The following is a 225,387-nucleotide window of genomic DNA, read 5'->3' as shown; positions in this document are numbered from 1 at the left end:
CTTGTCCGGGGACTCGGCTTTCGGAGCAGTCGCCCTTGTTGTATCAAACCTTTTCCAGGAGAATACCTGCCGGGGCAAGGAAAACTGTGGGGCATGAAGAACATGGCAATTACTTTAGCTAAGACTAATCTACTCCGTATGGTCGCGGCATGGGCTGCTCTGTGGCTGCTGTCGGCTTCTGTTGGCCCGGCGCTTGCCGAGGACACCGCCAAAGAGGCCCAATCCAAACAGTCTCAATCCAAGGACGCCGGACCCAAGCCGGCCGACGCCAATGCATGGGCCGTGAACTGCTCCAGCGACTCGGCGGCCGGTGAGCTTCAGTGCCAGGTTTCGCAGAACCTCACCGAAGCCAAGACAGGCCAGCGTGTGCTGACGGTGACCGTGCGCCGCGACAGCGGCAATGGCAGCCTGGCCATGCTGCTCGCTTTGCCGCACGGCCTGTTCCTGCCGTCGGGCGTCAGCTATCAGGTCGACAGCGGCAAGAAAGTCACCGTCGCCATCCAGACCAGCGACCAGAACGGCGCCTATGCCGCGGTGCCGGTGGCGCCGGAACTGGCCAAGGCGATGAAGTCGGGGACGACGATGAACATCGGCATGGAATCGGTGACGCGCAAGCCGGTGACCATCCCGGTTTCCCTCAAAGGCTTCGGCGCCGCGGTGGCCAAGCTGGAATCGATCAAGTAGGGGTTTCGCCGGCAACCGTTGGCCGACGCCCAATCACTTCGTCATCCACGGGCGGAGCGAGCAGCCGCGCAGCGGCGTCGCGGAGACCCGAGGATCCATGCCGCGGCCGTGCTGACAGGTGCAGCGGAGCAGAATCCAGGACCGTGGCAACGCTCCGGAGTCCCGGCATGGATCCCTTAGGCTGCGGAGCAGCTCCAGGGGTCTGCGCCGCGTCGCTGCGCTCCTTGCTCCGCCCGTGGATGACGAAGTCATGGACGTCTCCGCTAATCGCCGAGGCATGCTGTGCATCAACATAGCAAGCAACCGGCTTGATTGTCCGCACTCACAATGCTCCGTTGCCGCTTCGGATATCCGGAGAGGTTTCATGACAGGTTTTGTCGACCGCCAGCGCGCCGCGCATGTGATGGGCCAGGCCGGCATCGCGGCACTGGTGCTTTCGGCACCCGAGGCCTTCCACTATGCGACCGGCGCGTGGATCGGCCCGGCGGGACTGTTCCGGCGCGCCGGCGGTGGCTTCGTCGTCATCCCGGCCAAACAGGACTTGCCGATCGGCGTTGTCGTCGCCGACTTCAACGCGGCGCAGCTGCGGCTCGCCGCGCCCGAAGCAATTGTGCGGTCGCACCCGATCTGGATCGAATCGGCGCCGGTCGCGACAGCGCACGGGCTGCCCCTGGCTGAGCGCATCGAGGCGGGGCTGGCCGCGCTCGGCCGCGCGCCGGATTTCTCGCGTCCCGCGACCTTCGACCTCGCCGGCTCGGTGCGCCAGCTGCAGCTTCTGCTGCACGACTTCGGACTGGCGCGGGCAACACTCGGTATCGACCTCGACTTTGTTCCAGCCGCCGATTTCGCGGCCATCCAGGCGCTGCTGCCGGACTGCCCGATGGTCGACGGCTCACCGGTTCTGGACAGGCTGCGGGCTATCAAATCGGAGCGCGAGATCGACCTCTTGCAGCAAGGCATTTTTCTCTCGGAAGCCGGGCTGGAGCGCCTGCAGGTGGATGCGCTGGCCGGCATGCGCCAGGCCGATCTCATCGCGCTCTACCGCAAGGGCGTCGCCGACGCGGCCGCCGGTCTGTCGCATCCTGTCGCGACGGCCGAATATGTGACGCTGGGCGCCCGCGCCAAGGGCGCCGACGCCAGGGCCGAGGCCGGCGATCCGTTGAAATGCGACATGGTCTGCACCGTCGGTGGCTACGCTTCCGACATGTCGCGCAATTTCACCTTCGGACCGCCTTCCGCCGACCAAGCGGAGCTGCACGCGATCGCCGAGCGCGCCTTCGAGGACGGGCTGGCGGCACTGATCCCCGGAAACACGCTCGGCCATGTCCACCGCGTCACCACCGAGAGCCTGGCGCGGCAAGGCCTGCGCTCCTACCGCCGCGGCCATTTCGGCCACAGCGTCGGGCAATCGGTGTTTTCCGAACAATGGCCGTTCATCGCCGCCGACAGCGATGTCGTGATCGAAGCCGGCATGGTGCTGGCCTTCGAAATCCCGCTCTACATAGACGGCCTTGCCAGCTTCAATCTCGAGGACCAGTTCCTGATTACGGCGGATGGACCGAAGGCGATGAACCGGCTGCCGAGGCGGCTGGAGGGGATTGGGTAGGGGGAGCTTCACTCCGAAGCCTCTCCACCTTCGTCATCCACGGGCGGAGCAGGAGCGAAGCTCCGTCGCGGAGACCCGAGGATCCATGCCGCGACCTCAGCCGTGGAGTGCAGCGGAGCGAAATTCTGCACCGTGGCGGCGCGTTGGAGTCCCGGAATGGATCCTGGGGTCTGCGCTGCGTCGCTGCGCTCCTTGCTCCGCCCCAGGATGACGACGGGAGAGGTTAACCACTCACCGCCGGCCGCCTGTCCCTCCACGGCATCTCTTGCTCCAGCTGCGCCGACACCGCCAGCACCGTCGCCTCGTCGCCATAGCGGCCGACCAGCTGCACGCCGATCGGCACGCCGCCTTTCGACCAGCCGAGCGGCAGCGAGATTGCCGGCTGGCCGGAGATGTTGAAAGGAAAGGCAAACACCGCATCCGCCCATTTGGCGTTGTAGCGGTCGATGTCGGTTTCCGACATGTCGTAATAGCCGAACGGGCGCGGCAGCTGCGTCAGCGTCGGTGTGATGAAGAGGTCGTAGGCGTTGAGATCGCCGACAATGTCGCGGCCGATCTGGCGGAGCTGCTCGACATCGGCGATGTGCCTGACACCGCTGGTCGCGCGGCCACGTTCGATGATTGCCCAGGTCACCGCCTCGACGTCCCTTGGAGTAACCGGCCGGCCGATCACTGTCTCAAGATAGTCGAAGGTCGCCGCCGTCTGCACGCAGGTCATGTTGGTGTAGGTCGCCCACACGCCATTGGCGTCGAGCGGCATGTCGTGCTCCTCGACATGGTGTCCCAGCCGCTCGAGCGCCGCCACCGTCGCCAGCACCGCCGCCTTCACCTCCAGATCCATGGCGGTGCCGTTGGGCGGCGTGACGGTGAAGCCGATGCGCAACCTTTTCGGCGCGCGCGCCGACAGGCTGAGCCAAGAGGCATCGGGAACCGGCGGCGTGTAGGCGTCGCCCGGCAGCGCGCCGGCCACCGCATCGAGATAAGCCGCTGTGTCGCGCACCGAGCGCGAGCAGCAGAGAAAATAGGCGCCGCCATACCAATAGTCGCCGAACGGCGCGAGGCTGACGCGGCCGCGCGACGGTTTCAGGCCGACAATGCCGCAGCAGGACGCCGGAATGCGGATCGAGCCGGCGCCGTCGCTGGCTTCGGCGATCGGCACCATGCGCGCGGCGATCGCCGCCGCCGCACCGCCGCTCGAACCGCCAGGCGTGATGCCTTCCTTCCAGGGGTTCTTCGTCACCCCGTAGAGCTTTGGCTCGGTCGTGATCGACCAGCCATTCTCGGGCGCGTTCGACTTGCCGACCAGCACCAGCCCCGCCGCCTTCATGCGGCGGACGACTTCAGTGTCGAAGTCGGCGACGACATCTTTCAAATAGAACGAAGAATTGGTGTTCGGCGCACCTGTCCAGGACGAGGCCAGTTCCTTGAGCAGGAACGGCACGCCGGCGAAGAGCGCCGATCTGTCGACCGTTTGCGCTTGCGCACGTGCCATGTCGTAGAGGCGGTGGATCACCGCGTTCAGCGCCGGATTGAGCCGCTCGACCAGCGTGATCGCCGCCTCGACCAGCTCGGCTGGCGAAACCTGGCCGCCACGCACCAGCCCGGCCAGGTCGAGCGCATCGGAGTCCGCGTAGGTTCTCAACAGACTGTCGGTGACAGCGGCCATGTATTGCTCCTTTTATGTCTGAGTGACTCCCCCTCACCCAGCCTCCGCTTCGACTGGTGTGGCTGATCGGCCCGCGGCTTGATTGCCACGTGGTTCCCCCAATCCGTCGCTGCTTCGCAGCGCCACCTTTCCCCCCTCCGGAGGGAAAGGAAGGGAGCCCCGTTGGAAAAAGCGTTGACGGCAAAAAGCTTGGCGCCCTTCCTCTACCCTGTCGATCGGGGGCCGAAGGACGGGCGAGACCCGTGGCTCGCCCCGGCAGGCGTCTCGGCGAAGCCGAGACGGAGTGGGGGTCGACCAGCGCAGCATAGGAAATGCATGCGCGAAGCGGCCGGATGAGGGGGCGTCACTTCAAGCCAGTTCGACGGTGCGCCCCAGTTCGATGCTCTCCTCTGCGGCGAGCACGATGCGCAGGCTGTTGACCGCGGCGTCCATCTGCTCGGTCAGATCGATATCCTCGCGGATGGCGCGCAGGAAGAACGCCTGCTCGCGGTCGCATAGCTCCTGATGGCCGGGTTCATCCTCCATGCTGACGATCTCGTCAGGTTTGGAAAAGTTCTTGTCGCCGTCGACCGCGGCATAATGGATCTTCAACGCATCGGTCTTGGTGTGGCGGTCGATATCGGCCGAATTGGAAACCTCGGCGTCCGAAGCGGTGCTTGCAGCCTGGCCGGCGACGATCGACACCGCGCCCTTGGGGCCGACCACGTCCTTCACGAAATAGGCCGTCTCGCTCATCATCGGCCCCCAGCCGGCCTCATACCAGCCGACCGAGCCGTCATCGAAGGTGACGTGCAGATGGCCATAATTCTGCTTGTCGGCCTCCGCCCACAATTTGGCGCCGATGCCATGCACGCGCACCGGCCTGGCGCCGGTCAGCTGGCACATGACGTCGACATAGTGGACGCCGCAATCGACGATCGGGATCAGCGAATCGATCAGGTTCTTGTGCCAGTGCCAGGCGCTGCCGCTGCTCTGCTGGTTGAGGTTAAGGCGCATCACCAGCGGCTTGCCGAGCGTCTTGCCGACCTCGATGAACTTGATCCAGGAGGGGTGGACGCGCAGGATGTAGCCGAGCACCAGCTTGCGGTTCTTGGCGCGTGCCGCCGCCACGACCTTCTCGGCATCCTCGATGTTGGTGGCGAGCGGCTTTTCCATGAACACATGGCAATTGGCCGCGATCGCCTTCAGCGCGTATTCGGCATGGGTGTTCGGCCAGCTGTTGATCGACACGGCGTCCGGCTTCGTCTCCTTCAGCGCCAGGTCGAAATCCTCGTACAGCGGATAGAAGGCTAACTCCGCCGGGATCTTCTTATTGCTCTTGATCGAGCGGCTCATGATGCCGACGATCTCAAAACCCTCGGAGCGGTGATAGGCGCTGGCGTGCGACGCCCCCATATTGCCGAGACCCACCACCAGCACTTTTACCTTGTCGGCCACATCAGCCTCCCAGTTCTTGATTGAATTTTGTGCGGCGATCGGTTGCCGCTTGGCCCTTTCCTCTCCCCCGTCGATCGGGGGAGAGGTGTCGAGCGAAGCTCGACGGAGTGGGGGTCGACCCTAGCGCCCGCCTGAGGTCTCTTGGTCGCCAAATTGTGCCTGTCTTGCGGCGACTACGCGTTTGGCAAACGCCTTCCCCCACTCCGTCGCCGCTTCGCGGCGCCACCTCTCCCCCCTCCGGAGGGAGAGGAAAGGAGCCAAGACAGGACAATCACTTCACCGCCGAATCGAACAGATGCGCCTTGATCTTTTCGACATCGAGCGCGGCGAAGCCTTCCGACAGCTTGACGCCGTCGGCATCGGCCTTGACCTTGGCCTTGTCGAACGTATTGGCCGCCGGGATCAAATCGTTGGTGCAGACATCCTCGGCCTTCACCGGATTGGTGATCTGGCCGATCTTGTGGATCTCGTCGAAGAAGCCCTGCCAGCTCGCCATGTCGTGCGAGCCCCAGCCGCCGCGCTTGTCCATGTCACCGCGGAAGACGTTGATCTGCTGCAGGATCGAGGTGGTGCCGAGCTCCGGTCCGAGATTCTTGGCCAGCGTCGGGAACTGCTCGAACACCGCTTCGACGGCCGCACGCGGATTCTGGTAGCCGAATTCGAGACCCATCGCCCAGCCGCGCAGGTATTTTTCCAGGAACGCCTTCTTGTCGGGATCCTCGAGGTCGGCGGCGCGCACGACAAAGGTGTTGGCCGGCAGTTTCGAGTTCTTCACGCCGAGCCAGTATTCGAAGTCGAGACCCTTGGCGATCCATTCGGCGCGCAGCCCCTCCCAGGACAGGGCCGCGTCACCCTGGCCGCCGGCAAGTGCGGTACCCCAGATCGGCCAGCCGGCCTCGACATATTTGACCTTCTTGATGTCGACGCCTTGTGCCGCAAGCAGCGGATCGGTGATCGACTGCCAGGCGGCGGAACCGAGCAGGATGGTCTTGCCTTCGAGCTTCTTCAGATCGTTCGAGCCCTCGCCCTTGCGGAAGGCGATGCTGAACGTGTCGCGGGCGCCCATATGGAAAACCGATTTCAGCTTCATGCCGTTCTGGATGGCGAAGGAGAACACGCCGGGCGAAGGGAAGCCCATATCGGCCTGACCGACATCGACGAACTTCACCGTTGCCGTGCCGTCCGACGGCCCCGGCTGCATGTCGGTGTTGAGGTCGCCGAAATAGCCGGCCTTCTTGGCCGACCAATAGGGATAGTCGTCGAGCACTTCGAGCGTGCCACGTGGCGAGATCCAGGTGAATTTCTCGTAGGCCGCCGCCCTGGCTTTGCGGCCGGATGCGCCGAGCGCGGTTGCCGTCACCAGGCCGGCGCCGGTGACCTGCAGGAAATAGCGGCGGGACATCCCCGCCTGGCGGATCGAATTGTCTTTGGTCATCGCTTTCCCCTTTTGTTTGATGTCAGTCTCATGGCACCCGCCTCCCGGGCACCGTCATTGCCTCCTGCTCTAAGCCTCCCAGCTCGCCCATTTCTTGCCGATGAGGAAGAACAGCACGTAGATCAGGATGCCGAGCGTCGACAGGATCAGCACCACGGCGAAGAATTGCGGCATCTGGATCATCGACGAATAGGTGGTCAGCCGGTTGCCGAGGCCAAAGCCGCCGCCGACCATCTCGGCGCCGACGGCGGTGAGCAGGCCGAAAATGGCGCCGATCATCAGCCCGACCAGGATCATCGGCAGCGCCATCGGCGCGCGGATCTTCCAGAAGATCTGCAAGGTGCTGGCGCCGTAGGAGCGGGCGAGCGCGATCTTGGCGCTGTCGACGCGGCGAAAGCCGGTGGCGGCGTTGATCATCACCATCGGCCCGGCGGCCAGCGCCACCGCGATGATGCGCGGCGTGTAGCCGAAGCCGAAGCGCAGGATCAAAAGCGGCACCAGCGCCAGCATCGGCGTGGTGACCAGCAGCAGGATGTAGGGCGCGACGATCTTCTCGGCGAAGGGGAACTGGGTGATGACGGCGGCCAGCACCAGCCCGACGACGGCGCCGATGGCAAAGCCGGACACCAGCTCGACCAGCGTGTAGCCGAGATGCGGCGCTATCAGCGGGAACTCGTCGAACAGCGCATAGGCGATCGAGCTCGGCGGCGGCATGATGTAGAGCGGCACATGGAACAGCCGCAAGGCCAGTTCGATGCCGCCGATGATGACCACGGCCACGGCGATGATCGCCGCCACTTCCTTGCCCGACTTGATGCCGGGGCCGCTGGCGAAGGCCGAAAGATTGGTCAGGCTGACCTCCTGGCCATCGCCTGATTTGGATTTGGAGAATTCGGGGATGGCGTCGCTCACGGCCTGATCCTCACGATCTCGGCGCTGGTGCGCTCCGGCGCCGTCGGCCTGGTGCGCTCGCCGACAATGTCCATCTTGATCCTGTTGGTGAGGTCGAAGACTTCCTTGGTCGCCATGATCTCCAGCGAGCGCGGCCGCGCGAACGGCACGCGGTATTCACGGGCAACCTTGCCCGGCCGCGCACTCAGCACCACCACCCGGTCCGAGAGGAAAATCGCTTCCTCGATCGAGTGGGTGATGAAGACGATGGTGGTCTTGGTGTCGAGCCAGATCTCCTCGACCAGCCGGTTCATCTCCTCGCGGGTAAAACTGTCGAGAGCCCCGAACGGCTCGTCCATCAGCAGCACCGAAGGTTTCAGCGCCAGCGCCCGCACGATCGCGGCGCGCTGCTGCATGCCGCCCGACAGCTCGCGCGGGAACTTGCCGCCGAAGCCGTCGAGGCCGACGCGGTTCAAGAGATGCGCGATCCAGGCGCGGTCCGGCTTCTCGCCCTTGATCTCGAAGGGAAAACGGATGTTGGCGTCGAGATTGCGCCAGGGCAGGAGGTTGGCTTCCTGGAAGACGATGCCGATATCGGGATGCGGGCCGGTGATCTTGAGACCGTCGAGCCGGATCTCGCCGCTGGTCAGCTTGTGCAGCCCTGACATCGACCACAAAAGCGTGGTCTTGCCGCAGCCGGACGGGCCGACGATCGAGACGATTTCATTGGCCCGGACATCGAGGCTGCAGCGGTCAAGCGCCAGCAGATCGCCCGACGCCGTGTGATAGATCTTGGTCGCTGCCTGCACGCCAAGCTTCGGCGTTGTTATCTCGCCCGCGTTCATCCGCCCCTCGGAGATTGCGTGATGATCCAGTAGGTCATCAGACTGCCAAAAATCAGTCTGTAACTATCCTACTTTGCTGTCAAGCGGTCGCGGTGGTACGCTTACCATCAAAATTCCAGATTTGTGTTAATGCCTTGTTTTTGCGTTATTTCCTTCGCCTTGAAATGTGTGTTGCTTTCCTACATACTCCGAAAAGCAACCGCGAGCCTATCCCGGGCACGCAACGGCTGCAGCGTGGCCGGTGCATGGAACGACGGCGTGCAAACATGATAAGAGGTCAGGTCGAAAAGCCAGGGAAGACCGACTTCATGACCGAAGCTGACAGCCAGCAAGTGCCTGTTGCAAGCCAAGACACGGAGGGACGCGACGTCAGGCGCATCCCGGACATCATCTCGCTGGTCAAGGATTCCTACGCAGAGTTGAGCCCGGCGGAGCGCCGCGTCGCCGATGTCGTGCTCGACGATGTCAAATACGCGGTCGACGCCTCCAATGCGGCGATTGCCGAACGCGCCGGGGTCAGCGAACCGACGGTGACCCGCTTCTGCCGCGCCATTGGCTGCGAGGGCGTGCGCGATTTCAAGCTGAAGCTGGCGCAGAGCCTCGTCGTCGGCGCGCTCTATCTGGCCAAGTCGCCCGCCGTCAGCAACGACAACGGCATGCCGTTCTGGAACGCCGTGTTCGGCGAGGCACGCCACGCGCTGCAGGAGGCCGAGCGGCAGCTCGACCCGGGTGAGCTGCAGAAGGCGGCCGAACTGATCGCCAAGGCGCGCCAGGTGACCGTCTTCGGCCTTGGCGGCAGTTCCTCGGCGCTGGCGCAGGAAACGCAATACCGGCTGTTTCGCTATGGCATCACCGTCAGCGCCCAGTGCGACCCTTATCTGATGCGCATGACCGCCTCGACCTTGAAGCCCGGCGATCTGGTGATCGCCATTTCGGCGACGGGGCGCACGCGCGAGGTGATCGAGGCCGTCGAACTCGCCAAGCACTACCGCGCCAACGCCATCGCCGTGACCGCGCCCGACACCGATCTGGCGCGGGCCTGCGATGTCCGGCTGACGGTGGCGGTGCCCGAATATCCCGACACGCTGAAGCCGACCGCCTCGCGCTATGCCTTCCTGATGATGATCGACCTTCTGGCGGTGGCTTCCGCCTATAAGCTCGACGGCTCGGCGCGCGAAACGGTGCGCCGCATCAAATACAACGCCCAGATCCACCGCACCGGCAAGGAGATGGAGCCGCTCGGGGATTAGGGGACGTCTTCCCTTCTCCCCTTGTGGGAGAAGGTGGATCGGCGCGCAGCGCCGAGACGGTTGAGGGGTGGGTGACGGAGTGCCGTCGGCGCCAAGCTGGAGCACCCCTCATCCGACCTCGCTTCGCGAGGCCACCTTCTCCCACAAGGGGAGAAGGGAAGGCCGAGCCCGCGCCAATGTGAAAACGAAAGAGGGAAGAAATGCTCGAAATGGCACCGACGAAACAGGCAGCCGCATGGCTCGACTCCCTGGCGCAGGCGCTCGCGTCCGGCGACGTGGCAGCGGCGGCCAACCTGTTCGTCGACGATTGCTACTGGCGCGATCTTCTGACCTTCACCTGGAACGTCACCACCATGGAAGGCCGCGACGCCATCGCCGACATGCTCAAGTCAACGCTCCCCACGACCAAGCCAACGGCTTGGCAGCTCACCGGCGAAGCAACCTCGGACGAAGGCACGATCGAGGCCTGGTTCACATTCGAGACCGCAGTGGCCACGGGCCAAGGCATCATGCGCCTGCGCGATGGCCGCTGCCGCACCCTGTTCACGGCGATGACCGATCTCAAGGGGTTCGAGGAGCGCAAGGGCGCCAAGCGGCCGCTCGGCGTGCGCCACAAGGCCGACCCCGAACGCGAGACCTGGTCGGAAGCACGGGCACGCGAAACGCGCGAACTCGGCGCCACCGAGCAGCCCTATTGCCTGGTCATCGGCGGCGGCCAGGGCGGCATCATGCTGGGCGCGCGGCTGCGGCAGCTTGGCGTGCCGACCATCGTCATCGAGAAGAATGCAAGGCCCGGCGATTCCTGGCGCAACCGCTACCGCACGCTCGTGCTGCACGACCCGGTCTGGTACGACCATCTGCCCTACATTCCGTTCCCGGAGAACTGGCCTGTCTTCACGCCCAAGGACAAGATGGGCGACTGGCTGGAAATGTACACGCGCGTCATGGAGCTCAATTACTGGGTCGCCACAAAATGCCTCAGCGCCTCCTATGACGAGGCGCAGAAGGAGTGGACCGTGGTGGTCGACCGTGTCGGCCGGCAGATCACACTGAAGCCGAAACATGTTGTCTTCGCCACCGGCGCCTATGGCCCGCCGCGAAAGATCGACCTGGCCGGCGCGAGCGAATTCAAAGGCGAATTGCTGCATTCCAGCCAGTATGCCAGCGGCGACAAATTCCGCGGCAGACGCGTTGCAGTCATCGGCGCGGCCAGCTCCGGCCATGACGTCTGCGTCGATCTCTGGGAAAGCGGCGCCGATGTCACCATGATCCAGCGCTCGCCGACGACGGTGGTCAAATCCGACACACTGATGGAAGTCGGCTTCGAGATCTTCTCGGAGAGCGCATTGGCGCGCGGCATCACCACCGAAAAGGCCGACATGATCGTCGCCTCGACGCCTTTCGCGCTGGTGCCCAAGGGCCAGCGCGCGCTCTACGAGGTGATCAAGGCGCGCGACGCCGCCTTCTACGACCGCTTGCGCGCCTCCGGCTTCGCCATCGATTTCGGCGACGACGAGACCGGGCTCTTGATGAAGGCCTACCGCACCGGCTCCGGCTACTACATCGACGTCGGTGCCTCGGACCTGATCATCGACGGCAAGATCGGCATCCGCAGCGGCGTCGCCATCAAGGCGCTGACGAAAAACGGCATCCTGTTCGAGGACGGCAGCGAGCTCGAGGCCGACGCCATCATCGCCTGCACCGGCTACCAGTCGATGAACGAGAATGTCGCGGCACTCGTCTCGCGCGAGGTGGCCGACAAAGTCGGCCCCTGCTGGGGCCTCGGCTCCGGCGTCAAGGGCGATCCCGGCCCCTGGCAAGGCGAGCTGCGCAACATGTGGAGACCGACGGCGCAGGAAGCGCTGTGGTTCCACGGCGGCAATCTGGCGCTGTCGCGTTTTTACTCCAAATACGTGGCGCTGCAGATCAAGGCGCGGATGGAAGGGATCGCGACGCCGGTTTATGGGAAGCCGAGCAATGCAGGGCGGTGAAGCTAGCGATCTCCCCCCTCGTGGGGGTTGAGGAGCGATCCGCAGAGCGGACGGGAAGCCAATTGCTTGGCTTTTCGAGCGACGAAAGCCGGCAGGCCAGAGGGGGGTGCTGTCCCGCCGGCGTATCAATTCATTGAACTCGCGCGCCCTCGGAGGTTCTGCTCGATCTCAGTCTGACGAAGGTTTGCGTTCCGTCACGCCCCCCTCTGCCCTGCCGGGCATCTCCCCCACAAGGGGGGAGATTGGCTAATTACTCATGCCGGTGCCCGAAGTGCCGGGCGGCCACCTCGACATGCGTATGCGCGGCATGAGCCTCGAAACGCTCGGTCTCGCTGACATCGTCCACTGCCTCGTTCGGCCACCAGGTGCCGCCGATGACGATGCCTTCCGAGACCAGCCGCTGATCGGCGACCAACGCGGCGCCGACCGCGTCGACGAAGGTGAAACGGCCCGGCCGCTGGCGAAGGACAGTGACATCGCCGACGGTGCCGACCGCCAGCGTGCCGAGGTCCGGCCTGGCGATCGCCCGCGCCGGCGCTTGCGTCGCCGCGCGCAGCACCTCGACCAGAGGCATGCCGAGCGCCATCAGCTTCGACATGCAGACCAGAATGTCGAAGGCCGGCCCGTCGACGCAGTAGAGATGCACGTCGCTCGAGATGACGTCGGGCGCCAGCCCTTCGGCGAGCATGGCGCGCGCCACTTCGAAGTCGAACGAACCCATGCCGTGGCCGAGATCGAAGATGACGCCGCGCTCGCGCGCCAGCCGCATGTCGGGCCGCACCGCGCCGGAGGCGAAGACCGGTGCGTTGGGGAACGGCCGGAAGCAATGGGTGAGGATATCGCCCCGGCGCAGGCGCGGCAGCACTTCCGAGCGGCCGGGCGGCGGCTCGTCGATATGCGCCATCAGCGGCAGGCCGGCCTTGTCGGCGGCCTCCAGCGCCAGATCGACCGGCGCGATGCCGCTGGTGCCGCCGGCATGCTTGCCGGAGCGGACTTTCACGCCGACCACGACGTCCGCGTGTTCCCGCACTGCTGCCACCACCTCGCGCGGCTCGCAGAGCCTCAGATCGCTGCACTCGCCGACCGACACCGTCTGCGAGAAGCCGAAAATGCCGGCAAAGGAGATGTTGACATAGGCCAGGATGCGCACCTTCGAGCGCTCCATGACGTGTCGGCGGAAGCCGAGGAAATTGCCGGCCCCCGCGCTGCCCGCATCGATGAAGGTGGTCGTACCGCTTTTTGCCGCCAGCCGGTCGGCATCGACGCCGAGCGAGGTGCCGCCCCAATAGACGTGGCTGTGCAGGTCGACCAGGCCCGGCGCGACGATGCAGCCCGTCGCGTCGACGATCCTGGCGGCGCGGTCCGCCGGAATATCGGCGTCAAGCGCGGCGACCCGGCCGTTGGCAATGGCAACATCACGCGGTGCGTCGATGCCGGCCGCCGGATCGATCAGCCGTCCGCCCTTCAGCAGGAGGTCGAATTGCATGAGGGAACCTCCGCTTCGTTGCGTCTGTCAGACGGGCCGGTAGGCGACGGCCTCGACTTCGATTTTGATGTCGATCATCAGCCGCGATTCGACCGTGGTGCGGGCCGGCGGATTCTTCGGGAAGTGCCTGGCATAAACCGCGTTGAAGGCGCCGAAATCGCGCGCATCTTCCAGCCAGACGGTGGTCTTCACCACATCATCCAGCGTGCAGCCGGCCAGCGCGAGCGCCGCCTTCACATTGGCAAGCACCTGCTCGGTCTGTTCGGTGATGCCGCCCTTCACCACAATGCCGTCGCCGCCGACCGGAACCTGGCCCGAGACATAGACGAAGTCGCCGGCCCGCACGGCGGGCGACAGCGGCACATGGGATGTTCCAAAAGTCTGCTTGGGCAAGGGATCGCCTCCTCTGATTATACGACCGGACGCCAGGGCGGCGCCCGCTTCGGCGCAGATTTACCGCGATCGGGCCGGTCCCGATAGGGTCCTTGTTGGAAAGCAACATTCTTCGAAATTCATGTTGCTTTATTACAGGAGCGCTTGCATCGTGCGCGCCTGCCGGACGGCTTTCAAGCCGCCGTGGACCAATGCCTGTGCGAGACCGGAGAAACCGAGAATGACCTTCGACAAAAACCCGTTTCCGTCAGGCGACGCCGACCGCCACGCGCTGTGGGAGATGCTGGTGCGGCGCGACATTGACGCCTTCATCGGCCAGGACTGGTCGATGGTCGAAAACGACTTCATCGCCGAAAGCTTCTTCGGCATGCATGCGCATTTTCTCGCCAATGCCGACGCATGGCGGTTGCAATTCCCACGGCTGGAGATCTATCGCGACGAGTGGCTGCGCCAGGCCAGGGAAACGACGGCGACCCAATTCGCCGAGCCGCTGCGCGAGGCGATTTTTCGCGTCACCAATCTGCGTGACATCGATGTCGACGGCGACCGCGCCGTGTTGCACAAGAAATTCGACGGCTCCATCGCCAAGGCCGACGGCAGCGTCGACCGCTTGAAATGGCAGACGCTGTATTTCTGCCGGAAGGTCGAAGGCAGCTGGAAGATCGCCGGCTTTGTTGGGTATATGCCGTATCCGCTGGGAGCTTAGGAGCGTTTGAGCGGGAACGGGTTGGCGGGATTTCGCCGTTCGTTCGTCGGCTTATCATAGACCTTCGGGATTGGCGGAGCCCCTCCCGACTTCGTCATCCCTGGGCGAAGCAAGGAGCGAAGCGACGCGGCGCAGACCATAGGATCCATGCCGGGCCCCCAACGCGCTGCCACCGTGCAGAATTCTGCTCCGCTGCATTCCGTGGCATAGGTCCCGGCATGGATCCTCGGGTCTCCGCGACGCCGCTACGCGGCTGCTCCGCCCGTGGATGACGAAGTGACGGGCGTCTCAGCCAATCCAGAAATTATCGCCCGACCAGCACCGCGGCCCTGTAGGCCGGATTGCCGTACCAGGCCATCCGGTCGAGCTCCGCCGCCCTGACCGGCAGGTCGACGACATCCATCTTCTGTTCGAGCCGGTCAGGCTCGATCCAGGGGTCATTGACGAAATAGACCCCGTCGCCATGGCCATGGACGAGCACCCAGTGCGGGCAGGTGTGGCCCATCATCACGGCCTGATCGATCAGCACCAGTGGCAGAAACCCGCGATCGAGCGCCTGGCCGATCTCCTCGACGGCAAAGGCGCGCTCGTCGATCGGCAATGACGCGGCTTCGGCCTCGCGCTTGAAGCCGGCCTGCACGAAGCTCATCAGCCCGCGCCTTTCCTCCGAGCTGGCGCGGTCCAGAAAGATCGGTTCGGCGCTGCTCATGAACACTTCGACCCGCAGCCCGCGCCGGTGCGCCGCCAGCGCCAGGCCATAGGGGTCGCAGCCGCCCGGGCCGCTCGGACCGATGATGGTGGTGGCCTCGCGCCAGAGCTCGACCTCCAGCGCCCGGTCCGGCCGCAGGGCCGGATCGAGCCCGGCCATCGCCATGGCCAGCGCCGACGGCCCGCAGGTAAAACCCGCCGTCTGCGGCCAGGAGGGCGGTATCTGTCCATGCCCGGGGGCCGGCTCGATGCCGATCCAGCGCTGCAAAAAGCCGTCGCGGCGCTCCCACTGGCCGCCGATGCGCAGCACCGTGTCTTCGTCCGCGCGCAGGCACAGAATGTCCTGCGCAAGCGCCTCCGTCTCCAACACCTCCAGCAGGCGCGACCCGTTAGCCGCGATGAAGCTCGGAGCAGACCACAACAGGGCGATGCGCATCATCGCCGCCGCCGGCCGGCGCTGGCCGATCACGATCGCCTCCGGGCGGCCCTCGCTGTATTGCGCCACGCCGGTGACGCCGGCGATCTCCCGCAGGCTGGCCAAACGATCGCCGACCTCCGCCGGCACCGCCGCCGCAAGGCCCGCCCAGACGGATGCGTCTTCGGCGGTGAAGACTGTCACGCTGGCCCTGCTGGTCAGCAGCGAAGCTGGCATGGGGTCATCTCCGTTCGAAACCGGCCGGCCATCTTCTCCGCGATCGGCCGGTAGAGGCGGTCAGAGACCATCACGGCGCCGAGCGGCACATAACCCGATGTCAGCCGCTTGAGGCAGGGGATCATGTCGGCACGATGCCACAGACCGGCTCCAAGGCAAAGATCGCCGCGTTGCGCCCGAAACCGATGACGCCCCCTGGCACCGATTGGCCGTGCAAAGGCCGATCAGTAGAGCGTGATGAAGGCCGGGAACAGCAGGCCCGTATGCCGGAAGTATTCGACCAGCTCGATGGCCGGGAAGATGGCGAGGAAATAGAGCCCGTCATAAAAGGTGCGCTTCAGCGCGCGCGTCGAGAACTGCAGCTCGTCATTGTCGCGGTAGAGCAGCGGGTTCGGCCAGAAGCGCGGCGTCGCCCTGGTATAGGCGGTGTAGGCAGGGCCGAACTTGCCCAGCAGATATTCGGCTTCCTTGCGCGCCGTGACGCGGAAGATGAGGAAACTGGCCACACCAAGCACCGCTGCAGCCACCAGCGAGCCGTAGAGCAAACCGATGCCGACCGCGCCGATCGTCGAGAAGAAATAGAGCGGGTTCTGGCTTATCGAGAAGGGTCCCGTCGAAACCAGTTCCTCATTCTTCTTGCCGCCCACATAGAGGATGCTCCACAGCCGGCCGGCAACGCAGGCGAGCACCAGGCAGAAGCCGAGGAATTCCAGCGTTTCGTGACCGTTCGATCCCTCGGCGAGCGCCGGCTTGGTGAGGAGCAGCAGCACCACCGCCAGCACCGCCGCGGCCCGAACGAAGATCAACCGCTTGCGCTGGACGAAAGCCTTTGAAACCGGCTTGAGCGAAGCATAGGTCATTCGTGTTTTCCTGGGGCACGGATTGCGGTGCCGGCGCACTGGGGCACGCTATTGATGGCGGATACAAGGCGGTCCCTTTCTATCAGCGCAACGCGCGGCGTTCGTAAAGGCCTTTTGCGCCAACCAGCTCCATCCTTACGAATTTGTATGCCCCGGGACAGGCTGGAGTGAAGTCGCTTCCTTATCGTTCAGATGCCGGCCCGCCAATTAGGGGCCGGTTTCAATTACGGCAGCCGGGCCACCGGCATCATGTAGGGAATGGTTTCATGACAAGATTTGCACTTGCCGTCGCAGTGGGCGCCCTCGCTGTATCGGCCTCGATTTCCACAGTTTATGCGGCCCCCGCGCCTTGTGAGGAAAGTTTGAAGGCCCTTCGTGCCGCTGAAGCGACAGCCAAGCTCAACGACGCCGACAAGAACAAGGTCTCGGAACTGGAGACCAAGGGCATCGAACGCTGCAATGCCGACGACGACAAGCGCGCCGACGACTTCTTCGCCCAGGCCATGAAAGTCATGGGCAAGTAGTCCATGCCATCCAAGCACCCTCGGGCCTCACCCGAGGGTGTGCAGCGATGAGACATGTCATGCATGAAATAGGGGCGGATCGCACGAATCCCTCGCGATGCGCTTTCATCCCCCCGCAACGATCAACCTCAGGACTTCAGCCATGCTCCCGACCAACAAGCAGCCTGCCGGACCGAGCCAGAACAGGGTTCCGGACGTCACCCTCGACTTCTGGCTGATCAAGCTGATGGCGGTCACCATGGGCGAGACGGCGGCCGACTATCTCGCCGTCAATCTCGGGCTCGGGCTGACCGTCACCTCGCTGATCATGACCGGCGTGCTCATCGTTGCCCTTGTCCTGCAGTTCGCGCAGAAACGCTACGTGCCCTGGGCTTACTGGCTGGCGGTGGTGCTGATCAGCGTCGTCGGCACGCTGATCACCGACAACCTCGTCGACACTTTCGGCGTGCGCCTGCAGACAACGACGATCGCCTTCTCGGTCGCGCTCGCCGCGACATTCGCGGTCTGGTACGCCAGCGAAAGAACGCTGTCGATCCACACCATCTTCACCACCCGCCGCGAGATCTTCTACTGGCTGGCGATCCTGTTCACCTTCTCGCTCGGTACCGCCGCCGGCGATCTCGTCGCCGAGAGCTTCGACATGGGCTATCTCCAGTCGGGCCTCATGTTCGGCGGCGTCATCGCGCTGATCGCGCTTGCCTATTATCTCGTCAATCTCGACGCCATCCTGGCCTTCTGGCTCGCATACATCCTGACGCGCCCGCTCGGCGCCTCCTTCGGCGATCTTCTGTCGCAGCCGGTCGAATATGGCGGCCTCGGTTTCGGCACCACCTTCACCAGCCTGATCTTCCTCGGCTGCATCGCTGCGCTGGTTCTCTACATGACGCTGAAGAAAACCGCCGGCGATGCCGACGAGATCCTGCTGGAGTCGGATTAGGCCTCGGCCATCCTGCCATCCTAGGAACGGGGGCATGCCGGTGATAGCCTGTGCCCGATATCGGCAATCAACCGGAACAGCGATGCGACTTCTTCTTGTCGAGGACGACCACAGGACGGCGGACTATATCGTTAAGGGGCTGACCGAGGCCGGCCATGTCTGCGACCTCCTGCGCAACGGGCATGATGCGCTTTTCGCCGCGACCAGCGGCGGCTATGACGTGATCATCGCCGACCGCATGCTGCCGGGTCTCGACGGCCTGTCGATGATCAAGGCGGTGCGCGCCGCGGGTGTGCGCACGCCGGCGATCTTCCTCACCTCCGTCGGCGGTGTCGACGACCGGGTCGAGGGGCTGGAGGCCGGCGGCGACGACTATCTGGTTAAGCCCTTCGCCTTTTCCGAACTGCTTGCCCGCATCAATGCCCTTGGCCGCCGGCCGGCGGCGCAGGAGCAGAAGACGGTGCTGCGGGTCGCCGACCTCGAAATGGACCTCATCATGCGGCGCGTCACGCGCCAGGGCCAGCCGATCGACCTGCAGCCCAGGGAATTCAGCCTGCTGGAGGTGCTGATGCGCGGCGAAGGCCGCGTCATCACCCGCACCATGCTTCTGGAGCGCGTCTGGGACTTTCATTTCGATCCCAAGACCAGCGTTGTCGAGACCCACATCAGCCGGTTGCGGGCCAAGATCGACAAGCCGTTCGAGACCCAGCTCCTCCACACCGTCCGCAACACCGGCTACAGCCTGCACGCACCGCTTGCGTCATGACCGGAACATGGGCCCGCCTGCTGCGCAGCACGCCGTTCCGGCTCGCCCTGACATTCGGCTTCCTGTTCATGCTGGCCTTCGTGCTGTCGGGCGCCATCGTCTACCAGATGATGAGCGCCGATCTTGCCGAACGGCTCGACGAGAACATCAAGGAAACCTATTCGGTCGTCGCCGCCACCTATGCCGCGAACGATCTGGAGGACCTTGTCGCCACGATCGAAAGCCATGCAAAGCTCAGCCCGAAGAAAGAACAGCTGTTTTCGCTGACCGACCCGGCCGGAAACCACCTGGCCGGCAACTTCACCGCCGCCGGGCTTCCCGACGGGTTCTCGGCCTTCGACGCCGTGTTGCCGGGCGTCCCTCCGGATACGGAATATCGAGCCTTTTCCGGTTCGGTCGGCGGCAACAATCTGACGGTCGCCTTCAGCCTTTCCGAAACGGAGGAGCTGGAAACGGTGGCGATGATGAGCTTCGGCTGGGCAACCCTGATCATCACCGGGCTGGCGGTCGCCGGCGGAGCCCTGCTCGCTGCACGCGTACAGAGCCGTCTCGACGGCATTGCCGCCACGATGGTCGATGTCTCGCATGGCCGGCTGGATACCCGCATTCCGCTGACCGGCAAGGGTGACGATATCGACATCGTCTCCAGCCAGATCAACGCGGCGCTCGACCGCTTGTCAGCCTTGGTCGACGGCATGAAACAGGTGAGCGCCAACATTGCGCATGATTTGAAGACACCGCTCAACCGCCTGCAGATGATCCTGGAGGGCGCCGCCTACAAGGCCGCGCGGGAACAGGACGTCTCCGATGATCTCGCCGACGCGCGCGCGGAGGGCCATCAGATCAACGAGACCTTCGATGCGCTGTTGCGGATCGCCCAGATCGAAGCCGGCGCGCGCAAGGCCCGCTTCACCGATCTCGATCTCGACGAGATCCTGCAAACCATCGCCGAAATCTACACCGATGTGGCCGAGGACGACGGTAAGGTGCTGTTGTCGACGCAGCTAAACGAAACGGTGGACCGGATCCACGGCGATCGGGAACTGTTGACGCAGATGTTTGCCAATCTGGTCGAGAATGCGTTGCGCCATTGCCCGCCCGACACGACCATCAGACTGTCGGTGACGCGCCGGGGCGACCGCGTCCTTGCCACCGTCGCCGACAACGGCCCCGGCATTGCCGCCGACGAGCGCGAAAAAGTGTTTCAGCGGCTCTACCGGCTGGACCATAGCCGCTCGACGCCGGGCAACGGCCTCGGCCTCAGCCTTGTGCGGGCCATCGCCGATCTCCACGGGGCATCCATCGCCCTTGACGATTGTCAGCCCGGCCTCGCCGTGGTGGTGAGCTTCCCGTTGGTAAGATCGGCGGCGTCATAGGGCCGGAAGCTGGTGCCGGAAACTTGCCAAAGCGCCAATAGCTTACCAAAGCGTATGAGGCCGGCGACCCGCCCGTAAGCTTGCAGCGGCATAGTGAATGGACCTAACCGTCCATCGAAAGGCCGCGGAAAATGAAACCCTTTTTTCGGAAAATCACCCGCGTGTTGCCCGCTCTCGCCGTCGCGGCGTGCCTGGGCACGACGGCCGCTATGCTTCCAGTGCTTGGCAGCCTGCCGGCTTCGGCCGCCGAAAAACCCGTCCAGCCAGAGAAGAACCCGCCGGGCGACATTCCAGATTCGCAGGTCTTCATCGACTACATCTCGCCGCAAGGGTTCGCCCTGAAGGTGCCGGAGGGCTGGGCACGGTCGGATCGTGCCGACGGCGCCAGCTTCGTCGACAAGCTGGACGGCGTCGTGGTCTCAGTTTCCAAGGCTGACGCCGCGCCCACCGTCGACAGCGCCAAGGCGGACTATGTCGCCAAGCTCGAGGCATCCGGTCGCGCTGTGCGGGTGAGCGCCGTCAAGCAGGTCAAGCTGCCGGCCGGCACCGCGATCCGCATCGTCTACACCTCGAACTCCGAGCCGAATGCGGTCACCAACCGGCAGGTTCGCCTCGAAAACGAACGCTACCTCTATTTCAAGGACGGCAAGCTCGTCGCGCTCGAACTCTATGCGCCCAAGGGCGCCGACAATGTCGACCAGTGGCAGCTGATGTCGAGCTCATTCCGGTGGAAATAAGATGCACGCGTTGGACGCGCATGAACTCTATCGATTCTTCCACTTGGGCGACGACGAGACGGCCGCATTGCGGGGCGTCAGCTTCCACGTGACCGCCGGCGAGATCGTCGCCCTGGTCGGGCCCTCGGGCAGCGGCAAATCGACCTTGCTGGCCTGCGTGACCGGCCTCGATGAACCGGATGGCGGCTATGTCGAGGTGGGCGGCGTCCGGCTGACCCGGCGTCCGGAGGCGCACCGCGCGCGCGTTCGCGCCGCCAGCTTCGGCATTCTTCTGCAGTCGGGAAACCTGTTCGGTCACTTGAGTGTCGAGCAGAACCTTCGGTTGCAGATGCTGCTGGCGAACAAGCGGGACGACCGGCGAATGGCCAGCCTGCTGGAAAGTGTCGGGCTTTCGCATCGCGCCCGCGCCTTCCCGACCGAGCTGTCCGGTGGCGAGACCGCGCGCGCAGGCCTTGCCGTGGCGCTGGCCGCCGACCCGCCGATCCTAATTGCCGACGAGCCGACCGCGGAAGTCGATAGCGAGACCGAATCCCGGCTGATCGCTCATTTCGAGGCGAGGCGCGACGCCGGACTGGCAACGCTGCTGGCCACCCACAGCAAGGCGTTGGCGCAGAAGGCCGATCGCATCATCAGGCTGAAGGATGGGAGGATCGTCCGTGGCTGAAACGCTCGTCGTCGCAAAAGGCCTCGGGCGGGACTTCCGGGACGGCAATGCCGGCCGGATCAGCGTGCTGCGCAATGTCGACTGCGAGATCGCGTCGGGCGCGCGCATCGCTCTCGTCGGGCCTTCTGGCAGCGGCAAGACGACGCTGCTGCATATTCTTGGCGGCCTCGACCGGCCGACGGCCGGTAGCGTCGAATGGCCGGGGCTTGGAGCGTTCGAGACCCTGAGGCCGCGTCAGATCGGCTTCGTATTCCAGTCGCCCAGCCTGTTTCCTGCCCTCACCGCTGTCCAGAATGTCGGCCTGCCCATGCTGCTGGCCGGCGAGAATGTCGGCGCCGACGATATCGCGGCATCCCTTCTGCAATCGTTCGGTCTCGGCGGACTCGGCGACAAGCTGCCGGAGGAACTGTCCGGCGGCCAGGCCCAGCGTATTGCCATGGCGCGCGCTCTGGCCATGGGTCCGAAACTTGTGCTTGCCGATGAGCCGACCGGGCAGCTGGACAGCCGAACGGCGCTACGCTTCTTCGACGCCGTGTTCGACCACCTGGAAGGCACCGACATCGCCCTGGTCGTTGCCACGCATGACGAAGCCGTGGCCAACCGCATGGCGGCGCGCTGGACGATGGATCACGGCCGGCTCGTCACCGGCCGCCGGCCGGGGGCGGCTGCCGCATGATGGCCCTGCTGTGGATTCGTGGTGTGCTTGCCCGCCGCTTTCTGGGCGTGGCCGGTGCCGCCGCCGGCATCGCGCTGACGGTTGCTCTGCTCGCGGAGATGGCGCTCTTCCTCGCCAACGCCGGAGCATCGATGACCGCCCGCGCCGTGTCGGCGGTTCCAATCGACTGGCAGGTGCAGGTGATTTCGGGTGCCGATCCGGACCCCGTCGGCAAGGCGCTGAGCGAAGCTGCTCCGGTCAAGGCCGTGCATCAGGTCCGCTATGCCGATGTCGCCGGATTCGAGGCCCGAACCGGCGGCACGACCCAGACCACGGGGCCTGGCCAGGCGGTTGCTTTCGACAGCCGGTATTCCAGCGATTTCCCGACGGAAATCCGCTCGCTTTCCGGCATCCTCGACGGCGCACTGATTGCCCAGCAGACAGCCGCCAACCTCCATGTCGGTCCCGGCGATGCTGTCTCGATCCAGCGGATCGGCCTGCCGCCGGCGGAGGTCAGGATTGCCGGCGTGGTCGACCTCCCGGACGCCGACGCCCTGTTCCAGGCTGTCGGCCTGCCGCCGCAGGCCGCGCCGCAGGCCCCGCCCGACAATGTCCTCATCCTGCCGCTGGAAGCCTGGCGGCAAGTGTTCGATCCGCAGCAGAAGGCGCGCCCCGACACCACCCGGCTGCAATTGCATGTGCGGCTTGCCCGCGAAGCGCTGCCATCGGATCCAGTCACCGCCTACACTTTTGTCACCGCCGCCCAGCACAATCTCGAGGCGCGGGTCGCCGGTCAGGCCCTGGTGGCCGACAATCTCGGCGCGCGCCTCGGGGCGGTCCGCGAGGACGCACTGTACGCCTCCGTCCTGTTCCTGTTTCTCGGGCTGCCCGGCGTCGCGCTGGCGGTTGCGCTTACCTTTGCCGTCACCGCGTCCGGTGCGGCACGCCGGCGCACGGAGCAGGCGCTGCTTCGCGTCCGCGGCGCGACGATCAAGGACATCCTGCTTCTATCCGCCACGGAAGCCGCCGTTGCCGCCATCGGCGGCACCGCGATCGGCATGGCCGCAGCATCGCTGCTTGCCATCATCGCGCCGGGCCTCGCGGCCGCGCTTGGCGTCGACGGGCCCACGCTGCTTCTTGTCGCCGTCTTCGGGCTGCTGGTCGGGTTCATCGCCTTTCTCTATCCGGCCTGGCGGGACGCGCGCTGGGCGACCGTGACCGCGGCGCGGCGCACCGTGAGCCGACCGAGCGCGCCGCTCTGGCAGCGCTTGTGGCTGGACATCCTGCTGCTCGGGGCGGCGGGCTTGTTCTTCTGGCAATCGGCGAGCACCGGATACCAGATCGTGCTTGCGCCCGAAGGTGTGGCGGCGACATCGGTGGACTACAAGGCATTCATCGCACCGGCCTTGTTCTGGCTCGGCATGGCATTGCTGACGATCAGGCTGTCGGCCGCGGTCATCGTCGGCAATGGCGCGCTCCTGCGCATGATCATTGCCCCGGCGTCGGGACCGCTGGCGCGCGTTGTATCGGCCGCTCTCTCGCGGCAAGCGAGGCGGCTGACGATCGGCATTGCGATGACCGCGCTGGCCATCTCCTTCGCCACGTCGACCGCCATCTTCAACACCACCTACAATGCCCAGGCGCGCATCGACGCCGAACTCACCAACGGTTCCGACGTCACCGTCTTCGGCACGACGGACAAACCGGCCGGAGCGCACTTGGCGGCTCTCGCCTCGCTGCCCGAAACGGCGGCGGCCGAGCCGATGCAGCATCGTTTCGCTTATGTCGGGGCGGACCTGCAGGACCTCTACGGCATCGATCCCGGCCGCATCGGGCGGGCCACCGGTCTTTCCGATGCCTATTTCAGTGGCGCCAGCGCGGCCGGCACGCTCGCCCTGCTCGCCGCCACACCGGACGGTGTCCTGGTATCGGAAGAGACCGTCCAGGATTTCCAGCTCCAGCAAGGCGATACGATCAATTTGCGGCTCATCGATGCCAGGGATCACCAGTATCATCCCGTGGCCTTCAAGTTCATCGGCGTCACCCGCGAATTTCCGACCGCGCCAAAGGATTCCTTCCTTGTCGCCAATTCGGCCTATGTCGCCCGCATGACCGGCTCCGACGCGTCCGAATATGTGCTCATGCGAGCCAGAGCGGATCCTGCAGCGCTGGCGCGGCAGGTTTCGTCGGTGCTCACTTCCGATCCGTCGCTGAAGGTGGCCGATATCGGCCAGGCGGCACATCTCATCGGCTCGAGCCTGACCGCGGTCGATCTCGGCGGATTGACGACAATCGAACTGGGTTTCGCGGTCGTCATGGCCGCGGCGGCCGCCGGACTGATGCTGGCGCTGGGGTTCTTCGAGCGTCGCCGGCCTTTCGCCATCCTGGCCGCGATCGGCGCCAAACCGCGCCAGCTCGCGGCCTTCCTCTGGAGCGAAGGCCTGCTGATCCTCGTTGGCGGCATGATATTCGGCCTGCTTTCGGGCCTGCTGACGGCATGGATGCTGGTCAAGCTGCTGACCGGCGCTTTCGATCCACCACCCGAAGCACTGTCGATCCCCTGGCTTTATCTGGCGGTCATGCTCGGTCTCGTCGCCGCCTCGGTGGCTGCCGCCGTTTGGTCCGCCAGGCCGTCGGAGGGACAGGCAGCGGAACAGTTGCGCGACCTGTAAGCCGGGCGTCGATTACGTATTTGTAAACTCGCGGCCAGCCCGCCGAAAACTCCGCGGTCTAGGCTCGTTTCGTCTCTCAGCGGAGCAATTCCAGGAAAGCCCGAAACAGGGAGCTGGAGAGACTGATCCGGCAGCCAGACGGCCGGATATCAAGCCGCTCCAGGCCAATGGCCGGCGGCTCCACAACCAGGCCAAACGGGAGAAAGACCATGAAGAAATCAGCTATCGCAGCCGCAATGATACTCGTCGTCGTATCCTCGACCGGTGCTTTCGCCAAGGCGGCCACCGGCACCATTGCAAGCATCGACAAGAAGGGCGACTCGATCACGCTTTCCGATGGCAAGACTTTCATCCTGCCGGAAGGCATCGAAGCCGAAACGCTGAAGGTCGGCGAGAAGGTGGTGGTGACCTATTCGACCAAGGCCGGGAAACTGGCGGCATCGAGCATCCAGCCGGCTAAATAGACGAACGCCAGTGCATGTCGCCCAAAGGGCATTCAACGATCGATCCGCGTCGAAAGAATGATCGACGAAGAGGTCCGCTCGACCCCGTCCATGGCGCCGATCTGGTCGAGCAGCGCGTCGAGGTCGCGGATCGACGGTGCGTCGACGATGACGATCATGTCGAAATTGCCGCTGACCGAGTGCAGCGTCCTGACCGGCGGCAGCGCCTGCAGCGCCCGCACCACCTTGTCGGCAAGCTTGGGCGTCACGGTCAAAAGCACATGCGCCTTGACCAGCCCTTGCTCATAGTCAGCGGCGAGCTTGACACCGTAGCCTGATATGATGCCGCGCTGTTCCAGTCGCTCGATCCGGCTCTGCACCGTCGTGCGCGACACGCCAAGCCGCCGCGCCAGTTCGGCGGTGGAGGCGCGCGCGTTGGAACGCAGCAGGGAAAGCAGCGCCTGTTCGGCTTCGCTGAGCATTTCGACGAACTCCTTCGGCGGATCGTCTAAAGATAGGGTTCACTCTGCCAGATTTCACGCTTCCTTTCGACAGGCAAGCTGCGATCATTCCCGTCAATTCGAATTTGGCAGGGGTATTTGACCATGAACAACATCGTTATCGTCGGCGCCGGCAAGATCGGCTCGACCATCGCCGGGATGCTTGCCGCAACCGGCGACTACCGCGTCACCCTCGTCGACCGCTCGGCGGCGCAGCTCGCCGCGGCCGAAGTGCCCGCCGGCGTCGAGACGCTCGAACTTGACATTGCCGCTCCCGGCACGCTTGAGGCAGCCTTGGCCGGCAAGTTCGCGGTGCTGAGCGCTGCCCCCTTCCACCTCACCACGCGCATCGCCGAAGCGGCGGCAAGTGCGGGCGTGCACTATCTCGACCTCACCGAGGATGTCGTCTCGACCCGCCGCGTCAAGGAACTGGCCAAGTCCGGCAAGAGCGCCTTCATCCCGCAATGCGGGCTGGCCCCGGGCTTCATCTCGATCGTCGCCAATGATCTCGCCAGCCGCTTCGACACGCTGGAAAGCGTGCGCATGCGCGTCGGCGCGCTGCCGCAATACCCGTCCAACGCGCTGAACTACAATCTGACCTGGAGCACCGACGGCGTCATCAACGAATATTGCGAGCCTTGCGAGGCGATCGTCGAGGGCGAGCTGATCGAAGTGCCGCCGCTGGAGGAGCGCGAGGAATTCTCGCTCGACGGTGTCACCTACGAGGCGTTCAACACGTCTGGCGGGCTGGGCACTTTGGCCGAGACGCTGAAGGGCAAGGTGCGCACGCTGAACTACCGCACCATCCGCTATCCCGGCCATGCCGCGATCATGAAGGCGCTGCTCAACGATCTCGGCCTTCGCCACCGCCGCGACGTGCTGAAGGACATCTTTGAAAGCGCCCTGCCGGCGACGCTGCAGGACGTGGTCATCGTCTTCGTCACCGTCTCCGGCCGCCGCAACGGCCGCCTGCTGCAGGAAACCTACGCCAACAAGATCTATTCGCAGCGCGTCGGCAACCAGGTACGCAGCGCCATCCAGATCACCACGGCGTCCGGCATCTGCGCCGTGCTCGACATGCTGGCCGACGGCAGCCTGCCGGCAACCGGCTTCGTCAAGCAGGAAGACATCGCGCTGGATGCGTTTTTGGCCAACCGTTTTGGACGGGCCTATGCGCAGCACGAGATGGTGAGCCGGCTGGCGAGCTGAGCTTTTCACCCTCCCCCTTGTGGGGAGGGTCGGCTCGCAATCGGAGCGAAGCGGAGATTGCGGGACGGGGTGGGGGGTGAGCGCCGACGGTCGGTGAAGACCCCCACCCCGCTCCGCTTCGCGGATCGACCCTCCCCACAAGGGGGAGGGTAAGCGCTCTAAATATGCAGCGCGTGGCCGAGCGCCTTCAGTGCCGCTTCCTGGAAGCCCTCGCCCTGCGTCGGGTGCGCATGGATGGTGCCGGCGATATCCTCCAGCCGCGCGCCCATCTCCAGCGCTAGCCCGAACGCTGCCGACAGTTCCGACACGCCTTGCCCAACCGCCTGGATGCCGAGCACCAGATGGTTGTCCGCACGCGCCACGACGCGGACAAACCCATCCTCGCCGAGCTTGGTCATCGCCCGCCCATTGGCGGCGAACGGGAAAAGGCCGATCTTGATCTCGCATTGAGCCTTGGCTTCCTCGGGCGACAGCCCTGCCGTCACCAGCTCCGGATCGGTGAAGCAGACGGCGGGAATGGAGCGCTTGTCCCAGCTGCGCTTATGGCCGGCGACGATCTCGGCGACCATTTCGCCTTGCGCCATCGCCCGATGCGCCAGCATCGGTTCGCCGGTGACGTCGCCGATAGCGAAGATGCCGCGCATCGAGCTGCGGCACTGGTCGTCGATCTTGATGAATTTCCCAGCCATATCCAGGTCGATCTGGTCGAGGCCCCAGCCTTCCGTCACCGGTTTGCGGCCGACCGTCACCAGGATCTTGTCGGCGGTGACCTTGGCATTCTTGCCGTCCGCTGTCTCGACCAGCAGCGCGTCGCCCTTGGTCGACAGGCCCTTCGCCTTGGCCCCTGTCATCACTTCGATACCGAGTGCGGCGAGCCGCTTGACCACCGGCCGGGTCAGCTCGGCGTCATACTGCGCCAGCGCGCGCGGCAAGGCCTCGACCACGGTGACTTCTGCGCCCATCTTGGCAAAGGCCATGCCAAGCTCCAGCCCGATATAGCCGCCACCCACAACCGCAAGCTTCTTCGGCACCTCACTCAAAGCCAGCGCCTCCGTGGACGATATCACTGGCCCGCCAAAGGGCAGGAACGGCAGTTCGACCGGCGCCGAGCCGGTGGCGATGACGATCGTCTCGGCCCGGATCACCTGGCTTCCCGTTTCGGTTTCGACCTCGACGGTCTTGCCGTCGCGGAACGTCGCCCAGCCATGCACGGTCTTCACGCCGGCCTTCTTCAAAAGGCCAGCGACGCCGCTGTTGAGCCGGCTGACAATGCCGTCCTTCCAGGCGACGGTTTTGGTAAGATCGAGCACCGGTGCCGAGACCGAAATGCCAAGCGGGCTCTTGCCGCCGGCCATGTGCGCGACCTTCTCGAACTCTTCGGCCGCATGAATCAGCGCCTTGGACGGGATGCAGCCGACATTGAGGCAGGTGCCGCCCGGCTTGCCGGCTTCGACGATCACCGTGTCGACGCCGAGCTGGCCGGCACGGATGGCGCAGATGTAGCCACCCGGACCGGCGCCGATGACGAGCAGCTTGCAGGAGATTTCTTTCATCGTGTCACCTCGATCGGTCGCCTTGCCTTCGTGCCGTATCGCTTACGTCTCGGATTGGCCGAGGCGCTCGCGCCTTCGTCATCCCGGGGCGGAGCAAGGAGCGTAGCGACGCGCGTAGACCCCGGGATCCATGCCGTGACGTTCGTGCGTTGCAACGGCGCAGAATTCTGCTCCGCCGCACCATTCGACGTCGGTCGCGGCATGGATCCTCGGGTCAAGCCCGAGGATGACGAACGCGTGGAGGACCGGAGCCAATCACAGGCGGCACCGCTCGGCAGCCAGGAACTTGTCAGCGGTGACCGAGCCAAAGCCATCACCCTCAATCCACGAAAATCAGCGCCGGCGTTTCCAGCAGCGCCTTGATCCGCTGGATGAACACCGCCGCTTCCCAGCCGTCGATCACCCGGTGGTCGAAGCTCGACGACAAATTCATCATCTTGCGCGGGATGAACTGCGTGCCGTCCCACACCGGCCGGACCATCATCTTGTTGACGCCGATGATGGCCACTTCCGGATGGTTGATGACCGGCGTCGTCGCGATGCCGCCCATGGCGCCAAGCGAGGTGATGGTGATGGTCGAGCCGGAGAGCTCGTCGCGTGTCGCCGTGCCGGATTTGGCCGCCTCGGCCAGCCTGACGACCTCGGCGCCGCAATCCCAGATGTCGCGCGCCTCGGCATGCTTGACGACCGGCACCACCAGCCCCGACGGCGTCTGTGCGGCGATGCCGATATGGATGCCGCCATGCTGGTGGATGATGCCGGCCTCGTCGTCGAACAGCGAATTGAGTTGCGGCTGGTCCGCGATCGCCTTGACCATCGCCCGCATCAGGAACGGCAGCAGCGTCAGCTTCGACCTGTCCTGACGCTTTTCCTTGTTGAGCGCGGCGCGCAACTCCTCAAGTGCTGTGACGTCGATCTCCTCGACATAGGTGATGTGCGGGATGCGCGACTTGGACAGCGTCATCTTCTCGGCGATCTTGCGCCGCAAGCCCACCACCTTGATATCCTCGACGGCGTCGTTGCGGGCCAGGCCCGATGCCTTGGCGACCTGCGGCCCACGCGCCAGGAACGCCTCGATGTCCTCATGGCCGATGCGCCCGGCCGGGCCGCTTCCCGCGACCTGCCTGAGATCGATGCCGGCCTCCTTCGCCCTCAGACGCACGGCCGGCGACGCCAGCGGTTTTTCACCCTCCGAACGCGGCGCGCCGGAGACGGACGTTTTCCCGGTGCTTTTCGAAACGGTCGGCGCGGGTTTCGCCTCCGGAGCGGCGGCTTTTGGCTTGGTCGTTGCGGCCGGCGCTGCGCTCTCGGGCTTTGGCGTCGGAAGCTTGGCCGGCGGCTCGGCGGCCACCGCTTCCACCTCACCGCTTTGCGGCTTTACATTGCCCTCGCCCGCCACCTTCAACCGCACGATCGGCGAGCCGATCGCCACCGTGTCACCGATCTCGGCACCCAGCCACAGGATCTCGCCATCGACGGGTGACGGAATCTCGACCGTCGCCTTGTCGGTCATGACGGCGGCGAGCACTGTGTCCTCGCGCACCATGTCGCCGACCTTGACGTGCCACTCGACGAGTTCGGCCTCGGCAACGCCTTCGCCGACATCGGGCAGCTTGATGATGTGCTCGCCCATGTCAGGCCTCCATGGTTTCGATGAGGGCGCGGCCGACCCGGGCGGGACCCGGGAAATAGTCCCATTCCTGCGCGTGCGGATAGGGCGTGTCCCAGCCGGCGACCCGCGCCACCGGTGCCTCCAGGTGATAGAAACAGTTTTCCTGCACCAGCGCCGACAGCTCGGCGCCGAAGCCGGAAGTCAGCGTCGCCTCGTGCACGACAACGCAGCGCCCGGTCTTCTTGACCGAGGCGACGATGGTGTCGAGGTCGAGCGGCAACAGCGTTCTGAGATCGATAATCTCGGCATCGATGCCGGTCTCTTCGGCCGCGGCCTGCGCGACATAGACCATGGTGCCATAGGCGAGCACGGTAATCGCGGAGCCGGCCCTGCGGATCGCCGCCTTGCCGAGCGGCACGGTATAGTGGCCGTCGGCGACCTCGCCGAGCTCGTGCTTCGACCAGGGCGTCACCGGCCGGTCGTGATGGCCGTCGAACGGGCCGTTGTAGAGCCGTTTCGGCTCGAGGAAGATGACCGGATCGGGGTCCTCGATCGCCGCGATCAAAAGCCCCTTGGCGTCATGCGGGTTGGACGGCACCACCGTCTTCAGCCCCGACACGTGGGTGAACAAAGCCTCGGGACTCTGGCTGTGCGTCTGGCCGCCAAAAATGCCGCCGCCGGTCGGCATGCGCACCACGATCGGGCACGTGAAATCGCCGTTCGAACGGTAGCGCAGCCTGGCTGCTTCCTGGGTCAGCTGGTCATAGGCGGGATACATGTAGTCGGCAAACTGAATTTCCACGCACGGTTTCAGCCCATAGGCCGCCATGCCGATGGCCGAGCCGACAATGCCGGATTCGTTGATCGGCGCGTCGAAGCATCGGCTCTTGCCGTATTTGGCCTGCAGGCCCTGCGTGCAGCGGAAGACGCCGCCGAAGAAGCCGACATCCTCGCCGAACACGACGACTTTCTCGTCGCGCCCCATCGACACGTCCATGGCATCACGAATGGCCTCGATCATGGTCCGTCTTGGCATGGCTCAGACTCCCGCCTGCTGGCGCTGGCGCCTGAGATGCGGCGGCATCTCGGCATAGAGGCCCTCGAACATGTCGCGCGTCGACGGCTTGCCGCCGGCATGCAGCGTGCCGTGGCTTTCGGCCTCCTTCTGCGCCGCGATCACCGTGTCGAGGATTTCCGCCTCGGCCTGCGCGTGCCGCTCGTCCGACCAGACGCCGAGCCCGATCAGATGGTTCTTCAGCCGCACGATCGGATCGCCAAGCGGCCAGGCGTCGGATTCGGTCTTCGGCCGGTAGGCCGACGGATCGTCCGAGCTCGAATGGGCGCCGGCGCGGTAGGTGACATATTCGACCAGCGTCGGCCCGAGATTTTTCCGCGCCCGCTCCGCCGCCCATTTGGCCACCGCATGGACGGCGAGATAATCATTGCCGTCGACCCGGAGCGACGGAATGCCGAAGCCAAGACCCCGCGCCGCGAAGGTGCCGGAACCGCCACGCGCTATGCCTTGAAAGGTCGAGATCGCCCACTGATTGTTGACGACATTGAGCACGACCGGCGCCTTGTAGGTGGAGGCGAACACCAGCGCCGAGTGGAAATCCGATTCCGCCGTCGAGCCGTCGCCGATCCAGGCCGCCGCAATCTTGGAATCGTTCGAGATCGCCGAAGCCATCGCCCAGCCGACCGCTTGGATGTACTGCGTCGCCAGATTGCCGGAGATGGAGAAGAAGCCATGCTCCTTCGACGAATACATGATCGGCAGCTGCCGGCCCTTCAGCGGGTCGGCCTCGTTGGAATAGATCTGGTTCATCATCGTGACCATCGGATAGCCGTCGGCGATGAGCAGGCCTGCCTGCCGATAGGTCGGGAAGTTCATGTCGCCCGGGGCGAGCGCCTTGCGGAAGGCGCAGCTCACCGCCTCTTCGCCGAGATGCTGCATGTAGAAGGAGGTCTTGCCCTGGCGCTGCGCCATCTGCATGCGGGCGTCGAAGGTCCGCAGCGTCATCATGTGGCGCAGACCTTCCAGCAGTTCCTCGCTGGACAGCAGCCCGGCCCAAGGCCCGACGGCCTCGCCATCGCGGTTCAACACACGGATAATGGAGAAGGCCATGTCGCGGATGGTGCGCGGATCGACATCGATGTCGGGGCGCGGCACCGAGCCGGCCGCCGCGAGGGTCACGTTGGAGAAATCAGGCGTGCCGCCCGGTCGCACTTCCGGCTCCGGAACGTGGAAACGCAACATCCCAGCATCAGCCATGACCTTCGTCCTCCAATGTTGCCTGGCCCCAATATCCCCAGCCAAGGATATTTGCACATCCGCGCGTCCAGTGCGAATTCGTCGAGGGTCATCGGACCGGCCGCGCCGGCCGATCCAGCCTCCCCTGCACAAGATGTAGATATGTCCGCGAAATTTCTTGTCGATGTTTCACGGCGGCGCGCAATTTGGCGCAAGGTTGGGCAGGGGTTTCCGCCAGATAAGGCGATTGGAGGGCAATGCGACCTTGGCGCCCTTCCTCTCCCCCGTCGATCGGGGGAGAGGTGTCGAGCGAAGCTCGACGGAGTGGGGGTCGACCTAGCTCGGGCGTGTCATTTCAAGCTGGTGCGATGCCTCGCCCTGAGGCTCCGCGGTGAATTGCCTTCGGCAGCGATGCGCCCCGGCGATTCAAGTTGCACCTCCCAACCCCCAAAACCTATCCTGATGGTATTGTTCGTGAGAGGAAGAACATGGAAGGACGATGGAGAGCTTCTGTCGCTTTGGCGATCGTGGCATTTCTGACCGGACTCGGTCGACCGGCGTTCGCCCAGTCGAACGCCCAGTCAGACGATTGCATGAGCATTTTCTATCGTACGAAAGATGCTGCTTGCCTCGGCCTTGTCGTCGCCACCCTGGACAATGCTCCGCCCGGGATCGACAATGGAACGATCATTGGGTTTTTCGCAGCGTTGTTTGACAGCGCGCCGGAGCTGCGGCGCAAGCTGCTGGATGAAGTGCGTTCCGACCGCGCGGCTGAGTTCTATTTGGTCGCACTTCGCAGAGCCGGCCTGGCAGACGAAGCGCGTCGTTTCGCATCGGCCCGAAAGCTGGAGAATGCAGCCCCCGCCAACATCACGCCGCTAAAAACGGTGATACCCGTCTCCGTGGCGATGGACAATGATCTGCTGATTGGCGCCTACATGGCGACCGGAGACTTGTCCTACATCGATCATATTCTGGAGAATCTTCGAACCAGCCGTGATGGCATGGCGGCGGACGCGATCCGTATCGGTCTTGTCATGGGAAAGTTCGGCGGTGCAGGAACCCCGGGTCGACCCAACGTCATGATTATCGCCGCTTGCCGGAAATACGGATGCCCAAAGAATCAGGCCTCCAAGGATATGATGCGTGCGCTGACGATGGCATCGGCTGTATGGGCCATAGGATCGCTGGCGAAGAACGACGTCGCGATCAAACAGGAGCTGGATCGGTTCTTTCAGAACGACTCTCGTTTGGCCGCCATTTTCGCAAGAGAGCAGAACGCCTTCACCAACTATCTGACCCTGGTGACTTTATGGACGGTCAAGAAAGACCCATCGCTCGACGCGGCATTGACAGACTACGAACGCCTCGAGGCTGCCGATACCTTGGTCAAACCTGACAGCTTCCTGCGACCCTCCGAGAACAAGAAATAGCCGCCGGCACCAAGGGCTTGTTCACCCGGCGCTCGTGCCATGCTAACCACCCACCATGGCACAGAAGAAAGCTTTCGAGGTCGATTCCTGGCTCGCGCGGCCTGACCCGCGCTTCTCCATCGTCCTGTTCTACGGCCCCGATCGCGGTCTCGTTTCCGAGCGGGCAAAGGCGTTTGCCGAAAAGACCGGCCTGCCGCTCGACGATCCCTTCTCCGTGGTCCGGCTCGAGGGTTCGGAGGTCGACCGCGACGAGGGCCGGCTGCTGGATGAGGCCCGCACCGTGCCGATGTTTTCCGACCGGCGGCTGCTCTGGGTGCGCAATGCCACCGGCCAGAAGGCGCTGGCCGAGGACGTCAAGGCGCTGACGGCGGAACCCGCGCGCGATGCCATCATCCTGATCGAGGCCGGCGATCTCAAAAAGGGCGTCGGCCTGCGCGCCGTGGTCGAGGGCGCGGACATCGCCATGGCGCTGCCTTGCTACGCCGACGAGGCCCGCGACATCGACACGGTCATCGACGATGAGCTGCGCAAGGCCGGTATGTCGATGACGCTGGAGGCCAGACAAGCGCTGCGCCGCAATCTCGGCGGCGACCGGCTCGCTTCGCGCGGCGAGATCGAAAAACTCATCCTTTACGCGCACGGCCAGAAGGAGATCGGGCTCGACGAGGTGAGGGCGATGTCGGGCGACGTGTCCGGCGCCTCCTTCGACGACGCGGTCGACGCGTTGCTCGAGGGCAAGGTCGGCGACTTCGACACCGCCTTCACCCGCCACTGCCAATCCGGCGGCCCGCCCTTCCTGGTGCTGTCCTCGGCCATGCGCCAGTTGCAGCAGATCCAGGTCATGCGCGGCCAGATGGATTCTGCCGGCCGCAACGCCGCCTCGGTCGTTGCGGGCGCACGCCCGCCGGTTTTCTTCTCCAGGCGCAAGCTGGTGGAAAAGGCGCTGGAGCGCTGGAGCAGCGAAGCCCTCAGCCGCGCGCTGACCCGACTGCAGACCGCGGTGCTGCAGACGCGGCGGCGGCCGGATCTTTCGGTCGCGCTGGCACGGCAGGCGCTGCTCGGTATTGCGGTGGAAAGCGCGAGGCTGGGGCAGCGATAGGAGAGCGATCCTCTCCTTTTCGGCGTCGAGTGCTGGTCAATTCATCATCATGGCGCCCGCTGGCTGGAAGGTCGGCAGCGCCTGCGGAAAGACCAGCACCACCGCGCCGTAAAGCAGCAGAGCGACACCCGACACCTTTGCGATCCGATCTCCCGACGGCAGGGTCTTTTCCGCAAAGATCAGCAAGGTGACCACGGCCATTGCGGCGACATTCATGATCCCGAGCGGAAAGAGGGCGAGAAACAAAAGCCAGCAGCAGCCCAGGCAGAAAAGTCCATGCTCCAGGCCCATGCGAACAGCGCCCCAGTAGCCGTCGCGCCATGAAGTAAGGATGAAGCCGATCGGCGTGCGGCATTTGGCCAGACACAGATCTTTCAGTGGCGAGAGTTGATAGGCGCCGGCAATCATCAGCAGCGCGCCGCCGGTCCGCGCGGCCGCCGCCGTCGACAACCCCACATGTCCGGCGAGCATCTCCGCACCCGCCGCACCGGCAAAGGCGATGATGCCCATCACGCCCCAGACCAGCATGTACCCGGCGACGAACACCCAGCTCGAGACAAAAGTCTTGCCGCGTCCATGTTTGCCGGCCTGGACCTGGTGAAACGTCAGGATCATCGGCGCGGCCGTCGGAATCATCATGGCAATCATCATGATCATCCAGACGGCAAGAAACAGCGGCGCCCTCATGCCCATGGTGAGCGCGTCCATGTTCATGGCCATGTCGGCATCCATGCCCGTCTGCTGCCGGACAAGCAGGGTCCACGCCGCCGCGGCGATCGCGATCAGCAGCGCGAGAATGATGTATCGCTGCAACGTTTGCGCCATGGACGGATACGTCCCGTGCTATGCGGCCAACGTCTACTGCTGGCCGGACCAATGGATCGGGGCGTAATGTCCGTTGCGGCGGGAATTGTCCCAGCTCATGCCATGGTCGCTGAATGTACTGCCTTGCGACCCCATCGCCAGAGCGAGCCAGTCGGGATTGACAGGATGGCCGGTGGCCGCCCACATCTGCCCGTCCTCGCGCATGGTCGGCAGCGGCTCGACCGCCATATGCATGACGCCCGCAATCTCCGCCGACCGCTTCTTGCCGTCTATCCGGTAGTCTATCGGCACCTTCTTCGCGCCGAGGTTGGTGCCGATCATGGGGGCCAGCACCGCCATGGGTCCGCCGGCGGCGCCAGTGAAGATGGCACCCAGCGCCTCTGTCTGCCTGTCATCGGCCCGTTCGTCGATATAGGCGGCGGCCGTCCAATTGCCGTTTGCCATCGGTCCCGGCGTGTGCGCGACCATCGCGACGCTGAGCCCATCCAATCGGACGTCGCCGTAATTGCCCGTATCGATATGAAAGACCAGACCGACGTCGCAAACGCCTTTCGTCGGCTTCGATGTCAACTGCGCGTTGGTGGACAGCAGACAAGGACAGACGACATCGCAGCTGCAATTTTCGAAGTAGCTTCCGGACAATTGCCAACGGACTGCCATTTGCACCTCCCCACTTGCGTCAGGCGCATCGGCATATCGCTGTGGCGAGGCGGTGCCATCTCACGACGATCGCAGGAATGGCAAACAGCCCTCGCCGCGATGGACCGGCACGCCAGGGCAACCAATTTAAGCCATATCTAATTGAGGTTACGCCGTTGCCCGGCACTGTCAAGCCGCGCTGGCGGCGCAGGCGGCAACGGTGGCGGTTTGCCAATCTCCCCCCCCTCGTGGGGGAGATGGCTGGCAAGCCAGGGGGGGGGGCGCTGTCCCGCCGGCCTCAATCCAATGTGGTGCGAGTTCTCGGCCAGCCCTGGATGGCCAAGGCTGAACTCTACGGCGCCCCCCTCTGCCCTGCCGGGCATCTCCCCCACGAGGGGGGAGATTGGCAGTTTCGACGCTTCGCCAATCACCACAAAAGGAAAGGGCTGACCAAACAGCCAGCCCCCTTTTTCTGCGTTAAATCAAGCTCCCGCCTGATATAATTCGCCGGCTAACTACCGCTCCTGCTTCAATCGCCGGCACAGCTCATCCAGCTGCTCCAGCGACCGGTAGGACACCCGCAGCTCGCCGCCCTTGCCCTTGTGATCGATGGCCACGATCATGCCGATCGTGTCGGTCAGCAGCTTTTCCAGCGCCAGCGTGTCGGTGTCCTTTTCCGGCGCGGCCTGCGCCTGTTTTGGCTTGGCCGGCGTCGGGCCGGCCGGCATCTGCGCCAGCGCCTCGGCCTGGCGCACCGAAAGCCCTTCCTCGACGATGCGCTTGGCAAGGCCGGCCGGATCCTCGGCTGTCACCAGCGTGCGGGCGTGGCCGGCCGACAGCGCGCCGTCGACCAGCATGTCGCGGATCACCTCCGGCAGCTTCAGCAGCCGCAGCGTGTTGGCGACATGGCTGCGGCTCTTGCCGATGACATTGCCGAGATCGGCCTGGGTGTAGCCGTGCTCGTCGATCAGCTGCTGGTAGCCCTGCGCCTCCTCGACCGCGTTGAGATCGGCGCGCTGGACGTTCTCGATGATCGCCAGCTCGAGCGCGGTGCGGTCATTGACCTCGCGGATGATGACCGGGATCTCGTTCAGCCCGGCACGCTGCGCCGCCCGCCAGCGCCGCTCGCCGGCGATGATCTCGTAGCGGCCGGCCTGCGTCGGCGACGGCCGCGCCACCACCGGCTGCACCACGCCATGTTCGCGGATCGACTGGGCAAGGTCGGTCAGTTCGGCGTCGCCAAAATGCCGGCGTGGGTTTTTCGGGTTCGGGCTGAGGAACTCGATCGGCACCTTGCCGTCGGCACTCATGCCCGGCTTTTCCGGTGCCGCCGGGCGATCAATCTCGCCGATCAGTGCTGCCAGGCCACGGCCCAGTCTTTTCCTCGAAAGGTCTTCGCTCATCTCTATTCCAAGTCTTCAGATCGTTTCGGTATCGAATCGGCTATTAATTATGCACCCGATCTAATCAAGCGGCGCGCAATTTGCGCTCGCGGCGGATCACTTCCGAGGCCAGTTGCAGATAGGCCTGGCTGCCCGAACACTTCAGATCGTAGAGGATCGCCGGCTTGCCGTAGGACGGCGCCTCCGACACCCGCACATTGCGCGGAATGATGGTCTCGTAGACCTTGTCGCCCATATGCTGGCGCACATCCTGCACCACCTGGTTGGCGAGATTGTTGCGGCCGTCATACATTGTCAGCACGATCCCCTGGATGGTGAGCTCCGGATTGATCGAGCGGCGCACCTGCTCGACGGTTTCCAGCAATTGGCTCAAACCTTCGAGCGCGAAGAACTCGCATTGCAGCGGCACCAGCACCGAATCGGCCGCCGCCATCGAATTGAGCGTCAGAAGATTGAGCGAGGGCGGGCAGTCGATCAGCACATAGCCGAAGCCGGCTGCACGCGCCGTTGCGGCATTCAAGGCATTGCGCAGCCGCAACACCCGGTCCGGCGCCGAGGCGATCTCCATTTCGATGCCGAGCAGGTCGAGCGTCGACGGCACGATCGACAGGCCGGGCACCGCGGTCGGGATGGCCGCGGCTTCCAGCTCCAGCTCGCCGGTCAGCACATCGTAGGACGAGACCGTCCGGTCCTTGCGGTCGATGCCAAGGCCGGTGCTGGCATTGCCTTGCGGATCGAGGTCGACGATCAGCACCTTTTCGCCGATCGCGGCCAAAGCGGTGGCCAGATTGATGGCGGTGGTGGTCTTGCCGACCCCGCCCTTCTGGTTGGCTACGGTGATGATTCGGGGGCCGTTCTTCATCATGGGTTTATGCCAGAAATTCATTTTTGGGTCGCCAAATGGCCCGACAGTCGGGATCAGACAGGTCGCAGGTCAGACAGTTCCAGGATGACGCCATGGGGGTCCGTCACACTGGGATGTTCTACCAGATCGAAGGCCCATCGGTTAACGCTTTCTTGCACTTCGGCGCGATAATCCCGGCCTTTGTGGAACAACCCGCGTGCGCCGGACGTGAGCCACGGTGCCGACAGATCCAACAAGACCGAAAGCGAGGCCAAAGCCCGCGCCGTGACGATTTGCGGTTGCGAAACAAGCGCATGGCTGTCCTCGATGCGGCGCGCCACGACCCGCGCCGGCAGGCTGAACTGGCCGACGACGGTCTGCAGGAACGAGGCCTTTTTGCGGTTGCTTTCCACCAGATCGATGCTGGCCCCGGAGCGCTCAGCAAGCAAGAAAGCCATGACCAGGCCCGGGAATCCGCCACCTGAACCGATGTCCACCCAGCGGGTGGCGTTGGGCTCTATGCGTGCCAGCTGTGCGCTGTCCAAGATGTGGCGCTGCCAGACATCGGCCGCGGTCGATTGCGCGACGAGATTGATGCTGCGGTTCCATTTCTGGAACATGGCTTCGAACGCCACCAGGCGACCGAATGTTTCACGTGAAACCGGGCCGGCCGCGTCCTGCAGGCTCTCTAGGGAGAAAGAGCTCACGCAACGACTCTCTGCGCGCTCTCATGATGCCGGACATGGGCGACAATGATTGCCAGTGCTGCCGGCGTCATGCCCTCCATGCGTTGGGCATCGGCGATAGAGCGCGGCCTCCGCACCGCCATCTTCTGCTTCAGTTCATTGGACAGGCCGGGCACGCCGGCGAAATCGACCGTCTCGGGGATCAGCCGACTCTCCTCATGCCGGATTTGCGCGACATCGCTCTTCTGGCGGTCGAGATAGACCGAATATTTCGCCTCCGTTTCGAGACGTTCCGCAGTCTTGGCATCAATCTCACCGAACCCAGGCTCGATCCTGGCCAGCCAGGCGACGTCGACATCGGGATAGGCCAGCAGCTCGTAGCCCGACCGACGCACGCCATCGCGGTTGATCTCCAGCCCGTGCCGCGCCGCTTCATTGGGCGTCATCGCCACCGATCTTGCCAATTCGCGCGCCGCGTCGAGCCGCTGCATGACATCGCCATAGCGCTGTATTCGCTGCGCCGAAGCGATCCCGAGCCTCTGCGCCAGCGGCGTCAGCCGTTCATCAGCATTGTCGGCGCGCAACGACAGCCGGAATTCGGCGCGCGAAGTGAACATCCGATAGGGCTCGCTGATGCCGCGGCTGGTCAAATCGTCGACCATCACGCCGATATAGGCTTCGGTACGGCTGAGCACGATCTGTTCGCCGCCTGACGCGCGCCGCGCTGCATTGAGGCCGGCGAGCAGGCCCTGCCCGGCGGCTTCCTCATAGCCGGTCGTGCCATTGATCTGCCCGGCGAGGAAAAGCCCTGCGACGCGCTTTGTCTCCAGTGTCTGATGCAGCTCACGCGGATCGACGTGATCATATTCAATGGCATAGCCGGGCTGCAGCATGACGGCCCGCTCCAACCCCGGAATGGTTTTCAATATGTCGAGCTGAACATCTTCGGGCAGCGAGGTCGAAATCCCGTTGGGATAGACCGTGTCGTCGTCGAGCCCTTCCGGCTCCAAAAAGATCTGGTGGCCGTCGCGGTCACCGAACTTGACGATCTTGTCCTCGATCGACGGGCAATAGCGCGGCCCGACCCCTTCGATCGAACCGGAATACATGGCGGATCGGCCAAGATTGGCGCGGATCAACTCATGCGTCGCGGTCGTCGTGCGCGTGATGCCGCACTCGATCTGCGGCGTCTCGATACGGTCGGTCATCAACGAAAACGGCACGGGATCCTCATCCGCCGCCTGGCTTTCGAGCGATGCCCAATCGATCGTCCGCCCATCGAGCCGCGGTGGCGTGCCCGTCTTCAACCGTCCGAGTTTGAAGCCCGCACGGCCCATCGTTGCCGACAGGCCAAGGCTTGCCTGCTCGTTCATGCGTCCGGCGACGATCTTCTTCTCGCCAATATGAATGAGGCCGCGCAGGAAGGTCCCGGTGGTCAGGACCACGGCGCCGCAAGCAAGCCTGCGGCCGCCGGCCAGGAGAACAGCGGCGATCCGCCCTTCATTGATCTCGAAATCCAGAACCTCGCCTTCGACCACGTCGAGATCGTTCTGCTGCCGAATCGCTTCCTGCATGGCAAGGCGGTAGAGCTTTCTGTCGGCCTGCGTGCGCGGCCCGCGCACCGCCGGGCCCTTGCGGCGATTGAGCAGACGGAATTGAATGCCGGCCGCATCCGCCACGCGGCCCATCAGCCCGTCCATGGCATCGATTTCGCGGACCAGATGCCCCTTGCCAAGGCCGCCGATCGCCGGATTGCACGACATCACGCCAATCGTGTCGAAGCGCAAAGTCACCAGCGCGGTTTTGGCGCCGGCGCGCGCGGCAGCGCTGGCCGCCTCGCACCCCGCATGGCCGCCGCCCACCACAACCACATCATAGTGATCGGTCATTTCCAAATTTCCTGGACTCAAAAGATTGAGGGACACATGTCCCCGCAGGGCGAAGCTGTCAAGAAAACTTCGCGACAAGTTTCACGTGAAACAGGGTGAGGCCACGTTCGGCGGATGTTTCACGTGAGCCGTGGCCGCTCCGATTGTTTCACGTGAGTCACGGCGCTGTCCTCAGCAGCGATGCGTGTTTCACGTGAGTCAGGACCAAGGATAGCCGACGCGTCTCCAACTTCGTCATCCACGGGCGGAGCAGCCGCGAAGCGGCGTCACGGAGACCCGAGGATCCATTCCGTGACCTCGATCGTTGAACGCAGCGGAGCAGAATTCTGCACCGTTGCAGCGCTCAGGAGTTCCGGCATGGATCCTAGGGTCTGCGCCGCGGCGCTTCGCTCCTTGCTTCGCCCTAGGATGACGACGCCGTTTATGTCGCCGCCAACTATCAGCCACCGCGCGCCCGGGCCGACTTTCTCCCAAGCGATTGTTTCACGTGAATCATTTCCCGATGCAGAACTGCGAAAAGATCACATCCAGCATATCCTCGACATCTATCGCGCCGACGATCCGGCCCAGCCGATCCGCCGCCAGCCGCAATTCCTCGGCGCGCAGTTCCTGACCCGCGGCGCCATCGTCGGTGGCGCGGAGCAGGTGGCGATTCGTCTCGCTGAGCAATTCGACATGGCGCAGGCGGGATGGCAGGACATCTCCGGTCATGCCTGCCGCCTCCGCTGCGCGCCGACCGATTTCCGCCAACAGCGCCTCCACACCAGCCCCGCTTACAACTGAGATAACGAAATCATATCGACCGCCCTCACCCCGATCCCCCTGCCCATCCAACAGGTCGAGCTTGGTGCCGACCCGCAACAGAGGGGCTGTGCCCGGCAACGGGCCAATATCCCCGGGAGACACAATGTCTTCCAGCAGCAGCAAGAGATCGGCGCGGCCGGCCTTGGCCCGCGCCTTCTCGATGCCGATCGCTTCGACCTTACCCGGCGCTTCCCGCAAACCAGCCGTGTCCGTCAGCCTGACGCGCAGCCCGCCGAGATCCAGCGTCACCTCGAGCAGGTCACGGGTCGTGCCGGGCTCATCCGTTACAATAGCTGCATCGCGCCGCGCCAAAGCGTTGAACAGACTCGACTTGCCGGCATTCGGCGCGCCGAGAATAACGACCTCGAAGCCGTCGCGAATGATCTCGGCGGCGTGAAATCCGGCGATGTGGCGATCGATTTCGCCGACCATCGCCCGGACATCCGACCAGACCGTATCCGAAACGGAACCGGGCACATCGTCTTCGTCGGCGAAGTCGATCTCCGCCTCAATCATGGCGCGCGCGTGGATCAGCCGGCGACGCCAGCTCATATAGAGTTCGCTCTGCACACCTTCGGCATTCTGGACAGCGAAGCGTCGCTGCGCCTCGGTCTCGGCATTGACCAGATCGGCCAGGGCTTCCGTCTCAACCAGGTCGACCTTGCCGTTGAGAAAGGCACGGCGCGTGAATTCGCCGGGCTCCGCATGCCTTACGCCGTCAAAACCGGCAATCGTCTCCAGCATCCTGGTCACCACGGCGCGTCCGCCATGGACATGGAATTCGGCGACATCCTCACCGGTAAAGCTGGCCGGACCGGGAAAGAAAGTGACAAGACCGCTGTCCAGCACAGTTCCATCCGGTGCCCTGAACTTGCGCAGAACCGCCGCACGCGCCTTAACCATGCCGCCGGCGATCGTTTCGACTACAAATCGAGTCTGCGGGCCGGAAATACGCAGCACGGCAACGCCGGCCGGAAGCCGGCCGCTCGACAATGCAACGATCGAATCGCCTGAAATCATTTGCCCGCTCTGTTGAACCGCCCTAGCTTCGCGCCTTCAAGACAACCCGAGTTGCCCATTGTGACATTGCCCGCGCAAAACCTGCTTGCCGAAGAAGCCAGCCCCTATCTGCAGCAGCACAGCGGCAATCCCGTCCATTGGCGGGCCTGGTCGCCGGCATCGCTCGAAGAAGCCAAGACGCTCGACCGCCCGATCCTGCTCTCGATCGGCTATGCAGCCTGCCACTGGTGCCATGTCATGGCGCATGAAAGCTTCGAGAATGACGGCGTCGCCGCCGTCATGAACCGTCTGTTCGTCAATATCAAGGTCGACCGCGAGGAGCGTCCCGACATCGACCAGATCTATATGGCCGCGCTTTCCTCGATGGGCGAGCAAGGCGGCTGGCCGCTGACCATGTTCCTGACGCCGGACGGCAAGCCGTTCTGGGGCGGCACCTATTTTCCGCGCGAGGCGCGCTACGGCCGCCCGGGTTTCATCCAGGTCATGGAAGCGGTCGACAAGGCGTGGCGCGAGAAGCGCGCCAGCCTGCACCAGAGTGCCGACGGCCTGACCTCCCATGTCGAGGCGCGTCTCTCCGGCACGCATGCCAGGCAGAGCCTTGACCGCGGCACGCTCACCGACCTCGCCGGCCGCATCGGCGGCATGATCGACCGCGACCTTGGCGGCCTGCGCGGCGCTCCGAAATTCCCCAACGCCCCGTTCATGCTCACGCTGTGGCTGTCCTGGCTGCGCGACGGCAATGCCAGCCACCGCGATGACGTGCTCATCAGCCTCGAACATATGCTGAGCGGCGGCATCTATGACCATATCGGCGGCGGACTCAGCCGCTACTCGACCGACGCGGAATGGCTGGTGCCGCATTTCGAGAAGATGCTTTACGACAATGCGGAACTGATCCGCTTCTGCAACTGGGCTTTCGCGGCCAGCGGCAATGATCTGTTCCGGATACGAATCGAAGAGACCGTCGACTGGCTGCTGCGCGAGATGCGCGTCGATGGCGGCGCCTTCGCCGCCAGCCTCGACGCCGACAGCGATGGCGAGGAAGGACTGTTCTACACCTGGAGCAAGCAAGAGATCGAAGCCGTCCTTGGTGACGATTCAACCTTGTTTTTCAAATACTTCACGCTTTCCAGCCCGCATGGTTGGGAAGGCAAGCCTGTGGTCCATCAAACCAGAGCCCAGCAAGCCCAAAGCGTGGCCGATCGCGAGAAACTCATCCCGCTCAAGGCCAGGCTTCTCACCGCTCGGGAAGAGCGGGTTCGGCCAGGCCTGGATGCAAAGACCCTGACCGACTGGAACGGGCTGATGATCGCTGCACTGGCCGAGGCCGGCCGCTCGTTGGGCCGGCCCGACTGGATCGAGGCCGCGGCAAAGGCCTTTGCCCATATTTCCGGAGCCAGCCGAGACGGCCGCTTGCCGCATTCCATGCTCGGCGCCAGGAAATTGTTCCCCGCCCTGTCGATCGACTATGCCGTGATGGCCAATGCTGCGATCTCTTTGTTCGAGGCACCATGCGATTGGAGCTACATAGACCAGGCGAAGCAGTTCATCGAACAGCTCGACCATTGGCACGCCGACGCCGCGGGCACAGGTTACTATCTGACCGCATCCGACAGCACCGACGTGCCGATCCGCATCAGGGGCGATGTCGACGAAGCGATTTCCTCAGCCACCAGCCAGATCATCGCAGCGCTGGTGCGGCTCGCTTCCGTCACCGGCGATCTCGATCTCGGGGAAAAGGCCTGGAAGGTCGCCGAGCACGCCGCCGGCCGCGCGACGCACCAGGCCTATGGCCAGGCGGGAATCGTCAATGCCTGCGCGCTTGCCATCGAGCCGCTGAAGCTGGTGCTAATAGACGATCTGGCCAATCCCAAGCTTGTTCCGGTTGCGAATCGATGCCCCGACCCGCGTCGCGTCGACATTATCACCGCGATCGGTTCGGAAACGAATCGACCCTTGCTGCCCGGTGGGGTTCTGCCGCCGACCGACAGGGTGGGTGCCTGGCTTTGTACCGGGCAGGTCTGTTTGCCAGTGGTGACGGATGCAGGAGAATTGGAGCGGCTGTTGCGGCGTAGCTAGCAGCGCCGGAGGACTACGCCGACGGCCCGTTGCTTCACATACCAAGCGTCAGCGCTGCCCCGCATGCAGCTTGGCGCATGCATTGTCTTATGCGGCGCTGGTCGACCCCCCACTCCGTCTCGGCTTCACCGAGACACCTGCCGGGGCGAGCCACGGGTCTCGCCCGTCCTTCGGACCCCCCGATCGACGGGGTAGAGGAAGGGCGTGAGCCTATTGCCGTCAGCGCTTTTCCAATGAGGCTCCCTTCCTTTCCCTCCGGAGGGGGGGAAAGGTGGCGCTGCGAAGCAGCGACGGATTGGGGGAACCACGTGGCAATCAAGCCCCGGGCTGATCAGTCATGTCAAAGAAAATGTGCGCATAGCGCAGCCGCTTCGCGGGGAGAAATGCCCGGCAGGGCAATGAGGGGCGGCGCCAACTTGGGCGACTTACCGCCAGGGCAATGCAGACCCAACCTCAGACAATGAAAAACCCCATCCCGGTTTCCCGGAACGGGGTTTCAATTCGCAGGCCGGAAAGGTTCGGCTAGACCTTACGTATTCATCGAGTCGAAGAAATCGCCATTGGTCTTGGTCTGCTTCAGCTTGTCGATGAGGAACTCGATCGCGTCGGTGGTTCCCATCGGCGCCAGGATGCGGCGCAGCACGAAGATCTTCTGCAGATCCGAGCGCGGGACCAGCAGGTCCTCCTTGCGGGTGCCGGACTTCAGGATATCCATGGCCGGATAGATGCGCTTGTCGGCGACCTTGCGGTCGAGCACGATTTCCGAATTGCCGGTGCCCTTGAACTCTTCGAAGATGACTTCGTCCATGCGGCTGCCGGTGTCGATCAGCGCGGTGGCGATGATGGTCAGCGAGCCGCCTTCCTCGATGTTACGCGCCGCGCCGAAGAAGCGCTTCGGCCGCTGCAGCGCGTTGGCGTCGACACCGCCGGTCAGCACCTTGCCGGATGACGGCACCACGGTGTTGTAGGCGCGACCGAGGCGAGTGATGGAATCGAGCAGGATGACGACGTCGCGGCCATGTTCGACCAGGCGCTTGGCCTTTTCGATGACCATTTCGGCGACCTGGACGTGACGCACCGCCGGCTCGTCGAAGGTCGAGGAGACGACCTCGCCCTTCACCGAGCGCTGCATGTCGGTCACTTCTTCCGGCCGCTCGTCGATCAAAAGCACGATCAGATAGCATTCCGGGTGATTGGTGGTGATGGAGTGGGCGATGTTCTGCAAAAGCACCGTCTTACCGGTGCGCGGCTGCGCGACGATCAGGGCGCGCTGGCCCTTGCCGAGCGGCGCCACCAGGTCGATGACGCGCGGCGAGATATCCTTGGAGGTCGGAACCTCCATTTCCATCTTCAGCCGCGAGGTCGGATAGAGCGGCGTCAGATTGTCGAAGTGGATCTTGTGGCGGATCTTCTCGGGATCGTCGAAATTGATGGTGTTGACCTTGAGCAGCGCGAAATAGCGCTCGCCCTCTTTCGGGCTGCGAATCGGTCCTTCGACCGTATCGCCGGTCTTCAGCGAAAAGCGCCGGATCTGCGACGGCGAAATGTAGATGTCGTCGGGACCTGGCAGATAGTTTGCGTTGGCCGAGCGCAGGAAGCCGAACCCGTCCTGGAGCACCTCGACCACGCCGTCGCCGATGATCTCGACGTCCTGGGCTGCCAGCTTCTTCAGGATCGCGAACATCAGCTCCTGCTTGCGCATGACGCTGGCGTTCTCGACCTCGAGCGATTCGGCATAAGCGATCAGCTCTGGCGGCTTCTTGTTCTTGAATTCGGTAAGTTTCATTTCTTGCATAGACGGACTCTGGGTGAGCTTTGGGAAAAATATCGGCGGGATGCGACAAATGCCGGGCGCGGCCAAAAACAATGAAGGGCGGCGCATGACGGGAAGGAAGACCCGTCTTTTATCGTCGGTCGGGTGAAAGAGCAAGCCGCGTTTTACGAGGCCTGATCAGCCTCAGAACGGCTTGACGACAACCAGGATCACAATGGCAATCATCAACAATGTGGGGATCTCATTGACGATCCGCCAGTGCTTCGCGGGCTTTTCATTGCGATCTTCGGCGAATTTGCGCACCGCGCCGGCGAGATAGCCGTGAACGGCGGACAGAAGAAGCACCAAACCGATCTTGGCGTGCAGCCAGCCGCCGTGGAATCCAAAGATTTTCCAGGCAAGCCACAGCCCGAACACCCAGGTGACGATCATCGCCGGATTGATGATGCCGCGCAGCAGGCGCCGCTCCATCACCTTGAAGGTCTCCGACTGCACCGACCCTTTCTCGGCATCGACGTGATAGACGAACAGCCGCGGCAGATAGAGCATGCCGGCCATCCAGGAAATGACGGCAAGGATATGGATCGCCTTTGCCCAGGGATAGAAACTGTCCGGTGCGATAAAAAACAAAAGCGCTGTCGCCACGATAAGCACAACGATGCTGATGACCATGCGCATCATCGCCTGTCCGGTGCTGTTGGTGTTGCCAGTGTCCTTCGTGTTGTTTGACTGAGCCATCAGCGTGTCGCGCTCCTCACCTGCTTCACCATCGCCTCGACATGCGCGATCGGCGTCTCCGGCGTGATGCCGTGACCGAGATTGAAGATCAGCGGTCCCTCACCCAACGCTTTCAGGATCGCCTCGACGCCATCGGACAGCGCCTTGCCGCCAGCCACGAGGCGCAAGGGATCGAGATTGCCCTGAACCGCCCCCGAGCGCTGCAGATCCTTCGCAGCCGCCAGCGGCACAGTCCAGTCGATCCCCAGCCCCGTCACGCCGGTCTTCTGGCGATAGGTCCGGTAGCGGGCCCCGGCCCCCTTGGGAAAACCGATGATCGGAACATCGGGATGGACAGATCTCACCTGCCGGACGATCTCTGCCACCGGCCAGACGCAAAACTGGTCGAACGACGCATCGTCGAGCACGCCGGACCAGGAATCGAAAATCTGCACGACATCGGCGCCGGCTTCGATCTGGCGGATCAGATAGGCGGCCGAATGATCGGCCAGCAGTTTCAAGAGATGTTGGAACGCCGCCGGCTCGCGATAGGCAAACAGCCGCGCCGGCGCCTGGTCGGGCGTTCCATGGCCGGCAATCATATAGGTCGCCACTGTCCAGGGCGCGCCGCAGAAGCCGATCAGCGTGGTTTCCTCAGGCAGTTTTGCGCGCAACCGGCGAACCGTTTCATAGACCGGTTCGAGATTCACGTGAAACACATCGCTTTCCAGAGCCGCAATCTCGGCAACCGAGATCGGCGTCAAAATCGGCCCTCTTCCCTCTTCGAAGCGAACGTCGCGGCCAAGCGCATGCGGAACGACAAGGATGTCGGAAAACAGGATCGATGCGTCGAAGCCGAAGCGCTCGATCGGCTGCAGCGTCACTTCGACGGCAAGGTCTGGATCGTAGCAGAGGTCGAGGAACGAACCGGCGCGCCTGCGTGTTTCGCGATACTCCGGCAGATAGCGTCCAGCCTGGCGCATCATCCAGAGCGGAGGCGGAAACTGAGTCTCGCCCTTCAGGACGTCCAGCATGATCCGGCTTTTGGGCATCGAGCGCTCGCCTCTCCCAGCCTGCCTATAATCTTAAAGATTCTTATATCTAAGATTCTTCTGATTCTAAGAGTCTGTTGGTTGTGGTGGTTGTCTCCTGTCCCGCTTCATCAGTCAAAAAGCCAGCAAGCATATTGTCGCGCGCTTCTCTCTCCCGGCTGCAGGGTTCTGGGGATAGTCCGGAATCCATCATCGGTTACAAAGCGTTAGGGAGTCGCGGAAAAAGCCCGCCCTGTGGACAGAAGAAAGGCAAAGGAGACCGTCCCCAGACTTGTCCCCAGCCGCCCGACGCGACTGACAGCACAGCGAATTGTGGACAAACTGCCATCTGATACAGTCGCCTCCGACAGGCCTCTCTTTCTGTCCCGGTTTATCCACACAAGCCCACAGCCCCAGGTGATCCCTGTGAACAAACCCCAGAGCTTCTTTCACCTGCACCTGATTTCCGACGCGACCGGCGAAACGCTGCTCGCCGCCGGCCGGGCGGCTTCGGCGCAATATAAGGACGCGCGCGCCATCGAGCACATCTACCCGCTGATCCGCACCGAAAAGCAGGTGGCCAAGGTGTTCGAGGATATCGAGGAGGAGCCAGGCATCATCCTCTATACGGTCGTCGACCAGAAGCTGGCGCGCGGCATCGACGAGCGCTGCGCCACCATGGGCCTGCCCTGCGTCTCGGTGCTGGAGCCAGTGCTCACCGTCTTCCAGTCCTATCTCGGCACCCCGGCCGGCCGGCGCGTCGGCGCCCAGCATGTTCTCGACGCCGAATATTTTCGCCGCATCGATGCGTTGAACTTCACCATGGAGCATGATGACGGCCAGCTGCCGGCCAATATGGACGATGCCGATATCGTGCTGATCGGCATTTCACGCACGTCGAAGACGCCGACCAGCATCTATCTCGCCAATCGCGGCATCAAGACCGCCAACATCCCGATCGTGCTCGGCGTGCCGGTGCCGGAAAGCCTGGTCAGCGCCTCGAAGCCGCTGATCGTCGGGCTGATCGCCACCGCCGAGCGCATCTCGCATGTCCGCCAGAACCGCATCCTCGGCAACAGCAGCACCTACGAGGCATCGGACTATGTCGACCGCGCCGCCATCACCGAGGAGCTCGCCTACGCCCGCCAGATCTGCACGCGCCATGGCTGGCCGATGATCGACGTCAGCCGCCGCTCGATCGAGGAAACGGCGGCGGCGATCGTTGCTCTGCGGGGGAAGACGCGCTAGGGCAGACGAGATACGTGAGCATTCCGTCACGCACCCCTCATCCGACCTCGCTTCGCGAGGCCACCTTCTCCCACAAGGGGAGAAGGAAGAGCCTGGCGCCGGCGCCCCGCAAAGACCATCGGTTGGCGATTTGCGGCAGCGTCAACGCAGCACTTCCCTTCTCCCCTTGTGGGAGAAGGTGGCCGAGCGCAGCTCGGTCGGATGAGGGGTGCGTGACGGAACGCCAACCCTGGTAAACAAGCATGACCGAAAAAATCATCCTCGCCTCAGGCAGTCCGTTCCGCAAGGCGATGCTGGTCAATGCCGGCATCGACGTCGAAGCCGTCCCGGCCGATGTCGACGAGCGTGCGCTCGAGGCGCCGTTGCAAAACAGCGGTGTTTCGCCCGAGGATGTCGCGCTGATACTGGCCGAGGCCAAGGCCACGGAGGTCAGCGAACGCCGGCCCGGCGCCCTGGTGCTCGGCTGCGACCAGACGCTGTCGCTTGGCGACGAAGTGTTCCACAAGCCGGCCGACATGGAGGGCGCACGGCGCCATCTCCTGGCGCTGTCGGGCAAGACCCATCAGCTCAACAGCGCCGCCGTGCTGGTGCGCGACGGCAAGGTGCTGTGGCGCCATGTCGGCATCGCGGGGATGACCATGCGCAAGCTCGACCCCGGCTTCATCGGCCGCCATCTCGCCCGTGTCGGCGCCAAGGCGCTGACCAGCGTCGGCGCCTACCAGATCGAAGGCGAAGGCATCCAGCTGTTCGAGAAAATCGAGGGCGACCATTTTACGATTGTCGGCCTGCCGCTTCTGCCGCTGCTGGCGGAACTGCGCACACTGGGAGCGATCGATGGTTGAGGCCTCGAAAAAAGCCTTCGTCACCGGCCATCCGATCAAGCATTCGCGCTCGCCGAAGATCCATGGCCACTGGCTGGCAAAACATGGCATCGACGGCAGCTACGAGGCGATCGATGTGGCGCCGCAGGATTTCGCCGAATTCATCGCGACATTGCAGGCGGCTGGTTATCGCGGCGGCAATGTCACCATTCCGCATAAGGAAGCTGCCTTCGCGCTTGCCCACCGCCGCGACCAGGCGGCCGAAGAGATCGGCGCTGTCAACACGCTTTGGTTTGAGGACGGTGTCCTGTGGGGCGGCAACACCGATGGTCACGGCTTTGCCGCCAATCTCGATGATTACGCGCCGGGCTGGGCGGACGCGGGCCCTGCCGTGGTACTCGGCGCCGGCGGCGCATCCCGCGCGGTCATCCAGGCGCTGAAGCAACGCGGTGTCGCCGACATCCGCATCGTCAACCGCACCCTCGCCCGGGCGCAGGAATTGCGCGATCGTTTCGGCGCCGGTGTCTCGGCGCATGGCACGGCGGCGACCAATGAGCTGCTGGCCGATGCCGGCCTGCTGGTCAACACCACCGCGCTCGGCATGGTCGGCAATGAAGGCCTCGCCGCCGATCCGGCCCTGCTGCCGGACCATGCTATCGTCACCGACCTCGTCTATGTGCCGCTGGAGACGCCGCTGCTTGCCGCCGCGCGCGCCAGGGGGCTGAAGACGGTCGACGGCCTCGGCATGCTGCTCAACCAGGCGGTACCCGGCTTCGAACATTGGTTCGGTGTCAGGCCGCAGGTGACGGCTGAGCTCCGCGCGATCATCGTTGCCGATCTGGTGCCGAAACCATGATCGTGCTCGGCCTCACCGGCTCGATCGGCATGGGCAAGTCGACGACGGCAAAGATGTTCGCCGAGGCGGGCGTGCCGGTCCATGATTCCGACGAGGCGGTGCATCGCCTCTATTCGGGCGCGGCGGCGCCTTTGGTCGAGGCCGCCTTTCCCGGCACCACGGTTGGCGGCGTGGTCGACCGCGCAAAGCTTGGCGCGCGCGTGCTTGGCGATACAGCCGCGCTGAAGCGGCTGGAAGCGATCATCCACCCGCTGGTCCGCGCCGATGCCGATGCCTTCCTGGCCAAGCATCGTAACGCGGGCGAATCGATCGCCGTGCTCGATATTCCGCTGCTGTTCGAAACCGGCGGCGGTAGCCGCGTCGACAAGGTCGTCGTCGTCACCGCGCCCGCCGAAGTGCAGCGCCAGCGCGTGCTGGCGCGGCCGGGCATGACGGAGGAAAAACTGGCGGCGATCCTGGCCAAGCAGGTGCCGGACGCGGAGAAACGCAGGCTGGCGGATTTCGTCATCGACACCGGCCAAGGGCTCGACGCCGCGCGGGCGGCTGTTGCGGCGATCATTGCCGAACTCCGGGGATAAGTCCGGCGAAGCCAGTTACTGACGCCACCGTGTCAGCATTGCCCATTGCCATTTTGTTCCGGTGTCATGATTCTGCTCCTTTGGAGCGACTGATTCGATGCGCGAGATCATCTTCGATACGGAAACCACCGGCCTTGATTCGCGCGACGACCGCGTGATCGAGCTGGGCGGCGTCGAGCTGGTCAACCGTTTCCCGACCGGCAGGACGTTCCACCACTATATCAACCCGCAGGGCCGAGCGATCCATGAGGAGGCGCAGGCGGTGCACGGTATCAGCGCGGCCGATCTCGCGGGCAAGCCGACCTTCGCCGAGGTTGCGCAGGAGTGGCTGGACTTCACCGATGGCGCCAAGCTGGTCGCGCACAACGCCACATTCGACATCGGCTTCCTCAATGTCGAATTCGGCCGGCTCGGTCATCCCGTCGTCGATCCCGGCCGTGTCGTCGACACGCTGGCGCTGGCGCGCCGCAAGCACCCGATGGGTCCCAATTCGCTCGACGCGCTCTGCCGGCGCTACGGCATCGACAACACCAAGCGCACCAAGCACGGCGCGCTGCTCGATTCCGAATTGCTGGCCGAGGTCTATATCGAGCTGATCGGCGGCAAGCAGGCGGCGCTTATCCTCGACAGCGCCACCGCGCCGGCGCAGGGCGAGAATGTCAGGCACATCGAGATCATCGTCGCCGAGCGCCCGCGGCCGCTGCTGCCGCGCCTGACCGAAGCGGAGCGTGCCGCACATGCCGCCATGGTCGCCACGCTCGGCGAAAAGGCGCTGTGGCTGAAGGCCAATTCATCCGAAGCAAGCGCCGCCGCGTCCTCATAAATACGGCCACTCACACCGCCCAAGCGCCGAAACCGCAGCAATGATCCGCGCGAATGCCTCGGCGGCAGCGGGCACCGTGCTGCGGGCGCGCAGAAAACTGTGCACCAGGCGCTTCTCCTCATGCCACCACGCCTTGCCGCCGGCCGCAACGATGCGATCGCGATAGGTCTCGCCATCCGACGACAGCGGATCGCACTCGGCTGAGATGATCACCGTCGGCGGCAGACCGGAAAAGTCGCTGTCGCGCAGGGGGGAAAATGTCGGATCGTCAGGCAATTGCCGCTTGGCCGAGCGGACGTCGCGGTAGAAGGCGATGTCGCCGACGGACAGCAGCGGCGCCTCGGCATGTTCGACATAGGAGCCGGCGCCCTCGTCGCCGCCGAGGCCGGGATAGATCAGAACCTGGCCGACCGCTGGGCGGGCGTGCTTGCGCGTCGCTTGCGCCACGGCTGCCGCCAGATTGCCGCCGGCGCTCTCGCCGCACAAGATGAGCGGCAGGCCCGACGTCTCCGCCGCCCAAGCAAACGCTGCCATCGCATCGTTGAAGGCGGCGGGATGAACATGCTCCGGCGCCAGCCGATAGTCGACCGACAGCACGTCGAAGCCGGTGCCGGCGCAGATCTCGGCGCAGATGTCGTCATGGCTGTCGAGGTTACCCAGAATGAAGCCGCCGCCATGGAAATAGAGCACCATGGCCCGCGCGGCCTTGCCGACAAGCTGGTAGTGGCGGATCGGTATGCCGTGACCCGAAGCGGCGACCAGGCCGTCACTGACTTTGACCCCCGGCGTGCGGCCTTGATGGAAAGCCCGGCACATCCGGTCATAGACTTCGCGCTGCTTGTCGATCGGCAGGCCGATGATCTCAGGCGGATACCAGGCGTTCACCGCATCGATATAGGCCCACAGCGCCGGGTCGAGCCGTGTTTCATACTTGCCGCGGCTGGTCATGTCGGTCTGCTGTCATAGGTCGGCGTAGAGCGCAGCCGCATTGTCGAAGTTGAAGCGCAGCGGCACCGAGCCCTCGACCTGCCAGGCGGTGACCGTCTCACCAGCCAGCAGCCGGCAGGCGCCGTCCGTGTCGGTGATCGCGCCGCCATAGAGCCGGTTGGCAAGGTTGAGGATGCCGGTCTGGTGCATCGCCGCGCTGCCGCTGCCGCAGGCGTCCTTGACCAGAAGCACGCGAAATCCCTTTGCCACGGCGTCCTTTACGGTGGCGTCGATGCAGGCCTCGGTCCAGACGCCGGCGACGACAAGCCATTCAATGCCGGAGGCCTTCAGCCGATCGGCGGCCGGACCGGTGCGAAAGGCACTGGCCTCGGCCTTGATCAGCAGCGCCTCGTCCCCGGCCGGCGCCACCTCATGGCAGACCTCGGTCAGCGGATCGCTCTTGTCTGAAAACGCCGATTTGCCGTCGGCGCCAACGGGATGAAAGGGCCGGTCGTGCTTGTCGAGATCGACGACATAGGCCCAGTGCTGGAGCGGCACATTGTTGGCGCGCGCCGCCGCCTGCAGGCGCTGGACGTTGGCGAGGATGTTGCCATAGCCCTCGACCAGATAGCGCGGGTCCTGCCGGTGCTCTTCCTGCAGGTCGATGAACACGGCGGCGACGGTGCCGCGCTTGATGGCGATAGGGGATTTCATGCTGCGCCTTCTTCCATCTGCCGGCGGGACAGGGAGGGAACGAGGCGCTCGTTATGAGCGTTGGTTGCCAGCATCAAACCTGCGTCTCCAGAAACTCATCCTCATAGGGAAAACGCGACAGAAGCTCAGTGCCTGTCTCGGTGATCAGGATCTCGTCCTCCAGCTTGACGCCCTCGCGGCCGCCCTTCTCGCCGATGTAGCTTTCCACGCTCACAACCATGCCTGGCACGATATGGCCGTCGCGGCCATAGGTCTCGTAATCCATGGCATGCGCGATGAACGGTGTCTCGCCATGCATGCCGACACCGTGCATGACCGACGTGTAGCGCTGGTCGACGAAGCGGTCCGGGATCTTCCAGGCCTTCTCGGCGATCTCGCGAAACGCCATGCCGGGTTTGACGATCGAAATATTGTGCTGAACCTGGTCATGCGCCATGCGGTAGAGCGACTTCTGGTAATCGGTCGGCTTGCCTGGCCCACAGCGGAAGGTCCGCGAGAAATCGGAGTAATAGCCGTAGCAGCCGATCGTGTCGGTATCGAGCGCGAGCAGCTCGCCCGGCCGGATCTTGCGGCCGCTCGCCTCGTTGAACCATGGATTGGTGCGCTGGCCTGATGTCAGCAGCCGCGTCTCGATGAACTCGCCGCCCTGGCGGATCACCTCGCCATACATGATGGCAAACAGCTCGTTTTCGGAAACGCCGGGCTTGATCGCCTCGCGCACCGCATAAACGGCGGCCTCGGCGCCGGCCATCGACACCTGCAGGCATTTCACCTCTTCCGGCGTCTTCACCGCGCGCACCGCCAGGATCTCGCCCTGGCAATCCTTGACCTCGCAGCCGCGCTTTTCCAACGCCAGTGCCTGCAGATGGCTGCAGCGGTCGAGCCCGAGCTTCATCGAGCCGCCGCCATGTTTCTTCAAGAGCTCGGCGATCTCGTCGGCGAAGGGGCCGGCGGTTTCGTCGTCGCGGCCGGAGACCGACGACCAGACCAGCTTGGATGGCCGCGCCTCATCGATCGTGTCGAGCACCATCGAGACATGGTAGCTCTGCGGATACTCGAACAGCACGATCGGCCCTTCGGTCGGGATAAAGAAATAGCGGGTCGAGTTGCGCAGGAAATAGCCGAACATGTTGCGCGAGCCGGTGGCGTAGCGCTGGTTGTACGGGTCGAACAGCACCACCCCGCCATAGCCGGCGTCACGCATCCAGCCGCGCAATTTGGCCAGCCGGCCTTTGCGCAGCGCGTCGGCATCGATGAAGGACGGCTCGGTGTCCGACAGCCACATGCCGCCAGCCGGATCGGCCGCCGCGGGGTGTCGCATGCGGTCCTTGAAGTCGACGTCTTCGGTGCTGTCGGGGTCGAATACGACGATGCTCATTTGTGCCTGGCCTTGGTGGGTTGGGAGGTCCGACCATGGCGCAGGAGGGGCGAAGGCATTGTGCGGAAAACCGCGTGTGTTGTGCGGGATACCGCTGACGCCTCTGTTAACCGATCAACACATGATCGAAGGCGGTCGGGCCATTCATCGGTATTGTGGCGGCATTCCAACTCAGCGAATATATCCATGCCTATTGGAGCTCAAATCGTGCCAAGAAAAGAACCGGCGATAGACATGAATGCGCTACGGCTCAGCGCTAGGAAAGAAGTGGCGCGGAATTATTCGACTTCGCTCATGTCCAATACAAAATGGCGCACTTTGTTCAAAGCACTGGAAGCCTCTGACGTTGATATCAAGGGAATCGCAGTCAAGTTCCTTGGCGACAGCCATGAATGGTCACCAGTATTCCCTGGTCTATACCCACCCCACGCTTACGTGGATCTATGGCCTTTGAATGTCCACCCATTGGTCGAGATAGAGTGGATTGAATTCCGGCGGATTGTGGTGAAGACAAGACCAAACAATGTGCCCCCGGCGCTTCTTCCGCAAGACGTAGACGCTATTCGCACAGTGATCGAGGCCACCGGCAAACGCTTCCCTATTGAAGTTACCGAACAAGGTTTGCGCATCGTCGGCCACCTGAAGTAGCCACGGCTACTTTCCGCCGATCTTCGCCGTCGGGGGCAAGGGCCTAATGCCGTCGCGCCAATTTCGGCGGATGCCCATGCTCCTCGCGAAACGCCCGGGCAAAGCTCGACATCGAGGCAAAGCCGCAGGCCAGCGCTACGTCGCGCACCGCGAGTGTCGAATGCGCCAGGAGATCCGCGGCGCGTTTCAGCCTGAGTCGCCGGTAGTAGCCATTGGGCGAGATAGCGAGTTCGGAGCGAAAGGAGCGCTCGAGCTTGTCGGACGACACGCCGAGCCGCGCCGTCAGCTCCACCATGCCGAGCCGCTCCTCGACCGCGTCCTCCATGATGGCGATGGCCGACAGCACCAGCTCGTTCTGCACGCCGGTGCGAAGGCGCAGCGGCATCAGCTTGCGGTCGACGCTGGAACGCAACTGGCTGTGCACGAACCACTCGGCGACGCCGGCGGCAAGTTCCGCGCCGTAATCCCTTGTGATGATCTCCAGCATCATGTCGAGGCTGCCGACGCCGCCGGCCGAGGTGAAGCGCTTGCGGTCGATGACATAGAGGTCGCGCCGCAGCTCGATGTTGGGGAAAGCCTCGGTGAAGGCGGCCTGGCTGGTCCAGTGCAAGGTGCAGGCATGGCCGTCGAGCAGGCCGGCCCGTGCCAGGAAGAACGCCGCATCCGCCACCGCGCCGATATGGGCGCCGTTGCGCAGGCTGCGGCGGATCCAGCTCGCCGCGTCCTCGGCGACGAGGTGATCGGCATCGCCGCCCGAGCAGACGACGATGCGGTCAACCTTCGGCGCATCCTCCGCGTAAAAACCCGGCTGGATGACGACGCCGTTGGAAGCCTCGACCGCGCCTTTCGTGCCGCCGACGATGATCCAGCGATAGCACTGCCGCTTCGCCAGGATGTTGGCCGCACGCAGCGGCTCGATCACCGAGCTGAACGCCATCATCGGAAAGCCGGGGAACACCAGCACCGCGAAGGTCAGGGGTTCTGTGGGTTTTTCGGGTTCGCGCGTGGCCATGGCCGCTACATCTCGGGCGAATGAGGTTTTGGGTCAATGGTAATTGGCGACCGATGCGCGAAGCGCGGTTTGCTTTGGCCGTCGGGACGGCGGTGAAAAAGTTCGTGTGACGTCGGCGGGACAGCACCCCCCTCTGGCCTGCCGGCCATCTCCCCCGCAAGGAGGGAGATTGGCAGCTTGGACGCCGCCGCTCGTCTTGCAACGTTCGAGATTGGCGAAAGCGGAAGTGACATCTAATCTCCCCCCTTGCGGGGGAGATGTCCGGCAGGACAGAGGGGGGTGTGAAGGATCGCTACAGAACCAGTTTACCTTGCGCCGTAGCATCCGTGAATCGGCCGAAGAACCAACGCATGGTTTGCCACTCAGCCCCCCAGCGCCTGCTCCAGATCAGCAATCAAATCATCGCCATCCTCGATCCCCGCCGACAACCTTACCAGCGAATCCGATATGCCGATCTCCGTCCGCTTCTCGGCCGGGATCGACCCATGCGTCATCAGCGCCGGGTGCTCGATCAGGCTCTCCACCCCGCCGAGGCTTTCGGCCAGCGTGAACAGTTGCGTGCGTTCGAGGAAGCGTTTGGTGCCGGCAAGGTCGCGGTCGAGCACTGCTGATATCATGCCGCCGAAGGCATGCATCTGCTGAACGGCGATGGCGTGCTGCGGGTGACTGGCGAGGCCGGGATAGATCACGCGGCGCACATCCTTGCGCGCTTCCAGCCACTGCGCGATCTTCAGCCCGTTGTCGGAATGGCGCTCCATCCTGAGCGCCAGCGTCTTCAGCCCGCGCAAGGCGAGGAAACTGTCGAACGGCCCCGATATGGCGCCGATGGCGTTCTGCAGGAATTTCAGCTGGGCGGCGAGTTCCTTGTTGTCGCCGACCACCGCCACGCCGCCGACCATGTCGGAATGGCCGTTGAGATACTTTGTCGTCGAATGCACGACGATGTCGATGCCGAGTTCCAGCGGCCGCTGGATATAGGGGCTGCAGAACGTGTTGTCGGCGACCGTGAGAACACCCTTGCGCTTGGCGAGCGCGGCGACGCCTTCGAGGTCGACGATCCGCAGCAGCGGGTTGGTCGGCGTCTCGACCCACAGCAGTTTCGTCTCCGGCCGGATTGCCGCCTCGACCGCGGCAAGATCGGTGAAGTCGACGAAGGAGACCTGGAGACCCGCCGAGCGCTTGCGCACCCGCTCCATCAGCCGGAACGAACCGCCATAGATGTCGTCGGTGGCGACGATATGGGCGCCGGAATCGAGCAGCTCCAGCACCGTCGAGATCGCCGCCAGGCCCGAAGCGAAAGCGAAGGCGGCGGTGCCGCTTTCGAGATCGGCCACGGCGCGCTCGAAGGCAAAGCGCGTCGGGTTCTGGCTGCGCGCGTACTCGAACCCCTTGTGCACGCCGGGCGATTGCTGGGCAAAGGTCGAGGTGGCGTAGATCGGCACCATCACCGCGCCGGTGAGCGGATCGTGGCTCTGGCCGCCATGGATGGTGCGCGTCGAAAAGGCCAGGCGGTTCTTGCCGGCCGGCGGGGTATGTTTGGTCATCGTGCGCGCCTCAGATGGTTGATCAAGTCGATGCGGGTGATCAGGCCGACGAACTCGTCGCCGTCGAAGATGATGGCGACCTCGTTGCGGTCGAACACCGGCAGCAGTGCGTCCAGCGTCTGGCTGGCCTGCAGCGTGTGCAGATTGGAGGTCATCGCGGTGCGCACCGGGCCGTTGAAACGCTCCCAGCGTCCGTCATAGGGACCGTCGACCTTGGCGAGGATATCGCTTTCGTCGACGATGCCGATCAGCTTGCCGTCTTCAAGCACCGGCAGTTGCGAGACATCGGAGCGGCGCATGCGGCCATAGGCGTTGAGCAGGCTTTCGTCCGGGCCGACATAGACCGTGTCGCCGGTACGGTGCGAGCGCATGACGAGGTCGCGCAGATCGCCATGCTGCTCGTGCTCGGCCAGGCCCTGTTCGGCCAGCCAGAAATCGTCGAACACTTTCGACAGATACTTGTTGCCGCTGTCGCAGACGAAGGTGACGACGCGCTTGGCCGACGTCTGCTCGCGGCAATAGCGCAGGGCCGCCGACAAAAGCGTGCCCGACGACGAGCCGGCCAGAATGCCTTCGCGCGACAGCAGATCGCGCACCGCCAGCATGCTCTGCTTGTCGGTGATTGAATAGGCCTTCTTGACCAGCGACAGATCGGCATTGGGCGGCACGAAATCCTCGCCTATGCCTTCCACCGTCCAGCTGCCGGCCTCTTCCATCTTGCCGGTCTTGATCAGCGGCGCCAGCACCGAGCCGACCGGATCGGCCAGCACCATTTCGGTCTTGGGCGAGACTTTCGCGAAGTAGCGGCCAAGCCCGGTCAGCGTGCCGCCCGAGCCGACGCCGACCACCACCGCGTCGACGTCGCCATCGAGCTGCGAAAAGATTTCCGGGCCGGTCGTCGTCTCATGCGCCAGCGGATTGGCCGGGTTGGCGAACTGGTTGGCGTAGAAGGCACCGGGCACATCCGCCGCGATCTTCTCGGCCATGTCCTGGTAATATTCGGGATGACCCTTGCCGACATCGGAACGCGTCATGCGCACTTCGGCGCCCAGTGCGCGCAGATGCTGGATCTTTTCCCGCGACATCTTGTCGGGCACCACCAGCACGATGCGGTAGCCCTTGGGGATACCGACCTGGGCAAGGCCAAGGCCGGTATTGCCGGCGGTCGCCTCGACGATGGTGCCGCCCCGCTTGAGCTTGCCCGCTTTCTCGGCGGCGGCGATCATCGACAGCGCGATGCGGTCCTTAATCGAGCCGCCGGGGTTCTGGCTTTCGAGCTTGATGAACAGCCGGCATTTGCCGGTGTCGAACTTGGTCAGCTCGACCACCGGCGTCTGGCCGATCAGGTCGAGAACCGAGGCGTAGGGAGGGCGCAGGCGGGAGGTTGCGCTGTCCGAGGGGCCGCTGTCAGGCGCGGCGACCTTCTGCTCGCTCATTCAGATGCTCCATGATCAAGCGACCGCCTCGGGGGCAGAGCGGCAGCGTAGCCTCTTTTCCAGCCGTTTGTCGCGGGAAAGAAGATAGAACGTGCCAATCACCCGGCCAGACGGGGAATGAAATTCCAAGCGGCACCGGCTTGCCCGGTCCGGCGCCCAAGGCCGGGCCTCCGTCAGGTGCTATATGATGGCGGCCTGGCCCTCGATTTCGATCAGGAAATCCGGATTGGCGAGACCGAGCACGCGTATGCCCGTCACCACCGGCGGCGGCCCGCGATCCGCCCAGAACGCCATCCAGGCGCCGAAGGCCGGCCTGATATCGGCGTCGCCGACAATGTAGATCGACAGGCGGACGAGGTCTTCCAGCCTGGCGCCGCCGGCTTCGAGCACCATCGCCAGATTGGCGAGCGCCTGCGCGGTTTGCGCGGCGATGTCGCCCTTGCCGACAATCCGGCCATCGGCGTCGACGCCGTTCTGGCCGCCGATCAGCACGAGGCGGGCCGAGGCGGGCAGCGCCACGCCTTGCGAATAGGCCGGGTTGCTGTGCATGCCCTTCGGGTTCAGCCGCTCGATGACCATTTTGTCTCCTCTCCCGAAAAAATGCCACGCCACGAAAGGGCAATCGGCCAGCCCGTTCAACGCACCATCTCGTTCGTTGAAGCCGCCATTTTCGACATGCTAGCCGAACGGGATGCCAGCCGGAACACACGGGCCGCGCGATCCTGACATCCCAGGAGGAGACAGCCGATGAAGATCATCGCCTATGACAACTTCAAGCCCGGCGTCACCCTCGAAGCGCTAAAACCCTATCTGCGCGACGAGGTCTCGAATGTCTGGCGGCTGTGGAAGGCTGGCATCGTGCGCGAAAACTATGCGCGTGCCGATGTCGGCGGCGTCATCATCGTTTTCGAGCTCGACAGCGTCGAGGAGGCCAGGCGCTACACCGACGACTTTCCGCTGTCGAAGGCCGGTCTGCTCGAATGGCATTTTCTTGCCTTCGATCCGGCCCCACTGCCGCTCGAATATCTGTTCGACCCCGACGTCGACATCGCCCAACCCTGGGACCGGACCGCGGCATGATCCGGTCGAGCGAGGGCATCGAGATTCCGGCCAGCCTGGCCGAATGGTGCGATCCACACCGCATGGCGCTGGTGGTCTACGACATGCAGGTCGGCATCTGCCGCCAGGTCGCCGGCGCGGCCGAAATCGTCGAGCGCACCGGCATCGTGCTCGAAGCCGCTCGCTCGGCCGGCATGCGGGTGGCGTTCACGCGCCACCTCTCACTGCCGCGCAAATGGATGGGCGCCACCCAATTGCGCACTGCCATGGCCTGGCAACGGCGCGACAGCCCCGACGTGGTCGAGCCGTGGTTTTTGGCCGACGCCGAAGCCACGCGAATCGTCCCTGAACTCGCGCCCCGCGCCGATGAAGCGGTGTTCGACAAGCTGACCATGTCGGCCTTCGATTCCACGGCGCTCGGCTTTGCGCTCGGCGATTGCGGCGTGCGCGCCGTCGCCCTTGCCGGCATCGCCATGGAGATCGGCATCGAGCCGACCGTCCGCCAGGCGACCGACAACGGTTTTACGGCCGTGGTGATCGAGGACGCCTGCGGCTTCGGCAACCGCGAAGCACGCGACCGCTCGATGGCGACGCTGCGTTTCCTCGGCGAGGCGGTCATCACCGACGTCGCCGGCTTTTGCGGCGCGCTGGCCGATGCGGCCTGAGGGGCGAAAGTGTCAGGCCGCCGCCTCGATGTCGGTGCGGAAGCGCACGCCCTCGGCGCGGCCATGCACGCTGCCCCAGTCGTAGAGCGCCTGGAGCGCTTCGGCGAGATCGTGGCCGCGCTTGGTCAAGGCATAGCGCGCCTTGCCGTCGGGCGATGTCTCGAGCACGACGAAGCCGATCTCGACGAGGTCGGCGAGCCGCTGCGTCAGCATCTTGTCGGACAGCGAGGGGATCATCCGCCGAAGTTCGGAATAGCGCAGCGGCCCTTGCTTGATCCGCGCGATGATCACCGTTTTCCACTTGCCGCCGAGCGCGTCGAGCGCGAACTCGACCGGGCAGCCATAGAGTCTACCGCGTTGTGTCATGCACCGATCCTAGGCAAGGCGCCGCGGCGACGGAAGCGGATTTTGCCCGGCCATGTGGCCAGATTGCCGGGCCCGGTTTTGTCGGCGACAGTTTCATGAGGGAGAGCGCAGATGAGTGTCAGGGATGCCAATCCAGTCAACGCACGCAAGCCGAAGCGTGTGGCCATCGTCATCGCCAATCCGGCCATCTCGACCACGACCGGATGGCCGGTCGGCTTCTGGTGGAGCGAGCTGACCCACCCGTGGTTCGCCTTCACCGAGCGCGGTTATGCCGTGGACATCTTCTCGCCCGAGGGCGGCAGATGCGAGGCCGACGCGCTGAGCGACCCGCGCGATCCCTCGGGCTATTCCGAGACCGATCTCATCTCGCTCGGCTTCCTGTCGAGCCCGAAACTGGCGACCCTGGTCGAGACCACGCGGCCGGCGGCGGAGATCGATGTCGACGGCTTCGACGCCATCGTCGTCGCCGGCGGCCAGGCGCCGATGTTCAGCTATGAGCGTGCAACAGACCTGCAGCGGACCTTTGTCGCCTTCCATGAAGCGGGCAAGGTGACGGCCGCACTCTGCCACGGCACCGCCATCCTGCGTTACGCCAGACGCGCCGACGGCTCGCTGCTTGCCGCCGGCAAGACGGTGACCGGCTTCGCCAATGCCGAGGAGGATTTCGCTGACAACGCGACCTGGGAGATGGGCGCGCTCGAGCGCGGAAAGCATCTGATGCCCTGGCGCATCGAGGATGAGTTGAAGGCCATCGGCGCCAACTATGTCCAGGCCGGGCTGTGGCGCGGCTTTGCCGTGCGCGACGGCAATTTGATCACCGGCCAGCAGAATTTTTCCGGCGCCGAAACAGCGCGCCTGGTGTGCGAGGCGCTGGGCGGCTGAACGCTCTCTCTTTGAATTGACGCAATTCCGGACGGAAAACCGCTTCACACTTTTCCTGGAATTGCTCTACCCCAGCAATTGCTTGCTCAGCCGCGCGCACTGGACGCGAATGTCGGGAATGGCGTCGATCTCGAAGAAGGTGCCGCGCGTCAGCGGGCCGACGGCGAGGATTTTGCGCGAGACCGTGCCGTCGCCGGCGATGATCTCGCAATTGGCCGAGACGTCGAGGCCGATGCGCATCGGATCGGGCCTGCCGAGCCCGCGGTCGACCAGCGAGCGCACCACGCTGTTCGACGAGGTCGAAATGTCGCGCACGATGCCCGAGCAATCATAGATACGGGCGACGTCGAAAGTCTCGACGAGCTGGCTGTGGCGCGACTGGACGTCGACGCTGAAAGTCTCGCCCGGTGCGATCCCGACGACGCGGCCGGCAACAAGCCGGATGCGGCCGGATTGCACGGCGTCGGTCACCTTGGCGTAGACTTCCGGCGCCATGCGATGGCGATGGATGTCCCACCAGGCCTTGGTGTGCTCGACGAAGCGACGCTTGGCCGAAGCCGGCCAGTTCTGCCAGATCTTCTGATTGAACGGCCTGAGACCGTCGACCACGTCGCGCCAGTCGATGCCGGCCTTCTGGTTCTCGCGGATCAGGTCGCGGAACCAGCCGACGAAATAGGACAGCTGGGTGCCGAGCGGAATGTCGGCGACGTCGAGCTTGATCGGATTGCCCTTGCGGTGCGGTGACGGCAGCAGGCCGCGCCGGGAAACGGCGATAATTTGGCCCGTATGGCCGCGCTGTTCCAGCGCCAGGAACGCGTCGACCATGCTGAGGCCGGTGCCCAGCACCATGACGCGACTTTCGGGGTCGAGCGCCGTGTCGGCCTCCGAGCCCATGCGGATCGCATGGCCCTGCGCCGGCTGTTCGTCATGGCCGGTGGCGAGTATGGCCAGATGGGCGACGACGCTGGTGCCGTTGGCAAGCGCCACCTCGACGCCGGAGGCGGTCGGCGTGATCGACAGGCTCTCTTCGTGGATCAGGCGCAGCCGCCCGCTCGGCTGTTCGCGCGCTTCGAGCTCGTCGAGCAATTCGCCGAGATAGCGGGCATAGAGGCTGCGCGGCGCGTAGAAAGGTGTCTGTGGCGTCTGCTCCGGGTCGACCAGGCCACGCCCCTGCAGCCAGCGCCAGAAATTGCCGGGATCGTCGGCATAGGCGCTCATGCCGGCGGCGCTGACATTCAGCACATGCGCCGACAGCAGCGTCGAATAGGCGATGCCCTGGCCGAAATGCGGGCGCTTTTCGATCAGCGTGACTCGCAGATCCGGATTGGACGATTTCAGGAGATGCGCGGCCATCACGACGCCGCTGGCGCCGCCGCCGACAATGATGATGGAACTGGCGCGCCCGCTCATGCGCGCCTCCGCATAGTGCCAGGCGTCAGGCCTGGACCTTCACCGTGACTGGGAGTTCGTCGATGACGATGTCGCGCATCTCGGCAAGGCTGCGCTGGTCGAGCACCTCGGCGATCGCCTGCCGGACCTCGAGCATCAGATGACGGACTTGGCATGTCGCCTCGTTGCAGTCTTCACAGCGCTGATATTGCGTGCGGCTGGCGCAGGGAATTGGCGCCAGCGGCCCGTCGAGGACGCGCACGACATGGCCGACCTTGATCTCGTCGGCTGGGCGCGCCAGGCGGTAGCCGCCATCCTTGCCCTTGCGGCTCTGGACGAAACCGGCATTGCGCAATTCGCCCAGTATGGCGTCGAGAAATTTCTTCGGGATGTTGTTGCCGGTCGCGATGTCGTTGACGAAAGCCAGCTGCCCGGCCGGCATGTGCGCCAGATGGACCAGCGCCTTGAGGCCGTACTTGCCTTTTTTGGTGAGCATTGACCGAACGTTTCTCTGTCCTGCGATGGCCGGGCCATCCCTGCGAAACGCCTGGCGAGCCTCCCCGCCGCGCCCAAGCATCCATGACACATAAATTCTAGTGACATGATGTACAAGCCGAGAAACGTTGAATTTGCTTCGTTTTCAAGCCGCAATAGCCATTTTGTCAGGCCTTTGTGCCAATAAGAGCACAGAAATGCATCTCGACGGCGACGAGGCGACAAATGGTTTCCCGCAGGACAGCAGTGCCTTGCGCCGAGTCCTGCGGTGGCGGGAGCCGATGCATGCCGTGAGCGATCATGGTTATGGAATGCTCGCTCATCGTCACCTCCAACTCCCTCATGTCGATAAGGATACTATACTTACCCTCGAACACGCGGAACGGCTTGTCAATTCCGCAGCTGTTTGGAGCATGGGTTTGCCTGATATTGGCCAAGGCGAGAATTTATCATTCGTGCGTGAACGGCACAGACAGCAGTCGAGTGCCGGAGCCTCCTCAACTTCGTCATCCACGGGCGGAGCGTCGCTCCTTGCTCGCCATAGCATGACGAAGTCGGGAGGCTCGCGGAGCGCCATTCCTGTTCATACACCGATTTGTCATCGGGCACGGTAACGGTGGCCGCAGCCGCCATATGCGCTTGGGTGCTCCGCTACCGACCGCTTTTTTCCAACAAACCCATCGTCGTTGGAAGGATTTAACTCTACAAGAACGATAGAATTAGCGGACTATTATAGGGCAATCCGGTTTTCTCTGTTTTCATGGAGCCCTTTGATGTCCACGATTTCGCGACGCATTCTCCTTCTGTCCTCGGCCGCGCTTGCCGGCGCCGCCTTCCTCAGCCCGGCTTTGGCCGAAGACCTGAAAATCACCATCGGCTACCAGACGGTGGTCGAGCCCTCGAAAGTGCCGCAGGCCGATGGTGTCTATGAAAAGGCCACCAAGGCGACCATCGACTGGCGCAAATTCGATTCCGGCGCCGATGTCATTGCCGCGGTCGCTTCCGGCTCGGTCGATATCGGTTATGTCGGTTCGAGCCCGCTGGCGGCCGCCGCCAGCCGCGAATTGCCGATCCAGACCATCTTCGTCGTCGGCCTGATCGGCCCGTCCGAGGCGCTGGTCGCCCGCAACGGCGCCGGCATCGAGAAGGTCGCCGACCTCGCCGGCAAGAAGGTTGCCGTGCCCTTCGTCTCGACGACGCATTACAGCCTGCTTGCCGCGCTGAAGCATGAGAATGTCGATCCGAAGTCGGTGCAGATCCTCAATCTCAGGCCACCAGAAATCGCCGCCGCCTTTGCCCGCGGCGACATCGACGCGGCCTACGTCTGGGATCCGGCACTCGGCCAGATCAAGACATCAGGCAAGGTCGTGCTGGATTCCTCGCAGGTCGCCGCCTGGGGTGCGCCGACCTTCGACGCGTGGATCGTGCGCACTGACTTTGCGCAGAAGAACCCGGAAGCGGTGCGCGACTTCGTCAAGGTGACGGGTGCGGCCTATGCCGAGTACCTCGCCAAGCCCGACGCCTGGTCGGTGTCGTCGCCGCAGGCCGGCAAGATCGCCAAGCTCACCGGCGCCAAGCTGGAAGAGGTGCCGGAGCTGTTGAAGGGCTACGTCTTCCCGACGCTCGAGGAGCAGGCCTCCGACAAATTCCTCGGCGGCGGCACGGTCAAGGCGGTTGCGGCGGCCTCCGCCTTCCTCAAGGAGCAGGGCAAGGTCGACGCCGTGCTGCCGGACTATTCGAAATATGTGACGTCGAAATACGTCACCGAGGCGCTGGCCTCGAACTGAGCGCCCGACGTCACCTGAACGCGCGCGGATCTTCTTCCCTGACGCCGTGCGTGCTGCCCCGGAACTGCTGACGAGGAGCCGTTCCGGGGCAGTCGGATCTCAACAGACCTCCTGAGAGGCCCCATGCCGCATCTCGTGCTCGACAAGATCTCGATCCAGTATGAGGGCCAGCCGGCACCTGCTGTCGAGCGTGTGTCGATCGACGTCGCCGGGGATGATTTCGTCGTGCTTGTCGGCCGTTCCGGCTGCGGCAAGACCTCGTTGCTCAACGTCGCCGCCGGCCTGGTCACGCCGGCACGCGGCAGTGCCACGATCAATGGCCAGCCGATCACGGCACCCGGCTCGGATCGCGCCGTGGTGTTCCAGAACGATGCGCTGTTTCCCTGGCTGACCGCGCGGGAAAACGTTGCCTTCGCACTGCGGCTGCGCGGTGTCAGGCCGGCCGAGCGGGCGCGCCGCGCCGACCAGCTTCTGGCGCTGGTCAAGCTTGACCGTGCCGGCGACAAGCGCATCTGGGAGCTGTCCGGCGGCATGCGCCAGCGTGTCGGCCTTGCCCGCGCGCTCGCTGCCGAACCGCAATTCCTGCTGCTCGACGAACCGCTCGGCGCGCTCGATGCGCTGACGCGCGAGCGCATGCAGACGACGCTGCTGGACCTCTGGACGGCAAGCCATGCCGGCGTGCTGATGGTCACGCACGGCATCGAGGAGGCGCTGGTGCTCGCCACCCGCATCGTCGTGCTGGCGCCAGGCCCGGGCCGCGTGGTGCGGACCTTCGAGCCCGGCTTCTCCAGGCGCTACGCCTCGGGCGAGGCCATCCGCGCGATCAAGGCCGACCCGGCCTTTGCCGCGGCGCGCGGCGAACTGACCGACGCCATCTTCGAGGGAGAAGCGGCATGACCATTTCCTCCTACACCGAGCGGCCCGGCTCCAGCACCGAAGAGACCGACGGCCTGTCGGTGCCGTGGTCGCGGCCGAGCCCGAAACGCCGGGGCGTTTCGGCGCGCATGATCAGCGCGGTCACCATACTGGTGGTGCTGGCGGCGTGGGCGCTGTCGGCCCGCCTGCAACTGGTGTCGCCGGTGTTCCTCCCCTCGCCGGTCGCGGTGTGGAACAAGTTCATCGTGGTTATCAGGGACGGCTTCGTCGATGCGACGCTGCTGCAGCACACTGTCGCCAGCCTTGGCCGCGTGTTTGCCGCGCTCATGGCGGCGCTTCTCATCGGCGTGCCGGTGGGTCTGGCCATCGGCATCAGCACCATCGGCCGCGGCATTTTCGATCCGCTGCTGGAGTTCCTGCGGCCGATCCCGCCGCTCGCCTATCTGCCGCTGGTCATCATCTGGTTCGGCATCGGCGAGCCGTCGAAAATCCTGGTGATCACTATCGCCATGCTGGCGCCGGTCGCGCTGTCGACCGCATCGGGTGTTCGCGGCGTCTCGCAGGAGCGTATCAACGCCGCGCGCTCGCTTGGCGCGACGCGCGCGCAAGTGGTCCACCACGTCATCCTGCCCAGCGCGCTGCCGTCGATCCTGACTGGGCTGCGCATCGCGCTCGGCGCCGGCTTGTCGACATTGGTCGCGGCCGAACTGGTGGCCGCGACGCGCGGGCTGGGTTTCATGATCCAGTCGGCGGCGCAGTTCCTGGTCACCGACGTGGTGATCATGGGCATTCTGGTCATTGCGGCGATCGCCTTCGTGCTCGAATTCACCATCCGCCGGATCGAGCGCGCGCTCGTCCCGTGGGCGGGACGCGAATGATCAACCCAGGAGGCTCGACATCCATGGCCCATCCAGCCCCGGCATTGTTCGCTTTCTTCGCGACCCGGCTGCACCTGACGCGGCACAGCGACAAACGGCTCGACGACACCGATCGCCAATCGCCGGCACCCGTGCGCTGGGACGCCGAGCGCGACCGCCTGCCGCCGCGCGACGAAAGTTTTTACTGGGCCTGGCAGTACTGGTCGCAGTGAGGGGCACACCAAGACAGCGACAATGACGAGCGTCGCGCTCTGTCGCGCCCCCCTCTGTCCTGCCGGACATCTCCCCCACGAGGGGGGAGATTAGCAGCCTCGCTGTCGCGCCTCCTTTCGGTTTGGGAGATTGGCGAAAGCCTAGATGACAGCTGATCTCCCCCCTCGTGGGGGAGATGCCCGGGAGGGCAGAGGGGGGCGCTGTCCCGCCAATCCTAGAAAATTGGTTCCCCTTCCGAGGGGTAACTCGCAAAATCGTTCCTCTACTAAATTTATAGAACTACCTAGCCTTATCCCTATATCCAAACGGCGAGGACATTTCCCGGCGCCGATCCGCAGCGAAGGAGAGGGACCCATGTTCAATCTGACGAGACGCGTTGTCGGCCTCGGCCTTGTCGCCGCGACAGTTGCCCTGTCGTTCGGCGCCGCGGCCCAGGAGTTGAAGCAACTCAACATCGGCTACCAGAAAACCGGCCTGCCGGTGATCGCCCGGCAGCAGCAGGTGATCGAGAAGGCGCTGAGCGACAAGGGCGTCGCCGTGAAGTGGGTCGAGTTCACCGCTGGGCCGCCGCTGGTCGAGGCGCTCAATGTCGGCGCCATCGACGCCGGCTGGACCGGCGACGCGCCGCCGATCTTCGGCCAGTCCGCCGGCGCCAACATCGTCTATGCGGCGGCATTGCCGTCCAATGGCGACGGTGAGGCGGTCTTCGTCAAGCCGGCCTCACCGGTCCAGTCGGTCGCCGACCTCAAGGGCAAGCGCGTCGGTGTCGGCAAGGGCACTTCCGCGCACAACCTGCTTGTGGCCGCGCTGGAAAAGGCCGGCGTTTCATACGATCAGATCACGCCCGTCTATCTCAGCCCCGCCGATGCGGCCGCCGCCTTCGCCAGCGACCAGATCGATGCCTGGGCGGTCTGGGATCCGTTCTTCGCCATTGCCGAAACGCGCTACCAGCCGCGCGTGCTGGCCCGCTCCAGCGAGGTGCTCAAGGTCAACACCTATTTCCTCGCCAACAAGGATTTCGCCAAGGCGCATCCCGAGATCGTCACCACCACCATATCAGCGCTCGGCGAGGCGGCGAAATGGGCGGACCAGAACCGCGACAAGGTGGCCGAGGCGCTGCACGAGGTCACAGGCGTGCCGCTCGACGCCCAGACCATCGCCGCCAACCGCACCAAATTCGGCATCTTTCCGATCACCGACGAGATCGTCGCCAGTCAACAGGCGACCGCCGACCGCTTCTACAAGCTCGGCCTGATCCCGAAAGCCGTCCGCATCTCCGACGCCGTGTGGACCGCGCCAGGCAACTGATCTTTTGTCTCGCGGCGCCGGGCGGAGACGTCCGGCGCCTTTGCCGTTTGTGCCTGCATCTCCAGGAAGTCCGCCATGACCACGCCAGCCAGCACCGCACCGCTCGATTTCTTCTGGTTCATCCCGACGCATGGCGACGGTTCCTATCTCGGTTCCGAGGAGCAGCAGCGGCCGCCGGAGTTCGGCTATTTCAAGGAAATCGCCCAGGCGGTCGACCGGCTCGGCTTTCCCGGCGTGTTGCTGCCGACCGGACAGAATTGCGAGGATTCCTGGATCACCGCCACAGGCCTCGCCACCCTCACCGAAAAACTCAAATTCCTGGTGGCGCTGCGGCCCGGCGTGACATTGCCGACCTTCGCCGCGCGGCAGACCGCGGCGCTCGACCGGTTGAGCAATGGCCGCCTGCTGCTCAATGTCGTGGTCGGCGGCAATCCGACCGAACTCGCCGGCGACGGCGTCTTCCTGCCGCATGACGAGCGCTATGCGCAGGCGCATGAATTCCTGACCATCTGGCGCGGCCTGGTATCGGGCGAGCGCGTCAATTTCGACGGCAAATACTACCGCGTCGAGAATGGCCGCCTCGACCTTCTGCCAAGCCAGGAGCGGCCGCCGCTCTATTTCGGCGGATCGTCCGATGCCGGCCAGGATCTCGCCGCCGATCTCGTCGACATGTACCTGACCTGGGGCGAGCCGCCGGCGCAGGTGGCCGAAAAGCTCGCTTCAGCGCGTAAAAAGGCGGCGCTGCGCGGCAGGAAACTGCGTTTCGGCATCCGGCTGCATTTCATCGTGCGCGAGACCGAGGACGAAGCCTGGCGCGCCGCCGACCGGCTGATCAGCCATGTCACCGATGCCCAGATCGAGAACGCGCAAGCGCGCTTCCTCACCGAGATGGACTCGGTCGGCCAGCGCCGCATGGCGGAACTGCATGGCGGCCGCCGCGACAGGCTGGTCGTGGCGCCCAATCTGTGGGCCGGCGTCGGCCTGGTGCGCGGCGGCGCCGGCACCGCGCTGGTCGGCACGCCGGAGCAGATCACGCAGCGCATCCGCGAATACCAGGCGATCGGCATCGATACCATCATCGGCTCGGGCTATCCGCATCTCGAGGAAGCCTACCGCGTCGCTGAGCTTCTGTTCCCGAAGCTCGGGCTCGGCACCAGCCGGCAGCGAGTGCATGAGAATATCGCCAATGAATTCTCGGTCGGCTTCCATGGCGCCGCCCGCCTGCAGGCCTCCTCATGAGCTTTTCCGCGCGCCTCCACGCAAACGCCATCGGCTGGGTGCTGCCGGTGCTGGTGATCGCCGGCTGGGAGATTGCCAGCCGCGCGGGCGTCATGCCGGCCAATGTGCTGCCGGCGCCAAGCGCCGTTGCCGAGGCCTTCTGGCGGCTGACGCTTTCGGGCGAACTGATCCGCAACATCGGTGTTTCGACGGCGCGCGCGCTTGCCGGCTTTGCCATAGGCGGCTCGATCGGCTTCGCGCTCGGCCTCGCCAACGGCCTGTCGCGGCTCAGCCGCGGCCTGACCGACACCACGCTGCAGATGATCCGCAACATCCCGCACCTGGCGCTGATCCCGCTCGTCATCCTGTGGTTCGGCATCGACGAGGAAGCCAAACTGTTCCTGGTGGCGCTCGGCGTGTTCTTTCCGATCTACGTCAACACGCTGCTCGGCATACAGAGCGTCGATCCGCAGCTGGTCGAGATGGGCCGTGTCTACGGCATGGACCGGCGCGCGCTGTTCTTCAGCGTCATCCTGCCCGGCGCGCTGCCGGCGATCTTCGTCGGCCTGCGCTATGCGCTCGGCATCATGTGGCTGACGCTGATCGTCGCCGAGACGATCTCGGCCAGTTCGGGCCTCGGCTACATGGCCATGCAGGCGCGCGAATTCCTGCTGATCGATGTCGTCGTGCTGTCGATCCTGATCTACGCGCTGCTCGGCAAGCTCGCCGACAGCCTCGCCCGCCTGCTCGAGCGGCTGTCGCTCGGCTGGCATCCCGCCTTCCAGCACGGATGAGGTTTCGATGCCAGCCGCCAGCCTGACCTCCGTCCGTTCCTTCGTCGCCGCACCAGTGCCGGCACGCCCGGCGATTTCTGTCGAAGGTCGCCGCGCTTTCGCCTTCAAGGGCGTCGAAAAACGCTTCGGCGACAAGATCGTGCTCGACGGCATCGACCTCGACGTGCCGGCCGGGCAGTTCGTTGCCGTCATCGGCAAGAGCGGTTGCGGCAAGAGCACTTTGCTCAGGCTGCTCGCCGGGCTCGACCGGCCGACATCGGGGTCGTTGACGCTGGGCGCCGAGGAAGAAGACCACAGCCGCACCCGCTTCATGTTCCAGGAGCCGCGCCTGCTGCCCTGGGCCAGTGTCGTCAGGAATGTCGAGGTCGGGCTGACCGGCATCGCCGCCGGGCAGGACGCAAGGCAACGCGCGCTCGACATTCTGGGCGAGGTCGGCCTCGCCGACCGCGCCGATGAATGGCCCTCGGTGCTGTCAGGCGGCCAGAAGCAGCGCGTGGCGCTCGCCCGCGCGCTGGTCGGCCACCCGCAGATCCTGGCGCTCGACGAGCCGCTCGGCGCGCTCGACGCGCTGACCCGCATCGAGATGCAGCAATTGCTGGAGCGCATCTGGCTCGCCCAGAAATTCACCGCCGTGCTGGTCACCCACGATGTCGCCGAAGCGGTCGCGCTCGCCGACCGTGTTGTGGTGATCAGCGAAGGCCGGATCGCGCTCGACCTGGAAGTGCCGGTCGCCCGGCCGCGCCGGCGCGGTTCCGCCGAACTCGCCCGGCTTGAAGGCACGATATTGGACCGGCTGTTCGGTTAGGCTGTCTTGCGGCAGCGGAATTGACGAGCGGCTTCCCCCACTCCGTCGCTGCTTCGCAGCGCCACCTCTCCCCCCTCCGGAGGGAGAGGAAAGGAGCCAAGCCCGGAGAACGCGCGCCCTTCCTCTCCCCCGTCGATCGGGGGAGAGGTGTCGAGCGAAGCTCGACGGAGTGGGGGCGACCTTTCACCCCTACCGGTTCGCCCACACCAGCCCGGCCAGGCCGACCAGCATGGCGACGAGGCCGATATAGAGCCATTGCGACTGGCCGGTCATGAAGCTGCCGCCGACGACGCCGATGCCTTGCAGCGACCACAGCGCACCGATGGCCAGTACAATCAAGGCCAGCAGATTTTTGGTCAGTCTCATTGTCGGACCTCGCTTTTCAAGTCGATCGTTTGCGGCGTCGTGAGCGTGATGAAAGAGCCAAAGGAAGGGGTTCAATCACGCCGGATTCTACTTGGATATTAATCCGATATCTTGTCAAAGCGATCTCCAATATCGGCCCGAAGATCATCGAGAATTGATCAAATATCGTCGGATAATCCATGACAGACTGTTACCCGATGACTCCAAACGTGTGATCTCGCCACGGAACGGACAGATGCTTGCCGCATTTCCTGCCTTATTCGGCACCTAACGGCTGGGGTCTGTCAAAAACGGAGCCATCCCCAAGAGATGAAGAACCTAAACCAGACCGCGCTTGTCGCGGTAACGATCGCTGCTGGCCTGATGGTCGGCGCTTCCGCCACTTCGGCAACCGCCGCCGGCCAGTGTGGCCGTGCTTCCTGGTACGCGCTGCACTCGCGCACCGCATCGGGCGAGCGCATGAACCCGTCGGCGATGACCGCCGCCCACCGGACGCTGCCGTTTGGCACCAAATTGCGGGTCACCAACCAGAACAACGGCCGCAGCGTCATCGTGCGCATCAACGATCGCGGCCCGTTCATCAGGGGACGGGTGCTCGACCTGTCGAAGGGCGCCGCCGGCCAACTCGGCTTCATCGGTTCGGGCCAGACCGCCGTCTGCATGGCGCGCATTTGATGTGATTGTCCCTGGAGCATGATCTCTTCCGAGCCGCAGGTCAGCGAAGCAAAAAGCGGGTTCCACTTTTCGGGATCATGGTCAGGTGTCCGGCTAACGGACACATTTCCTACACATTTCGGCGCCGCACATTGAGCCGGCTCGGCCATTCCCGGCCAATTTGCAAGCCGTTGCACGAAAGAACGATTGGTCACGCCACGTGACGTATTGCATCGCAGCAATTAGTTGTTAACCTCGCCACGAGACATTTGAGGCTCGGCGCTGCTCGTCGTCCCTTCGGTCGCAGCAGCAGCGGGGTTGTCGATGTTCTACCAGCTCTATGAAATGAACCACGCGGCGTTGCAGCCGGCCCGGCTCTATGCCGACGCGGTGCGCATGTTCTACGTCAACCCGCTCAATCCGTTTTCGCACACGCCCTGGGGCCGTTCGATCGCGGCGGGCGCCGAACTGTTCGAGCGCACCACGCGCCGCTACGGCAAGCCCACCTTCGGCCTCGACAAGACCGCTGTCGACTGGAAGAGCGTCGCGGTCACCGAAAAGACCGTCTGGTCGAAGCCGTTCTGCAATCTCGTCCACTTCGAACGCGCTCTTCCCGCCGGCCGCAAGCCGGATCCGAAGCTGCTGATCGTGGCGCCGATGTCGGGCCACTATGCGACGCTGCTGCGCGGCACGGTGGAAGCCATGCTGCCCTATGCCGATGTCCACATCACCGATTGGGTCGATGCCCGCATGGTGCCGCTGGCCGACGGCAGCTTCGATCTCGACGACTATATCGACTACGTCATCGACATGTTCCATGCGCTCGGCCCCGACACCCATGTGATGGCGGTGTGCCAGCCTTCCGTGCCGGTTCTGGCGGCGGTGGCGCTGATGGAGGCGAAGGGTGATCCCTTCGTGCCGTCGACCATGACCCTGATGGGCGGGCCGATCGACACCCGCCGCAACCCGACCGCGGTCAATCTCCTGGCCGAGGAGAAGGGCATCGACTGGTTCCGCGACAATGTCGTCATGCGCGCGCCCTGGCCGGTGCCGGGCTTCGGCCGCGAGGTCTATCCGGGCTTCCTGCAGCTGTCCGGCTTCATGAGCATGAACCTCGACCGCCACATCATCGCCCACAAGGACTTCTTCATGCACCTTGTGAAGCATGACGGCGACAATGCCGAAAAACACCGCGACTTCTATGACGAGTATCTGGCTGTCATGGACCTGACGGCGGAATTCTATCTGCAGACCGTCGACACCGTCTTCGTGCGCCATGCCCTGCCCAAGGGCGAGATGACCCATCGCGGCACCCGCATCGATACCTCGGCCATCCGCAACGTCGCTTTGTTCACGGTCGAAGGTGAGAACGACGACATATCGGGCCTCGGCCAGACCAAGGCGGCGCAGGATCTGTGCGTCAACATTCCGGCTGACAAGAAGGCGCATTACATGCAGCCGGCGGTCGGCCATTACGGCGTCTTCAACGGCTCGCGCTTCCGCTCGGAGATCGTGCCGCGCATCGTCGACTTCATCACCAGCTATGGCCGCCAGAACCGCGTCGCGGTGAAGCCGAGGCTGGTTCGCACCGCCAGGCGATAGGAATTCCGGACAAAATCGGCCGTCGGCCCGATTCTGTTGCACAATAGACGCTGTCCCTCCCCGCGGGTAACCATGCTGCCAATCAGCCCGTCGTCGTAATTGACACGGACTGCCGATCGCCCTTAACGTTTCGTTAACAACAGGGTGAGCGGGGACAATGAATTCCTCAACAATGGCGAGAAGGCTGCGTTTATGCGTGGCTGCGGCCGGTCTGGCAGCCACGGCAAGCTGGCCGGCAATGGCGGCCGGAGCGATGGCGACCGGGGGCATCACCTCGCAGCCGATCGGCCACTATGATTTCTGCAAGCTGCACCCCGGCGAATGCTCGATCCGTCCGAGCAATCTGGCGCCGGCCAGGATGACCAATGGGCTGATGAGCAAGCTCGCCAGCGTCACCGCCAGGGTCAACGCCGCCGTCAAGCCGATGAGCGACATGGACATTTACGGCAAGGACGAGGTCTGGGCCTATCCCGACAAGGGCGTCGGCGATTGCGAGGACTATGTGCTGGAAAAGCGCCGCCGGCTGTCCCACATGGGCATCTCGCTGTCCGATCTGCTCATCACCGTGGTGCGCAAGCCCGACGGCGAAGGCCATTCGGTGCTGACCGTGCGCACCGACAAGGGCGACTATGTGCTCGACAATCTGACCGACAAGGTCAAGGCCTGGGACCAGACCGGCTACCGCTTCCTCAAGCGGCAGGCGATCGACAACACCGGCCGCTGGGTCTCCATCCGCGGCGGCCAGCAGGTTCTGGTCGGGTCAGTGGAATAGGGGCGCGTTCGCGGTTGGCCGCTTGAGGCGGCCACACCCATCGCTTCGTCATCAACTCTGAGAAATGGCGGCGTCCCTTAGTCTTGCATTTAGGGTAACGATGATCTTTCGCATGACGGCAGCGATTGCCACCATCGGCTTTTTTCCGTTGGTGACGAGGCGTTTGTAGAAGGGTGCGAATTCGCCCTTTCCAGCTGCGGCGCGCAGGGCCGGCATGAACAGTGCGGTTCTAACATCAGGGCGTCCGCCACGGATTTTGCGGTAGCCTTGCTTTTGTCCGCTGTCGTTTGGGTGTGGTGCAAGGCCAGCAAGGGCTGCAGCTTTGCGGCGTGTCATGGAGCCGAGTTCGGGCAGGATAGCCAAGAGCTTGGCCGCCACGATCGGGCCGAGACTGTCCATGGCCGTGCAGATGGCGGCTCGATGCTTAAGGGCGCTGCTGTTGGCGATCAGTTCGCGGATCTCGGCATCGATGATTTGGAGTTGGCGCTCGACGACTTTGATCACGGCCTCGAAAGAGGTCGCGAGCTTGCGGCCGCCAGGTGCCTTGGCACGGTTCTTCTCTGCGACCTTGATGGTGATGAGTTCCTGGCGGCGGCGAACCAGCGCGCGCAGGCTGGTCTCATCGGCATCGGGCGCCTGCCAAAGGGACAGTTTTGCCCAGCGTTCACGACCGTAGGCTCTCAACATCGCGGCATCGATGGCATCGCTCTTGCCGTGCGTACCGAAGGAGCGGATGTAGCTCTTGACCTTGAGCGTGTCGGCGCGATGGCAGGCAATGCCGGCGCGCAGGCACTCTTCGAGCAGTAGGCTTTCATGGCCGCCTGTCGGCTCGCACACGACAAGGTCGATGTGTTTGTAGCTCTTCAGGAAAGCACGGACAGCTCTGCGCTGATTGAGGATGGTGCCGGTGGTAGTCCCGTCGGCGGCGGTGACGGTGTCCTTGGCGATGTCGAAGCCGAGGCACATTTGCGGTTGTTGGTGCAAGAAGGCCATGCTGGTGGTATCCTTGTCGGGCTTCGGATTGTTTGCGGGCGTGGCGCGAGCCAGCGGCCAATCAACTCTCCAAGCGATGGCGGACAAAGACGGCAGGGACCATGATGACGTCGGGTGTTACCCGGTCCTAAGGGCGGTCGCCTGCCGCCGGGACTGCTGGCTGTGATGGGCCGCAGTCCCGGCCGCCAAACTACCCGATCCTTCTCAAACAATCCTAGGGTGCAGCAGTCGCGAAGCGACGTCGCGGAGCAGCTCCAGGGGTCTGCGCGTCCGCTTCGCTCCCGCTCCGCCCGTGGATGACGAAGGCCGGGGGCTCCACCGCGCATCCCTCCCAAAAAATCTCCACCTCTCCGTGAACCATTTCCGTCCACCCGGCGACACACAGCCGTGAACGACGAAACCCAACCATGGAGACTTCAAATGACTGCTTTTCTGCGCAATACCCTTCTCGCCTTCGCCGCCGTGTCGGCGCTGAGCGGATCCGCGATGGCCGACCAGACGGTCAGCTGCTCCTACACCAACCTCAATGACCTTTGGGCCGGCCGTTGTTGCGGCACTGCCGGCGCTTCGGACTGCCTGGGCGGTGGCCACGACCGCGACCATCATGACAATGGCCGCCCGGGCACCAAAGGCGGCAACCCCAACGGCAGCACGGCCGGCAAGTATTGATCTCGCCACAGTTGCCCGCTGGCGCTTCGCCGGCGGGCACTGTGTTGCCATCAGGCAGACATCCGGCCGTCGCGAAATCCGGGCAAACCCGTTACTTCAGCCGGCCCAGCGCGGCGCGGATCGATGCGGTGATGCGGCGCAATTCCGCCTCGTCCAGCTTCTCGATGTTCTCGGCCAAGAGATTGGCGAGCTCGGTGGCGGCGGGATTGAGACCCGACGTGTCGAGCCTGACACGCGGATGTGAGGCTTCGGCCAGCCGCGCCAGCTCCTCGGCATCGTCCCAGATAATGTTGAAATAGCCGATGATCTTCTGGATCAGCGTCCAGGTCGGCGCACCGCGCCGGCCATGTTCGAGCGCCGAGAGATAGGCGGCACTGACGCCGATCGCCGCCGCCATGTCCTTCTGGCTGACGCCGCGCTCGGCGCGCAGCGCCCGCAGCCTCTCGCCGAACGGCGTCATGCGGCCCGCCTCACAGCGTCACCCCTCATGAGCGTGTCCGCCGCAGCCTGATATAGAGCGCGCCTGAGCCGCCATGGTTGCGGGCGGCATGGTCGTGGCTGGAGACCAGCGGCCGGAACGCCGGCGTCGACAGCCAGGCCGGCACCGCGCGCCGCAGCACACCGTCGCCGCCGGAGGACGACCCCTTGCCGGTGATGACCAGCACATAACGGATGCCGCCGGCATGCGCCCGGTGCAGGAACGAGAACAGCAGCGAATAGGCCTCGTCCTGCCTCATCCCATGCAGGTCGACGCGGCCTTCGATCGGCAGCCGGCCCTTCGACAGTTTGTCCAGCGTCGGCTCGTCGAGCCGGTGCGTGACATGCTGCGCCTTCGGCTTTGCCGCGCCCGCGGCATTCACGGCAGGCTGCGCCGCCTGCGGTGTCGGCGGCTTGGCCTCGACGGCCATGTCGGGAATCTCGACTGAAATCTTGCCCTTGAGCGGCTTGGCCGTGCGCGCCACCAGGTTCCACAGCACCCGGTCGTCTTCGCTCAGCCTGTCCGGACGCTTGCTCATCAGGCGCCCCCGACCAACGCGCGCGGTACCAGCGCGTAGAAATCGGCGGCGTTGCGCACCACGCCGGCGATTTCGCCGGCGGCATCGCCCGAGCCGGCGAAGAGATCGCCGCGCGCCGGCCCGGTGATGGCCGAGCCGGTGTCCTGCGCGATCATCAGTCGCCGGAACGGTCTTTTGTCAAAGGCGGTCAGCGTCGGCGCGTCGATGTAGAACGGCGTGCCGAAAGTGTGCAGCAGCCGGTCGACGGCGACCGAGCGACCCGGCGTCAGCGGCACTTTGGCGGCGGCGATCGGGCCGAGGCTCGCGTCCTCGACGTCAGCCTCGCGGAAGAAGATGTAGGAGCGGTTCTGCCACAGGATCTCGTCGATGCGCTGGGGATGCGCCTTGAACCAGGCGCGGATCGACTGCATCGTCACTTGCGCCAGCGGGATCTCGCCCAATTCGCTCAGCACCTTGCCCGGCCCGGTAAAGCGCTGGCCCGACTTGGCCGCATAGGTGACGCGGCAAAGTCGGCCGTCGGTCATGGCCAGCCGCGCCGCCCCTTGCACATGGATGAAGAAGGCGTCGACCTTGTCGGCCAGCCAGGCGATCTCCAGCCCCTGGCCGGCCAGTGCCCCGCGTTCGATCGTGCCACGGTCGAAATATTCGGCCAGTCCATCCGCTGTCCGGCGCGCGAAGGCGAGGTAGGGGTCCATTCCCTCAGGCCGGTTGGCGTCGTCGACATCGGCAAGATCGGCCGGCCGCGACAAGAGCGGCACGACAAAACGCTCCGTGCGCACCGGCGAAGCCTCGACCTGCGGTTCGTAGAAGCCGGTGACGAGGCCGGGGCCGGTTTCGGGCGGGACCAGCATCGGGACAAAATGGCGCTCGAAGAAGGCGCGGGCCTCCGCCCGGTTTTCAGGCGGTGCCGTGCGCGCCTGCGCATAGACCTCGGCGAAGGCGCCGAAATCGATGCCGAGCGCACCGCTGCGATAGGGTTTTGTCAGCACATGGAAGGCGGAGCGGCGAAAAGCCTCGAAGGCCGCCAGAGGATCGTCCTCGCCCCAGCCGGGCAGGTCGCCAAAGGACCTTTCAACAAGGAGTGGCGACAGCGACACCGGAGCCCGCCTGTTCCGGACTCAGTCTTCTTCTTCGGTGGCGACGAGCTTCCAGTTTGGATCGCGCGAGCGCGTGTCGCGGGCGAAGGTCCAGACATCCTTGACCTCGGCCACTGTTTCCGGATCGCCGTCGATCACCGTGCCGGCCTTGTCGCGTGTCGCCGAAATCAGCTCGCTGATGATGCGCAGCGTCACATGCGCCTCGCCGCCCTTCATCTCCGCCGAAACGATGTCGGCCTTGTCGATGCCGACGAAGGAGGACTGGATTTTTTCGGCCTTGGCCTCGCGTTCGCCGATCGCGGCGACGAAACCGTCGAACACCTCGCGCGACAGAAGATTCTTCAGCGTTTTGCGGTCGCCGTCGGCATAGGCCATGACAATCATCTCATAAGCCATCTTGGCGCCGTCGATGAAACCCTTCGGATCGAAGGACGGGTCATTGTCCTTAATCGCGCGCAGGCCCTTGTTGAGATCTGTGTCGGGCTTGGCGAAAGCGTCGATCGCCGTATAGGCGTCGGCCGGCGCCGCCTCGCCCGGCAGCCGCTTGCGCGGCAGCGAAACGACATTTTCCGGCTTCTGCGTGGCGTCCTTGTCGGTGCGCGCCGCCGTGTAGGGGTCGAAGGGCGGCCGCTCGCTACCGGTCCGACGGCCCAGCACGTTGCGCAGCTGGAAGAAGATCACCACCGCCGCGATCAGGAAGAAAATCGTGCCGAAGTCGAAGAAGCCCATATCTTCCGCCAATCAATCCCTGCCTCTAGGCCGGACCATCCGGCCAACAGGCCGCGGTCGCATAGCGTTCAACATTCAAAGCATATAGAACGCAAGGTGCAATCATTCAAATCAAAGGCAGGCATACCTATCTAACAGCCCCAGTGCCAGCGGCGATTGGCCGCCGACGGGCAAAACAATCGAATGGTCGGTAAAGACTTGCGCATTTCGCTGCTTCCCTTCTTCCTCCTCGCGCTTCCGCTGTTGGAAATCGCCGGTTTCGTCATCGTCGGCCGCGAGGTCGGCGCGCTGGCGACGGTCGGCCTCGTGCTGGCCTCGAGCATTGCCGGCGTGCTTTTGCTCCGGCACCAGGGTTTTGGTGTGATGGCGCGGGTGCGCGCCGAGATGGATGCCGGCCATGACCCCAGCCGCCATCTTGCCCATGGCGCCATGATCGTGGTCGCCGCGATCCTGCTGATCATCCCCGGCTTCATCACCGACATTATCGGCCTGCTCTTGTTCCTGCCGCCGGTGCGCGACCTTGCCTGGCGCCGGTTCAAGGGCCGCATCGTCGTGGCCACCGATTTCTCGGCCGGCGGTTTCCGCCGGTCGCGCGACAAGGTCATCGACCTCGACGACGGCGACTATTCGCGCGAGGACGATTTGAAGCGCGGGCCGGATCATAATTCGCCGTGGCGGCGGCTGAAGGACGATTGAGAACGGCCATCCGATGCTTCGTCATCCTGGGGCGGAGCAAGGAGCGAAGCGACGCGCGCAGACCCCAGGATCCATGCCGCGACCTCTGAACGCCGCTGCGGTGGAGGATATTCACCCGGCTGCGCCGTTGTGAGCACTGAGCCGCCGCATTCTTCGGACAAGGTCGCGGCATGGATCCCAGGGTCTCTGCGACGCCGCTGCGCGGCTGCTTCGCCCTGGGATGACGACATGAGGAGTCCCAAGGCGGCAAACCTTGTCTTGTCATGCCGGCCATGGTAGCGAACGCCCGATTTCAATTCGGTCAGCAACGCTGCCCAGGGGAAAAGGATATAAGGCTCATGGCCAGCAACGATGACGCGCCGACCGGCGCAGCCAACGGAAACGGCAACACGGGAGCGCAGCCGTCGCTCAACGTGCTCGCCCAGTATGTGAAGGACCTGTCCTTCGAAAGCCCCGGCGCGCCGAACTCGCTGCGCGGCCGCGACAAGGCCCCCGGCATCGCCATCAACGTCAATGTCAACGCCAACCCGCTGTCCGACAAGCAGTTCGACGTTAACCTGACGCTGAACGCCAAGGCCTCCTTCGACCAGGAAGTGCTGTTCAATGTCGAGCTGGTCTATGGCGGTGTCTTCGCCATTTCAGGCTTCCCGCAGGAGCACATGCTGCCGATCCTGTTCATCGAATGCCCGCGCCTGCTGTTCCCCTTCGCCCGCCAGATCATCGCCGAGGCCACCCGCAATGGCGGCTTCCCGCCGCTGATGCTCGACCCGATCGATTTCGCGCAGATGTTCCAGCAGAAGATCGCCGAAGACCAGGCCGCGTCGAAGGTCCAGGTGAGCTGAGCTATATCTAGAGAATGCCTCGAAAACCCGGCCTCGAGCCGGGTTTTTTGTTGGGCGCTTCTACCTGGTCCTGGGCGACGTTGGAGGGACAGCACCCCCTCTGGCCTGCCGGCCATCTCCCCCGCAAGGGGGGAGATCGGATGTCGCCCCGGCCTTCGCCAATCTCCAACGTCTCTGAGTTGGCGGAACGCATGAACTGCCAATCTCCCCCCTTGCGGGGGAGATGTCCGGCAGGACAGAGGGGGGTGTGACGGAACTCGGCGGCGGCGAGTTTCTTTTCTACCGCCTACTTGCACCACGCTTCTCTCTGCGGAGCACCGCACAACTCCTGCGGATTCCAGAACACTCCCCGACGTCACCCAGCCCTATCATCGCTGCCTCAGGCAAAGGCGTCCCGGCGGTCGCAGCCGCCCCCGCGTTGGCGATTCGTCGGGACGCCCAACAAAAGAGGGAACGACGATGAAATTCATGCTGACCGACCGCAAATTGCACCCGCAGGCCAAGCCCGTCGCCGACGATTTCAAAACCGGCGCTATCAGCCGCCGCGAATATCTGGCGCTGATGGCCGGCCTTGGCGTCAGCGCCGCCGGCGCTCTGGCGCTTGGCGGTCTCGCCGCGACGCCTGCCCGTGCCGCCGAGCCGAAAAAGGGCGGCACCTTGCGCGTCGCCATGAACGTCAAGGGTTTCAAGGACCCGCGCACCTTCGACGGCGTCGAAATGTCCAACGTCGCCCGCCACTGCAACGAGTACCTGGTGCGCTGGAACACCGATTTCTCGTTCGAGCCCTGGCTGCTCGAAAAATGGGAGATGAGCGACGACGCCAAAACGCTGACCCTGCATGTGCGCAAGGGCATCACCTGGTCGAACGGCGACAGCTTCAACGCCGATGATGTCGTCCACAACCTCACCCGCTGGTGCGAGGCCGGCGTCGCCGGCAATTCGGTCGCCGCGCGCATGGGCGCGCTGGTCAATGCCGACACCAAGAAGGTCGTCGATGGCGGCATCGAGAAGCTCGACGATTACACCATCAAGCTCAACCTGCCGAAGCCCGACATTTCGCTGATCGCCGGCATGGCCGACTATCCCGCTTTGATCATGCACCGCTCCTATGACGGCGACGGCGACCCCATGAAGGCGCTCGCCATCACCACCGGCCCCTGCCAACTGGTGAAATGGGACGCCGAGACGGGTGCCGAGGTCAAGCGCAAGGATAAGCCCTGGTGGAAGGGCGAATTCTATCTGGATGGCATCCAGTGGATCGACTACGGCTCCGACCCCAACGCCATGCTGTCGGCCTTCGAATCCGGCGAGATCGACACCGACCACGAAACCGCCTCCGACGCCGTCTCGCAGACCGACAAGATGGGGCTGAAAAATTCCGAGATCGCCACCGGCTCCACCATCGTCGCCCGCTTCAACATCGGCAACGCGCCCTATGACGATGTCAAGCTGCGCCGCGCCGCCCAGCTCGCCGTCGACAATTCAGCCGTGCTGGCGCTCGGCCTTGGCGGTCGCGGCAAACCCGCGGACAATCACCATGTCGGCCCCATGCACCCCGAATACGCCGATATCGGCCCGGCCAAGCGCGATGTGGACGAGGCGAAAAAACTGCTCGCCGCCTCCGGCAAGGCCGACCATGAATATGAGCTGATCTCGGTCGATGTTGAATGGCAGAAGACCACCGGCGACGCGATTGCCGCGCAGATGCGCGAGGCCGGCCTCAAGATCAAGCGCACCGTGCTGCCCGCCGCCACCTTCTGGAACGACTGGAGCAAATACCCCTTCTCCTGCACCGAATGGCTGGGACGTCCGCTCGGCGTCCAGGTGCTGGCGCTGGCCTATAAATCCGGCGCCGCCTGGAACGAAAGCGCCTACGCCAGCAAGGAATTCGACGAGCTGCTCGACAAGGCGCTGGCGACGCCGGACGCCAAGGCCCGCAAGGAGATCATGGCTGAGATCGAGCAGAATTTGCGCGACTCAGGCATCATCATCCAACCGTACTGGCGCTCGGTGTACCGGACCTATCGCAAGGGGGTGGAGGGCTGTGAACAGCACCAGGCGCTGGAGCAGCATTTCGAGAAGGTTTGGATTGAGGGGTGAGCCCTTCCATTCCTGGGTTCCTCGCCCCCACGAAAGTGGGGGAGAGGTGGCCCGGCGAAGCCGGGACGGAGCGGGGGACGCCCTTCACGAAGCCAAAGCCTTATCAGGAATAGGGGCTAGCTGGCAGGACAGGAAGCCGATCAGAAACGCTGGTGAGCAACCTCCCAAACGCCGCGCTAGCCCCTCTCCGTCCCGGCTTCGCCGGGCCACCTCTCCCCACTCCCGTGGGGCGAGGAACCAGGTCGCGCCGCCTACTGCCCCTCCTGCACCCTCAGCGCCGCCCCTCATTGCCCTGCCGGGCATTTCTCCCGTAAACGGGGCGAAAGAAGCCGCTGCAACGCCGGCGCCCTTCCTGCAACGTCTGTGATTGGCGAAATCGGCGACAACAGCGTCCTTCGCCCCGTTTACGGGGAGAAGATGGCGGCAGCCAGATGAGGGGCGGCGCCGGCGCTAGCCTTCCTGTCGCGGATTTCGACGGAGGCTGACGTGGGCACCAGTTACCGCGCGGGCCGCAAAAGCGTCCATATCCACCCGACAAAAGTCAGCACCAGGAACGGATAGCCGGCCGCCGGCAGCGGCGCTGAGGTCGGCAGCAGGGGCGTGCCCCACAGGATCATGCAAGCCGAGACGACAAACAGCACGGCGGAGAGGAGCGCGGTGAGCCGCATCCACAGCGCAAACGTCTTCGGCGCGCTGACCAGGACCAGCCCCGCCGCCCACAGCGAGATGCCGCCGACATAGGAGGGCACGCTGGCCTCCAGCCCCGCCGCATTGCCGGCCAGCAGCAGGCTCTCGCCGGCCAGGAAGGTGAGGAACCCGGCGGCCACGCAGTCATGGCCCAGCCGTTGGTATTTCATGGTGAGCAGCGCGGTCGCCACCACCAGCGCCGCGCCGTCGATCGTCCACAGCGTTTCGCGCAGCGGCGCGCTGGCGACGAAGGTGCCGGCGAGGCCGAAGGCGCCGCCGATGGCGAGGCCGATTGCGGCGGCGGTGTCCGACGTGGTGCGCATGTGATGTCTCCCCCAAGCTGCCTGAGGATACCGCAGGGCGGTGTCCGATCCAATGCCGGCCGATGGCAAGGCGCTGTTGTCGGTTTGACGTCCCCGCGCGGCTCCGCTGTCAGCCCGAAATTGATAAAGGGCGCGAAGGAGAAAAAGGCGCAGGCTGGGAAAGAGCGGTCCGCGGCGCCCGCGGCCGACAAGGTTCCTTGCCTGAGAACCGATATTGGTGCATCGCAGCAGGCCCCTTTACGCTTGCCTTGAAGCCATCCTATTTTGGACGGTCGCAGCCGCGGGTGGGCATGGAATGTCGGTACTGCCTTTCCTGAGAATTTACGCACCGCTCAACGCGGTGCTGGCTGCGCCTGGGTTGCTGGCGGTGGCTGCGCTCACGATACCAGGCCTGTCCGGGCGAAGCACACTGGCTCTGGCTGCCCTGCTCGCCGTCATCTGGGGCGCCTATCTCCTGCAACTGGCCGCGACGCTGCTCAGGCGCCGGGCGGGAGACCTTCGCGACAGGACGCCCAAAATCGCCATCGATGTGATCGCGGTTCTGGTCCCGCTCGCCGCATTTCTGCTCGTCGGCACGCCCGACCGGAGCCTCTACTGTGCTGTCTGGCTGCTGAAACCGCTGCGCGACTCGACTTTCTTCCCGGTGCTGGGCAGGGTTCTGGCCAACGAAGCGCGCAATCTGATCGGCGTCACCACGCTTTTCGGCGTCGTTCTGTTCGCTGTCGCGCTCGCGGCCTATGTCGTCGAGCGCGACATCCAGCCGGAAAAGTTCGGCAGCATCCCCCAGGCCATGTGGTGGGCGGTGGTCACGCTTTCCACCACCGGCTATGGCGACACTATCCCGCAAAGCTTCGCCGGCCGCGTCCTTGCCGGGGCGGTCATGATGAGTGGCATCGGCATCTTCGGGCTCTGGGCCGGCATTCTTGCCACGGGCTTCTATCAGGAGATCCGCCGCGAGGATTTCGTCCGCAATTGGCAATTGGTCGCCGCCGTGCCGTTGTTTCAGAAGCTCGGCCCGGCCGTGCTGGTCGAGATCGTGCGCGCGCTGAGACCGCGCTCGCTGCCGGCGGGCGCCGTGATCTTCCGCAATGGCGAGGTGGGTGACCGGATGTTCTTCGTCGTCGAGGGGCGCGTCAGCGTCGCGACGCCGAGCCCGGTGGAGCTTGGCCCCGGCGCCTTCTTCGGCGAGATGGCGCTGATCACCGGCGAACGGCGTTCGGCGACCGTCAGCGCCGCGACCGAGGTCTCCCTCCTGTCGCTGCACGCGGCGGATTTCCAGATGCTGTGCAGCAGCAGCCCGGAGATCGCGGAAATCATCCGCAAAACCGCGCTCGAGCGTCGCGGCGCGGCACCGACGGCTTGATGCCGGGCATGCCTGCGGCAGCGTCGCGCTGGCGACGAAGGTGCCGGCAAGGCCGACGGCGCCACCGATGGCGAGGCCGAGAGAGGCGACGGTGTCGGAGGTGGTGTCCATTTGATGTCTCCTCGGGCCATGAATACCTCAAGGTGAAGCGTTCTCAAACCGATGCGCGAGGTCGCGCCTTTGCCAGCCTTCCTGATGATGCATCCGATGTTCCTCAAGCCTGCGGGCAGATACCGCGGATAGTGTGGGATCGGGCGGGCTTCTTCCACTTAAAGACCTACGAGATAGCGTTCTTGCGAATCGTGACCAAATCACTATGTTTCGATCTGGGGGGTCGTAAATGTTCCAGTTCTTTTCCAGATACTTCGGCACCTACAAGGTAAAGTGCCCTGATGGGACAACCAAGATTGTTCATAGAGATATAGATCAGGCATTCCCCCTTTCCATAAAGGGCTGGGAAGGAAGTGTCACAGCGAAGTTAAAGGCCCAAGGAAACGTCGATGGTGATATTTCGGGGGCTTACAAGACAAAAATTGAAAGCCTTTTGATCGCATTCGACGAGTACAACAGCAACATCATGTTGGACTTTCGGGCGGCTTACGTAGTATTCCAAGCCGACCCTTGCTCAAATGGGGAGTATTTGCCTAGATCTGTTGAGAGAATTTCAAGCGCTCGTGCTAAGCAGATCGATCTGACAACGAAGATTAATGCGTTAATCGAAATTGCAAAGAGCGGCGATTCTAGCAAGAATCACAAGCAATTCATGGACATATTTGGCGACGTGGTCGGCCGGTTAATTCCTCAGGCGACCGCACCACTGGCCGTTGAGGAAATTCGGGAGGCGACTGACACCGCCAAAGATTTTATCGAAAGCTGAAAGAATGAACGCAATCGTCATATGTATGGCTAGTGCAAAGGGTGGCTCGGGAAAAACCACGCTCACTGCCACTTTTGCATCCTTCTTGGCTCAGATCGGCAAGAAGGTGTTGGTCATCGATTGCGACGAAGCTACGCACGGCATGACCCTACTTTACTTAGAGCAGGTCAACTCTGGCGCAGGACGGAATGAAGATGGGCGATCCGCATACCTCGGACTTTTCGATAGCTCTCACTATCCCCCCAGGAGCCAAGATCCACTTGTCGAGCTGGAGCGTGCTCTGGATGCGGATCAGAAAGAGAACCCATCCAAATTTGCCTTTATAGCTATCGAAAACGGAGTTCAGTTTATTCCTGCCACGTACTATTTTGACAGCAAGCCTCAGATGGAGCCCAACGCATTCCTTGGTCGCCTTAAGTGGATATTGGGTATTGTGCGAGGAAAGTTCGATTATATATTTCTTGACGCTCAAGCCGGTACGGATACCGTTTCAAAAATTGCAGTCCGTCGCGATATATCTGACGAAGTAGTTATAATTAGTGAATATGATCCACTGTCCGCCGCCGGAATTGAGAGGCTAAAGGCCGTTATGGGTGAGGACCTTAATTTCACTCGGACGTGGATCCTCTTGAACAAAATGCTGCCGGAGTTTGTCAAAAGCTTTAGTGAATTCCTTTCTATTGCTAGGTATCTGCCGCCAATACCTTGGACTGCGGACGTTGTTCGGGCCTACGCGCGGCGACGCTTAGCTCTAGATTTTGAATCGGGGAATCAATTCACTCTTGGGATTCTGCAAACTTTGAAGGCTCTACTTCCTCATGCTGACGGGCTTTTGCTTGACAAGTGGGCCGCCACAAAGGCGGCAGCGCTACGACAACCTTTGGACGATCAGTACAAGGACGCTAAAAACAAGCTGCAATACATCTATGTAGGTCTGGAAAATCTCGACAAGAGAGGGCGGTTGACAGAATTTGTCTCTAAGGCATTTCCCCTCTCGATAGCCGGGATTGGCGCCTTGTTTGCGGTTCTGTCATCTGGATGGTTTTCGCCAGAGATATATAATGTGATCGTATCAAAATATTATTGGCTTGGCCTCGGCATAGTGGCGGCGACTGCCGCCGTAGCCCTTCCAATATTCGCGGAAGCCTTTGGCGCCAACGTCCGTGCAAAAAAGAAACTCGAGCGAGATACTCTCCTTCGGCAGAAGCGAATGGTCGAGGAGGAAATGCAGAAGCTCGATTCTTTAAGGACGTCAGAGTTAGCTGATATTGTAAATAACTCTTTAAGTAGATCTCTGACTTGAGACCTGCGAAGTAAGGCGGGTTGTCCGGCCGCCTCTCTACCGGTGGATGGCTTCGGTTGATGGTGTTCGAAATAGCTGCCGCTGGTCGTCGTCGCTTCGTGACTTAGGCAAGCGCCGTCTTCTCAATCCCCCATCTTAAGCGCCTGGATAAACGCCTCCTGCGGAATATCCACCTTGCCGAACTGGCGCATCCGCTTCTTGCCTTCTTTCTGCTTGTCCAGCAGCTTGCGTTTGCGCGAGACGTCGCCGCCGTAGCATTTGGCGGTCACGTCCTTGCGCAGCGCCGAGATGGTTTCGCGGGCAATGACCTTGCCGCCGATCGCGGCCTGGATCGGGATCTTGAACAGATGGTGCGGGATCAGCTCCTTCAGCTTCTCGCACATCTGCCGGCCACGCTTTTCCGCCGCCGTGCGGTGCACCAGCATCGACAGCGCATCGACCGGCTCTTCGTTGACCAGGATCGACATCTTCACCAGGTCGCCCTCGCGATAGTCGGTCAGGTGATAGTCGAACGAGGCATAGCCCTTGGAGATCGACTTCAGCCGGTCATAGAAGTCGAACACCACTTCGTTGAGCGGCAGGTCGTAGGTCAGCATGGCGCGCTTGCCGACATAGGACAGGTCGGCCTGGATGCCGCGCCGGTCCTGGCAAAGCTTTAGAATGCCGCCGAGATAGTCGTCGGGGGTCAATATGGTGGCGCGGATCCACGGCTCCTCGATCGCCGAGATCTTCACCACGTCGGGCATGTCGGCCGGGTTGTGCAGCTCCTTCACCGAGCCGTCATTGAGCAGCAGCCGGTAGACGACGCTCGGTGCGGTGGCGATCAGGTCGAGGTTGAACTCACGCTCCAGCCGCTCCTGGATGATTTCCAGATGCAGCAGGCCGAGGAAGCCGCAGCGATAGCCGAAGCCCAGCGCGGCACTGGTTTCCATCTCATAAGAGAAAGAAGCGTCGTTGAGGCGCAATTTGCCCACGGCGGCGCGCAGATCCTCGAAATCGGCGGCGTCGACCGGGAACAGGCCGCAGAACACCACCGGCTGCGCCGGTTTGAAGCCGGGCAAGGCGTGCGCGGTGGCGCGCTTGTCCTCGGTGATGGTGTCGCCGACACGTGTGTCGGCCACTTCCTTGATCGAGCCGGTGAAGAAGCCGAATTCGCCGGGGCCAAGCTCGTCGACATTGATGCGGGCGGGCGTGAACACGCCGGTGCGCTCGACCAAGTATTTGGCGCCGGTGCCCATCATGCGGATGGTCTGGCCCTTCTTCAGCACGCCGTCGATGATGCGCACCAGCACGATGACGCCGAGATAGGCGTCGTACCAGCTGTCGACCAGCATGGCCTTCAACGGTGCGGTCGCATCGCCCTCGCGCGGCGGCGGCAATTGATGGACAATGGCCTCCAAGACATCCGGAATGCCGAGGCCGGTCTTGGCCGAGATCAGCACGGCGTTGGAGGCGTCGATGCCGATCACCTCCTCGACCTGCTCGCGGATGCGCTCCGGCTCGGCGGCCGGCAGGTCGACCTTGTTCAGCACCACGACGATCTCGTGGTTGTTGTCGATCGCCTGGTAGACATTGGCCAGCGTCTGCGCCTCGACGCCCTGGCTGGCGTCGACCACCAGCAGCGAGCCCTCGCAGGCGGCCAGCGAACGCGACACTTCATAGGCGAAGTCGACATGTCCGGGCGTGTCGATGAGGTTGAGGATATAGTCCTCGCCATTGTTGGCGCGGTATTTCAGCCGCACCGTCTGCGCCTTGATGGTGATGCCGCGCTCGCGCTCGATATCCATCGAGTCCAGCACCTGCTCCTTCATGTCGCGCAGCTCCAGCCCGCCGGTCGACTGGATCAGCCGGTCGGCAAGCGTGGATTTGCCATGGTCGATATGGGCGACGATGGAGAAATTGCGGATGTGGTCGAGGGGCGTGCTCATCCGCGCGCTTTAGCAGGGGCGGAAAGCTGCGGCAAGCTGCGGCCTTTGGCGACCGTTTCGGCCGGATCGCGGGAATATCGATAAATTTTAACCAAACGCGTTAGAGCATAATTTGCGACCTGTGTGTTAGTCCTGCAGGATATTCTATTGAAAGGACACGAAATGCGGGGGGTTGTAGTCAGGTTCCTGGGGTCGCGCCGCGGCTCGATGATGCCGTTGTTCTTTCTCACCCTGCTGCCGATCATATCCGCCGTCGGCTTCTCGATCGACTATACCAGCGCGATCCAGACCCGCTCCAACCAGCAACAGGCTCTGGATGCCGCGCTCCTGTCGATCACCACCATGGACACCACCTCGACGCTGGCGCAGCGCCAGACGGCGCTGCAGGATTCCTTCATCGCCAATGGTGGCCAGGGCACTGCGACGCTGAACAATTTTGTGGCTGGTACCACCACCACCGCCGCCACCGGTCAGGCCACGGCAACTTTCTCCATGCCGACCACATTCATGCAGATCGCCAGGATCGACTCCGTGCCGGTTGCCGTCGCGGCGGCGGTCAGCAAGCCGCCGGCGCTGGTCAATGCGAGCTTCAAGATCTCCAAGGTGTCGGGCTGGTGGAACAAGACGATGACGCTCTACGGCACCCAATTCGGAGCGACGGCGGCCAAGCCGCTGATGTCCATCGACTATACCTATAACAACTTCGGGGATCCGAAGGGCTACGGCACCACGAACGTGTATACGATCACCAACAATGGTGGCGCCGACATCAAGACGCTCGTCCAGTCGCAGGTTTGCACGACCACTAAGGTGAACAATTTCAACAATCTCCCCGCCGGTGCGATCACGCAGACCAGCGGCAGCACCAAATATCTGACAACCTGCGTCGACACCATGTATCCGGCCAACAGCGCCGGCGCGGCGATCGATGTCAGCCAGATGGGTGGCCTCTCCCTGCAGATGTACGTGCCATCAGGCAACCCGCAATACCTCAAATCGGACGATGCGAGCACCTCCAACCGACTCTATAGCGGGGTGGACGCGAACAATCTGATCGAGACCGCGACCGGGACGAAGGTCGACATCTTCGCCATCGTGCCTTGTGGCGTCACCTCCTATCAAGCCTGGGAAGACGGTGGCACAACGGTGCCGACTCCGTCCTCGAATGCCGACTTTTTCTACAACGTCACCGGCAAGTGCGACTTCAACAAGCGGCCCTCGGACACAGCGCTGACGCAGTAAGGCTGGAACTGCCGATCGCCCCCTCGTCGCAGGGCAATCGCCTGCGGCGATTTTGCGTCGCGCGGTCGAGCGGCCCGCTTGCGGCGCAAGGGCTGCCCCGGCGGTCACAAAGCGGTGAACACCAGCCCGGCAGCCACAGATGCTTAAACTTTGATCGATCCCCTTAGACCTTGATTTGCCGGCTGCGTGGTATCTGCGCGCTCGCTAATGTCTGTTGGGGGTAGAGAAATGTTGAAAGTTGCTGGCGGGTTCGCCCGTTCGCGCAGCGGCTCGATGCTGCCGCTGTTTCTTCTGAGCCTGGTGCCGCTGATCACCGTCGTCGGCTTCTCGGTCGACTACACCGATGCCGTCCAGACCCGGTCCGACATGCAGTCGGCGCTGGATGCCGCGACGCTGGCCATCACCACGCTGCCGCCAACCACGACGACGGCCGCCCGCCAGCAGGCGCTGCAGGACAATTTCGCCGCCAACAATGGCCAGGGCACGGCGACGCTGGTGAGCTTCAATGTCGCCGCCGACGGCACCGTCACCGCGCAGACCTCGGCCAGCTTCGCCATGCCGACCGATTTCATGACCATTGCCCGGATCAACACCGTGCCGGTCGCCGTAACCTCCGCCGTCAACAAGGCGCCGGGCCTGGTGCAGGCGACGTTCAAGATCGACAAGGTGTCGGGTTACTGGAACAAGACGATGACGCTTTACGGCACGAACTTCACCGCGACGACGGCGCAAAAACTCATGACGGCCAGCTACGTCTACTCGCCCTACACCTATTCATACAAAGTGGGGGGCAGGTCCTATTCCATGACGGAACCGAAGGGTTACGGCACGACGACGATATCGCTTGTCAGCGGCTCGACGTCGACGGTGGTCCAGACGCAGACGTGCACCACCACCGGCTCAACGTCCGCTTTCACCAACGCGCCGTCGGGCGCGATACTGAGCGCCGGGCAGTACGACAGCAACAGCGGCAAGACGATCTATTTCCAGACCACATGCGCCACCACCAACGTTCCGGCCACCGGTTCCGGCGCCGTCGTCGACGTCAGCCAGATGGGCCAGCTCTATCTGCAGATGGATGTGCCCTCGGGCAACCCGACCGTGCTGAAGTCGAACGACCCGGCCACCTCGGACCGGCTGTACATCGGCACGAGCGCAACGGTCATGCCCGAGGTCGCGGTTGGCCAGATCGTCGACATCTTCTCCGCTGTGCCTTGCGGCGCGACGGGCTACCAGGCCTGGGAAGACGGCGGCAACCCGGTGCCGGCCGACGTCAGCAACGCCGACTTCTTCTACAACGTCACCGGCAAGTGCGACTTCAACCAGCGCCCCTCGCTGACCGCGCTGACGCAGTAGAAGGGCGCTGCTCTTTACCTTCTCCCCTTGCGGGAGAAGGTGGATCGGCGCGCAGCGCCGAGACGGATGAGGGGTGCTGGACGGAGCGCTGGGCCCGGCTAATCTGGCGCCATGCCGCATCAACCCGTCACCCCCGCCAAGCGCAAATTTGCCCGTTCGCTCCGGCGCGAGATGACGGAAGCGGAAGGCAAGCTTTGGCAGGAGCTGCGCGACCGCAGGCTCGACCGGATAAAATTCAGGCGCCAGGCCCCTATCGGAAAATACATAGCCGATTTCGTTTGCCCCGAGGCTCGGCTGATCATCGAGATCGATGGCAGCCAGCATGCGGAGTCGGATCCTGACCAGATCCGCAAGACCGAACTGGAGGCGAAGGGCTTTCGTGTTCTGCGTTTCTGGAATGACGATGTCTTGAGAGACATGAACGCTGTCTGCGACACCATCATCGCCTATGTACGCGATACCAGTCTGCAGCCGTGGCGATGATGGCGCCTCTTCCTTCTCCCCTTGCGGGAGAAGGTGGCCTCGCGAAGCGAGGTCGGATGAGGGGTGCTCCAGCTTGGCGGTACGCCAACAGCGAACCGAACCAGAAAACCTCAACGCCTCACTCCGCTGGAACACCCCTCATCCGTCTCGGCGCTGCGCGCCGATCCACCTTCTCCCGCAAGGGGAGAAGGGAAAGGCGCGCTCAATGCGCACTCAATCTTGATGAGGCAGGCTATTGGCGGCCTGGGTCGGCATGACCTAGCCTGCGTTACATCAGCCCCTGGAGAAGAATCCGATGTCCGACCCCGTGACGCGTGTGTCCATCTTGCGATGTGATGCCTCGAAGTTTGCGCAGTTGCGAGAGATGATGCTGGAGGCCGAGGCGGCGCTTCGGCCCGGCATCGAGGCCATGCCGGGTTTGCTCCTCTTCTACGCCGGCGCGGACGAGGCGACATTGTCGCTGATCAATACCAGCGTGTGGGACACGCTGGAGCACGCAAGGCAACTCGATACCTTCCAGCCCATGCTGGACGCTGGAAAGCGATTTGTCGCTGAAGGCGCAAGGTTTGAGCGGCCGATCATGCACTACACCTCGCTGTGGCGGTTTGGCCCGCTCGCGTAAGCCTTGGCGGTAATGGCGCGCGCCTTTCCTTCTCCCCTTGTGGGAGAAGGTGGATCGGCGCGCAGCGCCGAGACGGTTGAGGGGTGTTCCAGCGGAGTGAGGCGTTGGCGTTCCCTGGAGCCCCCTCATCCGTCGCCTTCGGCGACACCTTCTCCCACAGGGGGAGAAGGGAAGAACTTCAGCCATGATCACAAACCGGTGAGCGCTGTAACGAAGCGGCAAGCGGCAGCGAAGTGGGGGAATGACCGGCGCATCTCAGCGCCGTCCCACACGGAGCCAGCCGATGTCGAGAGCCACAACATTCGCCGCATTGTCCAGCCTGGGCGCTCTTGCGCTCGCCGCCTCGTTCAGTGCCGCTGCCGCGCAGCCGCTCAGCGTCGTCGAGCTGTTCACCAGCCAGGGCTGCTCGTCCTGCCCGCCGGCCAACGCCAATCTCATCAAGGTCAAGGACCAGCCCGGCGTGCTGGCGCTGTCCTTCAACGTCACCTACTGGGATTATCTCGGCTGGAAGGACACGTTCGGCAAGCAGGAATTCACCCAGCGCCAGGTTTCCTACGAACCGCCGCTCGGCCATGACGGGCCGTTCACGCCGCAAGTCGTGGTCAACGGCCATGCCGACGTCGTCGGCGCCGCACCCGGCGAGATCGAGCATCTGATCGCGGCGACGGGCAAGACCGGCGGTCCGTCATTGTCGCTCGAGGGCGGCAAGGTCGCGATCGGCGCCGGCGCCGCCCCGGGCGGCAAGGCCGATGTCTGGCTGGTGCGCTATGCCAAGGGCGTCGTGCAGGTGCCGGTGGCGCGCGGCGAAAACACCGGCCGCACGCTGCCGCATGCCAATGTCGTCCATGCGCTGACGAAACTCGGCAGCTGGACCGGCGACGCCACCGCCTATGCGCTGCCCGCCGCGACCGGTGGCTTCAGCACCGCCGTGCTGGTGCAATCGCCGGGCGGCGGACCGATCCTCGCCGCCGCCACCAACTGATTTTTCTTTCCCTTCGCGCGGGGCCGCATGCAGCGGCAACGCATCACCCGGCCCGCTTCCGCGCGCCAAAACCCAAGGAGACTATCATGACCAAGTACCTGACCCTGCCGGCGCTCGCCTTCGCGCTTTCGGCCGCCGTTTTCGTCGCCGGCGCCCGTGCCGACGACACGACCAACGCCATGAAGCCCGCCAACGCGATGGCGACCGATGCCATGAAGCCGGCCGCGGATGCGATGAAGCCCGCGACCGACGCGATGAAGCCTGCCGACCCGATGGCCACCAACGCCATGAAGCCCGCTGCCGATGCGATGAAGCCTGCGGCCGACGCCATGAAGCCGGCGGCTGACGCCATGAAACCGGCGGCTGACGCGATGAAGCCGGCGGCAGATGCCATGGCTCCGGCCAACTAGCGGCGCGTCACAGAGGATTTGACGGGCAGCAAGATGGCTTTCTTCGATGGACCATCGCTGACATTGGGGATTGGCCGGAGCCTCCCAACGTCGTCATCCCAGGGCGAAGCAGGAGCGAAGCTCCGTCGCGGAGACCCTGGGATCCATGCCGCGACCTTGCCACGGGGTGCAGCGGAGCAGAATTCTGCACCGTTGCAACGCTCGTGAGTCGCGGCATGGATCCTCGGGTCTGCGCTGCGTCGCTACTCCTTGCTCCGCCCGTGGATGACGAAGCGATGGATGTTTCCCTCAATCGCCAAGGCATGCGATGCATGAACGCAGGCGACCCGTCAAAATTTCTGTGCAGAGCAACTAGGGCATGCGCCCGGTCGCACGAATGTGAGCCCGTCGCGCAACTCACGGATCGCGCGATCGTAGCTGATCCAATAGACTGATCCCTATGCAAGCCATGAGGAGTGCAATCATGACCGATATCAAGAACCGTTCGACCGGCTTTGTCCGGGGCGCGCTCGCCGCACTTGCCCTGGCAGCCGCTGGCGCCGCCTTCTGGCTGACGCCGGCCGTCTCGGCGGAAGACGCCGTGGTCATCCCGCCGCCGGCGCTGGATGAAAAGGCCGCCCCTGGCAGCGAGACGGCAATATTCGCAGGCGGCTGCTTCTGGGGCGTGCAGGGCGTGTTCCAGCACGTCAAGGGCGTCAGCAAGGCCGTCTCCGGCTATACCGGCGGCGCCAAGGATGACGCAGTCTACGAGACCGTCGGCACCGGCCGCACCGGCCATGCCGAATCCGTCGAGATCACCTACGACCCGTCGAAGGTCACCTACGGCCAACTGCTGCAGGTCTATTTCTCGGTCGCCCACAATCCGACGCAGCTGAACTTCCAGGGTCCGGATTCCGGCACCCAGTACCGCTCGACGATCTTCGCCGAAAACGACGCACAGAAGAAGATCGCGCAGAGCTACATCGACCAGCTCGACAAGGCCAAGCTCTATCCGGCGCCGATCGTCACCACGATCGAGACCGGCAAGACCTTCTACCCGGCCGAGAATTATCACCAGGACTTTCTGACGCTGAACCCGACCTATCCCTACATCGTCTACAACGACCTGCCCAAGGTGGCCAACCTGAAGCAGCTGTTTCCGGCGCTGTACAGCGACAAGCCGGTGCTGGTGCTGTCGGCCAGCAATTGAGTGCGAGAAGGGGCGCGTATCTCGGATACGCGCCCCGGCTGCCCAGCCGGTTACATGGCCTTCATCGCATCGCACGACACGTCGGGGTTCATGTCGGCGAAGGTGCCGGTCGGGTTCTTCTTCCAGGCCCAGACATGCAGCTCATAGAAGGCGCCCAGGCCATAACGGTTGGGCGTGCTGTTGAAGTTGAACAGCTGTCCTTCGAGCGAGGCCGGACCTTTCGATGTGATGTATTCGACGGCCACCAGCTTCTGTGTGCCGTCAGCCATCGGCTCGTACATGACGGCCTCCGGCTTTGCGAGGTCGACGGCGTCGTCCTTCAGGTAGGCCGCGTTGACGTAATGGATGCCCATGGCGCCGCCGGTGATGCCGCTGGCACAGGGGATCGGCGCGTAGCCTTCGGCGGTGGCCATCGCCACATTCTCGAAACGGCTGTTGGCTGCCCGCACCTTCTCATCCAGCGTGCCGGTGCCGTTGGCATTCGCCGCCGTGGCCGCGATCGACAGGATCGACAGGTTGATGAGGTGCTTGGTCCACACATGGATGTTCATTTTCTCTCCTCGTTGTTGATGCGCGGAAGCAGCCGCTCCCGCTGCGAAGTCGATGGCTGTCAGTGGTACCGGGTGAAATCCCAGTAGTTCGGCAGCTCCTCGAGCTCCGGCAGGCCAATGTCGCGTCTCAGATAGTCGTCCTGCGGAGGCAACCGGCGCCGCCTCTTGCGCAATGGTGCGAACAGCAGCGAGGCAAGCCGCCGGAGAACCCGGCCCAGTAACGGGCCTCGTCGGACTGGTCTCGAACCCGCCAACACCTCGCCGAACGGTTCTGCAGGCAAGCGGCCATCGCCGCGAAGGGCAGCTGGATGGTCATTGTCGGGATCAACGGTAAAAGTAAGGGTCAAGGACCCGCACCTCCGTGATCTTGTCGACCGGCAGGGCGTTTTTCTGGGCCGTGCTGCGGATCGCTTCCGGCGAGGGCGCGTCGTAGATGCAGAAGCTCTGCTTCTTGTCGGGCGACACGAAGGATTGCACCCAGGTCACGCCCTTCTCCGCATTGCGCATGATGACACCGCCCAGCGCATCAGCGCCGGCATCGTTCATCGGCACGCTGAGGCCGTTGGGAAATGTGCGTTCAACCACATAGCGAGGCATATCAAGTTCCCTTTTCCATTGTTTCACGCTCGATTTGAGCGCGGCTGGACATTGATCATGCTCGCCGACGGCGCGCATCGGAGCCTTTCCCTATGTTTTGTGGGAAGATTCCCTATAATGGCGGCGTTATGTGTGAAGTCGCACCGGAATGTGTGGAGGGTCACATTTCTGGTCATGGTCCTGGACGCTCGTGGCGGATGTCTGGGGAAACGTCGAAACACAATCCCTGTCCGAGCGTATGACGATGCTTCTGGAACGGCAGACACAGCTGGAGCAGCTGGATGAACTTCTCGCCGAGGCCGCGAATGGCCGCGGCCGCGTGGTGGCGCTATCCGGCGAGGCGGGCGCCGGCAAGTCGGCGCTAGTCGAGGCCTTTACCGGCGCTGCCGGCCAAGGCACGCGCATCTTCCGCAGCGCCTGCGAGGATCTGTCGATCCCCGACCCGCTCGGGCCGCTCTACGATCTCGCCCGCGAGGCGCAATGGGCGATGCCGCAGGCGGTCGCCGCACGCCGGGGAGAACGGCTGCCGCTGTTTTGCGACGCGCTCGATGTCTTCGAGGCGAGAACGGGCGCGACGCTGCTGGTGATCGAGGACCTGCACTGGGCCGATGACGCGACGCTCGACTTCGTCCGCTTTCTCGGCCGGCGCATCGCCAACACCCACATCCTCCTGCTTCTGACGGCGCGCACCGATCGCAGCGAGGGCCAGATGCGCGTGCGCCGGGCGCTGGGTGAAATCCCGGCCGGCAGCGTCGCGCGCATCGACGTGCCGCTGCTCAGCGAAGCGGCGGTGCTGTCGCTTGCAGCCGGCGCCGGCCGGGACGGCGATGCCATCTACCGGGCGTCGGCCGGCAACGCCTTTTTCGTCACCGAACTGTTGAGCGCCGAAAATGAAGCGGCACTGCCGGCCAGCGTGCGCGATGCGGTGCTGGCGCGCGCCGAGCGCCTGTCGGCCGGCGCCCGCGCGATGCTCGACGCGGTGTCGGTGTTTCCCAGGCGCGCCGACGCCTGGGCCTTGACCGGCCTGTGCGGCGTGGCCAGCGCCGGCCAGTTGGCGGAATGCGTCGCCAATGGCTTGCTCGACGATCTCGGCGATGCCTATGCCTTCCGCCACGAGATCGCCCGCCGCGCCATCGAGACGATGCTGACCACCAGCCACAGGCGGGAATTCAACCAGCGTGCTCTGTCGGCGTTGCTCGAAAGGGGTGACATCGCCACCGCGCGGCTGGTCCATCACGCGGTGGAGGCGCACAATCTGGAGACGGTGCGCGAACTGGCGCCGGTCGCCGCCCGCGAGGCCTCCCGCGTCGGCGCCCATCGCGACGCCGCCGGCTATTACGAGGTCGCCCTGCGCCAGGCCGATAGATTGCCTGAAGACGAGCGCGCCGGGCTTTACGAGCAATACGCCTTCGAGTGCCATCTGATCGGCCGCATCGACGAGGCGATCAAGGCGCAGCAACAGGCACGCGCGCTGCAACAGGCCCTGGGCAATGTGCTGAAGGAGGGCGACAGCCTGCGCTGCCTGTCGCGTTTTGCCTATCTGATGGGCGACCGCCAGGCCGCCGACACGTTCGGCGCAGAGGCGGTGGCGCTGCTCGAGACCGCGCCGGCCGGGCCGGAACTGGCCATGGCCTATTCCAACCTCTCGCAGCTGGCGATGCTGGCCGAACGGCTCGACGAGACCTTGTCGCTTGGCGCCAGGGCAATCGAGCTCGCCGAAGCGGCGAACCGGCCGGACATCGTCTGCCACGCGCTCAACAATGTCGGCGCCGCCGAGCAGTGGCTGGATCAGGACAGCGGGCGGCTGCATCTCGCCCGCAGCCTGGAAATAGCGCTTGAGCAGAATTTTCAGGAGCATGCCGCGCGTGCCTTCACCAATTGTGCTTGCGGTGAAATGAATCAGCTGGGCTACAGCCAGGCTCAATCCTTCCTTGATCGGGGCATCGACTATTGCGTCGAGAACGACCTCGCGACCTGGCGCGACTATATGCGCGGCGTGCGGGCGCAATTGCTGCTGCGCCATGGCCGGTGGGACGAAGCCGGCGCCGAAGCGCTCGAAGTCCTCACCGGCACGCATGCCGCCGCCCTTGTGCGCTATCCGGCCCTCGTGGCGCTGTCGCGGCTAAGAGTGCGTCGTGGCGACCCCTCCGCCGAGCCGTTGCTGGTGGAGATGAAGCAATTCCTGGAAAAGGGCGCCGAACTGCAGCGGCTGTTGGCCTACGCGGCGGTGGTTGCCGAGCAGGCCTGGCTCGGGGAGGCGGACAAGGACGAAGCGCTGCGGCTGATCGGCGTTGCCGAGAGCCTGTCGCCGACGCGGGCGGTCTTCGCCGAACTGGCCGGGTGGCGGCAAATGCTGGCGCCCGATATCGACCCTGGCGACATCGCCGGCATGGCCGCGCCCTACCGGATGCTCTTGGCTGGCGACTGGCGCGGAGCAGCCGCGGCCTGGGCGGAACTCGGTGCCCCTTACGAACGCGCCTTGGCGCTTGCCCAGGGCGATGAGGCCGCGCAGCGTGTGGCGCTAGAGATACTTGAAGCGCTCGGGGCCCGGCCGGTCGCCAGCCATGTGCGCGACATTATGCGGCAAAACGGGGTCATCCACATCGCCCGGGGGCCGCGCCGCACCACGCGCGCCAACAGCGCCGGCCTCACCCAGCGCCAGATGGAGGTGCTGCAGCTGATCGAGCGCGGGCTGTCCAACAAGCGCATCGCCGAGCATCTCGCCATCTCGCCCAAGACGGTCGATCACCATGTCTCGGCGGTGCTGGGCAAGCTCGACGCCGTCTCGCGCGGCGAGGCCACGGCGGCAGCGCGTGATTCAGGATTGATTTGAAGTCGCAGGCGCGGGTAGCTGGTTTTGATGGACCTCGTGCCTTGGCGATTGGCGGAAACAGCCATCGCTTCGTCATCCACGGGCGGAGCAAGGAGCGCAGCGACGCAGCGCAGACCCCTGGAGCTGCTCCGCAGCCCAAGGGATCCATGCCGCGACTCCTGAGCGCCGCTACGGTGCAGAATTCTGCTCCGCTGCACCCTTCGATCAACGTCGCGGCATGGATCCCAGAGTCTCCGCGACGGAGCTTCGCTCCTGCTTCGCCCAGGGATGACGATGTTGGGAAGGCTGTCGGCTCAGTCGTAGGTCAGATCCGTTGCCTTCCCGCCGAACACCCGGTAGGCATAGAAGGAATAGAAGATGATGATCGGCAGCACCACCACAGTGCCGGCCAGGATGATGGCCAGGCTTTCGGTCGCCGACGCCGCCTGCCAGATGGTCAATTTATCCGGCACCACATACGGGTAGAACGACCAGGCGAGACCGGCAAAGCCGAGTGCGAAGATGGCGGCCAGCGTCAGGAACGGCGTCAGCGCATGGCGGTCGTCGGGCCTCGGCAGATGGAAGGTCTGCCGCCACAGCCACAGGAACAGCAGGGCCGACAGGATCGGCAGCGGTGAGAGATAGAGCATCTGCGGCCAGACGAACCATTTGTCGAAGATGCGCGGGCTGGCGAAGGGTGTTGCCAGCGACACCGCCGCCATGCCGAGCGCGGTCAACACCAGCGTGGTGCGCAGCCAGCGCACCGCCTTCTTCTGCAGCTCGCCCTCGGTCTTGTAGATCACCCAGGCAGCGCCCATCGCCGCGTAGGCGGCGGCCAGGCAGAACGCCACCAGCACACCGAACGCCATGCCGCCCAGGCCGACATCGAGGCCGAGCACATAGACGCCCAGCATATAGCCTTGCGCCAGCGAGGCGATGACGGAACCCAGGAAGAAGATGCGGTTCCAGCGATGCTTTTTGCCGCTCGGCACCTTGGCGCGGAAATCGAAGGCAACGCCGCGCAGGATCAGGCCGACCAGCAGCACGAAGACCGGAATGTAGAGTGCGGTCAGAATGACGCCATGCGCCATCGGGAACGCGACCAGCAGCAGGCCGACGGCCAGCACCAGCCAGGTCTCGTTGGCATCCCAGAAAGGACCGATCGCCGCGATCATCGTGTCCTGTTCGCTATCCTCGGCCACGGCGAACAGGATGCCGATGCCGAGGTCGAAACCGTCGAGGATGACGTAGATCAGAATGGCGAGCCCCATCAGGCCGGCGAAGATGAGGGGCAGCAGGGTTGGCCAGTCGAAGGTCATTTTCTTACTCCCCGGCCGCTGGCTGCGACATGGCCGTCTTCATAACGCCTGGCAGCGGCGACGTGTCGCCATCCTTGGCCGCCTTCAGCGCCAGATGCACCAGCACGCCGAGATAGGCGATCAGCAACAGCACATAGAGAATGAGATAGACGGCGAGCGTCAGCGCGACGTGGCCGCCGGCCACCGGACCGACGGCGTCGGCGGTTTTCAGCACGCCCGTCACCAGCCAGGGCTGACGGCCGATCTCGGTCGTGTACCAGCCGGCCAGCGTCGCCAGCCAGCCCGACAGCGCCATCGGCACCATCAGCATGGCGAGCGGCTTTGGCAGGCTGTGCCGACGCTTGAGGAAGAAGGCGGCGGACCAGGAGACGGCGAGCATCAACAGCCCGGTGCCGACCATGACGCGGAAACTCCAGAACAGCGGAAAGACAGGCGGATGGTTGCCGGGATAGGCGTCCAAGCCGGGCACCACGCCGCTGGTCGAGTGCCGCAGCACCAGGCTGGCGCCGTCGGGGATGGCGATCTCGAATTTGTTCTCCTTCGCCGCCTCATCGGGCAGCGCGAACAGTACCAGCGGCACGTTGGGGCCGGTGGTCCAGTTGGCCTCCATGGCGGCGATCTTCTGCGGTTGGTGTTGCAGCGTGTTCAACCCATGCTGGTCGCCGGCGAAGATCTGGATCGGGATCAGGATCGCCGCGGTGAAGACACCGGTGCGCAGCGCCTTCCACATCGATTCCGAGCGGTCGCCGCTGAGGTAGCGCAGCGCCGACAGGCCGGCGATGAGGAACGACACCGTCAGGCCGGAGGCGAGCAGCATGTGGACGAGGCGGTAGGGCATGGACGGGTTGAACACGACGGCCCACCAGTCGACGGCATGCGCCTTGCCGTCGATCATCTCGAAGCCGGCCGGCGTCTGCATCCAGGAATTCAGCGCGATGATCCAGAAGGCGGACAGCGTGGTGCCGCCGGCGACCAGCACCGTTGCCAGCGTGTGGACGCGATTGGAGACGCGGCGGAAGCCGAACAGCATGATGCCGAGGAAGGCCGCTTCGAGGAAGAAGGCGGTGAGGATCTCGTAGGCCAGCAGCGGCCCGGCGATGTTGCCAACCTTTTCCATATAGCCCGGCCAGTTGGTGCCGAACTGGAAGCTCATGGTGACGCCGGAGACGACGCCCATGGCGAAGGACAGCGCGAACACCTTCACCCAGGTGAAATAGGCGCGCATCCAGGCGGAATCATTGGTCGCATTGTAGCGCAGCTTGAAGAACAGCAGCACCCAGCCAAGTGCAATGGTGATTGTCGGAAACAGAATATGGAACGAAATATTCGCGCCGAACTGGATGCGCGACAGTATGAGCGGGTCCATGGCGGGCTCCGGCTGCTGAAAGTACTGGCGGAGAGTAGGCCCGAAGCGGGTTCAGGTCAAAGCGGCGTCCTGCCGCGAGGCTGAAGGCCGCAGGACAATTTTACCGGTTCATGTGGCGCTTAATCGCTGTTCTCCGGTACAGCGCCAAGCGCATCCGCGAATTTGCGCATCAGGCGCACCAGCTCTTCGATGTCACGCGCCTCCCAGGTCTCGAAAATGGCGCGGCCGATTTTTTCGCGCGCCGCATCGACGAGGTCGGTCATCGCCTTGCCCTTCGGGCTGATCACGGCCTCGCGCACGCGCCGGTCGGCGGCGCTGGCCTGGCGTTGCACCAGGCCGAGGCTCTCCAGCTTGGCGACCTGGCGGCTGACGGTCGTGTAGTCACGGCCGACGCGATCGGCCATCTCGACAACGCCGATCGGCCCGAACCGCTCGATGCCGACAAGCAGCGGAAACAGCGCCCGATCGAGCGGAATGCCGGCCGCCTTAATCAGCAACTCGTCGCGCTGCGGGCGGTTCATTACGCCGACAATATCGAGCACCGCCCCATGAATCTGCCGCAGCTGATCGGAGATAGGTGTATTTTGCACATTTTTCATTGACGACATGCCGCGACTCCTTATATGTGCATTATACACATAATCTGGAAGCCAGAAAGGTAACCCATCATGAAAGCCGCAATTGTTTCGAGCGCCGGGCAGGCGCCCATCTACGGTGATTTCTCCTAACCGGTGCAGGCACCGGGCGAAAACCGCGTCACGGTCATCGCCGCCGCCATCAGCCATGTCGTCAAAAGCCGCGCCTCGGGCGCGCACTATAGCTCGTCCGGCCAGTTCCCCTTCGTCGTCGGCATCGATGGCGTCGGCCGGCTCGAGGACGGCAGCAAGGTCTATTTCGCGCTGCCCAGGGCGCCCAATGGCAGCATGGCGGAGCGGACCGTCGTGGCGTCAGCGCATTGCGTGGCGCTGCCCGACGGGCTGGACGACATCACCGCCGCCGCCATCGCCAATCCCGGCATGTCGTCATGGGCCGCTTTCACCGAGCGGGCGAAGCTCAAGCCAGGCGAAACCGTGCTGGTCAATGGCGCCACCGGCACGGCGGGTCGCCTCGCCGTCCAGATCGCCAGGCATCTCGGTGCCAAGCAGATCATCGCCACCGCCCGCAACACAGCTGCACTCGATGCGGTTACGGCGCTCGGCGCGGATGTGACGATCCCGCTGATCGAGGACGGGGCGGCCCTGGAAGAAAGCTTCAAGCGGCAGTTCAAGGAAGGCGTGGATGTCGTCATCGACTATCTCTGGGGCAACAGTGCCGAGCACCTGCTGATCGCCGCCGCCAAGGCCAGCCCAGATGCCGTACCGGTCCGCTTCGTCCAGATCGGCGCCGTCAGTGGCTCTGACATCACCTTGCCGGGCGCGGTTCTGCGCTCGTCCGCGATTGCCCTGATGGGCAGCGGCATCGGCAGCGTGCCGCTCGACCGCTTCATAGCCTGCACCGGCGATCTGCTGCGCGCCGTGGTGCCGGCCGGCCTCAAAATCGCCACCACGCCGGTTCCGCTGACCGAAGTGGAACAGGCATGGGCCAAGGATGACAGCACAAGGCGCACCGTGTTCACGCTGGGCTAAAGCAATGGCCGTCCCCGCACTGGCTGTCCAGAACTGTCAGCAGCGCCATTGACTTCCGGTTGCGCGCACCGACATTCGGCCTATATCAGGGAACCTCTTTCAGGCAGCCGTTTTCAGCCCATGCCCTCCATTCTGTCCATTTCCGGGGTCTCCAAGACCTACGCCACCGGTTTCACAGCGCTCAAGGAAGTCAATCTCGACATCCAGCGCGGCGAGATCTTCGCGCTGCTTGGGCCGAACGGCGCCGGCAAGACGACGCTGATCTCGATCGTCTGCGGCATCGTCAACCGCTCGACCGGCACCGTCACCGTCGATGGTCACGACATCTCCAAGGACTACCGCGCCGCGCGCAGCCTGATCGGCCTGGTGCCGCAGGAGCTGACCATCGACGCTTTCGAGAGCGTCTGGGCGACGGTCAATTACAGCCGCGGCCTGTTCGGCAAGCCGGCTAATCATGGCTTCGTCGAGAAGGTGCTGCGCGACCTCTCGCTGTGGGACAAGAAGGACGCCAAGGCGATCACGCTGTCGGGCGGCATGAAGCGCAGGCTGATGATCGCCAAGGCGCTGTCGCATGAGCCGCGCATCCTGTTCCTCGACGAGCCGACCGCCGGCGTCGACGTCGAGCTGCGCCAGGATATGTGGGAGATGGTGCGCCGGTTGCGCGAGGATGGCGTCACCATCATCCTCACCACCCACTATATCGAGGAAGCCGAGGCGATGGCCGACCGCGTCGGCGTCATCAACCGCGGCGAAATCATCCTGGTCGAGAACAAGGCCGAGTTGATGCGCAAGCTCGGCCGCAAGCGGCTGGTGCTGGAACTGCGCAATCCGCTGACGGCCATCCCGGAGGCCCTTTCGCACTACGCACTCGAGCTGTCGCCGGATGGCGGGCAGCTGACCTACACCTATGACAACCAGGCCGAGCGACCGGGCGTCGCCTCGCTGATCCGCGATCTCGAGGCCGGCGGCATCCAGTTCCGCGACATCGACACGCAAAACAGCTCGCTTGAGGAGATCTTCGTCAACCTGGTGAGGAAAGACGCATGAACCTGCGCGCAGTCTGGGCGATCTACCGGATGGAGATGGCACGTGCCTTCCGCACCGTGCTGCAGAGCATCGTCTCGCCGGTCATTTCGACATCGTTGTATTTCGTCGTCTTCGGCTCGGCCATCGGCTCGCGCATCACCGAGATCGACGGCATCAGCTACGGCGCCTTCATCGTGCCGGGGCTGATCATGCTGTCGCTCTTGACGCAGTCGATCTCCAACGCCTCCTTCGCCATCTATTTCCCGAAATTCGTCGGCTCGATCTACGAGCTTCTCTCGGCGCCGGTGTCCTATCTGGAGATCGTCATCGCCTATGTCGGCGGTGCCGCGACCAAGTCGATCATCCTCGGCCTGATCATCCTCGCCACCGCCTCGCTGTTCGTGCCGCTCACCATCCTGCATCCGTTCTGGATGGTCGCCTTCCTGGTGCTGACGGCGGTGACCTTCAGTCTGTTCGGCTTCATCATCGGCATCTGGGCGAAGAGTTTCGAGCAGCTGCAGCTGGTGCCGCTGCTGATCATCACGCCGCTGACTTTCCTCGGCGGCAGCTTCTATTCGATCCACATGCTGCCAGGCATCTGGAAGACGATCACGCTGTTCAATCCGGTCGTGTATCTGATCAGCGGCTTCCGCTGGAGTTTCTACGGCAAGGCCGACGTCTCGGTCGGCATCAGCCTCGGCATGACGCTGGTCTTCCTGGCCGTCTGCATCGCCATCGTCGCCTGGATTTTCAGGACGGGCTACCGGCTGCGGAACTGACGCGGCTGGTCTTTGGCGATAGCGTGCATGGCAGTTTGGCGCATGCATTGTCTTATGCTGCGCTGGTCGCCCCCCACTCCGTCTCGGCTTCGCCGAGGCACCTGCCGGGGCGAGCCATGGGTCTCACCCGTCCTTCGGACCCCCCGATCGACCGGGTAGAGGAAAGGCGCCAGGCTTTCTGCCGTCTACGCCCGTCCAGCAACGCTCCCTTCCTTCCCTCCGGAGGGGGAAGGTGGCCCTGCGAAGCAGCGACGGATTGGGGGAACCAAGTGGCAATCAAGCCTCGCGTAGATCAGTCACGCCAATCAAGGAAGTGTGCATAGGCGTAGACGGGAGTGGGGGCGAGGAACCCAAGTCCTGTAGAGCTCAAATCGCCTTGACCAGCCGCAGCAGTCCCAGCATCTCGATATAGGTCCCCTTGCGGAAGGCGATGTAGACCGGCTCTTCCACGCCGTGGAAGCGGCGCTTGAAGGCCGCCTGGCCCTGCAGGTTGAACCGCCGGCGGTTGACCCAGGGCGAAGAGTAGGCGCGCTGGAAAGCGTTGCGCCAGAAATCGCTTTCGGCAAATCCGCTGGGGGTCACGTCGACGAGCGGCGACAGGCCGAGCGTGACCACCGAGATGCCTTCTTCGCGAAACCGGTCGACGGCGAATTTGGTCAGGCCGATCTCGGCGTGCGGCGAGGCATCGATGTGCTTGCGCTTGAAGGCGGTGGTGTAGCCGATAACCTTGCCGTCGCGAAACAACGGATCGAAATCGAGCAGCGCGATCAGCTCGCCATTGGGACCATGCAGGACGAAGCGGCGCATGTCGGTGCCGAGTTGATCGTAGAACGGGCGGTTGAGAAAGCCCATTTCCCAGCGTTTGACGATGCGGTCGCCGCGCCAGTTCTCCGACAGCCGGGCGATCTCGTCGAGGAACACCGTCCGCTTGTCTTCTTCGAACGAGAAGCCCTTCTTCAAGAGCCAGCGCTCGGAATAGCGCACGGTCTCGTTGCGCTTGCCGGAAAAATCATGCTCGGGCAGGGGGAGTCTTGTGTCGATCCCCAGCCGGTTGACCTTGTAGCCGAGCCCGGCCAGCACGCGCGCGGTGTCCTCGCCGATCTGCACGAACCACGGGTCGCCGGCGGTCTCGACGAAGCGCCTGATATAGTCGGGCCGCCGGGCCGGCGCCGCCACCGGGTCACCGAGCGCGAAATGATGTTTCATCTTGGTGCCGAAGGCGATGTAGCCGTCGGTGTCGCCGAAATAGGACAGCTTGTGCTGTACGGCACTGGAATAGGCGAGCGAGAAGTCGCCATGGCGGCGGACAATCGCCAGGCGTTCGACATGCGTCAGCGCCTGGCGCTCGACCTTGGGCGAGGCGCCCTCGAGGATTTTGTCGAAGTAGATCCGCAAGGAGGGCATGGTCGAGATTCCGCGTGCCGTCTGTGGCGCGACGTGCCTTTCGACACGCTGGACGCGCCACGGCGCCTTGATTTTTCGCGGGAAGCCGAAATCGCTGCGGTTTCGAATTCCTGCGTCGGTAACGAGATCCGCCAGCCCCCGGAACTCGAATCAATCACATTGCCGCGACCTGATTATCGCCGATGCCGCCGATATGCCATATAGGGCTGCATGGTTTCCGACAGAAGCGGATAATCCGCTGCATGTCGTTGTTTTGGCCGCATTTCCGCGATGAGAGTTGTTTGCGCCTGGCGGCGGAATGCTCTGGAGCGCAAGCGGCTCGGCACAGGCCTCGGCAATCGGCACCGATCTGCTGTATGGGTTTGCGCGCGATCAAACGGTTACAGCGTCCTGCGAGCCTGTCGGGATGCTGGGGTGGTTGAATGGGTTTTAAGAGTGAATGGCTGATACGACGACCGGACCGATGATGGAGCAGATGGTGGCAGTCGAGCCGGCGATCGTCATTGGCGCCGGCGCCGCCGGACTGGCTGTCGCGCAGGCTTTGATCAAGGCCGGCGTGCCGGTGGCGATCCTGGAAAAGGAGAGCCGGCTGGCCGAGCCCTGGCATCGGCGGCACCAGCAACTGCATCTCAACACCCATCGCGATCTCTCGGCGCTGCCCGGCCTTTCCTTTCCCGTGGATACGCCGGCCTTTCCGCACCGCAACGTCGTTATCCGCCATATGAACGATTTCCGCGACGCGAACCGGCTGCCGGTGGAGTTCGGCGTCGCCGTCGAGACCCTCGTGTTCCGGGGCGACCATTGGGCCGTGCGCACCAGCGCCGGCTCGCGCCTGGCGCGTCATGTCATCGTCGCCACCGGCCGCGACAAGGAACCCTTCACGCCGCAGTGGAAGGGCATGGAGGCCTTCTCGGGCCGGATCATCCATTCGGCGGATTTTGGCGACGCCAAGGCCTATGCCGGCAAGAAGGTGCTGGTCGTCGGCGCCGGCAATTCGGGCTTCGATGCCCTCAATCATCTGGCTGGCGTGGATGTGGCGGCTCTCTGGCTGTCGGCCCGCAATGGCCCAGCCCTGCTGCCCAAGCGCATCGGCAAGATCGCCGTGCATAGGCTCTCGCCGCTCATGGCGCGTTTGCCGCTGCGCGTCGCCGATGCGGTGATCGCCGCGACGCAGCGCCTGGTTTTCGGCGATCTCACCAAATTCGGCATGCCGCCCGCGCCGTCGGGCGGCGCCAGCCGCCTGACCACCGACTACACCGCGATCGCCGCGGATGACGGCGCCGTCGACGCCATCAAATCGGGCAAGATCACCGTGGTACCGGCGATACGGGAATTCACCCGCGATGGCGTGATCCTGGCCAATGGCAGCCTGATCGATCCCGACATCGTCATTGCCGCGACGGGCTACCGCACCGGGCTGGAGCGCATGGTCGGCAATCTCGGCGTGCTCGACAGCAAGGGCGTCCCGCTCTTCAATGGCGGTGTCGCCGACCCGAAACTGCCCGGCCTGTGGTTCACCGGCATGCGGCCGAGCATTCGCGGCTGCTTTGCCAATGCCGCCATCTTGGGCAAGGCGATCGCCAGGCGGATCGCCGGTGCCGGCCGCCAGCGAGCTGGCGCTTCACGCTGATTTGATCGCGGAGGCGGGCGACAAGCATATGGTCGCTTTTGACACTTTATATGCCATGTTATATAACATGTTACGAATTATCGCGGAAATGACGATGGAAGACGTTATCCGATCGCTTGGCTATCTCTGCCTCGGCAGCCGGCTGAAGCGCATTGGCGAGCAGTTGCAGGCCGATGCGCAACAGCTGCTCGACGGCCTGGAGGTTCCGCTTCAGTCGAGCCAGTACCCCCTGCTGGCCGCTCTTGACAGGCTCGGCCCCCTGGCCATCGGCGAACTGGCGCAATCGCTCGGGCTGACACAGCCGGGCGTGACACGGAGCGTGGCGCTTCTGGTCGAGCTGGGGCTGGTCGAAACCATTCAGTCACAAGATGACCAGCGGCGGCGGATGGTCTCGCTGACCGGCAAGGGCCGGCGCCTGGTCGATGTGGCGAAACGGGATGTGTGGCCACGCATCGAAAACGCCGTCGCGGATCTGTGCCGGGATCTTTCTGGGCCGCTTCTCGATCAACTCGCAGCCATCGAGGAGGGGTTGGCCACGGCTCCGCTCGATCGTCGTGTCAAAAAGGGTATCGGCCAATGAAACATGTCCTCGACCGGCCCGTCTGGAGCGCGCTGGCGACGCGCCATCAAGCCCTCGCGCAAGGTGGCGAGCTCGCCAGGCGCTATTCGCCGTCATTCGCCCTTTTTGCCGCCACCGCCGCCGACGATGCCGAAAGCTTGCAGGCCTTCGCGGACCTTGTCGGCCCCGGTGACAGCGTCATCATGGCCCAGGCCGACCCCATTGCCCTTCCGGCCGGCCTCTCGGCAATCTCGACCGCCGCCGCCGTGCAGATGGTTGCCGAGGCGCCGTTACAGGTGGTGTCGGACGAGCGCGTGCAACGCCTGACGCAAGACGACGTGGCGGAAATGGTGGCCCTGGCGTCGCTCACCAAGCCCGGCCCATTCACGTCTGGAGCCTTGAGCCTTGGCGACTTCTGGGGCGTGAAGGCCGGCGGACAGCTGGTGGCGATGGCCGGCGAGCGCATGAAACAGCCCGGCTACAGCGAGCTCAGCGGCGTCTGCTCGCATCCGGATGTCCGCGGCGGCGGCCTCGGCCGGCTCTTGTCCCTGTTCGTGGCCAACCAGATTTTCGCACGCGGCGAGGTACCCTACCTGCACGCCTACGCCACCAACGCCGGCGCGATAAAGTTGTACGAATCCATCGGCTTCAAATTGCGAATCACGATCAATGTGGCTGTTGTCCAACGTCCTGGATAGCGGCTGGAAACGGCTCTTCCATCTCAGGCCGATTTCGGCTCCAGACGGCGGAAACCGACGGCGTCCGTCAGCATCTCCTCGTCGACCATTCCGGCATTGTGGAGCGCGAGCAAGGTCAGGGCGATTTCGCGCGCTTGCGGCGAATCGGGGCGGGCTTCGCGCTTGAGGCAGGCTTCGTCAAAGACGCGCTGCAGCCTGGCGATATCGGCGGGCTTGAGCAGGCCACGATCATAGACGGACTTCGACATGGCGGTCTCCTGAAGGAGGAGTTAGGGCGCCATTCCTAAATTTCCAATCTTTCCGGAGGCTTGAGCCTTAGCGATTGGCGTAAACGCCTATCGTGTCGTCATCCACGGGTGGAGCAGCCGCGTGGCGGCGTCGCGGAGACCCGAGGATCCATGCCGCGACTTCAAAGCGCCGCAGCGGTGCAGAATTCTGCCCGCTGCACCCGTCAGTAAGGTCACGGAATGGATCCCAGGGTCTTCGCGACGGAGCTTCGCTCCTGCTCCGCCCAGGGATGACGACGTCGGGGAGACTTAGGCCAATCGCCGACGTCAATGACCCACCTAAACCAACGATGAACCCTCGCCGCCAACTCCGTCAAATGCCTGCTTTACCCAGAACCCGGATATCAGACCGCGATCTTGCCGCCGCCCTGCTTGGTGATGGCGACGACCGATGGCCGCACCGGCATGTCGGGCTTGAAGTCGGGCCAGCGTGTCGACGGATCCTCATAGTAGGACGGGCGGCCGAAACCGTCCCAATCCTCGCCGCCATCGCCCGGATGCTGGACCGCGACGAAGGCGGTCTGGTCGTCGGGCGCGAACAGCGGGCCGCACATTTCCGCGCCGATCGGCACGCGGAAGAACAGTTTCGAGGTCGCCCGTGCAGCCCCCTCCGTGTCGACCGCCCACAGGCCGTCGGTGCGGCTGGTGGCCTTCGGACCCTGGCCGTCGGTGGCGACCCACAGGCGCCCGGCCGAATCGACCGCGCAATTGTCGGGCATGCCGAACCAGCCATTGGCCGTCGTCGCCGTCGAGAAAGTGGCGCCGACATCGGCAACCGAGGGATCGCCGCATTTCAGCAGCACTTCCCATTTGCCCTTGGTGGCGGTGAAATCGCCGTCGGTCTCGGTGATCTCGATGATGTGGCCGAAGGCATTTTCGGCGCGCGGGTTGGCGGCATCGACCTGGTCGGCCTTGCGCTTCGAATTGTTGGTCAGCATGACATAGACCTTGCCGTTGACCCCATTGGGCTGGATGTCCTCGGGCCGGTCCATCTTGGTGGCGCCGAGCAGATCGGCGGCGCGCCGCGTCTCGATCAGCACGTCGGCCTGGCCAGCGAAGCCGTTTTCCGCCGTCAGCGGCCCCTGGCCGAAGACGATCGGCAGCCAGTCGACCGTGCCGTCCTCGGCGAATTTGGCGACATGCAGCGTGCCGTCGTCGAGCAGGTCCTTGTTGGCGGCATGGTCGTTGGCGTTGAAGGCGCCCTTGGTGACGAATTTGTAGACATAGTCGAAGCGCTCGTCGTCGCCGAGATAGAAGACGACGCGGCCGTCCTTGGCGACGATCGACTCGGCGCCCTCATGCTTGAAGCGGCCCATGGCGGTGCGCTTCCTCGGCGTCGAGGTCGGGTCGTTGACGTCGACCTCGACGACCCAGCCGAAGCGATTGGGCTCGTTCGGCTCCTTGGCGAGGTTGAAGCGGTCGTAATGCGCGCCCCATTCATAGGCGCCTTCCGGAATGCCGAGCCGCTTGTAGTTGGCGGCTTCCTTGTGGCCTTCCGGCAGTTCGCCGGAGAAATAGCCGTGAATGTTCTCCTCGGCCATCACATAGGTGCCCCACGGCGTGACGCCGCCGGCGCAATTGTTGAAAGTGCCGAACACCTTAGTGCCGGACGGGTCGGCATTGGTCTTGACGCGGTCATGGCCGGCGACCGGACCGGAGAGCGCCATTTCGGTGGTGGAGGTGATGCGGCGGTTGAGCTTGCCGTCACGCACCACGTGCCATTTGCCGCCCTCCTTGCGGATCTCGACGATGGTGCCGCCATGCGCCGCCATCTCGACATCGACCTGCTCCTTCGAGAGCGGGGCGACCTCGGCCTTCTTCTTCCCGTCCTTCTCGACGATCGAAACGATGCCGGGGAACATCAGATGCGGGTTGGTGTATTCGTGGTTGACGACCAAAAGGCCATGCTCGGCCGAGCCGTCGATCGGGATATAGCCGACATAGTCATTGTTGTAGCCGAACTGTTTCGCCTGGGCCTGCGCCGACTGCTTCGTCGGGTCGAACTCCGGTGAATCGGCAAACAGCGGATCGCCCCAGCGCAACAGCACGTCGGCGTCATAGCCCGGCGCGACGTGGTGCTTGTCGTCGATGCCGGCCTCGAGCTCGTCGAATTTGAAGGCGGAGCCTTCCGCGGCGCGGGCATCGTCCGCGGCGATCATGGCCAGCGGGCTGACGGTGGCGGCGATCGCCGAGACGGCGAGTGACCCCTTCAGGAAACCCCGGCGCGAGAACCGCGCGGCGATGATATCGCCCATGGTGCGGTTGTCGGTGGGGTTGATGGCCGGTCCTTCGTTTTCCTCGAGCAGGCTGGTGCGGAATCGGGCGTCGGGGGAGCGATGTTCGGTCATGAGGGCCTCTGGCTTGGAGTGGCTGGGGCTTGTTGCCTGTTCGACCCCTTACGTCAGGCCGATCACATTTTCGTGACATCATACAAGCACCAATGCCCCGGGCAGGCGACTTGTCACGCACGACATCGGACTTTGGTCCAATCTTGCGCTTGCAAAGGTCCTGGCGGACAAACGCAACGGTCGGAGGTCGCTTCCGGTCACTACATCTTTCGGCGATGTTGCGGTTGCAACGTTGGGGTGGGCGCGCCGGCTCAATCGACGGAGATCAGGATGCACGGATCGATCACGGCCCGGTGTCGCCGGCTGACGCTCGTTTCGGCGGCTGCCCTGGCGCTGACCATCGTTCCCTATCGAATTTCCCTGCACGGATCCGCCCCCGGAATCGACGCCGCGTCAGCACAGGCCGCCAATGGTGGTAATGGCGGCGGCAGCGGTGGTGGTAATGGCGGCGGCGGCAACGGTGGTGGTAACGGCGGCGGTAACGGCGGCGGCAACAGTGGCGGCAATGGCGGCGGCAACAGTGGCGGCAACAGCGGCGGCAACAGTGGCGGCAACAGCGGCGGCAACAGTGGCGGCAACAGCGGCGGCGGCAACAACGGCAACGGTGGCGGCAATTCCGGAACAGAAGGCAGCGGTGACAACTCGGGGTCGGGCAAGGGTCAGACCGACAAAGGCGCCACCCATGTCAACGCAACGACCGGCGACAAGGTCGAGGTGAGCGGCAACCAAATAACGGTCACGCATCCCGACGGCATAACGGAAAAGATCGAGAACGGCCGTTTCAGTATGAAGGATGCGCTGGGGCGCACGATCATCGACCGCCAGGCCACGCTGGCCGACGTCAGCCGTCTCAAGGCCTTGTGAGGCTGGTCAACAGGCAACGACCAGCTTCACAAATCACCTCCGCCGCCCCCGGCGGAGGTGACTTCTTTTTGTCAGGCCATCGCGCGGTTCCGCGATGGCCTGACTCTTTATTTTGACGCAATTCCCAAGGGAAAGCACTATGCGCTTTTCCCGGGAAAACCGCTCACACGTTTCCTGGAATTTGCTCTAAGAGCGGTTCCTGTCCCGGTCGCGCAGCTCGCGCATCATGAGAGCAGCCTCAGTGCGGTTTCGCACGTGGAGTTTCGACAGCACCCCGGTCATGTGGTGCTTGACCGTCTTCTCCTGCAGCTCCAGGCGCAAGGCAACCTCCTTGTTGCTGAGGCCTTCCGCCACCAGCCGCAGGATTTCCGTCTGTCGTTCGGTCAAATGCCGCAACCGATCCGCCACGCCGTCGGCAGGGTGCGGCGACTGGAGATCGGAAAGCAGCCGCGCCGACAGCGTCGGCGTCAGATAGCTCTCGCCGGCCGCCACGTTGTGCAGGATGTCGGCGAGTGCGCGCGACCCGACACCCTTGAGGATATAGCCTTGCACCCCTGCGTTCAGGGCCTTGGTTACATCGGCATTGGCCTCCGAAACGGTCAGCATGACGATCTTCTGCGCGGGATGGTCGGTAAGGATGCTTGCAACCGCGGCCAGGCCGCCGCCCGGCATGGAGATGTCGAGCAGCAATATGTCGGGCTGCACCGTCGAGGCGATGCGTTCGGCGTCCTGCGCCGTCGCCCCCTCGCCGACGATCTCGAAGCCTCCGATCTCCGACAGGCTGCGCGTCACACCTTCACGAAACAGCGGGTGATCGTCGACAATGGCAATCCGAATGACCCCAATCATGCTTGCTCCTCGATCGAAAGACTGATCACCAATCGCGTGCCTTGCGCTCCGGTCAAGGTCTGGAACTGGCCGCCAATGCTTTCTACCCGCTCCCTGAGGCCGGCGAGCCCCAGCCCCTCGACCCGCGCCGGGTCGAAGCCCGGCCCGCCATCCGATACTTCGACAAAAAGCCTGCCGCTCTTCATACCGGCGCGCACCGCCTGGTCCTTGGCCCGCCCGTGGCGATAGGCGTTGTTCAGTCCTTCCTGCACGAAACGGTAGATGCTGATCTTCTCGGAGGCGCCGGGTTCGGGCAAATGCCTGGGCAGTGTGAGCGTCACCGACGTTCCCGTCCGGCGCTGATGTTCGTCAACGGCCAGCCGCAATATGTCCATCGTGGCGGCCGTCTCTATCTGCGGCAGCACGAGGCCGGTGCAGATACCGCGTATTTCGCGCATCGCATCCTCCAGCGTCTTGCGGATCATCGCGACCTCGGTCGAGCGGTTTTCGCCCCAATGACCGTCGCCGGAAAAGATCGGGCTGTCCATGCGCAGCGCCGCCAGGGCCACGAGTTGCGCCGGTCCGTCATGCAGGTCGGCGCCGATCCGGCGCAGATATCGTTCGTTGAGTGCGGTGGCGCGGCGGGACGCCCGTTGCACACGCTGGCGCAAGGCGCTGTTTTGCGTCACCAGCCCCTGCAACTCCGCCACCTGGCGGCGCAGCGCACCGCGCTGATCGTCGATGGTGCGGCTGGCGCGCAGCACGATGCCCGACAAGAGCAGAAAGGCCGCCAAGGTGGTGCCGGCCACGACCAGCCAGCTCGACAGCAGGGCGGAAGCCAGCGTGGCCTTGAAATCGCTGGCGACCTCGTAGAATTCGGTGACGGCCACCACTTCGCCGGACCAGGGCTCGCGAACGGGATTGTAGATCTCCAGCAACGGTACGCCCGCGGACCGCTCCTTCTCTTCGTTTTCGTCGAACGTGTCGAACTGGGCAACGACGCTGCCTTGGAAGGCGGAACGCAGATGGCCGTTCAGGTCGAAGCGGCGGCCGGTCAAAGCCGAGTCCTTCGAATAGAGGATCGTGCCGTCGCGTCGCCAGAGCCTGAACGAGACCAGGCGCTTGCCGAGCGCGCCCTGGCCGAGCGTCTCGTCGAGCGCCTGCTTGACGGAGTCGCTGAGCTCCTCGCTTTTGCGCAGATCGGGCAGCAGCGGCGCGATCACGCTATCGACATAAAGCGCTGTCGTGGCGGCCGAATTGCGGGTGACGCCATCCCGGATCTGCGTCGTCACCCAGGAGCCCACCACGAGCATGACGGCCAGAAGGCCAAAGCCGCCGGCAACGAGGAATTGCAGGGCAAGGGAAAGCTCGCTCCAGCGTCGCGCCAAGTTCTGCAGAATACGAATCATGAGCCCCTGACCGCCCCCTCCATCGACAGCCGGGCGACAGCGGTACATTGAGCCTCAGTCTTGCCGTTGCCAAGGCCTTCGTTAGAACGAGGTCGCTTGACGTCTCGGCATGCTTGCGAAACAAGGTCCGCGGCACATGCGGCGCAGCCGCTTTGAAGGGGACGAACGTTGAGTTTTTCTGGGTTGCTGCAGCTTGGCTTTTCGACGGTGATCTTCCTTCTGGCGGCGACCGCCGCCAAGCAGTGGGGACTGGCGCCGAGCCTCGGCAAGATCCTTTTGACGCTCGCGCTCTATTCGCTGGGCAATCTGATCATGCTGCGGCTGATTCGCGAATTCGGCATGTCGGTGTCGTTCAGCCTCTCGGCGGTCATCCAGCTGGTCTCGGTCAACGTCGTGGCGCTGGTGTTTTTCGGCGAGCGCGTCAATGCGCTGCAGGCCAGCGGCATCGTGCTGGCGATCGCCGCAGTGGCGCTGATCACGCTCGGGCCCTATCTGCAGGGGCGTTGACCGAGATGAAGACCGCGACACCGGCCCGATGAAAGACACCGCAAGCACCTTGCTTAACCGCATCGAATTCCCGGTCTTGCTGGCCGGCCTGGTCATCGCTGGCGGGCTGTGGGGGTTCGAGGAGTTGATGGAGGTGGCGCGTGCCACCACGCCGCACGCCTTCGACACCGAAATCCTGCTTGCCTTCCGCCAAGCGGGCCAGCCTGGCATTCCCTTAGGCCCGCCATGGCTGGAAGGGGCGGTGCGCGACATCACCAGCCTCGGCAGCACCAGCGTGCTGGTGCTGATCACGGCGGCGATGATCATCTATCTCATGTTGATCCGCAGGCCCGGGGCCGCGCTTCTCATCTTCGTCGCGGTGGCCGGCGGCCAGGTTCTGTCGAGCCTGCTGAAGCTCGGCGTCGATCGGCCCCGGCCCGAACTCGTTTCGCATCTGGTCAGCGAGACGTCGCTTTCCTTCCCGAGCGGCCACGCCATGCTGTCGGCGGTGACCTATCTCACGCTCGGTTCGCTGGCGGCGCGCTTCGTGCATGGAAGGGCGACGAAGATCTACGTCTTGTCGCTCGCCGTGCTGACAACGGTGCTGGTCGGCATCAGCCGCATCTATCTCGGCGTCCACTGGCCGTCCGATGTGCTGGCAGGCTGGTGCGCGGGCTTCGCCTGGGCGATGCTGTGCTGGTTGGCGGCGCGGCTTCTGCAGCGGCGCAAGGTGGTGAGCGACGATGCCTGATGGCGCCTGACCGCCGGGCTTGCGCTCAGATCAATCTGTTGATGAGGTGTCCGCCACAGCCTGCCAGTGCCAGAACCATCGACAGCAAGCATGCCGATGTCATTAAGGCCTTGAAAACAGTCAACCGCGTTACCCCCTGCCCCAGATCGACAACACCCTAGCCTGCAACCCTCGGGAAGTATCCGGAAAAATGGACAATCAGGCGGGTCCGGCCGATGATCACTGCCGCCCAGATGCGTGCCGCAAGGCCTTGGCTGGCATCGACCAGAAGACGCTCGCCGAGCGCGCAGGTGTTTCGCTTCCGACCATCCAGCGCATGGAAGCGAGCGATGGCCACTGGTGACCTACGCCGCGTCGATCAAGGACGCGCGGGCGCAGCTGGCGGGGACGCCGGCGCGTGCTGTCACGCGCTAGTGCATGTCGCCCAAAAGTGACCTCGGCTTTGGGAGAACGACATGCATAAAAACAAATCCAAAGCGCGTCGCATAAACCCGTTTCAACGCGACGCGCTTTAGGCTGCCTGCCGGCTCGGATATCAGCCCCGCAATTCTTCCGCGTGCGCCTTCGCCAGGTCGGCCATGCTGTCGAAGCGGAAATCCACGGTCGGTACGTCGCCGGGGTTCATTGTGGCGCCGAAGCCCCGATCCGCATGCCGGCGATAGATCCAGCACGATGTCAGGCCGAAGCGGTTGGCGGGAGCGTGATCGTGGAACATGCTTTCCGCGGTGTGCAGGATCTCTCGCTTCTCTATCCCGATCGTACCGAGCTTTTCGAGCATATAGTCGAAGTTCCGGTCGGACGGTTTGTAGGAGCCGATATCTTCCGCGGTGTAGATCGCGTCGAAATCCACGCCGAGCTTCTTGTTGCTGAACGAGAAGCTTTTGTTGTCGACGTTGGAGAGGATGATCAGCTTGTAGTGCTTTTTGAGATATCGCAAGGCTTCAGCGGAGTCGGCAAAAGCCGGCCAATCCTTCACGCTTTCGCCATACGCCACGCATTCCTCGGGCGTGACGATGACACCCCACTCTTCCGCAAGTCGCTTGTAGACGATCGGCAGGAGGTCGCGGTAGCGTTTCCCCGGCGTCCATTTCTGCTGGCTGGCTTCGTGCCGTGCGTGCGCCTCGAGAATGTCGTTCCGGCTCAAGCTGCGGGCAGCCCGTTCGGTCAGCGGCTTCAGGCCGTCGATCATGCCGGATTCCCAATCGATCAGAGTGCCGTAGCAGTCGAAAGTCAGGGCTTTGAAATCTGTGAGCTTCATGGTTTGCCTCCTGTGATGTCCATGCGTGAAGCGACGCCAGCGTGGATGGCGATCAATCGTGAGGTCGATTTCGCCTCGGGGATTAGCCGACATGCTGCCGACTGGGCTGAAAGTCCTTCAATGCCGCGCTGCCTGACGAGGTGAACCAGACGCCGAACAGTGTGACCGCAAGGCCAGCCAACATCGCCTTCGAAAGCGGCTCGCCGAACAGCGACCAGCCCCAGAGCATCGTCACCGGTGGGCTGAGATAGATCACGCTGCTGACCTGTGAGGCGGTGTAGAGGCGCAGGCTTGCATAATATGTGCCGTAGCAGAAGAAGGTCGAAAACAGCACCAGCCAGGCAATGCCGAATCCGAACCGGGCATCAAGCGGCGGCATCAGCCCGCCATTCCATCCCGCGCAAGCGGCGAAAGGGACCGCCGCCGTCAGGCATTGAATGCACAGGCTCTGATGGATGGGCATATGGATCGTCCCCATCCGCTTCTGCACCAGGGTTGCCAGCGCCAGAACCATCATGGAAGCGACTGTCAACACATAGGCCCAGGCCGGGGCCGTACCGAGGGTCAGGCTGTCCAGCGAGACGATGAGAACGCCCGTTACTCCAAGGACCGTTCCGACCCATTGTCTCCCGGTCAATCGGTGTCCCAGAACCGGCTGCGACAAGGCCGCGATGGCGAGAGGCACAAGATCGGAAATCAGTGCGACAAGGCCGGTCGGCACGCGCTGGCCGATGGCAAGCGCGAATCCGCCGAGATAGAGGAACATCATCGCCACGCCGAAGACCATCTGCTGGACCAGCGCGTGGGCGCTTATGCGGGATCCGATCAGGAGAGCAAATGGCAAGAGGATCAATCCGGACATCAGTGTCCGCCAGAACAGCACCAGCATGACATCGGCATTCTCGCTGGCGTAGCGGATGCCGACGAAGCCGGAACTCCAGCTTACGACCAGCGCCGTTGCCATCATTGGCCATACGAGGCGATGGGTTTTGGTGGGCAGGAGCGTCATGGCGTCTCTTCAGTCAGGCGCCCGTGTCCCGGAAGCGGATCACGGCCAATTTCGGCGCGGACTATCGGCGGCACGCACGCGCCTTTGCACATGACAAATTTCGATATGATCATGAAGAAGCCCGAAATCCGGCATACCAACTTGCCTGAAGGGCATCAGAGGATCAGAAATTGGCGCACCACTTTGGTTCTGAGCGAGGATTGTCATGGCCGGACTGATGAGCCGCCGCCTGGATGTCGACGCCTTGCGCGCCTTGGTCGCGATCGAGAAGCATGGCGGCGTCACGCGCGCGGCCGAAATTCTCGGCCTGTCGCAGTCGGCCGTCAGCCACAAAGTCAGGCGACTGGAAACGAGCCTCGACTGTGAAATCCTCACCCGGAAAGCCAACGCGCCGATGTTCACCACGGCCGGACAGGATCTGCTTGGCTATGCGCGGCGCATTCTGGGCATCCATGACGAGGCGGTTCTGAGCCTGTCGAAAAGTCCTTTGCAAGGCAAGATCGCGCTGGGAATGACCGAGGATACGACGTGCACGGACCTTTCGCGCATCCTTGGCCGCTTCCGCCGACTCTACCCGGAGGTGAGCGTCCGCACGCAGGTGCGCATGAGCCTCGTGTTGCAGGAGCAGCTTAGCCTGGGAGCCCTCGATGCCGCCATCATCCAGGTCTTCCAGCACGAGGTCCGCCCCGCCGACATCCTCCTGTTCCGCGAGACGCTGCATTGGGTGAAATCGCGCGACCTGGTCCTGTCGACCGGGAAGCCGGTCCCGTTTCTGTCCTTCGATGAGAATTGCTTCTACCGGCGCTGGGGCATCGACGTCGGCCAGGACGAGGATACGGTGTTGGAGACCGTGTTCGAATGCTCCAGCGCAGCCGGAATCATTGCAGGCGTGACCGCCGGGCTCGGCGTCGCACTCTTGAGCCAGCGCTACCTGCAGCCCGACATGGAGATTGTCGACGACAAATTCCCCAAGCCCCCAGACCTCGCCTATGTCATCAGGCGCGCACGCGCCCCCAGGAACCCCGCGCTCGAGACTTTGGTCAGGGAGATCGAGGCCGAGGTCAAGCGTTACGGGGTGCTTCAGATCACCGTCTGAGCGCGTCGTGCTGCGAAAGCTGGCTGGTCGCCTATTCCTGAAGTGATCTCGGACCGCTGACGAACGGGCTGCCCCGGACGTAGAATCGCAGCAGGCGGTCGGCATCCCTAGTGATGCCGATCCTGATGCCTTGCCCGATCTCGCCTGGCGCGAAGTCATCGCTTGCAAGCCATAACGGGCCTCGCCGGCAGAGGTCGAGCCCGTCGAGCGAACGATCGATCCGCAGCGCCGCCGCCAGCCGACCCGGCCCGCGCGCCAGGTCGCGCAAACGCTCGACGCCGCGATTGCGCCGCATGATTTCGATGCCTTCGAGTGGCTCGAGCGCCCGGATCAGGACACCGGTGCCGATCCCCGGCATCTCGCTCGAGACATTGAGCATCATGGAGACGCCATAGGCGAGATAGACATAGGCGTGGCCGCGCTCGAGGAACAGCGAACGGTTGCGCGGGGTCATCCCCCTGAAACCATGCCCGGCGGCGTCGCCGACGATATAGGCTTCGGTCTCGACGATGCGGCCGCTGACAACGCCTTCAGGCAAGTCGCGCACCACCAGCTTGCCGATGAGGAAGCGGGCGAGGCCGATCGTGTCGTCAGGCAGTGCCGAACGGGTGATCGGCGGATGATCAGTCCTGTGGCTCACGGTATCCGCTCGACCCATTGCGCGCGCGACGGTCCCGGCTCGAACGGCTCGCTGAAATACTGCGTCTCGCGGGCCACCTTGCCGTCGAGGAACTCCATGATGCTGACCGTATAGGACGGCCGCCCGTCATAGGTCAGGACATATTCGGTGACCCAAAGGTCTTCAGCGCCGCTGATCCGCCGCACGCTGAAGCGTTTGCGGTTCGGCTGCGCGGCACGGGACGACTGGATGTTGCGCCGTCCACGGATACGCTCGCCCGATTGCGGATAGTCGAGCACCGCATCCTCCCGGTAGATCTGGTGTTCCACTTCGAGATCACCAGCATCGGAGGCAGCCCAGTGGCGATCCAGAGCCGCCCGGATTTCGTCCATATCAAACCTCCTTGACCACCACGCCGTGGGATGAACCGTCGTAGCACGGTCCATCCCACGGCTGTTAGCGCAGGTGCAGTGGTCAGGAGCGCCGGCTCTCAGTCAATCTTCAGCGCCGCCACTTCGCCCTCGTTCATCAGCGGCACGTAGAGGATCGACTTGCCGTCGGTGCCGATGTCGGCGCTGCCCGGCTTGAAATGCGCCACCGCCTCCGGCGCACCGCCAACCTTGTAGCGGTAGAGCGTGCCGGTCATGTAGGCGGTGGCATAGATGGTGTCGCCGAGGACGATGACGCCGTCGAGGTCGGCGAATGTCTGCGCGCCGGGCAGCGGTGAAATCGCCTTGCTGGCGAGGTCGACCGACAGCAGGCCGCCCGGCGCCGCCGTGCTGAAGTCGGGCTTTATGCCCTTGCCCCAGGAGGCGACGATCAGCCTGTCGCCCTCGGCGAAGACGCCGTTGGGCGAGGCGAGCAGCGGGTCCCTGACGAACAGCTCCGGTTTGTCGCCGTCGATGCGGTAGATCGTGTCGGCCAGCATGTCGCTGACATAGACCTTGCCTGTGTGGTCCGAGGTCATGTCGTTGAGGAAGACGGCATTCGGCACCGCGATGCTGGCAACGAGCTTGCCGCTGGCGAGATCGACGACGCGGACCTTGGTGATGTCGGCGACATAGAGCTTGCCGCCCGATATCGCCATGCCCTTGGGCGCGTCCATGCCGTCGGTCCAGTGCTGGGTCACCGTCTTGCCGTCCAGGGACAGCACCGAGAGATATCCGTTGCCGTCGGCCTCGCCCGGATTGCCGACGATGTTGGAAACGATGATGCGATTGTTGGCGGCGTCGAACAGCGCCGATTCCGGCTGTTCGAGGCCGGTGGCGCGCCAGAGTTCGCCGGCCCGGGCGGCGGGTGCGGTCGCGATGCCGATGGCGGCGACAAAGGCTGAGAGGATGAGGCGGTTCATGGCTGTTCTCCTGTGATGACAGGCGGACAGCTAGGATTTTCGATACTTTTCCGAAAGTTCGATTACCACTAGTATCGAGTATCGATACGAAATCGCTGGCAAGAGGTGCATGCCATGAACGGTCTGATCTTCGAGGCGCTGAAGCGGACGCTGAAGGCCAGGGGCGTCACCTATCGCGAACTTGCCGAACGCATGGGCGTTTCCGAGCCGACGGTGAAGCGCATCTTCCACGAGAAGAACTGCAAGCTCGACCGGCTGATGGAGATCTGCACCGCCGCCGGCGTCGAGCTGGAAAACGTGCTCGGCTCGATGAACCGCGGGCCGGGACCGGTCAACCACATCGCGCCCGAGATCGAGCGCCGGCTCGCCGGCCGTCCGGCGCTGCTGTTCATCTTCGTCATGCTGTCGGAAAAATTCACGCCCGAAGGCATCATGCGTTCGCAAGGCCTGAGCGAAGCCTCGATGTTCCTTTACCTGCGTGACCTCGAGGAACTCGGCCTGATCGCGCTCGGCCGGGGTCTTTCGGCAACATTGCTGGTCGAGACGCCGATCCAGTGGAATTTCGAGGGGCCGCTCAGGCCGCTGTTCGAGTTGACTAACAAGAATTTCATCGGCTGGGCCATCACCCATATCGAGAAGGAGGCGACCTTCGTCAGCTTCTCCAGGCGGATGCGGCCGGAGACGGCGGAGATGGTGCGCCGCGAGGCCGAAGAGCTGGCCGAACGCGCCAAACTGCTCGCCCATCACGATCAGCACACGACGCCCGAGGACGGGCTCACCGGCTACAAATTCACGTTTGCCTTTGGGGCGACGCCGTTCCCCGCGATCATGCCGATCGGCCCGCACCCGCGCGATGCCGGAGGCCAGCCCGCCGTTCCCGCAAAGGGACGCCGTCCCTTGCCGGCCTGACCAATCATGCCGGGCAGGATTGCATCCGGCGGCTGAGCTTGTCGCGCACCGCTGCGGCGGCGCCGGCTGCCGCCATTCGCCACCAGCTTGCCGCCCGGACCAGGCATGCGACCAGCGATGCCGACCGCGCCCGCAGGGCGCGTTGGGATAGAGCAGATCCGGCACCAGCATTCATGATAGAATTCGCACACTGATTTGCCAGACTGTAGAGAGCGGGTTGCCGAATGCGTGACGCGTCCCCGCGAAAATCGAAGTGATCCTATGCCGACCGCACCAACACTTGAACATCGCCGCTATTCGCGCCTGAAAAATTTGCGGGCGCGCGCAGAACGCCAGGGTGCTGCATTGCAGTTCTGGGCGCGTACGGCATCGCTCGCTGTGATCTCCTGCTTCTTTTCATTGATCAGCCGCTGGGATGCCTCACTGCTCTTCGTGCTGGCAGGCCTCGTGCTGTTCCAGCTCGTCGGCCTGATCCAGTTTCTCTTTGCGCGCCGCCGCACGGCGCCATGGTGGATCGGTTACCTCGTCGGTACGTTGGACATCATTCTGTTGACCATTCTGCTGGTGACGCCCAACCCGTTTTCCCAGGAGGTCGCGCCGGCCGCGATGCAACTGCGCGAGGGCAGCTTCAAATTCCTGCTGATTTTCGTATGCCTTGGCGCGCTGACCCTTTCGACACGATTGGCGCTCTATCTCGGCGCGCTCGCGGCCTTGACGTGGGCGCTCGGGGTGGGATGGGTGATTTCTCACCCAGGAACCGTCATTCCGGCGACGAACCTCTATTCGCTGCCGGTGAAAGAGCGACTGAACCTCTATCTCAACCCCAATTTCGTCGACACGTTCGCGCAGGCGACCAACGTGTTGGTTGTCCTGATTATCGGCGCGATCATGGCGCTGGTCGTCTTTCGTTCCCGACGTCTTTCGGAAGACTATGTCAAGGCAGAGCGCGCCCGCGCCAATCTCGCCCGGCATTTTTCGCCCAACGTCGTCGACCAGCTCGCCACGGATGACGAGCCCTTCGGCCCGGTCCGCCGGCAGGATATCGCGGTGCTGTTCGCCGACATCGTCGGCTTCACACACTATTCCGAGGACCATCCGGCCGAAGCAGTGTTCGAACTTCTGCGTCAGTTCCACCGTCGCATGGAGCAGGTCGTTTTCGACCACAATGGCACCGTCGATAACTATATCGGCGATTGCATCATGGCGACATTCGGAGTTCCGCAAGCCAGCCATGACGACGCGACTCGCGCCATCCAGTGCGCTGAAGCGATGGTCGCCACTCTCGAAGACTGGAACGTACAGCGTGTGTCCAGGGGATATCCGCCGCTGGACGTTCGCATCGGTGCACAATATGGCGCAGTCGTCATCGGCGCGGTCGGCAGCGAGCGCAATCTGTCCTTCGCGGTGGTGGGCGACACGGTCAACGTTGCCAGCCGTTTGCAGGCGCTCTGCCGTGAGCTTCAGGCGAATATTTGCTTTGGGTCACGACTGATTGAGGCCGCGAAGGCGGAATCGCCCACGACACGGTTGAATGCGCGCGATCATGGACCGGTGAGCATCCGCGGCCGGGACGAACCGGTCCATGTCTGGGTTGAACGCCGAGCCGAAAACCAGGGCGCTGTTGCGGTTTCGGCATAATGTAGGCCGCCATGTGAAACGCCCGCACCTCGGCCGGATAGGCCGCTCTGGAGCGTTTCACCGCTTCATGGAAACGGCGAACCGCTCTAACTCTTTGTGTTGACGCAATTTCCAAGGGAAAGCGCTATGCGCTTTTCCCGGAAAACCGCCCACACTTTTCCTGGAATTGCTCTGGGGGCATGTCCTGACCCAGGCCGAAGCCATCAACTGTCTGAGGCGATTGCTCCAGCCTTTGCGGCTTCGGCGTCTATGCTTGCCTCGTCGTCCCAGACCATCTGCCGGTAGTCGAAGCCATATTCCAGCGTCGGCTTGACGATGCGGAAAAACGGCGACAGGTCGAAGTCGCGCGGCGTGTAGAGCGAGTGGTGGCGAATGTGCAGGATTTCCTTGCGCATGTAGGTCGACTGCGCCGAGGCGCGGCCCGGCGCGCGGGTGATCTCGGGCAGGATCGGGTAGTGGATCTGGCCATAGGCCTCGGCGATGAGCGAGGAGCAGATGGCCCGAGTAGGGTCGCCGGAGCCGAAGGCCAGCATGCGGCGGCGCCAGCGCACCGGCACCGGCGGCGTAGGCAGGAAATAGCGCAGCATGTCGAAAATGTTCTTGAGGTCGTATCTCAGGCCAAGCTTGCCGATCATGAAGCGGACCACCTTGTCGCGGTCCTCCGGCGCCAGCCCGTTCGCCCGGCATATGCGGGTGTTGTAGGTGCGATAGCGCGACAATGGTACGGCGACGCAGCCTTCGCCCATCGTGACCTCGATCAGCCGCGGCCGCTCCGTTCCGTCTTGCGGCTCCGGCAAGGCATCGCCGACATAGAAGGCCGCATGCGACCAGGTCGACTGGGTGAGGTACTTGATCGCCGCCGAGATCTTCTGGTTGCCTTCGATCAGCAGGATGTCGCCCGGTTCCAGCGTGCGTCGCAGCGTCTCGGCGTCGGACGGGGTATAGGGCTCATAGCCGGAGGATTCTTCCTGCAGCCGGCCGGCGAGCCAGCGGCCAAGTCGGTCCAGGAGCGTGTCGCCGGGCTCGGTCATGATGGAGCGTGATTAGCACGGGCCGGCGGGGATGTGCCAGCACGCCGGCGCTTCGTCAGCCGGCGGCAGCACTCGTCTCGTCGTGCGGCGCCGGGCTGGCCAGGTCGTCGCGCGCCTTGCGGGCGAGTTTCTTCGTCGAATGCTTGGGGCTGTCGCCGAACAGCTCGGCCGCCTCGGCAAGACAGGATTTCCGCAGGCTCTTTTCCGAGCGCTTCAAGAGCTTGCCGAGAAGCCTTGTGTCCTCGCGCGGCCCCAGCGGCTCGTCGTCGGCCTCGAGCAGTGCGCGCAGGACGAACAGATCATGCAGTTCGCCGAGCCGCTCGCCCAGTGCGTCGACCGCCTTGCGCCGCGCCTTGATCGGCGTCGGCCAAAGCCTGCCCAGCAGCGACAGGTGCATGCCATGCGTCTTGGCCGCCTTGCGCAAATCGTGGAAATCGTCGGCTCCGCCACGCGCGCCGGCCCTGTCGAGCGCCTTCCTGGCGCGGCGCAAGGTGACGCGTGCGCCTTCGGCGAGCACGTCGGCCGCCTGTTCCGGCTGGTCGGGCAAGGCCAGGCTTTCGATCCGTTTCATGCCGTCTTCGCAGGCGGCGGTCGCCGCGCCGATCGCCGCTTCGAGGCCGGCGCCTTCATGCAGATCGTGCTGACGCGCAATCAGCCTGTCGCGCACGGCATCGAGCCCGCCATCGGCGCACTCCTTGGGAAACCCTGCCGCCAGCCGGTCGATGGTCTCGATCAGCGCCGTCGCCTCGCGTGGTCCGGCAAGCAGCGCCGCCACATTGCGATAGCATTGGTTTTCCGTCGTGCAGAATGTTTCGTCACCGGAATGAACCAAGCGCAGCAAGGCACGCGCGCTCTTCAACCGCTTGCGGCATTTGTGCAGTCCCTGCTCCGGCCGGCTGCGCGCCGCATCCAGATGCTGGAGTGCCTTGCCGATTTCCTCGCCAAGGATGCGTCTGACCTCGCCGGTCAGCGGCAGGCGCGGGTCGATGCGAAAGCTCATGCGGCGATCTCCGGTATCCCCCCGAGGGCGAGCGACGCGTTGTAGAATTTCTGCTCGCCGGTCACTTCACGGCCGAGCCAGTCAGGCAGCATTTCGTCCGGCACATCTTCCGGAGTCTCCAGTTCGGCCACCACAAGTCCCGCGAGTGCGCCGCCAAAGACATCGACTTCATAGAGATAGCCGCGATGCCTAACATGGTGGCGTGTCTTCTCTATGACACGCCCAACGGCGAAATCCAGCATCTCCACCGCATCGGCAAGCGGGATCGGATATTCGAACTCGTCGCGCTCGCGCGCGCCGCTGCCGAATTTGAGCGTCAGCTTGGCGGAAGCGCCGTCGCTGATGCGGATGCGGACGGTCCGCCCAGGTGCCGTGGCGAGATAGAACTGGAGAATGCGGATATCCGCCTCGACCAGGCCCCGCCACGCGGTGCTTGAGACCAGGAACTTGCGCTCGACTTCCTTGACCATGGCCGCGCACTAAAGCGTTTGCCGCGGGCGATGGCAAGACAACTCCGCACACAAGTTGACTTTAATCAATCGATTGATTAAAGTTCTGGTCATGATCAAACTGCCCGACACCAAAAATCCGCGCCGCGAGAGCTCTCCGGCGGATCTGACCCGTGCCGCGCTGGTGCGTGCGGCGCTGAAACTGTTTGGCCGGCAGGGTTTCGACGGCACCTCGACCCGCGAGATCGCCGCCGAGGCGCAGGCCAATATTGGTTCGATCGCCTATCATTTCGGCGGCAAGGAAGGCCTTCGCGCCGCCGCCGCCGACTACATCGTCGAAACCATCCAGACGATTGCCGGCCAGGCACTGGGCGGCGCCCAGGCACCGGGGAGTGGCCAGGCCGCGCCGGCCAGCGATCCGGAAGCGGCGCGCGCGCAGCTGTTCGCGGCGTTGGAGCGGATGGGCGGCTTCATCCTGGCGCAACCGCAGGCCGGCGAGATCGTGCAATTCGTGCTGCGCGAACTGGCGCATCCGACGGCGGCGCTCGACCGCATCTACAACGGCGTGTTCGAACCGACGCATCGCCGGCTGTGCCAGCTCTGGGAGCAGGCGACCGGCGAGCCGGCCGAGAGCGAGCGGACCCGGCTCACCGTGTTCACGCTGATCGGCCAGGTCATCTATTTCCGCATCGGCCGCGAGGCGGTGATGCGCCGCATGGGCTGGCACGACATCGGCGCCGCCGAGGCCGCGAAGGTGGTGTCCGCCGTATCAGACAATCTCAGCGCCATATTGGCCTCCCGGATGGGATCAAGAAAATGAGTTTCCTCTGCTCCTTGCCGCTTGCCGCTCAGCTCTTCGGCTCTTGTGCGCCCGCCGCGCCGCTCGCCGTCGGCTATGTCGAGGGCGACTATGTGTTGCTGGCGCCGATCGAGGTGGCGCAGGTCGAGACCGTCGCCGTCAAGCGCGGCGATCGCGTCACCCCCGGCGCGACGGTGGTGACGCTGGAAAGCGCCGACGCCAAGATTGCGGTGGCGCAGGCGCAGGCAAGCCTCGCCCAGGCGCAGGCGCAGCTCGCTGATTTGCAGGTCGGCAAGCGGCCGGAAGAAATCGCCGCGCTCAAGGCGCAGGTCGACATGGCCAAGGCGCAGGCCGACGATGCCAAGCGCAAATATGACCGGGCCGCCGACCTGTTCAAGCGCGGCACCGGCACGCAGGCCGACTACGACACCGCCTCGGCGACGCTTGAGACGGCAAACGCCCAGGTCGGCCAGGCCGAGGCCAATCTTGCCGTCGGCGGCCTGCCGGCGCGGCCCGAGACGATCAAGGCCGCCGACAATCAGGTCAAGCAGGCGCAGGCAGCGCTGGAGCAGGCTCAGTGGCGGCTATCCAAGCGCACGCTGGCCGCACCCTCGCCCGGCCGCGTCAACGATGTCATCCGCAACCCCGGCGACACGGCCGGCCCGACCGCGCCGGTCATCTCGATGCTGCCTGACGGCGCGGTGAAGCTCAGCGTCTATATACCGGAAATCGCTTTCTCCTCGGTCAAGATCGGCAGCCTGCTCAGCGTTCATTGCGACGGCTGTGGCGACGGCCTGAAGGCGCGTGTCAGCTATGTCTCGCCCGATCCCGAATTCACCCCGCCGGTGATCTACTCGCTCGAGAACCGGCAGAAGCTGGTCTATCTCGTCGAGGCGCGGCCGGAGGGTGATGCCGGCCCGCTGCAGCCCGGCCAGATCGTCGACGTCGACCTTGCGGAAACGGCAAAATGAACGCCATCGACGTTCATGGCCTGGTCAAGCGGTTCGGCGACAAGACCGTCGTCGACCATGTGACGATGTCGGTCGCCGAAGGCGAGATCGTCGGCTTCCTCGGCCCCAACGGTTCGGGCAAGACGACCACCATCCGCATCATGTGCGGCCTGCTGACGCCGGACGAGGGCGAAGGCACGGTGCTGGGTTTCAACATCCGCACGGAGTCGCTCAGGATCAAGCGCGAAGTCGGCTACATGACGCAGAAATTCTCGTTCTACGAGGATCTGACCATCGGCGAGAACCTCGAATTCGTGGCGCGGCTCTACCGGCTGAAACCGGTCGAGGAATATGTGTCGAGGACACTGGAGGAACTCGGCCTTACGTCGCGCCGCAACCAGCTGGCCGGCACGCTGTCCGGCGGCTGGAAGCAGCGGCTGGCGCTCGCCGCCTGCATCATGCACAAGCCGAAGCTGCTTCTGCTCGACGAACCGACGGCCGGCGTCGACCCGAAGGCGCGCCGCGAATTCTGGGACGAGATCCATCGCCTCGCCAGCGGCGGGCTCACCGTTTTGGTCTCCACCCACTACATGGACGAAGCCGAACGCTGCCACCGCATCAGCTACATCTCCTACGGCAGGATGCTGGCCACCGGCACCGTCGCCGAAGTGGTGAAGAACGCCGGCCTGACCACCTTCGTGGTGCAGGGGCCACGGCTGGCCAAGGTGGCTGAAGAGCTGCAGGGCCGCCCAGGCGTCGACCAGGTGGCGCCGTTCGGCGCGACGCTGCACGTCGTCGGCTCCGACAGGAAGAAGCTCGAAGCAGCCCTTGCCGATGTCGAGAAGGAGCACAAGGGCGTGACGGTGGCGCCGGGCGAAACCAGCCTCGAGGACGTCTTCATCCAGTTCATGTCGGGGTCGAAGGACAATATGGCATGAATGGCGTCTTCTCCTTCGCCCGGCTCGGCGCGCTGCTGATCAAGGAATTCATCCAGATGCGGCGCGACCGCATCACCTTCGCCATGATGCTGGGCGTGCCGCTGCTGCAGCTGGTCCTGTTCGGCTTTGCCATCAACAACGATCCGAAAGGCTTGCCGACGGCGCTGGTGGCGATGAGCAACGACCAGTATACGCGCGCCATGGTCACGGCGCTGCAGGTGACGGACTACTATCACTTCGACCATGTCACCGAGAGCGCCGAAGAGGCGGAGTTCCTGATGGCGCGGGGCGACGTCTCCTTCGTCGTCACCATCCCGGCCGACTTCGCTAGCCGGGTCGAGCGCGGTGACAATCCGCAGATCCTGATCGAGGCCGACGCGACCGATCCTTCGGCTGCGAGCGGCGCCATTTCCACGCTGAGCACCGTGGCGAGCCAGGCGCTGCTGCGCGCCCAGGGCATGCAGGCGGCCGCCGCCGAGAATGCCAGGCAGCAGCTGCAGGTGGTGGTGCACCACCGCTACAATCCCGAAGGCATTTCGCAGTACAACATCGTGCCCGGCCTGCTCGGCGTCATCCTGCAGATGACCATGGTGATGATGACGGCCATGGCGCTGACCCGCGAAACCGAGCGCGGCACGATGGAGAACCTGCTCGCCATGCCGTCCAGCCCGGCCGAGATCATGCTGGGCAAGGTGCTGCCCTTCCTTGTCGTCGGCGCGGTGCAGGTTGCGGTGGTGCTGGTGGCGGCGAAGCTTTTGTTCGACATCCCGTTCGTCGGCAGCCTGACGCTGCTGCTGTCGTCGGTGCTCGTCTTCGTGCTGTCGCTGGTGCTGCTTGGCTACACCATCTCGACCATGGCCCGCTCGCAGATGCAGGCGATGCAGCTCACCTTCTTTTTCTTCCTGCCGTCGCTGCTCTTGTCGGGCTTCATGTTCCCCTATCGCGGCATGCCGGGTTGGGCCCAGGCGCTGGGCGAAATCTTCCCGCTGACGCATTTCCTGCGCATCACCCGCGCGGTCATGCTGAAGGGCGCCGACTTCCATGCCATCGCCGCCGAGATCGGCTGGCTGGTCGTGTTCGTGCTGGTGTTCGCGGGCACGGCACTGCTGCGGTTCAGGCGCACGCTGGATTAGAGCTGTTCCAGGAAAGTGCGAACGGTTTCCGTCCGGAACTGCGATCAGGCGGCCGCCATGATCTCGGCATAGGTGCCGAAATCGACATTGCCGCCGGACAGCACCACGGCGACGCATTTGCCTGACAGTTCGATCTCGCCCGAAGACAGCGCAGCCAGCGCCACGCATCCGCCCGGCTCGACCACCAGCTTGAGATAGGCCATGGCGTCGCGCATCGCCTGCGCCGTCGCTGTGTCGGAGACGGCGATGGCGCCGGCGAGGTTCTTGCGGTTGATCTCGAAGGTGATGGCGCCCGGCTCGGCGGTCAGGATCGCGTCGCAGATCGAGCTGTAGCCCGGTTCGTTCGAAACGCGGGCCCCGGCGGCGAGCGAGCGGCGGGTGTCGTCGAAATGCTCGGGCTCGACCGCCCACACCTCTGTGCCGGGCGAGGCATCCTTGACCGCGACCGAAATGCCGCTCGACAGGCCGCCGCCACCGCAGGGTATGACGACAGCGTCGAGGTCGACGCCAAGCGCCCTGGCCTGCCGCATCAGTTCAAGGCCGATCGTGCCTTGCCCGGCAATGATGGCCGGATCGTCGAAGGGCGGCACCAGCACCATGCCTCTGTCGATATAGGGGCGAACCACGCTCATGCGGTCATCGCGAAAACGGTCGAAGGGCACCACCTCGGCACCCATCTTGCGGACATTGCCGATCTTCATCGCCGGCGCATCCACCGGCATGGCGATGACCGCCTTGACGCCGAACATGGCGGCGGAAGCGGCGACGCCTTGCGCATGATTGCCCGAGGAGAAGGCAACGACACCTCGGCCGCGCTCTTCCTCGCTCAACGACGACAGCTTGTTGTAGGCGCCGCGGAACTTGAACGAGCCGGTGCGCTGCAGCGTCTCCGGCTTGAACAGGATACGCCCGCCAAAGCGCTTGTTCAGCTCAGCCGATTCGATCAACGGGGTTTCGACGATCAGGCCGGAGAGCCGGGCCGCAGCGGCGTGGATGTCGGCGATGCCGGGAGGGGTGGTCATGGCGGATCCTATGGCGATGTGATCCGGCCATGGTGCACGCAAAGGGCCGCGCGATGCCAACGAAAAGATGTAACCGATACAAAGTTAGCCGGTATGGGTCGGGGACACGGTCTCCAGCGTCTCGGCAGTGCCACCCCGCCGACATATCGCCAGTTTCACCCCAGCAGCGCCCTTTGCCTCTTGCTCCCACCCAGCTTGCGCCAATTGTTGAAGCGATGTGTGGCGGCGGCAAAGGAGATCTTCATCTGCTGGGACACCGAATAGCGCGACTTGCCCTCGTCGAACATGCGGTAGCAGCATTCGACGCCTTCCTCGGTCAGTTTGCCGTCCGGCGCCTTGTTGTGCGGATTGGCGGGGTCGAATTTTTCGACCTGCTGCTCGACCAGGCCCTTCAGCCGCTGCAGATCGGCCTCGATGCTGGCGATGAGATCGAGAACGGGTTTCGGGTCGAAATGCTGGGGGGGCGGCTTCGTCATACGTTGATCCTCATCCTTGTCTTAGGTTCAGCTATATAGGTGAATCTTTGCCGATAATGAAGAGGCGAGGCCGCTCGAGCGCTTCAACAATTCTTGAACCCGACCAATCATGCTGTTGACCCAAGGCATGCCAAACCCTAGTTTAGAACTATTCTAAACTAGGGCCATTTCCTCATGCTTTCCCGTGTTTTCGGCTTCGGCCGCCGTCCCTTCGAATCGCTCTCCGAACAGGAGATCCTGGCACTTGCCATTTCATCCGAGGAAGATGACGGGCGCATCTACCGGGCCTATGCCGACGGGCTGGCGGAAAGCTTTCCGCAATCGGCAAAAGTGTTCGAGGAGATGGCCGAGGAAGAGGACGGTCATCGCGACGCGCTGATCGAGCTCTTCCGCAAGCGTTTCGGCGAGCGCATCCCGCTGATCCGGCGCGAACATGTGAAGGGCTATTACGAACGCAAGCCCGACTGGCTGGTGCGGCCGCTCGGCATCGAACATGTACGCAGCCAGGCCGAAGCGATGGAGCGGCAGGCTTACCTGTTCTACGTCGAAGCGGCAAAGCGCACGACGGATGCCTCGACGCGAAAATTGCTCGACGACCTGGCGATAGCCGAACAGGGCCACGAGACGCTGGCGCAGCGGCTGGAACAGAAGCATGTCCCGGGCGACGTCAAGGATGAAGAGGCCGCCGCCGAGCAGCGCCAGTTCATCCTCACCTATGTGCAGCCGGGCCTGGCCGGGCTGATGGACGGTTCGGTGTCGACGCTGGCGCCGATCTTTGCCGCCGCCTTTGCAACGCATGACACCTGGCAGACTTTCCTGGTCGGGCTTGCCGCGTCGATCGGCGCCGGCATCTCCATGGGCTTCACCGAAGTCGCTTCTGACGACGGCAAGCTCTCGGGTCGCGGCTCGCCGATAAAACGCGGCATCACCACCGGCGTCATGACCTCGGCCGGTGGTCTCGGCCACGCATTGCCCTATCTCATCCCGCATTTCTGGACGGCGACGGCTGTTGCAGCGGTGGTGGTGTTCTTCGAACTGTGGGCCATCGCCTTCGTCCAGAACCGCTACATGCAGACGCCGTTCCTGCGTGCTGCCTTCCAGGTGGTGCTGGGTGGCGCGCTGGTGTTCGCAGCCGGCGTGCTGATCGGGAATGCTTGAGCTTCTTCCTTCCCCCCTTGTGGGGGAAGGTGGATCGGCGCGCAGCGCCGAGACGGATGAGGGGTGTTCCAGCGGAGTGAGACGCTGGTGTTGTGCCGTAGTGCCCAGTTCAATTGAGACGTCGCGTCAAGCTGGAGCACCCCACATCCGACCGCGCTTCGCGCGGCCACCTTCTCCCACAGGGGGAGAAGGAAGAGCCGCGCCTCTCCGTCACCCATTCACCGCCCGGCTGTCCCTGGGCGCCTCATCCCGTTCGGTCAGCCCATAATCCCTCACCACATGCGCAATGCGCAAACGATAGCCGGCAAAGATGCCGCCCCGGCCGGCCTGCTGCGCCTGCCGGTGTTCTTCGGTGTTGCGCCAGGCCTTCACCGCTTCCTCGTCGCGCCAGAACGACAGCGACAGGATGCGGTTCGGGTCGACCAGGCTCTGAAACCGTTCGATCGAGATGAAGCCGTCAATGCCGTCGAGCAAGGGACGCAGATTGGCGGCGATGCCGAGATAAGCATCGCGTTTGCCCTGTGCCGGTTCGACCTCGAAGATGACGGCGATCACGGCAGCACCAGCTTGGCGTGCGGCCCGGAGACGTGTTTCAGGAACATGCGGTCCTCCTTGAGGATGAATCGTTCTCGCTTGGCGAACTCATAGTTTGCCTTGCCGGCGGGATCGGCGGCAAGCCGGGCGCGATAGGCTTCGTAGGCCGCCAGGTTCTCGATGTCGTAGGCGGCATAGGCCGTCGTCGCCGACCCTTCGTGCGGGGCATAGTAGCCGATCAGATCGGCGCCGCAGCGCGGAATGGCCTGCCCCCAGTTGCGGGCATACTCCTCGAAGGCGGCCTTGCCGAACGGGTCGATCTCATAGCGGATGAAGCAGGTGATGGTCATGGTCGTCTCCTTGGGTTCTGGCATCGACGCTTCGAGCGCGGTCGAAACGTCATGCGCATCGATGTGCTAGGCAGTTTCGTGTCAGGAGCCGTAGTTGCTTGCGTCGTCGTCTCCTTGAGCTGACCGGAGAATAATGCTTATCTGACCAGAATGCTTCGACGAGGAACGAACTATGCGTGAAGGACCTGACATCGCCCGCATCGCCAGCCTGGTCGGCGATCCGGCCCGCGCCAACATGCTGAACGCCCTGATGGGCGGCACGGCGCTGACGGCGAGCGAACTGGCGCTGGAGGCCGGCGTGTCGCTGCCCACCGCCTCCTCGCATCTGTCGAAACTGATGGAGGGCGGCTTGCTGACCTTGGCCAGCCAGGGCCGGCACCGCTATTACGGCCTCGCGGGCCCGCAAGTGGCGGGCATGATCGAAGCCATCACCGGTGTCGCGGAGGCTGTTGGCCCCAAACGTGTGCGCCCTGGCCCGCGCGACGGCGCCATGCGCGTGGCCCGTGTCTGCTACGACCACCTTGCCGGTGAGCAGGCGGTGGCGATGCTCGACCGCCTTGTCGAGAAGGACATATTGCTGCGTGACGACAGGGAAATCAGGCTCGGCCCGTCGGCGGCCTCGCATTTTTCCGCGATCGGCATCGATGTCGATGCCAAACCGCGCCGCCCGGTCTGCCGCGCCTGCCTCGACTGGAGCGTGCGCCGCTCGCACCTCGCCGGCACGCTGGGCGCCGCCATCCTCGACAAGATACTCGCGGAGAAATGGGCGCGCCGCGAAAAGGACAGCCGCGCGGTGGTGTTTTCGCCACCGGGCAAGCAGGCGTTCGAGAGGGTGTTCTTGAGTTAGTTTGCCGGCGCCACCTCAACCTTCGTCATCCTCGGGCGGAGCAGCCGCAAGCGGCGTCGCGGAGACCCTAGGATGACGAAGTCCAGTAGGATCAACCCCGCTTCAACACCTTCCCCTGCTCGAAAAACCCCTTCCACGGATCGGCTTCCGCCAGCTTCGCCAGCGTCGTCTTGTCGCCGATCGGGAACGCATTCGGCGCCAGCCCGGCCTCGATCTCGGCCCAGGTCACCGGCATCGACACGGTGGCACCTTTCTTCGCCCGTGACGAATAGGGTGCGACCGTCGTCGAGCCCCTGCCATTGCGCAGATAGTCGACGAAGATCTTTCCGGTGCGCGCCTTTTTCGAAAGCGTCGCCGTGTAGCGGTCGGGGGCACCCTGTTCGAGCGCCTTGGCGAAATCATGGGCGAAGGTCTTCACCGCCTCCCAATCCGCCGACGGCTTCAGCGGCACCAGCACATGATAGCCCTTGCCGCCCGAGGTCTTGACGAAGTTAGGCAGCGACAGCTCATCGAGCTTGCCCCTTATATCGAGCGCCGCCTCGCGCACCGCTTTCACCTCGACGCCTTCATCGGGATCGAGATCGAAGATGATTTGGTCAGGCTGCTCCAGCTTGTCGATCGTGCAGCCCCAGATGTGGATTTCGACCACGCCGTACTGGACGAGTGCCGCGACACCGTCGAAATCCCGCACGAACAGGATTTCTTCGCCATCCGTCGGGTCTTTCATCCGGGCGATTTTTTCGTTCATGCCGGCCGAGGCATGCTTCTGGAAGAAGCGCGGACCGCCAACGCCGTCCGGCGCCCGCACCAGGCTGAGCGGCCGGTTGACGACGAATGGCTCCATGCGCGGCCAAACCTCGGCGTAGTGGTCGAGCAGGCCCTGCTTTGAGATTTTCTCCTCGGGCCACAGCAGCTTGTCGGGATGGGAGAGTTTTACACTGGTCGTCATCGCCCCGGCGCCGGTCCCGCTCGACGCCGGCTTGGCCTTGCCTGTCGCTGCCTTGGGCTTTTCCTGCACAACGTCCTCCGCCGGCTTGTCCTCGCGCAGCCCCTGGAACGAAGCATGGCGTATTATACGGTCCGACGTCCAGCTGCGAAACTCCACTTCGCCGACCAGTTCCGGCTCGACCCAGACCAGGCCCTTGCCCTTCGGCACGGCCTTGTCGAAGGGCGAAGCCGTCGCCTTCAGCGCGTCGAGCTTCTGCTTAAGCTCCGTCGCGCCCCTGGCGGAGAAACCGGTGCCGACACGGCCGGCATAATGCAGTTTGCCGTCCTCGTAGTAACCGACCAGCAGCGAGCGCAGTCCGCGCCCGGTCTTGTCCGACGGCAGATAGCCGCCAATGACGAATTCCTGCCGCGCCGTGCATTTCGACTTCACCCAGGTCGGGCCGCGCCCGCTGCGATAGGGCGCATCGGCACGCTTGGACACGACGCCTTCCAGCCCCATGCGGCAGGCATGCTCCAGCATGATCTTGCCGGGCTCGGAAAAGTGGTCGGAGAAACGCACCGCCGGATTGTCCGACTGCTTGCCGAGCAGCTCCTGCAAGGCCTGTTTGCGCTCGACCAGTGGCTCGGCGCGCAGATCCTTGCCGTCGAGCCGCATCAGGTCAAAGACGTAGTAGATGAAGCGGTTGGTGCGGTTAGCAGACAGGTCCTGCTGCAGCAACGAGAAAGAAGAAACGCCGCTGTCGGCCAGCACGACGATCTCGCCGTCGATGATGGCGTCGCTGCATTTCAGCGCGGCGAGTTCGGCCGTGATCTCGCTCCCAAACTTGTCCGTCCAGTCGAGGCCGGTGCGGGTCAGCAATCTCACATCGGTGCCGGCGATCTGCGCCTGCATCCGATAGCCGTCGAATTTCACCTCGTGCAGCCAGTCCTTGCCCGGCGGTGCGTCCCGCTCCAGAGTCGCCAGCTGCGGTTCGATGAAGTCGAGTTTCCGGCTTCCTGCTTTCGCCTTGCCCGCGGCCGGCTTGTTGGAGTGCCAGACTTCGGGCTTCTTGCCCCTGGCGGCCTTGCCCTCGCCAACCTCTTCGATCGTCAGGCCGGACTTCACCGATTGCGGCGCATCCTTCAAAATGTCCTCGCCCGGGCGTGCCGCGGCGTCGTCCGACTTGATCATTAGCCAGTTGTCGCGCTTTTCACCCGCCCGCGGTTTCAATCTGACGAGGTGCCACAACCCATGCAATTTGTGGCCCTTGAGCTCGAAGCTGATATGGCCCTTCTTCATCGCCTTGGCCGGGTCGGTCTCGGGCACCCATGTGCCCTCGTCCCAGACGATGACCGAACCACCGCCATATTCGCCTTTGGGGATGGTGCCCTCGAACGGGGCATAGTCGATCGGGTGGTCCTCAACATGGACGGCGAGCCGCTTCTCATGCGGGTCGAGGCTAGGTCCCCGCGTCACCGCCCAGCTCCACAGCACGCCGTCATGCTCGAGGCGAAGGTCGTAATGCAGCCTGGTCGCCGCGTGCTTGTGGATGACGAAGATGCCGCCCGCTTCGCTCTTTTTCGTGCGAGCGACCTTGCCGGCCGGTTCCGACGTCTTCTTGAAATCGCGCTTGGCGTGATATTGCTCAAGACCGGCCATTGCTTGGTCTCCTCAGGCCGATTTGCGCTTCGGCGCGGCTGCTTTCGGCTTGGCGCGTTTGGCCGCCGGTTTGGCTTTCGCGGAAGATGCCTTGGTTGAGCCCGAATCCGACGACAGGCTCTTCTTCAGCGCATCGAACAAATTGACGACGTTGGAGGGTTTGGGCGCCGCCTTGGCCTTCGGCGCCTCGTGCCCGGCCTTCTTGGCACGGATCAGCTCCAACAGCGCGTCTTCATACTTGTCGTCGAATTTCGACGGATCGAACTTCGCTTTCTTCTTGTCGATGATGAGCTCAGCGAGCTCGGTCATCTCCTGGTCGGTCTTCACCGCCTTGATCTCGCCGAACACGCTGTCCGGCTGGCGCACCGTGTTGTCGTAGCGCAGCGTCGTCAGCACCATGCCCTTGCCGAGCGGCTCGATGACCACGGGACGCTCGCGTTGATAGAGCACGATGCGCGCCAGCCCGGCCATCTTCTTCGCAACCATGGCATCGCGGATGACGGCGAAAGCCTCCTCCGACACCTTGTCGGCCGGCGCGACATAATAGGGCGTGTCGAGATAGATCTGCTGGATCGAGGCCTTGTCGACGAAACCGTCGAGGCTCATCGTGTGCGAGGATTCGATCTGCACCGCCTCGATCTCGTCTTCCTCGATATGGACGAAATCGCCGCCCTCGAGCTCATAGCCCTTGATCTCGTCGCCATCATCCAAGGGCTTGCCGGTTTCGGCATCGACATAGATGCGCTTCACCGTATTGCCGGTCTTGCGGTTCAGCACCCGGAACGAGACCTTTTCGGTATGGGTGACGACATTGGTCAGTTCGACCGCGCAGGTGACCAGTGAAAGCTTCAGATAGCCTTTCCAGGCTGGGCGTGGCGCCATGACAAACTCCTGCGGTGATAGGTCGAGAACGAGCAAGTTCCGTTCCAGTTCCAAACCGCGTCCATCGGCGTAAGCCGACTCTGGGCGTCGAGCACGAAAATTTCGCCGGCCGGCCGAAAGTTGAAACAGAACCGCGCGCAGGCGACATTCAAACGAAACATATGTGATGCAAAAGTCACACTGGGCGGAATGGCGACAAAGAGCACGGAAACACCCCGAATCAGCCGCATTCCGGCCACGAAGCAACGGGTTTTCGACCAGATATTAACATCGTGTTCACCGACTATTCACGCCTCGACGCTATGATGCCCGTCAATCGGAAGGGACATCCGAAAATCGGGACAGGGACAGGGTAATGAACTTCCTCACGCACCTCATCGGCTATGCCGCCGCCATCCGCGAATTCATCGCGCCGACCTATCGGCCGGAGCGCTACTACATGCGCGGCCCCGGTCCGGCCTGCGCCCGTCGCGGCACTTCGCTGGGCGCGCACTGACCATGACATTCGAGAGCCGCCACAACAGCCGTATCTGCAGGCCCGGTGCCAATACCCGTGCCACCACCTATCGTTCCGAGCGGCCGGCTCTGAGCGACAGGCGGCGTGCGACAACGCCACGTCTTTGATCCCGCCTTCGGCTGACCTAGTGTCTCAGGACACGAGCAGCCGAGGCCCGCGTGACCGACCTTCCCCAGTCAAATCTGCCCCAATCAAATTCGGCCAAGCCCAGTCCCGCTGAACCATCTTTCGATGCACGCCAGCCGCTGATCGTCTTCGACGGCGTCTGCGTGCTGTGCTCCGGCTCCGTGCGCATGGTGGTCAGGCTCGACCGCCAAAACCACTTCCGCTTCGCCACCGCGCAATCGACCTTCGGCGAAGCGCTGTTTCGCAAGCACGGGCTACGCACGGACTGTTACGAAACCAATCTCGTTCTCATCGATGGCGTCGCTTTCACGAAGCTCGACAGCTTTGTCGCGGTGATGTCGGAACTCGGCTGGCCATGGCGCGCGGCGAAGGCGCTGTTGTTGCTGCCGCGCCCGCTGCGTGACTGGCTCTACAATCGAATCGCCAGGAATCGGTACGCATTGTTCGGCAGGAAAAACAGCTGCGACATTCCATCGGCCGAGCTGCGAGGGCGCCTGATCGGCTGAAGGCTAATGCGTGTCGCCCAAAAGTGACTTCGGTTTTGGGAGAACGACATGCATAAAACAGAGAGCCTGAAGCGCGCCGCAAGAAATCTGTTTCCAACGCGACGCGCCTTCCGGGGGCAGCAGTGCATGAACCCGGGCCCGATTGATCAGCACGGGAGCGAGCTCGGCGCTTGCGCCACGCCCGATCAGGGCCGAAAGATTTTTTCCGCGTCCTGTCGAAATCGGCTGCCGCCGCGCGACATACGTCTGGCCTCGCAAGGACGCGGCCTTCGAAACCACGGGAGAAGACCCCATGCGATACATGCTTATGATCAACAACGACGAATCCGCACTGGCGGCCATGCCGATCGACAAGATCCAGCAGATGAGCGCGGCCTATAGCGCCTATACCGAAGCGCTGAAGAAGTCCGGCGTGTGGCTGGCCGGCGAAAGGCTGCGCCCGACCCAGGCGACCACCTCGGTGCGGATCGCCGACGGCAAGACCAACGTCATCGACGGCCCCTATGCCGACACCAAGGAGCAGCTTGCCGGCTTCTACATGATCGAGGCGGCTGACATCGATACCGCAATCGAATGGGCGGCGCGCTGTCCGGCGGCCAACACCGGCACGGTCGAGTTGCGGCCGATCTGGGAAATGGCCGACTACCTGCCCAAGACATGACCGTGTGATGGACAGTCGACCGGAGTTCGCCCGGGCGGCCGCCGAGGCCGCCGCCCGGCAAAACTATGGCAAGCTGGTCGCCTGGCTCGCGGCGCGCACGCGTGACGTGGCCGCCGCCGAGGATGCGCTCGCCGATGCCTTTGCAGCGGCGCTCGAACGCTGGCCGAAGTCCGGCGTGCCTGAAAAGCCGGAAGCCTGGCTGCTTGCGGTGGCGCGGCGGCGCCGCGTCGATGCTGTGCGGCGGCGGCTCACCCGGGAGGCAGCCCGCGAGCATCTCCAACTGATCGCCGAAGAGATGGAGGCGCGCATGACCGAGGAGGATCTGCCCGACGAACGGCTGCGGCTGATGTTTGCCTGCGCGCATCCGGCGATCGAGCCGGGCGTGCGCGCACCGCTGATCCTGCAGACCATCCTTGGCTTCGATGCCGCGACGATCGCTTCCGCCTTCCTGGTTTCACCGGCGACGATGAGCCAGCGCCTGGTGCGCGCCAAGGCCCGCATCCGCGAAACCGGCATTCCGTTCCGCGTACCGGAACGGGCTGAACTCGGCGAACGACTGGATGCCGTGCTGGAGGCGATCTACGCCGCCTTCGCCGAAGGCTGGTCCGATCCGGCCGGTACCGAGACGCGGCGCCGCAACCTCGCCACCGAAGGCATCTGGCTCGGCCGCCTGGTGGCGACGCTGATGCCGGACGAGCCGGAAGCGCTTGGCCTACTGGCGCTGATGCTGTTTGCCGAGGCGCGCCGCACGGCGCGGCGCAGTGCCGACGGCGACTTCGTGCCGCTGACCGAACAGGATTGCGACCTATGGGACCGCGCCCTCATCGACGAAGCGGAGGCGCTTCTGTCTCATGCCGCAGCGAGCGGCGTCGTCGGCCGCTACCAGCTCGAGGCGGCCGTCCAGTCGGCGCACGCGGCGCGGCGGCTGACCGGCCACACCGACTGGCCGGCGATCCGTGCGCTCTACGACGCGCTGTTTTCGATCGTGGGATCGCCAGTGGTGGCGATCAACCGCGCGGTGGCGCTTGCTGAGACCGAGGGCGCCATGGCGGGGCTGGCGGCGCTTTACGTGCTGGGCGACGACAAGCGACTCGACGAATATCAGCCCTATTGGGCGGCCCGCGCCGGGCTCCTGGCCAGGCTTGGTCAGGTGCCGCAAGCAAGCGAGGCTTATGATCGGGCGATCGGCCTTGAGCGCGACCCGGCGGTGCGCCGGTTCCTGCAGGGAAAAAGGGCGGCGCTGCGAAACTGACCGTCAGCCGGGCCACATCTCATGCGCTGTGTTGAGCGTCTTCATCAGCGGATGTTCACGCAGCTTCGCCCACAAGCGTTCAATATCAGGCCATGCCGTCCGCGCGCTGTCGATGTCGGGATGCCAGGCAATGAGCATGACAAGGTAGATGTCGGCGAGCGACAGGCCGTCGCCGACCAACCAGTCACGGTCGCGCAAGGCGGCATCGAGAATGGTGAAACCACGATCCATTTCGGCGATGGCCGCCTGCTTGACGGCTTTCGTGCCGTCGGCGTCGGTCGTGTAACGATGGGCGTAGTAAAGCCGCAGCACCGCTGGGTAGAGCACAGAGGACATGAAGGCCATCCAGCGCAGGAAATCGGCGCGGGCCGGCGCGTCTGGTGCCGGCGCCAGGCCAGCCTCGGGATGGCGCTCGGCAAGCAGGATGCAGATCGCCGCCGATTCGGTCATCGAGCGTCCGTCCGGCAAGGTCAGCACCGGCACCTGGTTCAGCGGGCTGATGTCGAGGAAGGCCGGATCGGGCCGGTCGGTCTTCGGCACGTCGATCTGCTCGAATAGCGCATTCGCCAGGGCCAGTGCCGCCTCGACGACGAAGCCGCCGCTGCCGGGGCGGGTATAGAGCTTGTACATGAAATTCTCCCCTGGCCCGTGCAAAGCGGGCCGGGGCGATATGAGCCGGAAGCAGGGTTCTGCTCAAGCCGGATTGCGGGCGCCACGGAAGGATTTTTCTGCGGGCCAGCCGATCTGCAGAAAAGGCAGTGGCCTAAGCCCCCAGCCCCTCGAACAAAATCGTCGACAGATAGCGTTCGGCGAAGTCCGGGATGACCACGACCAGGGTCTTGCCCTTGTTTTCCGGCCGCGAGCCGACGACGATTGCCGCCTGCAGGGCAGCACCGGACGAAATGCCGACCGGCACGCCTTCGAGGCGGGCGACGAGGCGCGCATTGGCGACCGAATCCTCATTGGAAACCTTGACGATCTCGTCATAGATCGTGGTGTCGAGGATCTTTGGCGCGAAGCCGGCGCCGATGCCCTGGATCTTGTGCGGGCCGGGCTGACCGCCCGACAGAACCGGTGAAGCTTCCGGTTCGACGGCAACGACATGCAGCGAGGGCTTGAGCTTCTTCAGCACCTGGCCGACGCCGGTGATGGTGCCGCCGGTGCCGATGCCGGCAACGAAGATATCGACCTCGCCCTGCGTGTCGTTCCAGATCTCCTGCGCTGTCGTCTTGCGGTGGATTTCGGGGTTGGCCGGGTTTTCGAACTGCTGCGGGATGACGGCGTTGGGGATCGTCGCGGCCAGTTCGTCGGCCTTGGCGATGGCGCCCTTCATGCCTTTCGGGCCTTCGGTCAGCACCAGTTCGGCGCCGAGCAGCGCCAGCATCTTGCGGCGCTCGACCGACATCGTCTCGGGCATCGTCAGGATCAGCTTGTAGCCCTTGGCGGCCGCAGCGAAGGCAAGTGCGATGCCGGTGTTGCCCGAGGTCGGTTCGATCAGCGTTGTCTTGCCGGGCGAAATCTTGCCGGCGGCTTCCAGCGCCTCGATCATCGCCACGCCGATGCGGTCCTTGACCGAGGCGATCGGGTTGAAGAATTCGAGCTTGGCGACCAGATTGGCGACGATGCCCTTCTCCTTGGCGAACTTGTCGAGTCGGACCAGGGGCGTGTCGCCGATCGTGTCGGTGATGGAACTGTAGATGCGGCCGCGGCCGGGGACGCGGGCGGAGGTGACGGGCTTGTTCATTGGTTTCGCTCCCAGGATTTCAGGCAAGTGGCATTGCAGCCGGCAAGATAGGGCTTTCAGCCGCGCAACATAAGCTGTCGGCCCGAAATATCCGAGTGGGGCCTGTGTCTAAAACGCCCTTGTCCCGGAAAAGCATTTCGCGGGGAAGCCTGCTCCCGGAATGTTTTGGCTGAAAGGGTGCTACTGACGGGCCGCGATCGCTGCCGCGGCGCCGACCATGAAGCCGGCGGCGGTGCGATTGAGCAGCTTCAGCGCGCGTGGCGATTTCAGGAACCAGCGCGCCTTGGCGGCCAGTGCCAGGTAAGGCACCAGCACGACGAACAGCACGACCACCGTCAGCGCGGCGAGAATGCCGTAGTCGGCCAGCGTGATCGTCTTCAGGTCGACGATGGTCGGCGTGATGGCAAGGTAGAAGATCATCGTCTTCGGATTGCCGAGCGTGACGGTCAGGCCGGCGACAAAGCTCGAAACCAGTCCGCCCTTGCCCTTTTTCGCTTCGACTGTTTCGGGCGTGATGCCCGCGGTCCAGAAGCGCCAGCCGAGGAAGGCGAGATAGGCGACACCAAGCCATTTGATGGCGAGGAAAACCATGCCGAAGGTCTGCGCGACAAAGGCGAGGCCAAGCACCACGGCGGTCAGATAGGTCAGATCGCCCAGCATCAGGCCGAACGACATCGCCAGCGACGAGCGAAAGCCGGCGCCGAGCGCCCGCGCGACAAGCGCGGTGACGCCGGGGCCGGGAATGGCGGCGGCGATGCCGAGAGCAGCACTGTAGGCGAGGAAGCCGGTGAGGGTCATGGATAGGGTCCCAGATCAGGAGGGCCTTATCGCATGGAACGGACGAGGATTGAATTTCCTCGGGGCGGAATCCATTGCACCAGACAGCGCTGTCCTTGCCTTATGAAGCCCCCTCTGCGCTACCCAAACAGGTCTCCTCAGGACCGGCCGCCGTCGTAGGTCACGCGCCAGATGGTGCCATTGCCATCCTCGGTCATGATCAGCGCGCCGTCGGCGGCCACCGCCACGCCCACCGGCCGGCCCCACACCTCGCCATTCGAGACGACGAAGCCGGTCATGAAATCCTCATACTCGCCGGTCGGCTTGCCGTCCTTGAACAGCAGGCGGACGACCTTGTAACCGGTCCTGTTGCCGCGGTTCCACGAACCGTGCAGGGCGACGAAGGCATCGCCCTGGTATTCGGCCGGGAAATCCTTGCCGGTGTAGAAGGCGATGTTAAGCGGCGCCGAATGCGCCTGCATCAGCACGTCGGGAATGGTCGCTTTTCCGGCGAGGTCGGGGCGCGCGCCCTTGTGGCGCGGATCCTCATGGTTGCCGATATAGTACCAGGGCCAGCCGTAGAAGGCGCCGTCCTTGACCGAGGTGGCGTATTCGAATGGCACATTGTCGCCCAGCGCGTCGCGCTCGTTGACGACGCACCACAGCGCCCCGGTCGCCGGCTGGACGGTCATGCCCGAACAGTTGCGCAGGCCGGTGGCGACGATGCGGCCGTTCTTGCCGTCCGGATCGAAGGCCCGCACGTCGGCGCGCCCCTCTTCGGAGCCCCAGGTCGCGCCGAGCGGCTTCGATGTCACCCACGCGTCGAGGCCGCCATCCGGCGCCTCGCCCATATCCTCGGCGACGTTCGAGCCCGAGCCGACCGACAGATAGAGCGTCTTGCCGTCAGGCGAAAAGGCGATGTCGCGTGTCCAGTGATGGTTCGAGGGGATGTTGTCGACGATGGTTTCCGGTTCGCCAGCGGCCTTCAGGTCACCCTTACGGTAGGCAAAGCGCACGATGCTGTCGCTGTTGGCGACATAGACCCATTGCGGGTCGTCGCCCGGCGGATAGAAGGCAATGCCATAGGGCTGGTTGAGATTGCCGGCGAAAATGCCGTCCTCGGCGGGCTTGGCGCTGTCCTTGGCCAGGCGATAGACGCGGACCTGGTTGGCATCGCTGTCGGCGACGAACAGGTCGCCATTGGGCGCGACGCGCACCACACGCGGATTGTCGATGCCTGACGCGATCAACTCGGCCGAGAATCCGGGCGGGAGTTGCGGTTTAGCGCCCGCCGGCATGTCGGCGATGCCGGCGCTGTTGGAGGCCGATTTGGTGACGAAGGGTTTCGGCAGGTCTTCCGGCTTGATCAGGCGCCGTACGCCCGGTCTGTCGGCACGCCAGTCGCCGAAGGCGGCCGCACCCTTGAGCACCGGCTGGTCCGCCTGGTGGGCGAATGCCGCGCTTGTCATAAGAAAGAGTGCTGGAAGCACCAGTCCGGCCAATCGGATCATCTTGTCCTCCATCTGGTCGCGAAGGAAACGGCCGATTTGTCTCCGGGGTTCCGCCTCACATGACGAGTTGAGGGAAGCGGTTTCCCTGCTTATGTCCCGGCAGCTAGAAAATCGTCGTCGAGCCGTTTTTCCAGCGCGACGAGATCGGCCGGCAGCGGCAGGCCCATGGCGCGCATTTCCTGCAGCTTTTCGCGCAATTGTTCCTGGATTTCGTGCTGGTCTTCCGGCTGGTTGACCATCTCCTCGAGCAGCAGGCTGATCCGGGCCTTGAGTTCTTCGAGCGCCATTGTTTTTCTCCTTGCTGCCCGTGTCTTGCCGTCCGGGGCGCTACCTTAACATGCGCGATATCAGTTGCGCCGTATAATCGACCATCGGCACGATGCGGGCGTAGTTGAGCCGGGTCGGGCCGATGACGCCGAGCGCGCCGACGACGCGGGCATCCTTGTCGCGATAGGGCGCGACCACCAGCGACGAGCCCGACAGCGAGAACAGCTTGTTTTCCGAACCGATGAAGATGCGCACGCCCGATCCTTGCTCGGCGAGATCGAGCAGTTGGATCAGCCCGTCCTGCGTCTCCATGTCCTCGAACAGATGCCGCAGCAATTCGATGTCGGCCTGGGCGGTGACGTTTTCGAGCAGATTGGCGCGACCGCGCACGATGAGCCGCGCCGGCAGGCCGCTTTCGGCGCCCGCCCACACTGCCAGCCCCTTCTCGACGAGGTCCTGCGACAGCGTATCGAGGGCTGCTCGCGTCTCTTCCTTGATGCGGGCGATCTCGGTGCGCGCCTCCGCCAGCGTACGGCCACGGATATGCGCGTTGAGGAAATTCGAGGCCTCGTGAAGTTGCGAGACGGTGATGCCTGCCGGCAACTCGACGACGCGGTTCTCGACGTCGCCATTCTGCGACACCAGCACGGCAAGCGCCTTGGTCGGCTCCAGCTGGATGAACTCGATATGCTTCAGCGCCACCTCGTTCTTGGCGGCCAGCACCAGGCCGGCGCCGCGCGACATGCCCGACAGCATCTGGCTGGCCTCGGTCAGCATGTGCTCCAGCGTCGCGCCCGAGCCGGAGGCCCGCACCTGCGCCTCGATGGTGCGGCGCTCCTCGTCGGAGAGGTCGCCAAGTTCCATGAAGGCATCGACGAAGAAGCGCAGGCCCGCCTGCGTCGGCAGCCGGCCGGCCGAGATATGCGGCGCATAGATCAGCCCGAGATGCTCGAGGTCGCTCATCACATTGCGGATGGTGGCCGGCGACAGCGAGGACGGCAGGATGCGCGACAGGCTGCGTGAGCCCACGGGCTCGCCATCCCTGAGATAGGAATCGACGATGCGCCGGAAGATGTCGCGTGAGCGCATGTCGAGTGATTGAAGTGCAAGCGACTGCGAAGCTGGATCGATTGCCTTGGTCATTCGGCCAAAAACCTCCTGCTTCAGGATATAGACTTCGGCACGGTGGGCGCAACCCGGTCTCTTATCGGATCGTGCGGTCCGTTTTCCTTTGCGCGCTGCTCCCCATGCGTCTAAAAGCCGGCCACGATTCCAAAAAATGACAAGAAAGAAGCCTGAATGCGCCCCTCCAAACGCCAATTCGACGAAATGCGCGCCATCTCCTTCGAGCGCGGCGTCTCCAAGCACGCCGAAGGCTCGTGCCTGGTGAAGTTCGGCGACACCCATGTCCTTTGCACCGCGAGCCTCGAGGAGAAGGTGCCCGGCTGGATGCGCAATTCCGGCAAGGGCTGGGTGACGGCCGAATATGGCATGCTGCCGCGCTCGACCGGCGAGCGCATGCGCCGCGAGGCCTCGGCCGGCAAGCAGGGCGGCCGCACGCTCGAAATCCAGCGCCTGATCGGCCGCTCGCTGCGCGCCGTGGTCGATCTGCAGGCGCTGGGCGAACAGCAGATCACCGTCGACTGCGACGTCATCCAAGCCGATGGCGGCACCCGCACCGCCTCGATCACCGGCGGCTGGGTAGCGCTGTATGACTGCCTGCGCTGGATGGAAGCGCGGCAGATGACCAGTGTCGCCAAGGTGCTGAAGGACCATGTCGCGGCGATTTCCTGCGGCATCCATGACGGCCAGCCGGTCATCGATCTCGACTATCTCGAGGATTCCGCGGCCGGCACCGACGCCAATTTCGTCATGACCGGCAAGGGCGGCATCGTCGAGATCCAGGGCACCGCCGAGGGCGAGCCTTTTTCGGAAGGACAGTTCGCGGAATTGATGGGCCTGGCCAAGAAAGGCATCCAGCGCCTGGTCAGCCTGCAGCAGATGGCGGTGGCTTAGGCCATTGGTTTTCTGGTGAAACCCTCCGCCATCCTGGAATCAGCCCTGTACGTCACCGATCTGGCGGCTGCGGAAGAATTCTATGTCGGCGTGCTCGGCCTCACCCTCTTCGGCAAGGTCGATGGCCGCCACCTCTTCTTCCGCTGTGGCCCAGGCGTGCTGCTCATCTTCAACGCCGAAGCGACCAAAGTGCCTCCGGCGCCCGACGCACGGCTGAAAGTGCCGCCGCATGGCACGGTCGGCGAAGGTCATCTCTGCTTTGCGGCGACCGCCGAGGAGCTCGCCGGCTGGAAAGCGCATCTCGAGGCGAAAAACATCGCCATCGAAAGCGAATTCGAATGGCCGCAAGGTGGCCGTTCGATCTATATACGCGACCCCTCGGGCAATTCGATCGAGTTCGCCGAGCCGAGAATCTGGGGCCTTTGATGCATAGTCTTGATGGCAAGAAGATCGTCGTCGCCAGCCATAATGCCGGCAAGCTGCGCGAATTCGCCGACCTGATGGGGCCTTTCGGCTTCGAGGCGAAATCGGCCAAGGACTATGGCCTGCCTGAACCGGACGAAACCGGCACCACTTTCGAGGAAAACGCCTACATCAAGGCGCTGGCCGCGGCGAAGGCCACCGGCCTGCCGGCGCTGTCGGACGACTCCGGCCTGTGCGTCGACGCGCTCGACGGCGCGCCTGGCGTGTACACCGCCAACTGGGCAGAAACCCCCGACGGCAGCAGAGATTTCGTCATGGCCATGCAGCGCACCGAAGTGGCGCTGCAGGAAGTCGGCGCCGCCTCGGCTGAACAGCGCAAGGGCCGCTTCGTTGCCGTCATTTGCCTGGCCTTTCCCGACGGCGAGGCCGAATATTATCGCGGCGAGGCCGAGGGCACGCTGGTCTGGCCGCCGCGCGGCGCGCTTGGCTTCGGCTATGACCCGGTGTTCTTGCCCAATGGTTTCGAAAAAACCTTCGGCGAGATGAGCGCCGAGGAAAAGCACGGCTGGAAACCCGGCCAGGCCACGGCGCTGTCACATCGCGCCCGCGCCTTCCAGAAGTTTGCTGAAGCACGCCTGAATCTGGCGAGATCGGGTTCGGCATGATTGGATCCGGCATGAGCATGCTGCTCGACCGGACGCCCGGCTTCGGCGTCTACATCCATTGGCCGTTCTGCGCGGCCAAGTGCCCCTATTGCGACTTCAACAGCCATGTCCGCCATCAGCCGGTCGACCAGGAGCGCTTTGCTGCCGCTTTCGAGGCGGAACTGGCGACGATGCGTGAGCGCACCGGCCCGCGCGAGGTGACCAGCGTCTTCCTCGGCGGCGGCACGCCCTCGCTGATGAAGCCGGAAACCGTGGCCAGGGTCCTGGATGCCGTGGCGAAGAACTGGACGGTGCCTGACGGCATCGAGGTGACGCTGGAGGCCAATCCGTCCTCGGTCGAAGCCGAACGGTTTCGCGGCTATCGCGCGGCAGGCGTCAACCGCGTCTCGCTCGGCGTGCAGGCGCTGAACGACAAGGATTTGCGCTTCCTCGGCCGCCTGCACAATGTCGAGGAGGCGCTGCACGCCATCGGCCTCGCGCGCGAAATCTTTCCGCGCCTGTCCTTCGATCTGATCTACGCCCGGCCCGGCCAGACGCCGGAGGCCTGGGCATCCGAGCTCGAACAGGCGATCGGCCATGCCGCCGATCATCTGTCGCTCTACCAGCTGACCATCGAGGAAGGCACGCCCTTCCACGCGCTGCATGCGGCGAAGAAATTCATCATTCCCGACAACGATCACGCCGCCGACCTCTATGCGTTGACGCAGGAGATCACCTCGGCGCATGGCCTGCCGGCCTATGAGATTTCCAACCACGCAAGGCCGGGCGCCGAGAGCCGGCACAATCTGACCTATTGGCGCTATGGCGAATATGTCGGCGTCGGCCCCGGCGCGCATGGCCGCTTCGTCGAGCATGGCCATCGCACGGTGACGATCGCCGAGCGGATGCCGGAGACCTGGGCCAATCTGGTCGAGGCCAAGGGCCATGGCGTCACCGGCGGCGAGGTCCTGACGCGCTCGGAAGAGGCCGACGAATTCCTGCTGATGGGGCTGCGGCTTGCAGAAGGCATCGACCTTGCGCGCTACGAGGCGTTTTCCGGTCGCGGCTTGTCGAGCGCACGGCTGTCGGTGCTGCAGGGCGAGGGGCTGGTGGCGCCGATCGGCAATGCGCGGCTCCGCGCCACGCCTGCCGGCATGATCGTGCTCGACGCCGTGGTGGCGGATCTGGCACGCTAGGCCAGCAGCCGTCTGGCCGGACCGTGGTCGACGATTTATCGACTCGAACAAGGGTGCTAGAAATTCGGCTTGCTCAGCCGAAGGCGCGTCGCGCGCCGCATCCAAGATGGGTCCTGCGATGAAGTTCCTGATCCATGAGACGCTGCGGACATTGAACACCGATGATGTGTTCGAGTTTGGACTGGGTGAGATCTCCAAACCTTCGGAGGATGAAGATTTCTACGAGGCAGAGGTGATTTTTATCAAGAATGGAAAGGTCCTGACCAAGCGAAAGACGGGCAATCTGAGCGAATTCAGCGTCGTAACCAGCTTTATCACCTTCATAGGAATCAGGCTTAGAGCGGTCGCCAAGGACGATTCGATAGAATTCGACCTGAATGGACTTACCATGGATCAGTACATCCCCTTGACCAAAAAGATACGAGAGATATGGGATGAGTAATTGCGTGCGGTCGAGGGTTTCTGGTCGTAGAAATAACCGAATTGAAGATTGAAGCTTTTGAAAAACGTCCTCTTTGTCTGCAGCCAAAACCGCTTGCGCAGCCCGACCGCCGAGCAGGTGTTTTCAACGCGCCGGGATATCGAGGTCGCTTCGGCGGGCACAAACCATGACGCCGACACGCCGCTGACGCATGAGCTGGTCGCCTGGGCCGACGTCATCTTCGTCATGGAAAAGATGCACCGCACCAAACTGCAGAAGAAATTCAAGGCGAGCCTGAAGAAGGCCCGGGTCATCTGCCTCGATATACCCGATAACTATGAATTCATGGATCTGGAGCTGATCGACCTTCTGAAGGCGCGCGTTTCACGCTATCTGGGGTGAGGCGCAGGGGACGTTTGCAGCCACACCTTCGTCATCCTCGGGCTTGACCCGAGGATCCATGCCGCGACGCTCGCCGAGGAATGCGGCGGACCAGAATTTCTGAACCGTAGCGACGCTTGATGTCACGGCATGGATCCCGGGGTCTGCGCCGCGTCGCTTCGCTCCTTGCTTCGCCCCAGGATGACGAAGTGAGAGCGGTTGCCGCCAGCTGCAGTGATCAGGCGTCGTGCTTGAAACGGCGCTTGCCGCGATCCTTCTCGGCATGCGCCTCTCCGTTCCGGGCCGGTTTGGCGTCGGCCTTTTCGCGGCGAACGCTGTGCTGGTCGTTCATTGGATGCGGCGGCACGCCTTCCCTAGCGGTTTTCGTTTCAAGACGGGTGATGAAGATATCGAAGCGATTGGGCATCGTACGGTCAGTGCTCCGTCGTGCTTTGTGGTTTGTTGTCGGAAAGCCTGACATTCGTCGGCAAGGCGGTTGTCGCCCGCTCGGTCAGGCTGGTGTCGGCCTTGGCGGTCAAGCGCTTGTCCCTGGGGGCGGCAACGCGCTTGCGGCCGGCATAGTAGGGCTCGAAAGCGTCCTGTATCTTCAGGCTGTCCATCCTGTCCTCCTCCGGAATCAGGGGCTAAATCTGCCAATGCCGGTTTGGTTCCCTACTGTGGCAAAGGAATGGCGATCACCTTACATCGGCGTGAGCTTTTGCAAGGCCGCGCCAGCCATGCCAAACAAGACTGAACGGAGACTTGATCAGTGACGGACGAGACGGGCAAGCGCAGCTACGTGGTCGGACAGACCGAAATCCCCGCCCGTCCGCTCGAGCCGGCGCTCTATCTGGTGGCCACGCCGATCGGCAATCTCGCTGACATCACTTTGCGCGCCCTGGAGACATTGGCCGCCGCCGACATCGTCGCCTGCGAGGACACCAGGGTGTCGCGCGTGCTGCTCGACCGTTACGGCATTCGCCGCCGCACCACCGCCTATCACGAGCACAATGCCGGCGAGGCCGGGCCGAAACTGATCGCAGCGCTTCAAGGCGGACAGAGCGTGGCGCTGATTTCCGATGCCGGCACGCCGCTGGTCTCCGATCCCGGTTATCGGCTGGTTGGCGAGGCGCTTGACCACGGCATTCGCGTTGTGCCGATCCCCGGCCCGTCGGCGCCGCTGGCCGCGCTGACGGCATCCGGTCTGCCGTCCGACGCCTTCCTGTTCGCCGGTTTCCTGCCGGTCAAGGTTGGCCAACGGCTGACACGGCTGGAAGCGCTGAAGGCGGTGCCGGCAACGCTGATCTTCTTCGAATCGCCGCGCCGGCTGGCCGAATCCCTCGGCGCCATGGTCGAAGCCCTCGGCGGCGAGCGCAAGGCCGCCATCGGCCGCGAATTGACCAAGACCTTCGAGGAAATGCGCATCGGCACGCTGCGGGCGCTGGCCGACCACTATGCGGCGGCCGATACGCCGAAGGGCGAGATCGTCGTTTGCGTCGGTCCGGCTGAGGCCAAGGCGGACGAACCGGCCGATATCGATCGCCTGTTGCTGTCGCTCGCCGCCGAAATGCCGGCCTCCAAGGCGGCGGCGGAAGCCGCCAAAATGACCGGCGGCCAGAAGCAGGCGCTCTATCGGCGGCTGTTGGAACTCAGGGACAGACCATGATCCCGAAAAGTGGAAACCGGTTTTCCCGGACAAACGGTTTCGTTTGTCGAGAGATCATGGTCAAACAAAACTCAGGGGAAGCCGACGGTGGCTGAGCGCCCGAGCGCCAACCGCCAGAAAGCCTATCGGCGCGGCCATCGCGGCGAATGGCTGGCGGCTGCCGCGCTGATGCTCAAGGGCTACCGCATCCTCGCGCGACGCCATCGCACCCGTTTCGGCGAGATCGACCTGATCGCGAGGCGCGGCGACCTCGTTCTGTTCGTCGAGGTCAAGGCGCGCCGCACGCTGATGGAAGCCATGGAAGCGATCGGCCACGAATCCGAGCGCCGCATCGAGGCGGCCGCCGACATCTGGCTGTCGCGCCAGCCCGACTACGGCAGGCTGTCGATGCGTTTCGACATGGTCGCGGTGCTGCCCTGGCGCTGGCCGGTGCATGTCGAGAACGCGTTTTATGGACGGAATTAGGGGTGGTCACCCTCCCCCTTGTGGGGAGGGTCGGTGAGCAAGCGACGCGAAACGTCGTTGGCGAGCCGGGGCGGGGGTATGGCGCCGACCCCCACCGCGATCCGCTTTGCGGATCGACCCTCCCCACAAGGGAGGGTAAAGCTCACCCCCAAATCATCAGCGCCACCAACCCGACACCCCCCACCACCAGCCGCCACCAGCCGAACAGCGAGTAGCCGTTGCGCGAGACGTAATCGAGCAGGTAGCGGACGACGATGAGCGCCGTGACGAAGGCGGCGACGAAGCCGATGGCGATGATGGGCAAATCCGCCGTGGTCAGCACGTTGCGGTTCTTGAACAGGTCGAAGGCAAAGGCGCCGACCATGGTCGGGATGGCGAGAAAGAACGAAAATTCCGCCGCCGCGCGCTTGTCGACGCCCAGCAGCAGCGCGCCGACAATGGTCGAGCCGGAGCGCGAGGTGCCGGGGATCAGCGACAGGCACTGAAACAGGCCGATCTGCAGGTAAAGCCTTGTCGGGAAGCGCTCGACGTCGCGGTAGACGGGCTTCAGGTTCATGCGGTCGACCGCCAGCAGCACGACGCCGCCGATGATCAGCATGATGCAGATCAGCCGTGGCGATTCGAACAGCACCGTCTTGATAAAATCATGCGCCAGCGCGCCGATGATCGCCGCCGGCAGGAAGGCGATGAGGATGCCGATGACGAAATGCCGCGTCAGCCGGTCATGCGGCAGGTCGAGCAGCATCTGCCACAGGCGGCGGAAGTAGACGCTGAGGATCGCCAGGATGGCGCCGAGCTGGATCAGGATCTCGAAGGCCTTGCCGGTGGAATTGAAGCCGAGGAAATGGCCGGCGACCAGGATATGGCCGGTCGAGGACACCGGTATGAACTCGGTCAACCCCTCCAGCAGGCCGAGCAGCAGGGCTTCGACGATGGTCTGGCTTTCCATGGCTACCTCGGCTTTGCGCGACGGCTAACAGAACGGCTTGCTTGTCATGGCGTTGAACTCCCCCTATAGGTCGCAACACCCCTGACAGCCCGCTAACCGGGCGGCCAAGACTTACCGGTGCGCCCGGCGATTCGCCAGTGCGCTTTATCATCGCGGAACCATGCTGACGCTTTTCCATCATCCCATGTTCGCCACCTGCCGCTTCGTCCGCCTTGCTTTCGGCGAGTATGGCGAGGAGCTGGCGCTGATCGAGGAAAAGCCGTGGACGCGGCGCAAGGAGTTTTTGGCGCTGAACCCGGCCGGCACGCTGCCGATCCTGCTCGCCGAAGGCGATGTGCCGATCGTCGGCGCGACGGTTATCTCGGAATATCTCGACGAGACGCGCGGTGTCTTGAAGCGCGACAAGCGGCTGTTCGCCGAGGACCCGATGCAGCGCGCCGAAATCCGCCGGCTGATCGACTGGTATCTCAACAAGGCCGAAAGCGAAGTCACTCGCCATCTGGTGCGCGAACGCGTGCTGAAGCCGATCATGCCGGAAACGGCGGGCGGCGGTTCGCCCGATTCGGGCGCCATCCGTGCCGCACGCGCCAACATCCGCCAGCACATGAAATACACCAACTGGCTGGCAGGCACCCGCCATTGGCTGGCAGGCGGCAGGGTCACCTATGCCGATCTCGCTGCCGCCGCGACCCTGTCGGTGCTCGATTATCTCGGCGAGATCGACTGGCGCGAACACACTGCTGCGCGCGAATGGTACACGCGGGTGAAGTCGCGCCCCTCCTTCCGGCCGCTCCTGACCGACCGCGTGCGCGGCCTGTCGCCGGTGTCGCATTATGCGGACCTCGACTTCTGACGCCGCAAAACTGCGCGCGCTGATCGACGCGGAGGCGCAGCGCGCCGGCTTCGATGCCATTGCCGTCACCTCTCCCGATGCCATCCCGCTGGCGCCGGCGCGGCTCGCCGAATTCGTCGCCGACGGCTTTCACGGCTCGATGGACTGGATCGCCGAGACGATTGCGCGCCGCAGCGAGCCTTCCACGCTGTGGCCTGAAGTGCGCTCGATCGTCGTTCTGGCGATGAATTACGGGCCGGACCATGATCCTCGCGACCTGCTGGCCAAGCGCGACCGGGGCGCGATCTCCGCCTATGCGCAGAACCGCGATTATCATGATGTGATAAAAGGCCGGCTGAAGGGAATCGCCGGCAAGATCGTGGCGCGCGCCGGCGGTGACGTGAAAGTGTTTGTCGATACCGCTCCGGTCATGGAAAAGCCGCTGGCCGAAGCCGCGGGCCTTGGCTGGCAGGGAAAACACACCAATCTGGTCAGCCGCGAGCACGGCTCCTGGCTGTTCCTCGGCACCATCTTCACCACGGCCGAACTGGTCCCCGATCGCGCCGAGATCGACCACTGCGGTTCCTGCCGCGCCTGCCTCGACGCCTGCCCGACAGACGCCTTCCCAGCACCCTACAGGCTCGATGCACGGCGCTGTATTTCGTACCTCACCATCGAGAACAAGGGACCGATCCCGCATGAATTCCGCGAAAAGATCGGCAACCGCATCTATGGCTGCGACGATTGTCTGGCCGCCTGCCCGTGGAACAAATTCGCCCGCGCCGCCTCCGAGGCAAAACTCGCCGCGCGCGATGATCTGCGCGAGCCGGCGCTCGCCGAGCTGCTCGAACTGGACGACGCGGCCTTCCGGTCGTTTTTCTCGGGTTCGCCAATAAAACGCGTCGGCCGCGATCGCTTCATCCGCAACGTGCTGATCGCCGCCGGCAATTCCGGCGAGGCCGCGCTGGCCGGTCCCGTGCGTGGCTTGCTGGATGACGCCTCGCCGCTGGTGCGGGGCGCGGCAATATGGGCGCTGGCGCGGCTGGTGCCGGATGCCGAATATTCCGAGCGGGCTGAAATCGGCCTGAACACCGAGATTGACGGGGCCGTACGCGAGGAATGGCACCTGGCGCGGCCAGACAGGGCGCATGCATGAGCGAAAAGCAGATCTTCATCTTCGGCGCCGGCTATTCCGGCAAGGCTTTTGCCCGCGCCAATCCGGGCGCCGCCACGATCTTCGGTACGACGCGTTCGCCGGAGAAATTCGAGGGGCTGCGGCAAGCCGGCATCGCACCGCTGCTGTTCGACGGCGCGCTGAGCGGCGAAATCGGCAAGGCGCTGGAGAAAACGACGCATCTGGTGATTTCGGTCGCTCCGGAAGAGGCCGGCGACCCTGTCTTGAATGCCACTCAGGAGGCAATCGCAGGGATGCCGGCACTGGAATGGATCGGCTATCTCTCGACCGTCGGCGTCTATGGCGACTATGGCGGCGCCTGGGTCAACGAAAAGACCACATGCCGGCCGGTATCGAAACGCTCCGTCATGCGGGTTGAGGCCGAGCAGCAGTGGCTGAAGCTCGGCAAGGATATCGGCAGGCCGGTTGCGATCCTGCGCCTGTCCGGCATTTACGGACCTGGCCGCAACGCGCTGGTCAATCTGGAAAACGGCACCGCGCGGCGGCTGGTGAAGCCCGACCAGGTGTTCAACCGTATCCATTGCGACGACATTGCCGGGGCGCTGTGGCAGCTTATCGAGGGCAACACAGGCGGCATCTTCAACATCACGGACGACGAACCGGCACCGCCGCAGGATGTCGTCGCCTATGCCGCGTCGCTGATGGGCGTCGAGCCGCCGCCGGAAATTCCTTTCGAGACCGCCCAACTTTCGCCCATGGCACGGTCCTTCTATGGCGAGAACAAGCGTGTCGCCAATGCGGCGATCAAGGCGGCGGGCTATGGCTTTCGCTTTTCGGACTACCGCGCCGCCTTCGACCATATGTGGGCAAGCGGCGACTGGCGCGACGGCGAGGCGCGCAGCCCGATAAAGCGCTGATTGCGCCAAGGGGTAGGGCGATCGAAGCACGTTACGTTGCGTGCTATGATTCGGGCCTGGGATTGCAGTGGGGATCCGGTTTCATGAAGACAGCGATGCGGCTCGGCAAGAAATCACTGCTGGCAGCGGTGCTCGGTTTGCTTGGCCTCGCCGTCCAGCCGGCATTCTCCGAGGAACGGGCGAAAGACCTGTTCGGTGCCGAGAAACTGCCGACCGCGACCGCTGCGCAGTCGATCGGCTTCTATTCCAAGGGCTGTTTTGCCGGCGGCGTCGCCATTCCCATGGATGGTCCGACCTGGGAGGTGATGCGGCCGTCGCGCAACCGCCGCTGGGGCCATCCGGCGATGATTGCCCTGATCGAGAAACTGTCGCGCGATGCAGCCGCCGATGGCTGGCCCGGTCTCTTGATCGGCGACATTTCGCAGCCGCGCGGCGGCCCGATGATGACCGGCCACGCCTCGCACCAGATCGGGCTCGACGCTGACGTCTGGCTGACGCCGATGCCCAGCCGCCCGCTGTCGATGGCGCAGCGCGAATCGATGAGCGCCACCTTGATGGTCGACGAGAAGACGCATCTGGTGAAGGACGCGCTGTGGAAGCCGCAGCACACGGCGCTTCTGAAGCGGGCGGCGAGCTATCCCGAGGTCGAACGCATCCTGGTCAATCCCGGCATCAAGAAAAAGCTCTGCGACACGGTCAAGGGCGACCGCACCTGGCTGCGCAAGATCCGGCCGTTCTGGGGCCACGACTATCATTTCCACATGCGCATCGGCTGCCAGCCGGGTTCGCCCAACTGCAAGGCGCAGGAGACGACGCCCGATGATGACGGCTGCGGCAAGCCGCTCGCTTGGTGGTTCACCGAAGAACCGTGGCGGCCCAACAAAAACCCGGATGCGCCGAAGGCGCGCGACGTGATGACCATGGCCAACCTGCCCAAGGAATGTCGCGCCGTGCTCGAAGCGCCGGGGCCAGAGTCAGCCGAGGCGGCGACCTATCATGGCGGCGCCGTGCCGGTCGCGGTCGCGGCACCCGAACCGGAAGCGTCGCCCCAGCCGGCCAGCACCGCCGGTGGCGGCGGCGATTTGCCAGGCGCGGCAAATGCCTTCGCGGCGACGCCCAGAATGGGCGCGCCGGTTCCCCGTCCTCGGCCGCCTGCGAACTGATCGCCGCTGCGCCTTCGCAGTCTCAATCGGTTTAGCGGGCTGTTTTCGCGAAATAGTGGCCGTTTGGCCGCAGAAGCTCGCCGCTCGCGAGGACGGGCTCGAAAACCGTTTCCCTTTTCAGACTCATGCGCTAGTCAACGGAAGAACGGCGATACGCCGTCAGGGGGCGCCGGGGACGGACGAAAGCATGCCAAGCGTAAGCGATACCGACACGTCGTTGCGGTTCCCGATCATGATCGGCGACATTGGCGGCACCAATGCGCGCTTTTCGATCGTGCTCGACGCCAATTCCGAGGCCGGCGAGCCGCAAATCGTCCAGACCGCCAATTACAACACCATCGACGAGGCGATCCAGGCGGCGGTGCTTGACCGCTCGTCGGTCCGCCCCAATTCGGCGGTGCTGGCGGTGGCCGGCCCGGTCGACGGCGACGAGATCGAGCTCACCAACTGCCCGTGGGTCGTCAAGCCCAGGCAGATGTTCGCCAATCTCGGCCTGAGCGACATTGTCGTGCTCAACGATTTCGAGGCGCAGGCCCTGGCCGTCGTCGCGCTCGGTGAAGAGCATATGGAAAAGATCGGCGGCGGCACGCCGGAGCCGAATGCCGGCCGTGTCGTGCTCGGGCCGGGAACCGGGCTCGGCGTCGCCGGGCTGGTCTATGCGCTGCGCCACTGGATTCCGGTGCCCGGCGAAGGCGGCCATATGGACATCGGCCCGCGCTCACCGCGCGATTTTGAGGTGTTTCCGCACATCGAGAAGCTAGAGGGCCGCATTTCCGGCGAGCAGATCCTGTGCGGACGCGGCCTCGTCAACGTCTACCGCGCGGTGGCTAAGGCCGACGGCAAGCCGTCGCCCTTCACCACGCCGGCCGAGATCACCGCTGCGGCCCTGGCCAAGACCGATCCGGTGGCTGAGGAAGCGCTGGAGACCTTCGTCACTTGCCTCGGGCGCACCGCCGGCGACCTTGCCCTGGTGTTCATGAGCCGCGGCGGCGTGTTTTTGACCGGCGGCATCGCGCAAAAGATCGTGCCGGCGCTGAAGGAAGGCAATTTCCGCGCCGCCTTCGAGGACAAGGCGCCGCACAGTGCGCTGATGCGCACCATGCCCGTCTATGTCATCACTCACCCGCTGGCGGCACTTCTCGGCCTTGCCGCCTATGCCCGAAACCCGTCGCTGTTCGGCGTCCAGACGGCGGGCCGGCGCTGGCAGGCCTAGAGCGGTTCACCGTTTCACGGAAACGCCGACCCGCTCTATCTCCTTGTTTTGACGCAATTCCGGACGGAAAACCGCTACGCACTTTTCCTGGAATTGCTCTAGCTCTTCGACGAGATGTGCCTATATTCCCCGCGGGCGCGCTTGAGCCGCCCGCGACGAAGTTAATCAGCCGCGGGCATAGGCAAGCCGGCCTCATAACGCTAAGAGGGGTGCCGAATTTGCAGCCCGATCCTACGAGGCGGAAAACCACAAAGCGCTCCTGATTTGACACTTCAAGCCCCCAAACAAAAAGTCCAGCCCGGCGAGGTCACAGCGGTGCTCCGCCGCATCCTCGCTGAAAACGGCGATGAATATCGCTGGACCTATGTCGTTGCCGTCTCTTGCTTGCTGATCGTTTCCGGCACCACCGCCTTCACGGCGTGGATCATGGCGCCGATGATCAACCAGATCTTCTACGAACGGCGTGGCGATATGATCGTCTGGATCTGCGCCGGTTTCATGGGGGCCTCCCTGCTGCGCGGCTTCGCCGGCTACGGCCAGGCGGTCGCGTTGGCCAAGATCGGCAACAATCTGGTCGCGCGCTACCAGAAGCGCAGCTTCGACCATCTGATGAAGCTCGGCGTCAACTTCTTCAACGATACACGTTCCGGTCGGCTGGCGGCCCAGGTCAACGAGAATGTCGGCGGCGTCCGCGATCTGCTGTCGCTGACACTGACCTCCATCAGCCGCGACGCGGTCACGCTGATCGCCCTCGTCGGCGTCATGATCTACCAGGATCCGGTGCTGTCGCTCAGCTCGCTGCTGATCGGGCCGCCGCTGATCTGGGCCGTCGTCTACATCACCCGCCGACTGCGGCGTATCAACCGGGAATCCGTGCTGATCAATTCGCGGCTGAACGGGTCCGTGCAGGAGGCCACGCAAGGCATCGCCATCGTCAAGGCCTTCACCCTGGAGGACGAGCTGGCGCGCCGCATCGGCATCATGGCTGATACGGCCGAGCAGCGTAACAACAAGATCGCCCGGGTCGCGGAGCGGCTGTCGCCGATTTCCGAGATTCTGGGCGGTCTCGCCATTACCTCCGTGCTTGCCTATTCCGGCTACCGGGCGCTGGTGCTTGGACAACCACCGGGCGCGGTGTTTTCCTTCATCACCGCGCTGATCATGGCCTACGACCCGGCAAGACGCCTGGCGCGCACGCAGGTCGGAATGGAACGTGCCCTGGTCAACGCGCGCATGATCTACGAGTTGCTCGACCTGGAGCCGAAACAGGGCGACGCGCCCGATGCCGTCGAGGCCAGGATCACCACCGGCGAGGTGCGCTTCAACAATGTGACGTTCGGCTACAGCGCCGACATGCCGGTGTTGAGGGACCTGAGCTTTACCGCCGCGGCCGGCAAGGTCACCGCCATCGTCGGCGCTTCGGGCGCCGGCAAGTCGACGATGGTGGCGCTCTTGCAGCGCTTCTACGACGTCGACCAGGGCAGCATCGAGGTCGATGGCCAGGACATCTCGAAGGTGACCAAGCAGTCGCTGCGCCAGTCGATCGCCTATGTGGCGCAGGCGCCCTATCTGTTCGAGGGCACGATCCGCGACAACATCCGCTACGGCCGGCTGTCGGCCACGGACGCCGAGATCGAGCAGGCGGCGAAACAGGCGGCAGCCGACGAGTTCATCCGCCAGCAGCCGCAAGGTTACGACACGCCGGTCGGCGAAGGCGGCTCGACGCTGTCGGGCGGCCAGCGCCAGCGCGTCTCGATCGCCCGCGCCATCGTGCGCCAGGCGCCGATCCTGCTGCTCGACGAGGCGACCTCGGCGCTCGACAACGAGGCGGAGGCGCGCGTCCAGGAGGCGCTGAGCCATGTCATGCAAGGCCGCACGACGATCGTCATAGCGCATCGGCTATCGACGGTGGTCAATGCCGACCACATCATCGTGCTGGAAGAGGGACGGTTGGTCGAGGAAGGCACCCATGCGACGCTGATGGCCGACCCGGACAGCATCTATGCCCGCTTCCACCGCATACAGGGCGTCAAGGGTCTGGGGCTTGTCGACGACAGCGTACCGATCCAGACTTCGTCCAAGGACTTTGAGACGCGGAACATTGCCCGGAGCACGGCATGAGCGAGACATCGGCAACCGGCAAGCCGGCAAGCGATATGGGCCTTGTGGTGGTGGGTGCCGCCGGCCGCATGGGGCAGACGCTGATCCGCGCCATCCATACCATTCCCGGCGCCCGCGTCATCGGCGCGGTCGAGCGCGCGGATTCGCCTCATCTGGGCAAGGATGCCGGCGAGCTGGCAGGCATCGGCATCATCAACGTGCCGATATCGGACGATCCGCTGCCGGTCTTCGCCAAGGCCGATGGCGTCCTCGATTTCACCACGCCGGCCTCGTCCGTCGAATTCGCCGGCTATGCGGCGCAGGCGCGCATCGTCCATGTCATCGGCACGACCGGCTGTTCGGCCGACGACAATGCCAAGATCGCGGCGGCGGCGCGCCACGCGACGATCGTCAAGTCGGGCAATATGAGCCTCGGTGTCAACCTGCTGGCGGTGCTGGTCGAACAGGCGGCGCGCGCGCTCGATGCTGACGATTTCGACATCGAGATCCTCGAAATGCACCACAAGCACAAGGTCGACGCACCGTCGGGCACCGCATTGCTGCTCGGCGAGGCCGCCGCCGCCGGGCGCGGCATAGCGCTGGCCGGCAATGACGTGCGTTCACGCGACGGCCACACGGGCGTGCGAAAGCAAGGCACGATCGGCTTCGCCACGCTGCGCGGTGGTTCGGTCGTCGGCGATCACAGCGTGATCCTGGCCGGAACCGGCGAGCGCATCACGCTGTCCCACCACGCCGAGGACCGCGCCATCTTCGCCCGCGGCGCCGTCAAGGCGGCGCTTTGGGCACGCGGCAAGAAGCCAGGACTGTATTCGATGCGGGACGTGCTCGGGCTCAGCTGAGCAAACCACAACCACCTGATTTTAACGCAATTCCGGACGGAAACCCGCTTCACACTTTTCTCTTGAAGGGAGCAAAAATGTCGAGAACCCTTGTGCTCGTGCGCCATGGCCAGAGCGAATGGAATTTGAAGAACCTGTTCACCGGCTGGCGCGACGTCGACCTGACCGAGCAGGGCCACGCCGAGGCCAAGGCCGCCGGCCAGAAGCTCAAGGCGCGCGGCCTGAAGTTCGATATCGCCTTCACCTCGGCGCTGACCCGGGCGCAAAAAACCTGCCAGCACATTCTCGACGCGGTCGGCCAGAGCGACCTGAAGACCATCCGCGACCAGGCGCTCAACGAGCGTGACTATGGCGACCTCTCCGGCCTCAACAAGGACGACGCCCGCAAGAAGTGGGGCGAGGAGCAGGTGCATGTCTGGCGCCGCTCCTACGACGTGCCGCCGCCCGGCGGCGAAAGCCTGAAGGACACCGGTGCCCGCGTCTGGCCCTATTATCTGCACGACATGCAGTCGCACGTGCTGCGCGGCGGCACCGTGCTGGTCGCCGCCCACGGCAATTCGTTGCGCGCGCTGATCATGGCGCTGGACGGCAAGTCGGGCGAGGAGATCGTCAAGCTGGAACTCGGCACTGGCGTGCCGGTCATCTACCAGCTCAACGCCGATTCGACCGTGGCGTCGAAGGAAGTGCTGGAGGGCTGACCCTTGCTGAGCCGGCGAGCGGAAGTCCAGGCTCTGGCTGGAACACGGCGCTTTTACCAAACCATGATTCCAGCTTTCCGCGGCATGGTCCAAAAAGCGCGTTGACAGCCATCGCTTGCCCGCTTACATGAGCCCGCACCAGCCCAGATGGCGGAATTGGTAGACGCGCACGGTTCAGGTCCGTGTTCCGCAAGGAGTGGAGGTTCGAGTCCTCTTCTGGGCACCAAATTCCCGTTTCGAACCGTCCGATGGTTCAGAAACCCAAAGAAAAAGCCCGGTTTGTCCGGGCTTTTTCTTTGTCCGGCATATCGGCGTTGTCCGATGTCCGACTGTCAGCGAATTGACAGGTTCCTCCAGCCAATGTCCCACTGGATCACGATCGCCAAAGCCCGGTTCCAGAACGCGCTCGTCGGGGGGAACCGTCACGGCCTCCTCGATTGCCGTCGAAGGGACCGCCCCGACAAAGCTTTGACATGATCGCGGCTAGTTTAGAAACATTCAAAATTGGACAGCCCTGCATGAATCCTACCTACACAAGCGCACAGAAGGCCATTCATTGGGCCGTGTTTCTGTTGGTTATCGGCCTTTACGGCCTGACTTATGTCGCGGATATCTTTCCACGCAACGACCCTGGCCGGGCGCTCGTCTGGTGGTTCCACATCTCGTTCGGGATGCTGCTGTTCGCGCTGGTCGTCATCCGCATTGGCCTGCGCCTGATCTTGGGAACCCCGGGGCTGCCGGGGGAAATGTCGGAGCTGGAACGATGGGTGGCCAAGGTCGCGCATCTCGTGCTTTACGGGCTGCTTGTCGCCATTCCGGTCCTTGGCATCCTGGTGACCTGGTACAGGGGCGACGCCTTGAGTTTCTTCGGCCTCTTCACCATCCCGGCTCCGGTCTCCGCGGACAGCGGCACGGCCCGAACCATAAGGGAACTGCACAGCCTCTGCGCCAATCTGATCCTTATCCTCGCCGGTCTCCATGCGGCGGCTGCGCTCTGGCATCACTATGTCCGCAAGGACGACGTGCTCCAGCGTATGCTGCCGGGGACAAGCGGCCCCTGATCGCGGGGCAAACGCCGGCAGGCCGATGCCCTTTGTCGTGCTTGCGGACCAGGAGACTGGCCAGATGACGAGCCGGATTGAAACACAAGGTCTGCTGCATGGCCCTTGGATGAAACCGATACTGAAACACTTGGCGACCGCGAGCCTGGTCGGGCTTGTCCTGCTTCGACCGTTCCACGCCCGTGCGGATGAGGATGACGACGGCGATCACGACCGGGCGCGGGACCTTTACGAGCGTGGCGAAATAAAGGGCTTGGCTAACATCCTTGGCGTGGTTCACGCCGATGCTCCCGGCGACATCGTGGCTGTCGATTTCATCCGGATAGGCGACCGCTGGGTCTATCGCTTCCAGGTCGTTGCTCCTGACGGACGCCGCAGGATCGTTGACGTCGACGCCGGCGCCGGCGAGCTGATGCGCGGCAGGGGCGGCGATTGATGAAGATACTCCTTGCCGAAGACGAGCCGCGCATTGCGAGCGACATCGCGGCGGTGCTCAAGGCCGCGGGGATGGCCGTCGATACCGTGCGCGACGGAGAGGCCGCGTGGTTCGCGGGTGACGTCGAGAACTACGACGCGGCGATCCTGGATCTCGGATTGCCGAAGCTCGACGGCCTGACGGTGCTGAAGCGCTGGCGGGCCAACACACGCCGCTTTCCCGTCCTGATCCTGACGGCACGGGGCCTTTGGACCGAGCGCGTCGAAGGCATCAATGCGGGCGCCGACGATTACCTCCCCAAGCCGTTCGAAATGGACGAGCTGCTGGCGCGGCTGCGCGCGATCCTTCGCCGTTCGACGGGCCAGGCGGCACCGGTGCTGAAATCCGGACCGCTGGTCCTCGATACGCGCCAGATGCGCCTTTCGCTGCGCGGCGTTCCCGTCGCACTGTCACCGCTGGAATACCGGCTGATGGCGTTCCTGATGCATCATGCCGGGCGCGTGGTCGCGCCGACAGAACTCGCCGAGCATCTCTACGATTCCGGCAATGATCGCGATCCGAACACAATCGAGGTCATTGTCGCGCGCCTGCGCCGCAAGCTCGGCAACGACGTCATCGAGACTCGGCGCGGGTTCGGATATTTCGTACCCGACGAGCCGTCCTGATGGGCAATTCGATCCGCTTCAGGCTCTGGTCGGCGGCAACCATTTCGATTCTCGTCGCCCTTGCCATTGCCGGGGTCGGACTGCGCTATCTGTTCGAGCTGAATGTCGAGAGGCGTATCGTCGGCGAACTGACCGCCGATCTCAATGAGCTGATCGGCGCGACCAGCTTCGCGGCCAACGGCCAGCTTTCGGTCGCCCCGGGCCTGACTGACCCGCGCTTCACCAATCCGCTGTCGGGTCATTACTGGCAGGTGGAAGACCTGGCCAGCCATGGCCTGGTGCGCTCGCGTTCGTTGTGGGACGCAACGCTTGCGTTGCCCGGCCAAGGCGCGAGCGGTGAACTGAGAACGATCGAGGAGCTCAAAGGGCCCGGCGGCGAACTCACCGTAGCCGTCGTGCGCACCATAACCGATGCCGACGGCCGGTCGTTTCGCGCCATCGTGGCGGAAGATCATAGCAGCGTCACGGTGTCGGTGCGCGAATATGTACGCGATCTCGTCCCGGCGCTCATCCTGCTCGCCGCCGCCCTCATGGTGGCCTTCTTCGTCCAGATCACTGTCGGCCTCGCGCCGCTGGAAAGCCTGCGGGTCGCCGTCCGAAACGTGATCGCGCAGCGGACGGCACGACTGGACGTGGCGGCGCCGAGCGAGGTGCAGCCGCTCGCCGACGAAATCAACCGCCTCCTCGATGCGCAGGAGAAGGCCCTTGCACGCGCCCGGTCGCGCGCCACCGACCTGGCGCATGGCCTCAAGACGCCGCTGCAGGTGCTGTCAGCCGACATCCGCGCCTTGCGCGGGAAGGGCGAAACCGAGCTGGCCGACGAGATCGAGAAGAGCGCCGGAGCGATCCGGCGTCATGTCGAGCGCGAACTCGCGCGCGCCCGTCTGGCGCCCGGCGTTTCCGGCAAGGCATCGTGCCGGGTCAGGGAAGCCGCGGCCGGCGTCATTGCCGTCATCAAGCGCACGCCGGGCGGCAAGCAGCTCTCGTTCCTGATCGACGTCGCGGAGGATTTCATGGCGCCGGTCGACGAGGGCGACCTTTCGGAAATCCTCGGCAATCTGGTGGAGAACGCGGCGCGCTTCGCAAGATCCTCGGTCAAGGTCAATGCGCGGGCAACCGGCGGCGAGGTGTCCATCGCGGTCGCCGACGACGGCCCGGGCATCCCCGATGCGGACCGGGAATCCGCCCTGTCACGCGGGGTGCAGTTGGACAGCAAGGGCGGCAGCAGCGGGCTGGGCCTGGCCATCGTCTCCGACATTGTCGAAGCCTATGGCGGACGGCTGACGATGACCAACGCCGATCCCGGCCTGGTCGTGACCATCACCCTCCCCCGGCAGGGTTGATCGACGCTCAGGCAAAGCCTGGGAAATAGTCGACCTTTATCTTCGAGCGGCGAACACCCATGCCCAGCAGCATGTCGCGCAGCGCCTTGACCATGGCCTGAGGGCCGGAAATGTAGAAGGTCCGCTCCAGATAGTCGGGAATGGCCAGGCGCACCAGGCGCGCGTCGATATAGCCGGGATACTGGCCCCGCTCGGCCCCCCGAGCCACGGCAAGCACCGTCCTTATGCCCAGTTCCCGTTTCGCCGCGCCGAGCACGTCGCGATAGGCGATGTCCTGCTGGGTCTCGGCTCCGTAGAGGACGACGATGGGCCGCCTTTCATGGCTGTCGATGAGATATTGCAGCATCGAGCGGAATGGCGTGATGCCGATGCCGCCGGCCAGGAAGGCAATCTTGGTTTGGGGATTGGCCGGCAAGGTGAAGTCGCCGGCCAGCTGGGAGGCGTGGATCGTGCTGCCGGGCTTCATTGTGCCCAGCATTCGCTTGAAGGCGCTCGATTGCGGGTAGAACTTGACGCCAAGCCGTATGGATTGCTCCGTGGGCGCCGAGGCCACCGTGAAATAGCGGCGGTTACCGCGATTGTCCGATCGGTCGAGTCCAAGTGTCCATTCCAGATACTGTCCAGCCTGGAAGGCAAGCTTTCGCGGTGACCTGAAGATGAAATCATAGCTGTCGACGGCCGATTGCTCGATGCGCTCGAGCGTCAACACGAAGCGTCCTCTCGGGCTCACGGCGTAGGCAAACAGATTGCCGGTCAGAAGCGCCAGTTCCGGCGTGAAATAGAGCGAGCCGACATGGATGTTGGGCGCGAACAGGAAGCCGACGATGGCGGCGAAGGCGATGCGCGGCCACCGTGTCGTCGGCGCCGTCAGCGGCTCGGTCAGCATCACGAAGGCGAAGAACAGCAGCGGCGACGAGCCCAGCGTCTCCGTCAGCGCGGCGGCGTATTGCGACGGCTCGGTGGTTACCAGGATTGTCGCCAGCGCGACGACACCGAAGGTGGCGACCAGATCGAGCCGGCGCAGCTTGCGCACCATCAGGAGGCCGCCGAAGAGCACGACGGGAAGCAATGGCAAATTGCCGCCGACCCACCAGGTGGCCGGCTGGTCGAGCAGCAGCGCGGTCAGCGCCACGCCCAGCGCCGCGGGATTGAAGACGTGTTTCCCGCCGATGGCGAGGATGAATTTGGATGAAATCGCCCAGACGCAGGCGAACACCACCGCGCATATCCCCTTGAGGTCCGTGACGGCCACCGGATCGAGGATGAGCGCCAGGATGAGGGCGGTGATGTAGACCGACTCGTTGTTGGCCGGAACCTTGAAGACGGCGGCAAAAACCCTGTTGGTGATCCAGCAGGTGGCCAGCATCAGCCCCGTGGTGAAGGCGAGCATGACCGGATCATGCGGCACCAGTTTGAGGAAGCCGAGCACGAGGGCCGTGCCCAGCAGGGCGATCAGGTAATAGAGGACCAGCCGGTACATGGTCTGATGGTCGAGAAGCCGGTCGATGGTCTTGATCATGGCTGGCAAAAAGCTCCGAAGCCGCTCGTGGGCGTGGCTCGACTGTTGCTGTCGACGACGTAACCTTCGAGGCCGGGCGCCTGTTCGAGAAAGAAAATGCCCTCCCGGCCCATGGCGAAGGCGGCGGTGGCGAAACGGTCGGCCTCGAACACATCCGAGCCGATGACGGTCAGGCTGACGATTTCGGTGATCGGATCGCCGGCCCCGAGCGGATTGTAGATGTGCTGCCCGCGCACATAGGTGCCGGAGGTAGCGACGCCGTGTCCTCGCGGATAGACAATCTTGATGATCTCTTCGGCATTGAAGGGATTGCGGATGCCGACGCTCCAGTCGAGACCCGAAGCATTTCGGCCGCAGGACTGGATGTCGCCGCCCGCCTCGATGAAGAAATCGCCGACGCCGGCCTGGCGAACGATCCCGGCGGCATTGCGGATGGCCCAGCCCTTGACGATGCCGGACGGGTCCAGCGATCCGTCGGGCTTGCGGATGTCGAAATATCCGTCCGTCTGGCTTTTCGTCTGTGCGGCAAGCGCCATCACTCCCATCATTTCGGCGCTCCAGTCGCGGATCGGAAGATCACCCCGGTTGATGGCCGAAATCTCGCTGTCGGTCCTGTAGGTGCTGAAGCGGCGGTCTATATGCTCGAAATAATCGAAGACCGCGTCGACAAGCGTCGCGCCCGAGGCACCGGCGATGTCGACAGTGACGGGCATGCCCATCAAGATCCTCGTGTCGCGCATGGATCAGGACGCTGCTTTCTTCAATGCGCCGCCAAGCGACTGGATGAAGGCCCTGCTGGTCAGCGTGGCGCCCGAAATGATGTCGACATTGGCGCTCTGCGCGCTGATCGCCTCGTCACGCAGCATCGGCAGCGCCTGCCTGTTGATGCTGATCGAGGTGCGGCGGTCATTGGGGTATTTCAGGACCTTGAGCGCCGTGAGACGGCCGCCTTGGATGGAAGCCTGAATCTGGATGAGGCCGTAATAGGCATCGGCGGCAGGACCGGTGTAGGTGCCGTCGACAAAGCCGTGCCCCGCCGACTTGGCGCCGGGACTCACAGCCAGCTTCATGGCGGCCTTGAAGACGCGGGCGGGTGCTTGCGGATAGTCCGGCCTCGGCTGGGGAATGGGGATATAGACGGCCGGGGTTACGGTGAAGGATGCTGCCCGCGGCGCGGCATCGGCGATACGTTGAGCTGGCGCCTGTTCCGGCCGTGGTGCCGGCGCTTGGGAAAGCTGCGGAGGGCTGGCTGAGAGCGGCGGCTTTGTCGCCCGCGGCTTCGGGGCGGGCGCGGAGATCGCGGCGGTGGTTTCGCCACCGACCGATGTCGGCGTGGTCGCGGGAGGATCGAGCCGCACACGCTGCTGCCGGATTCCAGGCGATGGCGGTGCAGGCGCTGGAATGGGATCAGTTTGAACGGGGCTGGCCGGAGCAGGGGGCTGCGCCACACTGTCCTCGGCGGCATTGGCGGAACCCGCCGTGTCGATCATGTCGCCGGCAGGGCCCTTGCCTGCCTGGTCCCATACATAGGCGCCCGAAGACGCGATCACGAAAAGTGACAGGGCAATCTGTTTCATCGGCTCGTTACACCTTCAATCCCGCGCCGGCGAATCGGCTTCGCGGCAATTTGGAAGCAATGTCTCACGATCCACCTGACAATTGGCTGTCAGGCGCGGACACCGTCGACAGCACCGATCCTTGAACCTCCAGTCGTCATCTCGGAACGAAGGGGACGAGGGCGGCCGTCAACCAAACCTGCCCTCGCGACTAGGCGCTGAACAAACCACTTCAAACCGGGCGACGGCTTCGCTACGCTTGCGGCCATGTCTCAATCCAGCACCGCAATCTTCGGCGCCCGTCGCGACCAGGCCTTTCCCACGCTCACCGAGGCGGACATCGAGCGCATGCGCCGCTTCGGCGAGGCCAGCGCCTATGCCGCCGGCGAGCACATCATCAGGGCCGGCGATGTCGCGCCCGGCCTGATCCTGGTCCTGTCGGGCAAGGTCGATATCACCCAGGATGGCCTCGGCCGGCGCGAGACGATTGTCACCCACGGCCCGGGCAGCTTCGTCGGCGAACTGGCGCAGCTTTCGGCGCGGCCCTCGCTGGTCAATGCCGAAGCCGCCGAACCGGTCGAGGCCTTCGTCATCCCCTCGCAGCGTGTGCGCGACCTGATGGTGCAGGAGGCCAATCTCGGCGAGCGTATCATGCGCGCTCTGATCCTGCGTCGTGTCGGGCTGCTGGAAAGCGCCACCAGCGGGCCGATCATCATCGGACCGTTGGACAATGCCGACGTGCTGCGGCTGCAAGGGTTCCTGGCCCGCAGCGACCAGCCGCACCGCGTGCTCGATTCCGCCAGCGACCCCTGCGCCAAAACCCTGGTCGAGCGTTTCGACGTCGACCCGCACCACCTGCCGGTCGTGCTGTGCCCGAACGGCAGGCTGCTGATGAATCCGAGCGAGAACGACCTCGCCCGCTGCATCGGTCTGCTCAGGCCGATCGATGCCGATACGCTGTATGATGTCGCCATTGTCGGCGCCGGGCCGGCGGGGCTGGCGGCTGCCGTCTATGCCGCGTCCGAAGGCCTGTCGACCATCGTGCTCGATTGCCGGGCCTTTGGCGGGCAGGCCGGCGCCTCGGCCCGCATCGAGAACTATCTCGGCTTCCCGACCGGCATTACCGGGATGGCGCTGATGGCGCGCGCCTACAACCAGGCGCAGAAATTCGGCGTCGAAATGGTGATCCCCGACGAGGTGAAGCTGTTGAGTGCGGCGACCGACAATTCAGGCGCCCGCTATCTGCTCGATGTCGGCGACGGCGAAACGGTGCGCACGCGCAGCGTGGTGATCGCCAGCGGCGCGCGCTACCGGCGTCTCGACGTCGCCAATTTGTCGCAGTTCGAGGGAACCTCGGTGCACTATTGGGCCTCGCCCATCGAAGGGCGGCTTTGCACTGGCCAGGAAGTGGCGCTGGTCGGCGCCGGCAATTCGGCCGGGCAGGCGGCGGTCTACTTGGCCAGCCATGCGCGCAAGGTGGCGCTGCTGGCACGCGGCGGCAGCCTCGATGCCTCGATGTCGCGTTATCTGGTCGAGCGCATCAAGGCGCAGCCGAACATCGAGGTGCTGACCGAGACCGAAATCGAGGCGCTGGAGGGCGAGGAGGGCAATCTTGCCTCTGTCCGCTGGCGCAACCGCGTCAGCGGCGAAGAAACGACGCGCCCGATCCGCCACCTCTTCCTGTTCATCGGCGCCGACCCGAACACCGACTGGCTGGCGCAATGCAACGTTGCGCTGGATGCCAAGGGTTTCATCCGCACCGGATCGGAGCTCGGACCGGAACATGGCCTGATGGAAACCAGCCGCAGCGGCGTGTTTGCCATCGGCGATGTGCGTTGCGGCTCGGTCAAGCGCGTCGCGGCGGCCGTTGGCGAAGGGGCCCAGGTGGTCGCGGCCTTGCATGCTTATCTAGCGCAGGACAGTGACCACGCCGGCGCAACGCAACTGACCAGGAGAGTGTGATGGCGGATGAATGCAAGCATGCGGCTGGAATCAAGGACGTGACACCGAGCGCGCTCGGCTGCGAGGAGTGCCTGAAGAGCGGTTCATGGTGGGTGCATCTGCGGCTTTGCCGCACCTGCGGCCATGTCGGCTGCTGCGACGACTCACCCAACCGCCACGCGACCAAACATTTTCACGCCACCAGCCATCCGGTCATCGAGGGCTACGATCCGCCGGAAGGCTGGGGCTGGTGCTATGTCGACGAGGTCTTTCTCGACCTTGGTGACCGCACGACGCCGCAGAACGGCCCGATCCCGCGATTTTACTAGGATCACGCGCCGCGCGCTCAGTTTCCGAGGCACGAAAAAAGCCCGGTTGGCCGGGCTTTTTTCGTGCCTGATATGCCGATCTCGCGATCAGTCTCGGCTTGGCGTCACCGGCGTGGGTGTGGGATTGTCGACGCTGTTCTCGTTGACCTGGAAGGCTTTGCCTTGAACCTTCTTTTTCCTGAGGTCGTCGCTGGTCTCAGGCTGCGGCGGGCGCTTGGGATTTTCTTCGGTGTTGTCGTTGACGTCGGGGGCTCTTGTCATCGTGTCCTCCAGGGGCTGTCCCGGAGACAATGTTCGACGGGGCACCGGGTTCCGCCGGTGAAGCAGGACGCTCCTTGCGATCAGGCGTTTGCAGCCGGACGCTCGTCGGTCTGTCGGGCCATTTTGTGCCGGCATTCAGGGAACAGGAACAAGGCCGGCAACTCAACCGTCATGCGGGCTTGTGCTGTCGCACGATCCTCCATTCGTGCCAGATCAGCACCATGACGACAGCATCGAAGACGGTCAGGACCAGCAGGCCGAATGAATGCGTGTATGAGTAGCGGTAGACTTGGTAGGCCATGAACAGGCCCAAAGCCGCGAGCGAGGCCGGGTAAGACCAGAGCTTGCCTCTCAAAAGCCCGGCAACCAGGGCAAGCTTTGTCAGGCCGTGGCTGAGCAGGTAGAAGGCATAAAACTCCTTGCTGGCGATCGAGAAATGGCTTGCCATCTGCGACAGATGGCCAGCTATGAAATCGTTCGGATCTTCGATCAATTCCTCTGCGGTGAGGGCATTGACCCAGGAGGCAATGGTATCGGTCGTGACGACATAGAGCAGAATCCCGCCGATGCATTCGATCAGGGCATGCGCGCCCTTCAGCCATACGCTGACCTCGAAGATCTGATGGATGCGATGTTCATTGACGGGTTTCAAGTATCCACCTCACAACCAACCACGGAAACCCATGCCAAATGGATGTAGCTTTAACACACTGGATGAATGCCGCGGGCGGTATCAGCCCTTTTCTTGATGAAAACGATGATCGGCGTCTCACAAATCGGCGTTCCTCTCATGGTGCTGGCTGTGGTGCTGCAATGGTGTGCGAAGGCTGACCGCCGCCATATTCGTCACGCGGCCGTGTCGGCCGGTCTGGCGTTCTTGCTCAGCCTGGCGATCAACCAGTTCATCCTTCTGGTCGTGCATCGGATACGGCCCTACGATGCCGGCGTGACGCACCTGTTGATTGCGCCCAGTGCCGACTGGTCGTTCCCATCCGATCACGCGACAGCCAGCATTGCGATTGTTGCTGCCTTTGCGATGCAAGGTCTCCCGCGCCGGACGATCGCGCTTTTCATCACGGCATTGCTGATCTGCTGGTCGAGAATCTACATCGGGACGCACTACCTGACCGACGTTGTCGGTGGGGCCATAACTGGTGTCCTGGGTGCCGTCGTGGTGCGACTGGTTTACCGCGAGAACTCCCGGCTGGACAAACTGGTGACCCAAATTTTTTAGGTCGATTCTGTTTGAGGACATATTCAGGCGAAGGAGGGCGATCGGCGACCTCCTCGACATGCATGGTTCTTGCCGGCCCTGGGCCGGTCAATGCGAAGCTTCCCGACGGGCGCTCAGAGCCGACTGTTGGCAGTCTATCGCACCGACCCGGTGACCGTGCGGTCGACGTCGGGTACGGATTTGCGATCATTGCCGGCAAGCGCCGCGATGATCAGCAGACTGGCGACAACCGGTACAAACAGGACGGCGACGCGGGCCTGTACATGAAGAATGGCGCGCCATTCGCTGCTGCGCTTGTCGGGGCTGTCGCTCATCATACTCACTTTGCCATGGACCCCCCGGGGAGGTCACATAGAGGTGAACGGTTAAGCAACTCCTTCCGACTTCGTTAACGCTGGACTTCAAGTCCGGAGCAATTCCAGGAAAAGTGTAAACGGTTTTCCGTCCGGAATTGCGTCAAAACGAAGAGTCTAATCAGCTAAGCCCGATGCGCCTTGCGCCTTGCCGGAACAGCGCCTCGGCATCGGGATCGAAGCGGAAGGTGCCGATAAAATCGTCGGCGCGATAGTCAGGCAATGTCTTGCGGATGGCGGCGGCAAAGCCGCGCGCCTCGTCGAGCCGGCCGGCCAGCGCCAGGCAGTGCGCGGCGATCGCCAGGATGATCGTATGCGCATTGGGCCGTGCCGCCGCCTTCAGCGCCCATTCGGCCGCCTCTTCGAACTGGCCGAGCCGGACATGCGACATGGCGCGCGACCCCAGCATGCCGAACAGCAGCGGATCGAAGGGGCTGAGATGCCGTGAATGGTCCGACGAGCTTATCGCCGCCTGCGGGTCGCCCGACTGCGAGTGGACGAAGGACAGCGCGTAATGGCCAAGCGCGAAATTCGGGCTGAGATCCACCGCACGCCCAAGTTCGGACAGCGATCCGTCCTGCTCGCCGCGCAGCCACAGCGCCCGGCCCATCGCCCAGTGCGCGGCCGGATTGTGGTCGTCGACCAGCAGGCTGTGGCCGGCGCTCTCATAGGCCAGAGCGGTTTCGCGGTCGCGGTCGCCCCAGCGCTGGAAGGCATTCTGCCAATGGGTGAAGGACAGGCCGGCATAGGCGCGGGCAAAGGTCGGGTCGAGCTGCAAGGCCTTGTCGAAGAAATGCCGCGCCCGCTCGTTCTCGGCCTGGGTGAAGCGGTACATGTGCCAGAGGCCGCGATGATAGGCCTCCCAGGCATTGAGCGAATTCGGCGCCTTCAGCATGGCGCGGTTGCGCTCGACCGTTTCGATTTCGGCCGAGATCGACGACACGATGCTGTCGCCGATATCGTCGAGCATGGCGAAAAGGTCATCGGGCCGGCGCTCGAAGGTCTCGGCCCAGACGATCCTGGCGGTGCGCACCTCGATCAGTTCGACGCTGACGACGAGGCGGCCGGTCAGGGTACGCACGGTGCCGGTGGCGACATAGTCGACGCCAAGTTTTCTGCCGGCCTCCTCCGGCGCGATGGTCGTCTGCGCCAGCGCGAACACCGATCCGCGCGCGATGACGAAGAAATCCCGAAGCTTGGCGAGACGGGTGATGATGTCGTGGGTGAAACCGTCGGCCAGCCCGCCGCGCGCGCCACTTTCTTCGACAAACGGCATCACCGCCAGCGAGGCCTGGCTTGGCTCGACCGGGCCGGCATCGCCTGTTTGGACGACCAAGTGCGATGCCGTGGACAGGCAGGCCGGCTGCGCCTTAAGCGGGCTGCCGGACTGTTGGTCGCGGATCGCCTGCCAGGCCGCGCGAAGCGGGGCGAAATCCAGCTCTTCCGACTGGAACAGGCGAGCCGCCGAAGCCAGATGTGCCTCGGCCGCGCCGATGGCACCGCGCTCCGCCAGATTGGTCAGCAAGGCCAGATGCGCGCGCGTGTCGAAGGGCGCCAGCTCGACCCATTTGTCGAGATGCGTGGACATTTCAGGCGAGCCAGCCGGCTGGTTTGCGGCAAGCTGCTCCAATACAGCGGCGTGGAATGCGTGAAAACGCCGGCGCTGGGCGGTCAGCCAGCTGTCGAAAAGCGGGCTTCGCTCGAGCACCAGCCCGTCGAGCAGATCGCCGGCGAAAAGTTTTGCCAGTGCTCGCAGCCGCTCCACATCCAGCGTGGCGATTCCTTGCGCGGCGGCGTGGCTAACCGCCAGCGCATCGACAAGGCAGTCGCCGAGATCGAGCGCGATCGTATCGCCCTGGGTGGTGACCCGGCGCCTATCCGGCGTGTCGAGGGCGGCGCGCAGCTTGCTCAGGCACCAGCGCAGTTCGCCGCGGGGATCGTTGGGCACATCCCACAGCAGCTCGCACAGGCGGCCGCGCCCTACGGTGTGCGGCGCCAGCGCCAGATAGGCGAACAGCGCGCGCAGCTTGCGCGACGCCGGCAGCGCCACGGGCGCGCCGTCACGCAGGATTTCCAGCGGTCCGAGCAGCCGCACGGACAGGATCGGCGTATCGCCGTCCAGCCTCGATGGTGCGGATTCCACGTCCGTTCCCACGCCTGCTCCCACGCTGGCCCGTCGGCCCTTGCTGTATCACCAAACACGACACGGCGCATCCGGCGGCGAATCTCGCGCCGCATGCGGCCGTTGCCGCATCGCCGGCACGTCAGTCGTAGCGTGGCAAGGTCTCGAAACCTCGCCGCCCAACCCGCCGGTTTGTAACCGGCCTGTGATGACAACGAGCACAGACAAGGAGTTCTTCCATGTTGCAGCAACGGAAAATCAGAACCACGGCCGGGCGCGGCCGCCTGTTCGACAGCATTCTGGACACTGTCGGCGACACGCCCGTGATCCACATCAACAATCTCGCACCAGCCCACGCGACGATCTACGTCAAGGCCGAGTTCTTCAATCCGGCTGCATCGGTGAAGGACCGGCTGGCGCTCAACATCATCGAGGAAGGCGAGCGCAGCGGCGCGCTGAAGCCCGGCCAGACGGTGGTCGAGGCGACCAGCGGCAACACCGGCATCGGGCTTGCCATGGTCTGCGCGCAGAAGGGCTATCCGCTGGTGGTCACCATGGCCGACAGCTTTTCGGTCGAGCGCCGCAAGCTGATGCGCATGCTGGGCGCCAAGGTGGTGCTGACGCCGCGCGCCGAAAAAGGCTTTGGCATGTACAAGAAGGCGGTGGAACTGGCCGAGGCCAATGGCTGGTTCTTGGCCCGCCAGTTCGAGACGGCGGCCAATGCCGCCATCCACGAGGCGACCACGGCGCGCGAGATCGTCAATGATTTTGCCGGCTCGCGGCTAGACTGTTTCGTCACTGGCTATGGCACCGGCGGCACCGTCGTCGGCGTGGCGCGCGTGCTGCGCCGCGAGCGGCCGGAAACCCGCATCGTGCTTTCCGAACCGGCCAATGCGCAGCTGGTCGGCAGCGGCAAGGCGCAGCAGCGCGGTGCCCATGGCGCCCCTGCCGCCAGCCATCCGGCCTTCGAGCCGCATCCGATCCAGGGCTGGACGCCGGACTTCATCCCCAACGTGCTGCAGGAAGCGATCGACGCCAGCCTCTATGACGAGGTGATGCCGATTGCCGGACCCGAAGGCATCAAATGGGCAAAGGCCCTGGCGCAGAAGGAAGGCATCTTCACCGGCATTTCCGGCGGCGCCACCTTCGCCGTGGCGCGGCAGGTCGCGGAGAAGGCGCCGGCCGGATCGGTGATCCTGTGCATGCTGCCCGATACCGGCGAGCGCTACATGTCGACGCCGCTGTTCGACGGCATCGAGGCCGAGATGGATGCCGACGAGATGGCGCTGTCGCGCTCGACGCCCGGCTGCCAATTCCCCGCGGCTTGACGGGAGACCGGTCATGGACATCGCGCAGGAAAGCCTCGGCATGCTGGCCGAGGAAACGCTCGACCCCGCCGACTGGGCCGCAGTCCAGGCCCTGTCGCACCAGGTCATCGACGACGCCGTCGATTATCTCAGAGATATCCGGGACCGCCCGGCCTGGCGGGAGATGCCGGCGGAGGTGAGAGAGGCCTTCGCGGCACCCCTGCCGCGCTTCCCCGCGCCGCTGTCCGCTGTCTACAATGAGGTCTCGCGCACGGTGATGTCCTATCCCATGGGCAACATCCATCCGCGCTTCTGGGCCTGGTATATGGGGTCGAGCAACTTCACCGGCGCGCTCGGCGACTTCCTGGCGGCAATCCAGGGCTCCAATCTCGGCGGCGGCAACCACGCCGCCGGGCTGATGGACAGCCAGGTGGTGAGCTGGTGCAAGCAGATGCTGGGTTTTCCCGCCTCCGCCTCCGGCACGCTGGTCAGCGGCGGCTCGATGGCCAACATCATCGGGCTGACGGTGGCCCGCAACACCAAGGCCGGCATCGACGTGCGCGAGCACGGCGTCGCGGCAATCGAAAAGCCGCTGCGCTTCTATGGCTCGGACCAGATCCACTCCTGCCACCGCAAGGCGATGGAAGCGCTCGGTCTCGGCAACCGCGCGCTGCGCCGCATCCCGACCGACGCCGCCCTACGCATCGACATATCGGCCTTGCGAGCGGCGATTTCAGAGGATCGCGCGGCTGGCTTCAAGCCAGCTTGCGTCATCGGCAATGCCGGCACGGTCAACACCGGCGCGATCGACGATCTGCGTGCACTGGCCAAACTCGCGCATGAAGAAGACATGTGGTTCCATGTCGATGGCTGCATCGGCGCGCTGATTGCGATCGCGCCCGACAATGCGCATCGCGTTGCCGGCATCGAATGGGCGGATTCGGTCGCGCTCGATCCGCACAAATGGCTGCATGCGCCGTTCGAGGTCGGCTGCGCCCTCGTCAGGGATGCCGTCGCGCATCGCCGAACCTTCGCGGTGACGCCGGAATATCTGGAATCGACGCCGCGCGGCCTTGCCTCGGGCGAGTGGCTGCACGATTACGGCCTGCAGACCTCGCGCGGCTTTCGCGCGCTCAAAGTCTGGATGGCGCTGAAGGAGCATGGCGTCGACAAATTCGGCCGCCTGATCGACCAGAACATCGCGCAGGCCTCCTATCTCGCCGGGCTGATCGAGACCGAGCCGCTGCTGGAGCTGGCGATGCCGCCGACCATCAACATCGTCTGCTTCCGCTACCAGCCTGGCGTCACCGGCGAGGCGCTGAAGGCGCTCAACACCGAGATCATGCTGCGCCTGCAGGAACTGGGCATCGCCGTGCTTTCCGACACCACCGTGCATGGCGAGCACTGGCTGCGCGTGGCGATCGCCAACCACCGCACAAGGCGCGACGACCTCGACGTTCTGGTCGCCGAGACAGTGCGGCTGGGGCGGGAGATCATGTCGGACGGCTCTCCCCGGAAATAGCCTGAAAAACGCGAGCGACAGGCATGGGCGGCCATGCGATTCTGCGGCGGTGATTCGGGAGGTCCGACCGTGACGCTGTTTCGTATGGCCGTGCTCGCGGCGCTCGTCTGCACGACGCCAGCCAGGGCTGCCGACATGGCCTTCTTCGTCAAGAACCTGCGCAAGGAAGCGGTGGCGGTCGAGCTGTTCAGCCGCGACCGCGAAACGGTCTGGCCGGGCAATGGCAAGGTGTTCCTGATCGACCCGAACTCCCAGAAATCGGTGCCGCTGTCCTGCAATTCCGGGGAGCGCATCTGCTACGGCGCCTGGGTCGATGGCAACGACCGGATCTCGGCCGGCGTCGGGCCTGATAACGACCAGCCTTGCGACACCTGCTGTTTCATCTGCGTCGAACACACCACCGAGACAATCGATCTGGTGCCGTGATTGGCGCCTCCGCGCAGGGGGTCACGTCAGTCCGGCAGACCGGCCTTGCGAAAACCATCTATGAAATGCTCACGCATCGCGTCGTCGCGGAACGGCTCAGTCCAGACCCAGTAGCTGGTGGTGAAATGCGGGTTGCCGATGAGGAACATTTCGACCTCGGCGCGTGCCTCGTCGAGCCGGCCGAGTTGCGCCAGGCTTGCCGCCAGGAAACGGCGTGAGCTCGTCCGATAGGTCTCCTCCCGGCGCAAGGTCTCGACGGCGGCATCGTAATCGCGCGCCGCATATTGCGCCTCGCCGAGCGTCAGATAGTACCAGCTTGCCGGATAGGGATTGAGCCGGAACGCCTTGCGGATGTGCTCGAGGCCTTCCTCGACCCGTCCAGCCAGCACTGCGATGTCGGACAATGTCGCCCAGGCGTCGGCCTCGTTCGGGTCGAGTTCGAACGCCTTGGCGAATTCGACATCCGACTCTTCGAAGCTGCGCTCGTAAGCCAGCAGATTGCCGAGCACCCAGCGGCAGCCGGCATCGTTGGGATCGATCGCCACGGCCCTGCGCGCCAGTTCCAGCGCGATGCGGCGGTTGGGTTCGACCGGCTCGCCCCAATGCACCCATCCCATCCAGTGGTTCATGGCAAGCCAGCGATGAGCCTCGGCGTAGTCCGGATCGAGCGACACAGCGCGCGTCAGCAGCAGATGCGCTTCCCGCGCCGTCTGCGGGGATTCGTCGATCAGCTTGCGCGCCCGCACGCACAGATCGTAGGCCTCGAGATTTGTCGGCCGGTTGCGTGGCGGCGGCGCGCGCAGCCGGCCGAGCAGCGCCTCGACGATCTTGGCCGTGGCCTCGTCCTGAACGGCGAAGATATCGTCCAGGCCGCGATCGAAGCGTTCGGCCCACAGATGCTCGCCGCTCTTGGCGTCGACCAGCTGTGCGTTGATGCGCACGCGCCCTGCTGCGCGTCTGGCGCTGCCCTCCAGGAGATAGCGCACGCCAAGCTCCTCGGCGATCGCGCGCACATCCATCGCCTTGCCCTTGTAGGCAAAGGTCGAGTTGCGCGCGATGACGAACAGGCCCGGGGCCCTGGACAGGTCGGTGATCAAATCCTCGGTCAACCCGTCGGCGAAGGCCTCCTGCTCGGGGTCGTTGCTGAGATTGACGAAAGGCAGCACCGCTATCGATGGTTTGTCGGGCAGCGGCAAGGGTTTGCGCTTCGCGCGGTCGAGCTGTTCGATGGCGCCGGTGAAGCGGTAGCCGACGCGCGGAACCGTCGATATCCATTCACCGCCTTCGGCGGGCGGGCCAAGCAGCTTGCGCAGTTGCGCGATCTGGACGGTGAGGTTGCCTTCCTCGACCGCCGTCCCCGGCCACGCCGCGTCCATCAATTCGGCTTTCTCCAGTATTTCGCCGGGCCGTCCGACGAGTGCGGCAAGCAGCTTCAGCCCGCGATAGCCGACGGCAACGGGATCGTCGTTCCGAAGCAGCGTTCCCGCACCCGGATCAAGCACGAACGGACCAAAGGCAAAGCGCGATCCCTGCATGGGCGCATCTATAGAGCAATTCCGCGAAAAGTGTGAGGCGGTTGGCCGGGAAAAGCACGCAGCGCCTTCTCCAGGGAATGACGCCAAAACAAAGCGTTAGAGCCTGTTTGGAACTTTTGAGAACTATTTGGCAGGGCTTAATTACGCCGCCCTCCATATGCTGCAGAGTTCAACCTCATTCAGATCGAGGGCGGCCCATTCTCAAACCCTATGGGCGCCGAACCACATGGAGGTTGTCATGACCAATATCTTTGCTTCGGCCTCGCATCAGGCAGTGCGGCGGGGAATGTGTGTGGGGCAGACATCGCGCCGGCGCTATAGCCTTGCGAGCCTGCGAAACACCATCGTCACCTGGCGTCAACAGACACGCTTTCGCTGGGACCTCAAGCGGATCTCGGAAGTCAATCCGCATCTGATCGACGACATCGGTCTGACCAGGCGGCAGGTCGAGGAAGAGATCGCCAAGCTGCCCTTCTGGCAACGATAGGGCGAGGCCTGCAATGACGCCTGTTCGTCGTTTAGCTCCTGCGATTATATTAGGGATTGTCGCTATCATCCCTTTAGCGCCGGCCCCCGTCATGGCATGATGACCCCATCGGCCGTGGGGGCCGATTCTTCATCGGGGGTTTCCATGTCTTTCATGCCAGCGCGCCGGCTTGCCGCCGCGTTTTCGTTCGCCGTCCTGTTTGCATCGTCAGCCCATGCCGGCGACGTCACCTTTTCCGTCAAGAACAGCCATCCCAACGCCATGCGCCTTGAACTCTACAGCCAGGACCGCGACTATGTCTGGCCGGGCAACGGCAAGGACTTCTATCTCGACGACGGCGAGACCAAATCGTTGCCGATTTCCTGCAACGAGGGCGAATCGATCTGCTACGGCGCCTGGGTCGATGGCGACGAGGGCACCTATTGGGGCGTCGGCCCCGGCAACAAGGAAAAATGCGACGACTGCTGCTACACCTGCAGCGGCGGCGAGACCGAGGAGATCAATCTCGTCCCCTGACCGGTTTGCCAGCTTGACGGTTTTCCCATTCGAGCCATAGCCTGCACCGAGACGATCACCCAGAGCGCGCCGTACAGCTCCCTTTGAGATGCGGCGTGCTCCAGGCAACAGGAGCACGGCAATGGCAGGCACGGTCGAGGGCGAGAAGATCGACGTCGGCTTTGCCGGCAAGCGCTGCATCCATTCGCGCAATTGCGTGCTCGGCGACCCGCATGTCTTCGTGCCCAACGCGCCTGGGCAATGGATCCATCCCGATGCGGCCAGCGTCGAAAAAATCGTCGCCATCGCCGAAAGCTGCCCGTCCGGCGCCATCACCTATGTCAGGAAGGATGGCGGGCCGCAGGAGCAGCCGCCGGTGGTCAACACCGTGCGGCTGCGCGAAAACGGTCCGCTCGCCGTTCACGCGGAGATCGTGCTCGACGGCGAAACCTTCTATCGCGCCACGCTGTGCCGCTGCGGCGCCTCGGAAAACAAGCCGTTCTGCGACGGCAGCCATACCAAATCGGGTTTCACCGCCACCGGCGAACCGGAGCTGAAGGACACGCCGGCGCTCGAGGCGCGCAATGGCCCGCTGAAAGTGACGCCGACCACCAACGGCCCGCTCAAGCTCGAGGGCAATGTCGAGATCGTCACCGGCACCGGCCACACGATCGACCGCACGCAACGCACCTTCCTCTGTCGCTGCGGCCACTCGGCCAACAAGCCGTTTTGCGACAACACGCATAAAAAGATTGGCTTTGTGGCATGAAAGGCCGTTCGGCAGCGTTAGTGTAGGATGAGGGTTCGCGCTCAGGAGGAAATCCATCATGCGCACCATGCTCGTTCTTGCTCTGCTTGCCTTTGCCATGCCCGCCTATGCCGCCAATCATGCGGTCCAGATCAAGGGCATGAAATTTAACCCGTCGAAAATCTCGGTCGCCGTTGGCGATACCATCACTTTCACCAATGCCGACTCGATGACGCACACCGCCACCGCGCTCGATGGCTCCTTCGACACCGGCCATCTCGCCACCGGCAAGAGCTCCAAGGTCAAGGTATCAGTTGCCGGCGCACATCCATTCCATTGTGCGATCCACAGCTCGATGAAGGGCACTGTCACGGCCAAATAGCGGCATCCTCGCCGCGTCGTGGCCAAGGTTGCCGATCTCCCCTCTCAAGGGGGAGATCGGGCTCGTATCACGGTCATCGCGTGTTGGCCCAGCGCACGCGGCTTTATCGGCGGGCTCGTATCGGCTAAGGGCGGGGAAGTAAAATTCCCTACCCGTCCGGATCGCCAAGAATGACCGCCAAGACCAAGCCAAAACCCCTGTTCCTCGGCATCGACACCGGCGGCACCTATACCGATGCCGTGCTGTGGTCCGAGACCGAAGGTCCCCAGCAGGGGCCGAACAAGGGCAAGGTGCTGGCCAAGGCCAAGGCGCTGACCACCAGGCATGACCTCGCCGTCGGCATTTCCGGCGCGGTCGACGCGGTGCTCGAAAAGGCCGGCACCGATCCGGCTGCGATCAAACTGGTGTCGATGTCGACGACGCTTGCCACCAATGCGCTGGTCGAGGGCCAGGGTGGCCGCGTTGCGCTGGTCATGATTGGTTTTTCCGAAGCCGACCTCGCCCGCGACGGGCTGAAGACGGCGCTCGGCACCGATCCGGTGGTGTTCTGTCCAGGCGGCCATGATGTCCACGGCAATGCCGCCAAGCTCGATTTGTCCGGATTGGAGGAAGCCCTGCCGGAACTCGGCGCCTCGGTGTCCGGCTTTGCCGTCTGTGCCTATTTCGCCACCCGCAACCCCGCGCACGAGATCGCCACCCGCGAACTGATCCGAGAGAAGACCGGCCTGCCGGTCACCGCGAGCCACGAACTATCGGCCAAGCTCGGCGGCCCGCGCCGGGCGCTGACGACGCTGCTCAATGCCAGGCTGATCTCGATGATCGACCGGCTGGTGGCGGCGACCGAAGGCTTTTTGGAAGCCCGCCACATCGCCGCCCCGCTGATGGTGGTGCGCGGCGACGGCGCGCTGGTCTCGGCGGCGTTCGCCCGCCAGCGGCCGATCGAAACCATCCTCTCCGGTCCGGCAGCCAGCCTCGTCGGCGCCCGCCATATGACCGGGCTCGACAATGCCGTGGTCTCCGACATTGGCGGCACCACCACCGACGTCGCGGTGCTCGACAAGGGCCGGCCGCGGCTTGATCCCGAAGGCGCCACCGTCGGCGGTTTCCGCACCATGGTCGAGGCCGTCGCCATGCGCACTTTCGGCCTTGGCGGTGATTCTGAAGTGGCGTTGGAGGACGGCGCGCTTAATCCGAAGATACTGCTTGGGCCGCGCCGCCTGGTGCCGCTGGCGCTGGCCGGCATGGCGCATGGCGACGCCGTCAAATCGGAACTCGAGCGCCAGCTGCGCGCGCCCAATCCCGGCCGCATGGATGGCCGTTTCGCGGTCCGCACCGGCGTGCCGGACAGGCTTGCCGCCGGGCTGACCGCTCCCGAAGCGCGCCTCTACGAGGCGATCGGCGCGACCCCGCTTGCCCTCGACAGGCTGCTGACGTCGAACGCCCAGAACGCCACCTTGAACCGGCTGGTCTCGCGCGGGCTGGTGCATATCTCAGGCTTCACCCCGTCGGACGCCGCACACGTGCTGGGCAAGCAGGCCAATTGGGATGCCGTCACCGCCCGCCTCGGCGCCGAATTGTTCGCCCGCAAGCGCGACGGCCGCGGCCAGCCCATTGCCGCGTCACCGGAGGTGATCTCGGACCGCGTGCTGGTGACGCTGACACGCTGGTCGGCCGAATACATCCTCGAAACCGCCTTCGCCGAGGACGGGCTCGACGGCGCGGCGACCGTGGCGCACGCGCTGGTCCAACGCGCCGTCGATGCCCATCCCGGCATCGCCCGGCTGAGCGTCGCGCTCGACCGCCCGGTCATCGGCCTCGGCGCCTCGGCGCCGCTGCATTATGCCGGCCTGGCGCCGCTGGTTGGCAATGACTGCGTGGTGCCGGAAGACACCGATGTCGCCAACGCGCTCGGCGCCGTCGTCGGCCAGGTCAGGGTGTCTGCCGAGGCGCGGGTCAGCCAGCCCAAGGAAGGGCTGTTTCGTCTTGCCTCCGGAGAAACAGTCCGCGATTTCCTAGACGAGGCGGCGGCGATCGCGGCCGCCGAGGCCGATGTGCGGGCGATCGTGGCCCAGCGCGCCCGGGACGCCGGCACCGACAGCGCCGAGATCGACGTCGCGACCGAATTCAAGGTTTCCACCGTCGAAGCCCAGCGCATGTTCATCGAGGCGCATGTCGTGGCCGTGGCCTCGGGAAGGCCAAGGATCGCGGTGTAGATTCAGGTGAGGCCGGCCTGACCTGAATCCTGCGCCTTCGTCATCAACTCTGAGAAATGGCGGCGTCCCTTAGTCTTGCATTTAGGGTAACGATGATCTTTCGCATGACGGCAGCGATTGCCACCATCGGCTTTTTTCCGTTGGTGACGAGGCGTTTGTAGAAGGGTGCGAATTCGCCCTTTCCAGCTGCGGCGCGCAGGGCCGGCATGAACAGTGCGGTTCTAACATCAGGGCGTCCGCCACGGATTTTGCGGTAGCCTTGCTTTTGTCCGCTGTCGTTTGGGTGTGGTGCAAGGCCAGCAAGGGCTGCAGCTTTGCGGCGTGTCATGGAGCCGAGTTCGGGCAGGATAGCCAAGAGCTTGGCCGCCACGATCGGGCCGAGACTGTCCATGGCCGTGCAGATGGCGGCTCGATGCTTAAGGGCGCTGCTGTTGGCGATCAGTTCGCGGATCTCGGCATCGATGATTTGGAGTTGGCGCTCGACGACTTTGATCACGGCCTCGAAAGAGGTCGCGAGCTTGCGGCCGCCAGGTGCCTTGGCACGGTTCTTCTCTGCGACCTTGATGGTGATGAGTTCCTGGCGGCGGCGAACCAGCGCGCGCAGGCTGGTCTCATCGGCATCGGGCGCCTGCCAAAGGGACAGTTTTGCCCAGCGTTCACGACCGTAGGCTCTCAACATCGCGGCATCGATGGCATCGCTCTTGCCGTGCGTACCGAAGGAGCGGATGTAGCTCTTGACCTTGAGCGTGTCGGCGCGATGGCAGGCAATGCCGGCGCGCAGGCACTCTTCGAGCAGTAGGCTTTCATGGCCGCCTGTCGGCTCGCACACGACAAGGTCGATGTGTTTGTAGCTCTTCAGGAAAGCACGGACAGCTCTGCGCTGATTGAGGATGGTGCCGGTGGTAGTCCCGTCGGCGGCGGTGACGGTGTCCTTGGCGATGTCGAAGCCGAGGCACATTTGCGGTTGTTGGTGCAAGAAGGCCATGCTGGTGGTATCCTTGTCGGGCTTCGGATTGTTTGCGGGCGTGGCGCGAGCCAGCGGCCAATCAACTCTCCAAGCGATGGCGGACAAAGACGGCAGGGACCATGATGACGTCGGGTGTTACCCGGTCCTAAGGGCGGTCGCCTGCCGCCGGGACTGCTGGCTGTGATGGGCCGCAGTCCCGGCCGCCAAACTACCCGATCCTTCTCAAACAATCCTAGGGCGGAGCAGGAGCGAAGCGACGTCGCGGAGACCCTAGGATCCATGCCGTGACGTTGGAAGTAGAATGCAACGGTTCAGAATGCATGCGAAAACAACACTTAGGACGACGAACACTCGGCACTTCGAACGAGGTCAAAATGCCCCACCTTCACCCTAAGCTGAATTGACCCTGCAACCTCAACATGCCAAACGCCCCGCAAAGCCTTTCATCTGGAGTAGCCTGATGACCGATCGCATCGAGATCGCCGGATTGCGGATTGCCCGCGAGCTGCATGATTTTGTAGCTGGCGAGGCCTTGCCTGGCACCGGCATTGCGGCCGTTGCGTTCTGGAACGGTTTTTCGGCCATCGTCCACGACCTCACCCCGAAGAACCGGGCGCTGCTCAAAAAACGCGATGCCATGCAGGAAAAGCTCGACGGCTGGTATCGCGACAATGGCGCGCCGATCGACATGGAGGCCTACAAGGGCTTCCTCAGGGAGATCGGCTATCTCGTTGCCGAGGGGCCAGCCTTCAGCGTGTCGACCGAGAATGTCGATCCGGAAATCGCCGTCGTTGCCGGGCCGCAGCTGGTCGTGCCGGTGATGAATGCGCGCTATGCGCTCAACGCAGCCAATGCGCGCTGGGGCTCGCTCTACGACGCCCTCTACGGCACCGACGCCATCCCCGATGCCGGCGGCGCGGAAAAGGGCAAGAGCTTCAATCCGGCACGTGGCGCCAAGGTCGTGGCGTGGACGAAGAGCTTCCTCGACGAGGCCGCACCGCTGACCTCGGGCAAATGGGCCGGGGTCAACGGCCTTTCGCTGGCACACGGCGCGCTGAAGCTCAGCGCCGGCGCCGGCGGCACCACGCTGGCCGATCCCAGGCAATTCGTCGGCTATCGCGGCGATGCCGCCAACCCCGATGCCGTGCTGCTGGTGAAAAACGGGCTGCATATCGAGATCGTCATCGACCGCGCCAACCAGATCGGCCGTACCGATCCGGCCGGCATTGCCGACGTCATCCTGGAATCGGCGCTGACCACCATCCAGGACTGCGAGGATTCGGTCGCGGCGGTGGATGCTGAGGACAAGGTTGTCGTCTACCGCAACTGGCTCGGCCTGATGAAGGGCGATCTGGCCGAAGAGATCGTCAAGGGCGGGAAGAGTTTCGTCCGCAAGCTCAACCCGGACCGCGTCTACACCGCGCCTGCCGGCGGCCAGCTCACCGTGCCCGGCCGCTCGCTGATGCTGGTCCGGAATGTCGGCCACCTGATGACCAATCCGGCGATCCTGGACCGCGACGGCAACGAGGTGCCGGAAGGCATCATGGATGCCGCGATAACGGCGTTGATCGCGTTGCACGATGTCGGAGCGAAGGGCCGCCGCGCCAATTCCCGCGCCGGCTCGATGTATGTGGTGAAGCCGAAGATGCACGGGCCGGAGGAGGTCGCCTTCGCCGTCGAGATTTTTGATCGCGTCGAGGCCTTGCTCGGCATGGCCAAAAACACCATCAAGATGGGCATCATGGATGAGGAGCGGCGCACCACCGTCAACCTCAAGGAGGCGATCCGCGCGGCACGCGAGCGCGTGGTGTTCATCAACACCGGCTTCCTCGACCGCACCGGCGACGAGATTCACACCTCGATGGAAGCCGGCCCGATGATCCGCAAGGGCGACATGAAGCAGGCCGCCTGGATTTCCGCCTATGAGGCGTGGAATGTCGACACCGGGCTCGAATGCGGGCTCGCCGGCCACGCCCAGATCGGCAAGGGCATGTGGGCAATGCCGGACCTGATGGCGGCGATGCTGGAACAGAAGATTGCCCACCCCAAGGCCGGCGCCAACACCGCCTGGGTGCCGTCGCCGACGGCCGCGACCCTGCATGCCACGCACTATCACAAGGTCGATGTGCATGCCGTGCAGGCGGCGCTGAAGAGCCGGCCGAAGGCCAAGCTCGACGACATCTTGTCGGTGCCGGTGGCGGTGCGGCCGAACTGGACGCCCGACGAGATCCAGCGCGAACTCGACAACAATGCGCAAGGTATCCTGGGCTATGTCGTGCGCTGGATCGACCAGGGCGTCGGCTGCTCGAAAGTGCCCGACATCAACGATGTCGGCCTGATGGAAGACCGCGCCACGCTGCGCATCTCCTCGCAGCACATCGCCAACTGGCTGCGCCACAAAGTGTGCTCGGAAATCCAGGTGCGCGATTCCCTGCAGCGCATGGCGGCCATTGTCGACCGCCAGAATGTCGGCGATCCGCTCTACCAGCCGATGGCGCCGGACTTCGACACTTCAATCGCCTTCCAGGCCGCCTGTGACCTGGTGTTCAAGGGAACGGTTCAGCCGAATGGCTATACCGAGCCGGTGCTGCATGCGCGGCGGCTGGAGCTGAAGGCGAAGCAGGGTTAAGCGGATTTGCGTTGAAATGACCTGACGCAACGGATCGATTAGGTATCGTCGGTCCGCGCTGCCCCGCATTGCCCTGCCGGGCGTTCGTCACTCGAAAAGCCAAGCAATTGGCTTTTCGACCGCTTCGCGGACCGCTCCTCAACTCCCCGTACAGTGACGGGGAGAAAGACGCTGTCATCGCCGATTTCGCCAATCGCCAACGTCGCAGCGAACCGGCGTCACGAGATCGAGCCCTCGATCACATAAATGAGATGTCGACGTGACCGGCAATCGGTTCCAGACGCCTTGACGGTTTGGTGTCTACCTACTAGTTGGTAGGTAATTGAAACGAAAGGTCCCCATCATGCCTGGACAAATTAATGATCAGAGCCGCGCCCCGTCATCGAACGGCTGGCTAAAAAGCTATTATTATCTGCGCTTTGCCGTATCGGCGGCCTGGGTTGCGGCGGCTTTCACAGTCGCGAAGAGCAGCCCGCCACTCGCTGCCGCTATGCTGGTTGCCTACCCCGCATGGGACGCTCTGGCGAACTACATCGACGCCCGGCGCACGGGCGGACTTAGCCGCAACAAGTCGCAATTGCTCAATTTCGTCGTCAGCATCGTCACCGCGATTGCAATTGCCATAGCGCTCGGTCACAGCATGAACGCGGTGCTTTCGGTCTACGGCGTCTGGGCGGTTGTCTCCGGCGTGCTTCAGCTCCTGACGGCGGTGCGCCGCTGGAAAACCAACGGTGCGCAATGGGCGATGATACTGAGCGGCGCCCAATCCGCGCTGGCAGGTGTCTTCTTCGTCAAGATGGCCGGCGGCACGGAGATCATTGGCATCACCAATGTTGCGCCCTATGCCGCGTTCGGTGCCTTCTACTTCCTTGTGTCCGCTCTATGGCTGTCGGTGAGCGACGTCCTTCGCAAGTCGCCGCGGGTCGCAAGTTAAAGTCCCCTTGCGGAAAGGCAGGTACGTGCATGAGCAAGCCTTCGAACACTGCCGATGAGATCCTGGCCGCCGCGCGAACCTTCATCGTCGCCGGCGGGTACAATGGCTTCAGCTACGCCGATATCGCCGAAGTGATCGGCATCCGCAAAGCCAGCATCCACCACCATTTCCCCAGCAAGGTCGACCTCGTGCGGACCCTGCTCAAGCGCTACCTCGAGGAGGCTGTCACGGGCATGGGAGGGCTCGAGCGCGACGTCCCCGAGCCGCCGGCGTTGCTTCGGGCCTATGCCGGCATCTGGGCCCGATGCATCGAGGATGCGAGTGTGCCGTTCTGTGTCTGCGCGCTGCTTGCCAGCGAACTGCCGGCCCTTCCGCCGGAGGTTGCCGTGGAAGTGCGGGCGTATTTTCGGTTCCTCTCGGGATGGCTGTCTGGCGTCATCGAGCGCGGCGCTGAACAGAGGACACTGACAATATCGGGTGCGCCGCGCGTGGAAGCGGAAGCCTTCATGGCGACCGTGCATGGGGCGATGCTCTCTGCTCGGGCTTACGGCGATACCTTGACCTTCGGCATGATCATGACACCGACCCTGCAGAGGCTTATTCCCCGGACGGCTGACTAGGGAAGCCTCTCGACTACGCTGCCCGCGCAATCGTTCGGCATCCTTCGGCAGAACCCCATCAACGGCATCTCAGAGCACGATGTCAGAGCTTCGTCTGCTGCAACGCGCGGCACGGAAGTCAGGCCGCCTGCGCCACCCGTTCCGAACTCATGCGATAGGAAATCGCCTCGGCCAGATGGATGCGGCCGACGGTTTCGCTGGCGTCGAGATCGGCGAGCGTTCTCGCCACTTTCAGCACCCGGTGATAGGCGCGTGCGGAAAAGGCGAGCTTTTCGCTGGCGTCCTTGAGCAGCGACAGGCCGGCTGCGTCGGGCATGGCGATGTCTTCGATGACAGAAGGTGCGCAATGGGCGTTGGTTGTGGCGCTGGTCACGCCGAGCCGTTCGAAACGCTCGCGCTGGAGGGTGCGGGCGCGGGCCACGCGCAGTGCCACGGCTGCACTCTTCTCCGCCCGGTCAGGCCGGATCAGGTCGCTGGCCGAAACCGCCGGCACTTCGATCCTGAGATCAATGCGGTCGAGCAGCGGACCGGAAATGCGCGCCTGGTAGTCGGTGCGGCAGCGTTCGCCGCGCAGGCAGCGATAGCCCGGCTCGCCGGCCATGCCGCAGCGGCACGGGTTCATCGCCGCCACCAGCTGGATGCGCGCCGGATAGGTGACGCGGTGGTTGGCGCGCGCGATCATGCAGTCGCCGGTCTCCAGCGGCTGGCGCAGTGCATCGAGCGTCTGCGGCGTGAATTCGGGGAATTCGTCGAGGAACAGCACGCCGTGATGCGCCAGCGACACTTCGCCCGGCCGCGCGCGCAGCCCGCCACCGACCATCGCCGCCATCGAGGCCGAATGATGCGGGGCGCGGAACGGCCGCCGGTCGGTCAGCTTGCCTTCGCCGAGCTCGCCCGCCACCGAGGCGATCATCGAGACTTCAAGCAATTCCTTCGGCGCCAGCGGCGGCAGGATCGACGGCAGCCGCTGCGCCAGCATCGATTTTCCCGAGCCTGGCGGGCCGACCATCAACAGGTTGTGGCCGCCGGCCGCCGCCACTTCCAGCGCCCGCTTGGCGGTCTCCTGGCCCTTGATGTCGGCAAGGTCGGGCAGGTCGCGCGCCGCGGCATGGATGCCGGCTTCGGGGCGCGACAGCACCTGCGTGCCACGGAAATGGTTGGCGATGGCGATCAGGCTGCGCGGCGCCAGAATGTCGAAATCCTTGCCGGCCCAGGCCGCTTCCGGGCCGCAGGCGAATGGGCAGATCAGGCCCTTGCCCTCGGCATTGGCGCCGATCGCCGCCGGCAAGGCACCGGCGACGGCGGCAATGGTGCCGTCGAGCGAGAGTTCGCCAAGCACGACATAACCGGCCAGCATGTCGCCCGGAATGGCACCAAGGGCGGCCATCAGGCCAAGCGCGATCGGCAGATCGTAATGGCTGCCTTCCTTGGGCAAATCGGCGGGCGCCAGATTGACCGTCACTTTCTTCGACGGCATCGACAGGCCGGAGGCATGGAGCGCGGCCTGCACGCGTTCGCGGCTTTCGGCGACCGCCTTGTCGGGCAGGCCGACGATCTGCATGCCGACTTTGCCGGGCGCGATCATCACCTGCACGTCGACCGGCACGGCCTCGATGCCCTGGAAAGCGACCGTGCGAACCCGCGCCACCATGTTTGCCCCCGGGGCCACAACCCATGCGATTGGCCGAGAATGGCCACTCGGGAAGACAATCACAGTTTCCCGGTCAAATCAAGAACATTACAAGAACGGGCAATCGCAAGGGTTGCAGCTGGATTGCGCCCGGTTGCGGAAACGGAACATGGTTAATACGAAATGAAAACGGGCTACTTCCGCTTGCCCTCGACCGCATCCCAGAACAGGCTGGCAATGTCGGCGCCGCCGAAACGCTGCACTTCGCGCACGCCGGTCGGTGACGTCACGTTGATCTCGGTCATATAGTCGCCGATGACGTCGATGCCGACCAGGATAAAGCCGCGTGCCTTCAATGCCGGTCCGATACGGGCGCAGATCTCGCGCTCGCGCTCCGTCAGCTCGGTCTTTTCGGCGCTGCCGCCGACATGCATGTTGGAGCGGGAGTCATGCTCGGCCGGCACCCGGTTGATGGCACCGACCGGCTCGCCGTCAATCAGGATGATGCGCTTGTCGCCCTTGCGCACCTCCTTGAGGTAGCGCTGCACGATATAGGGCTCGCGGAACAGCTGGCCGAACATTTCGAGCAGCGAGGCGAGGTTGCGGTCGGCCTCGTGCAGATGGAAGATGCCGGCGCCGCCATTGCCGTAGAGCGGCTTGACGATGATGTCGCCGAACTCCTTGCGGAAGGCGGCGACTTCCAGCGGATCCTTGGTGATCAGCGTGTCCGGCATCAGGTCGGCAAACTCGGTGACGAAGATCTTTTCAGGGCTGTTGCGCACCCAGGCCGGGTCGTTGACGACCAGCGTCTTCGGGTGGATGCGCTCGAGGATGTGCGTGGTGGTGATGTAGTTCATGTCGAAGGGCGGATCCTGGCGCAGCAGGACCACGTCCATCTCCGACAGGTCGGTGCGCACCTTCTCGCCCAGCGAATAATGGCTGCCCTTCTCGTCGCGCACCTGCATCTCCTCGATGCGGGCAAACACCTTGCCGTCGCGCAGCGACAGCCGGTCGGGCGTGTAGTGGAACAATTGATGGCCGCGCCGCTGCGCTTCCAGTGACAGCGCGAACGAGGTGTCGCCGGCGATCGACACGGTGGAGATATGGTCCATCTGGACGGCGATTTTCAGCTTCATGGCGGGTCCCCAGCGCAGTCGACGAGAGCGATATAAGGGTCGCCGCGCCTTCTGCCAATCGGGCCACGCCGTTAACGGTCGAAGACCAGCCTGGAGTAGCCCAGGAAGGACAGCGCCATGGCGGCCAGCGAGGCTATGGCGAGGGCCACCAGCGGCGGCGCCGCCGGCAGCGCGAGCAGGATCGCGGAATAGACGAGATAATTGACGATGCTGGTGGCGATGCCGACGCCGCCATAGCGGGCGCCCTCCTCTGCCACGCCACGGCGCGAGGGCGAGAAGGTCAGATGCCGGTTGATCTGCCAGGTGACGCAGAGCGCGAAGCCGATCGACAGCATGCGGGCGACGAACGGCCCGAGCGGCGTGATGGCCAGCAGCAGCCAGAGCACTGCCGCGTCGGCGGCGAAACCGATGCCGCCGGCGAAGACAAACCGGACAAGGCGTTGCATCGTTCAGGCCGCGCGCGGGGTCTTGCCCGGTTGCGGCTTCCGCACCACCTCGGTGGCGCTGCGCTCGACACGGCCGGAAGGCATGGAGAGGTAGAAAATACGCTTCTGTTCGGCGCGCCCGCGCGAGACGGAATCGAGGATCAGTCCGGTCACCGCCGCCAGCATCGACAAGAGCAGCAGGCCGACCGACAGCACCCAGGTCGGCATGCGTGGCACGAGACCGGTTTCGGCGAATTCGACCAGCACCGGCGCCATCAGGAACAGGCTCGAGGCGAGGAAGAACAGCGAAAAGGCGCCGAAGAAGCGCAGCGGCTGCGTCTCCTTCATCAGCATGGCGAACATCCAGAGAATTTTGGCGCCGTCGCGGAAGGTCGACAGCTTCGACGACGAGCCCTCCGGACGACGGCCATAGTCGAGCGCGATTTCGCTGACCGGCAATTTGAGCTGCGAAGCATGCACCGACATTTCGGTCTCGATCTCGAAGCCGCCGGAGACGGCGGGAAAGCTCTTGACGAAGCGCCGGGTGAAGACGCGGTAGCCGGAGAAGATGTCGCTGAAATCGCTGCCGAACAGCCATTGGTAGAGACTGTTGAAGGCACGGTTGCCGAAGGCATGGCCGGCCCGGCCGGCATCGTCGGTGACACCGCGCCTGGTGCCCACCACCATGTCGCTACGCTCGGTCAGCAGCGTGTTGATCAGCTGCGGCGCGTCCTCGGGCGCGTAGGTGCCGTCGCCATCGGCCATCAGATAGATGTCGGCGTCGATGTCGGCGAACATGCGCCGCACCACATTGCCCTTGCCCTGGCGCGGCTCGCGCACGACGATGGCGCCAGCCGCGCGGGCGCGGAGCGCCGTCAGATCCTTCGAATTGTTGTCATAGACATAGATCGTGGCGGCCGGCAGCGTCTCGCGGAACCGCCGCACCACCTCGGCGATGGTCAGCTCCTCATTGTAGCAAGGCAGGAGGACGGCGATGACAGGGTCTTGGGGCATTTTCGTCTCCGAATGCCTTGTCGACCATACGGTCGCGCGCCGGAAACCGGCCTCGTTCAGGCGGTTTTACTATTTATTGAAGCCGTTAAGGCTAGGTTTAAGGCCGACTTCATGAGTGTCGATTGGCTTGGAAAGGCCCGGCATTCCCGCCAGGGGCGATCGGGATGGGCACAGCAACGGGAACTTCCACGGGGAAGTCCGATATCGCGTTCGCGCTGCTTGCCGCCTTGCTGCTGCTGGCGCTCAATGCCTATGCCGGGTTCGCGCAACTGGCCAATCCGGCCGGTGACAATGACAGCCTGCTGCAACTGGTCGAAGTCCGCGACCTCATGGCCGGCCAGGGCTGGTTCGACCTGCACCAGTACAGGATGGGGCTGGAAGGCGGCTTCGTCATGCACTGGTCGCGGCTGCTCGACGCGCCGCTGGCGCTTGCCATCCTTGCCGTTTCGGCCCTGACAGGCAGCACTGCCCTGTCCGAACAGATCGTGCAGATACTCTGGCCCACTCTGCAGTTCTTTCTCGCCATCTTCTTCATCATCCGCGCCGCGCGCGCTTCCGCCGGCCCGCATGCGGTGCTGCCCGCTGCCGTCGTCGGTGGCGCGGCCTTGTACTATATCGGCATCTTTTCGCCCGGTGCGCTCGATCACCACAATGTCCAGCTGATGCTGACGCTGGCGAGCCTCATTCTGCTGCTCGAGGCGCCCACGCGCCGGCTGGCGGCCCTTGTCGCCGGCATCTGCGCCACGCTGACCTTGGCCATCGGCATGGAAAGCGCTCCCTATGCCGGCGCCCTCGGCGCCGTCGTCGCGCTGCTGTTCCTCGTCAAGGGTGACGGCGAAAGGCTGATCGCCAGGGATTTCGGCCTCGGCGTCGCCGGGGTCTCGGCTCTCGTCTTCGTCACCACCGTCCCCGTCTCATCCTGGGGCCAGGCCCAGTGCGACACATTCTCGGTCGTGCAGTTCGCGGTTACCGGGCTTGCCGGCGCCGGTCTGGCGGCCATCGCCTCCTTGAGGGCCGCCCATGCCACAGCCACCCGGCGCCTGATGGCGCTTGGCCTGCTTGCCGCCGCGCTCGCCCTCGTCGTCGCGTTGCTGTTCCCGCAATGCCTGGCGGCGCCCTATGCCCATCTCGACCCGCGCCTGCAGCAGATGTGGCTCGGCTATATCGAAGAGGCGCAGTCGATCGTCCAGCTCGTCTCCGATGACCCGGCCAGGGCCGTGGCGCGTTTTGCCACCCCTCTGGTGGCGATCGTGCTGATGGCGCTTCACTTCAGCCGTGGCGGCTGGCGGCGGCAGGACAGCCTCGTCGGCGCGCTGCTGGTGGTGGCGGTCCTGGTCAGCGCCTGGGAAGTGCGCGGCTCGACCTTCTCCATCGCCTTCGCGGTGATCCCGCTTTCGGCCTGGATCGCCAAATGGCGGCAGCGGGCCGAGGCCAACCCATCCAGCGGCTCGGTGCTCAGGATGGCCGCGGCCTGGGTGATCTCGGTCAATGCAATCTGGTCGGGCGCCGCTCAAGCCGCATCGAACGCTTTCGAAACCGGCACGCCTGCCAAGGACGCCAGCATCGATGCGCCTTGCAACAGCAAGGCTTCGTTCGCGGCACTTGGCGCGATGGCCCCCACCACGGTGCTTGCCATCTCCAATCTTGGCTCGCCGATCCTCGCCTTTACCGGCCATCGCGTGTTCGCCGGCCCCTACCATCGCAACGTCATCGGAAACCTGCTGGTGTTCGATGCCTTGCTGGGCTCGGCCGCCGACGCCAAGACAATCGTCCAAAACCATCATGTCGGCCTTGTCGCGCTTTGCCGCGGCAACACCGAAAGCCGGCTGTTCGCGGCCAAGGCGCCGGACGGTTTTCTCGCCGGGCTGATGCGCGGCAGCGTACCCGACTGGCTGGAGCCGGTGGCGGAGACGCGCGGCGCCCCGCTCGAGCTCTATCGCGTCCGGCCAAACGGCTGAAGATCGGTCTGAAATCAAGGGGTTGACCCCAGTCGCATCGACCTTCCCCAAGGCAATGCATTTTACCCGCGAATAATCGATTTGGGGATACGTTTCCTAAAGGGTTTGCTGCCAGTCTGGAAAGAAATCCGACGTCGCAAACAGGGACACCGATGCAAACTTCGTTTGGCACCGGTCAGGCAAACAGGGAAAGCACGGATCTGGCCTTCACCGATCCGTTGACCGGGCTTGGCAACCATCGCCGCTTCTTCGACAAGGTCGATCGCCTGATCAGCGACCGTGCCGACGATCCCGCCCCTTTCACCGTTGGCATTCTCGACCTCGACGGCTTCAAGCCGATCAACGATCTGTTTGGCCACAAGGCCGGCGACGACATCCTGATCCAGGTCGCCATGCGGCTGCGCGCCTCGATGGACGGCCATTCGACGGTCTGCCGCATCGGCGCCGACGAATTCGCCTTCCTCTATCCGCTGGTGTTCTCCGAGGAAGCGGCGGCGGAAAAATCCCGCATGCTGATCGAGATCCTGTCGGCGCCCTATGATGTCGGCGAACGCACCGCCAGGCTGTCGGCCTCGGTCGGCTGCTCGTTGTTCTATTCCGGCGACGAGACCACCGAGATTCTCATCAACAAGGCCGAAACGGCGCTCTACCACGCCAAGCGCTCCGGCCGTGGCCGCGTCGTCGTCTACACACGCGAGATGGAAGAGGCGGCCAAGCGCGTCACCCGCATCGAGCAGGCGCTGCGCCGCGCCGTCTCCGCCGGTGAGGTGGAGCCGCATTTCCAGCCGATCGTCGACCTCACCACGCGCCGCACCATCGGCTTCGAGACGCTGGCGCGCTGGACCGATCGTGATCTCGGCGCCGTCCCGCCGACCGTCTTCATTCCCATCGCCGAGGAACGCGGCATCATCGGCCCGCTGTCGCAACTGGTGCTGCGCAAGGCGACCGAGGCGGCCCGAAGCTGGCCGAGTGACCTGTTCCTGTCCTTCAACCTGTCGCCCTCGCAGCTCGTCGACCAGAACACCGGCCTGCACATATTGGCGATCCTCGACCGCACCGGCTTCGATCCGCGCCGGCTGGAGATCGAGATCACCGAGACCGGCCTGATGAACGACCCGGCCTCGGCAGCGCAGATCGTCGAGGATCTGCGCCGCGTCGGCATCCGCGTCTCGCTCGACGATTTCGGCACCGGCCAGTCCTCGCTTGGCCGCTTGCGCGAATTCCATTTCGACAAGCTCAAGATCGACCGCGCCTTCGTCTCTTCCATCCTCGACGACCGCCCGTCCGAACACATCATCCGCGCCATTCTCGCCATGTGCGAAGGTTTGGGCATGGATGTGGTCGCCGAAGGCATTGAGGAGGAAGCGCAGGCCGACCGCCTGGTCCAGTTCGGCTGCGCCGGCGGGCAGGGCTATCTGTTCGGCAAGCCGGTCGATGCCGACGCCACGCTCGGCTATCTCCGCGATTCCTTCCGCGGCGCGCTGCGCGCCAAGGCGATCTGACCGGCGCTTTCGGCGCTGTCCAGCCGTCGCGACTTTGCGCCGAGTGCGGCGCATTGTCGTTTTGTCTGACATAAGCCTGCAAATCCGCCGTTTCGCCCTTGCCCGCGCGACTTGCGTGGCTAGGATGCGCGCCGTTCACGCTGGGAGACGAGAAAGATGATGCCATCGGCGGATTTTGCCGACCTCAGGGGTGCCTCGGTGCTGATCACCGGCGGCGGTTCCGGGATCGGCGCGGCGCTGACCGAGGGTTTTGTGCGCCAGGGCGCCAATGTCGCCTTCATCGATATCGCCGATGGCCCGAGCACGCTGCTTTCCGACCGCATCGAGAAGGAATTCGGCCGCCGGCCGCTCTACCTCAAGACCGATCTGCGCGACATCGAGGCGCTACGCGCCTCGGCGGCCAAGGCGGCAGAGGCGCATGGCGACGTCACGGTGTTGATCAACAATGCCGCCTGGGACGAGCGTCACGCCGTCGAGGACGTGACGGTGGAGTTCTGGGACAACAACCAGGCGATTAACCTCAGACCACATTTCTTCACCGCGCAGGCGGTGGCGCCGGGCATGAAGCGGGCCGGCGGCGGCTCGATCATCAATTTCACCTCGACATCCTACCTCATCAACCACCCCGACATGCCGGCCTACACCGCCGCCAAGGCCGGCATCCTCGGCCTCACCAAGGGCCTGGCCGGCAAGCTCGGGCCTGACCGCATCCGCGTCAACGCCGTCGCGCCCGGCTGGGTGATCACCGAACGGCAGCAGGAACGCTGGGTGACCGAAGGGGCGCTTGCCGCCCATGTCGCCAAGCAGTGCATCAAGGAGATCATGCGGCCGGACGACATGGTCGGCACGGTGCTGTTCCTGGCCTCGGACGCCTCGCGCATGCTGACGGCGCAGATGCTGATCGTCGACGGGGGTTTCCTGTGAGCCCAGAATTTGCCAACAACATGCCGGCGGTAGCGGCGCTCGACTGGGGCACGACCCGGCTCCGGGCATGGCTGATCGACGGCAGCGGCAAGGTGCTTGCCGAGCGTCGCGGCGATGACGGCCTGATCACCGCGCGCGAAAAGGGGTTCTCCAACGTCCTAGAGGGCCATTTGGCCGCCATGGGCGCGCCTGAGGCGCTGCCCGTCATCATCTGCGGCATGGCCGGTTCCCGACAGGGCTGGATCGAGGCGCCCTATGTGACCGTGCCGGCGCCGATCGGCGCCATACTGCGCGGCGCCGCCCGCATCGAGGGCGAGCGCCGCGACATCCGCATCGTGCCGGGCCTCGCCCAGCGCCTGGCCGATGCGCCCGATGTCATGCGCGGTGAGGAGACACAGCTTGCCGGTGCTGGTTTGCCGGCAAAGGGGCGGCATCTCGCCTGTATGCCCGGCACCCATTCGAAATGGGTGCTGGTCGAGGACGGCGCGGTGGCCGGCTTCGGCACATGGCCGACCGGCGAGTTGTTCTCGGTGCTTTCAGCGCATTCGATCCTCAAGCATTCGCTGGGCGAGCATCCCGCCCCGGTCACGAGCGACAGCCCGTTCTTCCGGCAATGGTGCGAACGGGCGCTTGGCGAGGGTGGCGACGTCACCTCGAAACTGTTTGCCATCCGCGCCGCCGGGCTCCTGCAGGACCTGAAGTCGGAAGATGCGGCGGCCTGCCTGTCCGGGCTTCTGATCGGCGGTGAGATCGCCTCGGCAAAGCGCCGCTATGGCGCCGGCGATGCGCCGGTCGTGCTGATTGCCTCGGGTGCGCTCGCTGTGCTCTACCAAGCCGCACTTGGCTTTGCCGGGCTTGCCGTCCGCACCGTCGACGCCGATGAAGCGGTGCGCGCTGGCCTCATCGAGGCCGCGCGCGAGAACGGCATGATTGGAGCCGCCAAATGACACAGACCGCAGCCTTTCCGAAACTCAAGCGTGGGCTGGTCGCCATCCTGCGTGGACTGAAACCCGCGGAAGCGATTGCGATGGGGCAGGCGCTGTTCGACGCCGGCATCGAGGCGATCGAAGTGCCGCTCAACTCGCCCGAGCCCTTCTCGTCGATCGCCAGGATTGCCGAAGTGCTGCCGAAGTCAGCCCTGGTCGGCGCCGGCACGGTGCTGACGGCGGCCGATGTCGACGGCCTGCACAAGGCCGGTGGGCGGCTCCTGGTCAGTCCCAACATCGATGCCGAAGTGATGGTGCGCGCCATGCATTACGGCATGGTGACCATGCCCGGCGTATTCACGCCCACCGAGGCCTTCCAGGCGATCCGCCTGGGCGCCTCGGCGCTGAAATTCTTTCCGGCGAGTGCGCTCGGCGCGGGCGGCATTTCGGCCATCCGGGCGGTGCTGCCGGCGCAGACCCTGGTCGGCGCCGTCGGCGGCGTTTCGGAGAAGGATTTTGCCGGCTACAAGGCGGTGGGCGTCACGGTCTTCGGCCTTGGTTCCAGCCTGTTCAAGCCCGGCATGAGCGTCGATGATGTGGCGGCACGTGCGCACGCCGCCGTCGCTGCCTGGGATGCGGTGTTTGGAGAGGCATGATGAGTGAAGCGATCGTTTCGGTTTTTTCCGACCATGTCTGCCAACTCGGCGAAGGACCGAGCTACGATCCCGCCACCGATGCGCTGTTCTGGTTCGACATCGTCAACGGCCAGCTTCTGGAGAAGCAGCTGTCCGGCGGCGCGACCAAGGTCCATGAGCTCGGCCAGATGGCCAGCGCCATCGCCATCATCGACGACAAGCGGCAGCTGATCGCCACCGAGACCGGGCTTTTTGTCCGCGACGTTGCGACCGGCAAGATGACGCTGCACACGCCGGTCGAAGCCGACAATCCGGTCACCCGCTCCAACGATTCCCGCGTCCATCCCTGCGGTGCGCTCTGGACCGGCACGATGGGCAAGGGCGAGGAAAAGGGCGCTGGCTCGATCTATTGGTTCTTCAAGGGCGAACTGCGCCGCCTGTTTTCGGATATCACCGTCTCCAATTCGATCTGCTTTTCCGCCGACGGCGCGCTTGCCTATTATACCGACACCTCGACCGGATTGCTGATGCGCGTCGCCTGCGACCCGTCGACCGGCCTGCCTGCCGGCGAGCCGAAGATCTTCGTCGATCACCGTTCCGCCAAGGGCTATATCGACGGTTCGGTGCTCGATCGCGACGGCATCTTATGGAATGCCGTCTGGGGCGGCAGTGTCATCGAGGCCTATGGACCCGACGGCAAGCTCGTCCGCACGGTCGCCATGCCGGTGACACAGCCATCCTGCCCGGCCTTCGTCGGCAAGAACGCCGATCGGCTGGCGGTCACATCGGCCTGGTCGGGCAAGAATGAGAAGCAGCGCCTGCTCGACCTGCAAGGCGGCATGACTTTCCTGCTCGACATTCCCGTCAATGGCCGCTTCGAGCCGCGCGTGCTGATCGCCTGAACAGAGCCGATCATCTGAACGGACTGGCGATCGGCGCCGCTCCCGGCGGTGCTGTCACGCAGGCGTCCGGTCTGGGTCGGTTTCGCGAAAGCCGTTTGCCTCGGCCGTGCGATGGTAGGCGATCGCATCGCCGGGAACCGTTCATCTCATGTCGAGCCGCAAGCCAAAGCTGATCCTTGTCTACGAGCCGGAAAAGGCTTGCTTCGACCGCCTGATATCAGACGGTTTCCCGTCGCAGCGCGCCACCGAAATCTCGTCCTACCTGGCGCAGTCGACGGATATCGCCCCCGACTTTGCTGCACTTGCCGCCGCCTGCGCGGCGCGCGGTCTCGCCTTTGCGCCGGTGGCGCTCGATGATGCCGCCGCGGCGCTGGCGGGTGCGGATGCGGAAAGCACGCTGGTCTGGACGCTGTCCGACGGCGTCGCCTATTTCCGCGGTAGCGCCGCGCCCGCGCTGGCCCGGCTCAAGGGGTTGCGGACGATCGGCGCCGATGATGCGCTGTTCGCGCTCTGCCAGGACAAGTTCCGTTCCGGTGCCGTGCTTGGTGCGCTCGGCCTGCCGGTGCCGCAGGCCGGCCTTGCCCGCGACGGCAAATGGCTGGTCGAGCCGCCGGCTTCCGCCGCCGGCTGGTTCATCAAGCCCAACCGGCTTGGCGCCAAGATCGGCATCTGGCCGGATTCGCGCAGCAGCAATCTCGATCATGCGCTGGAGCTTAGCCGGCGCGTCTTCGCCGCCTATCGCGACGATGTCGTCGTGCAGCCCTATGTCGCCGGCCGCAACGTGCGCGCCAGCTTCCTCGGGCTGACGCCGCAAACCGGCATCGAAGCGCTCGGCATCGCCTTTGTCGATTCCGGCGGCGATTTCCAGACCATGGCGGACAGCATGGCGCTCTACGGCGAAACCGGCGAGGCGGCGAAGGCGGCAGGACTTTATGCCGAACCGGAGCTTGTTGCCGTCGCCGACGTCCAGCCGGGGGCCGACGCCAGGATCAGAGCGATCGCCGGGCGGCTGATCAGCGGGCTTGGCCTCCGCGACGTGTTCTCCGTCGATCTGCGCCTCGAGGCCGACGGCACAGTCCACCTGATCGAGTTCGAAGTCTGCCCCGGCCTTCCCTGCTTCGATTTCCGCGCCTACTGCCGGTCGCAATGGGGCCTGGAGCTTGCCGACGCCATGGCCGAAACCGCCGCGAACCGGCTTATCGGGCAGGATCGGGGCGGCTAGGCTTTCCTATATGGGCCGCGCGCCGGCCATGTACCGGCCATTGTCGAACGGCTCCGGCCGGTTGTCGGCCAGGCTCCACAGTTGGCGGTCGGTGCCTGGCAGATCGCCGAGATAGACGTGCAGGGCGCCGGAACGGGCACTGCCGGTATTGGCGACCGAGTGAATGGTGTTGGAAGACATGTGCACCAGCGCGGGCGCCGAAAAATCCTGCCGCTCCGGCGCATCGACCTCTTCGCCGGCGAGCGGGTAGATGAAATTGGTCTCGCCGCCGCAATAGATGCCGATCAGGGCGTCCATCAGATGGTTGTGCGGCGGATACTGCACCCCGGGCGAAAGCGTGATGTGGTAGATCGTCAGCTGCGGGCTGGCATGCAGCAAGAGCTCGTCGTCCTCCTCCTCGTGAACCAGGCCGCCGAGCGCATGGAAGCGGTTGGTATAGTCGCTCAAGACGGCCCTGACCTCATCGAAGGGATTGGCGCCGGCCGCCGCGTTGACGATATCCGTGATGGCGGGGTAGAGAGGGGAGTCGGCGGATAGAGGCATGCCACAGCTCCTGACTGAGATGCTCAGTTAGAATAGCTAAGATGGCCAATGTCAAGGCCGATGCGAAGCGAGAGACGCATGAAGCCGACAAAAGCCACGCCACTGAAATCGCCCGCTTCCTCAGGCGGGACACCGGCGCTGTCGACGGCGGATCTGCTGCGTAGCGAACAGGCCTACGAACAGCTGAAGAGCGATATCGTCGCTTGCGTCCTGTCGCCCGGTGAAGCCTTGACCGAAAAGCAGATCGAGGCCCGTTACGGCATCAAGAAGGCGACGATCCGTTCAGCACTTGCCCGCCTCATGCAGGAGGGACTGGTCCGGAGCGAGCCGCGCCGCGGCTATGTCATCACCACGCTGACCCTGCGCGACGTCAACGAGATCTTCGATGTCCGCAGCCTGATCGAACCGGAAGTGTTTCGGGTTGCCACGACAGGGATCACCGAGCGTGGCTTAGACGAGATCAGGCTGGCGGCCAGAAAGGTGCTGAAGCCCGAGACGTTGCGCAGCCCTGTTGCGTTCCTCGCGGCCGACCGTGCCTTTCGCCTGGCGATTGCCGAGCTGTCCGGCAATTTGCGGCTGGCACAGCTTCTCAGCCAGATCCTCGACCAGTCGGAGCGGGCGCTCCATCTCGGCTTCAAGTCGCGCGATTTCATGCCGCTGATCATCGAACAGCAGAAGCAGTTGCTGCAGGCCTGCGAAAAGAGCGACGTCCCCGGCATTGTGAAACTTGCCCGCTCGCAGTGCCTTGCCCTCAAGCACCAGCTGGTCGGCGCCCTGCTTGGCGGCGCCAAGCTGCGGGACGTGAACCTGCAGGATTTTGTCTGAACTGCCGGCCCCGGTTGAGCCGTCTCAGGTCCCTTCGACCAGCACGATCTCGCCGTCGGCGACCTTCTGGCGAATGGCGACCGCGCGCTGATATTCCGGCGAGTGGTAGCAGTCATGCGCAGCAGTGAGCGACGGGAACTCGATGATGACGTTGCGGGCCCGGCCTTGCCCTTCGGCAAACTCGTGCTCGCCGCCGCGTGCCAGGAATTTCACATCGAAACGATCGAAGGCGAGCTTGGCGGCGGCGACATACTCCTTGTAGCCTTCGGCATCGCGCACATCGACGCGGGCGATCCAGTATCCCTTGGGCATTCTTCTCTCCCTAATTCTATGCAGAGCGCATTTCGTCGAGGATCGCCTGCGCTGCCGCGCGGCGGTCGCTGGCCGCGACGATCGGCCGGGCGACGACGAGATGGCTGGCGCCGTTGCGGATCGCCTGCGCGGGCGTCACCACACGCTTCTGGTCGCCATGGTCGCTCCCAGCCGGCCGGATGCCGGGTGTCACCACCGCCATGTCGGGGCCGACGATGCGGCGCACCGCTTCGGCCTCGGCGGCCGAGCAGACGATGCCGCCCATGCCGGCATGCAGCGCCTGTTCCGAGCGCCTGAGCACCAGCGTGTGCGGATCATACTCATAGCCGACATCGATCATGTCCTGCTCGTCCATCGAGGTCAGCACGCTGACGGCGAGCAGGCAAAGCTCGCTGCCCCTGGCCGCCTCCACCGCCGCCCGCATCGCCTTGGGGTAGGCGTGGATGGTCAGCATGGTCATGCCCATCTTGACGATGTTCTCGACGCCCTTGGCCACCGTGTGGTCGATGTCGAGCAGCTTCATGTCGAGGAAGATTTTTGTTCCGCCGCTGGCCAGTTCCCTGGCAAAGTCGAGCCCGCCGGCAAAGGCCAGCTGATAACCGATCTTGTAGAAAGAGACGACGCCGTCAAGTTCGCGCACCGCCTGCTCGGCTTCCCGCACGGTCGGCAGGTCGAGGCCGACGATCAATCTCTCTTGCATGGATTGGGCCTGCATGGTTGCGGCGATCACGCCTCGACCCGGGTCGACAGCATGCGCGAGGTTTCGATCAGCGTGCGGCATAGGTGCTCCATCGATTTGTACAGTCTTTCGTCACGGAAATTGCCGCCTTCGTCGAAGGCGTCGCCGCCGTCCGGCACCGAGCATTCCGGCGTCACCACCTCCATCTGGCAACGCACCAGCACGGCGCGCAGATGGTTGATGCAGCGTATGCCGGCGAAGTGGCCGTTGGAGGACGAGCATAGGCCGGCAACCTTGCCGGCAAGCGGCCTGACCGTCCGGCCGCCATCCCGGCGCACCCGGCTCACCCAGTCGATCGTGTTCTTGAGCAGCGGCGGGATCGAGCCGTTATATTCGGGCGTCGCGATCAGCAACCCGTCATGGGCAATGATCAGACGACCGAGTTTGACGGCGTTCTCGGGAACGCCTTTTTCCTTCTCAAAATCCTCGTCGAGGATAGGCAAGGAATAATCGGCGAGCGAAATGCGGGTCACCTCGGCGCCCTGCACCGCAAGTTCCTTCTGCGCCACGTCGGCGGCCCTGCCGCTATAGGCGCCGCTGCGCACCGAGCCGGCGAAGACGAGGATTTTCGGGATCACTGCCATTGGCCACCCTTGTTCCCGGACAGGTACAGCCAAGGTTCGATCAAATCAACGCCAACTTCGTCATCCCCGGGCGAAGCAGGAGCGAAGCTCCGTCGCGGAGACCCTGGGATCCATTCCGTGACCTTGGCCGTGGGGTGCAGCGGAGCAGAATTATGGACTGCTGCAACGCTTTGAAGTCGCGGCATGGATCTCTGGGGTACCGAGGAATTAGTGAGCTTCCCTTCGATAAATCCAAAGCTGCGTCGGCGGGATGTTGCGGAAGATGAAATCGAAATGCTTGACCGTGTAGTCGCCGCGTCCGGCCGGGATCGGCGACATCGGACCATAGGTCAGCTGCACGATCGGGCGTCCGGCTGGGATGCGGTCGAGCAGGCTTTCGATATAGGCTATGCGCTGGGCGACCGGGAAATTGAGCAGCGGCACGCCGGAGACGACGGAATCGAAGATCATCCCGCTCCTCTCGCCAAGTGTGGCGTTGAGGTTGAAGGCGTCGCCCTCGATGACGTTGACGCCGGGATAGAGCTGGCGCAGATGGCGCACGAAATCCGTGTTGTATTCGACCGCATAGAGGTTTTCGGGCCGCACGCCCTGGGCAAGGATGGCACGGGTGATGACGCCGGTGCCAGGGCCGACCTCGAGCACCGGCAGGCCGGACCTCGGATTGACGATCGAGGCCATCTTGCGCGCGGTGATCGAGCTGGTCGGCACGATCGAACCGACCGTCTTCGGCTTGTCGATCCAGCCCTTGAAGAATTTGAGTTCGTCGTCGAACTTTTCGGCAAGCGCCTTCCGCAGTCCGTGACCACGTGTCATGCAAGCTCTCCTCAAGGCTCCCCGCAAGCTACTTAACACCTGGTTGACGCAAGGCAAGGCGTAGCGAGACGCATGTCGTGGATAAGATAGATTTCGTCGCGTCTCAAAATGCGGCGCGTTTCATCGATTCCTGCGCCGTTCCTGCACAGTCAGCTCTCGCCGAAGGATTCGAAGAAATCCTTCATGCGGGCGAAAAACCCGCTCGATTGGGGCGAATTGTCCTGCGAGGAGAGCTGTTCGAACTCCTCCAGCAATTCGCGCTGGCGGCGGGTCAGGTTCTGCGGCGTCTCGACAGCGGTCTGGATGTAGAGGTCGCCGACATTGGGCTGGCGCAGCACCGGCATGCCCTTGCCCTTGAGCCGGAACTGGCGTCCGTTCTGGGTGCCTTCGGGCACTTTCACCTTGGTCTGGCTGCCGTCCAGCGTCGTCACCTCGAAAGAGCCGCCGAGGGCCGCCGTCGTCATCGAGATCGGCACTTTGCAATAGAGATCGGCGCCATCGCGTTGGAAGAATTCGTGCGGCTTCACCGCCAGGAAAATATAGAGGTCGCCCGAAGGGCCGCCGCGCAGGCCGGCCTCGCCCTCATTGGCAAGGCGGATGCGGGTGCCGTCCTCGATGCCGGCCGGAATGTTGACCGACAGCGAACGCTCCTCGGTGACGCGGCCCTGGCCTGCGCATTTCGGGCACGGATCCTTGATGGTCTGGCCGCGGCCCTGGCATTGCGGGCAGGTGCGCTCGATCGAGAAGAAGCCTTGCGTGGCGCGTACCTTGCCATGGCCATGGCACATCGAGCAGGTCACCGGCTGGGTGCCGGGCTTGGCGCCGCTGCCTGAGCATTCCGTGCACGAGATCGAGGCCGGAACGCGGATCTGCGCGGTCTTGCCGGCAAACGCCTCTTCCAGCGAGATTTCCATATTGTAGCGCAGGTCGGCGCCACGCTCGCGGCCGCCGGACGAACGACGCTGCCGCCCGCCCATCATGTCCCCGAAAATATCCTCGAAAATGTCGGCGAAGCCGCCGGCGCCAAAGCCTTGCGCGCCGCCATTCATGCCGCCCTGTTCGAAGGCAGCGTGGCCGAAACGGTCATAGGCCGCGCGCTTCTGCGGGTCCTTCAGCGTCTCGTAGGCTTCGTTGATTTCCTTGAACTTGTGCTCGCAGGAATGATCGCCGGGATTGCGGTCAGGATGGAACTGCATGGCGAGCTTGCGGAAAGCGCTCTTGAGCTCCTTCTCGTCGGCGCCCTTTTGTACGCCCAGCGTTTCGTAGAAATCAGCTTTCATTTTTTCCCGCTGTCCGGATGCTCAACGTCTTGATGCATTGTTGCGTCGTTTGCCGGCACGTTGCCTCGATTTAGGATCGGTGCCGCCCGGATGCCAGTGCTGGTGTGCGTCTGTCCGGGTTTTTCTGTCATTTTTTGGAGAGGTCCCGCACTTTTTTGGCAAGGGTTGCAAAAAAGCCCGGCTTTACGCCGGGCTTTCCGCTTTATCTTGCCGTCAGGCGGCTCAGGCCGACTTCTTCTTGTCGTCGTCCTCGTCGATTTCCTCGAAATCGGCATCGACCACGTCGGAGTCCTTGGCGGCATCCGCCTTGGCATCGGCTTCCGCTGCTTCCTTCTGCGAGGCCTCGTACATGGCCTGGCCAAGCTTCATCGAAGCTTCGGCGAGCACCTGGCTCTTGGCCTCGATGTCGGCCGGATCGTCGCCTTCGGCGGCGGTCTTCAGCGCCGCGATCGCATCGGAAATCGCCGTGCGTTCGGCTTCCGAGACCTTGTCGCCATATTCCTTCAGCGACTTCTCTGACGAATGCACCAGCGCCTCGGCCTGGTTGCGGGCCTCGACCACGGCGCGCCGCTTCTTGTCGGTCTCGGCATTGGCCTCGGCGTCCTTCACCATCTTCTCGATGTCGGCGTCCGAAAGACCACCCGAAGCCTGGATGCGGATCTGGTGCTCCTTGCCAGTGCCCTTGTCCTTGGCCGAAACGTTGACGATGCCGTTGGCGTCGATGTCGAAAGTGACCTCGATCTGCGGCACGCCGCGCGGCGCCGGCGGAATGCCGACCAGGTCGAACTGGCCGAGCGCCTTGTTGTCGGCGGCCATTTCGCGTTCGCCCTGGAAGACGCGGATGGTCACGGCCGACTGACTGTCTTCAGCGGTCGAGAACACCTGGCTCTTCTTGGTCGGGATCGTCGTGTTGCGTTCGATCAGCCGGGTAAACACGCCACCCAGCGTCTCGATGCCGAGCGACAGCGGTGTCACGTCGAGCAACAGTACGTCCTTGACGTCGCCCTGCAGCACGCCGGCCTGGATGGCGGCGCCCAGTGCGACGACCTCATCCGGGTTGACGCCCTTGTGCGGCTCCTTGCCGAAGAACTGCTTCACGATCTCCTGGATCTTGGGCATGCGGGTCATGCCGCCGACCAGGACCACTTCGTCGATCTCGCCAGCCTTCAGGCCGGCATCCTTGAGCGCCGCCTTGCAGGGGTCGATGGTGCGCTGGACGAGGTCTTCGACCAGGCTTTCGAACTTGGCGCGCGTCAGCTTCAGCGTCAGGTGCTTCGGCCCAGTCGCGTCGGCGGTGATGAAGGGCAGGTTGATCTCGGTCTGCGTGGTGGACGACAGCTCGATCTTGGCCTTTTCAGCCGCCTCCTTGAGGCGCTGCAGCGCAAGCTTGTCGTTCTTCAGGTCGATGCCCTGTTCCTTCTTGAACTCGGCCGCCAGATATTCGACCAGGCGCATGTCGAAATCCTCGCCGCCGAGGAAGGTGTCGCCATTGGTCGACTTCACCTCGAACACGCCGTCGCCGATTTCGAGCACCGAAATGTCGAACGTGCCGCCGCCAAGGTCATAGACGGCAATGGTCTTGCCATCCTTCTTGTCGAGGCCGTAGGCAAGCGCCGCGGCCGTCGGCTCGTTGATGATGCGCAGCACTTCAAGGCCGGCGATCTTGCCGGCATCCTTGGTGGCCTGGCGCTGGGCGTCGTTGAAATAGGCCGGAACGGTGATCACCGCCTTCTCGACCTTCTCGCCGAGATAGGCTTCCGCCGTTTCCTTCATCTTCTGCAGGATCATGGCCGAGATCTGCGAGGGCGACTGCTTCTTGCCGCCGGCCTCGACCCAGGCATCGCCATTGTCGCCCTTGACGATCTTGTAGGGGACAAGCTTCTTGTCCTTTTCCGTCACCGGATCGTCATAGCGGCGGCCGATCAGGCGCTTGACCGCGAAGATGGTGTTTTCAGGATTGGTGACCGCCTGGCGCTTGGCCGGCTGGCCGACCAGACGTTCGCCGTCGCCCGAGATGGCGACGATGGAAGGCGTCGTGCGCGCGCCTTCCGCATTCTCGATCACCTTGGGCTCCTTGCCATCCATGATGGCGATGCAGGAATTGGTGGTGCCGAGATCGATACCGATTACTTTTGCCATTTTTCTAGTCTCTCCTCTAAGCAGGCTTTCAGGACCCATGAAGGCGTTCCGACGAAAGCCCCTGTTCATAAGAAATCCCGTCCGGCCACCAGTGTTGCGGCGCCGCACGGCTTGGCGCGTATATAAGAACAGGCGGCATCGGGCGCAAGCATTCTGCGCAAGGCTTCCGTGAACCTTTCCACCTCCGCCCGCGACTGAGGTCCAGGTGCCGCATGGTGCGGCCCGGAAAGGATGCCCCCATGACCAGCAACCCAGAGGCTCTGAGGTCTCCGGGAACAACAGGAGCTCGGCGCGACCACCGCCTTCGGGACGGGGTCGATGCGCTGGGCTTCCCGCTGATTCCGTTGACCCTGCGTAAGAGCAGGCGTATCGTGACAATGAGGAAAGCAGACAATTCGATCAGGGAAGAACGAGCCGGACCGCCGCGCCTTGCCCTGGTTCGCGCGGCTCAGCCGGAGGTTCCGCCCATAGACTTCGGGGGGAGTTCTATGTCTTGCGATCACGGCCCGTTCGTGCCTTCTTTCACCAGCCGTTTGCTCCGCCTGATCAAGGCAACCGGCGGATTTGTTGTATTTGCCCTGACCGCCAGCCTTTGGCTTGGCGGCGCCGCCAAGGCGCAGGACACCCAGATCATCTATCCCGGCTCGATGGCCGTTACCGGATTTTCCGGCACCATCATCCCCAATTTCGACGAAGGCCTGCCACCCGGGGTCGATCCGGTCGATGAAACCTTTATCGACACCACGCGGGCCACTCTGCGCGTTTTCGACGTTTCGCATCTCGGCGGGCCGGCTTCGGGCCAGCTCGTCTTCACGCCGCCGCCTTTCGAGGTCACGGCCGGCCAGATCGGCCAGGTTTTCGGCCTCACCTATGATGACGGCGTGCGCGATGGTGTTCCGTCGGGCATTCCCAATCTTTATGCCGCCGCCACCTCGCTGCACGGCATCCGCATCGTCACGCCGGATACCGACAGTGACGGCAGGCCTGAGCGGCAGCGCCGAGGCACGGCAGGCGCCACCTTTATGGAAGGCCAATTCGGCGGCGAAAACGGCGGCGGGCCAGGCACCATCTGGAAGATCGACGGCATCACCGGCCAGGTCGCCAAATTCGCCGACATCGACACCAACAGCGGTCCCGGCATCGGCAATCTCACCTTCGATCCGAACCATCGCCAGTTCTTCGCCTCGGACCTCGACACCGGCCTGATCCATCGCATCGACGCCACCGGCGGATTGATCGACACGTTCGATCATGGTGTCGCCGGGCGCCCGGCGCATGGTCTGGCTCCCGTCGCCGACGATGGCGCGGTGATGGACATACAGGGTGCCGCCTTCGACACGGAAGATCCCGAGACCTGGGGCTACACCCAGGACGAGCGCCGCGTCTGGGCCGTCTCCTATCACGGTGGCCGGCTCTATTATTCTGTCGGCGAAAAGTCGGAAATCTGGTCGGTGGGCATTGCCCGCGACGGCAGCTTTGCCGGCGACCCGCGCTGGGAGCTGACGGTCAAGGCCGACAAGGACTACGCCGTCACCGACATCGCCTTCGACAATAGCGGCATCATGTACCTGGCCCAGCGCGGCCCGGTCGAAAACCGCTACGATTACAGCCGCTTCGCCGATTCCGGAAAGGGCGAGGTCATCCGCTATTTCAGAGAAAACCCGGACGATCCGGCAACGGAATCGGTCTGGGTGGAAGTGCCGCAGGAATATGCGGTCGGTTTCCCGCAAGGCAACCGGCAGTCGGCCGGCGGCCTCGACCTGCAATATGGCTATGATGCCGACGGCAATCTCGACACCTCGGTGTGCACGCAGACGCTGGTCAACACCGGCGACAAATTGCGCGACAATCCGACGCTTGCCGAGCAACTCGCCGCCGGCGGGCCGCTCGCCGTGCATGGCGTGCAGATCACGCCCAAGGACCTGGTCAAGCCGGCCAATGTGCCGCCTTTCGGCTCCTGGTTCGTCGATTTCGACGGCTATTTCGAGGATCCCGAGGTGGAAGGCCATGTCGGCGACGTCGCCGTCTGGCATCCCTGCGAGGGGCGTGCCGGCTATTATGAAGAAATTCCGGGCGGCTATTTGCCCCCCTTCTACCCGCCGGACTTCCCACCACCCGGCAATCTGCCTCCCTGTCTCGATGTCGAGGATATCAGGTATTACTGCACGCCTTCGGGCCTCGAGGCCGATCTCTATCTCCATGACCATGCCGGCTTCGGCGGCGATTCGATCAAGGCCCAGTCCAGGACGCCAGGCGTCGGGGTGACTTCACCCATGTCGCATGTGCCCGGCACGCCGTACACGATCAACATCACCGGCCACTATCCGGGCGACAGAGTGGATGTTGGGCTTTGCTTCTACAGGAAGTCCGACAAGGACAAGGGTGGCTACTACCCTTGCTGCAAGATGACCTTGCCGCTCCGCACCCCAGCCGTCAGCTGCGAACGTTGAGGAGGGGAAGATGAACAATCTCGCACTCTCCCCGCTCGCGCAAAACAACGCAACCGTCATGGAGACGATCATGAAACCCCTGTCATACGCCAGGCGCGGCGCGCGCTGGCTGATGGCGGCCGGTATCGCGGTCGCCATGTTCACCCCTCTGGCAAGCCATGCGGAAGACGCTGTTCCGATCACCCCGGAACTGAGGCTCGACCTCGACAATTCGCGCGTCGTCAATCCGCGGCCGGAACGGGTCGTCCCCTTCTTCACCAAAAGAGGCACCCAGAGAGGCTGCGACTATGTCGTCTACTCCCTGAGCTTCGGCCTGCGCGGTGATCCGCAGGGCTTTGCCGACCCAGGCCTGGTGGCCTTGCTCAAGAAACTCAAGATCGAGTTCAAGGACCAGCTTCCGCACGGCCTTTCGATCGTCAACGTCAATGTGTCCGGCGACGGCACCGATGCCTCCGGCGGACCACTGCCGGGCGCGACGATCAGCAATTCGGCGGGTCCCAACGATACCGCCACGGTGTCCGATTTCCGGCTGTCCGCCGCCGATCTCGACGGCGCCGGGGCTGCCAATGAACGCGTCATCAATTTCCAGATCACGGCCAAGATCGACCATGCGGCGTTTCCCGCGCCGACGATCGTCGACAATCAGGGCCTGATCAAGGTGAGCAATGAAGCCGGCACCGGGACCATCATCCCGTCGCAGGATCCGAGCAAGCCCGACGACGGCGACTACAAGACCGGCATCAAGACCTCGATCAAGATCGATGTCACCAAGTGCGAACCACCGCCACCACCTCCCGGCAAGGAATGCTTCAAGGTGGAACGCGGCACGGTCGATTGCGTGCCCGGTGGTGGCGCCTTCATCTACCACATGCCTGTCGGCCCCGAGATGGGCGGCAAATGGGTGCAGGTGTCGACCACCACGCCCGGCATCACCATCATCCCCGACACCCAGCTGGTGCCTCCGGGCGGTGGTGTGCTCAACTGGAAGATCGTCGGCGCATCGCCCGGCGACGTCATCCACCTGATCGTCACCGGCATCGAGACCTATGCCGGGCCGAAGGAGGGCTGGGGCCTGTGCTGCACGCAGACCATCGACATCGTCATCCCGCGTGACCAGCGCTGCCCGCCCAAGGACAAGGAGCCGGATCTCAAGGTCGAGAAACGCGCCGATGTCCCGCGCTGCACCATGGCCGGCGGCTGCGACTTCACCATCAGGGTCACCAATGTTGGCACCGCGCCCTACAACGGCAAGATCGTGCTCGACGAGGTGACGCTGCCGGCCGGCTCGACGCTGAGTTCAGGGCCCAATCCGCCCTGGGTCTGCGTGCCCGGCGCCACCCCGATGATGTGCACCTATCCGGTGACCACGCTCAATCCGGGGGCTTTCGTCGACCTCAAGCTCGGCTTCAAGCCGGCGGCGGGCTGGCAAGGCCCGGTGCTGCGCAACTGCGCCACCTATAACTATCCGGCCAGCGGCAAGCCGCTGTTCGGCAGCCAGGCCAACGACCGCGGCTGCGCCTCGATCCCGATCTGCCGCCGTGGCGATCGTGACCGCGACTGCCAGCCGCCGGTCGAGAAGAAAGTCGACCTGATCCTGAAGAAGCGTGCCCGCATCCCGGTCTGCACGGCCGACGGCGTCTGCTTCTTCGTGATCGACATCATCAACAACGGCACATCGACCTATAACGGGCCGCTGACGGTGGTCGACAATTATCCCGGCGGCGTGCCGGCCTCCTCGACCTTCGGCCCGAGCCCACCCTGGACATGCGGACCGAACGGCCCCGGCCAGTTCCGCTGCGACAATGCCGGCATCTCATTGCCCGCGGGCGCCTCGACGCCGATCTTCGTCAAGGCGGTCATGCCGGCCGGCTACCAGTCGGATACGGTCGAAAACTGCGCCGCGGTGAAGGCCATCCCCGGTGAGGTCGACCTCACCAACAACAAGGCCTGCGCCAAGGAACGCATCCGTCGTCCCAATGGCGGCCAGCCTGGCCTGCGCATCACCAAGGTGTGCAACGGCTCGCTGGCCGGTGCCGCGGTCATCTCTTGCCGCATCACCGTCTCCAACGCCGGCACGGCAGCCCCTACCGGTCCGGTGCGGGTCAACGATGCCGCCACGCTGGTGTCGGGCGGCGCGCCTGTCCAGATCCAGACCGTCACTCCCGACGGCGCGGAATGGGCGTGCGGACCGGTTCCGGCCAACACGCTGTCGTGCCAGATTCCTGGTGCCGTCATGACACCTGGAACCAGCCGCCACTTCGACGTGACGGTCTCGGCCAATGGCGAGTTCGAGAACTGCGCGCGCGGCTCCTATGGGCCGGCGCCAGGCGACGACATCGTCTATCCAATCGGCCAGGCCTGCGCCAAGGGCGGCGGCTCTTCGACCATCCGAGTCGAGAAAACCGGCGACCGCGAGTGCAAGCTTGGCCAGCCCTGCTCGTTCGACATCACCATCACCAATGACGGGACGAGCCCCTTCTCCGGCCCGGTTCGCATCGGCGATGCGATCGGCGTCGAAGGTCTCGGCCGGCTGGATGGCGTTGCGATCACCTCGATCGATCCGCCCTTCGGCTGCTCGCCCGAACCGGCGACCCTGCCCCTGTCCTGCATTGCCAACCTGACGCTCGGCGCCGGCGAAAGCCAGTCGCACCATGTCACCGTGGTCATTCCCGACGACGGGCGTCTGGCCAACCTGCAGGGCAACGTCGATGGTCAGAACTGTGTTGGCGTCCTATCTCCCGACACGAGGGTGCAGGGCGGCGGCGACGTGCTGTCCAAGGACGCCAACGTGCAGGGCGATCGCGGCAAGGCCTATGCGTGCCACCCCTTCGTCATCACCCATGAGGTGAAGAATGAGTGCTCGCCGGGCTTCGTCATGAACGACGCCGGCCGCTGTGTCTGCCCGGAAGGCACCACCTTCCGCAACGGCCAGTGCACCGGCGGCGGCACCAACATTCTGCCGACGCCTCCGCCGCCGCCGAAGCGCTGCGTACTGCTCGAAGGCCAGATCCGCACCGAGGACGGGCGCTGCATCTGCCCGCGCGGCACGCAACTGGAGAACGGGAAGTGCGTCAGGACCGACAGGCCTGAGCAGTGCACCATCCGTGGCCAGATCCATGATGCCGATGGCAATTGTATCTGCCCGCAAGGGACCGAGGTGCGCAACGGCGCCTGCCGACCGATCCGGCCGAAGCCCGAGCAGTGCCGCATCCCCGGCCAGATTCGCAATGCCGATGGCGATTGTGTCTGTCCGCAAGGGACCGAGGTGCGCAACGGCGCCTGCCGTCCGGTCCGGCCGAAGCCTCAGCAGTGCCGCATCCCCGGCCAGATCCGCAACGCCGATGGTGATTGCGTCTGTCCGCAAGGGACCGAGGTGCGCAATGGCGCCTGCCGACCGGTCCGGCCGAAGCCTGACCAGTGCACCATCCGCGGCCAGGTGCACGATGCCAATGGCGATTGCGTCTGCCCGCGTGGGACAGAGGTGATCGACGGCGCATGCCGGCGCAAGCAGCCGCAGCTGGAGCAGTGCGACATACGCGGCCAGGTCCACAACAAGCGCGGCGAGTGCGTCTGCCCGCGTGGGACCGAGGTCATCGACGGCGCGTGCCGCAAGCCCAGGCAACAGACGGAATGCGCACCGGGCTCGCAGATGGTCGACGGCCAGTGCCAGCCGATCTTCAGGCGGCGCTGCCCGGAAGGCACGATTGGGCGCTATCCCAACTGCCGGCCGATACGCGGGCAGCCGTCGCTGGAGATCAACCCGGGCCTGCTACTGCAGCAGGTCCTGCCGCGGCGCCAGCCGCAAACAGAACAGCAGGATCCAAACAGGATCCTGAAACTCCAGCAGCAGTAACCATCTGCTCGACACCAGACCAGAAAACCCGCCGGAGCAATCCGGCGGGTTTTTCGTCATGCCCCGGCCGGCGGGAATTGGCTGCAGCAGGATCGCAGACGCCGCAGCGCCACCCAAGCCTGTGGAGCCGCCGTGCCTGCACCCTCGACAAGTCACCCGCCGGGCATTAGGCAGTCGGTCCAGGATGAGCGGACGAAAAGCCCGTCCGGAAAGGCTGCTATATGAGCAAAAAGACCTTGATCGCACCGTCGGTGCTGGCTTCGGACTTTTCGAAGCTCGGCGACGAGGTCGAAGCCGTGGCGGCAGCCGGGGCCGACTGGATCCATCTCGATGTCATGGATGGCCATTTCGTCCCCAACATCACTTTCGGCCCGCCGGTGATCAAGGCGATCCGCAACCGCACCAAGGCTTTCTTCGACTGCCATCTGATGATTGCGCCGGCCGATCCCTATCTCGCCGCATTCGCCGAGGCCGGCTGTGACGGCATGACGGTGCATGCCGAGGCCGGGCCGCATCTCGACCGCTCGCTGCAGACCATCAGGAACCTCGGCAAGAAGGCCGGCGTGTCGCTCAATCCGGCGACGCCGGAAACGATGATCGAATATGTGCTCGACCGGCTCGACCTGATCCTGATCATGACCGTCAACCCGGGCTTCGGCGGCCAGGCTTTCATCCCGGGCATCGTCGACAAGGTGAGAAGGGTCAAGGCGCTGATCGGCGACCGGCCGATCCGCATCGAGATCGACGGCGGCGTTTCGCCGGAAACAGCCCCCCTGGTCACATCAGCCGGCGCCGATGTGCTGGTGGCTGGTGCCGCGATCTTCAAGGGTGGCAGCGTCGAAGCTTACCGCGCCAACATCGAGGCGATCAGGACGGCGGCCGACAAGGCCGCCGGCTAACGCGCCACGTTCCATCCCGTTTCAAAATCCAACGGTCGGCTAAGAGGTCCTGTGCGGACATGACCTTCAGGGTTCGGTGCGCCCGAATCAGTCTCGCCCAAGAGGTCTGATTCGGGTGAACCGACCGGTGTCTTTGCGCGCGACAGAAAAGATGCTTGCACGGGCACACAGCAAACAGATGATCCTGCGTGCATACAAAACATGTTAAGTTTCTACTGGTTGTAGAGATGCGCGATTTTCCACGCTCAGATGCCGATCGGGATATATTCCTTTGTGCTTAAGTACAATAGCGCCATCTTCTGCTTGAGCCCCTTGACGCAAACACTGTATGGTACATGTACGGAAGGAATCTTTTCGGACTCGAATTTCCCGGAGAAAAATGGGGATTAAGGAGTCAACTTTGACATACGGAGCTGCCAACCTGAACGACGACGGCACAGGATCCAAGAGCACGCTTGCCAGTACGGTCTATCACCAATTGCGGGATGATCTTCTCGGCGGCGCTCTTGAAACCGAAAGCAAACTGCGGGTCGAGTGGGTTGTTTCCAAGTATGGCGCCGGTGCTTCCCCGGTTCGTGAAGCCCTTAATCGCCTTGCCTCCGAAGGACTTCTTGGTCGTCATGACCAACGTGGCTTTTTCATCATGCCGGTCAGTGCGACGGAGCTTGAGGAGCTGACGCGCACACGCTGCTGGCTCGAGGAGCGGGCGCTTCGCGAATCCATTGCCCACCGCACTGCCGAATGGGAAGAACAGCTGGTGCTGGCGCTGCACCGCCTGGGCCGCGCCTCACGCCTTTCGCCGCAAAATGCCACATCGCTCGATCCGGACTGGGAGAAATTGCACCGCACCTTCCACCGGGTGCTGATCTCGGCCTGCCGGTCGCACTGGCTTGTGGGTTTCTGCGACCAGCTTTCCGATCACGCCTATCGCTACCGGCAAATGGCCAATGATGGCGAAAGCGTCCAACGCGACGATTTCGGCGAACACCGGTTGATCGCCGAATGCGCGCTGGACGGCAATGCCGACGGCGCCGTCCAGGCCCTGATCGATCACTACCAGCTGACCGCGTCCATGTGCATGGAACGCTTCAAGCAAGGCGAAGTTGCAAAAGCCGCCGCCCCGGCCGAACGCGCCCGGCGGTAACGATCACTTCCCTTGGCGGCCTTGTCGTGGTCATTCGCGACCTTTTCGGCGGACGTGACGCGTTGGACCGCCATCTCCAGTCTTGACGGCATGGCCGGGAAACGCGAACTCTTCGCCGCCGATCCATGCCACCCTGGAGCATTGCCGGCATCGCCATGCCGTCACCGCAGGAAAATTTCATGAGCAATCATCTGTTCGATGCGTTCCGGTCCCGGGTGCCGGCGCCGGAGCGCCTGTTGATGGAAACCGATGATGGGCGCTCGCTGAGCTATGGCGACATGCTGGCGCGGTCGGCACGGCTCGCGCATGCGCTCCTGCAACTGGACGTCGAGCCCGGCGACCGGGTCGCCGTGCAGGTCGAGAAGAGCCCGGAGGCGCTGCTGCTCTATCTTGCCTGTGTGCGCGCCGGTGCCGTCTTCCTGCCGCTCAACACCGCCTACACGCTGACCGAGCTCGGTTATTTCTTTGGGGATGCCGCACCGCGGGTCATCGTCTGCGATCCGGCAAAGTCGGCGGATATCGGGCGCATGGTCGAGCCATCCGGTGCCGTCGTGGTTACGCTCGACCGCAACGGCCGGGGATCCCTTACGGATCAGGCCTCGCGTCTGCCGTCGGATTTTCACGATGTGGCGCGCGGGCCGGATGATCTCGCGGCAATCCTCTACACCTCAGGAACCACCGGCCGTTCGAAAGGCGCCATGCTCAGCCACGAGAACCTCGCCTCGAATGCGCGGGTGCTGGTCGAGCAATGGCGCTTCACGTCGGACGATGTGCTGATCCACGCGCTGCCGATCTTCCACACCCACGGCCTGTTCGTCGCCACCAATGTCATCCTGATGGCCGGCGCCACGATGCTGTTCGAGCAGAAATTCGACCCGGCCCGCATCGTCGCATTGCTGCCGCGCGCCACGGCGCTGATGGGCGTGCCGACCTTCTATACCAGGCTGCTGCAGCAGGATGGACTGGACCGTGAGGCGGCGAAAAACATCCGCCTGTTCGTGTCCGGCTCGGCGCCGCTGCTGGCCGACACGCACAAGGCCTGGCGCGAGCGCACCGGCCACGCCATCCTCGAGCGCTACGGCATGACCGAGACCAACATGAATACGTCCAACCCCTATGACGGCGAACGGCGCGCCGGCACGGTCGGCTTCCCCTTGCCTGGCGTTGCGCTGCGCATCGCCGATCCGGACAGTGGCAAGCCGCTGGCCCAAGGCGAGGTCGGCATGATCGAGGTCAAGGGCCCGAACGTATTTGGCGGCTACTGGCGCATGCCGGAAAAGACCAAGGCGGAATTTCGCGCCGACGGGTTCTTCATCACGGGCGACCTCGGCATGGTCGACACCGATGGCTATGTCCATATCGTCGGCCGCGGCAAGGACCTGATCATATCAGGCGGCTACAACATCTATCCTAAGGAGCTCGAAAGCGAGATCGACGCACTCGACGGGGTCCTGGAAAGTGCCGTCATCGGCGTCGCCCATCCGGATTTCGGTGAGGGCGTCACCGCGGTCGTCGTGCGGGCGCCGGCATCGCAGATCACCGGAGCCGAAATCCTCAGCGCAATCGCGGAACGTCTGGCAAAATACAAGCATCCGAAGCAAGTGATCTTCGTCGACGAATTGCCGCGCAACACCATGGGCAAGGTGCAGAAGAACCTTCTGCGCGACGCCTACAAGGACCTCTACGCATCCTAGGTGGTGGGTGCGCTACTTCGGCTTGCGCGGCTTTTCGGCCTTCGTGCCGGAGCCCCACAAGGCGCGCTGGATCAGGCCGCGTTTGCGGTTGCGTGGTACAAGGTCGATATCCCCGACCAGTTTCGCGCCGCCCTTGTGCCGCTCCAGCGTGATCTTGCGGGTGTGGAAGGCTTCCAGTTCGGCACGGTGCGCCACGCTGACGATGGTGACCTCGGGCAATTCGCGGATCACCGTTTGCATCATCTGGTCCTGGCTCTTCTCGTCCAGCGCCGAGGTCGCCTCGTCCAGCACGACGATGTCGGGGCGATGCAGCAGAAGGCGCGCGAAGGCGACCCGCTGCTTTTCACCGCCCGACAAGGTCTGGTCCCAGGGCGCTTCCTCCTTGATCCGCCCAGTGAGGTGGCCGAGGCCGACCTTGTCGAGGGCGGCCTTGATCTGTTCGAGCTTCCATTTGTTGGCGGCCGCCGGGTAGGCGACCACGCGGCGCAGCGTGCCGGACGGGATGTAAGGTCGCTGCGGCAGCATGAACAATCGCTTGTCGGGATGGAAATTGACGCTGCCGCTTCCCCATGGCCACAGGCCGGCGATCGCCCGCACCAGCGTCGACTTGCCCGAGCCGGATTCACCTGACACCAGCACCCGCTCGCCCGCTTCGACCCCGACTTCCGTTTCCTTGACCACGGAAGTACCGTCGTCGAGCGTCACGGAGAGATTGTCGAGGGAGAGCATCGTATCGCCCCTGGTCTCGCCGTGAAGGATGCGTCCCAGCTCGTCGCTCTGCTCGGCGCGCTCCAGCCCATCGAGCGACATCATCAGCGAGGCGATGCGGCGGGCAGAGGCGTTCCAGTCGGCGAGACGTGGATAATTGTCGACCAGCCAGCCGAACGCGCCCTGCACGATGGCGAAGGCGGAGGCAGCCTGCATGACCTGGCCGAGCGTCATCGAGCCTTCGAGGAACTTTGGCGCACAGAGCAAGACCGGCACGACCGGCGCGAAAAGGCTCGAACCCTGCGAGACCAGGGCCGTGCGCATATGCTGGCCGGTCAGCTGCGCCCAGCGCTTCAGCACGCCGGCAAAGGTCCTGTCGATGCCGCTGCGTTCCTCCTCCTCGCCGCCGAGCAAGGCGATGCTCTCGCCGTTTTCGCGCACGCGCGTCAGCACGTAGCGGAATTCTGCTTCCGTCTGGTTCTTCTCCTCCGACAACCGCACGAAGTCGCGGCCGATGACGAACATCGAGGTCGAGGTGATAGCGGCATAGATCACCGCCGTGATGACGAGGAAGCCGGGCACGGTGAAGGTCGAGCCTCCCAGCGTTAAGGTCAGGGCGCCGCCGATCGTCCACAGCACCACGATAAAAGTCGAGGCCGACAGGGTGGCGACGATCACGCCGGCGACGAAGTCGACGGGCGCCTCGGTGGCCACCCGCAGATCTTCCGAGAGGCGTGCCTCTGGGTTCTGGTGATCGCCTTGCACGAGGTTCAGCTGGTAGTAGCGGCCATTGGCCAGCCAGCGCGCTATCACCGAGGTGGTCAGCCAGGCGCGCCAGCGGCGCTGCATGGTCATGCGCAGATAGACCTGCGCAACGACAAGGCTGATGCTCCCAAGCACGAGCGGCACGAACACCGCGCTGAGGAAATAGACGGTATGAGCGTCGCGTTTCTCGATGGCGTCGAAGATGGCGCGGTTCCAGAGATTGATTCCGTACTGAAAGCCGACATTGACACCGATCAGGATCAGCAGCCCGATGGTCAGCGGCCAGCCGAGCTTGTCGCCGTGCCGTCCCCAATAACCGCGTCCGCTGATCCAGAACCGCTTGAGCAGGTATTTCTTGCGCGCCTGTTCGGCAGCCTGTGGCGTCAGCTCCGGATCCGGTTCGACGGCCTCCGGCGGCGGGGGAACTTCACCAGCAATCTCGGACGCGGCCGCTTCAACGGCCGATGCTTTCTTTTCGCGTGGCTTTTTTTCGCGCGGTTCCTGCTCGCGCGGTCTCTCGTCACGCGGCTTTTGCCGTCGCGGCTTCGGGGCGCCGCGCGGTTTGATGCCGTCGGCCGGTTTCAATCTGGGTTTCGCCTCGGACATACGCCCCGACAACGGCCTTGAAATCAAAAGGTTTCAAGACATTCGCCCGAGAGGTAAAATTCCCGGCAGCACCTATAATTGGGTATACAGCAGTTCGACCACATGCTCGGCGATCGCCAGGCTTGCCGTCAGGCCGGGGCTCTCTATGCCGAACAGGTTGACGATGCACCCACGGCCATGGTCGGCCGGTCCCTGGATCATGAAATCGGCGGCAGGCTGGCCGGGGCCCGACAGTTTCGGCCTGACCCCGGCATAGGCCGGCTGCAGGGCACCGTCGGCGAGACCGGGCCAGTAGCTTCGGATCGCTTCGTAGAAGACGGCGCTTCGGTCGGGATCGACGGTGTAGTCCACGTGGTCGACCCATTCGACATCGGGCCCAAAGCGCGCACTGCCGCCGAGGTCGAGCGTCAGATGGACGCCGAGGCCGCCTTCGACCGGAACCGGATAGATCAGTCGCGAAAAGGGCGACCGGCCAGGAAGGGAGAAGTAATTTCCGCGCGCCAGCCATTGCCGGGGGATGAGCCCTTGTGGGAAACCGGCGATGCTGCCGGCCACGGCCTGCGCATCGAGGCCCGCGGCATTGATGAAGGCGCCGGCCTCCAGGGCGAAGGTCTCGCCATTGGCGTCGCGCGTGTCGATCCGGATCCCGTCGCCCTCGATCGCAGCCCCGGCGAACGAGGTCAGTAAAGCGAAGGACGCGCCGGCGGCCTCGGCGTCGCCGCGCAGCGACAGCATCAGCGCATGGCTGTCGACAATGCCGGTCGATGGCGACAACAGCGCGCCGGCGCATGTCAGTGCCGGCTCCAGGCTTTCGGCCTCGCTTTGCGTCAAGAACTGGAGGTTGTCGACCCCACAGCTTTGCGCATTGGCCGCGATCTTCCGCAGCCCTTCCGTCTGGCCGGGCTCACTGGCGACGATCAACTTGCCGGTGCGGGCATGGGCGATGTCGTGCTCGGCGCAGTAGGCGTACAGAAGCCGGCGCCCCTCGACACAGAGCCGGGCCTTCAGGCTCCCGGGTGCGTAGTAGAGTCCGGCATGGATGACTTCGGAATTGCGCGAACTGGTGACGGTGCCGATTGCGTCGGC

At 64.1% G+C, this 225,387-nt stretch carries 219 protein-coding genes, 1 tRNA gene and 2 pseudogenes (1 of these 222 cut by a window edge); 123 read left to right on the top strand and 99 right to left on the bottom strand.

Annotation, left to right across the window (positions count from 1 at the left end):
• Positions 1–93 precede the first annotated feature (93 nt).
• Entirely contained in the window at positions 94–684 is a 591-nt protein-coding gene (locus tag JN279_RS04815) for an invasion associated locus B family protein (RefSeq protein ID WP_244734410.1), read from the top strand.
• Between the two features lie 364 nt (positions 685–1,048).
• Positions 1,049–2,290 (top strand): M24 family metallopeptidase, encoded by a 1,242-nt coding sequence (locus JN279_RS04810; protein ID WP_202352153.1) that lies wholly within the window; start codon positions 1,049–1,051, stop codon positions 2,288–2,290.
• Positions 2,291–2,513: 223 nt separating this feature from the next.
• On the opposite strand, the gene JN279_RS04805 is transcribed toward JN279_RS04810, so the two are convergent.
• From JN279_RS04805 to JN279_RS04785, 5 genes are all read right to left on the bottom strand, one after another.
• On the bottom strand, positions 2,514–3,956 hold the full coding sequence (locus tag JN279_RS04805) for an amidase (protein WP_202352152.1): 1,443 nt from the start codon (positions 3,954–3,956) through the stop codon (positions 2,514–2,516).
• Positions 3,957–4,304: 348 nt separating this feature from the next.
• A complete protein-coding gene (locus JN279_RS04800; RefSeq protein ID WP_202352151.1) occupies positions 4,305–5,393 on the bottom strand; it encodes a Gfo/Idh/MocA family protein in 1,089 nt (362 codons plus the stop codon).
• Positions 5,394–5,664: 271 nt separating this feature from the next.
• Entirely contained in the window at positions 5,665–6,828 is a 1,164-nt protein-coding gene (locus JN279_RS04795; RefSeq protein WP_202352150.1) for an ABC transporter substrate-binding protein, read from the bottom strand.
• A gap of 69 nt (positions 6,829–6,897) precedes the next feature.
• Positions 6,898–7,740, bottom strand: a complete 843-nt coding sequence (locus JN279_RS04790) for an ABC transporter permease (protein WP_038650727.1) — start codon at positions 7,738–7,740, stop codon at positions 6,898–6,900.
• The gene (locus JN279_RS04785; RefSeq protein WP_202352149.1) at positions 7,737–8,564 is read right to left on the bottom strand and encodes an ABC transporter ATP-binding protein; all 828 of its coding nucleotides are present in this window, start codon (positions 8,562–8,564) and stop codon (positions 7,737–7,739) included. The genes JN279_RS04790 and JN279_RS04785 overlap by 4 nt, the downstream gene beginning before the upstream one ends.
• A 308-nt stretch (positions 8,565–8,872) precedes the next feature.
• Between JN279_RS04785 and JN279_RS04780 the strand changes: the two genes are divergently transcribed.
• Positions 8,873–9,814, top strand: coding sequence for a MurR/RpiR family transcriptional regulator (locus JN279_RS04780; protein ID WP_202352148.1), 942 nt, complete (start codon positions 8,873–8,875; stop codon positions 9,812–9,814).
• A 200-nt stretch (positions 9,815–10,014) separates the two neighbouring features.
• Positions 10,015–11,805 (top strand): NAD(P)/FAD-dependent oxidoreductase, encoded by a 1,791-nt coding sequence (locus JN279_RS04775; RefSeq protein WP_202352147.1) that lies wholly within the window; start codon positions 10,015–10,017, stop codon positions 11,803–11,805.
• Positions 11,806–12,055: 250 nt separating this feature from the next.
• Here JN279_RS04775 and JN279_RS04770 read toward each other — a convergent pair whose 3' ends face one another.
• On the bottom strand, positions 12,056–13,291 hold the full coding sequence (locus tag JN279_RS04770; protein ID WP_202352146.1) for an amidohydrolase/deacetylase family metallohydrolase: 1,236 nt from the start codon (positions 13,289–13,291) through the stop codon (positions 12,056–12,058).
• A 27-nt stretch (positions 13,292–13,318) separates the two neighbouring features.
• Positions 13,319–13,684 carry a RidA family protein gene (locus JN279_RS04765; protein ID WP_140612859.1) on the bottom strand — a complete coding sequence of 122 codons (366 nt, stop codon included), beginning with the start codon at positions 13,682–13,684 and terminating at the stop codon, positions 13,319–13,321.
• Positions 13,685–13,904: 220 nt separating this feature from the next.
• Here JN279_RS04765 and JN279_RS04760 point away from each other — a divergent pair, with 220 nt between their 5' ends.
• Positions 13,905–14,390, top strand: a complete 486-nt coding sequence (locus JN279_RS04760; RefSeq protein ID WP_202352145.1) for a hypothetical protein — start codon at positions 13,905–13,907, stop codon at positions 14,388–14,390.
• Positions 14,391–14,694: 304 nt separating this feature from the next.
• On the opposite strand, the gene JN279_RS04755 is transcribed toward JN279_RS04760, so the two are convergent.
• Together JN279_RS04755 and JN279_RS04750 are read right to left on the bottom strand one after the other, a co-directional pair.
• Positions 14,695–15,750, bottom strand: a complete 1,056-nt coding sequence (locus JN279_RS04755; RefSeq protein WP_202352144.1) for a peptidase C39 family protein — start codon at positions 15,748–15,750, stop codon at positions 14,695–14,697.
• A 224-nt stretch (positions 15,751–15,974) separates the two neighbouring features.
• Positions 15,975–16,610, bottom strand: coding sequence for a methyltransferase family protein (locus JN279_RS04750; RefSeq protein WP_202352143.1), 636 nt, complete (start codon positions 16,608–16,610; stop codon positions 15,975–15,977).
• A 266-nt stretch (positions 16,611–16,876) separates the two neighbouring features.
• Between JN279_RS04750 and JN279_RS04745 the strand changes: the two genes are divergently transcribed.
• From JN279_RS04745 to JN279_RS04705, 9 genes are all read left to right on the top strand, one after another.
• Positions 16,877–17,134: a hypothetical protein gene (locus JN279_RS04745; RefSeq protein ID WP_202352142.1), complete on the top strand. Its 258-nt coding sequence runs from the start codon at positions 16,877–16,879 to the stop codon at positions 17,132–17,134.
• A 142-nt stretch (positions 17,135–17,276) separates the two neighbouring features.
• Entirely contained in the window at positions 17,277–18,071 is a 795-nt protein-coding gene (locus tag JN279_RS04740; RefSeq protein WP_096458178.1) for a COG4705 family protein, read from the top strand.
• Positions 18,072–18,153: 82 nt separating this feature from the next.
• Positions 18,154–18,837 carry a winged helix-turn-helix domain-containing protein gene (locus JN279_RS04735; RefSeq protein WP_202352141.1) on the top strand — a complete coding sequence of 228 codons (684 nt, stop codon included), beginning with the start codon at positions 18,154–18,156 and terminating at the stop codon, positions 18,835–18,837.
• Entirely contained in the window at positions 18,834–20,213 is a 1,380-nt protein-coding gene (locus JN279_RS04730; protein WP_096451891.1) for a sensor histidine kinase, read from the top strand. The genes JN279_RS04735 and JN279_RS04730 overlap by 4 nt, the downstream gene beginning before the upstream one ends.
• A 131-nt stretch (positions 20,214–20,344) precedes the next feature.
• Entirely contained in the window at positions 20,345–20,950 is a 606-nt protein-coding gene (locus JN279_RS04725; RefSeq protein WP_096451893.1) for a hypothetical protein, read from the top strand.
• Between the two features lies 1 nt (position 20,951).
• A complete protein-coding gene (locus tag JN279_RS04720; protein ID WP_096451895.1) occupies positions 20,952–21,614 on the top strand; it encodes an ABC transporter ATP-binding protein in 663 nt (220 codons plus the stop codon).
• A complete protein-coding gene (locus tag JN279_RS04715; protein WP_244734409.1) occupies positions 21,607–22,290 on the top strand; it encodes an ABC transporter ATP-binding protein in 684 nt (227 codons plus the stop codon). Before JN279_RS04720 ends, JN279_RS04715 begins: the two co-directional genes overlap by 8 nt.
• Complete coding sequence (locus tag JN279_RS04710) at positions 22,287–24,941, top strand: ABC transporter permease (protein ID WP_096451899.1); 2,655 nt, start codon at positions 22,287–22,289, stop codon at positions 24,939–24,941. The genes JN279_RS04715 and JN279_RS04710 overlap by 4 nt, the downstream gene beginning before the upstream one ends.
• A gap of 209 nt (positions 24,942–25,150) precedes the next feature.
• On the top strand, positions 25,151–25,405 hold the full coding sequence (locus JN279_RS04705; protein WP_202352140.1) for a DUF1344 domain-containing protein: 255 nt from the start codon (positions 25,151–25,153) through the stop codon (positions 25,403–25,405).
• Between the two features lie 32 nt (positions 25,406–25,437).
• Here the strand turns inward: JN279_RS04705 and JN279_RS04700 are convergent.
• Positions 25,438–25,890 (bottom strand): annotated as a pseudogene (locus JN279_RS04700) (Lrp/AsnC family transcriptional regulator); the annotation flags it as partial.
• 99 nt (positions 25,891–25,989) lie between these two features.
• Between JN279_RS04700 and JN279_RS04695 the strand changes: the two are divergent.
• On the top strand, positions 25,990–27,093 hold the full coding sequence (locus JN279_RS04695) for a saccharopine dehydrogenase family protein (protein WP_096451905.1): 1,104 nt from the start codon (positions 25,990–25,992) through the stop codon (positions 27,091–27,093).
• Between the two features lie 158 nt (positions 27,094–27,251).
• Here the strand turns inward: JN279_RS04695 and lpdA are convergent, their stop codons facing one another.
• The 4 genes from lpdA to JN279_RS04675 form a co-directional block, all read right to left on the bottom strand.
• Positions 27,252–28,646 (bottom strand): dihydrolipoyl dehydrogenase, encoded by a 1,395-nt coding sequence (lpdA, locus tag JN279_RS04690; RefSeq protein ID WP_202352139.1) that lies wholly within the window; start codon positions 28,644–28,646, stop codon positions 27,252–27,254.
• Positions 28,647–28,965: 319 nt separating this feature from the next.
• A complete protein-coding gene (locus JN279_RS04685; RefSeq protein ID WP_202352138.1) occupies positions 28,966–30,279 on the bottom strand; it encodes a dihydrolipoamide acetyltransferase family protein in 1,314 nt (437 codons plus the stop codon).
• Position 30,280: 1 nt separating this feature from the next.
• Positions 30,281–31,294, bottom strand: a complete 1,014-nt coding sequence (locus JN279_RS04680; protein ID WP_202352137.1) for an alpha-ketoacid dehydrogenase subunit beta — start codon at positions 31,292–31,294, stop codon at positions 30,281–30,283.
• Positions 31,295–31,297: 3 nt separating this feature from the next.
• Positions 31,298–32,530, bottom strand: coding sequence for a 3-methyl-2-oxobutanoate dehydrogenase (2-methylpropanoyl-transferring) subunit alpha (locus JN279_RS04675; RefSeq protein WP_202352136.1), 1,233 nt, complete (start codon positions 32,528–32,530; stop codon positions 31,298–31,300).
• Positions 32,531–33,102: 572 nt separating this feature from the next.
• Between JN279_RS04675 and JN279_RS04670 the strand changes: the two genes are divergently transcribed.
• Positions 33,103–33,942 (top strand): hypothetical protein, encoded by an 840-nt coding sequence (locus JN279_RS04670; RefSeq protein WP_202352135.1) that lies wholly within the window; start codon positions 33,103–33,105, stop codon positions 33,940–33,942.
• A gap of 55 nt (positions 33,943–33,997) precedes the next feature.
• Positions 33,998–35,041, top strand: coding sequence for a DNA polymerase III subunit delta (gene holA, locus JN279_RS04665; protein ID WP_202352134.1), 1,044 nt, complete (start codon positions 33,998–34,000; stop codon positions 35,039–35,041).
• Between the two features lie 36 nt (positions 35,042–35,077).
• Here holA and JN279_RS04660 read toward each other — a convergent pair whose 3' ends face one another.
• From JN279_RS04660 to mnmE, 7 genes are all read right to left on the bottom strand, one after another.
• Complete coding sequence (locus JN279_RS04660; RefSeq protein ID WP_202352133.1) at positions 35,078–35,866, bottom strand: DUF2182 domain-containing protein; 789 nt, start codon at positions 35,864–35,866, stop codon at positions 35,078–35,080.
• Positions 35,867–35,899: 33 nt separating this feature from the next.
• Complete coding sequence (locus JN279_RS04655) at positions 35,900–36,526, bottom strand: DUF1326 domain-containing protein (RefSeq protein WP_202352132.1); 627 nt, start codon at positions 36,524–36,526, stop codon at positions 35,900–35,902.
• A gap of 494 nt (positions 36,527–37,020) precedes the next feature.
• A complete protein-coding gene (locus JN279_RS04650) occupies positions 37,021–37,908 on the bottom strand; it encodes a ParB/RepB/Spo0J family partition protein (RefSeq protein ID WP_096451921.1) in 888 nt (295 codons plus the stop codon).
• A gap of 64 nt (positions 37,909–37,972) precedes the next feature.
• Complete coding sequence (locus JN279_RS04645; protein WP_202353643.1) at positions 37,973–38,773, bottom strand: ParA family protein; 801 nt, start codon at positions 38,771–38,773, stop codon at positions 37,973–37,975.
• Positions 38,774–38,826: 53 nt separating this feature from the next.
• Entirely contained in the window at positions 38,827–39,459 is a 633-nt protein-coding gene (gene rsmG, locus JN279_RS04640) for a 16S rRNA (guanine(527)-N(7))-methyltransferase RsmG (RefSeq protein WP_096451923.1), read from the bottom strand.
• On the bottom strand, positions 39,456–41,327 hold the full coding sequence (gene mnmG / locus JN279_RS04635; protein WP_096451925.1) for a tRNA uridine-5-carboxymethylaminomethyl(34) synthesis enzyme MnmG: 1,872 nt from the start codon (positions 41,325–41,327) through the stop codon (positions 39,456–39,458). The genes rsmG and mnmG overlap by 4 nt, the downstream gene beginning before the upstream one ends.
• Before the next feature lie 492 nt (positions 41,328–41,819).
• The gene (mnmE, locus tag JN279_RS04630; protein WP_096451927.1) at positions 41,820–43,151 is read right to left on the bottom strand and encodes a tRNA uridine-5-carboxymethylaminomethyl(34) synthesis GTPase MnmE; all 1,332 of its coding nucleotides are present in this window, start codon (positions 43,149–43,151) and stop codon (positions 41,820–41,822) included.
• 60 nt (positions 43,152–43,211) lie between these two features.
• Here mnmE and JN279_RS04625 point away from each other — a divergent pair, with 60 nt between their 5' ends.
• Positions 43,212–45,230 carry a thioredoxin domain-containing protein gene (locus tag JN279_RS04625; RefSeq protein ID WP_202353642.1) on the top strand — a complete coding sequence of 673 codons (2,019 nt, stop codon included), beginning with the start codon at positions 43,212–43,214 and terminating at the stop codon, positions 45,228–45,230.
• A 529-nt stretch (positions 45,231–45,759) separates the two neighbouring features.
• On the opposite strand, the gene rho is transcribed toward JN279_RS04625, so the two are convergent.
• The 3 genes from rho to hemE form a co-directional block, all read right to left on the bottom strand.
• Positions 45,760–47,025 (bottom strand): transcription termination factor Rho, encoded by a 1,266-nt coding sequence (gene rho / locus JN279_RS04620; RefSeq protein ID WP_095202590.1) that lies wholly within the window; start codon positions 47,023–47,025, stop codon positions 45,760–45,762.
• A gap of 162 nt (positions 47,026–47,187) precedes the next feature.
• Positions 47,188–47,742 carry a protoporphyrinogen oxidase HemJ gene (hemJ, locus tag JN279_RS04615; protein ID WP_202352131.1) on the bottom strand — a complete coding sequence of 185 codons (555 nt, stop codon included), beginning with the start codon at positions 47,740–47,742 and terminating at the stop codon, positions 47,188–47,190.
• Positions 47,742–48,773 (bottom strand): uroporphyrinogen decarboxylase, encoded by a 1,032-nt coding sequence (hemE, locus tag JN279_RS04610; protein WP_202352130.1) that lies wholly within the window; start codon positions 48,771–48,773, stop codon positions 47,742–47,744. Before hemE ends, hemJ begins: the two co-directional genes overlap by 1 nt.
• Before the next feature lie 294 nt (positions 48,774–49,067).
• On the opposite strand from hemE, the gene JN279_RS04605 reads away from it, so the two are divergent.
• The 5 genes from JN279_RS04605 (at position 49,068) to dnaQ (ending at position 53,078) form a co-directional block, all read left to right on the top strand.
• Positions 49,068–50,000: a pyruvate, water dikinase regulatory protein gene (locus JN279_RS04605; protein ID WP_446720414.1), complete on the top strand. Its 933-nt coding sequence runs from the start codon at positions 49,068–49,070 to the stop codon at positions 49,998–50,000.
• Between the two features lie 242 nt (positions 50,001–50,242).
• Complete coding sequence (locus JN279_RS04600; protein WP_202352129.1) at positions 50,243–50,842, top strand: Maf-like protein; 600 nt, start codon at positions 50,243–50,245, stop codon at positions 50,840–50,842.
• Positions 50,835–51,677 (top strand): shikimate dehydrogenase, encoded by an 843-nt coding sequence (locus tag JN279_RS04595; RefSeq protein ID WP_202352128.1) that lies wholly within the window; start codon positions 50,835–50,837, stop codon positions 51,675–51,677. The genes JN279_RS04600 and JN279_RS04595 overlap by 8 nt, the downstream gene beginning before the upstream one ends.
• Entirely contained in the window at positions 51,674–52,255 is a 582-nt protein-coding gene (coaE, locus tag JN279_RS04590; protein WP_202352127.1) for a dephospho-CoA kinase, read from the top strand. The genes JN279_RS04595 and coaE overlap by 4 nt, the downstream gene beginning before the upstream one ends.
• A gap of 97 nt (positions 52,256–52,352) precedes the next feature.
• A complete protein-coding gene (gene dnaQ, locus JN279_RS04585; protein ID WP_202352126.1) occupies positions 52,353–53,078 on the top strand; it encodes a DNA polymerase III subunit epsilon in 726 nt (241 codons plus the stop codon).
• Here the strand turns inward: dnaQ and JN279_RS04580 are convergent.
• The 3 genes from JN279_RS04580 to JN279_RS04570 all read right to left on the bottom strand — a co-directional run bounded on the left by JN279_RS04580 (position 53,073) and on the right by JN279_RS04570 (position 56,097).
• Entirely contained in the window at positions 53,073–54,026 is a 954-nt protein-coding gene (locus JN279_RS04580) for an alpha/beta hydrolase (protein WP_202352125.1), read from the bottom strand. The genes dnaQ and JN279_RS04580 overlap by 6 nt on opposite strands.
• A 12-nt stretch (positions 54,027–54,038) precedes the next feature.
• Positions 54,039–54,719 carry an isochorismatase family protein gene (locus JN279_RS04575; protein WP_202352124.1) on the bottom strand — a complete coding sequence of 227 codons (681 nt, stop codon included), beginning with the start codon at positions 54,717–54,719 and terminating at the stop codon, positions 54,039–54,041.
• Positions 54,720–54,792: 73 nt separating this feature from the next.
• On the bottom strand, positions 54,793–56,097 hold the full coding sequence (locus tag JN279_RS04570) for a M24 family metallopeptidase (RefSeq protein ID WP_202352123.1): 1,305 nt from the start codon (positions 56,095–56,097) through the stop codon (positions 54,793–54,795).
• A 207-nt stretch (positions 56,098–56,304) separates the two neighbouring features.
• Here JN279_RS04570 and JN279_RS04565 point away from each other — a divergent pair, with 207 nt between their 5' ends.
• Positions 56,305–56,745 carry a DUF6678 family protein gene (locus JN279_RS04565; RefSeq protein ID WP_202352122.1) on the top strand — a complete coding sequence of 147 codons (441 nt, stop codon included), beginning with the start codon at positions 56,305–56,307 and terminating at the stop codon, positions 56,743–56,745.
• A gap of 43 nt (positions 56,746–56,788) precedes the next feature.
• Here JN279_RS04565 and JN279_RS04560 read toward each other — a convergent pair whose 3' ends face one another.
• The 4 genes from JN279_RS04560 to JN279_RS04545 form a co-directional block, all read right to left on the bottom strand.
• Entirely contained in the window at positions 56,789–57,757 is a 969-nt protein-coding gene (locus JN279_RS04560) for a GlxA family transcriptional regulator (protein ID WP_202352121.1), read from the bottom strand.
• Positions 57,758–58,119: 362 nt separating this feature from the next.
• Complete coding sequence (locus JN279_RS04555) at positions 58,120–59,301, bottom strand: cystathionine gamma-synthase (protein WP_202352120.1); 1,182 nt, start codon at positions 59,299–59,301, stop codon at positions 58,120–58,122.
• The gene (locus tag JN279_RS04550) at positions 59,298–60,737 is read right to left on the bottom strand and encodes a pyridoxal-phosphate dependent enzyme (RefSeq protein WP_202352119.1); all 1,440 of its coding nucleotides are present in this window, start codon (positions 60,735–60,737) and stop codon (positions 59,298–59,300) included. The genes JN279_RS04555 and JN279_RS04550 overlap by 4 nt, the downstream gene beginning before the upstream one ends.
• A 180-nt stretch (positions 60,738–60,917) precedes the next feature.
• On the bottom strand, positions 60,918–61,316 hold the full coding sequence (locus tag JN279_RS04545; RefSeq protein ID WP_202352118.1) for a RidA family protein: 399 nt from the start codon (positions 61,314–61,316) through the stop codon (positions 60,918–60,920).
• Positions 61,317–61,484: 168 nt separating this feature from the next.
• Here JN279_RS04545 and JN279_RS04540 point away from each other — a divergent pair, with 168 nt between their 5' ends.
• Positions 61,485–61,817, top strand: coding sequence for a hypothetical protein (locus tag JN279_RS04540; RefSeq protein WP_202352117.1), 333 nt, complete (start codon positions 61,485–61,487; stop codon positions 61,815–61,817).
• A complete protein-coding gene (locus tag JN279_RS04535) occupies positions 61,814–62,461 on the top strand; it encodes a cysteine hydrolase (RefSeq protein ID WP_202352116.1) in 648 nt (215 codons plus the stop codon). The genes JN279_RS04540 and JN279_RS04535 overlap by 4 nt, the downstream gene beginning before the upstream one ends.
• Positions 62,462–62,473: 12 nt before the next feature.
• Here the strand turns inward: JN279_RS04535 and JN279_RS04530 are convergent, their stop codons facing one another.
• Positions 62,474–62,827, bottom strand: a complete 354-nt coding sequence (locus JN279_RS04530; RefSeq protein ID WP_096451962.1) for a winged helix-turn-helix transcriptional regulator — start codon at positions 62,825–62,827, stop codon at positions 62,474–62,476.
• 111 nt (positions 62,828–62,938) lie between these two features.
• Between JN279_RS04530 and JN279_RS04525 the strand changes: the two genes are divergently transcribed.
• Positions 62,939–63,709, top strand: a complete 771-nt coding sequence (locus tag JN279_RS04525; protein WP_202352115.1) for a type 1 glutamine amidotransferase domain-containing protein — start codon at positions 62,939–62,941, stop codon at positions 63,707–63,709.
• Between the two features lie 66 nt (positions 63,710–63,775).
• Here JN279_RS04525 and JN279_RS04520 read toward each other — a convergent pair whose 3' ends face one another.
• From JN279_RS04520 to JN279_RS04510, 3 genes are all read right to left on the bottom strand, one after another.
• Positions 63,776–65,119 carry an FAD/NAD(P)-binding protein gene (locus JN279_RS04520; protein ID WP_202352114.1) on the bottom strand — a complete coding sequence of 448 codons (1,344 nt, stop codon included), beginning with the start codon at positions 65,117–65,119 and terminating at the stop codon, positions 63,776–63,778.
• Between the two features lie 25 nt (positions 65,120–65,144).
• Positions 65,145–65,594 carry an RrF2 family transcriptional regulator gene (locus JN279_RS04515; RefSeq protein WP_096451968.1) on the bottom strand — a complete coding sequence of 150 codons (450 nt, stop codon included), beginning with the start codon at positions 65,592–65,594 and terminating at the stop codon, positions 65,145–65,147.
• Between the two features lie 166 nt (positions 65,595–65,760).
• On the bottom strand, positions 65,761–65,916 hold the full coding sequence (locus JN279_RS04510; protein ID WP_202352113.1) for a hypothetical protein: 156 nt from the start codon (positions 65,914–65,916) through the stop codon (positions 65,761–65,763).
• A 450-nt stretch (positions 65,917–66,366) separates the two neighbouring features.
• On the opposite strand from JN279_RS04510, the gene tauA reads away from it, so the two are divergent.
• From tauA to JN279_RS04470, 8 genes are all read left to right on the top strand, one after another.
• The gene (tauA, locus tag JN279_RS04505) at positions 66,367–67,380 is read left to right on the top strand and encodes a taurine ABC transporter substrate-binding protein (RefSeq protein ID WP_202352112.1); all 1,014 of its coding nucleotides are present in this window, start codon (positions 66,367–66,369) and stop codon (positions 67,378–67,380) included.
• A 123-nt stretch (positions 67,381–67,503) separates the two neighbouring features.
• The gene (locus tag JN279_RS04500; protein WP_096451984.1) at positions 67,504–68,277 is read left to right on the top strand and encodes a taurine ABC transporter ATP-binding protein; all 774 of its coding nucleotides are present in this window, start codon (positions 67,504–67,506) and stop codon (positions 68,275–68,277) included.
• Positions 68,274–69,134 carry an ABC transporter permease subunit gene (locus JN279_RS04495; protein WP_202352111.1) on the top strand — a complete coding sequence of 287 codons (861 nt, stop codon included), beginning with the start codon at positions 68,274–68,276 and terminating at the stop codon, positions 69,132–69,134. Before JN279_RS04500 ends, JN279_RS04495 begins: the two co-directional genes overlap by 4 nt.
• A 23-nt stretch (positions 69,135–69,157) precedes the next feature.
• Positions 69,158–69,346 (top strand): hypothetical protein, encoded by a 189-nt coding sequence (locus JN279_RS04490; RefSeq protein ID WP_202353899.1) that lies wholly within the window; start codon positions 69,158–69,160, stop codon positions 69,344–69,346.
• Positions 69,347–69,701: 355 nt separating this feature from the next.
• Positions 69,702–70,655 carry a sulfonate ABC transporter substrate-binding protein gene (locus JN279_RS04485; RefSeq protein ID WP_202352110.1) on the top strand — a complete coding sequence of 318 codons (954 nt, stop codon included), beginning with the start codon at positions 69,702–69,704 and terminating at the stop codon, positions 70,653–70,655.
• 75 nt (positions 70,656–70,730) lie between these two features.
• Positions 70,731–71,894: an FMNH2-dependent alkanesulfonate monooxygenase gene (ssuD, locus tag JN279_RS04480; RefSeq protein WP_202352109.1), complete on the top strand. Its 1,164-nt coding sequence runs from the start codon at positions 70,731–70,733 to the stop codon at positions 71,892–71,894.
• Positions 71,891–72,667, top strand: a complete 777-nt coding sequence (locus JN279_RS04475) for an ABC transporter permease subunit (protein ID WP_202352108.1) — start codon at positions 71,891–71,893, stop codon at positions 72,665–72,667. Before ssuD ends, JN279_RS04475 begins: the two co-directional genes overlap by 4 nt.
• A gap of 7 nt (positions 72,668–72,674) precedes the next feature.
• Positions 72,675–73,472 (top strand): ATP-binding cassette domain-containing protein, encoded by a 798-nt coding sequence (locus JN279_RS04470; RefSeq protein WP_202352107.1) that lies wholly within the window; start codon positions 72,675–72,677, stop codon positions 73,470–73,472.
• 189 nt (positions 73,473–73,661) lie between these two features.
• Here the strand turns inward: JN279_RS04470 and JN279_RS04465 are convergent, their stop codons facing one another.
• The gene (locus tag JN279_RS04465) at positions 73,662–73,838 is read right to left on the bottom strand and encodes a hypothetical protein (RefSeq protein ID WP_172221835.1); all 177 of its coding nucleotides are present in this window, start codon (positions 73,836–73,838) and stop codon (positions 73,662–73,664) included.
• A gap of 309 nt (positions 73,839–74,147) precedes the next feature.
• Between JN279_RS04465 and JN279_RS04460 the strand changes: the two genes are divergently transcribed.
• The 3 genes from JN279_RS04460 to JN279_RS04450 all read left to right on the top strand — a co-directional run bounded on the left by JN279_RS04460 (position 74,148) and on the right by JN279_RS04450 (position 76,866).
• Positions 74,148–74,513: a septal ring lytic transglycosylase RlpA family protein gene (locus JN279_RS04460; RefSeq protein WP_096451996.1), complete on the top strand. Its 366-nt coding sequence runs from the start codon at positions 74,148–74,150 to the stop codon at positions 74,511–74,513.
• 303 nt (positions 74,514–74,816) lie between these two features.
• Positions 74,817–76,094 carry a polyhydroxyalkanoate depolymerase gene (locus JN279_RS04455; RefSeq protein ID WP_202352106.1) on the top strand — a complete coding sequence of 426 codons (1,278 nt, stop codon included), beginning with the start codon at positions 74,817–74,819 and terminating at the stop codon, positions 76,092–76,094.
• 157 nt (positions 76,095–76,251) lie between these two features.
• On the top strand, positions 76,252–76,866 hold the full coding sequence (locus JN279_RS04450; protein ID WP_096452000.1) for a transglutaminase-like cysteine peptidase: 615 nt from the start codon (positions 76,252–76,254) through the stop codon (positions 76,864–76,866).
• A 51-nt stretch (positions 76,867–76,917) separates the two neighbouring features.
• Here the strand turns inward: JN279_RS04450 and JN279_RS04445 are convergent, their stop codons facing one another.
• Positions 76,918–77,859, bottom strand: coding sequence for an IS110 family transposase (locus JN279_RS04445; RefSeq protein ID WP_096447894.1), 942 nt, complete (start codon positions 77,857–77,859; stop codon positions 76,918–76,920).
• Between the two features lie 420 nt (positions 77,860–78,279).
• Here JN279_RS04445 and JN279_RS04440 point away from each other — a divergent pair, with 420 nt between their 5' ends.
• On the top strand, positions 78,280–78,528 hold the full coding sequence (locus JN279_RS04440) for a hypothetical protein (RefSeq protein WP_096452002.1): 249 nt from the start codon (positions 78,280–78,282) through the stop codon (positions 78,526–78,528).
• A gap of 91 nt (positions 78,529–78,619) precedes the next feature.
• Here the strand turns inward: JN279_RS04440 and JN279_RS04435 are convergent, their stop codons facing one another.
• The 4 genes from JN279_RS04435 to JN279_RS04420 are packed head-to-tail and all read right to left on the bottom strand — an operon-like array spanning position 78,620 to position 81,370.
• Complete coding sequence (locus JN279_RS04435; RefSeq protein ID WP_096452004.1) at positions 78,620–78,988, bottom strand: helix-turn-helix domain-containing protein; 369 nt, start codon at positions 78,986–78,988, stop codon at positions 78,620–78,622.
• Between the two features lie 25 nt (positions 78,989–79,013).
• On the bottom strand, positions 79,014–79,544 hold the full coding sequence (locus tag JN279_RS04430; protein ID WP_202352105.1) for a Smr/MutS family protein: 531 nt from the start codon (positions 79,542–79,544) through the stop codon (positions 79,014–79,016).
• A complete protein-coding gene (mltA, locus tag JN279_RS04425; RefSeq protein WP_202352104.1) occupies positions 79,544–80,641 on the bottom strand; it encodes a murein transglycosylase A in 1,098 nt (365 codons plus the stop codon). Before mltA ends, JN279_RS04430 begins: the two co-directional genes overlap by 1 nt.
• A 21-nt stretch (positions 80,642–80,662) precedes the next feature.
• Entirely contained in the window at positions 80,663–81,370 is a 708-nt protein-coding gene (locus JN279_RS04420; RefSeq protein WP_202352103.1) for a Tim44/TimA family putative adaptor protein, read from the bottom strand.
• 198 nt (positions 81,371–81,568) lie between these two features.
• On the opposite strand from JN279_RS04420, the gene JN279_RS04415 reads away from it, so the two are divergent.
• The 3 genes from JN279_RS04415 to JN279_RS04405 all read left to right on the top strand — a co-directional run bounded on the left by JN279_RS04415 (position 81,569) and on the right by JN279_RS04405 (position 85,008).
• Entirely contained in the window at positions 81,569–82,066 is a 498-nt protein-coding gene (locus JN279_RS04415) for an FxsA family protein (protein WP_202353641.1), read from the top strand.
• A 338-nt stretch (positions 82,067–82,404) separates the two neighbouring features.
• The gene (secB, locus tag JN279_RS04410; RefSeq protein ID WP_096452012.1) at positions 82,405–82,908 is read left to right on the top strand and encodes a protein-export chaperone SecB; all 504 of its coding nucleotides are present in this window, start codon (positions 82,405–82,407) and stop codon (positions 82,906–82,908) included.
• A gap of 459 nt (positions 82,909–83,367) precedes the next feature.
• Positions 83,368–85,008: an ABC transporter substrate-binding protein gene (locus JN279_RS04405; protein WP_202352102.1), complete on the top strand. Its 1,641-nt coding sequence runs from the start codon at positions 83,368–83,370 to the stop codon at positions 85,006–85,008.
• A 497-nt stretch (positions 85,009–85,505) separates the two neighbouring features.
• On the opposite strand, the gene JN279_RS04400 is transcribed toward JN279_RS04405, so the two are convergent.
• On the bottom strand, positions 85,506–86,018 hold the full coding sequence (locus JN279_RS04400) for a hypothetical protein (RefSeq protein WP_202352101.1): 513 nt from the start codon (positions 86,016–86,018) through the stop codon (positions 85,506–85,508).
• 295 nt (positions 86,019–86,313) lie between these two features.
• On the opposite strand from JN279_RS04400, the gene JN279_RS04395 reads away from it, so the two are divergent.
• From JN279_RS04395 to JN279_RS04385, 3 genes are all read left to right on the top strand, one after another.
• Entirely contained in the window at positions 86,314–87,381 is a 1,068-nt protein-coding gene (locus JN279_RS04395; protein ID WP_202352100.1) for a cyclic nucleotide-gated potassium channel, read from the top strand.
• A 340-nt stretch (positions 87,382–87,721) separates the two neighbouring features.
• On the top strand, positions 87,722–88,258 hold the full coding sequence (locus JN279_RS04390; RefSeq protein WP_202352099.1) for a hypothetical protein: 537 nt from the start codon (positions 87,722–87,724) through the stop codon (positions 88,256–88,258).
• 4 nt (positions 88,259–88,262) lie between these two features.
• Positions 88,263–89,561 carry a ParA family protein gene (locus tag JN279_RS04385; protein WP_202352098.1) on the top strand — a complete coding sequence of 433 codons (1,299 nt, stop codon included), beginning with the start codon at positions 88,263–88,265 and terminating at the stop codon, positions 89,559–89,561.
• Positions 89,562–89,683: 122 nt separating this feature from the next.
• Here JN279_RS04385 and lepA read toward each other — a convergent pair whose 3' ends face one another.
• Positions 89,684–91,489 carry a translation elongation factor 4 gene (gene lepA, locus JN279_RS04380; RefSeq protein WP_095202822.1) on the bottom strand — a complete coding sequence of 602 codons (1,806 nt, stop codon included), beginning with the start codon at positions 91,487–91,489 and terminating at the stop codon, positions 89,684–89,686.
• 162 nt (positions 91,490–91,651) lie between these two features.
• Here lepA and JN279_RS04375 point away from each other — a divergent pair, with 162 nt between their 5' ends.
• From JN279_RS04375 to msrA, 7 genes are all read left to right on the top strand, one after another.
• The gene (locus JN279_RS04375; protein ID WP_244734407.1) at positions 91,652–92,731 is read left to right on the top strand and encodes a TadE/TadG family type IV pilus assembly protein; all 1,080 of its coding nucleotides are present in this window, start codon (positions 91,652–91,654) and stop codon (positions 92,729–92,731) included.
• 228 nt (positions 92,732–92,959) lie between these two features.
• Positions 92,960–94,087: a TadE/TadG family type IV pilus assembly protein gene (locus JN279_RS04370; RefSeq protein ID WP_202352097.1), complete on the top strand. Its 1,128-nt coding sequence runs from the start codon at positions 92,960–92,962 to the stop codon at positions 94,085–94,087.
• A gap of 111 nt (positions 94,088–94,198) precedes the next feature.
• The gene (locus JN279_RS04365) at positions 94,199–94,570 is read left to right on the top strand and encodes an endonuclease domain-containing protein (protein WP_202352096.1); all 372 of its coding nucleotides are present in this window, start codon (positions 94,199–94,201) and stop codon (positions 94,568–94,570) included.
• A gap of 295 nt (positions 94,571–94,865) precedes the next feature.
• A complete protein-coding gene (locus tag JN279_RS04360; RefSeq protein ID WP_202352095.1) occupies positions 94,866–95,192 on the top strand; it encodes a hypothetical protein in 327 nt (108 codons plus the stop codon).
• 283 nt (positions 95,193–95,475) lie between these two features.
• Positions 95,476–96,174: a DUF1223 domain-containing protein gene (locus JN279_RS04355; RefSeq protein WP_202352094.1), complete on the top strand. Its 699-nt coding sequence runs from the start codon at positions 95,476–95,478 to the stop codon at positions 96,172–96,174.
• Positions 96,175–96,260: 86 nt separating this feature from the next.
• Entirely contained in the window at positions 96,261–96,584 is a 324-nt protein-coding gene (locus tag JN279_RS04350) for a hypothetical protein (protein ID WP_202352093.1), read from the top strand.
• Positions 96,585–97,047: 463 nt separating this feature from the next.
• Entirely contained in the window at positions 97,048–97,773 is a 726-nt protein-coding gene (msrA, locus tag JN279_RS04345; RefSeq protein WP_202352092.1) for a peptide-methionine (S)-S-oxide reductase MsrA, read from the top strand.
• Between the two features lie 50 nt (positions 97,774–97,823).
• Here the strand turns inward: msrA and JN279_RS04340 are convergent, their stop codons facing one another.
• Entirely contained in the window at positions 97,824–98,324 is a 501-nt protein-coding gene (locus JN279_RS04340) for a hypothetical protein (protein ID WP_202352091.1), read from the bottom strand.
• Positions 98,325–98,648: 324 nt separating this feature from the next.
• Positions 98,649–98,999, bottom strand: coding sequence for a DUF4242 domain-containing protein (locus JN279_RS04330; RefSeq protein WP_244661913.1), 351 nt, complete (start codon positions 98,997–98,999; stop codon positions 98,649–98,651).
• 166 nt (positions 99,000–99,165) lie between these two features.
• Between JN279_RS04330 and JN279_RS04325 the strand changes: the two genes are divergently transcribed.
• A complete protein-coding gene (locus JN279_RS04325; RefSeq protein ID WP_202353639.1) occupies positions 99,166–101,754 on the top strand; it encodes a helix-turn-helix transcriptional regulator in 2,589 nt (862 codons plus the stop codon).
• A 293-nt stretch (positions 101,755–102,047) separates the two neighbouring features.
• Here the strand turns inward: JN279_RS04325 and JN279_RS04320 are convergent, their stop codons facing one another.
• The 3 genes from JN279_RS04320 to JN279_RS04310 form a co-directional block, all read right to left on the bottom strand.
• The gene (locus JN279_RS04320) at positions 102,048–103,052 is read right to left on the bottom strand and encodes a cytochrome d ubiquinol oxidase subunit II (RefSeq protein ID WP_202352089.1); all 1,005 of its coding nucleotides are present in this window, start codon (positions 103,050–103,052) and stop codon (positions 102,048–102,050) included.
• 4 nt (positions 103,053–103,056) lie between these two features.
• The gene (locus tag JN279_RS04315) at positions 103,057–104,418 is read right to left on the bottom strand and encodes a cytochrome ubiquinol oxidase subunit I (protein ID WP_096452046.1); all 1,362 of its coding nucleotides are present in this window, start codon (positions 104,416–104,418) and stop codon (positions 103,057–103,059) included.
• A gap of 119 nt (positions 104,419–104,537) precedes the next feature.
• A complete protein-coding gene (locus JN279_RS04310; protein WP_096452048.1) occupies positions 104,538–105,026 on the bottom strand; it encodes a MarR family winged helix-turn-helix transcriptional regulator in 489 nt (162 codons plus the stop codon).
• A 123-nt stretch (positions 105,027–105,149) separates the two neighbouring features.
• On the opposite strand from JN279_RS04310, the gene JN279_RS04305 reads away from it, so the two are divergent.
• The 3 genes from JN279_RS04305 (at position 105,150) to JN279_RS04295 (ending at position 107,848) form a co-directional block, all read left to right on the top strand.
• Positions 105,150–106,043: a quinone oxidoreductase family protein gene (locus JN279_RS04305; protein WP_244734406.1), complete on the top strand. Its 894-nt coding sequence runs from the start codon at positions 105,150–105,152 to the stop codon at positions 106,041–106,043.
• A gap of 120 nt (positions 106,044–106,163) precedes the next feature.
• A complete protein-coding gene (locus JN279_RS04300) occupies positions 106,164–107,090 on the top strand; it encodes an ABC transporter ATP-binding protein (RefSeq protein ID WP_202352088.1) in 927 nt (308 codons plus the stop codon).
• Positions 107,087–107,848 (top strand): ABC transporter permease, encoded by a 762-nt coding sequence (locus tag JN279_RS04295; RefSeq protein ID WP_096452054.1) that lies wholly within the window; start codon positions 107,087–107,089, stop codon positions 107,846–107,848. The genes JN279_RS04300 and JN279_RS04295 overlap by 4 nt, the downstream gene beginning before the upstream one ends.
• A 366-nt stretch (positions 107,849–108,214) precedes the next feature.
• Here the strand turns inward: JN279_RS04295 and JN279_RS04290 are convergent, their stop codons facing one another.
• Positions 108,215–109,252, bottom strand: a complete 1,038-nt coding sequence (locus JN279_RS04290; RefSeq protein ID WP_202352087.1) for a phosphatidylglycerol lysyltransferase domain-containing protein — start codon at positions 109,250–109,252, stop codon at positions 108,215–108,217.
• Positions 109,253–109,691: 439 nt separating this feature from the next.
• Here JN279_RS04290 and JN279_RS04285 point away from each other — a divergent pair, with 439 nt between their 5' ends.
• From JN279_RS04285 to JN279_RS04275, 3 genes are all read left to right on the top strand, one after another.
• The gene (locus JN279_RS04285; protein ID WP_202352086.1) at positions 109,692–110,882 is read left to right on the top strand and encodes a flavin-containing monooxygenase; all 1,191 of its coding nucleotides are present in this window, start codon (positions 109,692–109,694) and stop codon (positions 110,880–110,882) included.
• 94 nt (positions 110,883–110,976) lie between these two features.
• A complete protein-coding gene (locus JN279_RS04280; protein ID WP_202353638.1) occupies positions 110,977–111,462 on the top strand; it encodes a MarR family winged helix-turn-helix transcriptional regulator in 486 nt (161 codons plus the stop codon).
• A complete protein-coding gene (locus JN279_RS04275) occupies positions 111,459–112,139 on the top strand; it encodes a GNAT family N-acetyltransferase (RefSeq protein WP_202352085.1) in 681 nt (226 codons plus the stop codon). The genes JN279_RS04280 and JN279_RS04275 overlap by 4 nt, the downstream gene beginning before the upstream one ends.
• A gap of 23 nt (positions 112,140–112,162) precedes the next feature.
• Here the strand turns inward: JN279_RS04275 and JN279_RS04270 are convergent, their stop codons facing one another.
• Entirely contained in the window at positions 112,163–112,387 is a 225-nt protein-coding gene (locus tag JN279_RS04270) for a hypothetical protein (RefSeq protein ID WP_202352084.1), read from the bottom strand.
• Positions 112,388–112,770: 383 nt separating this feature from the next.
• Entirely contained in the window at positions 112,771–114,774 is a 2,004-nt protein-coding gene (locus tag JN279_RS04265; RefSeq protein ID WP_202352083.1) for a PhoX family protein, read from the bottom strand.
• Positions 114,775–115,044: 270 nt separating this feature from the next.
• On the opposite strand from JN279_RS04265, the gene JN279_RS04260 reads away from it, so the two are divergent.
• Entirely contained in the window at positions 115,045–115,638 is a 594-nt protein-coding gene (locus JN279_RS04260; RefSeq protein WP_202352082.1) for a hypothetical protein, read from the top strand.
• 186 nt (positions 115,639–115,824) lie between these two features.
• Here the strand turns inward: JN279_RS04260 and JN279_RS04255 are convergent, their stop codons facing one another.
• Complete coding sequence (locus JN279_RS04255) at positions 115,825–116,487, bottom strand: response regulator (protein ID WP_202352081.1); 663 nt, start codon at positions 116,485–116,487, stop codon at positions 115,825–115,827.
• Positions 116,484–117,875, bottom strand: coding sequence for a sensor histidine kinase (locus JN279_RS04250; RefSeq protein WP_096452070.1), 1,392 nt, complete (start codon positions 117,873–117,875; stop codon positions 116,484–116,486). The genes JN279_RS04255 and JN279_RS04250 overlap by 4 nt, the downstream gene beginning before the upstream one ends.
• Before the next feature lie 168 nt (positions 117,876–118,043).
• On the opposite strand from JN279_RS04250, the gene JN279_RS04245 reads away from it, so the two are divergent.
• From JN279_RS04245 to JN279_RS04235, 3 genes and pseudogenes are all read left to right on the top strand, one after another.
• Positions 118,044–118,382: a hypothetical protein gene (locus JN279_RS04245; RefSeq protein WP_027054900.1), complete on the top strand. Its 339-nt coding sequence runs from the start codon at positions 118,044–118,046 to the stop codon at positions 118,380–118,382.
• A gap of 28 nt (positions 118,383–118,410) precedes the next feature.
• Positions 118,411–119,112 (top strand): phosphatase PAP2 family protein, encoded by a 702-nt coding sequence (locus JN279_RS04240; protein WP_096452072.1) that lies wholly within the window; start codon positions 118,411–118,413, stop codon positions 119,110–119,112.
• Positions 119,113–119,327: 215 nt separating this feature from the next.
• A pseudogene (locus JN279_RS04235) lies at positions 119,328–119,446 on the top strand (helix-turn-helix domain-containing protein); the annotation flags it as partial.
• A gap of 201 nt (positions 119,447–119,647) precedes the next feature.
• On the opposite strand, the gene JN279_RS04230 reads toward JN279_RS04235, so the two are convergent.
• Complete coding sequence (locus JN279_RS04230) at positions 119,648–120,301, bottom strand: haloacid dehalogenase type II (protein WP_342216321.1); 654 nt, start codon at positions 120,299–120,301, stop codon at positions 119,648–119,650.
• 151 nt (positions 120,302–120,452) lie between these two features.
• On the bottom strand, positions 120,453–121,379 hold the full coding sequence (locus JN279_RS04225; RefSeq protein WP_202352080.1) for a DMT family transporter: 927 nt from the start codon (positions 121,377–121,379) through the stop codon (positions 120,453–120,455).
• A 205-nt stretch (positions 121,380–121,584) separates the two neighbouring features.
• Here JN279_RS04225 and JN279_RS04220 point away from each other — a divergent pair, with 205 nt between their 5' ends.
• Positions 121,585–122,475: a LysR family transcriptional regulator gene (locus JN279_RS04220; RefSeq protein ID WP_202352079.1), complete on the top strand. Its 891-nt coding sequence runs from the start codon at positions 121,585–121,587 to the stop codon at positions 122,473–122,475.
• A gap of 31 nt (positions 122,476–122,506) precedes the next feature.
• Here JN279_RS04220 and JN279_RS04215 read toward each other — a convergent pair whose 3' ends face one another.
• From JN279_RS04215 to JN279_RS04205, 3 genes are all read right to left on the bottom strand, one after another.
• On the bottom strand, positions 122,507–123,133 hold the full coding sequence (locus JN279_RS04215) for a DNA-3-methyladenine glycosylase (protein ID WP_202352078.1): 627 nt from the start codon (positions 123,131–123,133) through the stop codon (positions 122,507–122,509).
• Positions 123,112–123,486: a nuclear transport factor 2 family protein gene (locus tag JN279_RS04210; RefSeq protein ID WP_202352077.1), complete on the bottom strand. Its 375-nt coding sequence runs from the start codon at positions 123,484–123,486 to the stop codon at positions 123,112–123,114. Before JN279_RS04210 ends, JN279_RS04215 begins: the two co-directional genes overlap by 22 nt.
• Positions 123,487–123,584: 98 nt before the next feature.
• The gene (locus tag JN279_RS04205; protein ID WP_202352076.1) at positions 123,585–124,445 is read right to left on the bottom strand and encodes an SMP-30/gluconolactonase/LRE family protein; all 861 of its coding nucleotides are present in this window, start codon (positions 124,443–124,445) and stop codon (positions 123,585–123,587) included.
• Positions 124,446–124,559: 114 nt separating this feature from the next.
• On the opposite strand from JN279_RS04205, the gene JN279_RS04200 reads away from it, so the two are divergent.
• Positions 124,560–125,354 (top strand): helix-turn-helix domain-containing protein, encoded by a 795-nt coding sequence (locus JN279_RS04200; protein WP_202352075.1) that lies wholly within the window; start codon positions 124,560–124,562, stop codon positions 125,352–125,354.
• Positions 125,355–125,615: 261 nt separating this feature from the next.
• Positions 125,616–126,992, top strand: coding sequence for an adenylate/guanylate cyclase domain-containing protein (locus tag JN279_RS04195; RefSeq protein WP_096452088.1), 1,377 nt, complete (start codon positions 125,616–125,618; stop codon positions 126,990–126,992).
• 203 nt (positions 126,993–127,195) lie between these two features.
• On the opposite strand, the gene JN279_RS04190 is transcribed toward JN279_RS04195, so the two are convergent.
• Genes JN279_RS04190 through JN279_RS04180 form a run of 3 tightly spaced genes read right to left on the bottom strand, consistent with a single transcriptional unit; the run spans position 127,196 to position 129,493 of the window.
• Complete coding sequence (locus JN279_RS04190) at positions 127,196–128,023, bottom strand: YiiX/YebB-like N1pC/P60 family cysteine hydrolase (protein WP_096452090.1); 828 nt, start codon at positions 128,021–128,023, stop codon at positions 127,196–127,198.
• Between the two features lie 55 nt (positions 128,024–128,078).
• The gene (locus JN279_RS04185; protein ID WP_202352074.1) at positions 128,079–129,023 is read right to left on the bottom strand and encodes a CHAD domain-containing protein; all 945 of its coding nucleotides are present in this window, start codon (positions 129,021–129,023) and stop codon (positions 128,079–128,081) included.
• Positions 129,020–129,493 (bottom strand): CYTH domain-containing protein, encoded by a 474-nt coding sequence (locus tag JN279_RS04180; protein WP_202352073.1) that lies wholly within the window; start codon positions 129,491–129,493, stop codon positions 129,020–129,022. The genes JN279_RS04185 and JN279_RS04180 overlap by 4 nt, the downstream gene beginning before the upstream one ends.
• A 91-nt stretch (positions 129,494–129,584) precedes the next feature.
• Here JN279_RS04180 and JN279_RS04175 point away from each other — a divergent pair, with 91 nt between their 5' ends.
• From JN279_RS04175 to JN279_RS04160, 4 genes are read left to right on the top strand one after another with little or no spacing between them, the layout of a single operon-like run.
• Positions 129,585–130,292, top strand: a complete 708-nt coding sequence (locus tag JN279_RS04175) for a CerR family C-terminal domain-containing protein (protein WP_202352072.1) — start codon at positions 129,585–129,587, stop codon at positions 130,290–130,292.
• A complete protein-coding gene (locus JN279_RS04170; RefSeq protein ID WP_202352071.1) occupies positions 130,289–131,242 on the top strand; it encodes an HlyD family secretion protein in 954 nt (317 codons plus the stop codon). Before JN279_RS04175 ends, JN279_RS04170 begins: the two co-directional genes overlap by 4 nt.
• Positions 131,239–132,159, top strand: a complete 921-nt coding sequence (locus tag JN279_RS04165) for an ABC transporter ATP-binding protein (protein WP_202352070.1) — start codon at positions 131,239–131,241, stop codon at positions 132,157–132,159. The genes JN279_RS04170 and JN279_RS04165 overlap by 4 nt, the downstream gene beginning before the upstream one ends.
• Positions 132,156–133,292: an ABC transporter permease gene (locus JN279_RS04160; protein WP_202352069.1), complete on the top strand. Its 1,137-nt coding sequence runs from the start codon at positions 132,156–132,158 to the stop codon at positions 133,290–133,292. Before JN279_RS04165 ends, JN279_RS04160 begins: the two co-directional genes overlap by 4 nt.
• A gap of 44 nt (positions 133,293–133,336) precedes the next feature.
• Here the strand turns inward: JN279_RS04160 and JN279_RS04155 are convergent, their stop codons facing one another.
• A complete protein-coding gene (locus JN279_RS04155) occupies positions 133,337–134,314 on the bottom strand; it encodes a threonine/serine dehydratase (RefSeq protein WP_202352068.1) in 978 nt (325 codons plus the stop codon).
• Positions 134,315–134,469: 155 nt separating this feature from the next.
• Complete coding sequence (locus JN279_RS04150) at positions 134,470–134,790, bottom strand: hypothetical protein (RefSeq protein WP_096452106.1); 321 nt, start codon at positions 134,788–134,790, stop codon at positions 134,470–134,472.
• Positions 134,791–134,964: 174 nt separating this feature from the next.
• Between JN279_RS04150 and mbfA the strand changes: the two genes are divergently transcribed.
• Positions 134,965–135,948: an iron exporter MbfA gene (gene mbfA / locus JN279_RS04145; protein ID WP_096452108.1), complete on the top strand. Its 984-nt coding sequence runs from the start codon at positions 134,965–134,967 to the stop codon at positions 135,946–135,948.
• 210 nt (positions 135,949–136,158) lie between these two features.
• Here the strand turns inward: mbfA and JN279_RS04140 are convergent, their stop codons facing one another.
• On the bottom strand, positions 136,159–136,503 hold the full coding sequence (locus JN279_RS04140; RefSeq protein ID WP_202352067.1) for an antibiotic biosynthesis monooxygenase family protein: 345 nt from the start codon (positions 136,501–136,503) through the stop codon (positions 136,159–136,161).
• Positions 136,500–136,832 carry an NIPSNAP family protein gene (locus JN279_RS04135; RefSeq protein ID WP_096452112.1) on the bottom strand — a complete coding sequence of 111 codons (333 nt, stop codon included), beginning with the start codon at positions 136,830–136,832 and terminating at the stop codon, positions 136,500–136,502. Before JN279_RS04135 ends, JN279_RS04140 begins: the two co-directional genes overlap by 4 nt.
• Before the next feature lie 172 nt (positions 136,833–137,004).
• On the opposite strand from JN279_RS04135, the gene JN279_RS04130 reads away from it, so the two are divergent.
• A complete protein-coding gene (locus JN279_RS04130; protein ID WP_202352066.1) occupies positions 137,005–137,679 on the top strand; it encodes an ArsR/SmtB family transcription factor in 675 nt (224 codons plus the stop codon).
• A gap of 91 nt (positions 137,680–137,770) precedes the next feature.
• Here JN279_RS04130 and ligD read toward each other — a convergent pair whose 3' ends face one another.
• Both ligD and ku read right to left on the bottom strand, forming a co-directional pair.
• A complete protein-coding gene (gene ligD, locus JN279_RS04125; RefSeq protein ID WP_202352065.1) occupies positions 137,771–140,266 on the bottom strand; it encodes a DNA ligase D in 2,496 nt (831 codons plus the stop codon).
• 12 nt (positions 140,267–140,278) lie between these two features.
• On the bottom strand, positions 140,279–141,148 hold the full coding sequence (gene ku, locus JN279_RS04120; protein WP_202352064.1) for a non-homologous end joining protein Ku: 870 nt from the start codon (positions 141,146–141,148) through the stop codon (positions 140,279–140,281).
• A gap of 355 nt (positions 141,149–141,503) precedes the next feature.
• On the opposite strand from ku, the gene JN279_RS04115 reads away from it, so the two are divergent.
• The 4 genes from JN279_RS04115 to JN279_RS04100 all read left to right on the top strand — a co-directional run bounded on the left by JN279_RS04115 (position 141,504) and on the right by JN279_RS04100 (position 144,210).
• Positions 141,504–141,644 (top strand): hypothetical protein, encoded by a 141-nt coding sequence (locus JN279_RS04115; RefSeq protein ID WP_080680878.1) that lies wholly within the window; start codon positions 141,504–141,506, stop codon positions 141,642–141,644.
• Positions 141,645–141,823: 179 nt separating this feature from the next.
• A complete protein-coding gene (locus tag JN279_RS04110) occupies positions 141,824–142,297 on the top strand; it encodes a thiol-disulfide oxidoreductase DCC family protein (RefSeq protein ID WP_202352063.1) in 474 nt (157 codons plus the stop codon).
• A gap of 292 nt (positions 142,298–142,589) precedes the next feature.
• Positions 142,590–142,958, top strand: coding sequence for a YciI family protein (locus tag JN279_RS04105; protein WP_202352062.1), 369 nt, complete (start codon positions 142,590–142,592; stop codon positions 142,956–142,958).
• Between the two features lie 7 nt (positions 142,959–142,965).
• A complete protein-coding gene (locus JN279_RS04100) occupies positions 142,966–144,210 on the top strand; it encodes an RNA polymerase sigma factor (RefSeq protein WP_202352061.1) in 1,245 nt (414 codons plus the stop codon).
• A 3-nt stretch (positions 144,211–144,213) separates the two neighbouring features.
• Here the strand turns inward: JN279_RS04100 and JN279_RS04095 are convergent, their stop codons facing one another.
• The 6 genes from JN279_RS04095 to hrcA form a co-directional block, all read right to left on the bottom strand.
• Positions 144,214–144,840, bottom strand: a complete 627-nt coding sequence (locus tag JN279_RS04095; protein ID WP_202352060.1) for a glutathione S-transferase family protein — start codon at positions 144,838–144,840, stop codon at positions 144,214–144,216.
• A gap of 133 nt (positions 144,841–144,973) precedes the next feature.
• A complete protein-coding gene (cysK, locus tag JN279_RS04090; RefSeq protein ID WP_096452126.1) occupies positions 144,974–145,954 on the bottom strand; it encodes a cysteine synthase A in 981 nt (326 codons plus the stop codon).
• A gap of 180 nt (positions 145,955–146,134) precedes the next feature.
• Complete coding sequence (locus JN279_RS04085) at positions 146,135–146,752, bottom strand: LysE family translocator (protein ID WP_096452128.1); 618 nt, start codon at positions 146,750–146,752, stop codon at positions 146,135–146,137.
• 137 nt (positions 146,753–146,889) lie between these two features.
• The gene (locus JN279_RS04080) at positions 146,890–148,242 is read right to left on the bottom strand and encodes a PQQ-dependent sugar dehydrogenase (RefSeq protein WP_244734405.1); all 1,353 of its coding nucleotides are present in this window, start codon (positions 148,240–148,242) and stop codon (positions 146,890–146,892) included.
• 89 nt (positions 148,243–148,331) lie between these two features.
• On the bottom strand, positions 148,332–148,529 hold the full coding sequence (locus JN279_RS04075; RefSeq protein ID WP_095202875.1) for a hypothetical protein: 198 nt from the start codon (positions 148,527–148,529) through the stop codon (positions 148,332–148,334).
• 40 nt (positions 148,530–148,569) lie between these two features.
• Positions 148,570–149,652: a heat-inducible transcriptional repressor HrcA gene (gene hrcA, locus JN279_RS04070; RefSeq protein WP_096452132.1), complete on the bottom strand. Its 1,083-nt coding sequence runs from the start codon at positions 149,650–149,652 to the stop codon at positions 148,570–148,572.
• 156 nt (positions 149,653–149,808) lie between these two features.
• Between hrcA and rph the strand changes: the two genes are divergently transcribed.
• Genes rph through hemW form a run of 4 tightly spaced genes read left to right on the top strand, consistent with a single transcriptional unit; the run spans position 149,809 to position 152,788 of the window.
• Positions 149,809–150,525: a ribonuclease PH gene (rph, locus tag JN279_RS04065; RefSeq protein WP_096452134.1), complete on the top strand. Its 717-nt coding sequence runs from the start codon at positions 149,809–149,811 to the stop codon at positions 150,523–150,525.
• 15 nt (positions 150,526–150,540) lie between these two features.
• Entirely contained in the window at positions 150,541–150,951 is a 411-nt protein-coding gene (locus JN279_RS04060; protein WP_096452136.1) for a VOC family protein, read from the top strand.
• Positions 150,951–151,613 (top strand): RdgB/HAM1 family non-canonical purine NTP pyrophosphatase, encoded by a 663-nt coding sequence (rdgB, locus tag JN279_RS04055; RefSeq protein ID WP_096452138.1) that lies wholly within the window; start codon positions 150,951–150,953, stop codon positions 151,611–151,613. The genes JN279_RS04060 and rdgB overlap by 1 nt, the downstream gene beginning before the upstream one ends.
• On the top strand, positions 151,610–152,788 hold the full coding sequence (gene hemW, locus JN279_RS04050; RefSeq protein WP_446720395.1) for a radical SAM family heme chaperone HemW: 1,179 nt from the start codon (positions 151,610–151,612) through the stop codon (positions 152,786–152,788). Before rdgB ends, hemW begins: the two co-directional genes overlap by 4 nt.
• A gap of 73 nt (positions 152,789–152,861) precedes the next feature.
• On the opposite strand, the gene JN279_RS04045 is transcribed toward hemW, so the two are convergent.
• On the bottom strand, positions 152,862–153,317 hold the full coding sequence (locus JN279_RS04045) for a hypothetical protein (RefSeq protein WP_202353898.1): 456 nt from the start codon (positions 153,315–153,317) through the stop codon (positions 152,862–152,864).
• Between JN279_RS04045 and JN279_RS04040 the strand changes: the two genes are divergently transcribed.
• Positions 153,288–153,611, top strand: a complete 324-nt coding sequence (locus JN279_RS04040; protein WP_096458212.1) for a low molecular weight protein tyrosine phosphatase family protein — start codon at positions 153,288–153,290, stop codon at positions 153,609–153,611. The genes JN279_RS04045 and JN279_RS04040 overlap by 30 nt on opposite strands.
• Before the next feature lie 217 nt (positions 153,612–153,828).
• Here the strand turns inward: JN279_RS04040 and JN279_RS04035 are convergent, their stop codons facing one another.
• Both JN279_RS04035 and JN279_RS04030 read right to left on the bottom strand, forming a co-directional pair.
• Complete coding sequence (locus JN279_RS04035; RefSeq protein WP_095202880.1) at positions 153,829–154,017, bottom strand: hypothetical protein; 189 nt, start codon at positions 154,015–154,017, stop codon at positions 153,829–153,831.
• 7 nt (positions 154,018–154,024) lie between these two features.
• Positions 154,025–154,210: a hypothetical protein gene (locus tag JN279_RS04030; protein WP_096452142.1), complete on the bottom strand. Its 186-nt coding sequence runs from the start codon at positions 154,208–154,210 to the stop codon at positions 154,025–154,027.
• A gap of 149 nt (positions 154,211–154,359) precedes the next feature.
• Between JN279_RS04030 and rsmI the strand changes: the two genes are divergently transcribed.
• Both rsmI and JN279_RS04020 read left to right on the top strand, forming a co-directional pair.
• A complete protein-coding gene (rsmI, locus tag JN279_RS04025) occupies positions 154,360–155,256 on the top strand; it encodes a 16S rRNA (cytidine(1402)-2'-O)-methyltransferase (RefSeq protein ID WP_096452144.1) in 897 nt (298 codons plus the stop codon).
• An 87-nt stretch (positions 155,257–155,343) separates the two neighbouring features.
• Entirely contained in the window at positions 155,344–155,721 is a 378-nt protein-coding gene (locus tag JN279_RS04020; protein WP_096452146.1) for a YraN family protein, read from the top strand.
• Positions 155,722–155,863: 142 nt separating this feature from the next.
• On the opposite strand, the gene JN279_RS04015 is transcribed toward JN279_RS04020, so the two are convergent.
• Positions 155,864–156,670 carry an undecaprenyl-diphosphate phosphatase gene (locus tag JN279_RS04015; RefSeq protein WP_096452148.1) on the bottom strand — a complete coding sequence of 269 codons (807 nt, stop codon included), beginning with the start codon at positions 156,668–156,670 and terminating at the stop codon, positions 155,864–155,866.
• Between the two features lie 160 nt (positions 156,671–156,830).
• Here JN279_RS04015 and JN279_RS04010 point away from each other — a divergent pair, with 160 nt between their 5' ends.
• The 13 genes from JN279_RS04010 (at position 156,831) to JN279_RS03950 (ending at position 169,093) form a co-directional block, all read left to right on the top strand.
• Entirely contained in the window at positions 156,831–157,523 is a 693-nt protein-coding gene (locus JN279_RS04010) for a glutathione S-transferase family protein (RefSeq protein ID WP_095202886.1), read from the top strand.
• Positions 157,504–158,658, top strand: coding sequence for a tRNA epoxyqueuosine(34) reductase QueG (queG, locus tag JN279_RS04005; protein ID WP_202352058.1), 1,155 nt, complete (start codon positions 157,504–157,506; stop codon positions 158,656–158,658). The genes JN279_RS04010 and queG overlap by 20 nt, the downstream gene beginning before the upstream one ends.
• Positions 158,655–159,554 carry an SDR family oxidoreductase gene (locus JN279_RS04000; RefSeq protein WP_202352057.1) on the top strand — a complete coding sequence of 300 codons (900 nt, stop codon included), beginning with the start codon at positions 158,655–158,657 and terminating at the stop codon, positions 159,552–159,554. Before queG ends, JN279_RS04000 begins: the two co-directional genes overlap by 4 nt.
• 83 nt (positions 159,555–159,637) lie before the next feature.
• The gene (gene mepA, locus JN279_RS03995; protein ID WP_202352056.1) at positions 159,638–160,717 is read left to right on the top strand and encodes a penicillin-insensitive murein endopeptidase; all 1,080 of its coding nucleotides are present in this window, start codon (positions 159,638–159,640) and stop codon (positions 160,715–160,717) included.
• 187 nt (positions 160,718–160,904) lie between these two features.
• Positions 160,905–161,930, top strand: coding sequence for a glucokinase (locus JN279_RS03990; protein ID WP_202352055.1), 1,026 nt, complete (start codon positions 160,905–160,907; stop codon positions 161,928–161,930).
• 264 nt (positions 161,931–162,194) lie between these two features.
• Positions 162,195–164,051 carry an ABC transporter ATP-binding protein gene (locus tag JN279_RS03985; RefSeq protein ID WP_096452158.1) on the top strand — a complete coding sequence of 619 codons (1,857 nt, stop codon included), beginning with the start codon at positions 162,195–162,197 and terminating at the stop codon, positions 164,049–164,051.
• Positions 164,048–164,890 (top strand): 4-hydroxy-tetrahydrodipicolinate reductase, encoded by an 843-nt coding sequence (gene dapB / locus JN279_RS03980; protein ID WP_202352054.1) that lies wholly within the window; start codon positions 164,048–164,050, stop codon positions 164,888–164,890. The genes JN279_RS03985 and dapB overlap by 4 nt, the downstream gene beginning before the upstream one ends.
• A 77-nt stretch (positions 164,891–164,967) precedes the next feature.
• Positions 164,968–165,588 (top strand): 2,3-bisphosphoglycerate-dependent phosphoglycerate mutase, encoded by a 621-nt coding sequence (locus JN279_RS03975; RefSeq protein ID WP_096452162.1) that lies wholly within the window; start codon positions 164,968–164,970, stop codon positions 165,586–165,588.
• A 141-nt stretch (positions 165,589–165,729) separates the two neighbouring features.
• Positions 165,730–165,814 (top strand) — tRNA-Leu (locus tag JN279_RS03970).
• 292 nt (positions 165,815–166,106) lie between these two features.
• Entirely contained in the window at positions 166,107–166,649 is a 543-nt protein-coding gene (locus JN279_RS03965; RefSeq protein WP_202352053.1) for a cytochrome b, read from the top strand.
• 64 nt (positions 166,650–166,713) lie between these two features.
• On the top strand, positions 166,714–167,085 hold the full coding sequence (locus JN279_RS03960; RefSeq protein WP_244734404.1) for a PepSY domain-containing protein: 372 nt from the start codon (positions 166,714–166,716) through the stop codon (positions 167,083–167,085).
• Positions 167,085–167,750, top strand: a complete 666-nt coding sequence (locus tag JN279_RS03955) for a response regulator transcription factor (RefSeq protein WP_096452168.1) — start codon at positions 167,085–167,087, stop codon at positions 167,748–167,750. The genes JN279_RS03960 and JN279_RS03955 overlap by 1 nt, the downstream gene beginning before the upstream one ends.
• A complete protein-coding gene (locus JN279_RS03950; RefSeq protein ID WP_096452170.1) occupies positions 167,750–169,093 on the top strand; it encodes a sensor histidine kinase in 1,344 nt (447 codons plus the stop codon). The genes JN279_RS03955 and JN279_RS03950 overlap by 1 nt, the downstream gene beginning before the upstream one ends.
• A gap of 7 nt (positions 169,094–169,100) precedes the next feature.
• Here the strand turns inward: JN279_RS03950 and JN279_RS03945 are convergent, their stop codons facing one another.
• Genes JN279_RS03945 through JN279_RS03935 form a run of 3 tightly spaced genes read right to left on the bottom strand, consistent with a single transcriptional unit; the run spans position 169,101 to position 172,189 of the window.
• Positions 169,101–170,612, bottom strand: a complete 1,512-nt coding sequence (locus JN279_RS03945; protein ID WP_202352051.1) for an RnfABCDGE type electron transport complex subunit D — start codon at positions 170,610–170,612, stop codon at positions 169,101–169,103.
• The gene (locus tag JN279_RS03940; protein WP_244734402.1) at positions 170,609–171,325 is read right to left on the bottom strand and encodes an FAD:protein FMN transferase; all 717 of its coding nucleotides are present in this window, start codon (positions 171,323–171,325) and stop codon (positions 170,609–170,611) included. Before JN279_RS03940 ends, JN279_RS03945 begins: the two co-directional genes overlap by 4 nt.
• Before the next feature lie 30 nt (positions 171,326–171,355).
• A complete protein-coding gene (locus JN279_RS03935; RefSeq protein ID WP_202352049.1) occupies positions 171,356–172,189 on the bottom strand; it encodes an FMN-binding protein in 834 nt (277 codons plus the stop codon).
• Between the two features lie 246 nt (positions 172,190–172,435).
• Here JN279_RS03935 and JN279_RS03930 point away from each other — a divergent pair, with 246 nt between their 5' ends.
• Both JN279_RS03930 and JN279_RS03925 read left to right on the top strand, forming a co-directional pair.
• Positions 172,436–174,130, top strand: a complete 1,695-nt coding sequence (locus JN279_RS03930) for an FAD-dependent oxidoreductase (protein ID WP_202352048.1) — start codon at positions 172,436–172,438, stop codon at positions 174,128–174,130.
• Complete coding sequence (locus tag JN279_RS03925) at positions 174,130–174,438, top strand: UBP-type zinc finger domain-containing protein (RefSeq protein ID WP_015314705.1); 309 nt, start codon at positions 174,130–174,132, stop codon at positions 174,436–174,438. Before JN279_RS03930 ends, JN279_RS03925 begins: the two co-directional genes overlap by 1 nt.
• Before the next feature lie 87 nt (positions 174,439–174,525).
• Here JN279_RS03925 and JN279_RS03920 read toward each other — a convergent pair whose 3' ends face one another.
• Together JN279_RS03920 and JN279_RS03915 are read right to left on the bottom strand one after the other, a co-directional pair.
• Positions 174,526–174,699, bottom strand: a complete 174-nt coding sequence (locus JN279_RS03920; RefSeq protein ID WP_202352047.1) for a hypothetical protein — start codon at positions 174,697–174,699, stop codon at positions 174,526–174,528.
• Between the two features lie 169 nt (positions 174,700–174,868).
• Entirely contained in the window at positions 174,869–175,351 is a 483-nt protein-coding gene (locus JN279_RS03915) for a DUF2127 domain-containing protein (RefSeq protein WP_202352046.1), read from the bottom strand.
• A gap of 96 nt (positions 175,352–175,447) precedes the next feature.
• Here JN279_RS03915 and JN279_RS03910 point away from each other — a divergent pair, with 96 nt between their 5' ends.
• Positions 175,448–175,933, top strand: a complete 486-nt coding sequence (locus JN279_RS03910) for a phosphatase PAP2 family protein (protein ID WP_342216318.1) — start codon at positions 175,448–175,450, stop codon at positions 175,931–175,933.
• A 134-nt stretch (positions 175,934–176,067) separates the two neighbouring features.
• Here the strand turns inward: JN279_RS03910 and JN279_RS03905 are convergent, their stop codons facing one another.
• Positions 176,068–176,247, bottom strand: coding sequence for a hypothetical protein (locus tag JN279_RS03905; protein WP_202352045.1), 180 nt, complete (start codon positions 176,245–176,247; stop codon positions 176,068–176,070).
• A 160-nt stretch (positions 176,248–176,407) separates the two neighbouring features.
• Entirely contained in the window at positions 176,408–178,441 is a 2,034-nt protein-coding gene (locus JN279_RS03900; RefSeq protein WP_244734400.1) for a transcriptional regulator, read from the bottom strand.
• A gap of 206 nt (positions 178,442–178,647) precedes the next feature.
• On the opposite strand from JN279_RS03900, the gene JN279_RS03895 reads away from it, so the two are divergent.
• From JN279_RS03895 to JN279_RS03885, 3 genes are all read left to right on the top strand, one after another.
• Complete coding sequence (locus JN279_RS03895; protein WP_202352044.1) at positions 178,648–179,736, top strand: PLP-dependent cysteine synthase family protein; 1,089 nt, start codon at positions 178,648–178,650, stop codon at positions 179,734–179,736.
• Positions 179,737–179,749: 13 nt separating this feature from the next.
• Positions 179,750–181,237, top strand: coding sequence for a pyridoxal phosphate-dependent decarboxylase family protein (locus JN279_RS03890; RefSeq protein ID WP_202352043.1), 1,488 nt, complete (start codon positions 179,750–179,752; stop codon positions 181,235–181,237).
• A gap of 69 nt (positions 181,238–181,306) precedes the next feature.
• Complete coding sequence (locus tag JN279_RS03885; protein WP_202352042.1) at positions 181,307–181,663, top strand: hypothetical protein; 357 nt, start codon at positions 181,307–181,309, stop codon at positions 181,661–181,663.
• 26 nt (positions 181,664–181,689) lie between these two features.
• On the opposite strand, the gene JN279_RS03880 is transcribed toward JN279_RS03885, so the two are convergent.
• Positions 181,690–183,198: a winged helix-turn-helix domain-containing tetratricopeptide repeat protein gene (locus tag JN279_RS03880; protein ID WP_096452190.1), complete on the bottom strand. Its 1,509-nt coding sequence runs from the start codon at positions 183,196–183,198 to the stop codon at positions 181,690–181,692.
• Between the two features lie 238 nt (positions 183,199–183,436).
• On the opposite strand from JN279_RS03880, the gene JN279_RS03875 reads away from it, so the two are divergent.
• The 5 genes from JN279_RS03875 to JN279_RS03855 all read left to right on the top strand — a co-directional run bounded on the left by JN279_RS03875 (position 183,437) and on the right by JN279_RS03855 (position 187,523).
• Positions 183,437–183,685 carry a DUF1127 domain-containing protein gene (locus tag JN279_RS03875; protein WP_202352041.1) on the top strand — a complete coding sequence of 83 codons (249 nt, stop codon included), beginning with the start codon at positions 183,437–183,439 and terminating at the stop codon, positions 183,683–183,685.
• A gap of 144 nt (positions 183,686–183,829) precedes the next feature.
• Positions 183,830–184,201: a hypothetical protein gene (locus JN279_RS03870; protein WP_202352040.1), complete on the top strand. Its 372-nt coding sequence runs from the start codon at positions 183,830–183,832 to the stop codon at positions 184,199–184,201.
• 121 nt (positions 184,202–184,322) lie between these two features.
• The gene (locus JN279_RS03865; RefSeq protein ID WP_202352039.1) at positions 184,323–184,949 is read left to right on the top strand and encodes a CDGSH iron-sulfur domain-containing protein; all 627 of its coding nucleotides are present in this window, start codon (positions 184,323–184,325) and stop codon (positions 184,947–184,949) included.
• Positions 184,950–185,007: 58 nt separating this feature from the next.
• Positions 185,008–185,310, top strand: a complete 303-nt coding sequence (locus JN279_RS03860) for a cupredoxin domain-containing protein (RefSeq protein WP_202352038.1) — start codon at positions 185,008–185,010, stop codon at positions 185,308–185,310.
• Positions 185,311–185,480: 170 nt separating this feature from the next.
• Complete coding sequence (locus JN279_RS03855) at positions 185,481–187,523, top strand: hydantoinase/oxoprolinase family protein (protein ID WP_202352037.1); 2,043 nt, start codon at positions 185,481–185,483, stop codon at positions 187,521–187,523.
• A 43-nt stretch (positions 187,524–187,566) separates the two neighbouring features.
• On the opposite strand, the gene JN279_RS03850 is transcribed toward JN279_RS03855, so the two are convergent.
• Complete coding sequence (locus tag JN279_RS03850; protein WP_096447894.1) at positions 187,567–188,508, bottom strand: IS110 family transposase; 942 nt, start codon at positions 188,506–188,508, stop codon at positions 187,567–187,569.
• A 442-nt stretch (positions 188,509–188,950) separates the two neighbouring features.
• Between JN279_RS03850 and JN279_RS03845 the strand changes: the two genes are divergently transcribed.
• The 3 genes from JN279_RS03845 to JN279_RS03835 all read left to right on the top strand — a co-directional run bounded on the left by JN279_RS03845 (position 188,951) and on the right by JN279_RS03835 (position 192,673).
• Entirely contained in the window at positions 188,951–191,119 is a 2,169-nt protein-coding gene (locus tag JN279_RS03845; protein ID WP_202352036.1) for a malate synthase G, read from the top strand.
• A 343-nt stretch (positions 191,120–191,462) separates the two neighbouring features.
• Positions 191,463–192,053, top strand: a complete 591-nt coding sequence (locus JN279_RS03840; RefSeq protein WP_202352035.1) for a DUF308 domain-containing protein — start codon at positions 191,463–191,465, stop codon at positions 192,051–192,053.
• A gap of 29 nt (positions 192,054–192,082) precedes the next feature.
• Positions 192,083–192,673 carry a TetR/AcrR family transcriptional regulator gene (locus tag JN279_RS03835; RefSeq protein ID WP_202352034.1) on the top strand — a complete coding sequence of 197 codons (591 nt, stop codon included), beginning with the start codon at positions 192,083–192,085 and terminating at the stop codon, positions 192,671–192,673.
• Between the two features lie 118 nt (positions 192,674–192,791).
• Here JN279_RS03835 and JN279_RS03830 read toward each other — a convergent pair whose 3' ends face one another.
• The 4 genes from JN279_RS03830 to JN279_RS03815 form a co-directional block, all read right to left on the bottom strand.
• On the bottom strand, positions 192,792–194,324 hold the full coding sequence (locus tag JN279_RS03830) for a YifB family Mg chelatase-like AAA ATPase (protein ID WP_202352033.1): 1,533 nt from the start codon (positions 194,322–194,324) through the stop codon (positions 192,792–192,794).
• 173 nt (positions 194,325–194,497) lie between these two features.
• A complete protein-coding gene (gene gshB / locus JN279_RS03825) occupies positions 194,498–195,439 on the bottom strand; it encodes a glutathione synthase (RefSeq protein WP_202352032.1) in 942 nt (313 codons plus the stop codon).
• A gap of 71 nt (positions 195,440–195,510) precedes the next feature.
• Positions 195,511–195,885, bottom strand: a complete 375-nt coding sequence (locus JN279_RS03820; protein WP_202352031.1) for a GtrA family protein — start codon at positions 195,883–195,885, stop codon at positions 195,511–195,513.
• 3 nt (positions 195,886–195,888) lie between these two features.
• Entirely contained in the window at positions 195,889–196,878 is a 990-nt protein-coding gene (locus tag JN279_RS03815) for a glycosyltransferase (RefSeq protein ID WP_202352030.1), read from the bottom strand.
• Positions 196,879–197,042: 164 nt separating this feature from the next.
• Here JN279_RS03815 and JN279_RS03810 point away from each other — a divergent pair, with 164 nt between their 5' ends.
• From JN279_RS03810 to JN279_RS03780, 7 genes are all read left to right on the top strand, one after another.
• A complete protein-coding gene (locus JN279_RS03810) occupies positions 197,043–198,836 on the top strand; it encodes a GtrA family protein (RefSeq protein WP_202352029.1) in 1,794 nt (597 codons plus the stop codon).
• Positions 198,837–198,988: 152 nt separating this feature from the next.
• Complete coding sequence (locus JN279_RS03805; RefSeq protein ID WP_095202923.1) at positions 198,989–200,338, top strand: putative bifunctional diguanylate cyclase/phosphodiesterase; 1,350 nt, start codon at positions 198,989–198,991, stop codon at positions 200,336–200,338.
• A gap of 156 nt (positions 200,339–200,494) precedes the next feature.
• Positions 200,495–201,262, top strand: coding sequence for an SDR family NAD(P)-dependent oxidoreductase (locus JN279_RS03800; protein WP_096452222.1), 768 nt, complete (start codon positions 200,495–200,497; stop codon positions 201,260–201,262).
• On the top strand, positions 201,259–202,209 hold the full coding sequence (locus JN279_RS03795; protein ID WP_202352028.1) for a 2-dehydro-3-deoxygalactonokinase: 951 nt from the start codon (positions 201,259–201,261) through the stop codon (positions 202,207–202,209). The genes JN279_RS03800 and JN279_RS03795 overlap by 4 nt, the downstream gene beginning before the upstream one ends.
• Positions 202,206–202,844: a 2-dehydro-3-deoxy-6-phosphogalactonate aldolase gene (locus tag JN279_RS03790; protein WP_096452224.1), complete on the top strand. Its 639-nt coding sequence runs from the start codon at positions 202,206–202,208 to the stop codon at positions 202,842–202,844. Before JN279_RS03795 ends, JN279_RS03790 begins: the two co-directional genes overlap by 4 nt.
• The gene (locus tag JN279_RS03785) at positions 202,844–203,725 is read left to right on the top strand and encodes an SMP-30/gluconolactonase/LRE family protein (protein ID WP_096452226.1); all 882 of its coding nucleotides are present in this window, start codon (positions 202,844–202,846) and stop codon (positions 203,723–203,725) included. Before JN279_RS03790 ends, JN279_RS03785 begins: the two co-directional genes overlap by 1 nt.
• 148 nt (positions 203,726–203,873) lie before the next feature.
• Positions 203,874–204,947 (top strand): D-alanine:D-lactate ligase-like protein, encoded by a 1,074-nt coding sequence (locus JN279_RS03780; protein WP_096452228.1) that lies wholly within the window; start codon positions 203,874–203,876, stop codon positions 204,945–204,947.
• 6 nt (positions 204,948–204,953) lie between these two features.
• Here JN279_RS03780 and JN279_RS03775 read toward each other — a convergent pair whose 3' ends face one another.
• A complete protein-coding gene (locus tag JN279_RS03775) occupies positions 204,954–205,490 on the bottom strand; it encodes an autotransporter (protein ID WP_096452230.1) in 537 nt (178 codons plus the stop codon).
• Positions 205,491–205,568: 78 nt separating this feature from the next.
• On the opposite strand from JN279_RS03775, the gene JN279_RS03770 reads away from it, so the two are divergent.
• Positions 205,569–206,315: a GntR family transcriptional regulator gene (locus JN279_RS03770; protein ID WP_096452232.1), complete on the top strand. Its 747-nt coding sequence runs from the start codon at positions 205,569–205,571 to the stop codon at positions 206,313–206,315.
• Positions 206,316–206,339: 24 nt separating this feature from the next.
• Here JN279_RS03770 and JN279_RS03765 read toward each other — a convergent pair whose 3' ends face one another.
• The 6 genes from JN279_RS03765 to dnaK all read right to left on the bottom strand — a co-directional run bounded on the left by JN279_RS03765 (position 206,340) and on the right by dnaK (position 212,182).
• Entirely contained in the window at positions 206,340–206,627 is a 288-nt protein-coding gene (locus JN279_RS03765; protein WP_095202930.1) for a DUF1330 domain-containing protein, read from the bottom strand.
• Positions 206,628–206,643: 16 nt separating this feature from the next.
• Entirely contained in the window at positions 206,644–207,342 is a 699-nt protein-coding gene (pyrF, locus tag JN279_RS03760; RefSeq protein ID WP_096458224.1) for an orotidine-5'-phosphate decarboxylase, read from the bottom strand.
• An 11-nt stretch (positions 207,343–207,353) separates the two neighbouring features.
• The gene (locus JN279_RS03755; RefSeq protein ID WP_096452234.1) at positions 207,354–207,950 is read right to left on the bottom strand and encodes an NADPH-dependent FMN reductase; all 597 of its coding nucleotides are present in this window, start codon (positions 207,948–207,950) and stop codon (positions 207,354–207,356) included.
• A gap of 207 nt (positions 207,951–208,157) precedes the next feature.
• Entirely contained in the window at positions 208,158–208,763 is a 606-nt protein-coding gene (gene pmtA, locus JN279_RS03750; RefSeq protein WP_096452236.1) for a phospholipid N-methyltransferase PmtA, read from the bottom strand.
• A 149-nt stretch (positions 208,764–208,912) separates the two neighbouring features.
• Positions 208,913–210,043 carry a molecular chaperone DnaJ gene (dnaJ, locus tag JN279_RS03745; RefSeq protein ID WP_096452238.1) on the bottom strand — a complete coding sequence of 377 codons (1,131 nt, stop codon included), beginning with the start codon at positions 210,041–210,043 and terminating at the stop codon, positions 208,913–208,915.
• A gap of 222 nt (positions 210,044–210,265) precedes the next feature.
• The gene (gene dnaK / locus JN279_RS03740) at positions 210,266–212,182 is read right to left on the bottom strand and encodes a molecular chaperone DnaK (protein ID WP_096452240.1); all 1,917 of its coding nucleotides are present in this window, start codon (positions 212,180–212,182) and stop codon (positions 210,266–210,268) included.
• A gap of 212 nt (positions 212,183–212,394) precedes the next feature.
• Here dnaK and JN279_RS03735 point away from each other — a divergent pair, with 212 nt between their 5' ends.
• The 5 genes from JN279_RS03735 (at position 212,395) to JN279_RS03715 (ending at position 222,222) form a co-directional block, all read left to right on the top strand.
• Positions 212,395–214,632, top strand: a complete 2,238-nt coding sequence (locus JN279_RS03735) for a hypothetical protein (protein ID WP_202352026.1) — start codon at positions 212,395–212,397, stop codon at positions 214,630–214,632.
• Between the two features lie 10 nt (positions 214,633–214,642).
• Complete coding sequence (locus tag JN279_RS03730) at positions 214,643–218,485, top strand: DUF7929 domain-containing protein (RefSeq protein WP_202352025.1); 3,843 nt, start codon at positions 214,643–214,645, stop codon at positions 218,483–218,485.
• A 221-nt stretch (positions 218,486–218,706) separates the two neighbouring features.
• Positions 218,707–219,384 (top strand): ribulose-phosphate 3-epimerase, encoded by a 678-nt coding sequence (gene rpe, locus JN279_RS03725; protein WP_027040962.1) that lies wholly within the window; start codon positions 218,707–218,709, stop codon positions 219,382–219,384.
• Positions 219,385–219,784: 400 nt separating this feature from the next.
• A complete protein-coding gene (locus JN279_RS03720) occupies positions 219,785–220,528 on the top strand; it encodes a GntR family transcriptional regulator (protein WP_096452248.1) in 744 nt (247 codons plus the stop codon).
• A gap of 179 nt (positions 220,529–220,707) precedes the next feature.
• On the top strand, positions 220,708–222,222 hold the full coding sequence (locus JN279_RS03715) for a malonate--CoA ligase (RefSeq protein WP_202352024.1): 1,515 nt from the start codon (positions 220,708–220,710) through the stop codon (positions 222,220–222,222).
• 12 nt (positions 222,223–222,234) lie between these two features.
• Here JN279_RS03715 and JN279_RS03710 read toward each other — a convergent pair whose 3' ends face one another.
• The gene (locus tag JN279_RS03710) at positions 222,235–224,301 is read right to left on the bottom strand and encodes an ABC transporter ATP-binding protein/permease (protein WP_202352023.1); all 2,067 of its coding nucleotides are present in this window, start codon (positions 224,299–224,301) and stop codon (positions 222,235–222,237) included.
• A 72-nt stretch (positions 224,302–224,373) separates the two neighbouring features.
• Positions 224,374–225,387 carry the 3' portion of an NAD(P)/FAD-dependent oxidoreductase gene (locus JN279_RS03705; RefSeq protein ID WP_202352022.1) on the bottom strand. The gene runs 102 nt beyond the window's last position, so only the last 1,014 of its 1,116 coding nucleotides appear in the window; its start codon lies beyond the right edge, outside the window — the gene reads right to left on this strand; the stop codon is at positions 224,374–224,376.

The organism is Mesorhizobium sp. 113-1-2 (assembly GCF_016756475.1).
Lineage (GTDB): Bacteria > Pseudomonadota > Alphaproteobacteria > Rhizobiales > Rhizobiaceae > Mesorhizobium > Mesorhizobium loti_C.
The sequence above is the reverse complement of the archived record's forward strand: the minus strand, read 5'-3'. Positions and strand labels throughout refer to the sequence as shown.

Excerpts from the sequence above, each read along its gene's own strand:
- JN279_RS04575 (WP_202352124.1), bottom strand. The coding sequence starts at position 54,719 with ATGAAATCCCCTATCGCCATCAAGCGCGGCACCGTCGCCGCCGTGTTC.
- JN279_RS04780 (WP_202352148.1), top strand. The coding sequence starts at position 8,873 with ATGACCGAAGCTGACAGCCAGCAAGTGCCTGTTGCAAGCCAAGACACG.
- JN279_RS04740 (WP_096458178.1), top strand. The coding sequence starts at position 17,277 with ATGCTCCCGACCAACAAGCAGCCTGCCGGACCGAGCCAGAACAGGGTT.
- JN279_RS04775 (WP_202352147.1), top strand. The coding sequence starts at position 10,015 with ATGCTCGAAATGGCACCGACGAAACAGGCAGCCGCATGGCTCGACTCC.
- JN279_RS04375 (WP_244734407.1), top strand. The coding sequence starts at position 91,652 with ATGCGGGGGGTTGTAGTCAGGTTCCTGGGGTCGCGCCGCGGCTCGATG.
- rph (WP_096452134.1), top strand. The coding sequence starts at position 149,809 with ATGCGCCCCTCCAAACGCCAATTCGACGAAATGCGCGCCATCTCCTTC.
- JN279_RS03845 (WP_202352036.1), top strand. The coding sequence starts at position 188,951 with ATGACCGATCGCATCGAGATCGCCGGATTGCGGATTGCCCGCGAGCTG.
- JN279_RS03805 (WP_095202923.1), top strand. The coding sequence starts at position 198,989 with ATGCAAACTTCGTTTGGCACCGGTCAGGCAAACAGGGAAAGCACGGAT.
- JN279_RS03925 (WP_015314705.1), top strand. The coding sequence starts at position 174,130 with ATGGCGGATGAATGCAAGCATGCGGCTGGAATCAAGGACGTGACACCG.
- JN279_RS04745 (WP_202352142.1), top strand. The coding sequence starts at position 16,877 with ATGACAAGATTTGCACTTGCCGTCGCAGTGGGCGCCCTCGCTGTATCG.
- JN279_RS04135 (WP_096452112.1), bottom strand. The coding sequence starts at position 136,832 with ATGACCATCACCTGCTTCATCCGCTATGAGATCGACCCGTTCGGCAAG.
- JN279_RS04205 (WP_202352076.1), bottom strand. The coding sequence starts at position 124,445 with ATGAACCGCCTCATCCTCTCAGCCTTTGTCGCCGCCATCGGCATCGCG.
- JN279_RS04365 (WP_202352096.1), top strand. The coding sequence starts at position 94,199 with ATGCCGCATCAACCCGTCACCCCCGCCAAGCGCAAATTTGCCCGTTCG.
- JN279_RS03945 (WP_202352051.1), bottom strand. The coding sequence starts at position 170,612 with ATGATCAAGACCATCGACCGGCTTCTCGACCATCAGACCATGTACCGG.
- JN279_RS04030 (WP_096452142.1), bottom strand. The coding sequence starts at position 154,210 with ATGGACAGCCTGAAGATACAGGACGCTTTCGAGCCCTACTATGCCGGC.
- JN279_RS03960 (WP_244734404.1), top strand. The coding sequence starts at position 166,714 with ATGACGAGCCGGATTGAAACACAAGGTCTGCTGCATGGCCCTTGGATG.
- JN279_RS04300 (WP_202352088.1), top strand. The coding sequence starts at position 106,164 with ATGCCCTCCATTCTGTCCATTTCCGGGGTCTCCAAGACCTACGCCACC.
- ssuD (WP_202352109.1), top strand. The coding sequence starts at position 70,731 with ATGACCACGCCAGCCAGCACCGCACCGCTCGATTTCTTCTGGTTCATC.
- queG (WP_202352058.1), top strand. The coding sequence starts at position 157,504 with ATGCGGACCTCGACTTCTGACGCCGCAAAACTGCGCGCGCTGATCGAC.
- JN279_RS04545 (WP_202352118.1), bottom strand. The coding sequence starts at position 61,316 with ATGGTCATCGAGCGGCTGAACCCGAAGGGCATGCACAGCAACCCGGCC.
- hemJ (WP_202352131.1), bottom strand. The coding sequence starts at position 47,742 with ATGGCTCAGTCAAACAACACGAAGGACACTGGCAACACCAACAGCACC.
- JN279_RS04535 (WP_202352116.1), top strand. The coding sequence starts at position 61,814 with ATGATCCGGTCGAGCGAGGGCATCGAGATTCCGGCCAGCCTGGCCGAA.
- JN279_RS03895 (WP_202352044.1), top strand. The coding sequence starts at position 178,648 with ATGTTGCAGCAACGGAAAATCAGAACCACGGCCGGGCGCGGCCGCCTG.
- msrA (WP_202352092.1), top strand. The coding sequence starts at position 97,048 with ATGACCGATATCAAGAACCGTTCGACCGGCTTTGTCCGGGGCGCGCTC.
- JN279_RS04650 (WP_096451921.1), bottom strand. The coding sequence starts at position 37,908 with ATGAGCGAAGACCTTTCGAGGAAAAGACTGGGCCGTGGCCTGGCAGCA.
- JN279_RS04395 (WP_202352100.1), top strand. The coding sequence starts at position 86,314 with ATGTCGGTACTGCCTTTCCTGAGAATTTACGCACCGCTCAACGCGGTG.
- JN279_RS04000 (WP_202352057.1), top strand. The coding sequence starts at position 158,655 with ATGAGCGAAAAGCAGATCTTCATCTTCGGCGCCGGCTATTCCGGCAAG.
- JN279_RS04430 (WP_202352105.1), bottom strand. The coding sequence starts at position 79,544 with ATGAGCAAGCGTCCGGACAGGCTGAGCGAAGACGACCGGGTGCTGTGG.
- JN279_RS03790 (WP_096452224.1), top strand. The coding sequence starts at position 202,206 with ATGACACAGACCGCAGCCTTTCCGAAACTCAAGCGTGGGCTGGTCGCC.
- JN279_RS04155 (WP_202352068.1), bottom strand. The coding sequence starts at position 134,314 with ATGACCACCCCTCCCGGCATCGCCGACATCCACGCCGCTGCGGCCCGG.
- JN279_RS04450 (WP_096452000.1), top strand. The coding sequence starts at position 76,252 with ATGAATTCCTCAACAATGGCGAGAAGGCTGCGTTTATGCGTGGCTGCG.
- JN279_RS04150 (WP_096452106.1), bottom strand. The coding sequence starts at position 134,790 with ATGACGAAGCCGCCCCCCCAGCATTTCGACCCGAAACCCGTTCTCGAT.
- JN279_RS03975 (WP_096452162.1), top strand. The coding sequence starts at position 164,968 with ATGTCGAGAACCCTTGTGCTCGTGCGCCATGGCCAGAGCGAATGGAAT.
- rho (WP_095202590.1), bottom strand. The coding sequence starts at position 47,025 with ATGCAAGAAATGAAACTTACCGAATTCAAGAACAAGAAGCCGCCAGAG.
- JN279_RS03735 (WP_202352026.1), top strand. The coding sequence starts at position 212,395 with ATGGTGCGGCCCGGAAAGGATGCCCCCATGACCAGCAACCCAGAGGCT.
- JN279_RS03940 (WP_244734402.1), bottom strand. The coding sequence starts at position 171,325 with ATGCCCGTCACTGTCGACATCGCCGGTGCCTCGGGCGCGACGCTTGTC.
- hemW (WP_446720395.1), top strand. The coding sequence starts at position 151,610 with ATGATTGGATCCGGCATGAGCATGCTGCTCGACCGGACGCCCGGCTTC.
- JN279_RS04455 (WP_202352106.1), top strand. The coding sequence starts at position 74,817 with ATGTTCTACCAGCTCTATGAAATGAACCACGCGGCGTTGCAGCCGGCC.
- JN279_RS04755 (WP_202352144.1), bottom strand. The coding sequence starts at position 15,750 with ATGCCAGCTTCGCTGCTGACCAGCAGGGCCAGCGTGACAGTCTTCACC.
- cysK (WP_096452126.1), bottom strand. The coding sequence starts at position 145,954 with ATGAACAAGCCCGTCACCTCCGCCCGCGTCCCCGGCCGCGGCCGCATC.
- JN279_RS03850 (WP_096447894.1), bottom strand. The coding sequence starts at position 188,508 with ATGGCCTTCTTGCACCAACAACCGCAAATGTGCCTCGGCTTCGACATC.
- JN279_RS03770 (WP_096452232.1), top strand. The coding sequence starts at position 205,569 with ATGAAGCCGACAAAAGCCACGCCACTGAAATCGCCCGCTTCCTCAGGC.
- dapB (WP_202352054.1), top strand. The coding sequence starts at position 164,048 with ATGAGCGAGACATCGGCAACCGGCAAGCCGGCAAGCGATATGGGCCTT.
- JN279_RS04490 (WP_202353899.1), top strand. The coding sequence starts at position 69,158 with ATGGCCCATCCAGCCCCGGCATTGTTCGCTTTCTTCGCGACCCGGCTG.
- JN279_RS04105 (WP_202352062.1), top strand. The coding sequence starts at position 142,590 with ATGCGATACATGCTTATGATCAACAACGACGAATCCGCACTGGCGGCC.
- JN279_RS04230 (WP_342216321.1), bottom strand. The coding sequence starts at position 120,301 with ATGATCGACGGCCTGAAGCCGCTGACCGAACGGGCTGCCCGCAGCTTG.
- JN279_RS04475 (WP_202352108.1), top strand. The coding sequence starts at position 71,891 with ATGAGCTTTTCCGCGCGCCTCCACGCAAACGCCATCGGCTGGGTGCTG.
- JN279_RS04485 (WP_202352110.1), top strand. The coding sequence starts at position 69,702 with ATGTTCAATCTGACGAGACGCGTTGTCGGCCTCGGCCTTGTCGCCGCG.
- JN279_RS04500 (WP_096451984.1), top strand. The coding sequence starts at position 67,504 with ATGCCGCATCTCGTGCTCGACAAGATCTCGATCCAGTATGAGGGCCAG.
- JN279_RS03730 (WP_202352025.1), top strand. The coding sequence starts at position 214,643 with ATGAACAATCTCGCACTCTCCCCGCTCGCGCAAAACAACGCAACCGTC.
- JN279_RS04285 (WP_202352086.1), top strand. The coding sequence starts at position 109,692 with ATGGCTGATACGACGACCGGACCGATGATGGAGCAGATGGTGGCAGTC.
- JN279_RS03830 (WP_202352033.1), bottom strand. The coding sequence starts at position 194,324 with ATGGTGGCGCGGGTTCGCACGGTCGCTTTCCAGGGCATCGAGGCCGTG.
- JN279_RS04160 (WP_202352069.1), top strand. The coding sequence starts at position 132,156 with ATGAATGGCGTCTTCTCCTTCGCCCGGCTCGGCGCGCTGCTGATCAAG.
- JN279_RS04175 (WP_202352072.1), top strand. The coding sequence starts at position 129,585 with ATGATCAAACTGCCCGACACCAAAAATCCGCGCCGCGAGAGCTCTCCG.
- JN279_RS04735 (WP_202352141.1), top strand. The coding sequence starts at position 18,154 with ATGCGACTTCTTCTTGTCGAGGACGACCACAGGACGGCGGACTATATC.
- JN279_RS04520 (WP_202352114.1), bottom strand. The coding sequence starts at position 65,119 with ATGAGCGGGCGCGCCAGTTCCATCATCATTGTCGGCGGCGGCGCCAGC.
- JN279_RS04390 (WP_202352099.1), top strand. The coding sequence starts at position 87,722 with ATGTTCCAGTTCTTTTCCAGATACTTCGGCACCTACAAGGTAAAGTGC.
- JN279_RS04785 (WP_202352149.1), bottom strand. The coding sequence starts at position 8,564 with ATGAACGCGGGCGAGATAACAACGCCGAAGCTTGGCGTGCAGGCAGCG.
- JN279_RS04200 (WP_202352075.1), top strand. The coding sequence starts at position 124,560 with ATGAACGGTCTGATCTTCGAGGCGCTGAAGCGGACGCTGAAGGCCAGG.
- dnaK (WP_096452240.1), bottom strand. The coding sequence starts at position 212,182 with ATGGCAAAAGTAATCGGTATCGATCTCGGCACCACCAATTCCTGCATC.
- JN279_RS03810 (WP_202352029.1), top strand. The coding sequence starts at position 197,043 with ATGGGCACAGCAACGGGAACTTCCACGGGGAAGTCCGATATCGCGTTC.
- ku (WP_202352064.1), bottom strand. The coding sequence starts at position 141,148 with ATGGCGCCACGCCCAGCCTGGAAAGGCTATCTGAAGCTTTCACTGGTC.
- JN279_RS04680 (WP_202352137.1), bottom strand. The coding sequence starts at position 31,294 with ATGCCAAGACGGACCATGATCGAGGCCATTCGTGATGCCATGGACGTG.
- JN279_RS03880 (WP_096452190.1), bottom strand. The coding sequence starts at position 183,198 with ATGCAGGGATCGCGCTTTGCCTTTGGTCCGTTCGTGCTTGATCCGGGT.
- JN279_RS03950 (WP_096452170.1), top strand. The coding sequence starts at position 167,750 with ATGGGCAATTCGATCCGCTTCAGGCTCTGGTCGGCGGCAACCATTTCG.
- JN279_RS04260 (WP_202352082.1), top strand. The coding sequence starts at position 115,045 with ATGCACGGATCGATCACGGCCCGGTGTCGCCGGCTGACGCTCGTTTCG.
- rdgB (WP_096452138.1), top strand. The coding sequence starts at position 150,951 with ATGCATAGTCTTGATGGCAAGAAGATCGTCGTCGCCAGCCATAATGCC.
- JN279_RS04165 (WP_202352070.1), top strand. The coding sequence starts at position 131,239 with ATGAACGCCATCGACGTTCATGGCCTGGTCAAGCGGTTCGGCGACAAG.
- lpdA (WP_202352139.1), bottom strand. The coding sequence starts at position 28,646 with ATGAAAGAAATCTCCTGCAAGCTGCTCGTCATCGGCGCCGGTCCGGGT.
- JN279_RS04705 (WP_202352140.1), top strand. The coding sequence starts at position 25,151 with ATGAAGAAATCAGCTATCGCAGCCGCAATGATACTCGTCGTCGTATCC.
- JN279_RS04570 (WP_202352123.1), bottom strand. The coding sequence starts at position 56,097 with ATGAGCATCGTCGTATTCGACCCCGACAGCACCGAAGACGTCGACTTC.
- JN279_RS04670 (WP_202352135.1), top strand. The coding sequence starts at position 33,103 with ATGAGCATTTTCTATCGTACGAAAGATGCTGCTTGCCTCGGCCTTGTC.
- JN279_RS04035 (WP_095202880.1), bottom strand. The coding sequence starts at position 154,017 with ATGCCCAATCGCTTCGATATCTTCATCACCCGTCTTGAAACGAAAACC.
- JN279_RS04695 (WP_096451905.1), top strand. The coding sequence starts at position 25,990 with ATGAACAACATCGTTATCGTCGGCGCCGGCAAGATCGGCTCGACCATC.
- JN279_RS04560 (WP_202352121.1), bottom strand. The coding sequence starts at position 57,757 with ATGGCCACGCGCGAACCCGAAAAACCCACAGAACCCCTGACCTTCGCG.
- JN279_RS04210 (WP_202352077.1), bottom strand. The coding sequence starts at position 123,486 with ATGGACGAAATCCGGGCGGCTCTGGATCGCCACTGGGCTGCCTCCGAT.
- JN279_RS04310 (WP_096452048.1), bottom strand. The coding sequence starts at position 105,026 with ATGTCGTCAATGAAAAATGTGCAAAATACACCTATCTCCGATCAGCTG.
- JN279_RS04540 (WP_202352117.1), top strand. The coding sequence starts at position 61,485 with ATGAAGATCATCGCCTATGACAACTTCAAGCCCGGCGTCACCCTCGAA.
- JN279_RS04100 (WP_202352061.1), top strand. The coding sequence starts at position 142,966 with ATGGACAGTCGACCGGAGTTCGCCCGGGCGGCCGCCGAGGCCGCCGCC.
- JN279_RS04525 (WP_202352115.1), top strand. The coding sequence starts at position 62,939 with ATGAGTGTCAGGGATGCCAATCCAGTCAACGCACGCAAGCCGAAGCGT.
- JN279_RS04320 (WP_202352089.1), bottom strand. The coding sequence starts at position 103,052 with ATGACCTTCGACTGGCCAACCCTGCTGCCCCTCATCTTCGCCGGCCTG.
- dnaQ (WP_202352126.1), top strand. The coding sequence starts at position 52,353 with ATGCGCGAGATCATCTTCGATACGGAAACCACCGGCCTTGATTCGCGC.
- JN279_RS04255 (WP_202352081.1), bottom strand. The coding sequence starts at position 116,487 with ATGATTGGGGTCATTCGGATTGCCATTGTCGACGATCACCCGCTGTTT.
- JN279_RS04510 (WP_202352113.1), bottom strand. The coding sequence starts at position 65,916 with ATGAGCGAGCATTCCATAACCATGATCGCTCACGGCATGCATCGGCTC.
- JN279_RS04360 (WP_202352095.1), top strand. The coding sequence starts at position 94,866 with ATGTCCGACCCCGTGACGCGTGTGTCCATCTTGCGATGTGATGCCTCG.
- JN279_RS04295 (WP_096452054.1), top strand. The coding sequence starts at position 107,087 with ATGAACCTGCGCGCAGTCTGGGCGATCTACCGGATGGAGATGGCACGT.
- JN279_RS04795 (WP_202352150.1), bottom strand. The coding sequence starts at position 6,828 with ATGACCAAAGACAATTCGATCCGCCAGGCGGGGATGTCCCGCCGCTAT.
- JN279_RS04595 (WP_202352128.1), top strand. The coding sequence starts at position 50,835 with ATGGTTGAGGCCTCGAAAAAAGCCTTCGTCACCGGCCATCCGATCAAG.
- JN279_RS04720 (WP_096451895.1), top strand. The coding sequence starts at position 20,952 with ATGCACGCGTTGGACGCGCATGAACTCTATCGATTCTTCCACTTGGGC.
- JN279_RS04280 (WP_202353638.1), top strand. The coding sequence starts at position 110,977 with ATGGAAGACGTTATCCGATCGCTTGGCTATCTCTGCCTCGGCAGCCGG.
- JN279_RS04185 (WP_202352074.1), bottom strand. The coding sequence starts at position 129,023 with ATGAGCTTTCGCATCGACCCGCGCCTGCCGCTGACCGGCGAGGTCAGA.
- JN279_RS04275 (WP_202352085.1), top strand. The coding sequence starts at position 111,459 with ATGAAACATGTCCTCGACCGGCCCGTCTGGAGCGCGCTGGCGACGCGC.
- JN279_RS04085 (WP_096452128.1), bottom strand. The coding sequence starts at position 146,752 with ATGACCCTCACCGGCTTCCTCGCCTACAGTGCTGCTCTCGGCATCGCC.
- JN279_RS04405 (WP_202352102.1), top strand. The coding sequence starts at position 83,368 with ATGAAATTCATGCTGACCGACCGCAAATTGCACCCGCAGGCCAAGCCC.
- rpe (WP_027040962.1), top strand. The coding sequence starts at position 218,707 with ATGAGCAAAAAGACCTTGATCGCACCGTCGGTGCTGGCTTCGGACTTT.
- JN279_RS04170 (WP_202352071.1), top strand. The coding sequence starts at position 130,289 with ATGAGTTTCCTCTGCTCCTTGCCGCTTGCCGCTCAGCTCTTCGGCTCT.
- JN279_RS04750 (WP_202352143.1), bottom strand. The coding sequence starts at position 16,610 with ATGACCTATGCTTCGCTCAAGCCGGTTTCAAAGGCTTTCGTCCAGCGC.
- JN279_RS04325 (WP_202353639.1), top strand. The coding sequence starts at position 99,166 with ATGCTTCTGGAACGGCAGACACAGCTGGAGCAGCTGGATGAACTTCTC.
- mepA (WP_202352056.1), top strand. The coding sequence starts at position 159,638 with ATGAAGACAGCGATGCGGCTCGGCAAGAAATCACTGCTGGCAGCGGTG.
- JN279_RS04580 (WP_202352125.1), bottom strand. The coding sequence starts at position 54,026 with ATGACCAGCCGCGGCAAGTATGAAACACGGCTCGACCCGGCGCTGTGG.
- JN279_RS04465 (WP_172221835.1), bottom strand. The coding sequence starts at position 73,838 with ATGAGACTGACCAAAAATCTGCTGGCCTTGATTGTACTGGCCATCGGT.
- JN279_RS04240 (WP_096452072.1), top strand. The coding sequence starts at position 118,411 with ATGAAAGACACCGCAAGCACCTTGCTTAACCGCATCGAATTCCCGGTC.
- JN279_RS03935 (WP_202352049.1), bottom strand. The coding sequence starts at position 172,189 with ATGAAACAGATTGCCCTGTCACTTTTCGTGATCGCGTCTTCGGGCGCC.
- hemE (WP_202352130.1), bottom strand. The coding sequence starts at position 48,773 with ATGCCCAAAAGCCGGATCATGCTGGACGTCCTGAAGGGCGAGACTCAG.
- JN279_RS04530 (WP_096451962.1), bottom strand. The coding sequence starts at position 62,827 with ATGACACAACGCGGTAGACTCTATGGCTGCCCGGTCGAGTTCGCGCTC.
- JN279_RS04770 (WP_202352146.1), bottom strand. The coding sequence starts at position 13,291 with ATGCAATTCGACCTCCTGCTGAAGGGCGGACGGCTGATCGATCCGGCG.
- JN279_RS04190 (WP_096452090.1), bottom strand. The coding sequence starts at position 128,023 with ATGACCGAGCCCGGCGACACGCTCCTGGACCGACTTGGCCGCTGGCTC.
- JN279_RS03755 (WP_096452234.1), bottom strand. The coding sequence starts at position 207,950 with ATGGCAGTGATCCCGAAAATCCTCGTCTTCGCCGGCTCGGTGCGCAGC.
- holA (WP_202352134.1), top strand. The coding sequence starts at position 33,998 with ATGGCACAGAAGAAAGCTTTCGAGGTCGATTCCTGGCTCGCGCGGCCT.
- JN279_RS04515 (WP_096451968.1), bottom strand. The coding sequence starts at position 65,594 with ATGCTCACCAAAAAAGGCAAGTACGGCCTCAAGGCGCTGGTCCATCTG.
- JN279_RS04355 (WP_202352094.1), top strand. The coding sequence starts at position 95,476 with ATGTCGAGAGCCACAACATTCGCCGCATTGTCCAGCCTGGGCGCTCTT.
- JN279_RS04420 (WP_202352103.1), bottom strand. The coding sequence starts at position 81,370 with ATGGGCTTCTTCGACTTCGGCACGATTTTCTTCCTGATCGCGGCGGTG.
- JN279_RS04075 (WP_095202875.1), bottom strand. The coding sequence starts at position 148,529 with ATGGCGCTCGAAGAACTCAAGGCCCGGATCAGCCTGCTGCTCGAGGAG.
- JN279_RS04550 (WP_202352119.1), bottom strand. The coding sequence starts at position 60,737 with ATGAGCGAGCAGAAGGTCGCCGCGCCTGACAGCGGCCCCTCGGACAGC.
- JN279_RS03890 (WP_202352043.1), top strand. The coding sequence starts at position 179,750 with ATGGACATCGCGCAGGAAAGCCTCGGCATGCTGGCCGAGGAAACGCTC.
- JN279_RS04815 (WP_244734410.1), top strand. The coding sequence starts at position 94 with ATGAAGAACATGGCAATTACTTTAGCTAAGACTAATCTACTCCGTATG.
- gshB (WP_202352032.1), bottom strand. The coding sequence starts at position 195,439 with ATGAAGCTGAAAATCGCCGTCCAGATGGACCATATCTCCACCGTGTCG.
- JN279_RS04435 (WP_096452004.1), bottom strand. The coding sequence starts at position 78,988 with ATGACGCCGTTCGGCGAGAGGCTGCGGGCGCTGCGCGCCGAGCGCGGC.
- JN279_RS03800 (WP_096452222.1), top strand. The coding sequence starts at position 200,495 with ATGATGCCATCGGCGGATTTTGCCGACCTCAGGGGTGCCTCGGTGCTG.
- JN279_RS03815 (WP_202352030.1), bottom strand. The coding sequence starts at position 196,878 with ATGCCCCAAGACCCTGTCATCGCCGTCCTCCTGCCTTGCTACAATGAG.
- JN279_RS04015 (WP_096452148.1), bottom strand. The coding sequence starts at position 156,670 with ATGGAAAGCCAGACCATCGTCGAAGCCCTGCTGCTCGGCCTGCTGGAG.
- JN279_RS04215 (WP_202352078.1), bottom strand. The coding sequence starts at position 123,133 with ATGGGTCGAGCGGATACCGTGAGCCACAGGACTGATCATCCGCCGATC.
- secB (WP_096452012.1), top strand. The coding sequence starts at position 82,405 with ATGGCCAGCAACGATGACGCGCCGACCGGCGCAGCCAACGGAAACGGC.
- JN279_RS03875 (WP_202352041.1), top strand. The coding sequence starts at position 183,437 with ATGACCAATATCTTTGCTTCGGCCTCGCATCAGGCAGTGCGGCGGGGA.
- JN279_RS03765 (WP_095202930.1), bottom strand. The coding sequence starts at position 206,627 with ATGCCCAAGGGATACTGGATCGCCCGCGTCGATGTGCGCGATGCCGAA.
- JN279_RS04810 (WP_202352153.1), top strand. The coding sequence starts at position 1,049 with ATGACAGGTTTTGTCGACCGCCAGCGCGCCGCGCATGTGATGGGCCAG.
- JN279_RS04470 (WP_202352107.1), top strand. The coding sequence starts at position 72,675 with ATGCCAGCCGCCAGCCTGACCTCCGTCCGTTCCTTCGTCGCCGCACCA.
- JN279_RS04760 (WP_202352145.1), top strand. The coding sequence starts at position 13,905 with ATGACCTTCGACAAAAACCCGTTTCCGTCAGGCGACGCCGACCGCCAC.
- JN279_RS04460 (WP_096451996.1), top strand. The coding sequence starts at position 74,148 with ATGAAGAACCTAAACCAGACCGCGCTTGTCGCGGTAACGATCGCTGCT.
- JN279_RS04710 (WP_096451899.1), top strand. The coding sequence starts at position 22,287 with ATGATGGCCCTGCTGTGGATTCGTGGTGTGCTTGCCCGCCGCTTTCTG.
- JN279_RS04445 (WP_096447894.1), bottom strand. The coding sequence starts at position 77,859 with ATGGCCTTCTTGCACCAACAACCGCAAATGTGCCTCGGCTTCGACATC.
- JN279_RS03855 (WP_202352037.1), top strand. The coding sequence starts at position 185,481 with ATGACCGCCAAGACCAAGCCAAAACCCCTGTTCCTCGGCATCGACACC.
- JN279_RS04600 (WP_202352129.1), top strand. The coding sequence starts at position 50,243 with ATGACCGAAAAAATCATCCTCGCCTCAGGCAGTCCGTTCCGCAAGGCG.
- JN279_RS04010 (WP_095202886.1), top strand. The coding sequence starts at position 156,831 with ATGCTGACGCTTTTCCATCATCCCATGTTCGCCACCTGCCGCTTCGTC.
- JN279_RS04730 (WP_096451891.1), top strand. The coding sequence starts at position 18,834 with ATGACCGGAACATGGGCCCGCCTGCTGCGCAGCACGCCGTTCCGGCTC.
- JN279_RS03865 (WP_202352039.1), top strand. The coding sequence starts at position 184,323 with ATGGCAGGCACGGTCGAGGGCGAGAAGATCGACGTCGGCTTTGCCGGC.
- JN279_RS04270 (WP_202352084.1), bottom strand. The coding sequence starts at position 112,387 with ATGTCGAAGTCCGTCTATGATCGTGGCCTGCTCAAGCCCGCCGATATC.
- mnmG (WP_096451925.1), bottom strand. The coding sequence starts at position 41,327 with ATGACCGATCACTATGATGTGGTTGTGGTGGGCGGCGGCCATGCGGGG.
- JN279_RS03955 (WP_096452168.1), top strand. The coding sequence starts at position 167,085 with ATGAAGATACTCCTTGCCGAAGACGAGCCGCGCATTGCGAGCGACATC.
- JN279_RS04080 (WP_244734405.1), bottom strand. The coding sequence starts at position 148,242 with ATGATCCGATTGGCCGGACTGGTGCTTCCAGCACTCTTTCTTATGACA.
- JN279_RS04350 (WP_202352093.1), top strand. The coding sequence starts at position 96,261 with ATGACCAAGTACCTGACCCTGCCGGCGCTCGCCTTCGCGCTTTCGGCC.
- JN279_RS04370 (WP_202352097.1), top strand. The coding sequence starts at position 92,960 with ATGTTGAAAGTTGCTGGCGGGTTCGCCCGTTCGCGCAGCGGCTCGATG.
- JN279_RS04655 (WP_202352132.1), bottom strand. The coding sequence starts at position 36,526 with ATGGCAGTCCGTTGGCAATTGTCCGGAAGCTACTTCGAAAATTGCAGC.
- JN279_RS04660 (WP_202352133.1), bottom strand. The coding sequence starts at position 35,866 with ATGGCGCAAACGTTGCAGCGATACATCATTCTCGCGCTGCTGATCGCG.
- JN279_RS04555 (WP_202352120.1), bottom strand. The coding sequence starts at position 59,301 with ATGACCAAACATACCCCGCCGGCCGGCAAGAACCGCCTGGCCTTTTCG.
- JN279_RS03930 (WP_202352048.1), top strand. The coding sequence starts at position 172,436 with ATGTCTCAATCCAGCACCGCAATCTTCGGCGCCCGTCGCGACCAGGCC.
- lepA (WP_095202822.1), bottom strand. The coding sequence starts at position 91,489 with ATGAGCACGCCCCTCGACCACATCCGCAATTTCTCCATCGTCGCCCAT.
- JN279_RS04180 (WP_202352073.1), bottom strand. The coding sequence starts at position 129,493 with ATGGTCAAGGAAGTCGAGCGCAAGTTCCTGGTCTCAAGCACCGCGTGG.
- JN279_RS03965 (WP_202352053.1), top strand. The coding sequence starts at position 166,107 with ATGAATCCTACCTACACAAGCGCACAGAAGGCCATTCATTGGGCCGTG.
- JN279_RS03820 (WP_202352031.1), bottom strand. The coding sequence starts at position 195,885 with ATGCAACGCCTTGTCCGGTTTGTCTTCGCCGGCGGCATCGGTTTCGCC.
- coaE (WP_202352127.1), top strand. The coding sequence starts at position 51,674 with ATGATCGTGCTCGGCCTCACCGGCTCGATCGGCATGGGCAAGTCGACG.
- JN279_RS03910 (WP_342216318.1), top strand. The coding sequence starts at position 175,448 with ATGAAAACGATGATCGGCGTCTCACAAATCGGCGTTCCTCTCATGGTG.
- mnmE (WP_096451927.1), bottom strand. The coding sequence starts at position 43,151 with ATGATTTCAGGCGATTCGATCGTTGCATTGTCGAGCGGCCGGCTTCCG.
- JN279_RS04250 (WP_096452070.1), bottom strand. The coding sequence starts at position 117,875 with ATGATTCGTATTCTGCAGAACTTGGCGCGACGCTGGAGCGAGCTTTCC.
- JN279_RS04195 (WP_096452088.1), top strand. The coding sequence starts at position 125,616 with ATGCCGACCGCACCAACACTTGAACATCGCCGCTATTCGCGCCTGAAA.
- JN279_RS04805 (WP_202352152.1), bottom strand. The coding sequence starts at position 3,956 with ATGGCCGCTGTCACCGACAGTCTGTTGAGAACCTACGCGGACTCCGAT.
- JN279_RS04265 (WP_202352083.1), bottom strand. The coding sequence starts at position 114,774 with ATGACCGAACATCGCTCCCCCGACGCCCGATTCCGCACCAGCCTGCTC.
- JN279_RS03835 (WP_202352034.1), top strand. The coding sequence starts at position 192,083 with ATGAGCAAGCCTTCGAACACTGCCGATGAGATCCTGGCCGCCGCGCGA.
- JN279_RS03905 (WP_202352045.1), bottom strand. The coding sequence starts at position 176,247 with ATGAGCGACAGCCCCGACAAGCGCAGCAGCGAATGGCGCGCCATTCTT.
- JN279_RS03990 (WP_202352055.1), top strand. The coding sequence starts at position 160,905 with ATGCCAAGCGTAAGCGATACCGACACGTCGTTGCGGTTCCCGATCATG.
- JN279_RS04645 (WP_202353643.1), bottom strand. The coding sequence starts at position 38,773 with ATGATGAAGAACGGCCCCCGAATCATCACCGTAGCCAACCAGAAGGGC.
- JN279_RS03870 (WP_202352040.1), top strand. The coding sequence starts at position 183,830 with ATGTCTTTCATGCCAGCGCGCCGGCTTGCCGCCGCGTTTTCGTTCGCC.
- JN279_RS04315 (WP_096452046.1), bottom strand. The coding sequence starts at position 104,418 with ATGGACCCGCTCATACTGTCGCGCATCCAGTTCGGCGCGAATATTTCG.
- JN279_RS04675 (WP_202352136.1), bottom strand. The coding sequence starts at position 32,530 with ATGGCTGATGCTGGGATGTTGCGTTTCCACGTTCCGGAGCCGGAAGTG.
- JN279_RS04225 (WP_202352080.1), bottom strand. The coding sequence starts at position 121,379 with ATGACGCTCCTGCCCACCAAAACCCATCGCCTCGTATGGCCAATGATG.
- JN279_RS04115 (WP_080680878.1), top strand. The coding sequence starts at position 141,504 with ATGAACTTCCTCACGCACCTCATCGGCTATGCCGCCGCCATCCGCGAA.
- JN279_RS04440 (WP_096452002.1), top strand. The coding sequence starts at position 78,280 with ATGACTGCTTTTCTGCGCAATACCCTTCTCGCCTTCGCCGCCGTGTCG.
- JN279_RS04340 (WP_202352091.1), bottom strand. The coding sequence starts at position 98,324 with ATGAACATCCATGTGTGGACCAAGCACCTCATCAACCTGTCGATCCTG.
- JN279_RS04400 (WP_202352101.1), bottom strand. The coding sequence starts at position 86,018 with ATGCGCACCACGTCGGACACCGCCGCCGCAATCGGCCTCGCCATCGGC.
- pyrF (WP_096458224.1), bottom strand. The coding sequence starts at position 207,342 with ATGCAGGCCCAATCCATGCAAGAGAGATTGATCGTCGGCCTCGACCTG.
- JN279_RS03840 (WP_202352035.1), top strand. The coding sequence starts at position 191,463 with ATGCCTGGACAAATTAATGATCAGAGCCGCGCCCCGTCATCGAACGGC.
- JN279_RS03920 (WP_202352047.1), bottom strand. The coding sequence starts at position 174,699 with ATGACAAGAGCCCCCGACGTCAACGACAACACCGAAGAAAATCCCAAG.
- JN279_RS04330 (WP_244661913.1), bottom strand. The coding sequence starts at position 98,999 with ATGCGCGCCGTCGGCGAGCATGATCAATGTCCAGCCGCGCTCAAATCG.
- JN279_RS04495 (WP_202352111.1), top strand. The coding sequence starts at position 68,274 with ATGACCATTTCCTCCTACACCGAGCGGCCCGGCTCCAGCACCGAAGAG.
- JN279_RS03780 (WP_096452228.1), top strand. The coding sequence starts at position 203,874 with ATGTCGAGCCGCAAGCCAAAGCTGATCCTTGTCTACGAGCCGGAAAAG.
- hrcA (WP_096452132.1), bottom strand. The coding sequence starts at position 149,652 with ATGACCAAGGCAATCGATCCAGCTTCGCAGTCGCTTGCACTTCAATCA.
- JN279_RS03860 (WP_202352038.1), top strand. The coding sequence starts at position 185,008 with ATGCGCACCATGCTCGTTCTTGCTCTGCTTGCCTTTGCCATGCCCGCC.
- JN279_RS03715 (WP_202352024.1), top strand. The coding sequence starts at position 220,708 with ATGAGCAATCATCTGTTCGATGCGTTCCGGTCCCGGGTGCCGGCGCCG.
- JN279_RS04095 (WP_202352060.1), bottom strand. The coding sequence starts at position 144,840 with ATGTACAAGCTCTATACCCGCCCCGGCAGCGGCGGCTTCGTCGTCGAG.
- JN279_RS04385 (WP_202352098.1), top strand. The coding sequence starts at position 88,263 with ATGAACGCAATCGTCATATGTATGGCTAGTGCAAAGGGTGGCTCGGGA.
- JN279_RS04290 (WP_202352087.1), bottom strand. The coding sequence starts at position 109,252 with ATGCCCTCCTTGCGGATCTACTTCGACAAAATCCTCGAGGGCGCCTCG.
- dnaJ (WP_096452238.1), bottom strand. The coding sequence starts at position 210,043 with ATGAAAGCTGATTTCTACGAAACGCTGGGCGTACAAAAGGGCGCCGAC.
- pmtA (WP_096452236.1), bottom strand. The coding sequence starts at position 208,763 with ATGACACGTGGTCACGGACTGCGGAAGGCGCTTGCCGAAAAGTTCGAC.
- JN279_RS03710 (WP_202352023.1), bottom strand. The coding sequence starts at position 224,301 with ATGTCCGAGGCGAAACCCAGATTGAAACCGGCCGACGGCATCAAACCG.
- JN279_RS04220 (WP_202352079.1), top strand. The coding sequence starts at position 121,585 with ATGGCCGGACTGATGAGCCGCCGCCTGGATGTCGACGCCTTGCGCGCC.
- ligD (WP_202352065.1), bottom strand. The coding sequence starts at position 140,266 with ATGGCCGGTCTTGAGCAATATCACGCCAAGCGCGATTTCAAGAAGACG.
- mbfA (WP_096452108.1), top strand. The coding sequence starts at position 134,965 with ATGCTTTCCCGTGTTTTCGGCTTCGGCCGCCGTCCCTTCGAATCGCTC.
- JN279_RS03785 (WP_096452226.1), top strand. The coding sequence starts at position 202,844 with ATGAGTGAAGCGATCGTTTCGGTTTTTTCCGACCATGTCTGCCAACTC.
- tauA (WP_202352112.1), top strand. The coding sequence starts at position 66,367 with ATGTCCACGATTTCGCGACGCATTCTCCTTCTGTCCTCGGCCGCGCTT.
- JN279_RS04685 (WP_202352138.1), bottom strand. The coding sequence starts at position 30,279 with ATGGGCGAGCACATCATCAAGCTGCCCGATGTCGGCGAAGGCGTTGCC.
- JN279_RS04130 (WP_202352066.1), top strand. The coding sequence starts at position 137,005 with ATGCGTGAAGGACCTGACATCGCCCGCATCGCCAGCCTGGTCGGCGAT.
- JN279_RS03775 (WP_096452230.1), bottom strand. The coding sequence starts at position 205,490 with ATGCCTCTATCCGCCGACTCCCCTCTCTACCCCGCCATCACGGATATC.
- JN279_RS04725 (WP_096451893.1), top strand. The coding sequence starts at position 20,345 with ATGAAACCCTTTTTTCGGAAAATCACCCGCGTGTTGCCCGCTCTCGCC.